At 42.5% G+C, this 230,686-nt stretch carries 206 protein-coding genes, 6 tRNA genes, 3 rRNA genes, 1 other RNA gene, 1 pseudogene and 1 riboswitch (2 of these 218 cut by a window edge); of the genes and pseudogenes, 81 read left to right on the top strand and 136 right to left on the bottom strand.

Annotation, left to right across the window (positions count from 1 at the left end; all coding sequences use genetic code 11):
- Positions 1 to 777 carry the 3' portion of a hypothetical protein gene (locus tag CDG61_RS13245; protein ID WP_087514102.1) on the top strand. It extends 45 nt beyond the left edge of the window, so 777 of the gene's 822 nt are visible here — the last part of the coding sequence; the start codon falls outside the window, past its left edge; the stop codon is at positions 775 to 777.
- Between the two features lie 18 nt (positions 778 to 795).
- Positions 796 to 1,773, top strand: coding sequence for an MBL fold metallo-hydrolase (locus tag CDG61_RS13250; protein WP_087549494.1), 978 nt, complete (start codon positions 796 to 798; stop codon positions 1,771 to 1,773).
- Between the two features lie 62 nt (positions 1,774 to 1,835).
- Here CDG61_RS13250 and CDG61_RS13255 read toward each other — a convergent pair whose 3' ends face one another.
- Together CDG61_RS13255 and CDG61_RS13260 are read right to left on the bottom strand one after the other, a co-directional pair.
- Positions 1,836 to 2,315 (bottom strand): LysR family transcriptional regulator substrate-binding protein, encoded by a 480-nt coding sequence (locus CDG61_RS13255; RefSeq protein ID WP_087549495.1) that lies wholly within the window; start codon positions 2,313 to 2,315, stop codon positions 1,836 to 1,838.
- 27 nt (positions 2,316 to 2,342) lie between these two features.
- Positions 2,343 to 2,777, bottom strand: a complete 435-nt coding sequence (locus tag CDG61_RS13260) for a LysR family transcriptional regulator (protein WP_087549496.1) — start codon at positions 2,775 to 2,777, stop codon at positions 2,343 to 2,345.
- A 178-nt stretch (positions 2,778 to 2,955) separates the two neighbouring features.
- Between CDG61_RS13260 and CDG61_RS13265 the strand changes: the two genes are divergently transcribed.
- Positions 2,956 to 3,795 (top strand): hypothetical protein, encoded by an 840-nt coding sequence (locus CDG61_RS13265; RefSeq protein WP_087549497.1) that lies wholly within the window; start codon positions 2,956 to 2,958, stop codon positions 3,793 to 3,795.
- A gap of 98 nt (positions 3,796 to 3,893) precedes the next feature.
- Here CDG61_RS13265 and CDG61_RS13270 read toward each other — a convergent pair whose 3' ends face one another.
- From CDG61_RS13270 to CDG61_RS13385, 24 genes are all read right to left on the bottom strand, one after another.
- Entirely contained in the window at positions 3,894 to 4,595 is a 702-nt protein-coding gene (locus CDG61_RS13270; protein ID WP_087549498.1) for a fumarylacetoacetate hydrolase family protein, read from the bottom strand.
- A 67-nt stretch (positions 4,596 to 4,662) separates the two neighbouring features.
- Complete coding sequence (locus CDG61_RS13275) at positions 4,663 to 5,049, bottom strand: RidA family protein (protein ID WP_087549499.1); 387 nt, start codon at positions 5,047 to 5,049, stop codon at positions 4,663 to 4,665.
- Positions 5,050 to 5,094: 45 nt separating this feature from the next.
- Positions 5,095 to 6,660 (bottom strand): aldehyde dehydrogenase family protein, encoded by a 1,566-nt coding sequence (locus CDG61_RS13280; protein ID WP_087514096.1) that lies wholly within the window; start codon positions 6,658 to 6,660, stop codon positions 5,095 to 5,097.
- A gap of 20 nt (positions 6,661 to 6,680) precedes the next feature.
- On the bottom strand, positions 6,681 to 7,106 hold the full coding sequence (locus tag CDG61_RS13285) for a cupin domain-containing protein (RefSeq protein ID WP_087549500.1): 426 nt from the start codon (positions 7,104 to 7,106) through the stop codon (positions 6,681 to 6,683).
- 2 nt (positions 7,107 to 7,108) lie between these two features.
- Entirely contained in the window at positions 7,109 to 7,834 is a 726-nt protein-coding gene (locus CDG61_RS13290) for a ribonuclease activity regulator RraA (protein ID WP_087549501.1), read from the bottom strand.
- Between the two features lie 8 nt (positions 7,835 to 7,842).
- Positions 7,843 to 8,775: a VOC family protein gene (locus tag CDG61_RS13295; RefSeq protein WP_087549502.1), complete on the bottom strand. Its 933-nt coding sequence runs from the start codon at positions 8,773 to 8,775 to the stop codon at positions 7,843 to 7,845.
- A gap of 28 nt (positions 8,776 to 8,803) precedes the next feature.
- Positions 8,804 to 9,346, bottom strand: coding sequence for a flavin reductase family protein (locus CDG61_RS13300; protein ID WP_087514092.1), 543 nt, complete (start codon positions 9,344 to 9,346; stop codon positions 8,804 to 8,806).
- Between the two features lie 35 nt (positions 9,347 to 9,381).
- Positions 9,382 to 10,941 carry a 4-hydroxyphenylacetate 3-hydroxylase N-terminal domain-containing protein gene (locus CDG61_RS13305; RefSeq protein ID WP_087514091.1) on the bottom strand — a complete coding sequence of 520 codons (1,560 nt, stop codon included), beginning with the start codon at positions 10,939 to 10,941 and terminating at the stop codon, positions 9,382 to 9,384.
- 212 nt (positions 10,942 to 11,153) lie between these two features.
- Positions 11,154 to 12,626, bottom strand: coding sequence for a purine-cytosine permease family protein (locus tag CDG61_RS13310; RefSeq protein ID WP_227542887.1), 1,473 nt, complete (start codon positions 12,624 to 12,626; stop codon positions 11,154 to 11,156).
- 284 nt (positions 12,627 to 12,910) lie between these two features.
- Positions 12,911 to 13,105, bottom strand: a complete 195-nt coding sequence (locus tag CDG61_RS13315) for a heavy-metal-associated domain-containing protein (protein ID WP_087514090.1) — start codon at positions 13,103 to 13,105, stop codon at positions 12,911 to 12,913.
- 92 nt (positions 13,106 to 13,197) lie between these two features.
- A complete protein-coding gene (cueR, locus tag CDG61_RS13320; RefSeq protein WP_087514089.1) occupies positions 13,198 to 13,614 on the bottom strand; it encodes a Cu(I)-responsive transcriptional regulator in 417 nt (138 codons plus the stop codon).
- Between the two features lie 66 nt (positions 13,615 to 13,680).
- On the bottom strand, positions 13,681 to 16,362 hold the full coding sequence (locus CDG61_RS13325) for a heavy metal translocating P-type ATPase (RefSeq protein ID WP_087549503.1): 2,682 nt from the start codon (positions 16,360 to 16,362) through the stop codon (positions 13,681 to 13,683).
- A gap of 217 nt (positions 16,363 to 16,579) precedes the next feature.
- Positions 16,580 to 17,314, bottom strand: a complete 735-nt coding sequence (locus CDG61_RS13330) for an SDR family NAD(P)-dependent oxidoreductase (protein ID WP_087549504.1) — start codon at positions 17,312 to 17,314, stop codon at positions 16,580 to 16,582.
- Positions 17,298 to 17,738: an acyl-CoA thioesterase gene (locus tag CDG61_RS13335; protein WP_087549505.1), complete on the bottom strand. Its 441-nt coding sequence runs from the start codon at positions 17,736 to 17,738 to the stop codon at positions 17,298 to 17,300. The genes CDG61_RS13330 and CDG61_RS13335 overlap by 17 nt, the downstream gene beginning before the upstream one ends.
- Positions 17,735 to 18,457, bottom strand: a complete 723-nt coding sequence (locus CDG61_RS13340; protein WP_087549506.1) for an SDR family NAD(P)-dependent oxidoreductase — start codon at positions 18,455 to 18,457, stop codon at positions 17,735 to 17,737. The genes CDG61_RS13335 and CDG61_RS13340 overlap by 4 nt, the downstream gene beginning before the upstream one ends.
- A 52-nt stretch (positions 18,458 to 18,509) precedes the next feature.
- Positions 18,510 to 19,739 carry a DcaP family trimeric outer membrane transporter gene (locus CDG61_RS13345; RefSeq protein ID WP_087549507.1) on the bottom strand — a complete coding sequence of 410 codons (1,230 nt, stop codon included), beginning with the start codon at positions 19,737 to 19,739 and terminating at the stop codon, positions 18,510 to 18,512.
- A gap of 89 nt (positions 19,740 to 19,828) precedes the next feature.
- The gene (locus CDG61_RS13350; protein ID WP_087549508.1) at positions 19,829 to 21,193 is read right to left on the bottom strand and encodes an MFS transporter; all 1,365 of its coding nucleotides are present in this window, start codon (positions 21,191 to 21,193) and stop codon (positions 19,829 to 19,831) included.
- 30 nt (positions 21,194 to 21,223) lie between these two features.
- Positions 21,224 to 22,663, bottom strand: a complete 1,440-nt coding sequence (locus CDG61_RS13355; protein ID WP_087549509.1) for an NAD-dependent succinate-semialdehyde dehydrogenase — start codon at positions 22,661 to 22,663, stop codon at positions 21,224 to 21,226.
- Between the two features lie 23 nt (positions 22,664 to 22,686).
- Positions 22,687 to 24,096 carry a sigma-54 interaction domain-containing protein gene (locus CDG61_RS13360; protein WP_087549657.1) on the bottom strand — a complete coding sequence of 470 codons (1,410 nt, stop codon included), beginning with the start codon at positions 24,094 to 24,096 and terminating at the stop codon, positions 22,687 to 22,689.
- A gap of 17 nt (positions 24,097 to 24,113) precedes the next feature.
- A complete protein-coding gene (locus tag CDG61_RS13365; RefSeq protein WP_087549510.1) occupies positions 24,114 to 25,256 on the bottom strand; it encodes an iron-containing alcohol dehydrogenase in 1,143 nt (380 codons plus the stop codon).
- A 10-nt stretch (positions 25,257 to 25,266) separates the two neighbouring features.
- Positions 25,267 to 26,208: an alpha/beta hydrolase gene (locus tag CDG61_RS13370; RefSeq protein WP_171405607.1), complete on the bottom strand. Its 942-nt coding sequence runs from the start codon at positions 26,206 to 26,208 to the stop codon at positions 25,267 to 25,269.
- Positions 26,198 to 27,685, bottom strand: coding sequence for a flavin-containing monooxygenase (locus CDG61_RS13375; protein WP_087549512.1), 1,488 nt, complete (start codon positions 27,683 to 27,685; stop codon positions 26,198 to 26,200). The genes CDG61_RS13370 and CDG61_RS13375 overlap by 11 nt, the downstream gene beginning before the upstream one ends.
- A gap of 448 nt (positions 27,686 to 28,133) precedes the next feature.
- Positions 28,134 to 29,399, bottom strand: coding sequence for an acyl-CoA dehydrogenase family protein (locus tag CDG61_RS13380; RefSeq protein WP_087549513.1), 1,266 nt, complete (start codon positions 29,397 to 29,399; stop codon positions 28,134 to 28,136).
- A gap of 14 nt (positions 29,400 to 29,413) precedes the next feature.
- Positions 29,414 to 30,646: an SfnB family sulfur acquisition oxidoreductase gene (locus CDG61_RS13385; RefSeq protein WP_416240718.1), complete on the bottom strand. Its 1,233-nt coding sequence runs from the start codon at positions 30,644 to 30,646 to the stop codon at positions 29,414 to 29,416.
- Positions 30,647 to 30,902: 256 nt separating this feature from the next.
- Between CDG61_RS13385 and CDG61_RS13390 the strand changes: the two genes are divergently transcribed.
- Positions 30,903 to 32,306, top strand: coding sequence for an LLM class flavin-dependent oxidoreductase (locus CDG61_RS13390; protein WP_087549515.1), 1,404 nt, complete (start codon positions 30,903 to 30,905; stop codon positions 32,304 to 32,306).
- Between the two features lie 322 nt (positions 32,307 to 32,628).
- Here the strand turns inward: CDG61_RS13390 and mobR are convergent, their stop codons facing one another.
- Complete coding sequence (gene mobR / locus CDG61_RS13395; RefSeq protein WP_087549516.1) at positions 32,629 to 34,320, bottom strand: phenol degradation transcriptional regulator MobR; 1,692 nt, start codon at positions 34,318 to 34,320, stop codon at positions 32,629 to 32,631.
- Positions 34,321 to 34,745: 425 nt separating this feature from the next.
- Between mobR and CDG61_RS13400 the strand changes: the two genes are divergently transcribed.
- The 10 genes from CDG61_RS13400 to CDG61_RS13445 all read left to right on the top strand — a co-directional run bounded on the left by CDG61_RS13400 (position 34,746) and on the right by CDG61_RS13445 (position 44,604).
- Complete coding sequence (locus CDG61_RS13400; protein ID WP_087549517.1) at positions 34,746 to 35,030, top strand: phenol hydroxylase subunit; 285 nt, start codon at positions 34,746 to 34,748, stop codon at positions 35,028 to 35,030.
- Positions 35,031 to 35,048: 18 nt separating this feature from the next.
- The gene (locus CDG61_RS13405; protein ID WP_087549518.1) at positions 35,049 to 36,038 is read left to right on the top strand and encodes an aromatic/alkene monooxygenase hydroxylase subunit beta; all 990 of its coding nucleotides are present in this window, start codon (positions 35,049 to 35,051) and stop codon (positions 36,036 to 36,038) included.
- 21 nt (positions 36,039 to 36,059) lie between these two features.
- Positions 36,060 to 36,329: an MmoB/DmpM family protein gene (locus tag CDG61_RS13410; protein WP_087549519.1), complete on the top strand. Its 270-nt coding sequence runs from the start codon at positions 36,060 to 36,062 to the stop codon at positions 36,327 to 36,329.
- 46 nt (positions 36,330 to 36,375) lie between these two features.
- Entirely contained in the window at positions 36,376 to 37,917 is a 1,542-nt protein-coding gene (locus CDG61_RS13415; protein WP_087549520.1) for an aromatic/alkene/methane monooxygenase hydroxylase/oxygenase subunit alpha, read from the top strand.
- 97 nt (positions 37,918 to 38,014) lie between these two features.
- Entirely contained in the window at positions 38,015 to 38,377 is a 363-nt protein-coding gene (locus CDG61_RS13420; protein WP_087549521.1) for a phenol hydroxylase subunit P4, read from the top strand.
- Positions 38,378 to 38,389: 12 nt separating this feature from the next.
- Positions 38,390 to 39,451, top strand: a complete 1,062-nt coding sequence (locus tag CDG61_RS13425) for an NADH:ubiquinone reductase (Na(+)-transporting) subunit F (RefSeq protein WP_087549522.1) — start codon at positions 38,390 to 38,392, stop codon at positions 39,449 to 39,451.
- 192 nt (positions 39,452 to 39,643) lie between these two features.
- Positions 39,644 to 40,522 (top strand): SphA family protein, encoded by an 879-nt coding sequence (locus tag CDG61_RS13430; RefSeq protein ID WP_087549523.1) that lies wholly within the window; start codon positions 39,644 to 39,646, stop codon positions 40,520 to 40,522.
- 229 nt (positions 40,523 to 40,751) lie between these two features.
- Entirely contained in the window at positions 40,752 to 41,696 is a 945-nt protein-coding gene (catA, locus tag CDG61_RS13435) for a catechol 1,2-dioxygenase (protein ID WP_087549524.1), read from the top strand.
- Between the two features lie 89 nt (positions 41,697 to 41,785).
- Positions 41,786 to 43,045: a GTPase gene (locus tag CDG61_RS13440; protein WP_087549525.1), complete on the top strand. Its 1,260-nt coding sequence runs from the start codon at positions 41,786 to 41,788 to the stop codon at positions 43,043 to 43,045.
- A complete protein-coding gene (locus CDG61_RS13445; RefSeq protein WP_171405608.1) occupies positions 43,042 to 44,604 on the top strand; it encodes a dynamin family protein in 1,563 nt (520 codons plus the stop codon). Before CDG61_RS13440 ends, CDG61_RS13445 begins: the two co-directional genes overlap by 4 nt.
- A 67-nt stretch (positions 44,605 to 44,671) precedes the next feature.
- On the opposite strand, the gene catM is transcribed toward CDG61_RS13445, so the two are convergent.
- Entirely contained in the window at positions 44,672 to 45,589 is a 918-nt protein-coding gene (gene catM / locus CDG61_RS13450; RefSeq protein ID WP_061524781.1) for a cis,cis-muconate-binding transcription regulator CatM, read from the bottom strand.
- Between the two features lie 116 nt (positions 45,590 to 45,705).
- On the opposite strand from catM, the gene CDG61_RS13455 reads away from it, so the two are divergent.
- From CDG61_RS13455 to pcaD, 6 genes are all read left to right on the top strand, one after another.
- A complete protein-coding gene (locus CDG61_RS13455) occupies positions 45,706 to 46,815 on the top strand; it encodes a muconate/chloromuconate family cycloisomerase (RefSeq protein WP_087549527.1) in 1,110 nt (369 codons plus the stop codon).
- 14 nt (positions 46,816 to 46,829) lie between these two features.
- Positions 46,830 to 47,120 carry a muconolactone Delta-isomerase gene (catC, locus tag CDG61_RS13460; protein WP_087514285.1) on the top strand — a complete coding sequence of 97 codons (291 nt, stop codon included), beginning with the start codon at positions 46,830 to 46,832 and terminating at the stop codon, positions 47,118 to 47,120.
- A 201-nt stretch (positions 47,121 to 47,321) separates the two neighbouring features.
- On the top strand, positions 47,322 to 48,005 hold the full coding sequence (locus tag CDG61_RS13465) for a 3-oxoacid CoA-transferase subunit A (protein WP_087549528.1): 684 nt from the start codon (positions 47,322 to 47,324) through the stop codon (positions 48,003 to 48,005).
- A gap of 20 nt (positions 48,006 to 48,025) precedes the next feature.
- On the top strand, positions 48,026 to 48,676 hold the full coding sequence (locus CDG61_RS13470; protein WP_087549529.1) for a 3-oxoacid CoA-transferase subunit B: 651 nt from the start codon (positions 48,026 to 48,028) through the stop codon (positions 48,674 to 48,676).
- A gap of 141 nt (positions 48,677 to 48,817) precedes the next feature.
- Positions 48,818 to 50,023 (top strand): 3-oxoadipyl-CoA thiolase, encoded by a 1,206-nt coding sequence (gene pcaF, locus CDG61_RS13475; RefSeq protein ID WP_087549530.1) that lies wholly within the window; start codon positions 48,818 to 48,820, stop codon positions 50,021 to 50,023.
- A 102-nt stretch (positions 50,024 to 50,125) separates the two neighbouring features.
- A complete protein-coding gene (pcaD, locus tag CDG61_RS13480; protein WP_087549531.1) occupies positions 50,126 to 50,905 on the top strand; it encodes a 3-oxoadipate enol-lactonase in 780 nt (259 codons plus the stop codon).
- A gap of 524 nt (positions 50,906 to 51,429) precedes the next feature.
- Here pcaD and CDG61_RS13485 read toward each other — a convergent pair.
- From CDG61_RS13485 to CDG61_RS17680, 3 genes are all read right to left on the bottom strand, one after another.
- The gene (locus CDG61_RS13485) at positions 51,430 to 51,927 is read right to left on the bottom strand and encodes a hypothetical protein (protein ID WP_147387798.1); all 498 of its coding nucleotides are present in this window, start codon (positions 51,925 to 51,927) and stop codon (positions 51,430 to 51,432) included.
- Positions 51,928 to 52,008: 81 nt separating this feature from the next.
- Positions 52,009 to 52,161 carry a polymorphic toxin-type HINT domain-containing protein gene (locus tag CDG61_RS17585; RefSeq protein WP_205671791.1) on the bottom strand — a complete coding sequence of 51 codons (153 nt, stop codon included), beginning with the start codon at positions 52,159 to 52,161 and terminating at the stop codon, positions 52,009 to 52,011.
- A 226-nt stretch (positions 52,162 to 52,387) separates the two neighbouring features.
- On the bottom strand, positions 52,388 to 53,911 hold the full coding sequence (locus tag CDG61_RS17680) for a hypothetical protein (RefSeq protein ID WP_087549534.1): 1,524 nt from the start codon (positions 53,909 to 53,911) through the stop codon (positions 52,388 to 52,390).
- Between the two features lie 231 nt (positions 53,912 to 54,142).
- Between CDG61_RS17680 and CDG61_RS17685 the strand changes: the two are divergent.
- Positions 54,143 to 54,584, top strand: a pseudogene (locus CDG61_RS17685) (tyrosine-type recombinase/integrase); the annotation flags it as partial.
- A 285-nt stretch (positions 54,585 to 54,869) separates the two neighbouring features.
- Here CDG61_RS17685 and CDG61_RS13510 read toward each other — a convergent pair.
- The 9 genes from CDG61_RS13510 to madL all read right to left on the bottom strand — a co-directional run bounded on the left by CDG61_RS13510 (position 54,870) and on the right by madL (position 62,141).
- Entirely contained in the window at positions 54,870 to 55,787 is a 918-nt protein-coding gene (locus CDG61_RS13510; RefSeq protein ID WP_087549536.1) for an ACP S-malonyltransferase, read from the bottom strand.
- Positions 55,765 to 56,643, bottom strand: coding sequence for a triphosphoribosyl-dephospho-CoA synthase MdcB (gene mdcB / locus CDG61_RS13515; protein ID WP_087549537.1), 879 nt, complete (start codon positions 56,641 to 56,643; stop codon positions 55,765 to 55,767). The genes CDG61_RS13510 and mdcB overlap by 23 nt, the downstream gene beginning before the upstream one ends.
- Entirely contained in the window at positions 56,621 to 57,301 is a 681-nt protein-coding gene (gene mdcG / locus CDG61_RS13520; protein WP_087549538.1) for a malonate decarboxylase holo-[acyl-carrier-protein] synthase, read from the bottom strand. The genes mdcB and mdcG overlap by 23 nt, the downstream gene beginning before the upstream one ends.
- A gap of 10 nt (positions 57,302 to 57,311) precedes the next feature.
- Positions 57,312 to 58,028 (bottom strand): biotin-independent malonate decarboxylase subunit gamma, encoded by a 717-nt coding sequence (mdcE, locus tag CDG61_RS13525; RefSeq protein WP_087549539.1) that lies wholly within the window; start codon positions 58,026 to 58,028, stop codon positions 57,312 to 57,314.
- Positions 58,029 to 58,032: 4 nt separating this feature from the next.
- Positions 58,033 to 58,920: a biotin-independent malonate decarboxylase subunit beta gene (locus CDG61_RS13530; protein WP_087549540.1), complete on the bottom strand. Its 888-nt coding sequence runs from the start codon at positions 58,918 to 58,920 to the stop codon at positions 58,033 to 58,035.
- 3 nt (positions 58,921 to 58,923) lie between these two features.
- Positions 58,924 to 59,232: a malonate decarboxylase acyl carrier protein gene (gene mdcC, locus CDG61_RS13535; protein ID WP_016166424.1), complete on the bottom strand. Its 309-nt coding sequence runs from the start codon at positions 59,230 to 59,232 to the stop codon at positions 58,924 to 58,926.
- A 5-nt stretch (positions 59,233 to 59,237) separates the two neighbouring features.
- Positions 59,238 to 60,893 (bottom strand): malonate decarboxylase subunit alpha, encoded by a 1,656-nt coding sequence (gene mdcA, locus CDG61_RS13540; RefSeq protein WP_087549541.1) that lies wholly within the window; start codon positions 60,891 to 60,893, stop codon positions 59,238 to 59,240.
- 21 nt (positions 60,894 to 60,914) lie between these two features.
- Positions 60,915 to 61,676, bottom strand: a complete 762-nt coding sequence (gene madM / locus CDG61_RS13545) for a malonate transporter subunit MadM (protein WP_087514369.1) — start codon at positions 61,674 to 61,676, stop codon at positions 60,915 to 60,917.
- Positions 61,677 to 61,739: 63 nt separating this feature from the next.
- Positions 61,740 to 62,141, bottom strand: a complete 402-nt coding sequence (madL, locus tag CDG61_RS13550) for a malonate transporter subunit MadL (RefSeq protein ID WP_087514370.1) — start codon at positions 62,139 to 62,141, stop codon at positions 61,740 to 61,742.
- A 135-nt stretch (positions 62,142 to 62,276) separates the two neighbouring features.
- On the opposite strand from madL, the gene CDG61_RS13555 reads away from it, so the two are divergent.
- Positions 62,277 to 62,945, top strand: coding sequence for a GntR family transcriptional regulator (locus CDG61_RS13555; protein WP_087514371.1), 669 nt, complete (start codon positions 62,277 to 62,279; stop codon positions 62,943 to 62,945).
- A 261-nt stretch (positions 62,946 to 63,206) separates the two neighbouring features.
- Here the strand turns inward: CDG61_RS13555 and CDG61_RS13560 are convergent, their stop codons facing one another.
- Complete coding sequence (locus CDG61_RS13560) at positions 63,207 to 64,697, bottom strand: PLP-dependent aminotransferase family protein (protein ID WP_087549542.1); 1,491 nt, start codon at positions 64,695 to 64,697, stop codon at positions 63,207 to 63,209.
- Between the two features lie 105 nt (positions 64,698 to 64,802).
- Here CDG61_RS13560 and CDG61_RS13565 point away from each other — a divergent pair, with 105 nt between their 5' ends.
- Together CDG61_RS13565 and CDG61_RS13570 are read left to right on the top strand one after the other, a co-directional pair.
- Positions 64,803 to 66,005: a benzoate/H(+) symporter BenE family transporter gene (locus CDG61_RS13565; RefSeq protein WP_087514373.1), complete on the top strand. Its 1,203-nt coding sequence runs from the start codon at positions 64,803 to 64,805 to the stop codon at positions 66,003 to 66,005.
- 189 nt (positions 66,006 to 66,194) lie between these two features.
- Entirely contained in the window at positions 66,195 to 66,647 is a 453-nt protein-coding gene (locus tag CDG61_RS13570; protein WP_087514374.1) for a GNAT family N-acetyltransferase, read from the top strand.
- A 56-nt stretch (positions 66,648 to 66,703) separates the two neighbouring features.
- On the opposite strand, the gene CDG61_RS13575 is transcribed toward CDG61_RS13570, so the two are convergent.
- The gene (locus CDG61_RS13575) at positions 66,704 to 68,152 is read right to left on the bottom strand and encodes a PLP-dependent aminotransferase family protein (protein ID WP_087514375.1); all 1,449 of its coding nucleotides are present in this window, start codon (positions 68,150 to 68,152) and stop codon (positions 66,704 to 66,706) included.
- Between the two features lie 105 nt (positions 68,153 to 68,257).
- Between CDG61_RS13575 and CDG61_RS13580 the strand changes: the two genes are divergently transcribed.
- Together CDG61_RS13580 and CDG61_RS13585 are read left to right on the top strand one after the other, a co-directional pair.
- Complete coding sequence (locus tag CDG61_RS13580; protein WP_087514376.1) at positions 68,258 to 69,043, top strand: aldolase; 786 nt, start codon at positions 68,258 to 68,260, stop codon at positions 69,041 to 69,043.
- Positions 69,044 to 69,045: 2 nt separating this feature from the next.
- A complete protein-coding gene (locus CDG61_RS13585) occupies positions 69,046 to 69,930 on the top strand; it encodes a dihydrodipicolinate synthase family protein (protein ID WP_087549543.1) in 885 nt (294 codons plus the stop codon).
- Positions 69,931 to 70,508: 578 nt separating this feature from the next.
- Here the strand turns inward: CDG61_RS13585 and CDG61_RS17690 are convergent.
- The gene (locus CDG61_RS17690; protein WP_087549544.1) at positions 70,509 to 72,704 is read right to left on the bottom strand and encodes a hypothetical protein; all 2,196 of its coding nucleotides are present in this window, start codon (positions 72,702 to 72,704) and stop codon (positions 70,509 to 70,511) included.
- A gap of 652 nt (positions 72,705 to 73,356) precedes the next feature.
- Between CDG61_RS17690 and CDG61_RS13600 the strand changes: the two genes are divergently transcribed.
- The 5 genes from CDG61_RS13600 to ribA all read left to right on the top strand — a co-directional run bounded on the left by CDG61_RS13600 (position 73,357) and on the right by ribA (position 79,432).
- Complete coding sequence (locus CDG61_RS13600; protein WP_171405609.1) at positions 73,357 to 74,991, top strand: arylsulfatase; 1,635 nt, start codon at positions 73,357 to 73,359, stop codon at positions 74,989 to 74,991.
- A gap of 7 nt (positions 74,992 to 74,998) precedes the next feature.
- Positions 74,999 to 75,967: a formylglycine-generating enzyme family protein gene (locus CDG61_RS13605; protein ID WP_205671792.1), complete on the top strand. Its 969-nt coding sequence runs from the start codon at positions 74,999 to 75,001 to the stop codon at positions 75,965 to 75,967.
- A 28-nt stretch (positions 75,968 to 75,995) separates the two neighbouring features.
- The gene (locus CDG61_RS13610; RefSeq protein WP_087549548.1) at positions 75,996 to 77,189 is read left to right on the top strand and encodes an OprD family outer membrane porin; all 1,194 of its coding nucleotides are present in this window, start codon (positions 75,996 to 75,998) and stop codon (positions 77,187 to 77,189) included.
- A 403-nt stretch (positions 77,190 to 77,592) separates the two neighbouring features.
- A complete protein-coding gene (locus tag CDG61_RS13615) occupies positions 77,593 to 78,324 on the top strand; it encodes a Fic family protein (protein WP_087549549.1) in 732 nt (243 codons plus the stop codon).
- 505 nt (positions 78,325 to 78,829) lie between these two features.
- Positions 78,830 to 79,432, top strand: coding sequence for a GTP cyclohydrolase II (gene ribA / locus CDG61_RS13620; RefSeq protein ID WP_087549550.1), 603 nt, complete (start codon positions 78,830 to 78,832; stop codon positions 79,430 to 79,432).
- 126 nt (positions 79,433 to 79,558) lie between these two features.
- Here the strand turns inward: ribA and trpA (CDG61_RS13625) are convergent, their stop codons facing one another.
- Both trpA (CDG61_RS13625) and trpB (CDG61_RS13630) read right to left on the bottom strand, forming a co-directional pair.
- On the bottom strand, positions 79,559 to 80,347 hold the full coding sequence (gene trpA / locus CDG61_RS13625) for a tryptophan synthase subunit alpha (protein WP_087549551.1): 789 nt from the start codon (positions 80,345 to 80,347) through the stop codon (positions 79,559 to 79,561).
- Positions 80,344 to 81,555 carry a tryptophan synthase subunit beta gene (gene trpB / locus CDG61_RS13630; protein WP_087549552.1) on the bottom strand — a complete coding sequence of 404 codons (1,212 nt, stop codon included), beginning with the start codon at positions 81,553 to 81,555 and terminating at the stop codon, positions 80,344 to 80,346. Before trpB (CDG61_RS13630) ends, trpA (CDG61_RS13625) begins: the two co-directional genes overlap by 4 nt.
- 102 nt (positions 81,556 to 81,657) lie before the next feature.
- Between trpB (CDG61_RS13630) and CDG61_RS13635 the strand changes: the two genes are divergently transcribed.
- The 4 genes from CDG61_RS13635 to CDG61_RS13650 all read left to right on the top strand — a co-directional run bounded on the left by CDG61_RS13635 (position 81,658) and on the right by CDG61_RS13650 (position 84,410).
- Positions 81,658 to 82,539 carry a LysR family transcriptional regulator gene (locus CDG61_RS13635; RefSeq protein WP_087549553.1) on the top strand — a complete coding sequence of 294 codons (882 nt, stop codon included), beginning with the start codon at positions 81,658 to 81,660 and terminating at the stop codon, positions 82,537 to 82,539.
- A 118-nt stretch (positions 82,540 to 82,657) separates the two neighbouring features.
- Entirely contained in the window at positions 82,658 to 83,230 is a 573-nt protein-coding gene (locus CDG61_RS13640; RefSeq protein WP_171405610.1) for a nuclear transport factor 2 family protein, read from the top strand.
- Positions 83,206 to 83,706, top strand: a complete 501-nt coding sequence (locus CDG61_RS13645) for a chalcone isomerase family protein (RefSeq protein ID WP_005177287.1) — start codon at positions 83,206 to 83,208, stop codon at positions 83,704 to 83,706. The genes CDG61_RS13640 and CDG61_RS13645 overlap by 25 nt, the downstream gene beginning before the upstream one ends.
- Positions 83,707 to 83,717: 11 nt before the next feature.
- Complete coding sequence (locus CDG61_RS13650) at positions 83,718 to 84,410, top strand: response regulator transcription factor (protein WP_087549555.1); 693 nt, start codon at positions 83,718 to 83,720, stop codon at positions 84,408 to 84,410.
- Here CDG61_RS13650 and CDG61_RS13655 read toward each other — a convergent pair.
- The 9 genes from CDG61_RS13655 to nudC all read right to left on the bottom strand — a co-directional run bounded on the left by CDG61_RS13655 (position 84,407) and on the right by nudC (position 93,473).
- On the bottom strand, positions 84,407 to 85,729 hold the full coding sequence (locus CDG61_RS13655; protein ID WP_087549658.1) for a sensor histidine kinase: 1,323 nt from the start codon (positions 85,727 to 85,729) through the stop codon (positions 84,407 to 84,409). The two genes, CDG61_RS13650 and CDG61_RS13655, sit on opposite strands and share 4 nt — an antisense overlap.
- A 39-nt stretch (positions 85,730 to 85,768) precedes the next feature.
- The gene (locus CDG61_RS13660; protein ID WP_087549556.1) at positions 85,769 to 86,818 is read right to left on the bottom strand and encodes an SAM-dependent methyltransferase; all 1,050 of its coding nucleotides are present in this window, start codon (positions 86,816 to 86,818) and stop codon (positions 85,769 to 85,771) included.
- A gap of 8 nt (positions 86,819 to 86,826) precedes the next feature.
- Positions 86,827 to 87,606 carry a DUF1295 domain-containing protein gene (locus CDG61_RS13665; RefSeq protein ID WP_087549557.1) on the bottom strand — a complete coding sequence of 260 codons (780 nt, stop codon included), beginning with the start codon at positions 87,604 to 87,606 and terminating at the stop codon, positions 86,827 to 86,829.
- A gap of 24 nt (positions 87,607 to 87,630) precedes the next feature.
- The gene (locus tag CDG61_RS13670; protein WP_087549558.1) at positions 87,631 to 88,833 is read right to left on the bottom strand and encodes an SAM-dependent methyltransferase; all 1,203 of its coding nucleotides are present in this window, start codon (positions 88,831 to 88,833) and stop codon (positions 87,631 to 87,633) included.
- The gene (locus CDG61_RS13675) at positions 88,830 to 89,618 is read right to left on the bottom strand and encodes a DUF1365 domain-containing protein (RefSeq protein ID WP_087549659.1); all 789 of its coding nucleotides are present in this window, start codon (positions 89,616 to 89,618) and stop codon (positions 88,830 to 88,832) included. Before CDG61_RS13675 ends, CDG61_RS13670 begins: the two co-directional genes overlap by 4 nt.
- 9 nt (positions 89,619 to 89,627) lie before the next feature.
- Positions 89,628 to 90,911, bottom strand: coding sequence for an NAD(P)/FAD-dependent oxidoreductase (locus CDG61_RS13680; protein WP_087549559.1), 1,284 nt, complete (start codon positions 90,909 to 90,911; stop codon positions 89,628 to 89,630).
- A complete protein-coding gene (locus tag CDG61_RS13685; protein ID WP_087549560.1) occupies positions 90,908 to 91,894 on the bottom strand; it encodes an acyl-CoA desaturase in 987 nt (328 codons plus the stop codon). The genes CDG61_RS13680 and CDG61_RS13685 overlap by 4 nt, the downstream gene beginning before the upstream one ends.
- Before the next feature lie 136 nt (positions 91,895 to 92,030).
- Complete coding sequence (locus CDG61_RS13690; protein ID WP_087549561.1) at positions 92,031 to 92,579, bottom strand: lipocalin family protein; 549 nt, start codon at positions 92,577 to 92,579, stop codon at positions 92,031 to 92,033.
- A 120-nt stretch (positions 92,580 to 92,699) separates the two neighbouring features.
- Positions 92,700 to 93,473: an NAD(+) diphosphatase gene (gene nudC / locus CDG61_RS13695; RefSeq protein WP_171405611.1), complete on the bottom strand. Its 774-nt coding sequence runs from the start codon at positions 93,471 to 93,473 to the stop codon at positions 92,700 to 92,702.
- A gap of 381 nt (positions 93,474 to 93,854) precedes the next feature.
- Here nudC and CDG61_RS13700 point away from each other — a divergent pair, with 381 nt between their 5' ends.
- Positions 93,855 to 95,378 carry a cryptochrome/photolyase family protein gene (locus CDG61_RS13700; protein WP_087549563.1) on the top strand — a complete coding sequence of 508 codons (1,524 nt, stop codon included), beginning with the start codon at positions 93,855 to 93,857 and terminating at the stop codon, positions 95,376 to 95,378.
- 3 nt (positions 95,379 to 95,381) lie between these two features.
- The gene (locus tag CDG61_RS13705; RefSeq protein WP_087549564.1) at positions 95,382 to 95,534 is read left to right on the top strand and encodes a DUF2256 domain-containing protein; all 153 of its coding nucleotides are present in this window, start codon (positions 95,382 to 95,384) and stop codon (positions 95,532 to 95,534) included.
- On the opposite strand, the gene CDG61_RS13710 is transcribed toward CDG61_RS13705, so the two are convergent.
- The 3 genes from CDG61_RS13710 to CDG61_RS13720 all read right to left on the bottom strand — a co-directional run bounded on the left by CDG61_RS13710 (position 95,531) and on the right by CDG61_RS13720 (position 96,844).
- Positions 95,531 to 95,785 (bottom strand): TIGR03643 family protein, encoded by a 255-nt coding sequence (locus CDG61_RS13710; RefSeq protein ID WP_087549660.1) that lies wholly within the window; start codon positions 95,783 to 95,785, stop codon positions 95,531 to 95,533. The two genes, CDG61_RS13705 and CDG61_RS13710, sit on opposite strands and share 4 nt — an antisense overlap.
- A 158-nt stretch (positions 95,786 to 95,943) precedes the next feature.
- Positions 95,944 to 96,345: a hydroxyisourate hydrolase gene (uraH, locus tag CDG61_RS13715; RefSeq protein WP_087549565.1), complete on the bottom strand. Its 402-nt coding sequence runs from the start codon at positions 96,343 to 96,345 to the stop codon at positions 95,944 to 95,946.
- Positions 96,346 to 96,355: 10 nt separating this feature from the next.
- Positions 96,356 to 96,844 (bottom strand): GlcG/HbpS family heme-binding protein, encoded by a 489-nt coding sequence (locus CDG61_RS13720; RefSeq protein ID WP_171319333.1) that lies wholly within the window; start codon positions 96,842 to 96,844, stop codon positions 96,356 to 96,358.
- Positions 96,845 to 96,949: 105 nt separating this feature from the next.
- Here CDG61_RS13720 and CDG61_RS13725 point away from each other — a divergent pair, with 105 nt between their 5' ends.
- Together CDG61_RS13725 and CDG61_RS13730 are read left to right on the top strand one after the other, a co-directional pair.
- A complete protein-coding gene (locus tag CDG61_RS13725) occupies positions 96,950 to 97,621 on the top strand; it encodes a heavy metal response regulator transcription factor (RefSeq protein WP_087549567.1) in 672 nt (223 codons plus the stop codon).
- The gene (locus CDG61_RS13730) at positions 97,618 to 99,000 is read left to right on the top strand and encodes a heavy metal sensor histidine kinase (protein WP_087549568.1); all 1,383 of its coding nucleotides are present in this window, start codon (positions 97,618 to 97,620) and stop codon (positions 98,998 to 99,000) included. The genes CDG61_RS13725 and CDG61_RS13730 overlap by 4 nt, the downstream gene beginning before the upstream one ends.
- 28 nt (positions 99,001 to 99,028) lie before the next feature.
- On the opposite strand, the gene CDG61_RS13735 is transcribed toward CDG61_RS13730, so the two are convergent.
- The 13 genes from CDG61_RS13735 to CDG61_RS13795 form a co-directional block, all read right to left on the bottom strand.
- Positions 99,029 to 99,727, bottom strand: coding sequence for an ABC transporter ATP-binding protein (locus tag CDG61_RS13735; RefSeq protein WP_087549569.1), 699 nt, complete (start codon positions 99,725 to 99,727; stop codon positions 99,029 to 99,031).
- Positions 99,720 to 100,943, bottom strand: coding sequence for an ABC transporter permease (locus tag CDG61_RS13740; RefSeq protein WP_087549570.1), 1,224 nt, complete (start codon positions 100,941 to 100,943; stop codon positions 99,720 to 99,722). Before CDG61_RS13740 ends, CDG61_RS13735 begins: the two co-directional genes overlap by 8 nt.
- Entirely contained in the window at positions 100,940 to 102,166 is a 1,227-nt protein-coding gene (locus CDG61_RS13745) for an efflux RND transporter periplasmic adaptor subunit (protein WP_087549661.1), read from the bottom strand. The genes CDG61_RS13740 and CDG61_RS13745 overlap by 4 nt, the downstream gene beginning before the upstream one ends.
- 412 nt (positions 102,167 to 102,578) lie before the next feature.
- Positions 102,579 to 105,707: a type I restriction endonuclease subunit R gene (locus tag CDG61_RS13750; RefSeq protein ID WP_087549571.1), complete on the bottom strand. Its 3,129-nt coding sequence runs from the start codon at positions 105,705 to 105,707 to the stop codon at positions 102,579 to 102,581.
- Between the two features lies 1 nt (position 105,708).
- The gene (locus tag CDG61_RS13755) at positions 105,709 to 106,890 is read right to left on the bottom strand and encodes an AAA family ATPase (protein WP_087549572.1); all 1,182 of its coding nucleotides are present in this window, start codon (positions 106,888 to 106,890) and stop codon (positions 105,709 to 105,711) included.
- Positions 106,891 to 106,906: 16 nt separating this feature from the next.
- On the bottom strand, positions 106,907 to 108,073 hold the full coding sequence (locus tag CDG61_RS13760) for a restriction endonuclease subunit S (RefSeq protein WP_087549573.1): 1,167 nt from the start codon (positions 108,071 to 108,073) through the stop codon (positions 106,907 to 106,909).
- On the bottom strand, positions 108,070 to 109,626 hold the full coding sequence (locus CDG61_RS13765) for a type I restriction-modification system subunit M (RefSeq protein ID WP_087549574.1): 1,557 nt from the start codon (positions 109,624 to 109,626) through the stop codon (positions 108,070 to 108,072). Before CDG61_RS13765 ends, CDG61_RS13760 begins: the two co-directional genes overlap by 4 nt.
- Before the next feature lie 152 nt (positions 109,627 to 109,778).
- Positions 109,779 to 110,786, bottom strand: a complete 1,008-nt coding sequence (locus CDG61_RS13770; protein ID WP_087549575.1) for an HNH endonuclease domain-containing protein — start codon at positions 110,784 to 110,786, stop codon at positions 109,779 to 109,781.
- Entirely contained in the window at positions 110,779 to 111,363 is a 585-nt protein-coding gene (locus CDG61_RS13775) for a class I SAM-dependent methyltransferase (RefSeq protein ID WP_087549576.1), read from the bottom strand. Before CDG61_RS13775 ends, CDG61_RS13770 begins: the two co-directional genes overlap by 8 nt.
- A 73-nt stretch (positions 111,364 to 111,436) precedes the next feature.
- Positions 111,437 to 111,667: a helix-turn-helix transcriptional regulator gene (locus CDG61_RS13780; protein ID WP_087549577.1), complete on the bottom strand. Its 231-nt coding sequence runs from the start codon at positions 111,665 to 111,667 to the stop codon at positions 111,437 to 111,439.
- Between the two features lie 73 nt (positions 111,668 to 111,740).
- Entirely contained in the window at positions 111,741 to 112,694 is a 954-nt protein-coding gene (locus tag CDG61_RS13785; RefSeq protein ID WP_087549662.1) for a hydrolase or metal-binding protein, read from the bottom strand.
- A 119-nt stretch (positions 112,695 to 112,813) separates the two neighbouring features.
- A complete protein-coding gene (locus CDG61_RS13790) occupies positions 112,814 to 113,863 on the bottom strand; it encodes a YqaJ viral recombinase family protein (protein WP_087549578.1) in 1,050 nt (349 codons plus the stop codon).
- A gap of 152 nt (positions 113,864 to 114,015) precedes the next feature.
- A complete protein-coding gene (locus CDG61_RS13795) occupies positions 114,016 to 115,059 on the bottom strand; it encodes a DUF932 domain-containing protein (RefSeq protein ID WP_087549579.1) in 1,044 nt (347 codons plus the stop codon).
- Between the two features lie 698 nt (positions 115,060 to 115,757).
- On the opposite strand from CDG61_RS13795, the gene CDG61_RS13800 reads away from it, so the two are divergent.
- Genes CDG61_RS13800 through CDG61_RS13810 form a run of 4 tightly spaced genes read left to right on the top strand, consistent with a single transcriptional unit; the run spans position 115,758 to position 116,933 of the window.
- Positions 115,758 to 116,015: a hypothetical protein gene (locus CDG61_RS13800; RefSeq protein ID WP_087549580.1), complete on the top strand. Its 258-nt coding sequence runs from the start codon at positions 115,758 to 115,760 to the stop codon at positions 116,013 to 116,015.
- A gap of 3 nt (positions 116,016 to 116,018) precedes the next feature.
- Positions 116,019 to 116,150 (top strand): hypothetical protein, encoded by a 132-nt coding sequence (locus CDG61_RS17750; protein WP_264757125.1) that lies wholly within the window; start codon positions 116,019 to 116,021, stop codon positions 116,148 to 116,150.
- Positions 116,147 to 116,371, top strand: a complete 225-nt coding sequence (locus CDG61_RS13805) for a hypothetical protein (protein ID WP_087514477.1) — start codon at positions 116,147 to 116,149, stop codon at positions 116,369 to 116,371. The genes CDG61_RS17750 and CDG61_RS13805 overlap by 4 nt, the downstream gene beginning before the upstream one ends.
- 34 nt (positions 116,372 to 116,405) lie before the next feature.
- Entirely contained in the window at positions 116,406 to 116,933 is a 528-nt protein-coding gene (locus CDG61_RS13810; RefSeq protein ID WP_087549581.1) for a hypothetical protein, read from the top strand.
- Between the two features lie 497 nt (positions 116,934 to 117,430).
- Here the strand turns inward: CDG61_RS13810 and CDG61_RS13820 are convergent, their stop codons facing one another.
- Positions 117,431 to 118,300 (bottom strand): YagK/YfjJ domain-containing protein, encoded by an 870-nt coding sequence (locus CDG61_RS13820; protein WP_087549583.1) that lies wholly within the window; start codon positions 118,298 to 118,300, stop codon positions 117,431 to 117,433.
- A gap of 574 nt (positions 118,301 to 118,874) precedes the next feature.
- On the opposite strand from CDG61_RS13820, the gene CDG61_RS13825 reads away from it, so the two are divergent.
- On the top strand, positions 118,875 to 119,849 hold the full coding sequence (locus tag CDG61_RS13825; RefSeq protein WP_087549584.1) for a hypothetical protein: 975 nt from the start codon (positions 118,875 to 118,877) through the stop codon (positions 119,847 to 119,849).
- A 174-nt stretch (positions 119,850 to 120,023) separates the two neighbouring features.
- Here the strand turns inward: CDG61_RS13825 and CDG61_RS13830 are convergent, their stop codons facing one another.
- Together CDG61_RS13830 and ssrA are read right to left on the bottom strand one after the other, a co-directional pair.
- Positions 120,024 to 121,172, bottom strand: a complete 1,149-nt coding sequence (locus CDG61_RS13830; protein ID WP_087549585.1) for a tyrosine-type recombinase/integrase — start codon at positions 121,170 to 121,172, stop codon at positions 120,024 to 120,026.
- 182 nt (positions 121,173 to 121,354) lie between these two features.
- Positions 121,355 to 121,713, bottom strand: a transfer-messenger RNA (tmRNA) gene (gene ssrA, locus CDG61_RS13835).
- Positions 121,714 to 121,843: 130 nt separating this feature from the next.
- On the opposite strand from ssrA, the gene glpK reads away from it, so the two are divergent.
- Positions 121,844 to 123,328 carry a glycerol kinase GlpK gene (glpK, locus tag CDG61_RS13840; RefSeq protein ID WP_087549586.1) on the top strand — a complete coding sequence of 495 codons (1,485 nt, stop codon included), beginning with the start codon at positions 121,844 to 121,846 and terminating at the stop codon, positions 123,326 to 123,328.
- Between the two features lie 108 nt (positions 123,329 to 123,436).
- On the opposite strand, the gene CDG61_RS13845 is transcribed toward glpK, so the two are convergent.
- The 3 genes from CDG61_RS13845 to CDG61_RS13855 all read right to left on the bottom strand — a co-directional run bounded on the left by CDG61_RS13845 (position 123,437) and on the right by CDG61_RS13855 (position 126,937).
- Entirely contained in the window at positions 123,437 to 124,963 is a 1,527-nt protein-coding gene (locus CDG61_RS13845) for a DHA2 family efflux MFS transporter permease subunit (RefSeq protein WP_087549587.1), read from the bottom strand.
- A 6-nt stretch (positions 124,964 to 124,969) separates the two neighbouring features.
- The gene (locus CDG61_RS13850; RefSeq protein WP_087549588.1) at positions 124,970 to 126,118 is read right to left on the bottom strand and encodes an HlyD family efflux transporter periplasmic adaptor subunit; all 1,149 of its coding nucleotides are present in this window, start codon (positions 126,116 to 126,118) and stop codon (positions 124,970 to 124,972) included.
- A 318-nt stretch (positions 126,119 to 126,436) separates the two neighbouring features.
- Positions 126,437 to 126,937 (bottom strand): thioesterase family protein, encoded by a 501-nt coding sequence (locus CDG61_RS13855; protein ID WP_087549589.1) that lies wholly within the window; start codon positions 126,935 to 126,937, stop codon positions 126,437 to 126,439.
- A gap of 104 nt (positions 126,938 to 127,041) precedes the next feature.
- On the opposite strand from CDG61_RS13855, the gene hemB reads away from it, so the two are divergent.
- Together hemB and thiO are read left to right on the top strand one after the other, a co-directional pair.
- Positions 127,042 to 128,055 (top strand): porphobilinogen synthase, encoded by a 1,014-nt coding sequence (hemB, locus tag CDG61_RS13860; RefSeq protein ID WP_087549590.1) that lies wholly within the window; start codon positions 127,042 to 127,044, stop codon positions 128,053 to 128,055.
- A gap of 273 nt (positions 128,056 to 128,328) precedes the next feature.
- Positions 128,329 to 129,444, top strand: a complete 1,116-nt coding sequence (gene thiO, locus CDG61_RS13865; RefSeq protein ID WP_087549591.1) for a glycine oxidase ThiO — start codon at positions 128,329 to 128,331, stop codon at positions 129,442 to 129,444.
- Here thiO and CDG61_RS13870 read toward each other — a convergent pair.
- The 7 genes from CDG61_RS13870 to acnD all read right to left on the bottom strand — a co-directional run bounded on the left by CDG61_RS13870 (position 129,430) and on the right by acnD (position 137,085).
- Positions 129,430 to 130,335, bottom strand: coding sequence for a TIGR01777 family oxidoreductase (locus CDG61_RS13870; RefSeq protein WP_087549592.1), 906 nt, complete (start codon positions 130,333 to 130,335; stop codon positions 129,430 to 129,432). The genes thiO and CDG61_RS13870 overlap by 15 nt on opposite strands.
- A 184-nt stretch (positions 130,336 to 130,519) precedes the next feature.
- On the bottom strand, positions 130,520 to 130,966 hold the full coding sequence (locus CDG61_RS13875; protein WP_087549593.1) for an ABZJ_00895 family protein: 447 nt from the start codon (positions 130,964 to 130,966) through the stop codon (positions 130,520 to 130,522).
- Positions 130,967 to 131,420: 454 nt separating this feature from the next.
- A complete protein-coding gene (locus CDG61_RS13880) occupies positions 131,421 to 132,002 on the bottom strand; it encodes a DUF4126 domain-containing protein (RefSeq protein ID WP_087549663.1) in 582 nt (193 codons plus the stop codon).
- 127 nt (positions 132,003 to 132,129) lie between these two features.
- The gene (locus tag CDG61_RS13885; RefSeq protein ID WP_111858212.1) at positions 132,130 to 132,264 is read right to left on the bottom strand and encodes a zinc ribbon-containing protein; all 135 of its coding nucleotides are present in this window, start codon (positions 132,262 to 132,264) and stop codon (positions 132,130 to 132,132) included.
- 229 nt (positions 132,265 to 132,493) lie between these two features.
- Positions 132,494 to 132,724, bottom strand: coding sequence for a hypothetical protein (locus tag CDG61_RS17695; protein WP_228199581.1), 231 nt, complete (start codon positions 132,722 to 132,724; stop codon positions 132,494 to 132,496).
- 208 nt (positions 132,725 to 132,932) lie between these two features.
- A complete protein-coding gene (locus CDG61_RS13895; protein ID WP_087549595.1) occupies positions 132,933 to 134,342 on the bottom strand; it encodes a hypothetical protein in 1,410 nt (469 codons plus the stop codon).
- A gap of 124 nt (positions 134,343 to 134,466) precedes the next feature.
- Entirely contained in the window at positions 134,467 to 137,085 is a 2,619-nt protein-coding gene (gene acnD, locus CDG61_RS13900) for a Fe/S-dependent 2-methylisocitrate dehydratase AcnD (protein WP_087549596.1), read from the bottom strand.
- Between the two features lie 300 nt (positions 137,086 to 137,385).
- Here acnD and CDG61_RS13905 point away from each other — a divergent pair, with 300 nt between their 5' ends.
- The 3 genes from CDG61_RS13905 (at position 137,386) to CDG61_RS13915 (ending at position 140,526) form a co-directional block, all read left to right on the top strand.
- A complete protein-coding gene (locus CDG61_RS13905) occupies positions 137,386 to 137,802 on the top strand; it encodes a hypothetical protein (protein WP_087549597.1) in 417 nt (138 codons plus the stop codon).
- A 69-nt stretch (positions 137,803 to 137,871) separates the two neighbouring features.
- Positions 137,872 to 138,594 carry a YgfZ/GcvT domain-containing protein gene (locus CDG61_RS13910; protein ID WP_087549598.1) on the top strand — a complete coding sequence of 241 codons (723 nt, stop codon included), beginning with the start codon at positions 137,872 to 137,874 and terminating at the stop codon, positions 138,592 to 138,594.
- A gap of 57 nt (positions 138,595 to 138,651) precedes the next feature.
- Positions 138,652 to 140,526: an AAA family ATPase gene (locus tag CDG61_RS13915; RefSeq protein ID WP_087549599.1), complete on the top strand. Its 1,875-nt coding sequence runs from the start codon at positions 138,652 to 138,654 to the stop codon at positions 140,524 to 140,526.
- Between the two features lie 43 nt (positions 140,527 to 140,569).
- Here the strand turns inward: CDG61_RS13915 and CDG61_RS13920 are convergent, their stop codons facing one another.
- Positions 140,570 to 140,815 carry a hypothetical protein gene (locus CDG61_RS13920; RefSeq protein ID WP_087549600.1) on the bottom strand — a complete coding sequence of 82 codons (246 nt, stop codon included), beginning with the start codon at positions 140,813 to 140,815 and terminating at the stop codon, positions 140,570 to 140,572.
- Positions 140,816 to 141,129: 314 nt separating this feature from the next.
- Between CDG61_RS13920 and CDG61_RS13925 the strand changes: the two genes are divergently transcribed.
- Positions 141,130 to 141,939, top strand: coding sequence for a tetratricopeptide repeat protein (locus CDG61_RS13925; RefSeq protein ID WP_087513993.1), 810 nt, complete (start codon positions 141,130 to 141,132; stop codon positions 141,937 to 141,939).
- 57 nt (positions 141,940 to 141,996) lie between these two features.
- On the opposite strand, the gene CDG61_RS13930 is transcribed toward CDG61_RS13925, so the two are convergent.
- The gene (locus CDG61_RS13930) at positions 141,997 to 143,112 is read right to left on the bottom strand and encodes an NADH:flavin oxidoreductase/NADH oxidase (protein ID WP_087549601.1); all 1,116 of its coding nucleotides are present in this window, start codon (positions 143,110 to 143,112) and stop codon (positions 141,997 to 141,999) included.
- A 247-nt stretch (positions 143,113 to 143,359) separates the two neighbouring features.
- Positions 143,360 to 144,658: a carbohydrate porin gene (locus tag CDG61_RS13935; RefSeq protein WP_087549602.1), complete on the bottom strand. Its 1,299-nt coding sequence runs from the start codon at positions 144,656 to 144,658 to the stop codon at positions 143,360 to 143,362.
- A gap of 462 nt (positions 144,659 to 145,120) precedes the next feature.
- Here CDG61_RS13935 and mutM point away from each other — a divergent pair, with 462 nt between their 5' ends.
- Complete coding sequence (mutM, locus tag CDG61_RS13940) at positions 145,121 to 145,975, top strand: bifunctional DNA-formamidopyrimidine glycosylase/DNA-(apurinic or apyrimidinic site) lyase (protein WP_087549603.1); 855 nt, start codon at positions 145,121 to 145,123, stop codon at positions 145,973 to 145,975.
- Positions 145,972 to 146,253, top strand: coding sequence for a peptidylprolyl isomerase (locus CDG61_RS13945; protein ID WP_087549604.1), 282 nt, complete (start codon positions 145,972 to 145,974; stop codon positions 146,251 to 146,253). Before mutM ends, CDG61_RS13945 begins: the two co-directional genes overlap by 4 nt.
- A 116-nt stretch (positions 146,254 to 146,369) precedes the next feature.
- On the opposite strand, the gene CDG61_RS13950 is transcribed toward CDG61_RS13945, so the two are convergent.
- The 4 genes from CDG61_RS13950 to typA all read right to left on the bottom strand — a co-directional run bounded on the left by CDG61_RS13950 (position 146,370) and on the right by typA (position 151,087).
- Entirely contained in the window at positions 146,370 to 146,999 is a 630-nt protein-coding gene (locus CDG61_RS13950) for a hypothetical protein (RefSeq protein ID WP_087549605.1), read from the bottom strand.
- A gap of 101 nt (positions 147,000 to 147,100) precedes the next feature.
- On the bottom strand, positions 147,101 to 147,526 hold the full coding sequence (gene mscL / locus CDG61_RS13955) for a large conductance mechanosensitive channel protein MscL (RefSeq protein ID WP_087549606.1): 426 nt from the start codon (positions 147,524 to 147,526) through the stop codon (positions 147,101 to 147,103).
- Between the two features lie 162 nt (positions 147,527 to 147,688).
- Positions 147,689 to 149,143, bottom strand: a complete 1,455-nt coding sequence (locus CDG61_RS13960) for a DKNYY domain-containing protein (RefSeq protein ID WP_087549607.1) — start codon at positions 149,141 to 149,143, stop codon at positions 147,689 to 147,691.
- 108 nt (positions 149,144 to 149,251) lie between these two features.
- Positions 149,252 to 151,087 (bottom strand): translational GTPase TypA, encoded by a 1,836-nt coding sequence (gene typA / locus CDG61_RS13965; protein WP_087513966.1) that lies wholly within the window; start codon positions 151,085 to 151,087, stop codon positions 149,252 to 149,254.
- 172 nt (positions 151,088 to 151,259) lie between these two features.
- Here typA and CDG61_RS13970 point away from each other — a divergent pair, with 172 nt between their 5' ends.
- The 3 genes from CDG61_RS13970 (at position 151,260) to CDG61_RS13980 (ending at position 155,235) form a co-directional block, all read left to right on the top strand.
- Positions 151,260 to 152,630 carry a uracil-xanthine permease family protein gene (locus tag CDG61_RS13970; RefSeq protein WP_087513965.1) on the top strand — a complete coding sequence of 457 codons (1,371 nt, stop codon included), beginning with the start codon at positions 151,260 to 151,262 and terminating at the stop codon, positions 152,628 to 152,630.
- 106 nt (positions 152,631 to 152,736) lie between these two features.
- Entirely contained in the window at positions 152,737 to 153,762 is a 1,026-nt protein-coding gene (locus CDG61_RS13975) for a class I SAM-dependent methyltransferase (protein ID WP_087549608.1), read from the top strand.
- A 9-nt stretch (positions 153,763 to 153,771) separates the two neighbouring features.
- Positions 153,772 to 155,235, top strand: a complete 1,464-nt coding sequence (locus CDG61_RS13980) for an amino acid permease (protein WP_087549609.1) — start codon at positions 153,772 to 153,774, stop codon at positions 155,233 to 155,235.
- A 434-nt stretch (positions 155,236 to 155,669) separates the two neighbouring features.
- Here the strand turns inward: CDG61_RS13980 and CDG61_RS13985 are convergent, their stop codons facing one another.
- The 7 genes from CDG61_RS13985 to CDG61_RS14015 form a co-directional block, all read right to left on the bottom strand.
- Positions 155,670 to 156,197, bottom strand: coding sequence for a peptidase C39 (locus CDG61_RS13985; protein ID WP_087549664.1), 528 nt, complete (start codon positions 156,195 to 156,197; stop codon positions 155,670 to 155,672).
- A gap of 400 nt (positions 156,198 to 156,597) precedes the next feature.
- The gene (locus tag CDG61_RS13990; RefSeq protein ID WP_087549610.1) at positions 156,598 to 158,478 is read right to left on the bottom strand and encodes a flagellar protein FilF; all 1,881 of its coding nucleotides are present in this window, start codon (positions 158,476 to 158,478) and stop codon (positions 156,598 to 156,600) included.
- Between the two features lie 18 nt (positions 158,479 to 158,496).
- On the bottom strand, positions 158,497 to 159,666 hold the full coding sequence (gene filE / locus CDG61_RS13995) for a putative pilus assembly protein FilE (protein ID WP_118847334.1): 1,170 nt from the start codon (positions 159,664 to 159,666) through the stop codon (positions 158,497 to 158,499).
- Between the two features lie 14 nt (positions 159,667 to 159,680).
- The gene (locus tag CDG61_RS14000; protein ID WP_087513959.1) at positions 159,681 to 161,345 is read right to left on the bottom strand and encodes an OmpP1/FadL family transporter; all 1,665 of its coding nucleotides are present in this window, start codon (positions 161,343 to 161,345) and stop codon (positions 159,681 to 159,683) included.
- Positions 161,346 to 161,357: 12 nt separating this feature from the next.
- The gene (locus CDG61_RS14005; protein WP_087549612.1) at positions 161,358 to 162,476 is read right to left on the bottom strand and encodes a hypothetical protein; all 1,119 of its coding nucleotides are present in this window, start codon (positions 162,474 to 162,476) and stop codon (positions 161,358 to 161,360) included.
- A gap of 48 nt (positions 162,477 to 162,524) precedes the next feature.
- Positions 162,525 to 163,358: a C39 family peptidase gene (locus CDG61_RS14010; protein ID WP_087549613.1), complete on the bottom strand. Its 834-nt coding sequence runs from the start codon at positions 163,356 to 163,358 to the stop codon at positions 162,525 to 162,527.
- Between the two features lie 202 nt (positions 163,359 to 163,560).
- On the bottom strand, positions 163,561 to 164,574 hold the full coding sequence (locus CDG61_RS14015) for a DUF6160 family protein (protein ID WP_087513956.1): 1,014 nt from the start codon (positions 164,572 to 164,574) through the stop codon (positions 163,561 to 163,563).
- Positions 164,575 to 164,836: 262 nt separating this feature from the next.
- Here CDG61_RS14015 and CDG61_RS14020 point away from each other — a divergent pair, with 262 nt between their 5' ends.
- Entirely contained in the window at positions 164,837 to 166,204 is a 1,368-nt protein-coding gene (locus CDG61_RS14020; protein WP_087549614.1) for an anthranilate synthase component I family protein, read from the top strand.
- A 41-nt stretch (positions 166,205 to 166,245) separates the two neighbouring features.
- Here the strand turns inward: CDG61_RS14020 and hisC are convergent, their stop codons facing one another.
- From hisC to CDG61_RS14060, 8 genes are all read right to left on the bottom strand, one after another.
- On the bottom strand, positions 166,246 to 167,343 hold the full coding sequence (hisC, locus tag CDG61_RS14025) for a histidinol-phosphate transaminase (protein ID WP_087549615.1): 1,098 nt from the start codon (positions 167,341 to 167,343) through the stop codon (positions 166,246 to 166,248).
- 193 nt (positions 167,344 to 167,536) lie between these two features.
- Entirely contained in the window at positions 167,537 to 168,841 is a 1,305-nt protein-coding gene (hisD, locus tag CDG61_RS14030; RefSeq protein ID WP_171405612.1) for a histidinol dehydrogenase, read from the bottom strand.
- 128 nt (positions 168,842 to 168,969) lie between these two features.
- Positions 168,970 to 169,632, bottom strand: coding sequence for a DUF4272 domain-containing protein (locus CDG61_RS14035; protein ID WP_087549617.1), 663 nt, complete (start codon positions 169,630 to 169,632; stop codon positions 168,970 to 168,972).
- 239 nt (positions 169,633 to 169,871) lie between these two features.
- Positions 169,872 to 170,567, bottom strand: a complete 696-nt coding sequence (gene hisG / locus CDG61_RS14040; RefSeq protein ID WP_087549618.1) for an ATP phosphoribosyltransferase — start codon at positions 170,565 to 170,567, stop codon at positions 169,872 to 169,874.
- Positions 170,567 to 171,832: a UDP-N-acetylglucosamine 1-carboxyvinyltransferase gene (gene murA / locus CDG61_RS14045; protein ID WP_087549619.1), complete on the bottom strand. Its 1,266-nt coding sequence runs from the start codon at positions 171,830 to 171,832 to the stop codon at positions 170,567 to 170,569. The genes hisG and murA overlap by 1 nt, the downstream gene beginning before the upstream one ends.
- A 6-nt stretch (positions 171,833 to 171,838) precedes the next feature.
- Entirely contained in the window at positions 171,839 to 172,090 is a 252-nt protein-coding gene (gene ibaG / locus CDG61_RS14050; RefSeq protein ID WP_004830087.1) for a BolA family iron metabolism protein IbaG, read from the bottom strand.
- Positions 172,091 to 172,227: 137 nt separating this feature from the next.
- Positions 172,228 to 172,560 (bottom strand): ribosome hibernation-promoting factor, HPF/YfiA family, encoded by a 333-nt coding sequence (gene hpf, locus CDG61_RS14055; RefSeq protein WP_087513950.1) that lies wholly within the window; start codon positions 172,558 to 172,560, stop codon positions 172,228 to 172,230.
- A gap of 173 nt (positions 172,561 to 172,733) precedes the next feature.
- On the bottom strand, positions 172,734 to 174,188 hold the full coding sequence (locus CDG61_RS14060) for an RNA polymerase factor sigma-54 (RefSeq protein WP_087549620.1): 1,455 nt from the start codon (positions 174,186 to 174,188) through the stop codon (positions 172,734 to 172,736).
- A gap of 286 nt (positions 174,189 to 174,474) precedes the next feature.
- On the opposite strand from CDG61_RS14060, the gene CDG61_RS17530 reads away from it, so the two are divergent.
- Positions 174,475 to 174,645 carry a hypothetical protein gene (locus CDG61_RS17530; RefSeq protein ID WP_171405613.1) on the top strand — a complete coding sequence of 57 codons (171 nt, stop codon included), beginning with the start codon at positions 174,475 to 174,477 and terminating at the stop codon, positions 174,643 to 174,645.
- Positions 174,646 to 174,718: 73 nt separating this feature from the next.
- Here the strand turns inward: CDG61_RS17530 and rrf are convergent.
- The 5 genes from rrf to CDG61_RS14085 form a co-directional block, all read right to left on the bottom strand.
- Positions 174,719 to 174,833: ribosomal RNA gene (gene rrf, locus CDG61_RS14065) — 5S ribosomal RNA — on the bottom strand.
- A 176-nt stretch (positions 174,834 to 175,009) separates the two neighbouring features.
- A 23S ribosomal RNA gene (locus CDG61_RS14070) occupies positions 175,010 to 177,903 on the bottom strand.
- Between the two features lie 351 nt (positions 177,904 to 178,254).
- A tRNA-Ala gene (locus tag CDG61_RS14075) sits at positions 178,255 to 178,330 on the bottom strand.
- Between the two features lie 44 nt (positions 178,331 to 178,374).
- A tRNA-Ile gene (locus CDG61_RS14080) sits at positions 178,375 to 178,451 on the bottom strand.
- 59 nt (positions 178,452 to 178,510) lie between these two features.
- A 16S ribosomal RNA gene (locus tag CDG61_RS14085) occupies positions 178,511 to 180,047 on the bottom strand.
- Together the 16S, 23S and 5S rRNA genes with 2 tRNA genes alongside form the textbook arrangement of a ribosomal RNA operon.
- A gap of 609 nt (positions 180,048 to 180,656) precedes the next feature.
- Here CDG61_RS14085 and CDG61_RS14095 point away from each other — a divergent pair.
- From CDG61_RS14095 to CDG61_RS14105, 3 genes are read left to right on the top strand one after another with little or no spacing between them, the layout of a single operon-like run.
- The gene (locus tag CDG61_RS14095) at positions 180,657 to 181,073 is read left to right on the top strand and encodes a YfiR family protein (RefSeq protein ID WP_228199582.1); all 417 of its coding nucleotides are present in this window, start codon (positions 180,657 to 180,659) and stop codon (positions 181,071 to 181,073) included.
- A 3-nt stretch (positions 181,074 to 181,076) separates the two neighbouring features.
- Complete coding sequence (locus CDG61_RS14100) at positions 181,077 to 182,309, top strand: sensor domain-containing diguanylate cyclase (protein ID WP_087550629.1); 1,233 nt, start codon at positions 181,077 to 181,079, stop codon at positions 182,307 to 182,309.
- Positions 182,310 to 182,313: 4 nt separating this feature from the next.
- Positions 182,314 to 182,793: an OmpA family protein gene (locus CDG61_RS14105; RefSeq protein ID WP_087550628.1), complete on the top strand. Its 480-nt coding sequence runs from the start codon at positions 182,314 to 182,316 to the stop codon at positions 182,791 to 182,793.
- 124 nt (positions 182,794 to 182,917) lie between these two features.
- Here the strand turns inward: CDG61_RS14105 and CDG61_RS14110 are convergent.
- The 8 genes from CDG61_RS14110 to secA all read right to left on the bottom strand — a co-directional run bounded on the left by CDG61_RS14110 (position 182,918) and on the right by secA (position 189,286).
- Positions 182,918 to 182,994, bottom strand: a tRNA-Pro gene (locus CDG61_RS14110).
- 4 nt (positions 182,995 to 182,998) lie between these two features.
- Positions 182,999 to 183,074, bottom strand: a tRNA-His gene (locus CDG61_RS14115).
- 45 nt (positions 183,075 to 183,119) lie between these two features.
- Positions 183,120 to 183,196, bottom strand: a tRNA-Arg gene (locus CDG61_RS14120).
- Between the two features lie 46 nt (positions 183,197 to 183,242).
- Positions 183,243 to 183,319, bottom strand: a tRNA-Pro gene (locus tag CDG61_RS14125).
- Between the two features lie 152 nt (positions 183,320 to 183,471).
- Positions 183,472 to 184,539 (bottom strand): quinolinate synthase NadA, encoded by a 1,068-nt coding sequence (nadA, locus tag CDG61_RS14130; protein ID WP_087513197.1) that lies wholly within the window; start codon positions 184,537 to 184,539, stop codon positions 183,472 to 183,474.
- A 140-nt stretch (positions 184,540 to 184,679) separates the two neighbouring features.
- Entirely contained in the window at positions 184,680 to 185,900 is a 1,221-nt protein-coding gene (gene argJ / locus CDG61_RS14135; protein ID WP_087550627.1) for a bifunctional glutamate N-acetyltransferase/amino-acid acetyltransferase ArgJ, read from the bottom strand.
- A 155-nt stretch (positions 185,901 to 186,055) separates the two neighbouring features.
- On the bottom strand, positions 186,056 to 186,412 hold the full coding sequence (locus CDG61_RS14140; protein ID WP_087513195.1) for a hypothetical protein: 357 nt from the start codon (positions 186,410 to 186,412) through the stop codon (positions 186,056 to 186,058).
- Between the two features lie 153 nt (positions 186,413 to 186,565).
- Entirely contained in the window at positions 186,566 to 189,286 is a 2,721-nt protein-coding gene (secA, locus tag CDG61_RS14145) for a preprotein translocase subunit SecA (protein ID WP_087550626.1), read from the bottom strand.
- Positions 189,287 to 189,622: 336 nt separating this feature from the next.
- Here secA and CDG61_RS14150 point away from each other — a divergent pair, with 336 nt between their 5' ends.
- The 3 genes from CDG61_RS14150 (at position 189,623) to CDG61_RS14160 (ending at position 191,785) form a co-directional block, all read left to right on the top strand.
- Positions 189,623 to 190,261 (top strand): peroxiredoxin, encoded by a 639-nt coding sequence (locus CDG61_RS14150; protein ID WP_087513193.1) that lies wholly within the window; start codon positions 189,623 to 189,625, stop codon positions 190,259 to 190,261.
- Between the two features lie 136 nt (positions 190,262 to 190,397).
- Positions 190,398 to 191,213, top strand: coding sequence for an MBL fold metallo-hydrolase (locus CDG61_RS14155; protein ID WP_087550625.1), 816 nt, complete (start codon positions 190,398 to 190,400; stop codon positions 191,211 to 191,213).
- The gene (locus CDG61_RS14160) at positions 191,210 to 191,785 is read left to right on the top strand and encodes a dual specificity protein phosphatase family protein (protein ID WP_087550624.1); all 576 of its coding nucleotides are present in this window, start codon (positions 191,210 to 191,212) and stop codon (positions 191,783 to 191,785) included. Before CDG61_RS14155 ends, CDG61_RS14160 begins: the two co-directional genes overlap by 4 nt.
- Positions 191,786 to 191,806: 21 nt before the next feature.
- Here CDG61_RS14160 and CDG61_RS14165 read toward each other — a convergent pair whose 3' ends face one another.
- The 5 genes from CDG61_RS14165 to CDG61_RS14185 form a co-directional block, all read right to left on the bottom strand.
- A complete protein-coding gene (locus tag CDG61_RS14165; RefSeq protein WP_205671793.1) occupies positions 191,807 to 192,829 on the bottom strand; it encodes an SPOR domain-containing protein in 1,023 nt (340 codons plus the stop codon).
- Positions 192,820 to 194,106 (bottom strand): bifunctional tetrahydrofolate synthase/dihydrofolate synthase, encoded by a 1,287-nt coding sequence (gene folC, locus CDG61_RS14170; RefSeq protein WP_087550622.1) that lies wholly within the window; start codon positions 194,104 to 194,106, stop codon positions 192,820 to 192,822. The genes CDG61_RS14165 and folC overlap by 10 nt, the downstream gene beginning before the upstream one ends.
- Positions 194,103 to 194,999 (bottom strand): acetyl-CoA carboxylase, carboxyltransferase subunit beta, encoded by an 897-nt coding sequence (gene accD / locus CDG61_RS14175; RefSeq protein ID WP_087513188.1) that lies wholly within the window; start codon positions 194,997 to 194,999, stop codon positions 194,103 to 194,105. Before accD ends, folC begins: the two co-directional genes overlap by 4 nt.
- Positions 194,996 to 195,799, bottom strand: coding sequence for a tryptophan synthase subunit alpha (gene trpA, locus CDG61_RS14180; RefSeq protein ID WP_087513187.1), 804 nt, complete (start codon positions 195,797 to 195,799; stop codon positions 194,996 to 194,998). Before trpA (CDG61_RS14180) ends, accD begins: the two co-directional genes overlap by 4 nt.
- Before the next feature lie 370 nt (positions 195,800 to 196,169).
- Positions 196,170 to 197,204 (bottom strand): AraC family transcriptional regulator, encoded by a 1,035-nt coding sequence (locus tag CDG61_RS14185; protein WP_087550621.1) that lies wholly within the window; start codon positions 197,202 to 197,204, stop codon positions 196,170 to 196,172.
- 177 nt (positions 197,205 to 197,381) lie between these two features.
- Here CDG61_RS14185 and CDG61_RS14190 point away from each other — a divergent pair, with 177 nt between their 5' ends.
- The 3 genes from CDG61_RS14190 to CDG61_RS14200 all read left to right on the top strand — a co-directional run bounded on the left by CDG61_RS14190 (position 197,382) and on the right by CDG61_RS14200 (position 201,352).
- Positions 197,382 to 198,257: a metal-dependent hydrolase gene (locus tag CDG61_RS14190; RefSeq protein WP_087550620.1), complete on the top strand. Its 876-nt coding sequence runs from the start codon at positions 197,382 to 197,384 to the stop codon at positions 198,255 to 198,257.
- Between the two features lie 46 nt (positions 198,258 to 198,303).
- On the top strand, positions 198,304 to 199,179 hold the full coding sequence (locus CDG61_RS14195; RefSeq protein ID WP_087513184.1) for a metal-dependent hydrolase: 876 nt from the start codon (positions 198,304 to 198,306) through the stop codon (positions 199,177 to 199,179).
- Between the two features lie 325 nt (positions 199,180 to 199,504).
- Positions 199,505 to 201,352: a DUF3413 domain-containing protein gene (locus CDG61_RS14200; RefSeq protein WP_087550619.1), complete on the top strand. Its 1,848-nt coding sequence runs from the start codon at positions 199,505 to 199,507 to the stop codon at positions 201,350 to 201,352.
- 67 nt (positions 201,353 to 201,419) lie between these two features.
- Here CDG61_RS14200 and CDG61_RS14205 read toward each other — a convergent pair whose 3' ends face one another.
- The 5 genes from CDG61_RS14205 to CDG61_RS14225 all read right to left on the bottom strand — a co-directional run bounded on the left by CDG61_RS14205 (position 201,420) and on the right by CDG61_RS14225 (position 205,923).
- Positions 201,420 to 202,412: a DUF2804 domain-containing protein gene (locus CDG61_RS14205; protein WP_087550618.1), complete on the bottom strand. Its 993-nt coding sequence runs from the start codon at positions 202,410 to 202,412 to the stop codon at positions 201,420 to 201,422.
- 232 nt (positions 202,413 to 202,644) lie between these two features.
- A complete protein-coding gene (locus tag CDG61_RS14210) occupies positions 202,645 to 203,154 on the bottom strand; it encodes a DUF1543 domain-containing protein (protein ID WP_087550617.1) in 510 nt (169 codons plus the stop codon).
- A 350-nt stretch (positions 203,155 to 203,504) separates the two neighbouring features.
- Positions 203,505 to 204,746, bottom strand: coding sequence for a tryptophan synthase subunit beta (gene trpB / locus CDG61_RS14215; protein ID WP_087513180.1), 1,242 nt, complete (start codon positions 204,744 to 204,746; stop codon positions 203,505 to 203,507).
- A complete protein-coding gene (locus CDG61_RS14220) occupies positions 204,730 to 205,380 on the bottom strand; it encodes a phosphoribosylanthranilate isomerase (protein WP_087550616.1) in 651 nt (216 codons plus the stop codon). The genes trpB (CDG61_RS14215) and CDG61_RS14220 overlap by 17 nt, the downstream gene beginning before the upstream one ends.
- A gap of 87 nt (positions 205,381 to 205,467) precedes the next feature.
- Positions 205,468 to 205,923 carry a GNAT family N-acetyltransferase gene (locus CDG61_RS14225; protein WP_087550615.1) on the bottom strand — a complete coding sequence of 152 codons (456 nt, stop codon included), beginning with the start codon at positions 205,921 to 205,923 and terminating at the stop codon, positions 205,468 to 205,470.
- 56 nt (positions 205,924 to 205,979) lie between these two features.
- A riboswitch (cobalamin riboswitch) is annotated at positions 205,980 to 206,205 on the top strand.
- Positions 206,206 to 206,228: 23 nt separating this feature from the next.
- Here CDG61_RS14225 and CDG61_RS14230 point away from each other — a divergent pair.
- The 8 genes from CDG61_RS14230 (at position 206,229) to CDG61_RS14265 (ending at position 214,515) form a co-directional block, all read left to right on the top strand.
- Entirely contained in the window at positions 206,229 to 208,139 is a 1,911-nt protein-coding gene (locus CDG61_RS14230; protein ID WP_087550614.1) for a TonB-dependent receptor plug domain-containing protein, read from the top strand.
- 106 nt (positions 208,140 to 208,245) lie between these two features.
- Positions 208,246 to 208,824: a cob(I)yrinic acid a,c-diamide adenosyltransferase gene (locus tag CDG61_RS14235; RefSeq protein ID WP_087550613.1), complete on the top strand. Its 579-nt coding sequence runs from the start codon at positions 208,246 to 208,248 to the stop codon at positions 208,822 to 208,824.
- Between the two features lie 257 nt (positions 208,825 to 209,081).
- Positions 209,082 to 209,804: a glycerophosphodiester phosphodiesterase gene (locus CDG61_RS14240; protein ID WP_087550612.1), complete on the top strand. Its 723-nt coding sequence runs from the start codon at positions 209,082 to 209,084 to the stop codon at positions 209,802 to 209,804.
- Between the two features lie 300 nt (positions 209,805 to 210,104).
- Positions 210,105 to 211,268, top strand: a complete 1,164-nt coding sequence (locus CDG61_RS14245; protein ID WP_087513175.1) for an acyl-CoA desaturase — start codon at positions 210,105 to 210,107, stop codon at positions 211,266 to 211,268.
- Between the two features lie 182 nt (positions 211,269 to 211,450).
- Positions 211,451 to 211,780, top strand: a complete 330-nt coding sequence (locus tag CDG61_RS14250) for a DHCW motif cupin fold protein (protein WP_087550611.1) — start codon at positions 211,451 to 211,453, stop codon at positions 211,778 to 211,780.
- Between the two features lie 82 nt (positions 211,781 to 211,862).
- On the top strand, positions 211,863 to 213,305 hold the full coding sequence (locus tag CDG61_RS14255) for a protein adenylyltransferase SelO (protein ID WP_087550610.1): 1,443 nt from the start codon (positions 211,863 to 211,865) through the stop codon (positions 213,303 to 213,305).
- A 169-nt stretch (positions 213,306 to 213,474) separates the two neighbouring features.
- The gene (locus CDG61_RS14260; protein ID WP_087550609.1) at positions 213,475 to 214,101 is read left to right on the top strand and encodes a L,D-transpeptidase family protein; all 627 of its coding nucleotides are present in this window, start codon (positions 213,475 to 213,477) and stop codon (positions 214,099 to 214,101) included.
- A gap of 36 nt (positions 214,102 to 214,137) precedes the next feature.
- A complete protein-coding gene (locus tag CDG61_RS14265) occupies positions 214,138 to 214,515 on the top strand; it encodes an MmcQ/YjbR family DNA-binding protein (RefSeq protein WP_087550608.1) in 378 nt (125 codons plus the stop codon).
- 127 nt (positions 214,516 to 214,642) lie between these two features.
- On the opposite strand, the gene CDG61_RS14270 is transcribed toward CDG61_RS14265, so the two are convergent.
- Both CDG61_RS14270 and baeS read right to left on the bottom strand, forming a co-directional pair.
- The gene (locus CDG61_RS14270; protein ID WP_087513168.1) at positions 214,643 to 215,329 is read right to left on the bottom strand and encodes a response regulator; all 687 of its coding nucleotides are present in this window, start codon (positions 215,327 to 215,329) and stop codon (positions 214,643 to 214,645) included.
- A 16-nt stretch (positions 215,330 to 215,345) separates the two neighbouring features.
- Positions 215,346 to 217,007, bottom strand: a complete 1,662-nt coding sequence (baeS, locus tag CDG61_RS14275) for a sensor histidine kinase efflux regulator BaeS (RefSeq protein ID WP_087550607.1) — start codon at positions 217,005 to 217,007, stop codon at positions 215,346 to 215,348.
- 138 nt (positions 217,008 to 217,145) lie between these two features.
- Here baeS and CDG61_RS14280 point away from each other — a divergent pair, with 138 nt between their 5' ends.
- The 4 genes from CDG61_RS14280 to CDG61_RS14295 all read left to right on the top strand — a co-directional run bounded on the left by CDG61_RS14280 (position 217,146) and on the right by CDG61_RS14295 (position 224,817).
- Positions 217,146 to 217,760 carry a hypothetical protein gene (locus tag CDG61_RS14280; protein WP_087550606.1) on the top strand — a complete coding sequence of 205 codons (615 nt, stop codon included), beginning with the start codon at positions 217,146 to 217,148 and terminating at the stop codon, positions 217,758 to 217,760.
- A 348-nt stretch (positions 217,761 to 218,108) separates the two neighbouring features.
- Entirely contained in the window at positions 218,109 to 220,625 is a 2,517-nt protein-coding gene (locus tag CDG61_RS14285) for a hypothetical protein (protein WP_087550605.1), read from the top strand.
- A gap of 384 nt (positions 220,626 to 221,009) precedes the next feature.
- Positions 221,010 to 222,812, top strand: a complete 1,803-nt coding sequence (locus CDG61_RS14290; protein WP_087513164.1) for an acyl-CoA dehydrogenase C-terminal domain-containing protein — start codon at positions 221,010 to 221,012, stop codon at positions 222,810 to 222,812.
- A 223-nt stretch (positions 222,813 to 223,035) separates the two neighbouring features.
- Entirely contained in the window at positions 223,036 to 224,817 is a 1,782-nt protein-coding gene (locus CDG61_RS14295; RefSeq protein WP_087550604.1) for an acyl-CoA dehydrogenase C-terminal domain-containing protein, read from the top strand.
- A 91-nt stretch (positions 224,818 to 224,908) separates the two neighbouring features.
- Here CDG61_RS14295 and CDG61_RS14300 read toward each other — a convergent pair whose 3' ends face one another.
- The 3 genes from CDG61_RS14300 to CDG61_RS14310 form a co-directional block, all read right to left on the bottom strand.
- A complete protein-coding gene (locus CDG61_RS14300) occupies positions 224,909 to 225,346 on the bottom strand; it encodes a hypothetical protein (protein ID WP_087550603.1) in 438 nt (145 codons plus the stop codon).
- Positions 225,347 to 225,411: 65 nt separating this feature from the next.
- On the bottom strand, positions 225,412 to 225,756 hold the full coding sequence (locus tag CDG61_RS14305; protein WP_228199583.1) for a hypothetical protein: 345 nt from the start codon (positions 225,754 to 225,756) through the stop codon (positions 225,412 to 225,414).
- Positions 225,757 to 225,849: 93 nt separating this feature from the next.
- The gene (locus CDG61_RS14310; protein ID WP_087550602.1) at positions 225,850 to 226,479 is read right to left on the bottom strand and encodes an FMN-binding negative transcriptional regulator; all 630 of its coding nucleotides are present in this window, start codon (positions 226,477 to 226,479) and stop codon (positions 225,850 to 225,852) included.
- A 162-nt stretch (positions 226,480 to 226,641) separates the two neighbouring features.
- On the opposite strand from CDG61_RS14310, the gene CDG61_RS14315 reads away from it, so the two are divergent.
- Positions 226,642 to 227,136, top strand: a complete 495-nt coding sequence (locus CDG61_RS14315) for a phosphate-starvation-inducible protein PsiE (RefSeq protein WP_087550650.1) — start codon at positions 226,642 to 226,644, stop codon at positions 227,134 to 227,136.
- Positions 227,137 to 227,166: 30 nt separating this feature from the next.
- Here the strand turns inward: CDG61_RS14315 and CDG61_RS14320 are convergent, their stop codons facing one another.
- On the bottom strand, positions 227,167 to 227,598 hold the full coding sequence (locus CDG61_RS14320; protein WP_087550649.1) for an RcnB family protein: 432 nt from the start codon (positions 227,596 to 227,598) through the stop codon (positions 227,167 to 227,169).
- A 187-nt stretch (positions 227,599 to 227,785) separates the two neighbouring features.
- Here CDG61_RS14320 and CDG61_RS14325 point away from each other — a divergent pair, with 187 nt between their 5' ends.
- A complete protein-coding gene (locus tag CDG61_RS14325) occupies positions 227,786 to 228,238 on the top strand; it encodes a hypothetical protein (RefSeq protein WP_087550601.1) in 453 nt (150 codons plus the stop codon).
- An 88-nt stretch (positions 228,239 to 228,326) separates the two neighbouring features.
- Here CDG61_RS14325 and CDG61_RS14330 read toward each other — a convergent pair whose 3' ends face one another.
- Both CDG61_RS14330 and znuD read right to left on the bottom strand, forming a co-directional pair.
- Positions 228,327 to 229,790, bottom strand: coding sequence for a phospholipase D family protein (locus CDG61_RS14330; protein WP_087550600.1), 1,464 nt, complete (start codon positions 229,788 to 229,790; stop codon positions 228,327 to 228,329).
- A 104-nt stretch (positions 229,791 to 229,894) separates the two neighbouring features.
- On the bottom strand, positions 229,895 to 230,686 hold the 3' end of the coding sequence (gene znuD / locus CDG61_RS14335) for a zinc piracy TonB-dependent receptor ZnuD (RefSeq protein WP_087550599.1). It continues 1,317 nt past the right edge of the window; the window shows 792 of its 2,109 coding nt (coding positions 1,318-2,109); its start codon lies beyond the right edge, outside the window — the gene reads right to left on this strand; its stop codon occupies positions 229,895 to 229,897.

The following is a 230,686-nucleotide window of genomic DNA, read 5'->3' on the forward strand; positions in this document are numbered from 1 at the left end:
CTGTGCATGGAGGCTGATGCAGCACAGCACTGGGCAGATACCAGTGCAGGGGTTCGCTGGAGCAGCTCTTTTCGAGAGCCTTACAATCCAGAAAAGGTGTCAAAAACCATTTTAAATGTCACTCACGTCAGTCAGGATGACTACGGACGAAACTTCCTGTTCATGGACTATTACATTTCAGGGATGGAAGACCCATCAAAAGACAATGCCACTGGTGCTGAAGAGTTTTACGGGCTGTACCGCAGAACACTTTCCTATAACGCACTGGCAAAAGATCCAATCGACAGTTCATGGGTGAAAGATGTTCATCTTTCAGGACGTATGGATGTCGGTTATGAAAATACTCAGCTATCCCCTCGCCCTTTCAAAGTGCGTATGGGTGGACTGGTTGATTTTAAAATTCCGAAAGGAAGTCTTGAATGGGGACTCGAAGGTGTTTATCAGAAATCCTATAACGGCATTACGCATCGGCACTTTGAGTTTGATCCGTCATTTGTGACCTGGATGTCATGGAATTATCCCGTCACCAAAAAATCTCAGTTCAGCGGCATTCTTGAATATCTTGAAGCCATCGGTGAAGACGGTTTTGGAAATGACACCAAGCCTCTGACCATATTCAGGGCAAATTATATTTACGACATCGGTCAGCCGAAAGGTTTTAAAGTCGGTGTGGGCTATGAACAGTTCAACAATAAATACAGTTCCAACAATGCAGCAGATCCCACAAATGGTTCTGACCAGAAAACTTTTGTTCTGCTGGGCAGCTATCATTTTTAAACAACAAGGAGTGGTTATATGAAAATCCGGAATTTACTATTGAGCATGATGCTTGCTACAGGGCTGACAACTGTTCATGCTGACAGCAAAACAGCACAGCTGAAGACAGCGGCTGCAACTCAGAATGCAGGTACCAAAGTGGTCATGCTGGGCACTGGACACCCAGGTTTTGACAGCAAACGTGCAGGTCAGGCAATTCTGATTGTTGTGGACAAACAACTGTATCTGTTTGATTCAGGTCCCGGCTATATGAAAAACTTTAACAGCCTGTCCAATTTACCCTGGATGCCTAAAGATACGCTGTTCAGCAATGACTCACTGTATGGCTCCATCAATAAACTGTTTCTGACTCACCTGGATTCAGATCATACTTTGGGAATGGATGAGTTTTTACTGCGCCCATGGGTTCAGGGACGCTCCACTCAACCTGTCGTTTATGGTCCTAAAGGAACTAAAAGCCTGGTGGATGAAAGCCTGAAATCATTCAAGTCCGATATAGATCACCGTACACTGGGTTCTCAGCCTTCCAACAACACTGGCTACAAAGCGATTGTCCATGAAATTGATCATGAAGGTGTGGTCTATAAAGATGATAAAGTAACGGTCAGCGCATTTAAGGTTCCACATGGCAGCTGGCCTGATGGTATGGCTTATGGTTATCGCATACAGACACCCGATAAGGTTATCGTTTTAAGTGGCGATACCCGTTATGAGGAGCGGAATTTTCAGTTCTATAAAGACGCAGATATTCTGGTGCATGAAGTCCTGAGTGATGCAGGCAATCAGAAACTGTCCCCTGACTGGCAGAAATATATGCTGGAAGCACATACCACGACTAAGCAGTTAGCAAAAATTGCCAATGTCATTAAACCCAAAAAACTGGTGCTGAATCATGCCATTTTCTTTGGGCAGCCTGAACAGGCACTGGTCAAAGAAGTGACGGATGATTATAAAGGCACTGTTATTCTTGCCGAAGATAATATGATTATCGAATAATAAACAAAGGTGTGATTTATATTTCAAATCACACCTTTTTCAATTTAAAACATTCATTTTTATTATTTTAAATTATTAAGATAAACAGTTTCCTCAAGCATGGAAATAATATTTAACTGAGATGGCGTCAGATTTCTTTCCGCATACCATACCAGACCAATATCAATATAAATATTTTTCATGGTCAACGGTAAAATATCCACAAGATTCACTTTTTTAAAATACTCAGCAACCTGACTGGATAAAAACCCAATGGATTCGGTTTCCTGAAGTACTCCAATATTTGTCAGTGTAGATAACGATTCCACATAACGACGGGATAAATTAACCTGATTGAACAGCAGAAATTCTTCAATGACATTTCGGGTTGTTGCAAATTCTGGAGGCAGCACCATTGGGAATTCTGACAGATCTGTCCAGGTCAGTTCCGGTTTATTAACCAATGGGTGTCCTTTTTTAACAACCACCACAATTGGGTCCTTGTACAGATGCCTGGTCCGAAACTCAATACCTAATGGCTTTGCTGTCAGATTGCCGATCATGACATCCAGTTCACCGGTACGAAGCAGTTACAGCAGTACATCTGAGCTTCCTTCACGTGCACTGATACTCGTGGAAATCATCTCGTTTTCCACCCTTGCAACAAAATTAGGAAGAATGGACAGAGACACGGCAGGCAACAGTCCAATCGCAATCCGGGTTGCTCTCCCCTCGCTGATCGCAACCAGTTCATCTCTTGCAGAAGCAATTTCATTCAGAATTTTTTTGGCATATTTGACAAGGCAGACACCAGCTTCTGTGGGTAGCATCCCTCGTGTTGTACGATCAAACAGTCTGACGTTCAGCCCTTCTTCAAAATCAGCCAGTGTTTTGGAAATAGCAGGCTGAGTTACATTCAGATAATTCGCTGCCTTTCCGATATGCCGCATTTCATCCAGAGTAACCAGTAACTGTAAATGTCTTAACTTCAGGTTGGATCGTAAATACTGATCTATTTTTGCCATTTTAATACCTAATATAAATTCCGTTTATTTTAGATTAATAATACTATATACAATTTTACTTAATAATCCAATTAAAACCTATAACCTTTTTATTATAAATCAAACTTTAAATATAAATAGACGGATTATATTGTTCAGGCAAAATTAAAACTCAAAGATAAAGATCAAGGAAGTATCTATGAGCTTAAAAAAGCTGAATCATCATTTTTCCACGAGTATTTTATGGGGTATAACGCTGGGCTGTTTCAGCATGGCAGGTCATGCTGCTTTCTGGCAAAGCAATCAGGCAGGTGTATCATGGAGTAACCAGTACCAGGAACCTGCCAACCCTGATAATGTTTCAAAAACCATTCTGAATTTTACCCATTTAAGTGGTGATGACCTGGGACGTAATGTACTGGTTGCCAATCTTTATCTGTCCAGTGATGAAGATCCGAAAGCAGATGGTGATGGTGGCGCAACTGAGTATTATGTATTTTACCGTCGCTACTTTTCCTATAATTCAATTTTTGATCATAAAATTGAAAATAAACTGATCCGTGATGTCAATCTGACATTCAGGGTTGATAAAGGTCTGAAAAACTCAGCACTGGAACCTAATCCAACCAAAGGCCGTGCTGGTCTGAGCATGGATTTCAATGTTCCGAAAGGCTACTTTGAAGCAGGTGCAGACTGGTATTATGAAAGTGCCAACAATAATTTTACAGGTGGAAGATTTAACTTCGATCCGACCTATGCACTGTGGGCAAACTTTGGTTTTCCTGTTCATGACAAAGGCTTCGTCGATGGTTTTGTAGACTATGTTGGTGCAACAGGACCTGGATATTTTAATGTCGATGCCAAACCATCCACCCTGTTTCAGATCAACTATATGTATGACGTGGGTGCAAAAGAGGGATTAAAAGTTGGTGTCGGTTATGAATATTTCCGTAACAAGTACCTGAATGACAACCAGAAAGACCCTTATGGTCATGCCACTCACAGTGCGCCTTTTGTTGCAGCCCGCTATTCATTCTGATCAGTCCATCAAACCATTACACTGTTAATGGTCTGATTTTTTTATAAATTACAGACAAAAAAATCCAGAACTGAAACCGGTTCTGGATTTTTTTCAGCTTAACGGATCTGCAGTTTTACTTCTGCAATGCCTTCAACCGAACCTTCAAGAATATCTCCAGCGACAACAGGACCTACGCCTTCTGGTGTCCCTGTAAAAATCAGATCGCCAGGCTGTAACTCATAATAAGTCGATAAATCTTCAATAATTTCTGCAATATTCCAGATGAAATGCTGCGTGTTTGATGACTGGGTTGTCTTTCCATTCACCCTTAATTCAATATTGACTGCATTGGCATCTGCCTGAACATCAGCAGCAGGTACAATATCTGACATCACAGCCGACTGATCAAAGTTTTTCCCCAGATCCCAGGGTTTGCCCTGATCACGTGCTGCAAGCTGTACATCACGGCGGGTCATATCCAGACCGCAGGCATAACCATAGATATATTCAGCAGCCTGGCTGGCAGGAATATTCACACCCTGTTTACCCACAGCAATCACCAGTTCAATTTCATGATGATAGTTCTGAGTTTTTAATGGGTAGGGAATTTCGCTGCCAGATGGAATATAAGTCGCTGCATCTTTCAGAAAATAAAAAGGTGACTGCGTCGATTTATCCACGCTGACCCCCATTTCAGCAGCATGAGCCATATAATTGCGTCCCACACAAAAAATACGGTTCACAGGAAATTTTCTGGATTCATTGACAACAGGTACGAGTACGGGCGGTTTAACGGGGAAAAGTGCTTCTGTAGACATACGGATATTCCTTGTTTTCAATTCATAAAAAAGAACAGGGGCAGCCGCTACTGCCCCTGTTAAGGGATTAACCAAGAATTGCAGTTGCCTCGATCTCAAGCAGAATTTCAGGTTTTGCAAGAGACTTCACTTCCACCAGTGTACAGGCAGGGAAATCCCCCTCAAAAAACTCCTGACGCGCCTTCCATACTGCTGAGTTATTGGCAATATTGGTGACGAAGATCGTCATTTTGATAATGTTGTTCATGCTGCCACCAGCAGCTTCCACCAGATCCTTGATCTTTTGGAAAATGACCTGTGACTGTTCGTATTCATCCCCTAAAACTGTTTCACCATCGGGCTGACGGGCAGTCATACCTGAAATAAACACCTGATTGCCCACTTTTAAACAGTTTGACCACATACCTGGTGCAGGCTCTTTAACTGATGGCGAAATAATGCGTTCTTTTAACATACCGTTTTCCTTTTATTTAAACTTCCTGATCATTCATATTTTCAGTTACAGGCTGATGCGTGAATCCCATGCGCTTTCACCACCCCAGTTAATGCACACGCTCTGGCGACGTACATAACCTTTCCATGCATCTGAACCCGCGGTACGACCACCACCTGTTTCTTTTTCACCACCGAAGGCAGCACCGACATCTGCGCCTGTTGTACCCATATTGACCCGGACAATACCGCAGTCACTGCCTGCAGCAGAAAGGAACAGTTCAATATTGCTTAAATTTGAGCTGTGGATACCTGAAGCGAGACCCTGTGCAACACCGTTATGAATAGCGATGGCTTCTTCCAGATCGTCATAAGGCATAATAAATACGATCGGAGCAAAAGTTTCGTGCTGTACACAGTCCCATTCAGGCTGTACATCGGTAATCAGGCACGCTTCCACATACAGACCTGGTCGGTCAATACGCTGACCACCATAAACAACCTTACCGCCAAGTTCCTGCGCACGCTGAACAGTTGCCTGATATTCCTCTACAGCTCCTGCATCAATCAGAGGACCAACCACTGTATCTTTTTCACGCGGATCACCGATACGGATCTGATCAAAAGACTGTTTAAGCAGTTCAATCAGTTCAGCCATGACACTGCGATGAACAATCAGACGACGGGTACTGGTACAACGCTGCCCTGTAGTTCCTACTGCACCAAAAGTGATGGCACGGGCAGCCAGTTTTAAATCCGCAGTTTCATCAACAATACAGCCGTTATTTCCAGAACATTCGAGCATGTATTTACGACCCAGTGTAGAACCCACGACATTGGCTACTTTTTTGCCCACACCTGTCGAGCCTGTAAATGACACCATGCTGACACGCTCATCACGGATCATCAGTTCTGCAACATCATTCTGCGCAGGGAGGAACAGCGTAAATACGCCTTCAAACTGCATTTCCTGCATTGCCTGATTCGCCAGTTTCTGCATCGCAATTGCGGTCAATGGCACTTTTGGACTTGGTTTCCATACCACAGTGTTACCACCGATCGCTGCAAGAAAACCATTTTGCGCCCATACGGCTGCCGGGAAGTTATATGCACTGATGACCCCGACCACACCTAAAGGCAACCACTGGTCATACATACGGTGCTTAACACGCTGAGACTGCTGGGTGAAGCCATACATCATGCGGGACTGACCTGCTGCAAGCGTTGCCATATCGACCACTTCTTTCAGCTCGCCTTTAGCCTCCATCAGAGACTTACCTGTGTCCAGGGCAACAATTCCTGCCAGTGCATCCATATTCTGCTGAACCAGCTGACCAATACGGTTAATCAGCTCACCACGGCGAGGCGCTGGAACCATGCGCCATTTTTTCTGATAGGCCACAGAAGTCTGCATAATTTCTTCGTAGTCTTCTGCGGTGGATGCAGCAATCTGCCCCACTGTTTCATTGTCTGCCGGACATACAGCCTGAATCACTTCACGCCCTTCCACGCCAGACCAGCCCTGTTTTACACCATAAGAACCAGCGTGCAGCTGATCCAGGTCAAATGTTTTTAAAACCTGTTCTGTATCAAACAATGCATCTTCTGCATAATTTTTCTGTGCAATATTCATATCTGTTTCAACCTGTTCTCTTAATCTTCTTTCTTTACAAAATCGCCAATCGTTTCATCTGTGTGATACACAGGTTTTTCGTAATAATGCGGGCCATCATAAATTTCGATCAGACGGCTGAACTGGTGAGCCAGTGTCGGACCATGCGGGTTGTCTTTTGGATTCATATAAAATGAACCGGCTTTGAGCGTCAGTGCCACATCGGTATATTCATATTCACCTTCCAGGCAGAACATAAACTGATTTGATGCATGTGTATGCCTGACCGGAATACATCCACCTTTCTGATATTCAAGCAACGCAATGGTTGCGCCTGTTTCAGCATTCTTCCAGAGAAAATACTGACGGAATCCATATTCTGGAAAATCAATCCACTCGTCTTCATTCAGTTCAGTGGTATTGAGCAATACTTCCAGGCTTTTAAATGTTTCTGCATTGATATCCATAGTTATCCTTCCTGCTGCTGTGCACATTTCCATATGCTGTATTCTTTACGGCTGTCTTCTGTAGCGGGGAACAACCCAAAAATGGAACGCCCCTGCTGAATCTGAAGTGCTGCAAATGCTTCATATTCAAAAGCATCCAGTGCTTCATCTGCCACCTGATCCACCAGTGCCTGTGGAATCACCACCACACCATCACCATCACCCACAATAATGTCGCCTGGATAAACTGCGACACCGCCACAACCCACGGGTTCATTCAACGCAATCGGATGCAGTGCAATCGGTGTTGCCGGTGGTGCGTTGTGCTTCTGAAAACATGGCAGACCAACCGCATGAATGGCAGGAGAATCACGGTATCCACCATCGGTCACCACGCCTGAAACACCACGGTATTTCAGTCTTGCAGCCATCATGTCTCCCATACTGGAGGCTTTTGTATTTCCAAAAGCATCAATCACCAGCACAGCACCTTCGGGACATTCTTCAATAGCACGGCGGTGCATATTGTCGTTGCGGCTGTAATTGGTCATGTTGTCCAGATCTTCCCGGGACGGCATAAACCTTAAGGTATAAGCCGGGCCAACCAGCTGTGGCTGAGATGCATCTATCGGGAAAATACCGTGCATCATGACGTTCTTAAATCCGTGTTTCAGTAAAACGTTGGCAATATTCGCCGTGCCAACCCGCATCAGTTTTTCACGGGTCGGAGCTTTTAACGCGTATGTCATGAGATCTCCTACTGGAAGAATTCCAGTCCTGGTGCCATTCCCCACTGGGTAGTTTCGGTTGCTGTACCATTAAATTTCACAGGCAGTGCATGCTGATCAAGCATGTCACCATCGGTATAATGTTCGACCCTGAAACCGAAAGGGTCTTTCCAGTAGTCAAAGATCTGACTGCCCAGCATATGTCTGCCAACACCACATTCCAGCTGATAGCCCTTTTCAACAAGGTAATCATGCGCTGTCATCACAGCATCCAGATCAATCACTTCAAAGGAACAGTGATGAACTCCAACCCAGTCGGACTGCAAAATCAGAATGGCATGATGATCCACTTTTTCAGCCCCATGGTTGAAACGTAAGAATGTTCCAACAACAGGTCCTTCTTCACCAGGAGGAACAAAATAATCGGAATGCAGCAGATCAAAACGTTCTTCCAGCCATTTCACTGATGCATCATGATTACTGACGTGCAGTACAAAATGTCCCAGTTTGATTGCCTGACATGGCTTCCGTTTCACCCGGATGCATTCATTCAGCCGTGGTTTACTGTCTGCATTATTAAAATGAAATGCCTTGCGCTCAGTGATTTCACTGTGTTTCTCACGCCCCCAGATGGCTTTGATTTCAAAACCATCCGGCATGGTCATCACGACCTGATAACCACCGCCTGGCTCACCGGTTTCCTGCACCGCAGAAGAACCGTCCATTTCAGCAAGCTGTTCCAGATCTTCACGACTTGAAACCTCTATGGATGCTCCAATAAAACGCTGTTTTTCCTCGCGATGTGTGACGTGGATATGATGCTGTTCACCACTGCCACGCATATACAGCACATCGTCATTTTTACTGACACAGGTCAGACCAAAATCGGTCATGAACGTTTCCATTAACCCAAGATCTGGCACTGCATAAGTAACCTGAGCAATTTCAATCGGTTTAGCCATAATTCAAATCCTTTTGCTGCCTGCCCATTCAGCCTGCAAGCTGTCCATACTGACCACAATGAAACACCAGTGGACGTGTATCTTCCTGCTGTTTCAGATTAGTCACCAGTCCTACAAAAAGCGTATGGTCACCACATGGGTACGCAAACTGCAACTTGGTCACCACCTGAACTGAAGCATTCTGAATCACAGGAAAACCATCAATATATTCAAATTCAGGGTTGAAATTTTCATCCCGCTTTCCGGCAAAATGATTACTGATCTGCTTCTGGTTTTCGTTCAGAATACTGATACCGAAACGCTCCCCCAGGCTGATTTTTTCATGGGAGGCTGCTTTATTGTCCACCGAAACCAGCACCAGTGCCGGCTCAAGTGAACCTGACATGAAAGCATTTGCAGTCATTGCATGAGGCTGACCATCATGGCATGAGGAAATCACAACAACGCCTGTCGCAAATTTACCCATCGCATTACGGAATTCTCGAGTAGTAAAATCCACTTCAGTCTGATTTGCTTTCATGATGTTCACCATTTCACCCAGGGTTGTTACCTGTAAATTTGCAACTGTCATTGTTCAATATCCTTATATAGACAAATGGTTCAGAATTATTTTCTGTTCAGAATGCTGACATCATCCGGATTTACCAGATCAGGGACTGTCCATCCATTAATGTCATATTCATCCATTGCTTTCTGAGCAAAGTCCTTACAGTAGTCGAGTAAGCCTGTTCCCTGAGCGGCAAACAGGTTGGTCTGACGGGTTACATCATTACTGCCGATGTAGTTAATTTCATACAGCTCATGACGTGCGCCAAACTCTGTACCAATGGCATCCCATAACATTTTCATGACTTTGACGCGCTCAATCGCATCTTTACCGTTCGAGCCACGCACATAGGTGTCCAGATAGCCACGAATCTGCGGATTCTTGAAATCATCTGCATGAGAGTTCAGATAAATCAGACCGCTTGCAACAATCTGTTCAATAATATTTTTAATCTTTGGCATCGCCAGCTGATTCATCACACGGTAAGCACCTGCATGATGTGGATCTGGACGGATCATGCCATTCCATGGTTTTGCACTCTTTGCCATCGCATCAGACAACGCCCAGAAAGTATTGCGCCATGCAATCACTTCACCCATCTGAGACATCACACCGTGGAATTTTTCTGCACCTGTAATTTCCAGTGCTTTTGCCAGTGTACCCACCAGGAAATCCAGTTTTACTGCAAAGCGTGTACAGCCATGTAAAGATGCACGTTCCAGATAACCTGAACCGATGTTGTATGCATTTGCCTGTTTTAAATCGTTATGAATAAAAACGTCTTCCCATGGAATAAATACGTTATCCATCACCAGAATCGCATCGTTCTCATCCAGACGGCTTGAAAGTGGATAATCAAATGGACTGCCCAGTACAGCTGCACGATATTCGTTGGACATACGGCAAAGCAGTTTCACACCTGGTGCATTGGTTGGCATGATAAAGACCGGAGAGAACGCAGGATCCTGTATCGCCACCTGTCCCACATGACCAATAAAGGTATAATGTGTAAGAGCTGAACCTGTTGCCACGACCTTGGCACCCGAAACATAAATCCCTTTGTCATCTTCTTTGACAACACGGACAAAAACATCTTTACCTGCATCCGCACCCATTCCACGGTCAACAGGTGGATTCATAATGGCATGGTTGATGAACCATGTTTTTTCCTGTGCCTTGCGGTACCAGCGACGGGCATTGTCTTCATAACCTTTATAAAACTCTGCATTTGCGCCAAGTGTTCCCAGGAAGCAGCCTTTATAATCAGGAGAACGTCCCATCCAGCCCCATGAAATACGCTGCCATTCTGCAATCGCATCACGTGAAGCCACCTGCTCTTCAACATTGTTGGCGGCGCGGAAGAAGCGATGAGTAAAACCACCCCACTCTGTTGGTACCGTTAAAATATCCTTTGTTTCCGGTGCATGCAGTGCGTCATACATCCGTGCAATCATACGTGCTGAATTACGGAATGCAGGGTGATCAGCAATGTTTTCTACACGCTCACCATAAATCCATACTTCACGACCATCATTCAGACTTTCCAGATACTCTTTCCCTGTAAATGGAATATAATCCTTATTCACTGCAACGCTTTCAGCATCTACTTTACTGTTCATTTTCCATATCCTTATTTACGTTATTTATAGCGCAATCTTTTACGCTTTCCCTTTGTCTTGAAATGAGATTAACAAGCTTATTTATATGCGTCCAATCATGAATTAAGCCCCTATATATAACTTTTTAGTTATAAATAAAACACCCTTGAAATAAAAAAAGACACGTTGATACTAACGTGTCTTTTATATGAAAAGTAAAGTGTTTGTGCGCTTTATTCAGCAGCATCCAGTGCCCGATCAGCCTGAGCATAGCCTGTCGCAGTTCCTTCTGGCAGCAGTTTTCTCAACACCGGATAAAACACTAAGGAAGTTGCCAGTGTGACAAAGAAGCCCAACTCAAAGGTTTTTGTCGCAATCAGTGCAATACCGATTCCAGAGGTGATCACCAGCGTCAGTACACCCGCCCAGTTACAGTTTTCAACCTTTGCTGTCTGCAGTGAAAACTGTCCTTTTCGTACAAAGTAATAATCGGCCAGCATCACGCCACATAAACTCATGGTCATACATCCCAGATAGGAAAGCCATGCAACAAACTGCCCCAGAATTCCACCTGCAATCATGAACAGTGCAAAGATATTGCCCAGTACCACCATAAAGGCTCTGCCCGGTTTTTTGCCTGTCAGTGCATCCAGCAGATTGACCAGTGCCAGTGACCCTGAATATGCATTGACTGCCTGAGCTTTTGCCTGAGCCGCGTAAATGGTAATAAACCCCACCCAGCCTGCCAGTACCACAAAGAATGCACCAGTGTTGCTCATGGCAAATCCACCTGCTGCTTCGGCTGCCTGCTGAGGAGACATACCTGCATTACGCTGCATCAGATATTCAGCAACTTCTGGCACACCACCAATAATGACCAGTCCACCCAGTACGATCATCAGAAGATTCTGAGTCAGCGGTCCCGCCAGTGCCAGTACTTTTACATCCTGAGTGTTGCGGCAGTATCTTGCAAAATCCGTAGTGACCAGTGAAATCGTCCCAGCAGTTGCTCCCATCAGTACAAGTGCTGTACTCAGTTTGGTCCAGAAACCACCAGGAATGACTCCTGTTGAATTAAAGACCTGCATCGGATCCATTCCACGGACACCATAAATCTGATAAATCATATAGAACGTGACCACCAGTGTAATCACAATCATGAATTTTGATGCTTTCAGTGCAATCTGCAGACCAAAAATTGCCAGCAGAATCCACGCCAGTGTCAGCAATCCATATAATCCAATCCGGACAGGCACCGTGTCCTGCAGATTAAACATCAACAAAGTCCCTTCATAGAGCAAAGCACTTTCCAGTGCCAGAAACCCCAGAATCATGAATGCAAAAATAGCAGCACCCAGTGAAGAACCTTTCACCCCAAATCCAAAAAAACGCGATGTTACTGTGCTGGACATGCCCGTCTGATAGGTCATTTTCCCCAGGAAATAACTGAGGGTAAAACCCACAATTGCTGCAATCAATCCGGCCAGCAGACCGATCCAGAACCCTGAAAGCAATACGGTAAAGCCACCGATTGCAAAAATAACCAATGCTGTGGCAACCCCGACAGGGCTCATTGCCAGTTTAAATCCACTCTGACGTTCTTCCATTGGAACACTGACCAGTGCATGATCTTCCACTGCCTGAGCAATGCCTGAACCTGCCTGATTTATTCCTTGTGAACTGATTTCTTTTGTATTCATCATCATCCCTTTTATGCAGTTATAGAGGCACCAGTCCACTGGTGATTCCTCTTAATAAACAGATGTATTACGCTGTTTTCTTTGACTGCTATTTTTCGGATGAATAGGTAAATATGTCTAATCATGTTTCGGTCAGCATTGATAACCTAAATGATATAAATGTATTTTAAATTCTATAATTTTATATTTATTAATTATTTAAATTAAATTCATCAGCCTGATTCAATTCATACCCAATAAAAAAGTGACGGTAAAACCGTCACTTTGAGATCACGAACCAGAAAAACTGTTTATTTCAGCTGAGCTTTCCAGCCGTCTTCTGCAAGTGCTGCAACAACCGCTGCTGTATCCTGCTGAGTTTCAATGTCCACGAGTTTATTCGGAATATCAATATTGACTGTCGCATTTTCATCCAGCTCTTTTAAGGATGCTGTTACGCCACGTGCACAGCCACCACAGGTCATATTTTCAACATAAAGTTTCATCATTGACTCCTTTTTCAGCGCATTGTGCTGAGTTTCTTTGTTTGATGATTTACTGTAAACCTTGACATGATGGCAAGGTCAAGCTTATTGCATCACTTTTTTGAACTGTTTTCTGAACTGCTTCCCAGTTCAATCTGCTCAAGGATGGAACACTCAGGACGCGTATCACCTGCACAGCAGGACACCGATGCCTGTAGACTGTTGACCATTTCCTGCATGACCTGAATTTTCTGATTCAGCTGTTCGATATGTTTGGTCGCCAGCTGTTTGACTTCTGCACTGGTTCTGCCCGTATTTTTCCATAAAGAAATCAGTTCTTTCATCTGTTCAGATGAAAATCCCAGCTCACGTGCATGACGAATAAAGTTCAGGGTTTTCAGGTCACGCTCGGTATAAATCCGATATCCTGAATCTGTACGTTTTGCTGCATCAATCAGACCTATTTCTTCATAGTAACGGATCATTTTTGAAGAAATACCGGTCTGTTTTGAAATCTGTCCTATATTCATGAATCACCTCAAACAGCTCATTCACCCGTTCACACAGGCGAATGAAGTCTGACTTATGTTCTCAGCTCATGATTCTGCTGCAATCACAGGTCTGAATTTTTTTAACCGTAATGCATTTCCGAGTACAAAAACAGAGGACAATGCCATCGCCCCTGCGGCAAACACCGGTGAAAGTAAAATACCATACAGCGGATATAACAGCCCTGCTGCAACAGGAATCAGTGCAATATTATAAACAAATGCCCAGAACAGATTCTGACGGATGTTATCAATGGTTGCTTTACTCAGTGCAATGGCATTGGGTACACCGATCAGACTGCCTGACATCAGAACAACATCAGCAGCTTCAATGGCAACATCTGTCCCAGTTCCTATCGCAAGACCGACATCTGCTTCTGCCAGTGCAGGAGCATCATTGATCCCGTCACCGACGTAGGCAACACGCCCATATTGCTGTTTTAACTTTTTGACTGCTTCAACTTTACCATCAGGCAGTACTTCTGCAACCACATCATCAATATACAACTGTTTTGCAATCGCTTCAGCGGTATGTCGGTTATCACCTGTAATCATCGCAACGCTGATACCCAGCTCATGTAATGCACGTATAGCTGCAAAAGTTGTTTTCTTAATTGGGTCAGCAACTGCAATAATACATGCCAGTTGCTGATCAATGGCAACATAAAGCGGTGTTTTACCCTCACATCCCATACGTTTTGCATCATCTGCAAACTGATCCAGGTTGAGTCCCAGTTTATGCATGAAACGGTCTGCACCAATATGAATTTCAGCATTATCCACTGTTGCCTGAATACCAAAACCTGTTACTGAGCTGAAGTTACTGACTTCTCTGAGTGTCAGCCCACGATCTTTTGCCGCAGTCACAATTGCCTGTGCAATCGGATGCTCAGATTTATTTTCAATGGATGCCACTTTTGCTAGTACATCCTGCTCATCAAATCCATTCACGACTGAAAAATCGGTCAGGGATGGTTTTCCTTCAGTCAGGGTTCCTGTTTTGTCTACAGCCACCACCTGAGCTTCTTTGAGCAACTGCAGCGCTTCGCCTTTACGGAACAGTACGCCCATTTCCGCACCACGCCCCGTTCCAACCATAATGGAAGTCGGTGTGGCAAGTCCCATCGCACACGGACAGGCAATAATCAGCACTGCAACAGCATTGACCAGTGCAAAAGTCAGCGCAGGTTCTGGACCAAAAATAAGCCAGACCACAAATGTCAGTACAGCCAGCAGCATCACCGCAGGAACAAACCACATGGTGACTTTATCCACCAGTGCCTGAATAGGCAGTTTTGAACCCTGCGCCTGCTCCACCATCTGAATAATCTGTGCCAGTACAGAATCACCACCCACCGCAGTTGCCTGAATACGTAAGCTGCCGGTCTGGTTAATGGTTCCACCAACAACCTGATCATCCAGCTTTTTTTCTACAGGTACAGGCTCACCGGTAATCATGGATTCATCAATAAAACTTTGCCCTGAAATCACCATTCCATCTACAGGAACACGCTCACCAGGACGGATTTCGATGATCATGCCTGCCTGTACATCCTGAACAGCCATTTCTGAAAACTGTCCATTCTGTTCCACACGTGCATGCTTAGGCTGCATACCCACCAGGTGCTGAATCGCCTGTGAAGTGCGCCCTTTAGCTTTGGCTTCAAAATAACGCCCGAGCAAAATCAGTGCGACAATGACCGCAGCTGCTTCAAAGTAAACGTTGACCGTTCCTTTTGGTAGTAGCTCTGCAAAAAATGTTGCAACCACTGAATAACAGTAAGCGGAGAAAGTCCCTACTGCGACCAGGGAGTTCATATCTGGTGCCAGTCTGAACAGCGCAGGAAAACCTTTCTGGTAAAAACGGCGACCAGGGAAAATCAGAATCAGCGTGGTCAGTACAAACTGAATATACCAGCTGTTCTGAACCCCAATCGTTCCTTCAACAAAATGATGGAAAGCCGGAATTAAATGTGAACCCATTTCCAGAATAAAAACAGGCAATGCCAGTGCTGCCGCAATCAGCAGATCACGTTTCAGCTCAACCAGCTCGTTCGCCTTTTTATCCTGTTGCTGAGCATGATCAGGCACAGCAACTTTCGCGTCATAACCAGCTTTGGCTACCGCCTGAATCAGCTGATCAGCAGTAACCGAAGCATCTGCCACAATGACTGCTTTTTCGGTTGCAAGATTAACACTTGCAGACCGGACACCTTCAACTGCTTTCAGTGCTTTTTCCACACGCCCAACGCATGAAGCACAGGTCATACCATCGACCTGTAACTCCACAGGTGTCTGAGCAACGCTGTATCCTACTTTTTCCACAGCCTTGATCAGGTCTCTGGATGTCACCTGTCCCGCAGTTTCAACAACCGCCTTTTCAGTGGCAAGATTGACACGTGCATCTATCACACCTTCGATTTTTTTCAGTGCTTTTTCTACACGTCCGACGCATGAGGCACAGGTCATGCCTTCAATCTGCAGTTCCATAACAGGATTTTTCGGAACACTGTATCCTGCTTTTTCAATGGTTCTCATAATTTCTGAATAGTTTAAGGGTTGGCTGCTGCTGATTGAGGCTTTTTCAGTTGCAAGATTTACACTGACTGAATCAATATTTTCAAGCTTCTGTAATGCTTTTTCGACACGCCCTACACACGAAGCACAGGTCATACCCTCAATCTGTACTGTCCCCTGATAGCGTTGCGGTGATCTGTTCTGATCGTTCATCACAATACCTCTGATTCATTTATATTCTTTGATACTCACAGCATAAAGATTGCCATAATGGTAAGGTCAAGCTTTATTTCTGGTATAACAACAACATTAAAATAAACAGGAGATATTTTGCAGGCTCAGTGGAATCATCTCTCCACAAAGACGGGTTTCATCTGTTGAAAAGACCTGTAAAAAAGAACCTCAGATACCACAAAGCAGAACAGCTGACTTACTGGATGGTGTATCCACCATCAATGACATACTGAGCACCTGTGATAAATGAAGCCTGGTCGGATAACAGAAAACAGATCAGTTCAGCCACTTCCTGAGGAGTACCCAGGCGACCTATGGGATGTTTCTGTATCAGCATCTGTTGATCAATATGCGAAATCAATGGTGTTTCGATATAGCCCGGATGAACTGAATTAACCCGGATATTCTGCTGTGCATAATCCAGTGCCGCAGCTTTACTTAAACCTGTCACGGCATGTTTACTGGTCACATAGGCAGCACGGTTCTGTGTTGCCACAAGCCCCAGCATGGAAGATGTGTTGACCACTGAGCCCCCTCCACTTTTCAGCATCAGCGGAATCTGTGCTTTCAGTCCATAAAACACGCTGTTCAGATTTACCCCAAGCACGCTGTTCCAGGTCTCCAGTGTCAGTTCATGCAACGGTTGTGCAGGAGACGTCACACCTGCATTGTTCAATGCATAATCGAGCCTGCCAAACTGCTGTTCAATCCGAGCAACGACATTTTCAACAAAGTCAGGCTGACTTAAATCACCTGTAAATATAATGACCCTGACCTGCTTCCCTAAGATTTCTGCCAGTGCCTCTAAGGCATCGGCATTCTGATCAACCAGGCAAAGCTGACACTGCTGAGCTGCCAGCTGTTCAGCAACAGCACGACCAATGCCAGAAGCTGCACCTGTGATCATGGCAACTTTATTTTTCATGGTCATGACTCTGCTCCTCCATATACTGACTCAAATGATTTTCCAGATGACTGCGCATGCTCAATGGAATACTCTGCTTTTTAAATGTCTCCTGATCCACCAGCACAATAATGCTGTTTGCCTGAGCGACCAGACATTGCTGCTGCTCACTCCAGACATCGTACTGCATGGAAAAACTGCTCTGTCCGACATGGGTGATATGACAGGTTGTTTTCAGAGTGTCGGGATAGACGACTGGACGCCGGTATTCACATTCATTTTTCAGAATCACACTGTATAAAGAGCTACTGAAAAAATTCAGGCTGTCTAGAAAAGCAATTCGGGCATCCTCGACATAACGGAAATAATGCACATTGTTCAGATGCCCAAAAGCATCCATTTCGCCCCAGGACACAGGTCTTGAAACCTGAACAGGATGAAGTGCTGTCATCGGTACAGTCCCCCATTTACATGAATATTTTCACCCGTAATATACGAAGAAGCCTGACTGCACAGAAACAGAATGACCTGTGCAATTTCCTCTGGTTGCCCCAGTCGCTTCAGTGGTGTTGAACTGACCATGGATGCCCGCTTTTCATCACTCATGCCTTTGAGCATGGCGGTATCAATTAAGCCAGGTGACACCGCATTGACCCGTGTCCGTGGTGCAAGTTCAATGGCAAGGCTCTTGGTCAGCGCCAGCACACCGCCTTTGGCTGTGGCATAAGCCGTATGTGCAATACTGCCCTGATGACCTGCAATGGATGCAATATTGACAATACTGCTCTGCTCAGCCAGTGCATGCAGAAAACTTTTAATCAGATAATAATTGGCACTCAGGTTAATACTGATCTGCCTGTTCCATTCCTCATAACTCAGTTCAGCCAGTTCAATATGCTGATAAAGACCTGCCGCATGAATAATGCAGTCAATCTGTGCATGTGTTTTCAGTACCTGATCACGCATCTGAACCACAGCGGAAGCGGATGAACTGTCCAGCTGATAATACTGCCATGAACTGTTCAGGGACTGTAAAAAAGCTGTATCCTCTGCAACACAGTCCACCAGTACAAAATGGACATCATACTGATCCATCTGCTGAATGGTTGCCCTGGCAATGCCCCCGAGTGCCCCCGTAATCAGGATCACTTTCTGATTTAAACTGTTCATTATTTTTTATCCTGTAAAAAAGCCGAAGGACATTCATCCTTCGGCTATAACCTTAAAATTTATACATGGTGACAAAATTCAGGCGGGATACATCGAACTCACTGCCATCAAAACTTTCACGTTTGCCGTGATGGTATTCCATCCCAATGTCGATATTTTTCAGAGGGGTGTAGAACACGTTTGCCGCAAGATCAGTCAGTTTTTTATTCAGTGTCGGATTATTTCGGGCATAGGCAGTTGAATCATCATAATCAAACAGTGAACCCACAACGTTCATCCGCCATTGCTCTGACAGTTTGTGAGAATAGCCCAGTACATAGGTGTTGAATTTATTCAGATCCAGATCGTTCTTAGCGTTGTTGACACTGAAATCACCACCCGCTGCAAAACCGTTGACCTGATCACCACTTTGCTGAGCATAGGACACAAACTTCTGATCCCCTTCTACATGGTACGCATGTCCCTGAAGCGTACTGACAGGTGTCAGCTGATATTTCAGCCCAAGTCCTGCTCCCCAGGACAGCTTATCAATATCGTCACCATTTACTGTTGCACGTTTTTCATGAACGAAACCCTGTGCCAATGCTGTCAGACTGTCCTGTTTAAACGTATATTTTGCCGTCAGTGCCGGAATTTCCGAAGATCGGGAATCGACATATTCGGCTGCCAGTTTCAGATTATGCTGCGGTGAAAAATCGAAGTTATAACGAACCTGTGGATTACGCGTCCAGCTGTATCCCATAAACAGCGTGTAATCCACACTTTCTGTCAGGGTTTCCAGGTTGGACATCCCTGAAACGGTCTGACCGATCAGCCAGTTATTGAAATCCACATAAGCATGGCGGATACGCAGTTTACCGTTACCTTCCAGTCCGTCCCAGAAGTCCATCTCAATTTTACCTTTGACACTGGTGTCATTGACGTTTTTACTCAGATCCATGCCCAGTCGGGTTGCTGTTAAGGTGAATGCACTGCGATGCCCCGCAGGTGTCTGATTCACCGATGGCAGCTGATTACTGACAAAAGGAGAGCCTGCGGTATCTTTCAGATCCAGACTGCCATCCATACGCACAATCCCGTAAACCTTGATATCAGTATCACTGAAAAGACTGCTTCCACTGCTGACAGAGGTGGTCTGCTGCACCTCATTCTGCTGCTGTGTTTTCAGTTCATTCAGCTGCTGCTCAAGGGTGGAAATACGCTGCTCCACTGACTCTGCAAATACCGCAGTTGACCCCAGTATGGAAATACCACACGCTAAAACTTTTAATTGAAATTTCATTCATTTTCATCCTAAAAATGAGTTGCAGAAGTCCGACCTACCTGATGAAACAGGCAGGCGGTATAAGTGTAAAAATTAAAAAAGATAAATTATGAGAACTTTTTCATATCTTCGTGGTCAACGTCATGCAGTGAACGTCCACGGGTTTCTTTCAGCATCAGAATCGCCACAATGGAAATGACAATCACGAACAGAATGTAGAAAGTGATCGGTAATGTGCTGTCATACTTTTTCCATAACAGCGTTGCGATCATTGGTGCAATTGAACCTGCAAGGATTGAGGAAATCTGATAGCAGAACGATGAACCTGAATAACGCATACGGGTTGGGAAAATCTCAGCCAGTACTGCGCCCTGACCTGCATAACACATTCCCTGGAAAAACAGCCCTGTACACATGGACAGCAGTACAATCAGAAACTCTCCGGTATTCAGTCCATAGAAATAAAATGGAATCCATGCCACCAGACCTGCATATCCAATATACATCGTACGCTTACGACCAATCTGATCAGACAGGTAGCCACAGAAAATCATGGAAAAGAACTGGAATGCATTGGCACACAAAAGCAGAGCTAAAATGGTGCTGTAAGTGAACTGCATCTGAATCGACAGATAAGCAATCGAGAACACCACAATGATGTAATACGCTGAGTTTTCCCCCACACGCATCAACATACCGCACAGAGCCTGACGTGGATAATGAAGCAGTACTTCCTTTAAACCTGCCGATGCTTTCTGCTGTTCTTCCTGACGCTTCATGGACTCATTAAATACATCGGATTCTTCAACATTTTTACGGATGTAATAGCCAATAAATACAATGATTGCTGACAGCCAGAATGCAATACGCCATCCCCATGCCAGGAAATCTTCAGCCACCAGTGCTGCGGACAATCCTAATAGTACCAGACTTGCCAGTACGTTACCCGCGCAGGCAGCTGCCTGAGGGAAACTGGTCCAGAAACCACGCTGATGTTCCGGGCTATGCTCACCAACGAGCAGCATTGCTCCACCCCATTCACCACCGACTGCAAAGCCCTGAATAAAACGTAAAGTCACGAGCATGACCGGTGCCCAGAAACCGACACTGGCATAAGATGGAATACATCCCATCATGAATGTGGCAAAACCGACCATAATCAGACTGATCTGCAACAGCTTTTTGCGCCCGTATTTATCGCCAAAATGCCCAAACACCAGTCCACCCAGCGGGCGGGCAAGAAAGCCGACAGCATAAGTTGCAAATGCAGCAATAATTCCCATCAGGACACTGCCATCTCCCATTGCCGGGAAAAACAGTTTTGAAAAGACCAGTGTACTGGCGATCCCGTAGATAAAAAACTCATACCATTCAGCAATGGTTCCCGCCATTGCAGCACCTACTACTTTTTTAATAGGTGATTTTTCTACCACCGCGTCCTGGACACGCTCCGTTCCATTTACTATTTCCATATAAAAGTCCTTTTATATTCACTTGTTGCTTTAATTAATATTTCCAACGCATACGTATTTCATTTCCAGATAGTCATCCAGACCATATCTGGAACCTTCTCTCCCGATCCCTGATGATTTCACCCCTCCAAATGGTGCAGCAGCATTGGATATCAGTCCTGTATTCACACCAACCATGCCGTATTCCAGTGCTCTGGATACCCGCAGGAACTGGTTCAGATTCTGTGTAAACAGATAGGATGCCAGACCAAATTCTGTGTCATTCGCCATCTCTATCACCTCTGCCTCATGTTCAAATCTGAACACCGGTGCAAAAGGTCCAAAGGTCTCTTCAGTCGCACAGAGCATCTCCTGGGTGACATCTCTGACCACTGTTGGCTGACACCACTGACTGTCATTGCTTTCCTGACCGCAGACCAGTGTTGCTCCCTTGCTCAGCGCATCCTGAATATGTTCCTCAACTTTATGAATCGCTTTACGGTTGATCAGAGGTCCTATATCAGTGCCATCCTCCAGACCATTGCCCAGCTTAAGTGCTTCCACTTTTGCCTTTAAGCGCACAATAAATTCGTCATAAATACCGCTTTGCACATAAATACGGTTCGCGCAGACACAGGTCTGACCTGCATTACGGAACTTGGTATCCATAACGCCCTGAACTGCCTGTTCCAGGTCACACTCATTGAACACAATCACCGGTGCATTGCCCCCGAGTTCCAGAGACAGTTTTTTGATGGTCGGTGCGCACTGAGCCATCAGCTGTGCACCCACTTCGGTTGAACCTGTAAAACTTAATTTTTTAACCACAGAACTTGCCGTCAGAATCTGTCCGATTTTGGTGGACGAGCCTGTGACCACATTTAAAACGCCCGCAGGAATACCTGCCTGTACTGCCAGTTTTGCCAGAGCAAGTGCAGTCAGTGGCGTTTCAGATGCTGGCTTTACGATGATTGAACAGCCAGCGGCCAGTGCAGGCGCAACCTTTCGTGTAATCATGGCGGCCGGAAAATTCCACGGCGTAATGGCTGCACAGACACCTATGGCTTCTTTGAAGACCAGAATTTCACTGCTGGATGCAGCAGGGATAATATCGCCATAAGCACGTTTGGCTTCTTCGCTGAACCATTCGATATAGCTGGCAGCATAGGCAATTTCACCTTTGGCTTCTTTTAAAGGCTTGCCCTGTTCCAGCGTCATAATAGTTGCCAGTTCTTCCTGATGCTGCATCACCAGATGAAACCACTGTTTTAAAACCTGACTGCGTTCAGCCGGTGCAACCTGTTTCCATGCTTTCTGAGCACGGTCTGCATCCTGAATGACACGATGAATGACGACATCATCCAGCACTGGAACCTTAGTCAGTACTGCGTCATCGACCGGATTTTTAACATCCAGCAAGGTCGCCGCTGTCAGCCATTCTCCATTGATCAGACATCTGTTTTCAAAAACAGATATATTTTTAATATTCATATTCTTCTTTCCTGAAATAATATTTACTGTTTAAAACGTGCGATTTTCTTGACCAGTGTTGACTGTTCCACACCTAATGCCTCTGCGGTTGCACGGGTCGAACCATGTTCACTCAGTGCCTGCATGATCAGTTCCATTTCAAAAGCCTGCACCCTTTCCTTTAAGCCCTTCGGCTGCGCGGATGCAGCATCACTGCGCAAATATGCCGGCAGGTTATGCAGGGTGATTTCAGTACTGTGATCACTGACCATCAGGCGTTCCACGACATTGACCAGCTGACGGATATTTCCAGGCCAGCTGTAGTGACTCATGGCTTCAATCGCTTCCAGACTGAACACCGTGTTCATTTGATATTTTTCGTTGAACTGTTTCTGATACTGCTGAACCAGCGGCATAATTTCAGAACGTCTTGAGCGAAGTGGCGGAAGTTCAATATCCACAACATTGATCCGGTAAAACAGATCTTCCCTGAACTCGCCCTGTGCCACCATGTCTTCCAGGTTGCGGTGTGTAGCACAGATAACCCGTATGTCCACATCCTTAAACTCTGTTGCACCCACAGGTAAAAACCGGCTTTCCTCAATCATTTTGAGCAGTTTGACCTGCATATTCAGCGGCAGATCACCAATTTCATCCAGGAACAGCGTTCCCTGATGTGCAATCTCAAGCAGACCTTTTTTACCTTTGGCAGAAGCACCGGTAAAAGCACCTGCGACATATCCAAACAGTTCCATTTCCAGCAGACTGTCCGGTATCCCTGAACAGTTCAGCTCCAGAAAAGCATGCTCTGCCCTTGAACTGATACTGTGGATATAACGTGCCATTTTACTTTTGCCCGTACCCGTTTCTCCACGCAGCAGTACTTTGCTGTCAAAGCGAGCCACATTGGTTGCAAGATCAAATACCCGCTGTGTTTCCCTGGAAATGATCAGATCATTGGCAGAACAGGAAATTTTGTGCTGAGACTGACTGCGGAACAGGTTTTCAAGCTGCTCCTGCGCATGCTTTGCACGCAAAAGTTCGGTAATGTCACGGACACTCGTCACAATACAGATCAGTTGTTTTTTCTCATCAAAAACAGGACTGCCCGTCACCAGTATCTTCTGATTGCCATTGATACTCTGAACCAGGGTAACCACTTCACGGCGTTTAACCACTTCCAGTGAGGCAGAGTTGGACAGATAACCCAGTTTGACCAGATCCCCCATATGACGACCGATCAGGATATTTCTGTGCAGTCCTGTAATCCGTTCATAAGCCGAATTTACAGCAATGGTATTGGCATTTTCATCCGTGATGTAAATACCGTCCTGAATGGCATCAATAATGGAGCGGAATGGCTCTACATCAAATATAGAGCGTCCGTCCTGACCTTTTATGGCGTAAAGATCACTTCTGGATTTCACCGCAGAGACCAGATAATCAATAGACATGGCATCCCCTTTCACGATCAGTAAGCTTCCTGATAAATCGCTTCAATATCCTGTACCGTCAGACGGCGTGGATTATTTTTCAGTAACCGCTCCACCTTGATGGCTTCCATGGCAAGTGCTGGAATATCCGTTTCAGCAATCCCAAAAGCCCGCAGTCCCGATGGGATATTCAGTTTCCGGCAGAAATCATGCAGCCATTCAATGACCCTTGCAGCATTGCTGTTATGGTCAGTACCTGTTTCAAGGTTCATTGCCTGCGCGATGCGGGTAAACCGTTCAGCACAGCCCATCACATTCCATTTCAGAACATAGGGCAGCATCAGTGCATTACTGACACCATGTGCCATTTTGTATTTTCCACCCAGGGGATACGCCAGTGCATGTACTGCGCCCACGCCTGCATTACCAAAAGCCAGCCCTGCCATTAAACTGGCGGTTGCCATTTTTTCACGTGCTTCCAGATGGTCTGGCAAGGCATAAGCCTTCGGCAGATTTTCAGCAATCAGTCGGATGGCATCCAGGGCAAGTGCATCGGTAATATCACTCCGATTGACAGAAATATAGGCTTCCACAGCATGGACAAGTGCATCCACACCACTGGCAGCCGTCACAGATGCCGGACAGCTGACAGACATCAGAGGTGAAACGATGGCAACATCCGGCAGCAGAAAATCACTGACCATGCCCTGTTTCATCTGGTTGGCTGTATCAGACAGGATGGCAATATTGGTCACTTCAGAACCCGTACCTGCTGTGGTCGGAATCACAATCAGATGGATATCACGCTGGCGGATTTTATCTGTACCCAGAAAATCCTGTACCGATCCACTCTGTCCAGCCAGCGCTGCCACACACTTGGCAATATCCAGCGCACTGCCGCCACCAACACCAATCACTGCATCATTACCGTTTTGCTTAAACACATGGATACAGTCCTGAACCTGTTCAATTTCAGGTTCAGCTTTGACCGTGTCATAAACGGAATATTCAACCTGAAGCAAATCAAGAACATGATTGATTGTGCCCGATTTCACCACCCCCTGATCTGTCACGATCAGCGGTTTCTGAATTTTAAAAAGCTCCACGGCCTGAGACAGATACTGCAAAGCAGTCTGCCCTGTCACCAGTTTATTGGCACTTTTGAATGTGGAAAAATTCATTCAACTATCCTTATTCTTTAAATTTTCCGGCAATAAACTGAGCTGCTCTTTCCAGATATTGCTCAGCAACCGGTAACTTCCCTGCAATTGTAAAAATGCCGTGCATCAGCCCACTCAAATGGTGATATTCCACATTCAGCCCGTGCTGCAGTGCCTTTTCCAGATACAGCAATGCCTCATCCCTTAAAGGATCATGTTCAAGGGTTAACAGGAAAATATCGCCATTGGCTTTCAGAAAAGGCTGATTCAGCAATGAAATCTGCGCATATTCTTCCGGCTGGTTGAACAGTGCATCGAAAAACCACAGCATTGTGCTCTGTACCAGAGGGAAGCCCGACTGGTACTGCGCATAACTTTGTGTCTGAGTGCAGACACCTACAACTGGATACAGCAACACCTGAGCTTTCAGTGCAAATCCATACTGCTGACTGAAATTTTGCCCAAGTAAAGCCGCCATATTTGCACCCGCACTGTCTCCGGCAAAGATCATCTGATGGACATTTAGCCCCAGCTGTTCTGCATGCTGAACGATGTAATCGAGTGCAACCTTGCAGTCATTGAGCGGGACTGGAAATTTATGCTCTGGCGCCAGTCGGTAATTGACTGCAATCACTCTGCAAGCTGCATGTACTGCAATTTTTCGGCAAATGGAGTCATGTGTGTTCAGATTACCGATCACCCAGCCACCGCCATGTAAAAACACCACAACAGGACGTGCGTCAGCATCCAGCATTTCGTCATACAGTCTTAAGTGAACAGGCTCGCTCTGCCATTCAGCAGTAATGTCTCTGGACTGAATATGTTCAAGCCCCTGCATGGCGGCCAGACCACAGTTGGTTTCGTACCCGCTTCTTAAAGTACTGATGTCTCCAACCTGCTCAAAAGACTTTCCTCCACTGGCAAGAAAAGCATCAATGACAGGCTGTGCATCAGGATGCAGTTCAGGCTTCATAAGCACACTCACTCTTTGCTGCGGTATTGCTCTGGCTGAAATCATCTGCATTGAAAACGGTATAATGACGGTATGTTTCGACGTTTAAAGGCCAGTTGTTAATGACCTTGCCAGCGGCATTTTTATACCAGCTGGAGCAGTCTGAAGAAAATGCCGAGCCTGCCATACGGGCCTGAATATCTTCGTTATATTCTTCAAAGACCTGCTGTTTTACATCCAGTGAAGCATTATTTTCCAGAATATATTCAACGGAGTCAGCAATGTACTGATGCTGAATCTCAAGCATGGATACAATGGAGTTATGGTTCAGGTTGGTATTTGGACCATACACCAGGAACATATTGCAGAATGAAGGAACAGTTAGACCGATATATGCCGCAGCGCCATCCTGCCATGCCTCAGACAGTGTGGTGTCTGCCGCACCCACAATATCCAGTTCTCCATTAAAGTTCTGACTGGCAAAACCTGTACCAAAAATAATGACATCTGCTTCAATAAACTCACCCATAGCGGTCTGAATGCCCTGCGCTGTTATTTCAGCAATGGCATCGGTCACCAGTGAAACATTTTCACGGGTAAGTGCAGGATAATAATCATCGGTACGTAAAATACGCTTACAGCCAAACTCATAATCCGGTGTCAGTTTCTGGCGAAGTTCTTCATCCTGGACGTGCTTATGCAGATGTTCCAGGGCAACCCGAATCCCTTCTTTCTGAGCATCTGTGCCCTGCTGAGTCCGGTCAAAACCATTTTCACGGAAATTATGCAGATAGTTTCGGCTGTCAAAAAACTTCTCAGGCTGCTGTTCAAATTCGTCCAGCTGAGCTTCAGTAAAGACAACCTGGTTTCTTGGCATAATCCAGTTGGCACTGCGCTGAAACACGGTTAAATGATCCGCTTCCACAGCAACTTCAGGAATATATTGCACAGCACTTGCCGCACTGCCAATACTGACTACTTTCTTCCCTTTTAGATCAACCGCTGTATCCCATTCTGCTGAATGGAAATACTGCCCTTTAAAATTTTCCAGTCCTTTAAACTGAGGAATGACCGCTTTATTTAACTGTCCCCATGCCGGTACAAATACCTTTGCTTTAATCAGCCCTTTGTCTTTGATCTGCAGATTCCAGAGCTGTTCAGCGTTGTTCCAGGCAGCATGAATAATTTCTGAACTGAACTGAATTTTTTCTCTAAGATGAAAATGGTCAGCAAAACGGTTTAGGTAATCCAGCAGTTCCTGCTGTCCTGCATACATACGGCTGACCCGTAAATTTGGAAAATAACTGAAACAGTAGAGATGTGCTTCCGTATCACAGGCAGCACCAGGATAAATGTTGTCACGCCATACGCCGCCCAGTTCAGCCGACTTTTCAAAGATCTGAAAGTTTTCAATTCCTTTGTCTTTCAGGCGGGTTGCCATCCCCAGACCGCCAAAACCCGAACCTAAAATAGCCACATCCAAAATTTTATTATTCATACAAAAAGTCCTTTGCAAAAAATTCCATAAAGACGAAAAAAATCATCACCCTTATGCTTTACAAGAACTATGCCAACAGCAAGAATAAAACCAAGATATTGATATTTAATAAAATAGTTTAAACTTAAAATCACATGGATTTTGAATTTTTTCCTTAAATATCAATTTTGCGATGAATATTTTCATGATTAGTATTTTAATTTAACAAAAGCCTGTTGAATAAAAAGGCAATGCTCTGCTTTTTTTCTACAACTTTAGTCACTGATCGGGAGCAAAATTGCCGTTCATATCTCTGTTTTGAGCAGTATCCTGCTTCGTTTATTTTTTAAATCAGTCATTTTCAGAGATCAATAAAAAAACCAGGTGTCTGCACACCTGGTCTAAACTGTTGTATAGAATTAATTCATCACGGCTCGTCATGGGTCATGATTTCATCCACCTATCCGTTTTATGCAGCTTTCTCCTTTTCTTTTACAGAGGGACTGTTTCCAATCTGCCAGACATAGGGCAAGGCATGACCGTTCACCACAAAATCACCAATCACTTTCTGTTTGTAAATTACAGGATTGTGCGAAGACACCACGCGGGCGTTACGCCAGAACCGATCCAGCTGCTTCGCTGTTGTACTTGCTGATGCACTTAAAGCATTAAACAGTTCTGTGGTCAGAGTCTGCACCAGTTCTGCTAGTACCACCTGCCCCTGAGAAGACTCAAGTTCTGCCTGATCATTGGCTTTGAGTTCCACTGACTCATCATTCTGAAAATGACTGAGAAATGCCTCATCGAGTGTCTCAGCGACATTCAGTGCAACCGATTTTGCTGCATAAGCCTGTGCCGATGCTTTACCGATCACCTGTAAAATCTGAGGGTCATTCCGTACAAGTTCTGCATTTCCATGACTGAAAATCCGGGTACGCTGGCGGACTTCTTCACTGAAAGTCTCCACCGCTGCCTGTGCAATTCCTGCCAGGGTCACCAGATGCACCTCCTGGTAAAATGCGGTCTGATATCTGAAACGCTGATCAAAAGGCAAAATATGGTCACGGCTGATACTGACATTGTCTATTTTTAAAGTACCGCTGCCTGTTGTTTTCTGCCCAAATCCATCCCAGTCATCTGCAACATTGACCCCTTTGTGCTCGGTTGAAATGGCTGCAATCGCATGCTCACCTGTCGTTTCATCCAGTACAAAAAGATCAACCCAGTCTGCAAAAATTGTCCCCGTTGAATAAAACTTCTCACCATTGACCACCAGTTCACCACGGGTATTCTGAGTGATTCGGGTACCAACCTGCCCAATTTCAATTTTCCCTGTTTCTGTCCAGGCATTGCCCACCAGGTCACCTTTGACAAAGCGTTTGAACCAGTGCTCCTGAGACTGATCCCGATGTGCATTCAGACGGTCTTCAACAAAGGCAAAGTGCCCACGCAGTGCCTGAACAACATTTGAATCTGCCGTTGCAAGCTCTATAAGCAACTGAAACAACTGCTGCTGTGACAGACCTGCCCCGCCGTATTGCACAGGGACACGGACTGCCCCCAGTCCCGCCTGTTTCAGCCACTGAATCGCTTCAAACGGCAAACTTCGGTTTTTTTCCCGATCCAGTGCTCCCTCAGCAATTTTCTGAAAAACAGGACGGAATTTCTGAGCGACCTCTTCATAATTTACAGCAGTCACGAGTTGCTCCAGATGCTTATTATTTTGAACTGTCATGATCAATCTCCTGTTCAGCTCCACGGATGACGTGGTGGAGGCACATCATTCAGATAATAGTTCCCCACAATATTCAGTTTCCAGCGCACAGGATCATGCAAAGTGTGGGTTCGGGCATTTCGCCAGTGACGGTCAAGATTCAGCTCAGACAGCGTCGAGCGTGTTCCGGACAGTTCAAACAGTTTATTTGCTGCCAGTAACGCAATTTCAGTCGTCAGGACTTTGGCTTCTGCCGTCAGCAGTGTTGCTTCAGATACACTTTCCTCAGATGGATTGTCCAGTGCACGGTCAATTGCTTCCCCTGCCAGATCGAGTACCGCTTCTGCTGCTCTTAATTTAATTTTTAATTCACCAATACTGGCAATGGTATAAGGATCTTCTGTTGCTTTATTCAGTCCTGAATCAATCCACGGACGGGCAAACTCACGAACATAACCAATGGTTTCCTGAATGGCACCACGGGCAATACCTGCATCCACCGCTGCCTGAATGAACTGGGAAACGGCACCCGCTGCCGTTGGGCGCTGAAATGCTTTAAAAATAGGAACAACATACTGAGAGTCTACCTGAACATGATCCAGTAATACGGTTCCACTCGTGGTGGTTCTCTGTCCAAAACCACTCCAGTCATTGATGATGCTTAAGCCAGGACTGTGCTGAGGTAAAAGTGCAGCATACGGTTTACCTTCGTGATCTACTGCCACAACAGGAATCCAGTGAGCAAGCAAAGCACCGGTTGCAAAAAACTTCTGACCATTAATCACAGCATGCCCATCTTTAAACTCAATCTGAGTCGTCAGATCTGCAACAGTCTTTGAACCTTTTTCAGAAAATGCATTTCCGAAACGCTGACCGCTTAACACTTTTTCAAAAAAGAATGCCTGCTGTTCCTGAGTTGCATCCAGACGGATATGTTCAATAAACGCCCAGTGATTCTGAGCAATCTGCCCCAGCGAGGAGTCTGCACTGGAAATAATTTTGACCACTTCCGCCAGTGTCTTATAACTGACACCCGCACCACCAAAAGCCTTTGGAATGGTAATTCCCCATAATCCTGAAGCTGAATAACTGTGAATTTCCTTTAAAGGCAAACGACGTTCATGATCACGTATGGATGCTTCTTTGGAAAACTCCTCAGCCAGACGATGTGCTGCTTCAATCGCTTCTGCATCTGACTGAATAATATGGGCTGCCTGCTCCTGAAGATAAAAATCTTTAGGGATGCTTTCTGCATCTGCCAGTTGAATTTCAATTTTTGCTGTCATTTATACTTACCGTTTTTCGTTATTTAATTTACGCTACCACCACTCAATAAAAATTATTAATAAAATAATCAGAAAAGCTTTTCACCAGAATAAAAATTATTATCATCAGATTTAAAATAAAATTCTTAAAATCTGCATAAAAGAAAAACCGCATAAAACATTTGATTTAATTATTAAGAAAAATACTGTTTTAATTTTATGCTGGTATTTAAAAGTTAATTCAATTTTATGGTTTATTATGACAAAACAAATTCGGTTCAATGCTTTTGAAATGAACTGTATTGCTCATCAGTCGCCTGGTCTATGGCGGCATCCTGAGGACCGTTCCACAGAATATAAAAACCTCGACTACTGGACTGATCTGGCAAAAATACTGGAACGTGGAAAATTTGACGGTATTTTTATAGCGGATGTACTGGGCATTTATGATGTCTATCATCAGTCCGCTCAACATGCGTTAAATGGTGCAGTACAGGTGCCTGTCAATGATCCTTTGCAGATTGTTCCAGCCATGGCAGCGGTCACAGAACATCTTGGATTCGGGGTCACGACATCCATTTCATTTGAACATCCTTATCCATTTGCCCGCCGTATGAGTACGCTGGATCATTTAACCAAAGGTCGTGCGGGATGGAATATTGTGACCTCTTACCTTGAAAGCGGTTCCAGAAATCTGGGGCTGAAAACACAGGTCAGCCATGACAACCGTTACGATATAGCGGATGAATACCTTGAAGTTCTGTATAAACTCTGGGAAGGCTCATGGGAGCAGGATGCTGTGCTGAATGATAAAGCACGTGGTATCTATACCGATCACAACAAAGTCCATCCGATACAGCATGAAGGAAAATACTTCAGTGTTCCTGGGATTCACATCTGTGAACCATCCCCCCAACGAACGCCGGTTCTCTATCAGGCTGGAGCATCTTCCCGTGGGCAAAGCTTTGCCAGTCAGAATGCTGAATGCGTCTTTATTTCAGCTCCGACCAAAGCAGCTGTAAAAAAACTGGTTCAGAGTTTACGCACTAAGCTGACCGAAGAAGGACGTGATCCGTCTTCCGTACTGATTTATACACTGATTTCCATTGTTACCGATAAAACAGATGAACTGGCACATAAAAAATTTGCAGAGTATCAGCAATATGGAAGTTACCACGGCGGGCTGACACTGGCTTCGGGTTGGTCAGGTGTGGATTTTTCAAAGTTCAATGCAACAGATAAAGTCGAATATATCCAGACGGAAGCGATTCAGTCCATGCTGAATTCTTATGTAAAAGCAGATCCTGATAAAGTCTGGACTATCGAAGAAATCGCTCAGTTTATCAGTGTAGGTGGCAATGGTCCTGTTATTGTGGGTTCCCCTGCAACGGTTGCAGACCGACTTCAGGAATGGTCAGCAGAAACAGGAGTTGATGGTTTCAATCTGGCTTATATACTTGCGCACCAGACTTTTGAAGATGTCGTGGACTATATTGTACCTGAACTGCAGAAACGAGGTGTCTATCAGAAGGAATATCAACCTGGAACCTTACGTGAAAAACTGTTTGGTCAGGGAGATCTGCTGAATAATCAGCACAGGGGAGCCAGTTTCCGCTATGGTGCGGAAAATTTCCAGACAGATATCAATAAAAAAGCGGGTTGAAATATCCTCTTTATACTTTTCAAATTAAAAGAGCACTTTAGGGGTGCTCTTTTTATAGGTATGATTTATTCTAAAAATAATTACTATAAATAAAAAATCATTAAAAAAATTAGACGAACTTTTAAAACATAACACTTTAATGATTAATTAATATTAAAAACATCACTTTCTTAAAAATATATTCTTCCTATTTTAAGGCTGTATTAAATAAATTTACAGAATCCGGTCAACCACATATCTAAGTTATCTGTTAAATTTTAATACTTTGGGGGAAATTCGGCTTTTAAATATTTATATATCAAAGCTGATTGAAATTAAAATTTCAGTTTCTCTGAGCATCCATCATTTTCTTTAACCTATACTCTAAAGTTGCCCGACTGATGCCCATCATTCGGGCAGCTTCAGATACATTTTCGCGACTTTTAAGCATCGCAGTACGAATAATTTTTTGTTCAAGTTGTTCTAAAGAAAAATCTTCAGTAAATAAATCTTCGACATTGGTAAAACTATTTGCTGGCTGAGCCACAACATCCTGTTCTTTAAGCTGTGGAAATAAACTGTCTAATTTGATTTCCTGTTGATGATCTGTCAGTAAAGTCGCCCTTTCCAGTAAGTTTTCCAGCTCCCGAATATTCCCTGGCCACTCATATTTCATCACAAAATTTTTAGCTTTATCACTCAAACCTTTTAAGGTTTTATCATACATATTTTCAAAACGTGCTAAAAAATGACTGATTAATAAAGGAATATCCTCACGGCGCTCACGCAATGGCGGAATCATTACTGGGAAAATATTTAAACGATAATATAAGTCAGCACGGAATTTACCATGCTTCACCGCTTGTTCTAAATCTTCATTGGTTGCAGCAACAATCCGGACATCAACTTTCCTTGTCTGTTGATCACCGACACGTTCAAATTCTCCTTCCTGCAACATTCGCAACAATGCTGCCTGTGCCCGTGGAGACAGCTCTATCACTTCATCAAGAAAAATCGTACCGCGATGCGCACGCTCAAACTTACCAATACGAGTCTGGGATGCACCTGTGAAAGCCCCTTTTTCCACCCCAAATAATTCGGCTTCAATTAAATCTGGTGGAATACAGGCGCAGTTGACTGCAACAAAAGGTTCTGCCTTTCGTTGGCTCCCTTCATGTACACCACGTGCAAAAGCTTCCTTACCAACGCCAGTTTCACCCTGTAAAAGTACAGCAACTTTACTGCCTGCAGCTTTTTTGAGTAAATCACAAACCTTTCGATACGCCACTGATTCCCCAACAGCAGCAAACATGGTGTAGTCACTTTCAGCTTCGGTATAAATATTTTTCTTTAATTCATTTAACTCAGCCTGTAAGGCAATAATTTCATCCGACACAGGATCTGGCGACATAAAGCGGATTAATTCATCTGAATTTTCCCATTCACTTAACGGCTTACCAATAATTCGGCAATGCTCATCTCCTTTAGCAACACAGTGGGTCTCCTGATAAATAATGGTCTGTCCCATCACAAAGCTGCTATACCCACAGGCATAGCCTAAAAGCATCCAACAGGCTGGTTCCTCCGATGCACCAAATTCACTTAAATGCACTTCGGCTTCAAAAGAATTCAGCCAGTTGAAATCTGCATAGAACTCTTTTTGATCATGACTTAAATGCAGTTCATTCACATCCACTTGCACCATACCTCGAATGCCATGCATCTGAGGACCTGCCATAAAGGCTTCTGCTTCATTGAGATTTGGACGCAGTTTTGAAGTGACCTCGGCATCTCGCATCCCCGCCTGGTAACCACAACGGATAAAAAAGTGTTTGGTACGTTCTAAGCCAAGCATATTAAAAAGATCTTTGCGCAAATAACCCAGAATACTGGTATGCATCAGCAACATACGGTTTTCATCAAACCATATCTGTCCATGCTCAGTATCAAAAATAATTTTATCGAGTAAATCCTGAATATCTTTATTCTGTTCCAGGATCTGCTTATAGACCTTCACATCTTTGGCTTTGGGCATACTGTCCGTCCTTGGCTATATGTCTTTGTGAATGCAATATTGATCTTACCTAATTCACAAACCCTGGGTAGACTACCTTATTCTCATATTTACATACCTTTTAAGTATATTAAAATTATACCTTTATAAATCAGTTCATTATAAATATACATTTTTAAGTAAAAATTAAAAAAATTCCATATTTTTAAACAGCACTACTCAAAGTTTATTCATTCATTTTCATCAAAACATGAAAATCTCAGATACATCTATTCATCAAATGATGAAATTAGCCTGATCAAATTAATCTGGATTTCGCTCAAAAATAGTAAGCATTTGAAAAATATATAAATTAAAAAGATGGCACGCTTTTTGGAATATACATCACAAACGCAAGGTTGCGTCACCGACATGATGTCAGTGCCAAAAACAGAAGGACGTTCGTTATGAACCAACAACAACAGCAACTCACCAAATACATTCGTATTACAGGTGATCGTGATGCCCGATTTGTTGAATTCGATTTTGCGATTCACGATCCAACTTTATTTGTCGAACTGGTTCTACCTCAGGAAGCTTTTCAGCATTTTTGTGAAATAAATCAGGTCGTAGAAATGACAGAAGAACAGCAAGCATGGAATGACGCACAGGAAGATAAATGGCGTTATGGCGTAGAACCGACTGTGCTCAACCCCGCTTTAAAACATTCAGATCAAGAAGATCTGGGCTAATTCCATAAGGAGATTATGATGACTTTAGAAATTAAAACTTCCAGTGTCGAGCCTATTCGCCAGACCTATGCCTATATTGAGCGCCGTTTTGGTAGTAAACCTGCAACACGTTACCAGGAAGTCAGCTTTGATATTCAAGCAACGACCAATTTCCATTATCGTCCTTTATGGAAGCCTGATAAGACCTTGAATGATAAAACCCATACTGCCTTACAGATGCAGGACTGGTATGTGTTTAAAGACCCGCGTCAATTCTACTACGGCGCTTATGTACAGCATCGCGCACGTTTACAGGATACCGCTGAAAGCAATTATGCCTTCTTTGAAAAACGGTTCTTGGTTGAAAATATCAGCGAAGACGTGAAGCAAAAAATCATCACCGGCTTACTGCCATTTCGCTATGTCGAGCAAACGGCAAATCTTCACATGATGTCAGGCAGTGCCTATGGTTATGGCACAGTCATTACCCAAGCCTGTATTTTTGCGGCAATGGATCGTCTTGGTATGGCGCAATACATTTCACGTATTGGCTTGGCACTGGATGGCAATACAGGTGAATCTTTACAACAAGCCAAAGAGGCTTGGATGAATGATGCAGCTTGGCAACCGCTTCGTAAATTATGCGAACAAAGTCTGACTGAGCAAGACTGGTTCAAGCTCTATGTACTGCAAAACCTATTGATCGATAGCTGTATTCAAAGCCTTGTCTATGGACAGTTTGATCAATACTTAGTGGAAAATGGTGCACGTGATGTCGCAATGCTGACTGAATTTATGCAGGACTGTTTAGTCGATTTACGTAAATGGTCTGATCCAGTATTCAAACTTGCCATTGCTGAATCTGAGGAAAATAAAGCCCTGATTCAAGGCTGGATTGCTGAACTATTACCACAAGTTCAAGAAGCATTTAGCGCATGGGCAGGTCTTGCTTTAGGCGATAGCAATATTGAACAAGCCGTTGCACTGATCGCAGAGCGTAGCAAAAAAGCGGGTTTAGCTGATATTTAATATTGCATAAGGAATTGCACCATGACTTCAAAAGTTTATTTAGCACTACAAGACAACGATACCTCTCGCTACATCATCGAAGCGATTGAACAAGATAATCCCGATGCGACGATTCAATATTTACCTGCCATGATCCGTGTTGAAAGCACAACTGGCTTGATCATTCGTGCAGAAACGGTGTCTGAAAAACTCGGACAAGATTGGGATATTCAAGAGTTACAACTGAATATGATCACGCTGGGTGGCAATGTCGATGAAGACGATGACACCTTTACCCTGAAATGGAACTAAATAGCCTTAAAACAAAGCATTTCAATGATTGAACAGGATGATCAAAATGAATACTGATGTTAAAAATACAAAAACAGCGACTAAAACCGCAACTAAAAAGCTGAATGCCAAAGACCGCTATCGCATGCTGACCCGTGATCTGGATTGGGACTTTTCCTATGCAGATCGTAAAGATGCCTTTCCTTATGAGGAATTTGAAGGCATTAAAATTACCGATTGGTCAAAATGGGAAGATCCGTTCCGTTTAACTATGGATTCATATTGGAAATATCAGGCTGAGAAAGAGAAAAAACTCTATGCCATTTTCGATGCTTTTGCACAGAACAATGGGCAAATGAATGTTTCCAATGAACGCTATTTAAATGCCATTAAACTGTTTTTAACTGCAGTTACTCCTTTGGAGTATCAAGCATATCAAGGTTATGCCCATGTAGGTCGCCAGTTTAGCGGGATCGGTGCACGTATTGCTTCACAGATGCAATCTATTGATGAATTGCGTCATGTGCAAACCCAGATCCATGCCATGAGCCATTACAACAAATTCTTTGATGGCTTCCAGGACTGGTCACACATGCATGACCGTGTATGGTACTTGTCAGTACCTAAATCATTCTTTGAAGATGCACGTTCAGCAGGTCCATTTGAGTTTTTACTGGCGATCAGCTTTGCCTTTGAATATGTATTGACCAACTTATTGTTTGTTCCTTTCATGTCAGGTGCGGCTTATAACGGCGATATGGCAACCGTGACCTTTGGTTTCTCAGCACAGTCTGATGAAGCACGTCACATGACACTCGGTCTGGAAATTGTCAAATTCCTACTTGAGCAACATGAAGATAACGTACCAATCGTTCAGGAATGGATTGATAAATGGTTCTGGCGTGGTACTCGCCTACTCTCTATCGTCGGCATGATGATGGATTACATGCTTCCGAATAAAGTGATGTCCTGGAAAGAAGCATGGGAAACTTATTTTGAAGAAGCAGGCGGTGCATTATTCAAAGACTTGAGCCGTTACGGTATCCGCATGCCGAAATACTCAGAAGTGATTGAAAAAGAGAAAGAACACGTTTCGCATCAAGCATGGTGGATTTTCTATAACTTCGGTCATGCGGCAGGCTTCCATACGTGGATTCCAACTGATGAAGAAATGGATTGGTTATCTGCGAAATACCCTGACACCTTCGATAAATACTACCGTCCAAAATGGGAACTGGCACGTAAATTAGAAGCTGAAGGCAAACGTTTCTACAGCAACGGCTTACCACAATTGTGTCAGATCTGTCAGATTCCAATGACCTTTACGGAAATGGATGGCGACCCAACCATGTTCAGTTACCGTGACAGCATTTATAAAGGTGAACGTTATCACACCTGTTCAGATGGTTGTCATGACATTTTCGAACGTGAACCTGAGAAATACATCCAGGCATGGTTACCAGTGAACCAGATCCTGCAAGGCAACTGTGGTGGTCCAGACTTAGAAACGATTTTACGTGACTATTACAACTTTAATGTTGGTGCGGACAATTTAGATATTGAAGGTTCACCAGACCAGGAACGCTGGAAAAAATGGAAAGGTGCATAAGCATCATAAGGAATTAAAGATGAAGTTCATTGCTGTGTCAGCCATTCAAAAGTGAATACACAGCATAGCTTCGCTCAAGGAATTTAGGAGTATTCTCATGCCAGTACAAGCAATCCAGGACAATTATCAATTTGAAGCCCTTGATCAACAAAAAAATTATGGCGATAACATGCTGTTATTTATTGGTTGGGATCATCACACCCTTTTTTGTTCAGCACATGCTTTTGTAGTGTCACCACAACAAACTTTACAGGAATTGATTGATCAGCAAATCGCAGGTGGATTCAGCCAGCATCCTGAATTTGCAGAAATTGACTGGTCAACGGTGCAATTTACTTTAAACCGCGAAACACTGAATGCTGATTTCTCCAAAACACTGGCAGAACAAGGCTTTGACCATAAATCTCTTTTACGCTTTGTCACGCCAAATTTAACGGGCTACAAAGGCAGTCATGTTTAAGGGAGTACGCGGATGAGTTATCAAGTTACCATTGAACCAATCGGTACCACAATTGAAGTCGAAGAAGATCAGACCATCCTTGATGCAGCTTTGCGTCAAGGGGTCTGGCTCCCTTTCGCTTGCGGACATGGCACATGCGGTACGTGTAAAGTACAAGTGACCGATGGTTTTTATGATGTCGGTGAAGCCTCTCCTTTTGCGCTGATGGATATTGAGCGTGAGGAAAATAAGGTTCTGGCATGTTGCTGTAAACCTGAATCTGACATGGTCATTGAAGCCGATGTTGATGAAGACGAGGATTTCTTAGGCTATCTGGTTGAAGACTACCAGGCAAAAGTGATTGAAATTAAAGACCTGTCTCCAACCATCAAAGGCATCCGCCTGCAGATTGATCGTGCGATGCAATTTCAGGCAGGTCAATATGTAAATATTCAACTGCCGAATATTGAAGGTACACGTGCATTTTCAATCGCCAACTCACCGAATGAAAAAGGCATTGTCGAACTGCATATCCGTAAAGTCGAAGGTGGTGCAGCCACGACTTATGTACATGAGAATTTACAAGAAGGCGATGAACTGGATATTTCAGGACCTTATGGACAATTCTTTGTCCGAAAATCAGATGATCGTGGCGTGATTTTCATTGCAGGTGGTTCTGGTTTATCAAGCCCACAATCCATGATTCTGGATTTACTTGAAGCTGGTGAAACAAGGAATATCTATTTATTCCAGGGCGCACGTGATGTTTCAGAACTGTATAACCGTGAAATTTTCGAAAATCTTGTCAAAGAGTATGCAAACTTTCACTACATTCCTGCATTGAATGCACCTAAGGCAGAAGATGCCTGGACGGGTTTTACAGGTTTTGTGCATGAAGCGGTTGCCAGTCATTTTGAGAATAAATGCAGTGGACATAAAGCCTATCTGTGTGGTCCTCCACCGATGATTGATGCAGCCATTTCAACACTGATGCAGAGCCGTTTATTTGAAAAAGATATTCATACTGAGCGTTTCTTAAGTGCGGCAGATGGCGCAAACGGACAGTCACGTTCGGCATTGTTTAAACATATCTAATCGCATCTTAGATATTAAAAACTTCACTCAAAACTTGTGTGATCTGTATGCATTACAGATCACATGAACGACACATACCTGCCTTTTCAATCTCAGGATGCTGATTGCACATCAGGCAAAGCGAATTCATGGCTATAAAGACATGATTCATTAACCAGAAACTGGACGACAACAGTAATAAAAGGATTTCACATGAAAAAAATCGTAAGTTTAACGCTTCCTTTCATCATCGGTTTCCTGACCACATCCGCACACGCCACAGAAAATGGCGGTGACTCTTTTGCACTTGGTGCGGAAGGCATGATGGCAGGTGCATTACCACCACCCGGTATCTATTTACTCAACTACTATCAGAATTACCATGCAGGCAGTTTTGATAATGGACCACCGAACTTTCATGCCGATGTAAATGCCCTGATTCCCCGCCTCGTCTGGATGACCAAGCAGAACTATTTAGGTGGACAACTCGGTTTCTATGCTGCTCAACCATTTGTAGATTTACGACTTTCGGCAGCAGGTATGTCAGACAGTAATAGTGGTTTAGGTGATTTAATTATCGGCTCAATGCTGGGTTGGCATCATGGCAGTCATCACTGGATCGGTGCTGTCGAAGGTGTTTTAGACACGGGGAAATATGACTCAGCAACACCGACTCAGCCTTTGGTTGCCAATATCGGTAAAAATTACAATACCGTGCGCCCGATCATTGCCTATACCTATGCCCCTCAAAATGGTTTAGATATTTCGACCAAACTGTCCTATAGCTTCAACACTAAAAATGATGATACCCAGTATAAATCTGGAGAATATTTTGCAGGTGATTATAGCGTGGGCTATAAACTCAATGACCATGTCAAAGTTGCTGTCGAAGGCTACGCCTTTAAGCAAACCGAATCAGATGAAGTGAATGGAAATAAAATTGGCATGCGTGGACAGGTTTTAGCCGTTGGTCCTGCAATTCAATATCAGGATAAAAACTGGTCTATCGAAGCAAAATATCTGAAAGAAACCAATGTTGAAAATCGTCCCGAAGGTCATACCAGTTATTTAAAACTGGTCTGGGCATTTTAATACAGGATTTTTCTACAAGTATTTATTTTTTAACAGCCATCTTAAACAACATACCTTTTTAGTATTTAAAGATACCGGAATTAGACTAGATTAACGGTATTACATTAAATTAAGGTATATAGATCAAATATTCACAAAGCAATATCAGGATTAATGCTGACACAGCGCATCAGATGATTTTAAGAACGATGACGTGTATCAGCATTCTGGCAAGATTAAGGAGATAGCCATGACAGCCAACAATGTTAAAATTTTCGAGACAGAAGAAGTACAAAACTTCATCAATTTGCTCAGTGGACTGGAGCAGGAAGGTGGAAACCCACGCACTAAGCAAATCATTCATCGTGTAGTTTCCGACCTGTTTAAAATTATTGAAGATTTAAACATTACATCTGATGAATACTGGGCTGCGATTGCTTATCTAAATCAGCTCGGTACAAGTCATGAAGCCGGCTTACTTTCTCCTGGTTTAGGTTTTGACCATTTCCTTGATATGCGTATGGATGCAGCCGATGCAGCCTTAGGTATTGAGAACCCAACACCCCGTACAATCGAAGGTCCTCTTTATGTCGCAGGTGCACCTGTTTCACAAGGCTTTGCCCGTATGGATGACGGCAGTGATCCAAATGGTCATACCCTCATTCTGCACGGTACAATTTACAATGCAGATGGTCAGCCTGTTCCAGATGCGCAGGTTGAAATCTGGCATGCCAATACTAAAGGCTTCTATTCACACTTTGACCCAACTGGCGAACAGACACCGTTCAATATGCGCCGTACCATTATGACAGATGCACAAGGTCATTATCGCGTACAGACGATTCTACCTGCAGGTTATGGTTGCCCTCCAGATGGTCCAACACAACAGTTGCTCAATCAGTTAGGTCGTCATGGTAACCGTCCAGCACATATTCACTTCTTCGTAACAGCAGATGGTCATCGTAAACTCACTACGCAGATCAACGTTGCCGGTGACCCGTACACTTATGATGACTTTGCTTATGCAACGCGTGAAGGTCTTGTTGTAGATGCAATTGAACATACAGATGCGGCAGCAAGCCAGGCAAATGGTGTTGAAGGTCCTTTTGCTGAAATGGTATTTGACCTAAAACTGAGCCGTCTGGTTGATGGTATAGACAACCAGGTGGTAGACCGCCCTCGCCTGGAAGTTTGATGTTCTCAAACCTGATCTGTTGAATATTAAAATCAGGCTGGCTGTAACGGTTTAGCCTGATTTTATTTTATGGAAAGATAGAAAATAATATGGATATTCATACTTTCGATGCTGCAACCCACGATATTTTAGCCATTCTCCCTGAATACGATATGCCATTGGCTCGGTTGCGTGCCATATTACAGGCAGGTCAGATTCCAACGGTTACCGTCACTGGCAAATATAATCATGGTAAAAGCCGACTGTTAAATGAACTGATTGGTAACGATATTTTCTCTGTGGCAGATAAAAGAGAAACTGTAAATCTCTCTGAACATTTGCAACATAATATTCGTTGGTTAGATGCACCTGGCTTAGATGCCGATGTTGCAGCTATTGATGATCAGTATGCTCAGGATGCCATGTGGAATAAAGCGGATATTCGCCTGATGATCCATTCTGTGCGTGAAGGTGAATTTGATCCTTTTGAATTACAGTTATTTCAACAGTTCGAACAGGATGCAGAGCAGACACAACGCCAAAGTATTCTGGTGCTGACACAAATTGACCAGATCCCGGATCAAACTGTGTTAACCCACATTATTGACAGTATTCAAAAACAAGCCCCTGCTGCAACAGTTTTTTCCGTGTCTGCGACACGCCATCGCCAGGGTGTGGAAAGCTCGAAACAGCTTTTAGTACAGCGCAGTGGTATCCCTGAGTTACAACAAAAACTCAGCAATATGGTTGATAAAGTTCCAACCGTACGCCAGTTCGAGAAAAGTAAGATTTTTGCAGATCTCAAAAAACAACTGTCACAGCAACAAGAAACCACTGAAGCCAATATTCAGCAGCTTAATGATACGCTACAACAGCAACGCCAGGCTTTTGAACAGGATCTGAATCAGATCCTGGATAAAGTACGTCAGGACTTACAACCCATTTTGCATATTTCTGGACAGGATAACTCATTAGAACCGGATTCATTTGCCAATATGTATAAGTTGACTGCGGGCAAGCGTGATCGAAACCGCATTCAAGTGGCTTACTCCCGTGCATGTATTGAAATCAACAGTCATCTGGTGCGTTATGGTGTGGTGGGTTTACCTGATACACAAAAAAGTAATGTGCGTAGTTTAGACACGGTCATGGTTGCAGTACTGGGTATCTCAGTCAAACTTCGTAAGGACTTAAAGCTCATTTTTGAAGATGAATCAGGACGTGAACGTTTACGCCGTGAATTTGCCCATTATTTTGAATTATCCACCGATCGAATGCATCTGAAACAGCAATTACAGGATTTACAGCAACAGCTTCAGCGCATTACGCAAGCTCAACAGGCATCAAAGATACTGGAGCAAACATCATGATCCATAACTCAATTCAAACTTTCATTCATGCCACCGAAGCCTTTGATCAACCTGAAAAAGATATTGTTACGCATTTAGATAAAATGCATACCTGGCATCAACAACTGGCGCGCAATCTCAATGATCAGCGTTTAAACAGTCATGGGCTAACTTCAGAAAGTTCAATAGCACTGGATATTGCGACACTCAATGCCCAACTTGACCGTTACCTCAACCATTGGGAAACCCAGTCAGATACCTTGCATGCTGCGCAATCCGTCGCAGATCACTTTGACGACAAAATTATTTTGCTGATTTTTGGAAAATTCAATGCCGGTAAAAGCTCTTTATGTAATGTATTGGCAGAATGTTTTCACAGACATCAGCAAAGTGTTGAGTATTTTTATCTTGAAGATGGAAAAATTGTTGAAAGTCAGGATCGTTTTAAAGAAGGTGCAACAGAAACCACTACACGTTTACAAGGTGTCTGTTTAGGTAAGAATTTAATCCTGCTGGATACACCAGGATTGCATTCAGTAACACCTGAAAATGCAGACCTGACCCAACGCTTTCTGGACAGTGCGGATGGCGTACTCTGGTTAAGCAGTTCATCTTCACCCGGTCAGGTCAAAGAGTTAGCCGCTCTGGGGCAAGAGTTACGTCGACATAAACCTTTATTACCTGTGATCACCCGCAGTGATTATTTTGATGAAGATGAAGTTGATGGTGAGATCTGTCAGGTCTTATGTAATAAAAGCCCTGAGCAGCGCGATTTACAGGAAAACGATGTGCATACCCGTGCAACAGATCAACTCATTGAAATGCACGTTGATCCGAGCCTGCTGCAATCCCCGATTTCCACATCCTCACAGATGCTGAAAAATGCTGATTTCAATAATCAGGAAATGCTAAGTGCCGGTTTTAATCGTTTATTTAATGCCTTACTGCATTTGATCCAACCTGCTTTAGCTTATAAACAGCGTAAACCTGCAGAAGCCTTACTACACCATTTGCAGGAACAGATTTTAATGCCGTTACAGATGGAGCTTGTCCCTCAATTAAATCAATTACAGCAGGATCTGAATCATGCACGTAATACATTGATGCAAAGCAAGGAACAGATCATTACCCAAACCTGGCGCGGTATAATTGCAACACTGCCAGGTCTGCTGGAGCAATTTGCTGAACAACGGGCAGTGGATGAGCTTTACAGCACTTTGACACAACAGACGGAGCAGCTTCTGTCACAGCAGATTTCAGATATCCTGGTTGATTATCAACTGCAGAATCTTCCGTTTGAAGCTCTACAATTCGCTGAGCATCTCACCTATGAAGTCATTTATGCTGATGATGCAAAAGAAATCTTAGCCATTGGGCATGATCGTCTGTATGCTGAAATTTCACAAACCTTATGGCAAAAACTCGATGTTTATACCGATAAAATCATTACCCAATCCCAGTCAGTACTGAGCCATATCCAGGACCAGATTGAAACTGTTCAGCAGGATTTAATCAATGATGAACAGGAGCTTCAATATATTGCACAGCATTTAAGAATGAAGGATTTAGAGCAGGCATAATGACTACGGGCTGATTTCTGAAACAGCAGCATGCAATAAGATGGTGAGACCGACACATTGCACCAGATTAATCTTCATTCAGTTGAATCGGCTTACCTTCCTCCTCAAACACTTCTTTAATACATTCTAAAATATAAGGAATATACGCGCTCTGATCCATATTCCGCACCGATAAGGAAATAGGACTGTAGGCTTCCAGATCTAAAACCGGGATATAAATTAAATTTTTCATCCCAATATCACTGGCACTTTCTGGGATCAGGCAAATCCCTTCTCCTGAAGAAACCAGACCAAGAGCCAAATGAATTTCACGGACTTCACTCAGTTTTTTCGGCACCAGCCCCAGTTCAGTAAAAATCGACTGAATCAATGTTGAAAAATTAGGTTTGGGTGTAAGAGGATAGGAAAAAATCGACTCATCAAGTATTTGTGATAAATACACGCCTGTGTTGATAAACTCCGCCAGATGATGATTTTTATGCACAGCCAGTTTGAGGCGTTCTTTGCGCAATAATAAGCGCTTAATGGATGGGTCTGTTAATCTCAAACGTCCAAAACCGATATCAATTTTACCTACTTTCAAGGCTTCAATCTGATCCCGCGTTCCGCATTCAATTAATTCCACGTGAATATCAGGATGACGCTGCCGGAATAAATAAATAATCTGCGGTAATAATGCGTACAGCAGTGAACCCACATAACCGATCCGCACCGTCTTATCCACGGCATTAATACGTCGAGCCATTGAAGTCGCTTGCGCCGTATGGGTCAATATCTGTACTGCATGTTCATAAAAGAACATCCCTGCCTCAGTGGTTTTAACAGGACGGGAACCACGTTCAAACAAGGTAATACCTAACTCTTCTTCTAATTTCTGAATTTGCCGGCTCAAAGGTGGTTGTGCAATACACAATTTCTCAGCAGCTTTGGTAATACTTTGCTCTTCAACAACAGTTACAAAATAACGTAAATGTCGTAACTCCATGACAGCAACTCCTTTATATACCTTTTAAGTATCTAAAAATACCATTATCAGCCTAGTTAAAGATATTACATTAAATTAAGGTATATAAGTAGATTAACACTGAAGAAAGATTTGCAATGTATAAATCCATAGAAACATTGCTTGTTGAGATTCCAACCATCCGTCCGCATAAGATGGCGGTTGCAACAATGCAAACCCAAACCTTAGTACTGGTCAAAGTAAGCACGGAAGACGGCTTTATCGGCTGGGGCGAAGCAACCACAATCGGTGGCTTAGGCTATGGTGAAGAAAGTCCTGAAAGTGTTAAAACCAATATTGAAACTTATTTTGCGCCCTTATTAAAAACTTTAAACAATGTAAACGTCGCACAAACGATGCAAACGATTAACCGTAATATCAATGGTAACCGTTTTGCTAAATGCGCAATTCAGACTGCATTACTGGATATCCAGGCACAGCGTTTAGGCTTACCTTTAAGTGAAGTCTTAGGCGGACGTTTACGTGACAGCATTTCAGTCCTTTGGGTTCTTGCCTCTGGCAATACTGAAAAAGACATTGCCGAAGCGCAAAAAATGATTGAAAGCAAACGTCATAATGTCTTCAAACTGAAAATCGGTTCACGCCCTGTGGAACAGGATGTTGAACATGTCTTAGCCATCAAAAAAGCCTTAGGTGATGACATTTCCATTCGTGTTGATGTCAATCGTGCCTGGTCTGAACTGACTGCAATTAAAGGCATTCAGATGCTGCAGGATGGTGGCATTGATCTGATCGAACAACCTTGTGCCATCAACAATATTGATGCTATGGAACGCTTAACCCGTAAGTTTGATATTGCCATCATGGCTGATGAATCTTTAATGGGACCACAAAGCGCTTATGAACTGGCTAAACGTAATGCTGCTTCTGTTTTTGCAGTCAAAGTCGCACAGTCTGGCGGTTTAATCGAAGGCTGCGAAGTTGGGAAAATTGCCAGTTTAGCAGGGATCGACCTTTATGGTGGCACCATGCTTGAAGGTCCTGTGGGAACAATTGCATCAGCACACGTATTTTCTACATTCAGTAACTTAGCTTATGGCACTGAACTTTTTGGTCCATTGCTGCTGACTGAACAGATTTTAAAAACACCACTTCAATACGAAAACTTTGAGCTAAAAATTCCAACGGGTCATGGCTTAGGGATTGAACTGGATGAAGACAAAATCGACAACCTGCGTCGTCAATAATTAAAGGAGTCACCATGCTTTTCCAGGTCAAAATGGACGTTCATATCCCACTCGATATGCCAAGCGATAAAGCCAGTGAAATTAAAGCCATTGAAAAAGCATATTCTCAGGATCTGCAACGACAAGGGAAATGGCGTCACATCTGGCGCATAACGGGTCAGTATTCCAATATCAGTATTTTTGATGTTGAAAGTAATGAAGAATTACACAATATCCTACAAGGATTACCCCTCTACCCTTATATGGATATTCAGGTGACTGCCTTAAACCGTCACCCGTCTTCTATTCGTGAAGATGATACCTGATCAGAAATCAAGCCACTCTAACATCTTAGGGTGGCTTGAACCCACTTTAGAACGTAACGTCAGTTGAGTAATTCAATAACAATGCTTCAGATTTAAGGCTTAATTTCTAAAGTTATCGCAACACCACAATTTCTACGCATAACTATTCAGAAGCGATATTTATGCATAGAAATTCATGAAAATGCAGATAAGGTTAATCACATGATTGATAAAAGCTCAGCTTCACTGAAAGAAGCACTTTCCCAGATCAAAGATGGTGCGACCATCATGATTGGTGGGTTTGGCACAGCAGGACAACCCGCTGAACTGATTGATGGCTTGATCGAACTGGGTGTGAAAGACCTTGTCATTATCAATAACAATGCAGGCAATGGCGATTACGGTTTAGCTAAACTTCTAAAAACAGGTGCTGTGCGTAAAATCATTTGTTCATTCCCACGTCAGTCAGACTCTTGGGTCTTTGATGAACTGTATCGCGCAGGAAAAATTGAACTCGAACTTGTTCCACAAGGCAACTTAGCTTGTCGTATCCAGGCTGCAGGCATGGGCTTAGGACCAATCTACACCCCAACAGGTTTTGGAACGATGCTTGCTGAAGGCAAACCGACCTTAAATTATGAAGGCAAAGACTTCGTTTTAGAAAATCCAATCAAAGCTGATTTTGCTTTAATCAAAGCACATCAAGGCGACCGTTGGGGCAATTTAGTCTATAACAAATCTGCACGTAACTTCGGTCCAATCATGGCAATGGCAGCGGATGTCACCATTGCACAAGTCTCGGAAATAGTTGAACTCGGTGCGCTTGATCCTGAACATATCGTTACTGCTGGGATTTTCGTACAACACGTTGTTGCTGTCGGTTCTACTGACAATAACGCACAGTAATAAGATACGGAGAAATTAAAATGAGTTATACCAAATTAAGCCGTGATCAAATTGCTGAACGTGTTGCCCAGGACATTCCAGATGGTGCTTATGTGAATCTGGGTATTGGCTTACCGACCAAGATTTCAAATTATCTACCATCAGACAAAGACGTATTTTTACACTCTGAAAATGGTTTATTGGCTTTTGGCCCCCCACCAGAAGCAGGACAGGAAGATCCTGAACTGATCAATGCTGGTAAAGAATTTGTCACCATGCTGACAGGTGGTTGTTTCTTCCATCATGGTGATTCATTTGCCATGATGCGTGGTGGACACTTAGATATTGCTGTTTTGGGTGCTTTTCAGATTGCAGAAAATGGTGACTTAGCAAACTGGCATACAGGCGCACCAGATGCGATTCCTGCGGTGGGTGGTGCGATGGATTTAGCCGTTGGAGCAAAGAAAGTTTTTATCACTACGGATCATGTCACTAAAAAAGGCGAACCAAAAATCGTCGCGGAACTGTCTTATCCTGCGACAGGTTTGAAATGTGTAGACCGTATCTATACTGATCTTTGCGTAATTGATGTGACTGCTGAAGGTATGAAAGTCATAGAAAAAGTGGATGGTCTTTCATTTGACGAATTGCAGTCGATGACGGGTGCAAAGTTGATTGATGCGACTGCTTAAGGCACTTTAGAAATATATAGAATCCCCCTAAATCCCCCTTTAAAAAAGGGGGACTTCCACATCCTAAATTTGAGATTTGGTTCTCCTCCCTTTTTTAAAGGGAGGTCGGGAGGGATTAAGGTTAAAAGGATTATATAAACAATGAAAAACGCATACATCATTGACGCCATCCGCACCCCATTTGGACGTTATGCAGGTGGTTTAGCACCAGTTCGTGCGGATGACTTAGGCGCATTACCAATCAAAGCTCTAATGGAACGTAATCCAACAGTGAACTGGGAACAGGTCGATGACGTAATCTACGGTTGTGCCAACCAGGCAGGTGAAGACAACCGCAATGTTGGACGGATGTCTGCACTTTTGGCAGGTGTTCCCTACCAAGTCCCTGCAACCACAGTAAACCGATTATGTGGTTCATCTTTAGATGCCGTTGCAATGGCAGCCCGTGCAATCAAAGCAGGTGAAGCGGATTTGATCATTGCAGGCGGTGTAGAAAGCATGAGTCGTGCGCCACTGGTGATGGGGAAATCTGACAGTGCATTCGGTCGTAGTCAAAAACTAGAAGACACTACCATGGGTTGGCGTTTTATCAATCCAAAGCTGAAAGAAATGTATGGTGTCGAAACCATGCCACAAACTGCTGAAAACGTGGCTGAACAGTTTAATATAAACCGTGCAGATCAAGACAAATTTGCCTTAGAAAGTCAGCAACGTACCGCAGCTGCACAAGCCAAAGGATTCTTTGCTAAAGAAATTATTGCTGTCACCATTCCACAGCGTAAAGGCGATGCCATTGTAGTTGATACCGATGAACATCCACGTGCATCAACTACAGCAGAAGGCTTAGCTAAACTTAAACCAGTGATCAAAGCCGATGGATCAGTCACCGCGGGCAATGCTTCAGGAATTAATGATGGTGCGGCAGCACTTTTGATTGCTTCAGATGATGCAGTTGCAAAATACGGTTTGAAAGCCCGCGCTAAAATTATTGGGGCAACCACTGTTGGTGTTGAACCACGTATCATGGGTTTTGGTCCTGCACCTGCAATTAAAAAACTACTTGCACAAACAGGCTTAACTTTAAGTCAAATGGATGTGATTGAACTAAATGAAGCTTTTGCAGCTCAAGCTTTAGCAGTCACTCGCGATCTTGGTTTAGAAGATGGTGCAACACACGTGAATCCAAACGGTGGAGCGATTGCCATTGGTCATCCGCTTGGTGCATCAGGTGCACGTTTAGTCACCACAGCACTGAACCAACTTGAAGCGATTGGTGGTAAATATGCCCTATGTTCAATGTGTATCGGTGTCGGTCAAGGCATCGCTTTGATTATTGAAAGAGTTTAATCCTTAGTGAAGTCCCCCTTCTTGCACTTCGACTTAAAGCAGTGCTTAAGTCTTGCTCAGGGGGATTTAGGGGGATTTTTATAAATAAGGAATAAACGAATCATGCCAAAATTTACATCCAACGATGCCGAAATCAATTACCAAACTTTTGGTGATGCGAGTAGCCCTGCGATTGTATTTTCAAATTCGCTAGGCACAAAATACAGTATGTGGCAAATGCAAATTGAGCATTTTCAAAAAGATCATTTTGTAATTTGTTATGACACACGTGGTCATGGACAGTCTTCTGCTCCACAAGGTCCATATACCATCGATCAATTAGGGCAAGATGTGGTGAATCTTTTAGATCACCTCAACATTCAAAAAGCAGACTTTTGCGGAATTTCAATGGGTGGCGTAACTGGACAATGGTTAGCGATTCATCATTCTGCACGATTTAACCATATGATCGTCTGTAACACGGCTGCAAAAATTGGTCAGGAACAAGCATGGTTAGACCGTGCCAAACTTGTTCGTGAACAAGGCTTAAAACCAATTGCAGAAACAGCAGCATTACGCTGGTTTACAGAAAGCTTTATCCAAAGCCAAGCCCAAATTGTACAATCTTTAAGTAACGACTTAGCAGCTGGCAGCGCAGAAGGTTATGCAAGTTGTTGTGAGGCATTGGCTAAGGCTGATTTACGTGAAGAATTAAAGAATATCAGCGTGCCTGTTTTGGTGATTGCAGGTCAGCAAGACCCTGTAACCACAATTGCAGATGGTCAGTTTATGGTGGATCGTATTCCAGATAGCCAGCTGGCTGAAATTAATGCCTCACATATTTCAAATATCGAGCAGCCTGAAGCATTTAATGACATTCTGAAAACATTTTTAAATCACTGAATTGTAGTATTTTGCCCTGGATAGATAGGTTAAAGATGGTCAGTACCTGACCATCTTTAATTGTCTATTTCATGAAAATTAAGCCAAAAATATAAACAAGCATCAATATAATAATTATCCCAAAATCCTTATTAATTCAATAAAGCACGCTGATAAAATCCATAAAATTATTGATACAGCTGATAATATTCAGGGTAATGACCTTACCCAACATAAATAAATTATCCGGATCTACTGAAACTGGTAGCCAGCAGATTTGTTACTGTATTAAAAGACGTGAGCTCATTAACAGATGACTTTCGCCCAGGTAAATTAAATTTTTAAATAAATTCAGTCTTTGTTTGTCCCGATATCAGCCTTAAGCACTGTCCTTGATTTATTCCAATCCTTCTGATCTTTAGTTTATTAAGAACATACATAGCCTTTTGCATAACATTATTATAACCACCTATCGATGGTTTTATCCTATTAATTAATAGCATCTGCTAAAAATGATTCTAAGAATGTATCATTTATATATTCATTCATTTTACTTGAGAAAAAATATTTTGTATTGTAAAACCATTTAAAATTTTAGGTGTTCCTAACAAGCCCATTCCAGATTTAACATCAAGATACAATAAAGTGGCATTTCCATTTTCATCAATCAATAATTTTGCCCCCTCATATGTTCTACCATTCAAGCCCCTTGGATTAGGATTTTCATAAATAGCATAATATTCATTATGTGTAAGTAAACCATCCTGATCATGTGCTGTTGTACCCCATCTATCTTGCTCTAATTGACCTATCTTACCAGCTCTATTTTCATCAATAACAATTACCAAACCACCTTTATTAAGTTCTGGAAAAAGCTCTGCAATTTTTTGTCTAAATTTATTTTCAGACAAATCTATAGGTAATGCTCGTTTGGATAAACTAGTTGAGGGTAATTTATCTATAAAATCTTCCAATAACGCTATATCTTCTGCACTATATTTATATGATCCATCATAATCAGATACAGGTTTTCTCCATTCCACTGGCAAACTTTCTACTTTTACGTCAAACTCTTTTGATTTCTCATAAGGACTACTATTTAATTGTTTATTTGCCCACTCAGATTATTGTTTAAATTTATTAGCTACTTTAGCAACTTCACCAAAACAACCATTAGAATTATGTACCCACACTCCAACTTTACCCACAAAATAGGTATGGTAATCTTCAACTTCGATATTATATACATTAGCAGTGTAATAATATTCTTGCGTCAATGATTCATCAGAACCTGGTTTATCTTGATAATATTGTTGCTCTAAATATTCATAATATCGTTCAGCAGGGATAAAATGTATATCCTCTGACCAGTGCGCATCACAGGTTGTGTTTCTTGCTGCAATATGAACAGGTTTTCCACTATTAAAATCAATAACCTCTATCCCATCATAATAGCCATATCTGGTTATAGCAACATTAGGTATACAATCACTTTCGAGTGGCTTATTCCCCCCCCCAGAGATTTCCTATATAGCCATCAAATGTAATAACACTATGATCCTCTCGCTCACTATATTCCAAGTCATAATCAACATCATTCAAAATATCAAGTGCAGGTTTCCAGCCAAATTCTTTGGTCCAAAATGGGTGTGAACTATTGCAATAAAAATATAGTTCATGAGCAGAGCTTAGATGATAAGTACTATTTTTGAATATAGCAGGGTCTGGTTTTTGAGTAGCTTGCATTCGGTCAAGCGTGTAAACCTCTTCATTATCGCCATGAAATGTAACTCTCATGCGATAAATTTTTTCTTTTTCAGGTGAAGCAAAGGTTCTTATGACTCGTTTATATTGCGTTGATGTATTTTCATCACCATCTTCAGGACGTGATAACACCATATCACCCACTTTAATCTGCTCAATTGGAACTAGACCCTTATCCGTATGAACCAATGTACCTGCAACAAAACAGGCATTATGTTTAGTTTCAAGTTTCAACTCGTCTATATTAAGTGCATCATCAATCATTTTTCTATTAAGTGCATCACCACTATATCCCTGTTTTGCTAACTCACTTTCTTTATAACGATAATCCCATAAAGGTCTATTTTGCTCTAGCTTTAACAATACTCGAGGATCGGCTATGGATTGACGAGCAGCATTTACAAAAGCATTCCGAATATGTACCGCAGCTATTGTAAGATTCTCTGTACTTATAGCGGGATCTATTCGTCTAATCTTATCTATAATCGCTTTCATTTCGGCTACTTGATTAACTAGCCACTCCGTTGCTTCTTGCGAAACCATTGTTTGTGCTTTAGGAATTTCTATTTCTTTCCCTGAAATTGCAGATTTAAACTTACCACCATCACCCAGAATTAAACTCCGCCCTGTAGTATCCGCTTTGGTAAATAAATACTTCGCTTCAATATCTGCTCGTGGAGTTGGCATAACAATTTTATACTCAAGGCGATTGGTCTCAGTTGGTGTTTTCCACATGGTCTTAGCACCCAAAAGTACTCGACCAGCCAAATGCAAGCCTGCACCCACTATCATATCCATACCAACAGAAGTCAAAAGTGCATACTCATCATTATTCCCACCTTTCCCCCCTGTCACTTTATAAATATAAGCTTGTGTAGCAGCATCTATAGCTGCATATGTAATTGATTCTGTTAACATAGCCTTTGCACCTGCTCCAAATCGTGCTTCTGCAGCTAAACCAATTCTGGCTCCAATCGCCCTTGCTCCAAGTGATCCAAAGGCATCTAATGATGCTGATTGACGCAAGTCACTATCACTTATTTCACCCTTTTCATTTTTCTTAAGTAATTCAGCATAACGCCCCACAAATCCCATTGTGGCTAAGTCCCAGCCATTATAAAGGCCTGATTTTAAGTAATATAACCCTGCATCTAATGCACTAAAATCACCTGCCTTAATTTTCTTTTCAACCTCAGCTTGTGAAATTCCCAATGCACCCGTATAAACATTATCTTCTTTACCCAAATCATTATATGGACTCATGATAAATTTCAGATATTCTTCATTACCTGTTGAATTTAAATGTGCTCATTTTCCCCCCATTTTTTTCAAAAGTTTTTTAAAGTTTGTTTTAAAACAATGGTTTTTGTTGATGCCATTGTAATTATTGTATATTTATCAATCAATTCATTTTTAAGCATAATTATATTTATACCCAATGGGCAGTCAATAATTGGCTTTACTCTCAACACATATACTGTTCTTTTCAACGACTTTACCAGTACGTTTAAAGTGAACAAAAGCCGCGTTCGTGGATTAGAGAAGAAAGTGACAAAAACGCATACCTCTCGAGAAGTTTACTTAAATGAAAGGTCTACTTTGGCTTTAAAATACCTCATCCAATTCAAGAAAGACCAAGGCTATAATTCTGACTATTTAATGCTCTGCCCTAAACTAAGGAGCTTTTTTTAACGAAAAGCCACCCAGAGAACGTCTCGTAGCAGCTATGAAAGCTTGCCAGATTCGTCATCGCCCTGCATATAATGCACGGCATACCTATGCGACGATGCTACTTATGGATGGTGTTAATCCAATGTTTGTAGCAGACCAACCAGGGCATAGCTTACAAATGTTGATAAAGCGCTATACCAAATGGCTTCATGCAGATAAGAACAAACAAGAAATTGAAAAATTAAGTGTGGCACGCACAGCATAAATTCACCAATATCGACAGTTCCTGGAATAAAAATGTGGCAATAAAAAAGCCACTTATGTAAGTGGCTTTTTTATAACAAGAATTTTGGTGGAGGTGGCGTCAATTGAACTCAAACCTCAACTCGTTCATTTCAAAGCTATATTATTGAGTAAAAAAATTCATTGACCCAATTTTGACCCAAATTAGATTTAGTGCATTGAATCGCTAAACTTGTTCAATATCCTGTCTTAAGATTAGAACTTGCGCATGCATTTTAACATATCTAATAAAAATAAATTTTCAAAATCATCCTATTTGTAAGCTTTCTAACCATGCCTGTAATCCAGACCAACTTTTAAAATCATCCACCGCCCGTACGATACAATTTGGATTACGTTCCAAGAGCATTTTACTTAAAGCGCTGCCCGGTCCAATTTCTAAGACGATATCAGGCTGATTTTCTTGTATTGCACTTAAACAGGCATCCCAATTAACCGTATGATTCATTTGGTGAATCAGTGCATTAACTGCGTCTGTGGTCTTAAAAAACTTATGCCCACCCGAACCGCTAATCATGGCCGTGCATAAACGAGCAAAGTCTTGCTGCTGTAAAACTTGCCGATACGGCTGAACCGCAGCATCCATGCATGCAGTATGCGATGCAATGGTGACATTCAAACGTTTAATAAAACGTGTTCCTCGCAATTCGAGTTGCTGAGTCAGCTGCTGTAAATTGGCATCAGCCCCACCCACGACAAAACTACTATCACTCAATTTGATGGAAAGTGCTGTTGCCGTTTCCGTCAGCAACGCTTCAAGCGTATTGAGATTGATGCCCTGAATAGCCATTAAGCCACTTACGTGCTGAGTGGCTGAAGACATTAACGAAGCACGCTGCTGGGCTAAATATAGTCCTTGCTCCAAACCTATCTGCGTTGCACAAATAAGTGCACTTAGCTCTCCGAGTGAATAACCTGAGAAACTCATAAGGTCCTCAATCTCAGGTTTTAACTTTTGCCAACGACACCATTGCAAAGCAAAAATAAAAGGCTGCGCAAATTCATTTGCGTACAGATCTGCTTCGGTTAAATCAGAACAAAATAGTCGCGGCAAATGCTGCTTTAAACTATCTGATACATGAAGCTCATCCGCCAAAGTGAGTAGCTCTTGAACATGCCCCAAGCTTTGGAGTCCTTGCCCACTAAATATGATTGCGAAATTCATGTTCCACCTTCAGCATGAATAAAGTCACCCCCAATAAATCTGCACTGCCTCCCGGACTTAAGCGATGCTGAATGAAATAATCTTCCACTCCAGCCACATCTTGCATCCAATTGTGTTGTAACACACCGCCACGGGCCAAAAACTGCCTGGCTAGATCCTGCACAATATATAAGGCTGATAAACCACCACGCCAAACAATATTGGTATCCTGTACATAGGCCATCAGACTGAATAAAGTCTGAATTGCAGCCTGCTGTGCATTGACCGTTTTGCTATAAATCTCAATATACGTTGGCAAGGCAATATCCATCACCGTTTTAAAACCTGAAGCCACTTCTTCAATCGCTCCTGTGATGCCATATTGACTACGCATGCGTTGCCCGTGACTATTGGGATTACGCTCTAAATGATGTAACAGTTCATGCTGCCAGGTACTTTGAATTTTTTGACTGATCGAACCTGCATTCAAGGGACTATCCGCTGCTAAACATTGCCCTACTGCAGCGCTGGCAAAGCCTAAATTAAAAATCGCCCCTTTATGGGTATTGATCTGCTGAGTTGCAGTCATCATCTTCTGTTCAGCGAAAATGCCACATTGTCTAATCTCTTCAAAATCAGCATCACGATAACCATTCAAACATTGCGCCTGAAAATAGCCCTGTAAAGCATCTACACTACACTGGAACAAGCTAAAGTCCATGTCGCGATGGCTGCCCTGCGAACCCGGACAAACCAAACCAGGCTTATGTTCTAAACTGGCTTCATCCAATAACGCCATACATGCCAAACGGTCTAATGTTTCAGCAGTAGTGATAATGCCTGGGCATAAAACTTCATACGGTTGTAGCATTTGCATATTCAAGCTTCCCTTCGAATAATTGTTCTAATCTCAGCATCTCCACACGCTGAATTCCTTTTACGATCACTTGCTGGTTCATTTCAGGAAAAACCGTAATTAACTCATTAAATGACACATGCCAGTCTGGATGGATTTGAATCTCTCCATCCAAGCGAATAGAACTCTGGGCTTGGACTTGTTGAATGAGCTGTAAAATTTCTGGTACATCAAATTGGTGCTGCGGATACAGCAACAGATCTAAGTCTGATGTTGGCCTGACATAAGCCTCCTGCGTAAGAGACTGATACGCATAGGAACCATAGACATACACTTTGCAGCCCAATTGTTCCAAACTGTCTGCAAAATCTCTCAGCACTTTAGGTTGCAGGAGCTGCGCGTCAGTTTCGAACAACGTCTGCAGAGAAAGCGGACGAGTGATCTGCTCAATCGCGTGTCTATCGACTAAACACGCCACCCGATATTTATAGCCTTCAACCAAGCAATTGATCGCCAGCTTCACTTGTCCCTCATCCATATCGTCCTGCCGACAAACGGTCATTGGAATATGTTGGCTCAACAGCTGATACACCTTTTGTTTCACTGCTTCTGGTAAAGAAACATCTAAAAAATGTAGGTGTGCTGAATCACAAAGATAAGCTAAGTCATGGCGATCCATATCTGCTTCCTTAACTGCGAACAACTTTCTCAATAATGGTATTACACAACACACGCCCTTGACGCTGCTGCCCTGCCACACGGCGTTGATCTGTCAGATAAGTTTCAAGATGTTGTTGTTGATTTAACAGTGCTTGGCTGACCCAGTCTGTCTCCAAATCTGGCCAAATGGCATTGATTGCGCCCATTTTGTAAAAGTTTTCTGCCCCTGGAGCAAAAATAGCTGAGCTTTGTGACAACTCTTTTAACTTTTCGACTGGAATTTTAGTGACCCGTGCCATCGCATTTAAATCCATGACTTTCACTTGCGAATCACTGAGCGCATAAACTTCGTTTGCCATGAGACCATAGGACAAAAACCCACCACTAACGGCTTGACCAAAAATAATCGCGAGGTTGGCATGTCCACTTCTACGCAGCAGGTCAACACAAGATGCCAAATGCGCGAAGGTACGGTTTAAGCACAGTAACTCATCCGCACGGGAAAGATCCTGGCCTTGCGTATCCACAATAAACACCACAGGCGTTTGTTGGTTCTGCTGTACCAGCTCTAAGATTTCACCTGCCAGTTCCATGGCAATCTGTTGATTAATGGGCGCTGCATTGACTGTACCGAGAATGCGCACGGGACCTGCATCCGTCTGTGCATTACCCTTAATCACATAACCTTCGATCTGATAATTCAGTTGATGCGGAAATAACTGTTGTAAAAGTAATTCTGTATTCATGAGCTCATCCTTGCTTTAACAACACAACTTCATGGGCAGACAACATCGGAATTTTTTCTGGCTGTGAAATTCCCATGTCATGCCAAATCTGTAAACCATCATTTTTACCAAACCAGCGTTGGAACTGCTGCTCAAGCTGTTGCTGCTGTTGCAATAATTGTTCTAAGTCTAAAGGAGCAGCTTTAGCGTCCAGCTGCGTTAAAATCGCATCACGAATATCTGCAATATCATCCTCGACCAAAGCCTGTACATGATTGAGTAAATAACGATGTTTACCGCCTGTAACGCGCCAAACCAGAGCACGGTCTTTCGAGTCAAACTCTTCTACGCCTTTAACTGTTTCAATCACTTCTGGCCCAGACAGTGCCAAACGTCCTTCTTCCGTCATAATGATTGCACTGCTCAAACACGCACTGATGCCCATACCACCAAAAGCGCCACAAGTGCCGCCAATCACCGTAATAATAGGAATGCCTGCATTTCGTACCTGTAACATGGCACGCATAATTTCGGAAATAGCAATGAGACCTGCATTGGCTTCATGCAGACGCACGCCTCCTGAGTCGACAAAAAACAGTACTGCCTGTGCCTGATCCTGAATGGCTTTATGCAAGAGACCGACAATTTTTGCCCCGTGGATTTCCCCCACAGCACCACCCATAAACTGACCTTCCTGCGCAACGATATGCACTGGTGTTCCATTTAAACGCGCTGTACCAATAATCACGCCATCATCAAAACTACCCGGAATATCCAAAGCGGATAGATGCGGGCTAACCTCAATCTCAGTCGGCTTTAAGATTTCATTAAAACTCTGAGCATCGACGACTGCTTGAATACGCGCACGTGCTGTTTTTTCATAAAAACTGTTTTTGAGCATCACTTGATCCATGTCCTATACTCCCTTAAACATAGATATTGCTTGGCTTAAGCGCAGGTTTACCACTGCCGGTGTTGCCCCCATATCATTTAACTGAAATTTAAGCCCTGCCACCGCATGACGTTGGGCAAATTCATTCAGTACAGACTGCCAAACATGTTGAAAACCGACCGCTGATGTAGTGACTTCAATCTGACAAATATCTGCCTGATCATGCTGTGAAACCAAGACTTCTAAATTTCCAGAACCGACCACACCACAAATGACCGCCGCCTGTTCAGCGCTCAGTGGCGCTGATTGCAATTCAAATTTTAACTTTTCCATGTCGATCACCAGTTTCTAAAGCGACTTGGGGGACTATATAAACCACCCGACCATTTAACTAAATCTTTCACCGATTTTGCTGCCAACAAATCACGACTGACCTGTGTTGGATCAATTCCTAAATCTTCTGGACGTTGAATAATACCGCGCTTGCGTAACTCATCCACTTTGGCCTCATCACGTTGCATCCCCACAGGGGTATAACCTGCCACACCACGGATGGCTTGTTCACGTTCTTCAGATGTGCGACATAACAGTAAGTTAGCAATACCTTCTTCCGTCACGATATGGGTTACGTCTTCGCCATAAATCATGATAGGCGGGAGTTCGCTCTCCATTTTGTCCTGCAACTGCCACGCATCCAACTCTTCAACAAAGACGGGATGCATATGTTCACGGTATGTTTCGACCAATTGCACCACCAGCTTACGGCCTTTAATGAGTTTGCCATCGACTGCTTCACGACCTGCTTTGGTATAGGCATAACTGGCATGACGGCGTCCATGCGGGTCAGAGCCCATATTCGGCGCACCACCAAAACCAGAAATACGGTCTACTGTTGCAGTTGAACTATTACCCTGTAAGTCAATTTGCAAGGTTGAACCAATAAAGAGATCACAGGCATATAAACCCGCAGTTTGGCTAAAGGCACGATTGGAACGCATGCTGCCGTCACTGCCTGTAAAGAACACATCTGGACGTTCTTTAATATAGTCTTCCATCCCCACTTCAGAACCGAAGCTATGGATCGAATCGACAAATCCACTTTCAATCGCAGGAATTAAAGTCGGATGCGGATTCAAAGCCCAATTGGTACAAATCTGTCCCTTTAGTCCTAAGGATGCCCCATACGTAGGCAGCAATAATTCAATTGCCGCAGTATCAAAGCCAATACCATGGTTTAAACGTTGAATTTGATAAGGCGCATAGATCCCTTTAATAACCATCATCGCCATTAAAATCTGTACTTCGGTAATTTGTGCAGGATCTCGGGTAAACAATGGTTCTATATAGTTGTACTTGGGACTTTCAATATAAAAATCGACCCAATCCGCAGGTACATCGACACGTGGTAACTTATCGACAATTTCATTAACCTGCGCAATCACAATCCCGCTTTTAAATGCGGTGGCTTCAATAATCGCGGGCGTATCTTCGGTATTCGCACCTGTATAAAGGTTACCCTCACGATCAGCCGCATGTGCCGTAATCAGACAGACATTTGGCGTCAGATCAATAAAGTAACGCCCATACAACTCCAGGTAAGTATGGATCGAACCAATACTGATTTTTTGCTGCTGAACTAATTGTGCCAGACGTAAACTTTGTGGTCCTGCAAAGGAAAAATCAACCTTAGAGGCAATGCCTTTTTCAAAGACATCAATATGACTGGGTAAAGCCAATACCGACTGTACAATATGTAAGTCATGAACCACCTCAGGATTACACTGACTTAAGCTCTTTGACAGAAAATCGGCCTGCTTTTGGTTATTACCTTCCAGACAAACGCGATCACCATTGGAAATCACGGTTTCCAGGAGTTCAATCACCCGAGCATGCTCAACCTGTTTTGCAAAGCCTTTTTCTTTGGCAAGAGTCAGTTTTTCTTGTCTACGGGTGCGCTGCTTATCCCATAAGCGCTTCTTAACCATTTGGTTCATGGAGTCACCTTTATGCTGTGCTTAGCCGAAGATGGCATTGATTGTGAGAAAAAATACAGATGGTCCAAGTAAACAACCAAGACCGGTATAGAAGGTTGCGACCAATGCACCATAGGGCACTAAACGCACATCCGTTCCAGCTAAACCTGCTGCTGTGCCACTGGTTGTCCCCGCCATTCCACCAAAAACCATGGCAGAGCGTGGACTTTTGAGATACATAAATTTTGCAAAGATTGGCGTACCCACCATGAAGAACACTGACTTAATTAAGCCAATTGCAATCGATAATGCAATTACTTCTGAGCTTGCACCTATGGCTGAACCAGTAACAGGTCCAACGATATAAGTCATCGCACCTGCTCCAATCGTGGTCATCGAAACGGGATCTTTATACCCCATCAACCAGGACACCGTTGCACCAATCACAAATGGAATCACACAGCCAAGTCCGAGCGCGATCAAACCCACCTTTCCTGCTTTTTTCACTTCCTTGACATCGACTTCAAACGCCGTTGATGCAATGGCTAAGTCACGAATCATGGCGCCACCAAGTAAAGCAAAGCCTGAAAAAATGGCGATATCTGAAATGCCCTTTTCTCCTTGAGTATAAATCCCAGCAAAATAAGCTAAAACTAAGCCCATAGTGATGGCGATGGCTGAGCTTTGTAACTTCCCTTTGGTGAGGTATTTCGACAAAAGATGCGATACATACATCATCAGACCAGTCACTGCGAGCGCCGCGACGAGGGCATTTTTGGTAAAAACCGTAATTATTTCTTCCATTGCGTTTCTTCCTTGTAACCTTATAACTGATTGTTATTTCGTGTTAGGACAACACCCTTGTCCTTAAGCGGCTTTTTCAGTCGGCTCTACAGCCCATTCATAGCTTTCGTAGTCACCACTGGATTTATTCAACCAACGAATCACCAGGACGGTGCCAATCAAAGACGCAATTGAAACAATCAGACCCAACATCCCGCCAGACATAGCAGCAACTACGTTCTGACCTGCCGACATGGCAACAACAATCGGGATATACATACCTGACCAGTACAACACACCAAATTGAGTCACTTGAGGTAAATGCCCGCGTTTAGCTAACAGCTCCTTCGATAGAATTAATAAAATCATGGCTATAGCCACGCCACCTACATTGGCTTGGACACCAAGGGCTATCCCGAGGACATTGCCCAGATAAACACCAAGTAAATGGCAGACCGCCAATATAGCTGTTCCGTAAATAATCATTGCTGAATCCTCCCTGGATCATGCAGTGCTTCTAATAATCTGACTTATAATTTGCTATAGTTATAGCTTATCTGTATCCAGTGTACAATGATTTGTACTCAAATAAACATAAATTGTATACAATTTTGGTGATGTATGACTTCAATAGCAGAACTTCCTCTTTCTATTCAAATCAGTAAAAAGCTGGAGGATGATATTATTTATGGCTTTTTCCTGCCCGGGACCAAGCTGGATGAACAAGAGCTTTGCGAACGCTATGGTGCTTCACGCACTCCAATTCGTGAGGCACTAAAGTTATTGGCCGCTGAAGGTTTAGTTGAAATTCGCCCACGTCGTGGTGCAATTATTCCAACCATTAACTCATTTACCCTTTGTGAAATGTTCGAGGTTATGGCTGAATTAGAAGCCATGTGTGGGCGATTGGCAGCACGGCGCATTCAACCAGAAGAAAAACAGGAATTACAGCGCTTACATCATTTATGTCAGGACTATTTAAATCAGAATGACTCAGAAAATTATTATGAAGCTAACCGTTTATTTCACTTTGCCATTTATCAAGCCAGTCATAATTCCTTTTTAATTGAACAGGCATGTGCTCTGCACAAGCGCCTACATCCTTATCGACGCTTACAGTTACGTGTAAATCACCGCATGAATCATTCTTTTTCAGAACATAGCGAGATTCTGGATGCCATCTTTTCAGGTAATGAACAAGAGGCTGAGGCCTTGCTTAAAGCACATGTGGTGATTCAGGGTGAAAAATTTACAGACTTTATGGCAACTTTAGATCATTTAAAAATTTAAAGACCTACATATCTGCTCTTTGCAGAAGATTGAAGCATTTGAGACAGCTTTAAAGTGGGACTGTCTTACGTTTAGGATACTGAGAGCAGTCCACATTTTGAGTACATCCAACCAGGTAAATCTGAACTTTTGGGTATTTCTACAACAAAGTCCATTTCACCTAAATTATTAGATTTTGCAGTTTCAGCTATAAGCCGGTCCAGTAAAGTTTTAGCCAGATCATTAAATGTGGATTTTAAAATAAGGTCTGGATTTTTCCCTTTAAGAAGGGTTGGAACCAGACAGAGATTGCGCAAGTTTTTTAATATTTGCTTGAATTTCATCAGGAGTATGTGCTGCATAACCAAACAGTACGGCTGGCCTTTGTGATGCGGTTTGACAATATCTTGATAAAGGCTGTACAGCTAAACCCACTTTTTCACATTCAATAAGAAATTCTTTTTCAGCCCAACCGTTCTTAAGCCAACATACCAAATGAATTCCTGAATCGGTAGGCTGTACACTTAGTACATCTAAAAGATAAGTTTCAATTGCTGCAATTAAAGCCTGTTGACGTTCGTAGCAGGATTTACGTACTTTACGCACATGACGTGCATAATGACCATCTTTAATAAATGCAGCCAGCGCTACCTGTTCCAGATAGGAACTGCGGGTGTCGGTATAATATTTTGCCAGACTAAAAACCTCAATTAAGGCTTCAGGAACGACCATAAACCCAAGTCGAAATTCAGGAAACATCATCTTAGAAAATGTGCCTGCATAAATCACACGATGCTGTCCATCTAAACCCTGTAATGCTTGTATTGGATGTGTTCCATAACGAAATTCACTATTGTAATCGTCTTCAAATATCCATTTTTGATGTTGGGAAGCCCAATCCAATAAAGTAAATCGGCGAGCAAGACTCAGAGTGTCACCAAGTGGAAATTGATGCGAGGGAGCTGTATAAATGAGTTTGCTTTCAGCATGGTTATGAATGATTTCGTCAACTCTCATACCCTCCTCATCACTAGTAACAGGATTTACTATGGCTCCAAAACTACGGAATATATTTAAGGCTGCGTCATAACCAGGCTCATCTAAACACACCTGGTCATCTGGCTGTAACAGTGCATATGCAGCCAAATGAATCGCCTGTTGTGTTCCATTCACAATCAGAATTTGTTCTTCCTTACAGTTTAATCCTCTTGTTGATTTAACATAATGACAAATTGCCTGACGTAAAGGCAAATAGCCTCGCGGATCATGAAACTGGCCTAATTGATAATAAGATTGCCGCCATGCACGCCCTAATAATTTACCCCAACGTTCATGTGGAAATATATCTACACAGCCTACACCGATATGAAATATTTTCTTTTCCTGACTTGATAATGTCTGCTTATTCGAATGAAGCAACAAATTGGTGAAATGCGGATTAATGTTGATGCTTTGCACAGGCTGAGATTTTATCTGGGTTATATCATTTTGAATTTGAATTAATTGGTCTGGTATGACAGCTGCAACATAAGTTCCTGAACTTGGCTTAGTGACTAAATAACCTTCATCGAGCAAGCGTTCTAATCCCGCCAATACAGAATTACGGGAAATGGACATCATCTCTGCCAAATTACGACTTGAGGGCAGCTTTGTCCCTCCAGATAGACGGCCTTCTAAAATGGCGTCTCGTAAAACACAATATAAACCATCTTTTATGGGTTGCCCTTTAGGCAAAATTAAATGTGGAAAATAAGCAGAAGATAACGTTGTCATAGTTAACTGGTACTTCTAAAAACACCCAAACTGTATCTTATGACAATACCATGATTAAAAATACACTCAACGCTTTCATGGTTAAAGTTTTCAGAGGTTGGGGTTATGTCGGTTCGACTCACAGTTTTTCACCGTTATTCCAAGGATTTACTCCCTCCTATATTGGCTGGATTAATTTCGGTAATTGTCAATTATGGGAGTACATTCATTTTAATCTTCCAGGCAGCACACATAGCAGGACTTAGCCCTGAGCTTACAGCTTCATGGGTATGGTCTATTTCTATTGGTGTTGGTATTACTGGAATATTATTAAGTTGGTACACCCGAGAACCCATCATTACAGCATGGTCTACTCCTGCGGCAGCATTTCTCGTGACTGCTCTTGCGACCATTCCTTATGCTGAAGCGATTGGTGCATATTTACTTTCTGCCTTAGCCTTCATAATTTTAGGAGTTACCGGTTATTTTGAAAAACTGATTCGCCTAATTCCAGTAAGCATTGCATCAGGTTTGTTGGCAGGGATTTTATTACAATTTGGTATTACAGCATTTACCAACACGATAATCGACCCACTTCTGACCCTATCATTATTTCTGATTTATCTGGTTGTTAAACATTTTTCTGCACGATACGCCATCGTCAGTGTTTTAGTTTTTGGTTTTATTTTTTTAGTCTTTCAGACTCGAATTGATTTTTCAGGATTTGAATTAAAATTAGCCTCGCCGATTCTTACTGCTCCTGATTTTTCCATCAATTCTACATTAAGTATTGCCGTACCTTTATTTTTAATCACGTTAACAGGGCAATATATGCCTGGTTTACTGGTCTTAAAAAATGATGGATTTACAACCAATGCCAAACCCATTCTTATTGTCACAGGTTTGGGCTCTTTCATCATGGCACCCTTTGGCGCTCACGCATTTAATCTTGCAGCAATTACCGCTGCAATCTGTACAGGTAAGGAATCTCATGAAGATCCTTCCAAACGCTGGATAGCAGGAATTGCCGCAGGGATATTTTATATTTTGGTTGGGATTTTTGGCGTCACACTTGCTGCAATATTTACAGCGTTTCCAATAACTTTTATTAGTACACTGGCAGGTCTTGCCTTGTTAGGCACCATTACTGGAAGTCTAACCACTGCTATGAGCGATGGGGAAAACCGTGAAGCAGCTTTAATCACCTTTCTTGCCAGTGCTGCCAATATTACAATATTTGGTATTGGCGGAGCATTTTGGGGATTGGTTTTAGGCTTAATCGCTTATTTTGTCTTGAATGGAAAATTTAAACGATTTATTTCCGGATAATTTTATAAAAAGCGGTGAATGATTAGAATTCTTCAATATTCTATTAAAAGTATTTTTTCACTGCGACTTGTATAAAAACCTTAAACCGGTACTGTTAAAAATACAAAAACTGTATCTTAAAACAGTACCATATCAAGATTATGCTTTACCCATCTATTTTTAAACACCAAAAATGATGGGATCATCACTATGCAAAAGCAAAATATTCAAGTAACACCAGCACAGTATCAGGACTACCAACAATGGTTGCCGTATTGGCTTGCCTATCAGGAGTTTTACAAAGTTAATTTATCGAAGGAAGTCACAGAAACCTCATGGCACCGCTTTTTTGATGACGCTGAACCTGTGTACTGTGCTGTTGCCAAAGAAGGCGACAAAGTTTTAGGCTTTGTCCATTATGTGATTCACCGCTCAACCTGGGCAGTAGCAAACTATTGTTATTTAGAGGACTTATATGTATCGCCTGAAGCACGTGGACAACACATCGGGAAACATTTAATAGAATATGTCCAAAAGCAAGCGCGTACTCAGAAATGTGATCGTTTATATTGGCATACCCAAGAGACAAATCTAACTGCCCAGAAACTGTATGACTGGATCGCTGAAAAACCAGGAGTTATTGAGTATCGTATGCCGTTATAATCAGGTCATATATCAAAGCCAAAGTCCACAAGATTCCGGCTTTGATATTTTTCAACTTAAAATTCATTCATGAAAATTTGATGTAATGTTTGAATAGTCTTGGTTATTTCAGTTTCATTCAGTGCAGCAAAGCCAAAACGTATGTGAAAATATTCTAAGTCGGTATTTTCTGCATGAGAACCAAAGCAATATTCAGAATCAATCTGTAAGTGCCTTAAAGCTTCAGTATAGTGAGCTTGATAAGCCAGATTAAACCGTACCCATAATGCCATTCCCCCTGCAGGTGCAGTAATCTCAACATTGTCCTGAAAAAATTGCTGAAAAGTCATCACGGCAAAATCTCGACGGTTTTGATAAATTTTACGCATCTTCCGTGTATGCCGTTTGATTTCACCTTGTTGCATCAACTCTGCAATCGCTAGTTCTGTAATAGCATTACCCTGCTTATCAATAAGTAAAATATCCTGTTTCATTGCCTGGATAATTTCCAAATCAGCAACCACATAGCCGACCCTTAAACTTGGTGCAAATACTTTGGACAATGAACCAATATGAATCACTTTTTCAGCCGCAGGTAAACTGATCAGAGGAGGGACTGGACGGCTGTCATAATGAAATTCGTGATCATAATCATCTTCAATAATATAAAAATCAAAAGTTTTAGATAGTTCCAAAAGCTTTAGTCGCCGATCCATCGACATGGTAACTGTAGTTGGATATTGATGATGTGGCGTAGTGTATACTGCTGCAACTGAATAATTTTTTAGTATTTTTTCTAAGTGTTCGGTATCTAAACCATGTTGATCCAATCCAACCCGCACAATTTGAAAATGGTTAGATAAGTAAGTTTCCACTGCTGGTGGATAAGACCACTGCTCCACGACAATGACCTGACCTTGTACTTGCGGCTTAGCAAGCACTCGAGCTGCAAGGAATATTCCCATCTGGCTTCCGCGAACCACACAAATATGCTGAATTGTGGTCTGAATAAATCGCTCCATTGACAGCATATTTAATAAGGCTTGGCGTAATTCTAGTGCCCCTTGCGGGTCACCATACCCCATAATCTGCTGCCTCGTCACCTTAATCAAGGCATGACGATAAGCACGCGAAAATAACTCATATGGAATCAACCGAGTATCGGGAATTCCATCATTTTTAATCGCCACTTCCTGGGGAGCAGATAATTCAGTGGAAGGTTCGACTGAAGTCATCAGGGTTAATGTTGAGTCAAGTTTGAGATCGGGCAAGTGTTCAGAAATAAACGTCCCTTGTCTTGGCTTTGAGACTAACCAACCCTGAGCTTCTAAATCTTCATAAACGGATTGTACTGTTTTCCGATTGATCCCCAACTCATCCGCCAAGGTCCGCGAACCTTGCAAACGCGTTCCCTGCTTTAATCGCCCAGACAAAATTTCCTGAATAATCTGGTTGGTCAGTTTAAGAAAAATGGTTTTTTCTTTACGTTCAGCAAGATGTAGTCGCATTTCCCACGATTGTTGCATGACTATCTGGACCATATAAGATTTAAAATCTGGATATTTTCAACCATCCACAGGTCTCTTATTCTGCCTATGTCCAAATGACAAATCAACCAAATAGGAGGTCTCATGGAAACTGCATTACTTGATAAGCAGCAATTGATGCTCAGCGCTCAACAAAGCATGCAACAACATTTTCAAGATGAAGACTATACTGATCAACAAAAACTGGCCTTAACCTGCCGTATCTTATTTGATCATGGTCATGATGCTGGGCTTGCGGGGCAAATCACAAGCCGTACACATAAGGGTAATACATTTATCACTCAACGTTTTGGTTTAGGCTTTGATGAAATTACTGCTGCTAACTTATTAGAAGTAGATCAAGACCTGAAACCTTTGAATGGTGAAGGCATGGCAAACCCAGCCAATCGTTTCCATACCTGGATTTATAAAGAACACCCAGAAGTAAATTGTATTATTCACACCCATCCAACTCATGTCGCTGCGTTGTCTATGCTTCGCGTGCCACTCACTATCTCACATATGGATACCTGTGCTTTGTATGAAGATTGCTCTTTCGTTGGCAACTGGCCTGGTGTTCCTGTTGGTAATGAAGAAGGAATCTTAATTTCTGCGGCGCTGGGTGAAAATCGTGCTGTTCTGTTATCTCATCATGGACAATTAGTTACGGGTAGAACCATCGAGGAAGCTTGTAATTTAGCCATTTTGATTGAACGTGCGGCACGCTTACAACTTTTGGCAATGGCTGCAGGTCAAATACAGCAGATTCCACATGAACTCGCTAAAGAAGCGCATGATTGGGTGTCTACAGATAAACGTAACAAAATCAATTTCGCTTATTACGCCCGTAAAGCTTTAAAAAATCACTCTGATTGCATTAAAGGAGAATAACCATGAAATTAGAAGGCATTATTGCTTACCCAATTACTCCTTTTAAAGCAGAGACTCAGGAAGTCGATTTTGATGCGTTGACGATTACGCTAAATGCTCTGCTTGAACATCAATGTGATGCCATTGCACCACTTGGCAGTGCTGGAGAAAGTGCTTATTTATCCTGGCAGGAATGGCAACAAGTCGCTCAAAAAAGTATTGAAGTGGTAAATCATCGTGTACCTGTCATTCTGGGAATTTCTGAACTCACAACTTCGATGGCAATTCAAAAAGCTCAAAAGGCTGAAGAGTTAGGTGCAGATGTAATTATGGTCATTCCTGTCTCTTACTGGAAACTGACGGATCAGGAAGTTTATGAGTATTACCAGCAAATTGCAGCAGCGACTAAACTCCCTATTATGGTTTATAACAACCCGGCAACAAGTGGTTTGGATATGTCACCTGAGCTAATTGTCAAAATGTTTGAAGGAATTGAAAACATTTGCATGGTCAAAGACAGTACAGGAGATATTCAACGTATGCATAAATTCCATGAACTCACACAGGGGAAATTACCATTTTATAATGGCTGTAACCCTTTGGCACTTGAGGCATTTTGTGCTGGTGCAAGTGGCTGGTGTACCGTTGCCCCAAACCTGTTGGGTAAACTTCCAAACTTACTCTACCAAGCAATAAAAGATGGTGATTTAGCTCAGGCACAAAATCTTTTTTATAAGCAACTTCCTTTATTGCGTTTCATCGTGCAAGGTGGTTTACCGAAAACAGTGAAAGCTGGCCTGAATGAACTTGGGTTCAATGTCGGTGCCCCTAGAAAACCTTTACAAAATGCCAGCCTAGCAGAGACTAATCAACTAATGGGTTTTATCAGGCAAGCAACTCAAATTTAACTTCATAGGTTTCTTAACACTGTATTTGACTCTTTAAAGTTAAGTTTTGGTGGACTTTTTTCGCCTTATCTAAGAACTGAAGATCGGATCATAGAATGCGAATTTATATTATTTTTATCTTCATCTAAATGAAAAAATGGATATTAGAGTAATATCCATTTTTTCATTATAATTAACTTTGTTGAATAAAGATTTGAGAAATAGAACTCCCCCTAAGCATTTCAATTTTAAGATACAACCTGGGTATGAGAACAATCTAATTCGGTAAGTTTATTCAAGGCAGCTATGCCTGCATGAATCTCATTCAACTGTCTGCAGTATTCGTACATAAGTCCCATCGGTATAGACGGAGTCAATTCGCTCATTAGATGGGTGAATTGCACCTGATTTAATTGAATGTCAACAGACCTTAATTAATAATGATAAAAGGCAGCGATTTAAATACTAATACGGATGAATACATCTCAGAAATCACATAACGTTTGAATCATCGGCCAAGAAAATGACTCGGCTTTCAAAGTCCGAGTCAGGTATGCTAGTAACCAGATAGTGTTGCCCTTCAAATGTTAATCCAAGATTTATTTTAATGGATGTTCTTTAAAATATGTTTCAAGGCGATTGACTTGGTTTGCAGGACGATGCTGACGCATGGATTCATTTATTCCATTATAAAGCTGATCTTTTGATGCTTTATGAAATGCATTCAGTTCCGGGTCCATGTAAGGTAACTGTCCTTTTCGCTGAAAATACTGATGTAGCCATAAGTTTGCAGCCTGAATACCATAACTACCATTCGCCCATGCACTGTCATGACTACCCCAGTGATGTCCAAATTCATGCCCAATAACACCAATATCTGCATTAAAATAATGTGAATAGAAATACCAGGTATCAATACCCAATATATCGCCACCACCAAGTCCACCACCAATAGTAGTAATACCTAAGCGAATGTCCCCACGGTTCATTATTTCATCAAAATATCTACGATATTCCTGGGCTGTAAAATATCCGCCAACACTAGAAACCTGCCCAGCATTACCAAAGAAGTCATGTCCCATTGTCTGTTTATGATTGAACCACACATGTTCAAACTCGGGACTACTGAGTATGTAAGCAAAATTAGTGATCATAATGATCCATTCACGAGCATAAATGGGATTGATTTTTTCCCACTGACCGTCAGCTTGCGAATATTTTCCGAAGTAAATACCCCATTCAGGCTTAATGGTCGAAAGTTTCTGCACCAAAGTATCACTCTTTGAGCTCACTCGGATATCCAGCAAATCAACTGGTAACTGCTTAAATTTATTGATACCACTAAGTTTAATACTACCTGATCCATCAAGCAGTTTATAATACTGATTCTCATTAAGCTTCAAATTCAGACGCGTATAACTCAAAGCCTTCAGTTCATCAATATGTACTAAATTGAACCATCGATCAGTATTCTTTAATCGAGCTTCGATGTTTAAGTCTTTAACGGGTGCGACACTATAGTTTTTAATCAGTAAACCATCATTATCCATATAGCCGGAAATGATTCTGTTTATTTTAAAGTAACGTTGCTTTGGATCTGTCAGCGTTTCCCAATTTTCCCCATCCTGCAGGATAAGCTGTTGAGATACTGCTTGTTCCTGCTTCAACTCAGTCATTGATATACTGTTATTTACTGATTGATATTGCTCAACTTTCTGCAACGGAATGATATTTACCCGACTATTGAAAATACTGAAAATTCTATTGCTGTTGATGGTAAAATCAGCCGGTTTCAACATATTCTGAACATCAGCCTGACCATCAAATTTAAATTCTCTGAAACTCTCTACTACATCTGAAACAAGATTTGTCGTAGCCTTAAACTGGTTAAGATCAAACTGATCAACTTTACCATTTGCTCGTGAAGCATAAACATGACCATCATCCGCATAACTGAATACGTTTGCGATATTATCAGCCTGCTTTTTCGCAGCAACTTCAGTACCGGTTGCACCTTCTCTTATATCTGACACGTCATAAGCTAATGTCTGACCATTATCAAAGCTTGCATAAAGTAAATCATCTATTGTTTCCAAACGGACATTACAATAAATGCTCCCGCAATTGGGTAAGGACAGACGAGCAAATTTTCTTGCTTTTAAGTGATTCGAAGAAACAACATCGCTTTGCTTCCATACATTGATACGGTTATGTGTATCAGCAACAAATACAAACTGATCATTTGCAGCAACAGCAACAGGATGTACCAATGCCAGATTTTCCTGATCACCGCTCCAACTTCCCGTACCCATTGACATGATAAACTGAGGTTCGCTCGATGAGATATCAAATACATCTACTCGGTTCGAAGACAATGAGGCTGTGTATAAACGGTTTTCATGAATATTTAGGTCATACATCCTGTTCCATGCTGTATTTATACCGGTAATACTGTTGCCCTGTAAGGGTTGCATCGGCTGTTTATTTTTAAGGTCATATCTTAAAACAGAAGCAGGGTTCTGATCATTTGCAACATAGATAACATCATCATGAACGGAAATAGCACGCGGATTCCATCCACCCAAATTAAAGTCATTCATATTCAATGAATTAGCCACATCTGTCAGACGTGTTTCATTAATTTTTTTTAATGTTTCTTCAGGCTTACTCACTTCTGGGGGAGTATCAGGTTGTGCAGGTACTGTTGAAGCCTGTCCATTGTCACCCCCTCCTCCCCCACATGCAGTTAGTGCTAAAAAACTGATGATAGAAAAATATAGCAATGATTTACGCATGTCAGTTCCAAAATCCATTTTCAATTGTAAAGCATACATTAATAAACAAATAAAAACATTAATAAAAACAATATGTTAAATTCTATCAATTCCCATTTTTCATTAGAAAATCTACACACCCATCACTTTTCAACGTAAAGTGAGAAATAAGTTGGTATAAAATATTAAGCATAGCTCATTGCTGAAATAAACATTATATTCAAACTGATTTTGGGCATAATCATAAGCAAGATCATTATTCCCCCCACCTAATACCTTAAAAATTAAAAGCCATTTATCTCTTTTTACATGCTTATTAACTTCCATTGGAGCTATATACATTATATTATCGGGAAAACCCCATCAAAGTTAATTTTTATTTAATATCAACAAATTACACTTTAAATTTAATATTTAAAATCACCTTTTAATGAGTCAACTCCCCCTCCCATGGATTCATTTATATTACAACTCCACCTCCATAAATCAGTTTCCCCTATAATTAATAATAAATATCAGATCATAATTAAAATATATAATTCCATGTAAAAAAATCACAAAAAAAACAATAAGCATATGACTTATAAGAAAATAACTATTTGTCTAATATAGATTAATTTTAATACATTTAGACTATTTCGATAGTTGTAAATCATAATCAAGGATGAGAAAAATGAAATTCAACAAATTAGCCCTATTCACATCATTATTAATTTCTACGCAGCTATTTGCGCAAAAACCCAATGTTGTGATCATTTTAGCCGATGATATGGGATATTCCGATTTAAGTTCTTATGGTAGTGAAATAAAGACACCTAATATTGATAGTTTAGCTCATCAAGGTACTCGCTTTACCAATTATCATACACCAGGTACATGTTCCCCAACACGGTCAGAGTTGATGTCTGGTACAGATCATCATCAGGCTGGACTCGGTGCAATGGCAGAAACGATGCGGGCAGATGCAGCAAGATTTGATTTAACGCCTCGCCCACAGTTCTTAGGTAAACCTGGTTATGAAGGTTATTTAAATACTCGTTCTATTCCATTGCCTCAAGTATTAAAAGACAATGGTTATAAAACCCTTATGGCTGGTAAATGGCATCTTGGCTTTACCCCAGAGACCAATCCAGCAAATAAAGGCTTTGATTTATCTTATGCATTATTAAACGGTGCAGATTCACATTTTAAAACACTGCCTGATGGTATAGAACGTAAAACTATTTACACTGAAAATGGTCAGAAGGTCGAAATACCGGATGATTTTTATTCAACAGATTTCTTTACTCAAAAAGTGATTGACTATATTGGTGATAATAAAAATCCAAGTCAGCCTTTCTTTGCCTATGTTGCTCTAACTTCACCACACTGGCCTCTTCAGGTACCAAAAAATTATTTGAATATTTATAAAGGACATTATGATCAGGGTTATGATGTCATTAAGCATAAGCGTTTAGAAAACATGTTAAAGCTAAAGCTGATTAATTCAAAAAAAACAGCCAAAGTCGTTAGCAAAGAACTTGCGCCAATGAATTTAGACCTGTGGAATAATCTCACGCCTGAACAGAAAAAAATCGAAGCGCGTAAAATGGAAATTTATGCGGCACAGATTAAAAATATGGATGACAATGTCGGAAAACTCATTAAACATCTGAAAAAAATTAAGCAATACGACAATACACTGTTTATCTTTATGTCAGATAATGGTGCAGAAGGTTTCTATCGTCCACTTCCAGGTTATGACAACAGCTATAACAACTTAGGTAAAACGAAGTCTTATGAACTTATCGGTCCACGCTGGACTGAAGTGAGCAGTGCTCCATTTTCACTATGGAAAGGAACTGCGGCTGAGGGCGGCGTCAGCGCACCAGCTATTGTCAAACTTCCAAATAACAACACAGCTAAAATTAGTAATAGCTTTGTCAATGTCAAAGACATTTTCCCTACTATTCTTGAAATTACACAATCTTCATTAAAACCAGATTATCAAGATGCCAGCAAATTCAATCAGCTTTCAGGTAAATCATGGATCAGTTATCTGTCTGGTAAAACCGATTCTGTATATGGCGAAAACTTTATCTATGCAGATGAATTGCATGGTGATGCCTATGTGCGCAACAAGAAATGGAAGCTCACCCGTACAATCACGAAAAATCTGAATGGTCCAGACTGGAAACTCTATGATATGGAAAATGATCGTACAGAAACAAGGGACTTAAGCACACAACACCCTGAAATTGTAAAACAGCTCCAGCAAGAATATGTAAAATATACTCAACGTGTAGGTGTCCAAAATTTCGCGGAGTAATACTTTCATGTCAAATTTGATAAAAGGAAGTTGTATAGTATTACTTGTTATCTTTGCAGGATGCAGCTCTTCGAAATCAGGGAAATCTGTAAATAATGTCGCTTTAGGAAGTGTCAATCTATGTAAGCAATATTCAGGCTTACCTGTACTTTGGGGAGAATCTAAAACATCTGGCATGGTTGAAATTCCAGCAGGTGAAATTCTGTTTGGCTCAAACACAGGGTATACAGATGAACGCCCTTTCTATCAAAACAAACTCAAAGTAAATGCTTTCTGGGCTGATCGAACAGAAGTCACTGTTGCTCAGTTTAAAAGTTTTGTAGATGCAACTGGCTATATTACTGATGCTGAAAAACAAGGCGGTGCAGCTGTTTTCATCATGCCTGAAACAGATAATGTTACCATGATGTCTTGGTGGAAATTTTCAAAAAATGTTTCCTGGAAAAACATTGATGAAAAGTTCCCTGCGCTGAATGAGCCAGTTCGTTATGTAACTTATAATGATGCGCTTGCATATGCAACATGGCTTGGCCGAGATCTCCCCAGTGAATTAGAAAATGAATACTTATCTAAAGGATTCAGTGATCAGGAGGATATCGGTCCAAAATCGCATGGAAAAATTACTGCCAACTACTGGCAAGGTGAATTTCCTTATTCCAACTCTAATCAAGATGGATTTAAAGATATAGCACCTGTCGGCTGTTTTGAAGCCAATCCTTTTGGCATACATGACATAATTGGAAATGTTTGGGAGTGGACAAATTCCGTTTACAAAGGCCCTCATTCCGATATGCATATGGGCGATCCTCAAATGACCCGCCATCACTCAGAACAGATCATGACAATGACCATAAAAGGCGGCTCCTATTTATGTGCAGATAATTATTGTGCACGTTACCGAGCAGCTGCCCGTCATCCGCAAGAATTTGATCTTGCCACTTCCCATGTTGGATTTAGAACAATACTACGGAAATAAACTTTAAATTTACAAGGATTGATTTTTAATGAAAAAATTTATTTTTTCAGGGTTACTTTTGTGTCTAGGAAATGCACATGCAGTAGAAAACCTGAGGATAAGCAACACCGTCACTTTAAAAAATTTGTACGCGGATCGTGATTATAGCCAGAGTGATGCAGACATAGGGAGCTGGACACAAGGGGTGATTTATCGAGGAAAATTCAGCTATAAACTGAATGAAGACTGGAATATCGCATTAAACCCCTCTTTTCAATATGCTTACCGACTGAGTAACGATAAAGGACTTGCAGATACAATTTTACCTTTCGATACTCTCGCCCAAGAACAAAAACAGCATCAGCACAAACAAGGTATTAATTTTGAGGCTTCATTTCAAAATCATACTCTAAGTTATGGCGAACAATGGATTAACAATCCAATGCTAGTAATAGACCCATCTCGCCAATTACTTCCTTCATTTCATGGTGTGGTATATACAGGAAAATTTAAAGATACTACTGTTTCAGCAGGCTTAATTGATAAATATTCACGGCGTAGTGCTGAACATTTCAAAAAAATTAGTGTAAAAAATATTGAATCGGATGGCTTAACTTATTTAGATATTCAGCATGCGATATCGCCTAATCTAAAATTACACGCGTTTAATGGCTATCTAGAAGACCTTTATAATCAAAGTATGCTTGGCTTAGATTATAAATGGCAACTTTTTGACACAAAAATGCAAACCAATATCCGTTACTTTAATAACACAGATATTGGAGATTCCAAGTTAGGTTCAATAGATAATAATAACTTTGGAATTATCAGCTATGCAGAACTACTACCAAAATTAAAATTAGGTATCGGCTATCAAAAGATATTTGGTGATAATGATTACCCTTTAATTGATGGCCCTATTCCTGTACTTAACTTCATCAATTGGACTCAAGGCTCTTTCATTAAGAAAAATGAAGACTCATATCATTTGAACTTCAGTTATGATTTTGATGCATTTATACCTGGGTTAAAATTTGATACTAAATATATATATGGTGAAAATTTTAAAACACAAGGAAAGGATGATAATGAGACAGAGTTTAATTTTCGTTTTGGTTACACCATTAATCGTGGCTTATTACAAGGTTTAAGTCTATCTTGGCTAAATATTGATTATAAATCTAAATATGGTCGAAAATATAATGAGGATCGAGTCCATACCACCTACACTTTTAAATTCTAAATTTTTAATAAAAACAGCTATATACTAGCTGTTTTTAACAATTAAACAACATCCTGTGGTGAACTTTTTCGTTATTGGAATGATTACCATATAAGCCAAATTGATGAATTAATTATTGTACAGCTATTTTACGGAGATGGCGTCAATTGAACTCAAATCCTAAGCTATTGATTTAGTGAATTATAAAGTCAATAGCATTTTACCTATACCCATTTTTTACCCAAATTAGATTTAGTGCATTGAATCACAAAAATAATCTTGTTCAAATCCAACTAAAGGATTTGAAATGGTGTACTCATTATACCATCTTTATAGCTCAACCAAAATATTATAATATAACATTACATTTTTGATATTTATTTTTTGATGTATTATTCAGAAAGACACATTCAGGGTTAATGTTATGTTTGAAATTATTGATGATTTAAAGAAAAAATTAGATCAATATCGCCCTTTATCTCCTGCAATTGTAAAAAATTTACAAGAAGATCTTATTGTCCGCTGGACCTATCATTCAAATGCCATAGAAGGTAATACTCTTACACTATTGGAAACCAAAGTAGTTCTTGAAGGTATTACTGTAGGTGGAAAAGCGTTAAGAGAACATTTCGAAGCGATAAACCATAGAAATGCGATTTACTACGTCGAAGACATTATTCGTAAGAAAGAACCATTTTCAGAATGGCAAATTCGCAATATTCATCAACTTATTTTAAAAAATATTGATGATGAGAATGCTGGGCGTTATCGTCAGCAAAATGTATTGATTTCTGGTGCTACTACTACCCCTCCTGACTATACTTTATTAAATGACAAGATGGCTCAGCTAATCGATTGGTATAACCTTGAAGCATATAAACTTCACCCGATTGAACGTGCAGCCAAAGTACATGCGGATTTTGTGGGTATCCATCCATTCATTGATGGCAATGGTCGCACATCACGTCTTTTGATGAATCTGGAACTGCTTAAAGCAGGCTATCCACCCTGTGTGATTACTGTAGAAAATCGTTTAGCTTACTATGAAGCATTGGATCAATGGATGGCTTTTGGAAAGACTGAAGCATTTATTCGGTTAGTTTCAGAGGCGGTACAAGACGGATTTAAACCGTATCAAGTTGTTTTAGGAATATAGAACTATACTAACTTACATTTTTCTTCATTTATCTTTGCTTAAGACATTTTTGTTTATTCGGCCGGGATAGTGTGCGCACAGCAAAAAAATTAAACCTTTGTTTATTAAAACATTTACAACCAACCTACTTCATTGTACCGCGAAAAGTTAGCAGGCTAAAAAATATTAATGGCAATGTATCTACATTACAGCTGTTAATGAACCTCAAGCTGCTGAATTCTGAATATCCACCTTGTATCATCAGTGTTGATAATCGATTGGCTTACTATAAAAGCTTTAGATTATGGATGGCTTGTGGAAAACGAAGCTTTTGCATATTTTTATAAAAAATTCTAACCTCAATAAAATTATTCTTAATAACATTTCACATAAAATTCACTATTAAATACCTATACTTGAATTGGAAGTAAAACGCTGAAATTTAGAACCACAAAAATTTAGCAAGTGCTTTTAAGGTAAATTTAGTAATTTTACCAATTATAAATTTATATAGGTGTATTCTTCAATGGCTATAGAATTTGTTTCCAAATCAAAGTTACCTACTGCATTTGGCGATTTTGAAATTATAGCATTTCAAGACCAAAGTACTGGTGAAGAACATATTGCTCTTGCCAAAGGCATGGGTACTATTTCTAATCAACCTGTACTCGTTAGAATTCATTCAGAGTGCTTAACAGGTGACGCTTTTGGATCACTCAAATGTGATTGTGGCCCTCAATTACATTCAACCATGAAAATGATTAATGATGCAGGTCAAGGTGTGATCTTATACTTGCGCCAAGAAGGTCGCGGCATAGGACTAACCAATAAAATTCGAGCTTACGCCCTTCAAGACCAAGGACATGATACTCTTGACGCCAATTTATTATTAAATTTACCAGCAGATGCTCGTAAATATGATATGTGTACCATTATATTAGATTATTTAAAAATAAAGAATGTAAAACTCATTACAAATAATCCCCTTAAAATTAAATCTTTAACTGATTTAGGAATTAATGTTGTTGAACGTATTCCTTTAAAAGTTGGTTTAAATATCTTTAACAAAGCTTATCTTGAAACAAAGCAAAAACGCATGTCACATCTATATGATAATAGTGATTTTTAAAAAGCGATCACTTTTCGAAAAAAAATCCACGTATAAAGTTCCATCTCCCTCACGGGAGAAGGCCAAGATAAAATATTGTTTTATATTCAATTATGGTTTTAAAGAATACCTATCAAAGAAGCTGGCTTATTCTTTATTTTCTCTCAGGATTTGCGAAAAAACTGTGACTTTTTCTAAAGTCGCATTCATTCCCTTATTAAAAAAAGTATCGACGAGCGCTGAGCCAATGATAATAAGATCTACTTTATTGGCTAGTGCTTTAACATGGCTTTCATTTTTGATCCCAAAACCAATTGCAACAGGAATATTAAAAATCGGCTTAATTTCAGTTATCTTTTTCTCAAGATTAGATAGATTGAAGTCTCCTCCTGTTAATCCATTTTCTGCAACATGATATAAAAACCCTGTCGCGCGCGCTGAAATTTGCTCTAACCTTTCAACTGGGGTCGTCGGCGCGGTCATTGCAATTAAATGCATATTTTTTTCATTTAACTGCACTTCAAAGTTTTCTCGATATCCATATGGAGCATCTAAAATCAATATTCCATCTATAAGATTTTCTGTTTCGGCGATAAGTGTCTCAAAACCATATTGCATAATCGGATTTAAATAAGTCATGAAAATTATTGGTGTCTGGTCATCATGCAGCCTGATTACTTTTACCAACTCAATGGTCTGTTTTACCGTTAGACCTGCATCTAAAGCCCGAAGATGCGCTGCCTGAATGATCTCTCCATCTGCCACTGGATCAGAAAATGGAATACCCACTTCAATAATGTCAGCCCCTGCTTGACCCAATTGGCTTAACAGACGACAACTTTCTGTAAAATTAGGATCTCCAGCAGTAAAGTAACAGACCAAACCGCTTCGATTTTCCAGTTTCAATTGCTCTAATTTTTGATCTAGACGGTTCATGCTGTAGCTCCTGCAAGATATTTTTTGACCGTGTTTAAGTCTTTGTCTCCTCTGCCACTTAAATTGACAATAATGATCTGTTCTGGCTGCATTTCTTGAGCAAGTTGAATCGCATATGCAATTGCATGAGAACTCTCAAGCGCAGGAATAATACCCTCCTGTTGACTTAAAAGCTGAAAGGCATTTACAGCCTCTTGATCGGTGATCACCGTGTATGTCACACGTCCTGTTTCAAACAGAATGCCATGCTCTGGACCAACACCAGGATAATCCAATCCAGCTGATACAGAGTGCCCTTCTAAAATCTGCCCATCTAAGTCTTGTAATAAATAGGTTAAATTGCCATGCAGCACACCGACCTGACCTTTGCAAATAGAGGCGGCATGTTCATCGCTATTTATTCCTTTTCCACCTGCCTCAACGCCAAACATTTTGACATTCAGGTCTTCTAGAAAAGGATACATCAACCCTAATGCATTTGATCCCCCACCAACGCAAGCAACTAGAGCATCAGGCAGTCTATTTTCTTTCAGGAGTATTTGGTTTCTGGCTTCTAAACCAATAATTTTCTGAAATTCTCTGACCATGGTGGGATATGGATGAGGGCCTGCACCCGTACCCAATAGGTAATAGGTTGTATCCACATGACGAATCCAGTCACGTAATGCTTCGTTCATGGCATCTTTTAAAGTCCCACGACCTTTTTGAACACTTCTGACTTCAGCACCGAGTAATTTCATGCGTTCAACATTCATTTGTTGCCGCTGAATGTCTGTTTCTCCCATAAAAATGGTACATTTCATCTTAAACAGCGCGCAAACCGTTGCTGTTGCAACACCATGTTGCCCAGCACCCGTTTCTGCAATGATTCTGGTTTTACCCATAAATTTGGCTAATAAGATTTGCCCTACACAATTATTGATCTTATGCGCACCCGTATGGTTCAAATCTTCTCGCTTGAAATATATTCGAGCGCCGCCTGCATAAGCTGTTAGGTTTTTTGCATAAAAAAGAGGACTAGGACGACCAACAAAGTCCGTTAAAATCTGCTGATATTCAGCCCAAAATTCAGGTTTGTGCCGAACAGTATTAAAGGCTTGCTCTAATTCTTGAAGTGCTGGCATTACGCTCTCTGGCATGTAACATCCGCCAAATTGACCAAAAAATCCCAAGTCATCAGGACCATTACCTGTATAAGGGGTTGTCATCTCATATCTCTTTTACTATCAAAACTTGTTTGATCTTAAAATATTTTCATTTTTCTGATAATTGATATATTTTGAGCTCATGATGTTAGAAAATTTTACAACATGAAACGCAGAACATTACCTCCCCTTAATGCTTTAAAAGCTTTCGAAGCTGTCGCCAGAAATAAAAGTTTCAGCTTAGCTGCCGAAGAATTATGTGTAACCCATAGCGCGATTAGCCATCAAATAAAGCAGTTAGAAGAATGGTTGGATAAAAAATTGTTTATTCGACATTCCTCGAGCATCTCTCTGACGGCGGATGCCGAAGAATTATCGCTCGTTTGTATGGAGCTTTTTAATCGTTTAGAACAATGCGTCTTTGAGTTAACCAATAAGACATCAGAAGTAGAAGTTGTCATAGGCGCTTCTCATAGTTTTATGGCAAATTGGCTGATTCCTCGATTAGAAAAGCTCGAAGTCATTTATCCCAATATCCATATCAAATTAATGACATGTAATGACTTAAAATTGTTAGAAAAAGAGAAAGTTGACATATTTATCAATAGCGTCAGTGAGCATCATCTACTTCCCAACTTTTTGAATAAATATCTGTTATTTCCCGATAACATGGGTCCTATTTGTAATCGTGAAATAAATCTTCTTCATTCCGTAAATGATCTTTTAAACTATCCATTACTTCATACCCACTCAAATAAAAGTGCATGGCATACATGGTTTGATCAGTTTCAAATAAGCTTTTCCCCAAAATCCAATGACCGTTATTTTGATAGTCTGAATTTAATGATAGAGGGTGCAGTGTCTGGGTTAGGAATTGCCATAGCACCTCAAATTCTAGTAGAAAAAGAAATGTTAAATGGAAAGATCATTGCCCCTTTTGGTTTTATCTATTGTGACTATAATTTTTATGCAATGGTCAGAAAAAATAACGAAAATCGTGATGTTATGAATATCATTGATTGGTTAATGGCCGAAGAAAAAAGTTAAACATTTAATCTTTGATTTGAAAAATTCTATTCAATTGCTCATCTATAACGTCTATTTCACATTCTGTTCACGCTGTGCTGCCTAAGGTATAAAGATACACTTCATACGGACACTGATAATGAGACTTGTAAAAACACTTATTGCTACAGCCTTATCCTTGCCGCTTCTGTTGTTAGCCGGATGTAAAAGTATTCCCAGTTATTCAGCCGATTACGCCCAATCCAGAAACGGTATTCAGGGGATAGCGCTGGATCAGGCTAAAGCTCAGGATATCGGCCTCCGCTTTACCTCAGCTTTTAATACCTTGGGCACACCAGAATTTGTGGAAAGAGCCGGATCGCTGTATGCCGACCAGCTGTTTATTAACGATACCCTATCGCAATTTTCATCCCGGCAAAATCTGCTGGAGCACTTTCAAGGCATGAACAAACGGGTCAGCAAGGTCAGTGTCAAGCTATTAAACGCTTCTTATCATCAGGACTCTGCCTATGTGCACTGGCATATGGCCTATGATTTTAAAATGTTTGGCACGACCCGCAGTATGGACTCTTACGGTATCAGTGAAATCAAGATCAACGAAGACAACAAGATTATTTTCCAGCAGGATTTCTGGGACCCTGCGAATGGCCTGTACCGTTCCCTGCCTTATGTTGGAGGAGTCTACTCATGGCTACTGCCTTTCAAAAAATAGCGATTAGTACAGCGTTAGTGATGGGATGTAGCTTCTGTCCATGGGCACAGGCACAAAGCCTGAATCAATGCGGCAATGGTCCGCTGATGGTGGGTCAAAAACAGGTCGGTATGGCCAGTTATTTTGCACAAAACTGTAGCCAGTCCTGGGAAAAACAAAATATACAGATGGACTTTTCCTATACCCAGAATATTCCGGAATGGGCATTTAAACGTGCGGCCACACATTTACTGAAACGTAATGTTAAAGACGCAAAAATACATGCTCTATTCAACCCAATCACTGATTTGTATCGTCCGGTCAGATCAGGCGACCTGTACCGTTTAAAATACAATCATGCTACACAGACCCTGAGCTTATCTTTGAACCAGCAAAGTTTAGGGCAGCTAAAACATCCTCTGGCACAACAATATTTTAATATATGGCTGGGTCCCCAGCCATTTAGTGCTAAATTAAAACAGCAATTATTAAATTAGTATCTGCCGCTATGTCGAAACATTTTATCCTGATGGTTGAAGACCATTATGAACTGGCCTCTACACTATGCGAGTTTCTGGAAGAACATGGTTTTGTGGTCGATCATGCCCGCAATCTGAGTGCTGCTAGACAATTATTGAAACAGCAACGCTACCATATCTTGCTACTAGACATTAATTTGCCTGATGGTTCTGGTTATGAATTGTGCGAGTGGTTACGCAATGAAGAGGGGTTGGACTTACCTGTCTTGATGCTTACCGCTCGGGATACCTTGGATGATAAACTCAAAGGCTTCAATTCCGGCACGGATGATTATCTAGTCAAGCCCTTTGACTTTAACGAGCTGGTGGTTCGGGCCAAGGCCCTGATCAAGCGTTCCCTAGGTGAAGTATCTAGCAGTCGTCTGCAAATTCATGACCTAATTTTGGCCCCAGCAACACAGCAGCTAACTCGAGCTGGGCAGAACATTGAATTGCCTCCGATTCAGTTTAAACTTTTAAAGCTACTGATGCGTCACTCTCCTAAAGTACTGACCAAACAGGAAATTATGATGGAGCTTTGGGGTGACGAAGAGCCAGAAAGTGATGCTCTGCGCAGTCATATCTATAATTTACGCAAAATGGTCGATAAACCCTTTGAACAAAAGCTAATTCACACCATATCTGGGATTGGTTTAAAGATTGCTTTCGAAGATGAAGTCTAATTTAGGTACACAACGACAATTAGTCCAGTGGTGATTGCTAAGTCAACATTCTGATGAGTGTCAAGATAATATTGCCTGTCAAACAGCTCCACACGCCAACCTAGCTGTTTGCATAGCTTTTGCACCAATTGCAATCCAATACCATGCCCTTTGATTTCCAGTTGTAGCTGCTGACCAGACAGTTCCTGAACTTTAGAATTGTTAGGTAAAGGCATGCCGACTCCATTGTCAGCAATCAGTACTTTATTTTTTTCCATAATCACATCAATTTCTGTGCCCTGTGAATAGTTCAGCGCATTGCGCAGAATATTGCCAAACACCATTTTGGTCATGGATGGATAAAGTTTACGCGGTTGTTCATCGAGGTCTTTTTGCAGGTCTATCTGCATGCCTTTGTTATGACTGACACTCTCCAGATCCTGCACAAGATTGTCCAGACATTCTGAAAGCATGGTCGGTTCAGCAGTTAAAGTGTTGGTGGTATTGCGGGCAATGGCCAGCAAGGTATCGACCAGCAGCTGCATGTCTTCAATGGTGTTATGCAGGCGGGTAAAGGACTTGTTGTCGCCATAGCGTGCCTGACACAGCTGCACATTGCCTTTTAAAATGGTCAGTGGCGTGCGCAGCTCATGGCTGACATCTCCGGTAAATTCACGCTCACGCTGAATAAATTCGCTTAATACCTGATGATATTTTTCCAGCGCCTGCTTGAGGTATTCAGCTTCCAGATTAGAGTCGGTGCGGATGTCCTGAAAAGGCGAAGCCTGATTTTTCTGATGTTCCCAGTCGATATATTCCAGCGCATTGGCCAGACGGGTAATCGGGGAAAAATAGCGCCGGGCCCGACGGTTCCACCACCACAGCACACTATATAGCACAAACAGGCTGACCATCAGCGGTGCCAGACCAAACAGCCACACCAGCTTGTTGACGTTGCTTTCGCCAAAGACCAACAGGACATGCTGTCCGTCTTTTTCACCATACACAGTCATGCGCTCCTTGCCATCGACAAAATGCCGATTCACTCCTTGCTCAAGCTGCATAGTCTTAAATTGGGGTGGTGGCACAGTGTTCCAGCGGTAACCATACAGATTTTTGGTGTCGGGCAATTCTGCGGCAGGATTACGTTCTAATCGTTGCCAGTAGTGAGACATTTCCTGTTCTAGCGCCGTTCTGAGCAAAGAACCTTTAATTACCCAGGCACTGAAGCCAATCCCAATCACCACAGACAAGGCAATGAATCCGATTTGCAGCCAGTAATAGCGGTTAAACACCTCACCCAGAGGATGATCGTGTTTGTCCCTGAACAGCTTTAACATTGGTGCATTCCCCGCTACCCCATCCGATTCGCCATTCAATTATACGGTTTTCTTTTTAAACAGAAAGTGACCGATCACCCACTCGCGTCCATGCTCATAACCGAACAGCTCGGCACAGGCCATAAAGAAAATCCGCCAGCGTTGCCACCAGATTGCGGCATCCGCGCCATAAGTTTGTTCAAATAAGGGCTTTAGCTCGGCCTGTTTAGCATCCATATTTTCTAGCCAAGCATTTGCGGTACGTTCATACTGCGTGCCCGCCCATTGCCAGTGCTGTTCTAGCTGTAAATGCTGCTGAAAATGTAGGAAAGTTGAGGCTGCTGGCATCAAACCACCACTAAAGAAATATTGCGACATCCAGTCAAACTCATTTTTGACTTCAAAAGGATAATGCAAGAAACGATGACAGAAAATATGACACCACAATAAGCCATTTGGTTTGAGCCAAATACTGATATTTTCAAATAGTTTTTGATAGTTACGCACGTGCTCAAACATCTCCACTGACACCACACGATCAAAAGAGGCAGGTTCAAGTTGCAACACATTGACATCACAAGTGATCACCGTCAGGTTATCCAGTTTTTTTAAACGGGCTTGTTCCTGAATATACTCGCGCTGCGTTGAAGAATTTGACACGACTGTAATACGGGCCCTTGGATAACGCTCGGCCATATATAGACTTAAAGAACCCCAACCGCAGCCAATTTCCAAAATATCCTGCCCGTCTTTCAGTTGTGCTCGCTGGCAATAGCATGCAAGAGCAGCTTCTTCGGCTTGGTCTAGCGTTGTATCGGCATGTTCAAAGAGACTCGCGCTATATTTCAAACGCTTACCGAGTACTGCCTGAAAAAATGCGGTCGGCAGTTCATAATGCTGTTCATTGGCTTTGTCTGTCTCAATGGCAATTTCGCTGTTTTTCAGCATGGTCAGCACATCCATATAGCGCTGCGCTGCCAATGCGGGGTTAAACCGACCTTCTTGTGCCAAACGTTTTTTGCTTAAAGTACGAATGCCTGCACGAATCACTGGGTCTGGCACCTTGCCATTTTCGATCAGTTCTAAGGTTTTTTTAATCATAAAGTCCATGTATTTACCTACTCTTTGGGTGGCCACGGAATAAACATTGAAGTTCGTCGTTGATAGTCTTTATAGTTGTCGCCACGGTGGGCGAGCGCCTGTTTTTCACTAAAGGGAATACCTGTAAAGTAGTACAAGAATAGCCACATCAGCAGTGGATATATCCATAATTCATAGCATCCTGCTGCCAAACCGAGCACTGGATAGGCAAACCAATGCAGCCATTCAAAAAAATAATTCGGATGGCGCGAATATTTCCACAAGCCCTGATCCATGGTTTTACCTTGATTCTGTGGATCTAGCTTAAAACGGTAAAGTTGCTGATCGGCAGTGCTTTCACCTATCAAAGCCAAGAGCATGATCATACCCGCCCCAATCACAGTGACCAAAGTCCAGTCATTCCATTGCTCGGTCGAGATACTTAACAACTTCAGCATTGGGTAGGAAAACAGTAGCGCCAAACCTGCCTGAAATATAAAAAACACCAGAAAACCAAGATGCTGATAATCCCCCATCGCTCGGCGCATGTTGGCATAACGCGTGTCTTCTTGGGTTTCATTGGCATAGCGCCGTAACAGATGCCAAGTCAGCCGTGAAAACCAGATCCCACTCGCCAGTCCCAGAAATAACCGAACCAACAGTGGTGCACTGTGAATCGCCCAAGCGGCAATAATCATGTTTAGGGCAATACTGAAACTCCAAGCGACATCGACTAGCCCTGCTCTGCGGTTATAGGTCACCAACACCCAGCTACAGAGCATGATGAAGACATTGAGCAAAAATAAATCTAGCAGCATGTCGCCCTCCTGTTTTATTTCTGCTTAGTAAGCACTGGCTTCAAACAGCAAATGAACATCGCTGATCACACCTTCGCGGAAGCCACCTTCGCAATAACACAGATAAAAATCCCACATGCGGATAAAGCGCTCATCAAAACCAAGTTGCAACACCTGATCACGTTGCTCCAGAAAACGCTGGCGCCAACACTTCAAGGTTTGTGCATAGCTTTGACCAATATCTTCCAGATGTTTGAGACGAAGTTTTTGCTCAGAAGCCGTTTGCGTCATCACACTGATACATGGAATAAAACTACCGGGGAAAATATAACGCTTAATATAATCCACCGTATTTAAAGCTTTAACATAGCGTGCATCTTCAATGGTAATCGCCTGTATCAAGGCTAGACCATTCGGCTTAAGGAGCTCGCGGCATTTTTGGAAATAAGTTGGTAAATATTGCTCACCCACTGCTTCAATCATTTCAATCGACACAAGCTTGTCGTATTTGCCTTCTAGTAAACGGTAGTCCTGAAGCTGTACAGACACCCGATGAGACAGCCCTGCTTCAGCAACTCGGGCTACAGCCTCATCATATTGTGCCTGGGAAATGGTAATGGTGGTCACCTTACAGCCATAATGCTGAGCCGCATAAATGGCAAAGCCTCCCCAGCCGCTGCCAATTTCAACCAAATGGTCCATCGGTTGCAATTGAAGTTTTTGGCAGATCAGTTCTTTTTTATAATCTGAAGCTTGTTCCAAGCTCATACAAGGGTCTTTAAACACCGCACTGGAATACATCATGCTGGAATCTAAGAACAATTTAAAAAAATCATTGCTCAAGTCATAATGCTCAGCAATATTCTGACGACTGCCATCAATCGAATTCTTGCGGGATTTATACCAAGCCTTGAGTACCAGCTGGCTAGCTTTTGCCACCACATTTTGATTCATCCGATCAAGCACATCACGATTACGCGCTAGAATACGAATTACATTGACCAGATCTTCACTGCTCCAGTAACCACGAATAAATCCTTCTGCTGCCCCCAGTACACCATTACGGAACAACAGTTCCATTAGACGGGTATCGTGCACCTGAATCACGGCCTGCAGATCACTGTTTTCGCCAACTGTTCCGCTCCAGATGCCTTTAAAAATCAGCTGACCATGCCGCAATTTCAGCAAATGCCGTAATACCACCGGCAGTTCGGTGTGCTCTCCCATTAACAGTGTTTTCATAGTCATGTCTTTCCTTTTTCTTTTTTAGGATGGCGGTAAAACGGAATTTTCTTTTTCCATAAACGAAAGGCATGCAGATAAATTCCGCTGACCATCCTGAAGGGTTCAAGAACTTTCAGTACAGCATAGCGATGCTGCTGTGAAGGAACTGTGATGGCCTGCAGGGAAAATTTCAGGGTGGCATCGAATTGCAGCACGGCCTGCTCAAACAGCTGCATATGAATCACATTTTGTTGTTCTGAAAAGCTAAAACGCCAACGATAATCTAGCTCCATCGGCATGAACGGCGACACATGAAAGTCCTTTTTAAAATCAAACTGGTGACTTTGGTACGGCGCATGTTGGTCTGCATTGTTTCGGCAGTCGTGAATGTAGACCTGTCTTTCATTCCACGGTGTATTGGTAATTTCACTCAGTACAAATATCAGTTGGTCGGTGGCATCTAAGACTAGATAAAACACTACAGAATTAAAGCGAAAGCCGAGTGTTCGTGGCAAAGCCATTACTCGGATAGATGCGGCATGCGGTAATAGATAGTTTTCCCGCTTGATGAGCAAACGTGAGACCTTCTGCCGAATCGAACCATATTCCATGGTCAGAAAATCCCGCTCATCTAGGGTCAAGAAATTCCAGCGGCTGGAAGACCAGAGCCAGGATTTACCGGTAAAGGTCGCGAGCTGATCCGGATCAAACCATAGATAGGTTAGCTGGGTCTCAAAAGCATGGGCTTTGGGCAAATAACGTCGGTGCCGGATTTCGGCAGAGGCAATCGCCAGTGGATACATCTGCATCATGTGCTCCTAGGCGGCCTGTTCGGCCTGTTTCAATAGCTGATCGACTACCCATGATGCGCTACGCGCCCCATCCTCATGAAAGCCCCAGCCCCAGTAAGCACCACAGTATGAAGTGCGGTTTTGGCCGTTGACCTCGACCCAGCGTTGCTGTGCTTCAATCGCCGGGGCATCAAACACTGGATGACGGTAATGTCGTTCTATCCAGACTTTTTTCGGATTCAGGGCAAAATTAGGATTCAGGGTGGCAAAGACCTGGGTTTTGCAGTTCAGGTTCTGCAACTGGTTCATCCAGTAGCTAAAGCCATAATGTGTGCCACTGTGTTGGAATGGCGTCTGTTCAGTGACCTGAGTCGGCGTGACGTGTACATGCCAGCTGGCCCACTGGCGACGGGATTTGGGCATGATAGAGGTATCGGAATGTACCACCATGCGGTTATCCTGATAGCGGAACTTGCCTAGCACGTCCAGCTCCTGCGCGGTCGGGTCTTTCAGCAGTTTCAGGCTGTCATCGGCGTGGCTGGCGAAAATCACCCAGTCAAAACGCTCACTGCCCTGTTGGGTTTCAATCAGCACATCATTGGCACTGCGAGACACCTGATGCACAGCAATTTTACGAAGCGTGATATTGCACTGGGCCTGAATGGCACGGACGTAGCGAGCTGATCCACCCTTGACCGTCAGCCATAAAGGACGGTCTTTGAGCTGCAACATGCGATGATGCTGGAAAAAGCTCACCACAAACTTATACGGAATCTGTCCAGCCTGTTCCACCGGGCAGGACCACAGCGCCCCGCACATCGGATAGAGATGTTCCTGACGGAAGGCTTCGGAATAGCCATGCCGATCCAGATACTCATCTATACTGAGCTGTGCATCGACATGCTCGACATCCAGATCTTTATTGGCGGCATAGAAGCGGAACAGATCCGACAACATCGCGCGAAAATCTGCATTACAAAAGTTTTGAGGTCGGAACAATAACGAGAATTTTTTTGAAGGATTGTACTGTAAGCCCGTGACCTGATTATTCACCGAAAAGCCCATGTCACTGCTTTGCGATTGAATCCCAAGTTCTTTTAGCATGGCGCAGAATAGCGGATAGTTATGCTCATTAAAAACAATAAAGCCACTGTCCACCGCAACCTGTTCACCATCGATATTCAGCTGATGGGTATCGGTATGACCACCAAAGTAGTTATTCTTTTCAAAGACTGTGACTTCATGCGCTTTGCTGAGTTTCCAGGCAGCGTACAGACCAGAAATACCTGAACCAATAATTGCAATTTTCATGGTGATTCCTTTGAATGAATAGTCGGAGTGCCGGTCTTGGCAGCTTTTTTCTGTTTTCGGGCCCGGGCAATTTTACTGACATCATAGACACGTGCCGGAATCGGCTTGATTCCCCAGACCAGCCCGAACAAAGACATGAGTTTCAGCAGGTAATAGGTCACATCAATCTGCCACCAGTAAAAACCCTGCCGTGTACTGCCGGCATAATAATGGTGATTGTTGTGCCAGCCTTCGCCCAAGGTAATGATCGACAGAAATAAATTGTTACGGCTGTGATCGTCCGTATCAAAGTCACGGCTGCCGTAATGATGCGCCAGTGAGTTAATACACAAAGTGGCATGGAGCAGTAACACGGTGGAGACCACAAAGCCCCAGACCAGCAATTGCAGGCCGGAGGTAGAGAGTTGCGGCCAGGTCATAGCCAGCCACTCCCCTAGCGCATAAATCCCGCCCGCGGTCAGCAGCACCACAATTAAACTGAAACGGTCCAGCCAGATCAGTTCCGGATATTTCAGCCAATCTCTAATGACTTCTTTTCGCGTGGCAAAGTTATATTCATTTAAAAACCAGCCAACGTGGCTGTACCAAAAACCATGCGTGGAGGAATGCGGGTCTTGCAAGGTATCGGTATAGCGATGGTGATAACGGTGATGCGCCGCCCACCAGAGCGGGCCACGCTGCGCACTCATGGTACCCATCAGCACAAACAGAAACTGTACCGGACGCGAAGTCTGAAAAGTTTTATGTGACAGATAACGATGAAAAAAAGCGGTGATGGAAAACATACGGATCAGGTAGAACGCCAGCATAAAGCCCAGCGCAAACCATGACACCCCCACCCAGAACACGGCGAGACAGGCCAGATGCAACAGAATAAAGGGCAAAATCCGGAGCCACTGAACCTGGCTGTTTTCAGCGGTCAGCGTTTCAGGCGATGTGTGTATGGACCAGCTGTCTATCCATCGCATCAGGCTTTTCAACATGGACTCATCCTACTTTTAAGCGGTTGTCTTTATTCTATTTGATGAGTCTAATCAGTCAGATATGAATTTTATGTGAAGTGAAATAAAAAAAGCCGAACTGTAGAGAGACTAAGCAGTTCGGCAAAAGGGTAACAGATTAATGCGGCAATTTGATCAGTTTTGTGATGTCATAACCATAATGTTTTGCTGTCTCCAGATAGGACTGATAGGTGGCTTCATCCAGTTGCGGTTCGCGCGATAAAATCCACAGGTATTTGGTACTCGGTCCACCGACCAGCGCCACTTTATATTCCGGATCCACGCGTAATACCCAGTAATGCCCTTTGGTAAACGGAATCCATCTTAAACCTGGGGGCAAAAAGCTGACCTTTAGTTTGCTGTTGCCCTGATTTTGCGGATAGGCCACCCCTTCAGAGCTGATCATTTCACCATTTTCAATCCGGCAGCTATTTAATACGCCCATAGTCTGATCGGCATTGACAGTGTATTGTGCCGAGATATTCGATACGCATTTACGCTGAAAATACATCGGTAAATGCGCAATTTCATACCATTTACCAGCATACTTCTGGATATCAACCTGATCGACTGCCTGAGGTGGAACCGTTTCAGCTTGCGTAGTAAAGCTTAAGCTGATTATCGCCAGCGTTGTCGCTGCCAAAACAGACTTGAATAGCATCTTCATTTTTTAGCCTTGTTTGATTTTAGGCTTAAGATAACTCAACAGCATGTGAACAAAGCGTGAAGACGAAATGATGTGATTCAGGAGGCGTGCTGCTAAAAAAGTCCTAGACTGGTTTCCGGGTTAAAGCCATTCTTTGCTGTCATCTGCCACAGGGGTACCATGCATCACATGCTGAATCATGGCATAGGCAATACTGCCCTTGAACGGAATTTCGGGTAACTGATCAAATTTGAAAAACTGCGCATCGCTCAGTTCATTTTCCTGAATTTGAATGTCCCCTGTATGATATTCCGCCTTGAAGGCCATCATCAGATTGCTGGGAAACGGCCACGGCTGGCTGGCCAGATATTGAATGTTTTTGATCTGCAGCCCAACTTCTTCTAGGGTTTCACGGCGGACTGCCTCTTCCAGGGTTTCTCCGACTTCAACAAAGCCGGCAATCAGACTGTACATTTGGGTTTTATTGCGGGCATTTTTTGCCAGCAGAATTTCATCTTCGCCCCGGGTAATGATGGTAATCACACAGGGATTCACCCGTGGATACTGGTTATAGCCACAGGATGGACAGACCATGGCATACTGGCTGGCGTGTTGCTGGGTGGCATGGCCGCATTTACTGCAAAAGCGGTGATTACGGCGCCACTCTAGCAACTGCACAGCACGACTGGCTTGTTCAAACTGTGGCTTGCTCCAGACCTGCACCAATTGCCGGATCGGGACTAGTTGATAGCCTTCAGGTACTAATTCATTTTCTTTTAGATCCCGTGCAATGACCTGGCCATTTTCCGACAGATCCAAGTCGTGCTGCAGTCTTGCTACCAGCGGCAACTGAAAATGCTCATCCACCATTAATTGCTGCTGTCTAAAAATATACGCTTTTGAATGCATGCTCATGACATCCACTGGTTAAAAAAATCCCATACATGGGGGTGTATGGGACAAAACTAAGGAAACTTACATAGAGTAACTTCTCTTTAAAGAATAGGCGCACGCTGCCTGAATTACAACCATAATAATTTGTATCTTTTTGATTAAAATCACATAATTTTCACAACAATTATGTATTCAGGAATAATGCGAAGCGAGTTTCATCAACTGGCTGTAGCATTATAGAGATGAACACTCTGTTATTGTAGCAATCATGATTCCTGTGCAATGTCACCAGATCATCTGGTCGGGTTGAATTAACTGAACATGCGGACTGATTGTATTTTCACAAAAAATTGAACTGGCTGGCTATAGACTAGGCTACCTTTGATCGGGTCTGGAAGGGCTATGCATTTCGGTTTAATTTTAGGTGATCAGCTTCATCATCAGCTCGCTACGCTTAAAGCGCTGGACCGTACCCGGGATGTGATCCTGATGGCCGAAGTAGTTGAGGAAGCGACTTATGTCGCCCATCATCCGCAGAAAATTGCCCTGATTTTTAGCGCGATGCGGCATTTTGCCAAAGAGCTCAAAGCGGAAGGATGGCGTGTACGTTACCATGCTTTTCAGTCCGGCAGTCCAATTCGTAGCCTGCTGGATTTCGTACAGGCACAGCAACTGCTGTTCCCCGTCACAGAACTGGTGATGACCCGATGCGGGGAATATCGCCTGCAGCAGCAGATTGAACAGCACTGGAGCCAGCAGCTGCAACTGCAAGTAAAGTGTCTGGATGACGATCGTTTTTTCTGTAGCCCGGAGCAGTTCCGGCACTGGGCCAGCCGCTACCAGACGTTACGCATGGAATATTTTTACCGGGAAATGCGTAAACAGACCGGTTATTTGATGCAGAGACAGCAGCCGCTTGGACAACAGTGGAACTATGACAGCGCCAATCGCAAGGCATGGTCAGGCACTCCACCATTGCCTCCAACACTTCATTTTGAACACGATCAGATTGATCTGGATGTACTGGAACTGGTTGAGCGCGAGTTTCCGCTTCACTCTGGCAGCCTTGACAACTTCCGCTGGGCCACCACACGTAGCAATGCTCTGCTTGCACTGGAGCATTTCATTACCCGCAGTTTGCCGCATTTTGGAGATTATCAGGATGCAATGGTTCAGGGTGCAGACATGCTGTTTCACAGCCTGCTCTCGCCTTATCTAAATTGTGGTCTGTTACTGCCCAAAGAAGTCTGTGATGCGGCAGAAGCTGCCTACCATGACGGTCATGCACCACTGAATGCAGTGGAAGGTTTTATCAGGCAGATCCTCGGCTGGCGCGAATATGTTCGCGGAATTTACTGGCTGTACATGCCGGAGTATGCCAGCCGCAATGCGCTACAGTACTCAACACCGTTGCCACAATTTTACTGGACTGGCCGCACTCAGATGAACTGCATGGCTGAGTGTTTTCGTAATACTTTTCAGCATGCGTATGCACATCATATCCAGCGTTTGATGGTGACTGGAAATTTTGCCTTATTAACTGGTGTAGACCCGCAGCAGATCAGCGAGTGGTATCTGGCAGTCTATGCCGACGCCTATGAATGGGTAGAACTACCGAACACACTGGGCATGGTAATGCATGCCGATGGCGGCTTGATGGCCAGCAAACCCTATGCGGCTTCGGGCAATTACATCCATAAGATGTCTGATTACTGCAAACACTGTAGCTACAATGTCAAAACCCGTACCGAGCCAGACAGCTGTCCGTTCAACAGCCTGTACTGGTATTTCATGATCCGGCATGAAGCGATATTCCGTACCCATCCACGTATGGGCATGATCTATCGGCAGCTGGACAAACTGAAAGATCGGCAGCAGATCATCAGCCATGCCCAGCAGCTTCTTAGCCGGATCAATGAGTTATAAACGATGAAAAAACAGCATCTCCCTGAAAAAATATGTATTCACTGCTTGCGCCCTTTTACTTGGCGCAAAAAATGGCACCGTTGCTGGGAGGAAGTGCGATACTGTTCTGAACGATGTAAACGTGAGTCCAGACGTTTATCAAAATCAAACACTTAGAAACGCCTGTATTGGCGTGAACAATAGGCCCGTATCACATCAGGTGAACGCAGCTGCAGATGTTTGGTTTTTCGGCCAGTCACGCGTGCACGCCACATTTTAAAGCTACTGTGTTTCATATTTTGCCGCATCAAGCGAATCACCGCCGCTTCATTTAAACCATACTCACATAAAATAGCTTCAAAAGGAGTTCGATCTTCCCAAGCCATTTCTATAATTCTGGATAAGTCCTCTTCAGAAAATTGATTCATACCATTCTCGTTTTTAATCATCACGAAGCGTCAATAAGCTTTATCGACTTTAATCTGACTAAAAGAATAACAATACAATCATGAATTTTTTGTGATTTTTCTCTAGTTTACGGACTCAGCACGAATAAAAGGGCTAGTTAAACTAGCCCTGTTAAGTCTTAGTTACCTCTATAAGTCGAATATCCATAAGGACTTAAAAGTAGAGGAATATGATAATGGCTGACACTTCCATCTACCTTAAAAATTACAGGAACTTCAGGAAAGAAAGTATCTTGCTTATTTTTTTTAAACCAGTCTTCAGTTTTAAAAGTAACTTTATAAATACCGGCTTCAAGCTTCTGATTTTCAGGAAACAATCCAGTAATACGGCCATTAGGACCAGTATATTGCTGATTTAACTTCACCCATTTATTCCCAGTACTTTTTTCGAGTACCACTTCGACTTGAGCTGAGGGTAGACCATTTTCTAGATTCAACACATGCACACTTAAAGGGTTAGTTTGTGCAAAAGTCATTGAGGTCAACAATAGTGTTGAAAGTGGCAATAATTTTTTAGACATGATGAATTCCTTAAGGGTTGAAAATAGACTTAACAGCTGTTTCAGCGCAGTAATGGTCATTTTTTGCGCCCCCTGCTCCGGCAACACCAATGGCGCCGACCACTTGACTCTCATAACGCACAGGTACGCCGCCACCTAACAAAAGTAAATTTGATAGGGTGGTTAAATTTTTTGAATCCTTTTTTTCATGGGCATTTTGACTTAACAACATGGTCGCTGTTTTAGTGGATAAAGCGGTATAGGCTTTCTTTTCGGCTGCGCCCAAATTATGCGGTCCGACAGTTTCATGCCTATTTGATATCAAGGTATTTCCTCCCCGATCCACCACTACCACGGCAATGTTATGCTGTATTTTTTGACATGCGATCACAGCAGCATCAATAAGAGTTTGTGCTGCCTGAGAATCAAGTGAATAAACTTGATTCAATTGAACGGATTGTGCAAAAGTACTGCTACTCACCAGCATTACTGTTGCAATAAGCCCTTTGAGTTTGTTCATCATGATTGCCCTGAATTAAGTTTTAAAAATCTTATACAATCTGAATGATTTAGATCATGACAATCACATTACAAAGTTGTCATCTTCAAAATGAGCCTGAACAAAATGTGTATTCTAATTATCGAAGATGAAGTTAAAATCGCCTCATATCTGGTTAAAGGGTTAAATGAATCTGGCTATGAGGCGGAATGTGTCCATTCAGGGCTAGAAGGCTTGGAAAAGTTAAAAATGCATGCTTATAGTCTAGTCATATTAGATGTGATGTTGCCCGATATTGATGGCTGGGCAGTCTTAAAAGTATTGCGTCAATTTTCCCATATACCCGTGATTTTTCTTACTGCCAAAGATCAAATTATTGATAGGGTCAAAGGTCTGGAACTGGGTGCCGATGACTATCTGGCCAAACCTTTTTCGTATATTGAATTACTCGCACGTATTAAAAGTCTGCTGAGACGGCAACAGTATGTTCAGGAAAATGAGTTATGGATAGGCAATTTAAAAATGGACTTAATCCATCATAAAGTTTGGCGACATGAGCAGTTAATTGAACTCAGTAAAAAGGAGTTTAATTTATTGCACTTTATGCTACGGCACCCAAATGAAATTATTACGCGTAGGCAAATTGCTTCCGAAGTTTGGCATATCAATTTTGATACTGATACGAATTTTATTGATGTCGCAGTACGACGCTTACGCAGTAAAATTGACGAGGGGCATGAGATAAAATTAATTCATACTGTCCGAGGCTTGGGCTATAAAATTTCAGTGGAAGCATAATGTTCAAGCCCATTCGCTCTTTAGAACTCCGATTAACACTCTTGGTTACAGGGTGTGCTGCAATGGTCTTGTGCGCTGTAGCATTTATGACCTATCTGGGTATCAACCAGATTTTAATTGCTCAGCAAGATCGGGCTTTGGTTGAACGAATTGAGCGACTGGAAATTTTGCTACAAGACAGTAGCAATATTGAACAGATTATCGCTCGTCCGAAGCTGTATCAAAATATGTTGGGAAATCAGGATAATTTGTTTTTATTGATTCAAGGCAATCAGATTCTCATCAACATCAATCCTCTTGGCATTCCGCTGCCTGAATTTACCCATCAGCCCCAAATTCAATTCCAAGATTTATCGGTTCATACTTACCCCACCCGTATTGCTTGGAAAACCATTCAAATCAATCAGCAGCCCTATGTGTTAATTGCAGGCAAACAGTGGTCTGAACGTTTAGCCATCATCTCGCCTTTTCAAAAACGTCTTTTTATTTATGTATTTACGGGCATCTTGGCCATTTTCATACTCTGTGCCATTGCTAGCCATCTGGGATTGAACGCATTAAGGACTCTGCGAGAACAAACCCATGCGATAAATATTCAGCAACTTGAGCAGCGACTCAATCTGATTCATCCCCCTCAAGAGATTGAAAAACTAGCATCCGATATCAACGCCATGCTTGACCGTATTGAAATGGGATATAGCCAACTGAATCGCTTCTCTGAAGACATTGCGCATGAATTTAGGACCCCATTGAATAATTTAATCGGGCAAACCGAAATTTTACTCATGAATGAACGTAGTCCCGCACAGTATCAGGAACTCTTGATTTCCAACTTGGAGGACTATCAACGTTTAAAACGAATGATTGACAGCATGTTATTTCTTGCCCGCGCAGATGCGCATAAAGTTCGCTTAAACAAACAGAAAATTCAGCTCCAATCCTTTATAGAACATATGTGCAGTATTTTTGAATATCAAGCCGAAGAACAACACTGCAATTTTGTTTTAAGGCTTGAAGCGACTGAGTTATCGGCAGATCCAGAACTGTTACAACAAGCGCTGTATAATCTGATATCAAATGCGCTCATTCACGGCGGCAATCACCGAACTATTTATGTGCTTAGCCACCGAAAGAACATTAATAATATGCAGATGATTATATTATCTGTGATCACCAGTGGTTTGGAAGTTGCTCCTGAGCATTTGCCTCATCTCTTTGAGCGTTTTTATCAGTGCAGTTCCAGCAGACAAAGCCCTCATCAAACGGGGGGTTTAGGCCTATCGATTGTGGCATCTATTTTGACGCTTCATCAGGGAATGTATCGGGCAGTCAATAGCGCAGAAGGTATATGTTTTGAACTGCTATTCCCAAAAGAGTGACCCACGTTCGCACTCATTTGATCTCGTGTCAGGAATCACTCTGAATTCTCCCATCCACCAGATTAATGGTTCGATCACAGGTTGCCGATAATCTAGGATCATGAGTCACCAAAAGGACTGCACAGTCATGTTCACGATGTACTTTACGAAATAATTCAAACATTTCCGCAGCAGTTTGAGTATCAAGATTACCTGTCGGTTCATCTGCCAACAATAGTGCAGGCTGAGTAATCAGTGCACGTGCAATCGCCACGCGCTGCTGCTGCCCTCCAGAAAGCTCATTCGGTTTACGGTCAGCGAACTTATCTAACCCTACGGCGGCCAATAATTCATGGGCATATTGCAGCGCAGATTGATCTGGCTTGCCTTGCTTCAGCATTAATGGCATAAGCACATTATTTAAGGCAGTAAAGGCCTGTATAAGATGATGGAATTGAAACACAAAACCTATACTGTTGCCACGTAATGCTGTCCGAGCCCTATCATCCATACGGCTTGTTGCCTGACCCAACAAGTACAACTCACCACAGCTAGGCTGATCTAATAAGCCAAGAATATTCAGTAAAGTACTTTTGCCTGAACCAGAAGGACCAATTAATGCAGCAAAGTCATTCCGTTGAATACACAGGTCAATTCCATGTAATACCTCCACTTCATTAGATTGCCCAACATTATAGGACTTTCGCAATGCTTCTAAACGTAGTACTTCCTCAGATGAATCAGACATGACGAATTGCCTCCACAGGATCGAGTGCAGCCGCCCGACGGGAAGGTATTGCAGCAGCCAAAACTCCCGTCAAAGTCGCCAAGAATAATGCTGACAAGATAAGCTTGATTGAAATCGAAATATAAAACAAGCCGGGACCAAACTGATTAAACCCCCAGATTAGACCATAACTGACAACACTACCAAGCATCGAACCAAGCAGACCAAAAATTGCTCCCTGAAATAAGAAAACTCTTAAAATTTGCGCTTGTGTCGCCCCCGTCGCACGCAAAATACCGATTTCCCGAGTCCGTTGCACCACACTCACCGACATCACACTGGCAATACCAAAAGCGACTGAAATCCCCACAAAAACAATAATCATGTTGGTCGAAAGGCTCTGAGCAGTAATCGCATTCATTAATTGAGCATTGGTTTCAATCCAGCTTTCTGCTTTTAATCTAGTCAGGCGTCCAACTTGTGAGGCAACTTGATCCGCCTGAAAAATGTCTTGGATCGTCAGATCAATCACGGTCACACCACCCGGCAAATTAAGTAAAGATTGCGCCTGTTTCAAATCCAGATAGACATAGCGCGCATCCAATTCACGCACACCAAGTTCAAATATTCCAGAGATGTTCACCACTGCATTTTTCTGTTGCCCAGTATCTAACCTTAATTTGCTCCCGACTTGCACACCTAAATCTTTAGCCAATTGACGCCCAATTAATACATTATCCGCACTGACCCGTAATTCGCCACTCACCATATATTGCTTTAACGGAATAATCTGTTGATAACGTTCAAGATTGATACCAACCAATGCAACCGATTGAATCGCATCTCCGCGCTGTACAAATGCAGGACCAGAGACCACAGGAGAAACCGCAGTCAACACCGGCAACTGATCTAAATTCTCAGTAATCTGCTGCCAATTATTAATAGAACGTAAGCGTTGCGCACGCTTATCTTCTTGTAACAACTGAAGTGTTCCTGCTACTGGTGGCACAATGTGATTCACCTCATCTGGTGAGAGCAAACGAATATGCGCCTGTGTCCCTAAAGTCCTTTCTACAATATTCGATTGTAAACCCTGAATTAAGGCACTAATGAACACAATGACCGCTACCCCCACCGCGACGCCAATGGTAATCATCATCGACTGTGTGCGACCCTCTCGCAAAAAACTGATTGCGATGGTCCACTCTGTCCAAAGTCGCCCAAAAAAGTTTTTCAATCGAATTTCACCGGTAATTCATTTTTGCTATTTATCTGATCCGCTTGACTCTGCAAGACACGTTTAGTTTGCTCTATTCGGACACGAGTTCCATCTTTAAGCACTGATTCTGCATCGGTAAGGACGTGATCACCTTCTTTCAATCCAGCTACAACTTCCGACGTGACCAAACCACGTAAACCCAATGTGATAGGATGATGTTGAATTTTTCTATCTTTTACTAAAATAACCATAGCCTTGTTGCCACTTATACTGCTTAAAGCATCATTTGGAATGACCAAGGTTCGCTCGCGCTTGTTGGTTTCAACATTTACCGATACCGTCATGTCTTGACGCAAAAAATGTGGGACTGGATCAACTGTTAATCGGACATCTACTGTGCCACGTTGAGCATCAATACTTGGGGCAATAAAATTAATATGAGTAGGAAAAGGTTGATCTGGATAAGCATCTGCAATCACTGATGCTTTTTGTTGTAAAGCCAGCAGTGGTAAATTTCGTTCATCAAATGGCACTCGAATTTCAGTCGCACCATCCAATGCAATAGTGAAGAGAGTCTGACTTGGTTGTACCAAATCTCCCGGCTCAACATTCCGGGTTAAAATAATACCTGAAACTTCTGCACGAATTTTGGTCTTGGCGAGTTGAGCTTGTAGTGCAGCGAGTCGTTCACGTAGTTTTGTCTCTTCAACTTTATCTGGGGCTAGTGAGGCAACTTTTAATCGAGCTGATTCCAAATTATTACGAGCGAGTTTCTCTGCCTCTATCGATTTCTCCTTTTCCTCTGCTGATAATATTCCTAATTCGGCATTCCGTCTGCGAAACGCCTCTCTTTGAGCCTGTTCTAATTGTACTTTGGCATTTGCTAAATCGACTTCTGCTTGCGGACGTCTAGTAGTTTCGAGTTCTTTTAATTCAGCTTCTGCCTGCCGGACTTGCGCCGAAATTTCATCAGATTTCAGTACTAAAAGAATATCTCCTCGAGAGACCCTATCTCCCTCTTGAACTAAGCGCTCAAGAACAAGCCCTGTAATTTCACTACCTATCTGAGTCTGAGATACTTTTTCTACCCTTCCTGAAGCAACAACTGTTTGAATTAATGGACTAGATACGACCTCATAACTAGGTAACAATGGTCCTTGCCACCAGCGATATATAGCAAAACTGACGACCAAAACCAGTGGTATGATCATGATCCAAGGCTTATAGCGGGTAACAAGCAATTCCGTTCTCCAAGCCAAAATAAAGAGATATTTTTGAATCGAATTATTAATTAAATATATATGAAAATTGTGTAATAACACACCAAATAAAAAGAGCAGATCATTTTTTTAACTTAATTTTCCTTATTATTACAATTTTTTAATAATATTGATTAAAAATAATAAATTTTAAATTAATATTTCCTATATTTATATAGATTTTAAACACATTTAAAACTTAAACACTTTAGCTACCAATAACATAATACATTACTCTATTTAGTAAAGTAGCTGTTGTGATGGTGGCAGTTTAACCCAACATGTAATGGTCTAATATTTCTATATTAAATACTTCTAGCTTTACCCAATTTAACCCACTAATGCTAACTACCTGTGATGGCAACACAGCTAGTTAGCCAACAGATCTTACTTTTTAATTTAAATTACCGCCAACACCCTTAAACTTCTCAACTAAAATTGAAATTTTCTGGAAAACATTTTGTTTCTTAGTCAAATACTGTGGGTTCAATGGGCTCATTTTAGGCAAAATTGCATTAAGTTCAGTGCCGTTTTCACTTGCAAATTCCCTCTTCAATGAAGCCATGATATATCGTTTAGTGGCGTCCTCATTCAAGTTTTCATCCTGAATCAGTTCCTGAACCTCACGCTGCTGTTCTATTTGAGCGAAAGTGTAAAAAGAATCCATCACACTAGCTTTATCCTCAATCTTGTCTAAATCAGTATGATTAATAAAATCAACGATCAAACTTTCTTTAGATCGACTCTCCAAGCTTGAACGAATCACACGTCGCATATCATCAACCAACGCAACCTTATCCTTGATTTTTTTATTACTTTCAAAAATAAGCTCTAAAATATAGTCTAAATTGATTTCTTGTGACTTTAATAGATCAACTTCAAAAACTACATCGTTCCAATCAATCTTAGATTCTTCTTTTTGCTCCGCGAACCGCTCCCTACGTAACCAATCACGTATATCATTATAACTGGATCGATAATCTTGGATTTTCCGTTCAGCTGGCATATCAATTGCAGTGAGCTGTGCTAACTCTTCATCATTTAAATAATGCTTATTTTTAAATTCTTCAACTGCACTAGCATCATTCAAATCAACAGATTGTAATTCTTTTAGACTCGCATATTCATCATAGTTTTGCAGTACGTTTTCTACTCGCAAGTATTCACCAAATAATTTAGCAAATGCTTTTTTATCTGACTCTTTAAAAATTTCATCGGAGTTAGGGAAGCGTTGCTCCAACTCTTTAACTACTTCTATAAACCCTCTTCTTGCTTCTCCAGTTAATACATCGGTGAAGCCTTCCATATATTCTTCATAGCTTTTCTCTAAAACAATATTCTGCGTATTTGGATCACCAAATAATCGTATAGCATCAATCGTTGGCTGTTCTAAATCACGGAAAGTTACGATATTGCCAAATGTTTTAGTCGCATCAAAAATACGGTTAGTTCGTGAATATGCTTGTATAAGGCCATGATATCGTAAATTTTTATCAACAAATAAAGTATTTAATGTCGGTGCATCAAATCCTGTTAAGAACATACCAACCACAATCAGTAAATCAATTTCTTTAGCTTTGACTTGTTTTGCTAAATCACGGTAATAATTTTGAAAGCTCTTAGTTTCAACACTAAAGTTCGTTTTAAATACTGAGTTATAATCTGCAATTGCTGAACTTAGAAATTCTTTAGCACTACTATTCATAGCTGACACATCAAAACTTTCATCTTGAATATCACCCACGGCATCCTGTTCTTCATTTGCTGAAAATGAAAAAATAGTCGCTATCTTTAAAGGCTTATCATTATTTTTTTGTAAGTCTTTTATGCACTCATAATAGAGCTTAGCAGCATCTACACTACTCACGGCAAACATGGCATTAAAGCCTTTGCTACCTACTTGTAACCGATGCGTTTTCTGACCAAAGTGAGTTAGGATGTACTGGCTAATTTCACGTATACGATCAGGATGCAATAAAGCTTGTTTATTTTCATAAGCACTTAGTTTTTTGACATCTTGTTCTTTTTCTATATTTTTAAATTGTGGACGTACATCATTATAATCCACTTTAAATTTGAGGACTTTTTCATCACGAATTGCATCGGTAATGACATAGGCATGCAAAGCACCCCTATTTTTATCCTTGTCATATGTACCAAATACGCTAGCAGTGGTTTCATTCCCTAATGTATTTTCAGGAAAAATCGGAGTGCCTGTAAAACCAAATTGGTAAAATTTTTTGAATTTTTTCTTTAAATTTTTCTGTGCTTCACCAAACTGACTTCGATGACATTCATCAAATATAAACATGACTTGCTTATTGTATATCGGCAAATCATTTTCAGTTTTCATCAAGATATTTAGCTTTTGGATGGTTGTTACGATAATTTTATTATCATCTTTATCCAAGTTTCGCTTTAATCCAGCCGTATTTTCAGAACCGTTTACACTATCAGGAGAAAAACGTTGGTATTCCTTCATAGTTTGATAATCAAGGTCTTTGCGATCGACCACAAAAAAAACCTTATCAATAAAATCAAGTTCTGTTGCTAAACGAGCTGCTTTAAAACTCGTTAAGGTTTTACCTGAACCAGTGGTATGCCAAATAAACCCACCACTGGAAATTTGACTCCAACTCTTTGCTTCAAATGAGCTTTTAACTTTCCACAAAATACGTTCTGTTGCCGCAATTTGATAAGGACGCATGACCAGCAAAGTATCGCTTACATCAAATACGGAGTAATTCAACAACACATTGAGTAAGGTATTTTTTTGGAAAAACGTTGCAGTAAAGTCTTTTAGGTCTTTAATGAGACTGTTATCTGACTTCGCCCAGTTCATCGTAAAATCAAAACTGTTCTTATTACGTGCTGTAGTATTGGCAAAATAGCGAGTATCTGTCCCATTGGAAATAACGAATAGCTGTAAGTATTTATACAGTGAATTTTCACTATTGAAACTCTCTTTGCTGTAACGATGAACTTGATTAAATGCTTCACGGATCGCCATGCCTCGCTTTTTCAATTCAACTTGTACCAATGGCAAACCATTAACCAAAATGGTGACATCATAACGGTTGGCATGATTACCTTTTTGTTCAAACTGTTTAATAACTTGAACTTTATTACGAGCAATGTTTTTTTTATCAAGTAAATAGATGTTTTGAATACGACCATCATCAAAAACAAAATCATGAATATAGTCATCATGAATTTTTCTAGTTTTATCTACGATACTATCGCTTGCTTTATCCAAATATGTTTCAACAAATCGTGTCCATTCACTCTCTAAAAATTGTACATTATTGAGTAACTGTAGTTGCTCGCGCACATTATTCAACATAGCCTGAGCATGGGTTATATTGGTTAAAAATTCATAGCCCTGATTAGTCAAATCTTGAATGAGTTCACGCTCTAAGTCAGCTTCTGTTTGATAACTATCTATTGATTGAGATTCTTTAATGTATTTATCAAGAACAATGAAATTATTCGATTCAACAATTGTTTTAGTTTGATCAGTCATTTTATTGTTCCCGTTGCCAATATCCGTAATTACTTACTAAGTGATTGAGAAGTAATTCCACTGTTTTCTTTTCTGGATCACTCGGCTCAGATACTGCCATATCAGATAATGTCGAGTGACTTGTAAATTGTATAATTCGATTAAAGTAAGCTTCTTTATCACCAGGTAATAGTTCTGACCATTTTGGATAACCTAAGAAACTCGCAGTTTTTTCATATAGGTTGCGTAATAAAGTAAAATGGTATTTTTGAACCGCCCCTTCACCAATTGCCTTCTCAATGGTCTCTTTTAAATACAAGTGGTAAGAAAAACTTTTATTAGAATCCCCATGCTTTTCAGCCAAAGTATAGCTACCATCTTCAAATTTTTCTAACAGATAACAACTTTTATTTTTCAATTCATTATAAAGAACATTATAAAATAGCGGGCTATGTGTAGTAATTACAAACTTCAAGTTAGATTGACTAGATTTAATTAAATTTGACAAATTAACTGCCAGTTCAATCAAATGATTTTCATCCAATGAACTTACTGGATCATCAATAAATACATATTCTAATTGATCAAACTGATTCGTTTCTCGATCCGTTTGATCGGCAACATTGAGTATCGTAATTACTTGATCTAATAGCGTATAAAATACACTCCAAATAAAATTACTTTCTTCACCTTTGGATATTTTAAGCGTTTCCGAGTTTTCATTATCACCACGCTCAAAAGTAAAAGTCACTTCTGTTAAATCAGTACTAAAGCTTGGTGTTAATTTATCATTAGTATAATGTTGAAAATATTTAACAATATTTCCATCTTGCCCGAGATCTTTCAGGAGGGTAAGCAACCAGTCTGTATAAGTATTGGGTTGAATTTTGAGTTTAGGCTCAGAATCCCCTTCTAAATCGTTATCCCAATAAAAAAGATCTTCGGTAAATGCGTTGTAATAAAGAATTTTTTCTCGTGTAGGCGATGTACCTCCACCCTCACTATCCACAATTAGTTTCTTAAACTCACGAGATAAACGTGTTTTCCCTGTACCATTAAAAGCATAGATGAGCTGTACCTTTGGAACAGGTTTTACTTCTTCCACTTCCTTCGGTGGAATGCTCTTTTTTTCCTCCCTAACCACTTTTTTTAAGGTTATTGGCGTACTTAACTGCTTTGCTATATCGGTTAGTGTCTTACTCATACTACACCGCTACCGTTTAAGGCTTTGGAAAACTAAATAACAAATCACGATAGTATTCATACTGCTGTTGGCGTAATTCAATTTCGCGTGGTAAGCCATCAGTAATAGAGCTTGTTAATGCATCAAATTTATCAAGAACTTTAACGATGTGGGCTTGTTTATCTAAGTGTGGGATTGGTACTTTAATTTCATTAAGAATTGCTTGTGTGAGGCTTGGTCTTCCAGAACCAGTATCTAGTTGCATCAAATCAATTGTTTTCATAAAGTAATAAAAAAATTTAGGAATAATTTGCTTAGTATCAATTTCTGTATAATAGATTGTATCAACATTCCAAAATGGTAATTCAACATAAAAAATATTGGTAATTGACCCTTTCCGTGGAATCAATACAGTCGGTTTATCGTATGCAAAAGTATCTACATACTGCATAACACCACCAGAGCCATACACAGGTATATCTCCAGCCCCTAGTGATTTCCAATCTTTACCATGCTTTATACTCACCACTTCACCCAACTTTCGCCACTCAACCTCACTCTCTTCAAAATTAAATAATTGATCACGATAGTAATTATATTGTTTCTTTCTTGTGTTAAGCTCGGCGGTCAGCTCGGCGGTCAGCTCGGCGGTCATAGCGCTAAAAGCATCCAAAATATGAACAATTTCAGCTTGAATTTTAAAGGATTTTTTTGAATTTTCAGGGCATGGGATAGGAATCAATAATGTTTTAATAATATCAGCATTTAAATTACTTACTGAACCACTATTAATTTTACTTAACCAATAATTTTGGACACTGTTAGATGACAGATAATAGTACAAAAAATCTGAATTCACCTTCCCCTCAAAATTACTAATAGAAGCCCAACCATCGTGTATAGCACCATCTATATCTAGTATATATGGACGACCAAAACTCATCGAGTTAGAAATAATAAAGTCACCCTTTTTCAATACTCTAGATTTTTTAGCTCCTTCAATAGTAATTTTTTGAGATGTATTTTTTACATATTTAGAACCTGATGACGTATCTCCAATTTTGATCCATGGGATACCATCTATATCATCAGTTATATATTGAGCAATGGGTCTAGGTGAAGCCCCACGTTGAACCTTTGCAACTTCCCCCAGCGTCTTCCATTCCACCACAGCACCATCTAGCAACTTTTCTAAAAAACTCATGCCTCACCCTCAATCTCTGACACAATTGCATCAATATCTTTACGAAGCTGATCAATTTTAGCTACAGTGATTTTCAGTTCAGCATTCAGTTGCGCTATATCGATTACATCTCGAGTATCTTTGGCTTCAACATAGCTACTTACAGACAAGTTGTAGTCATTCTCTTTGATCTTCTCAAAAGGAACAGACATAGCAAAATGATCTACATTATTTTTACGATCAAACACCTGCATGATTTTTTTGATGTGATCATCTGTTAAAACATTGGTATTCGTTTCTTTTTTAAAATAATCCTCACCACTTGCGTCAATAAACTGAATGGACATATCAGTCTTATGTTTTGATAACACTAGAATATTCACAGCGATGGTCGTACCGTAAAACAGGTTCGGTGCAAGTGAAATCACTGTTTCAACATAGTTATTATCGACCAAATATTGACGAATTTTCTGCTCAGCACCACCACGATAAAAAATACCAGGGAAGCAAACAATTGCTGCACGACCTTTGGCTGATAAATAACTTAAAGCATGCAACACAAATGCAAAGTCTGCTTTAGACTTTGGCGCAAGTACACCAGCAGGTGCAAAACGATCATCATTAATAAGTGTTGGATCATCTGAGCCAATCCATTTCACTGAATACGGAGGATTCGATACAATCGCATCAAATGGCTTGTCATCAATAAAATGCGGATGATGTAGCGTATCACCGAGTTGAATATTAAATTTATCGTAGTTAATATTGTGTAAGAACATATTCATACGCGCTAAGTTATATGTCGTATGATTTATCTCTTGTCCAAAAAAACCATCTTCAATAATATGTGCATCAAAGTGCTTCTTGGCCTGAAGAAGCAAAGAACCAGAACCACATGCAGGGTCATAAATTTTGTTGACATGCGTTTGATTATGCATTGCCAACTGTGCAATTAGTTTTGACACATGTTGAGGTGTAAAGAACTCACCACCTGATTTACCCGCATTCGCAGCATAATTAGAGATCAAAAATTCATAGGCATCACCAAATAAATCAATTTGGCTATTTTGAAAATTATCACCAAAATCTAACTCTGCTACACCTTTCAGGACAGCAACTAACCTTTTATTTTTCTCAAGAACAGAATTACCCAGACGGTTACTGGTAGTATCGAAATCAGCAAATAAGCCTTTGATATCTTTTTCTGAAGGATAGCCATTTGCAGAACTTTCAATTGCTGAAAAGATTTTAGCTAAGTCGGTATTCAAACTTTCATTATCATTAGCATTCTTAACTATATTGCTAAAAAGTTGACTAGGTAAAATGAAATAACCTTTCGTTTTTATCGCGTCATCTTTAATCTCAGGAGTAATGACACTATCAGGCATTGCATCATATTTAATCTCTTCATCACCACCTGAAATATAATGAGCAAAGTTTTCACTGATGAAGCGATAAAATAATGCGCCTAAAACATATTGCTTAAAGTCCCAACCATCCACTGCGCCACGGACATCGTTAGCGATTTGCCAAATCTGGCGGTGAAGTACTGCACGCTGCTGGGTACTAGTCATTAATACTTCCTTTAAAATCAAAATCTTAAAACACAATATCTATTAAATAATGCATTGTATTTAATTAGTTGAACATTATAGCGAAATAAGTCTGTTAATAGTAATTCAAGAATGATTAGTCGAAGCCAGATTGTTTTGTTAAATTAGCCTTTTCAACCATTCCACATTAAATAATTATTTTCTTTTCTCTGCGCATACGCCCACTCCGCCACTTTATGCGATCGCTCCTTATCCGTCAGAAAACCAAGTACTGATATCCGATCTACAATGATCATATCCTGTTTTTCATTACGTTCTTGCCACTTATGCAAAAACTCATCTGATGCGAGTAAATTGCTTTTCTTAGAGTTACAACTTGAGTCCGCCAACACAAAATTATGCCCTGTATCAGATGGATACATTGACCATGGAATGAAATGATCTACGGCATAACTACCTTTTTTCATTACCTTATTACAGTAGAAACATTTACATTCTTGTAATTCTACCAAGACATTTGCCACTGCATTCAACTGGTTCCTATTCGGCTCAAACATAAATTGTTCAAGGTTGGGTAACTGATTCAAAACAGGCGCATTGGTACTGTTCTTACGGATATAGTCAATCCAGCGTTTCTGACAAAGCTCTTCAATAATTTCACTGAACTGTCGTAAGCAGTACATGGCTTGAGGTAAAAGAATGAGTTGCTTTCTAGATTGATCAAATAGGTATAAAAACTCAAAATTTTGACCATTCATATTTTGCAGGTAACGGACTGGCATGTCTTTAACAGTGCGAGCCACATCTTTGACCAGCTTAGACCAAATAGTGACATCTCGTCTTAATAATCCAAGCGATGAGTAAATCTGTCTTAGTTCAATGACTTTATTAACGATTGCTGCTTGCTTACCATTATTCTGATTTAAGATCCGTTGGCCTGTGTCATTGAAGTTATATGGCGCAGCCTGCTTCCAATAGAGCTCAATGAACTTTTCCGCAATATCGCTGTACTCAAGTACCAATTGCTCGCCACTATCTTCACCCTTTTCAATCGCCAATCGACTCAGACTAATGAGCAAAGCAAACTTATAGGTGCTGCTAAAGCTACCTGACTGCAAAATCAGTTGGATATTTTTCAGGAATTTAAGTTGCTCTTGGGCTGTTGGAATACAATTAATCATTTTTCTTCCACAAAATATTGAGCCACTGCTCTTCTCGGTCAGGTCTGTTATCCACTGTAATCCACTGTTGAACCAGACTGACTTGATCAAACTGCGCTAAAAGTTCTTGTGCTTGCAGTTCATTTAAATCTGTAAACTCTCGACCATCTTTTTCTCGATCTGAATCTCCATATTTAAACGACATGTAAATCACACCATTGGGCTTTAATGCTTGAAGCATTTTTTCAAGGGCTTCAGCTAATCTACTACGTTCACAATGAAGTAGAGATGCGCATGCCCAAACCCCATCGTAAACAGCGACTTCATCAACCTCATAGAAACTTTGAAGCTTCACTTGAAGGCCCGTCAACTCAGTTGCCTTTTTAACAAGCTGTTCTGAGTAATCAATTGCATCAACCCGATACCCATTTTTCTTAAAAGCCAAAATATCACGCCCTGCCCCACAACCGACATCCAGGATATGGGCATTTATAGGCAACAAATTTAGAAAAGGCTGATAGAGGCTTTCCATATCCACATAAAGAGTCAAGTTAGTAAATTCTTCTGCATGGTAGTTGTAATAATCTATTGTTTTCATTCAGAACACTTAGGCTAAAAGACACACATAGTCTATAAGAAAACAAAAAAATAAGGGAGCCGTAGCTCCCACCTTATTCACGGCTCGCTAACTTATTTTCAATCCACTGATGAATTTCATAAGCTGACCAGCCAATACGGTTTTGTGTGATTTTTACTTTCTTCGGAAAAGTTGGATCATAGTAAGGCGAGTATTCATCCATCATTTCATAAATTGTTGATCTACCTACACCTACAAATTTGATCACTTCTTTAATATTGATAATCTGATTCATCTGAAAAGTCTGACCTGTGAACGCATTCATGATGTATACTCCTGATCACTGATGCGAGCGGGTATTCGCTCACATGATCGGTCTCCTGTGTAAAGTTTCACTTTCAGGAGTTCACTGTCCTTACGCTCTGCTGCAACCCCTGCTGAATATCCTCAATAAAACCCACTCCCTGATTAAACTTCGGCCTAGGTTCAGCACTGGATTTAGTCTCAGTCTGAGCATGTTCAGGCAAACGCTGCACTGCTTCTGAGTTACTATCCGGATAAAACTCCTCCACCACATCCATCCCCTCCTCACTGCCCACCTCAAACCGTGCATTACTGAATCCCTGCCGTGCCACCTGATCGAGTGAATGCTGATTAAAATCTGCCTGCTGACTTTTCTGATCAATATCCTTCGCCATCTGAATGGCCTGCTGCAGGTCTGTCCCATCTCTGAGCGTCAGATCCACGTAATACACAGGCGTTCGATAGCTCTGTGTGGTGGACTTGCCCCGAAGTGTCAGTTGCAGTGGAAGGCATGACAACAAACCATTCGATGCAGCATGGTAATAACTCAGCCGTGCTGCCAACGTCCGAATACTGTTAAAACCAGTGGTTCTAAAGATAAACGTACCCAGTTCATCAGATTCATCCAGATTGACATAAAGGCGTCCATAAGGCTTACAGAGTCCACTCTGTCCCAGTGGACATAAGTCAGGAGACGGACATGGATGCTGCTCTACGCCCTGACTGGTCAGCCGCTGGCAGCTTTCTCCATTGCCGACACATATGGGACGTCCTGTCTGACGGTCAAATAAGGTATATTCCGCTCTCAGGTTGAGATCAGGATCATTAAAGATCATCCGTACAGGAATACTTCTTAGCTTTTGGTTCTGTGCTTTGGCACGCAGCTGCTCATCTAAAGGATGTTTCACCCATCCATCCTTATTCTGAATCTGACTAGTGACGGTGAACTGATCATCCTTTTCAGGGATACGTTTGCCGCTCTTTTCAACCATCCTGCCTATACTGATCCGTCCCAGTACAGGTGGTGTAATTGCTAAACCTTTGATCATGATCATTACCTCTTCTGTTTAAATATTCTGATTTGCCTGATCAGAATGAAATCTGCATAAAAAAATCCCATGCGGCCTGGCATGGGATGTCTGGGTCACTGCTGAATGTTCTGCTTAGGCTAATCGGTATAGATACTGAAACGCCTTGAACCCTGTTTAGCCTGTGGAAACTGATTCAGATATTCAGGATGCAGTTTCAGTAAAGCCTTACTGTTTAAACTGACCGAGTCCTTCGCCTTTTTCCACGTCACTGAACCTGTTTTAAAGGTTGCCCGTTCTGCATCCTGCATTCTCGCCTGCAGCTGATGTTTCAGCAGATCAAACTGCTCCTGGTACTTTTCTATGTGATTGCGTGCCTGAATCAGCTGTTCAAACTGTTGACTGGCCTGGTCATCCCTAGATAAGTCAGTTGTACTCAGCGGTACATGCTCAGGATACAGCTGCTGCAATGCCCTGGCAGCCGACGCACTGGCATCGGCTTCAGGTGGTGTATCCTTTTCCACACACTCCCAGAAGTAACGCTCTGCCTGGATGATGTGCTGAATCACTGATTCTGAGCGGGTCACTTTAAAGATACGGGTTTCATGTCCGCAGATCAGCACACAGATATGCGCCGCCTTCCTGCCGGTAACGGCTAACTGATGCTGTACCTGACACAGCACATACAGCGGTACACCATCGCGCCATAGTCTGGCACCGTGTTCTCCGGCTGTTTTACATTCAAGTATCTGTACATCGGCATCCCCTGTGACGGCATAATCCAGGTTGGCCAGCATGAAATGCCTGTCAGGATCGGGATGCTGCAGAACAGCATTGACCCTGCGGACTTTATAGCCGGTATGCATGCTGTAGTATTCAGCCACTAAAGGCTCCAGGCGTTTTCCCCAGTACAGTGGTGCATGCCCTTCGCTTTCATCTTCAATGGATTGTTGAATCCGTCCTGTTTTAATCATCCACAGTTCAAGCATCGACATATAGGGGTTCAGTCCGCACGCTGCGGCACAGTCACTGCTGCCGATGCCTTGCCGGCGCACTTCCAGCCATTCGGCCTGACTGAGTTTTCGGGTATCCACAAAGCGTTTTGCGGTAAACAGTTTAGGACGGCCGGCATAGCTGTTGACTGCGGGATTCGGTGTTACATTCAGAGAGCTGTTCAGAGCTGTATTCATCATTATTTCCTGTTTTATAAATTTCGGGCATAAAAAAGCCGTGCCCGAAGACACAGCTTTGAATGCCGTCAATCAGATATTCCTGAGATGGAGACTGGAGAACCTGTACACAGACCCAGGGCGCTGCTCACAGTACAGGTCAGCGATCAGGCTTAAGCAATCATGCTTAAAGCCTGTTCCAGTCCACGCTGCTTAAGTCCAGCACCTGCGCCGAACCATGCTGAGTCAAGCCGGTGATCCTGACTCATTGCCCGACGCTCATGATCAGCAAACTCAGTAATACTGCACAGCAGACCATAGGCTGTACCTTTTGCTGAGCTGAGTTCTGCCCCGCGCCCCTGACCATTGAACATTTCCATGGTTTTTGTCATGGCTCTTGCATTCGGTTCAGGTTTTTCCTTCTTAACCGATTGCGCTGCCTGAGCTGCCACACCCCGGTAGAACTGAATGATACTGTCCTCCTGATCGGTCACATTCATGCCGGTGCTGTTGAACACCGCATCAAAATAGGCTGCTGCCTCAGTCTGAGTAACCTTACGCTGTGTCAGCTGTTTCATTTCATACATATGTTCATCCCATGTACGCACTGAAATCCCCAGTTGCTGTTTAATTTTCTCTGCATCAAACCGGGTACTATGCGGAACCTTGACTACACCTGCACTGCTGTTCTGCCCTTTGAGGGCAATCGCCAGGGTGTTGTTGCAGACCACCCTGATACTGGTGAACTGTGCTGTGGTCGCCAGGGTACCGTCACATCCTGTTGCTAGTAAAATATAACCATTGCTGACATCCTTCGCCTTCAGTGCTGTACTCTGCCCTGTCCTTGCCAGTGCCCAGAATTTCCTGCCACCTTTCAGCACACCTGCAGTTTCCAGTTCAAAGCCGGACTGTTCGGTCAGATCACGGTAAAACTCCAGTATCTCCCGGGGCTGGACTTCCTGATAACGCTGACTGACCACAGACAACGGAGCATGAGTATCTGAACGGTATAACACCCGCTGCTCCTCATAGGGCATGATGATGCTCTGTCCCCGTTCATTCTGTGCCATATAACTGACATTTGAGGATTCAATCTGCCAGTCCATGCCGGCCTGCTGTGCCCAGACGTCAATGGGCTGGTTCTGACTGAGCTGACTGCCAAGACCATGCCATGGGGTCTGTCCCACATAAGCCATATTTTCAATTTGATGTGCCATGATAATTTCCTTAAAAAAATTGCTGTTTTTAAAATGATCCAGTCCAGATTCCGGGCATAAAAAAGACCTGCTGAAAAAGCAGGCCAAAGGGGTAAATCATGTAGTGTTCAATCTGCGTGAAGATTCATGTAGATGTTATATATCTGAAATATATTGAAATCGGGAACGGTCGGTAAGCGTACAGCTTTTCAGCTGAACCTGCCGGCTGTGATTGACCTTGTACAGCTCTGCGATTATGATTTGGATGCTGGCCTACATTGCCAGCCGGTTTTAGCAGACCGAAGTGTATAGCGCATCAGATTTACTCTCTCTGAGGGTAACTTTTATGTGAAACCTTCTCGTCCCCCTTTGCGGTAGAACGGGAGGGGGACGCGTCCGCGCGTGCTGGTTCTATATGCCCAGTCTGCTAACCCTCTTTCGTTCTGCCACCATAATCATTTAGCAGTGATGTGGTAGAACTTCTATTGCATATAGGAGTCATCATCATGACCAAGCATTATCCCGTACTGCTGTTTTCTCTTCAGCCTGCCTGGGCTGCAGCACTGCCCTGACTTAAATTTACAGATTTTATTTCTGCCTGAACTGACCTGAAGACGGTCATGTCCTGTGGACGGCTTACGCCTGTCTTTTATGCCGATTCAGACGGATAAAAAATTCCTGTTCCAGAATAACCAGAACAATAAATTTTAAGGGGGCGAATGAAAACTTCATTCTTCATGACATCCATCGCATTGACTGCGCTTCTGCTTACAGGCTGTGCCGGTAAGTCCGAACGTCAGTTCATCAGTGGATGCAGATCCGGCGGTGGTGACACTGCCACGTGCAGCTGTATCTACAGCAAGCTTGAAAAGAAATTCGGTGCTGATGCACTGGAGCGTGAAATCCGCACCATCCAGCAGACCGAAGCCTTTCACCGGGAAATGATCAACAGTACTTATCAGTGTCTGAAGGAGTAAGGCATGAGGATTATTGCCGGTATTATCTGCATCACCGCAGTCATCCTTTTCCTGGGATTGCCCTTCATCGGAATGATGATTCTGTTCGGGCTTTTCTGCTTACTTGCTCAATTCGCATTTGGGGGAAATAAATGAATCCATCCATTAAATCATGGCTGATCAGCGGCTATTTTATCATCGGTCTTCTTTATACGCTCTATCAGAGCTTCTGGGGACAGTACAGCTACAAGTCCTTTGCCTATCATCTCGGCCAGGGTGTGATCTGGCCTGCAGTGATGTTTCCGTCCGTGGGAAAATTTATCGGGGGCATGATCATCCTGATCATCATCGGCATTATTGCCCTGCGTTCAAAATAATCTGAAAAAACACATAACATATTAAGGAACTAAAATGAAAAAACTGATCACCGCATTATTACTGTCCGCCTCTGCCACTTCTGTTTTTGCAGCAGATCAGATGACGGTCAGTGGTAAAAAAATAACCATGAGTGATACACGTGCAACACTGATTCAGAAGTTTGGCAAACCTGAATCCGGTACAGCACAGTTCAGCAACTGGACGCTGGGGAATCTGAGCATTTATGCCAGCCACCCTTCAAAGGGACTGAGTCAGTTCAGTGTGACACAGACCGGCAGAAAATCCGGCAGCCCTGTCATCACAACAGGAGGTAAAACCCTTCAGCTGGGCAAGGATACCATCCGTACCGCCACAGACAAACTGAAACATGGCTGTTTCAGTTTTGACGAGGGGCGTCAGGGATCAACCTATTCCATGGCGCTTCAGCCTGCCGGTCAGAAGTACTACATCATTCTTGAAACAACAGGAGATGCTTATGATGTCAGAACCATGGCCGGCATGCCGATTACAGGCTTTACATTTACAAAGGAAAATCCTGAGTCCAGTGAAGGCTGTCGCTGATTCCCCTCTGTCATAAGAATGTATTCTCCTGACAGCATTCATTACAGGCTGACCCTTATCAGTCAGCCTGTTTCTTTCACTGCTGTTCAGTCCTGCCGGCAGAAGAAGCTCCGCTGACAGACCTTACAGCAGTATCCGGTGGAGATCCCGGCACCGGTATCATTTTGGTGTGTTTCCATCAGATGCGCACAGGCTGCCCTGAACAGCACCTCTGCCAGTCCTGCAATCCAGGGTGACAGACGTAACCCTCCTGAAAGCGTTTTAAAGAGTATTCTCCCGGCTCCGAGCTGAGAGATCAGACTGACCGGACTCTGCTCAGGTCTGTGTCCATGTGAATGAGAAACAAAAACCGGATAAACCTGGTCAGAATAACAATATGGGCAATGTATAAACATGGCAGTACAACTCCTGTGAAAAATAATGGGCTATATGTATAAGCCCCTGATCATTCAGATCATGATCTTCACGTGGATGATGTATGCCTGTCTTATTTTCTGTTATCCAAAGGTATGCATCCGCTTTCTGGTTTTCACTCGCAGATGCTGTGATTCCTTTTCCGGGCGCACCAGGTATTTCACCGTATTCAGCATATTATCCACTTCATCCGAGCTATTACGGTGAATCATCCCTATGCCCAGACGGTTACGGTCTGTGAACTGTTTAAGGTAGGCTGCTGTATGGCAGTTGAAATGACAGCCCTGTTCCTCTGTAATATCTTTCCAGAGCTTTCCGACACGGTCTGCCACTGAATAAGCATTACGGCGTTCACTTCCCCTGTAAACCAGCAGCAAATGACAGTGATAACCTTTGTCCACTCCCTGCTCCAGTGCCCAGGCGTATTCAATCAGACCTTTAAACACTTTATCCTGATCACGTAACCGGGTACGGAGTACATCCATATCATCACTGAACTGCTGAATACCGATCTGATTCTGGTACTTAAGCGGATAAGCTAAATCAACCCGTACCACTAGAATACGTGAATACTGACTGCTGATCCTTTGCATACGATTAACCAGTACCTTTGTATTTCTGGACTCACTAACACGGTGATCACGTAATTGTCGTTTATGTCTACGATAATGCCACTTGAAATCACGCTGAATATCTTCAAAAGAGATTTTTATTAAGCGCTCATATAAGCATTCAGGATCATCCTGATATCCTTCTAAATCCAATAACAGCTCAATCACGGTCTCTATTGCAGGTACATAAGAATAATCAGGATTATAAATTTGATCGAACTGAATAAGCAGCCCTGTTAACTGATTATAAAAATTACGAGGCTTATGTTTCGTGATAGAGATATTCTCAACAAAATTTTCAATTTCGATCAGGATCTTTGATTCATTTACAGCTGTTGTCATGAGATTTCCTTATGATGGTTTAGATCATAAGAAAAAGATCCCTGTAATTATTTACCTGTACACTCAGTTATAAATTATAAGTAAAGTTTTTATTTAATAATATTAATAACCTCATCCACCTTACTTTAAAAACCATTACTAATGGCTAATTAAAATTCAAAAAATATCACCTAAATTTAAGCACTTTTTATCTGTTGGATATTCTATTACCGGACAAATCATTATACAAAAAAAATATTACTACCAACACTTTAAAAACTAGAATCCATGTCTTTTATTTTTTATAATTTCTAGTACACAATGGACAGATAAATAGACAAAACTGATTGCAACAGATCACAATATTTTCGTTAGAAAAATAACAAAATTAGAATATTCCACATCTCAACACCTCATCAATTGAGCCAATTCATTCTCAACTTTATTAAAATCATCATCAAAACATATTTCATACTGATAGATACCCACTAGGAGCAATATTTAACAACGATCAAAAACCACTTATATATATCTAAAAACTTGTATATAATCACTACATAAATACTACGGAAATCTCTACAAAAAAGGTTGCCAAATGCCAAATTTTGAAACCAATCCATTCCATCTTAAAGATTCAATCAATATGGAAGATCCCAACGACAGAATCACCAATAAAATGTCAGATGCTGTATTACAAGAATTAATTGAAAAGGCTTTAAAAGGTCGCAAAGAAGAAGATATTATTTGGATTCTTTTAGAGTTTTTAAACTTCAAAGAAAGTTCAAAAAATGGTTTTAAAAGAAGTTATGACAAACAGAATGAGTTGAAATATTTTTCAAGTTTTAATGAAATCAGACAAGACCTTATTAGCCTTTTAAAAAAATTAAAATCTAATGAACAGATTTATGATTTTTTCAATAAAATAGAGAACAGTAAAGAAAGTCTATCAGAGACTCTAATTGATATAAAAAATGATAAAAGAATCTGTGCTTTTTTATTTAATTATATAAAGAGTAAAAACAGGGATATATTTTACTTTCATTATGAGAAAAATGCGTATATGTCTTTAGTCAATTGGTACTTCACAGTCAGCTTAAACACATACAGAAAAGATGCTCTTATTGAAAAGGCTCTTACATTTTTTAATACGAAAGTTAAAATCACAGGGAAAATTCATGTTACAAAATTAGAGGATAAAGATTTTAGTGATTGGGTTTATGTGTACTTAGAAAAAAAATACAATTATTTTAATGAAACGAAATATACTCAAACAAACCATAAAAATGATCAGTTATTCATTACAGCATACTTGGATTACTGTTTATACTATAGCAACACTGAATATGAAAATTTAATGAATAAGGTAAATAAAGCATGGAGCCAAAAAAAATTCAGAGATGGAAATAAAGTAAAAAACCACTACCATCTTCCGCTTACAAAAAAGGCTAAAGAAGAGCTCAGAAAATTATCAGATTTTAAAAATCAGTCTGAGGCTACTATCCTGGAAGAACTCATCCATCAAATGTTTCTGAAAGAAATGTGTGATGAAAATGGTAATTCAAAGTACTGAATCCTTATTCATTAAAGCATATTCAGCTTTGATAAAATTTATCAACAAATGCCTGGTTATGGACTTAAGCCTTCAAATTACATCTTAACTGTTTTTAAATCTGACCAGGGTAATTCTTATCCTGATCAGATTCTTCCATTTTTTGAATTATACGTCTTCAAATTTAATTTTTTTTCAACCACGAGGAATACGTAACCACTCACTTACCTGCTCCCCATACCACTCCATGATTTTTACCCGCTCATCCCAATACTGCGCTCTGTTATAAGCGGATCGAATTCTATTTTGAGGAACATGAGCAAGTTGACGTTCAATCGCATCGGGATTAAATAAATTTGATTCATTTACAACTGTACTGAATAGCGATCTAAAACCGTGTGTTGTCATTCGACCTGCATAGCCTGAACGCTTAATGACTGCCAAAATGGATTCACTACGCATCGGTTCTTTACTACTTAGACGATGTGGGAAAAGAAATTCTTGATTATGGGTAAGTCTTAAAGCTTGCAGTTCCTCAATCATCATGTCCGTCAATGGCACACGATGTGGCAATCGGTTCTTCATGCGGCCTTCAGGAATATCCCACTTACGCCCTTCCAAATCAAACTCATCCCAACGTGCTTGTAGTAACTCACTGACTCGAACGCCTGTAAGCATAATCAGGATAATGGCATGGTGTGTTTGAGCATCACTTGGATAAGCTCTAACTTTTCTTAGAAATTCAGGCATATCTGAAGCAGGTAATGATGCTAAATTTTTCACACGCTTATTTTTTAGCGCATAGACCAAATCACCTGCAGGATTATCGTAGCGATAGCCGTGTGCAATAGCGTACTTCATGACCATACCACAGCGAGATAAGGTACGTTTGGCTACTTCAAGTGAGCCTCTTGCCTCAATCTTTTTTATGATCTGTAAAATTTCAGGTGCTTGAATCTGATTAATACGCTTATTTTCTAATGAAAGATACAATTCATCTAGAGATGCTCTGACATTGCTAATGTGCTTCGGGGACCACGTTTCTTTCTGATTCTCAAACCAATCTTCAGCTACTTCTTTAAAGAAAGGCTTTATGTCCTCATGAAGTACTGATTTTGAATGTTTATACTTAAGTTCATAAGCCATTTCTCTAGCTTTTTTCAAACTAAGTTCTGGGTATGGTCCTAGTGACTCAGATTGACGCTGCCCATGAACGGTATAGCGGACATTCCAATACTTCTGACCTTTAGTCGTAATAATCAGCGATAAACCATGTGAATCTGATAGACGATATTGCTTATCTTTCGGTTGAGCTTTTCTACATTCTGCATCTGTGAGTGACATATTTTTAACCAGAATTTGTTGTGTTAATTTCTGGGTAAATTTTGCCAATTTTTACCCACACAAAGCAAAAATAGGGTCAAATCGCTTAGGATAGCATCGGACAATACAGCCAATAAAAAAGCCATTAAACATTGAGTTTAAAGGCTTTTTTATACTCCGACGGATTACTTCGGAAAGAATTTTGGTGGAGGTGGCGGGAGTTGAACCCGCGTCCGCCAGCACTACGCTCGAGAATACTACATGCTTAGATATCGTCTATTGTTTTAACTCTTTGTGACCCGACGAACAGGGTACAAATCGCGATCCTCTTAATTTAGTACAAAACCCCGAGGCCTGGTTTTATACGGACTTGTGTGCGTGCGCTTCAGTCGGGCTCTCTAACCACAAGTATTCGGAGAGACGGACAAGCTGCCCTTAGGCAGCTAGAGCGTATGATTCGTCGTTTGCGACTAAAAAATGCAAATTTGATTTACGAGAGAAAATGCGCTCTCGACATGCATCTATGAGTTTCATCACCAGCGTCGAAGCCAGAAACACCCCCAAATTACCACGCAATTATAGCATAACTGTTGCAAACTATGTGGATAATTCACTACATTTACAGAACTTCATGCGCTTAATGACATCATTGCGTTACCATCTGTTTTTTTCAAGGGTTAATTATAAAAAATATGAGCTATTTACTCGCACTTGATCAAGGAACGACCTCCAGTCGGGCAATTATCTTCGATGAACACGGAAAAGTTCATGCAACAGCTCAAAGAGAGATCCAGATTAAAACTCCACATTCAGGCTGGGTGGAACAGGATGCTCAGGAAATCTGGTCCACCCAGATTGCGGTTGTTCAGCAAGCCCTGGCTTCCGCTCATATTCTTGCTAGAGACATCAAAGCACTCGGACTGACCAATCAAAGAGAAACCACTGTTGTCTGGGACAGACGTACAGGGCATCCGCTTGCACCGGCTATTGTCTGGCAGGACCGTCGGGCGGTAGAATGGTGCAACAGTCTGATTGAACAGCATCATTTTGAACAGATTCATCAGATTACAGGTCTGCGTATTGACCCTTATTTCAGTGCAGGAAAACTGGTCTGGTTACTGGATCACACAGAGGGTTTAAGAGAACTGTCCGAACAGGGGCATGTCGCATTCGGTACCATAGACAGCTGGCTGATCTGGAATCTGACCCAGGGGGCTGAGCATGTCATTGAAGCAAGTAATGCTTCACGCACGATGCTCATGAATCTGAAAACTCAGCAATGGGATGAGTCTCTGCTTGACCTGTTCAACATCCCTGCTTCAGTCTTACCAAAAATTCAGCCCTCTGATACGCATATTGCCAATACAGCACCAGGTTTACTTGGTGCTGAGATTCCTATTGCAGGGGTTATGGGCGATCAGCAGTCTGCCCTGTTTGGTCAGTCCTGTTTCGAGCCGGGAACGGCAAAAAACACTTATGGAACAGGTTGCTTTATGCTGTTCAATACAGGCTCTGACCTGCAATACAGTCATAACCAGCTGTTAAGCACACTGGCATGGAACTGTCAGCAACAATCCAGTTTTGCCCTTGAAGGCAGTGTTTTTATGGCAGGTGCAATTGTCCAGTGGCTCAGAGATGGTCTGGGGATTATTAAAAACAGCGCTGAAGTCGAAAAACTGGCGTGTCAGGTCAATGATACAGACGGTGTGGTTTTAGTTCCTGCCTTTACAGGACTGGGTGCGCCTCACTGGGACAGTGATGCCCGCGCCCTGCTCTGCGGTATGTCACGTGGGACAAACAAATCACACATTGCCCGTGCAGCACTTGAATCCATTGCTTTTCAGGTATCTGATGTACTGACTGCCATGCAGTCAGACATTAACCAACCGTTGAAACAGCTTCGGGTCGATGGTGGTGCCAGTCAGAATGACATGCTGATGCAGTTTCAGGCTGACATTCTGAATGTTCCTGTTCTTCGTCCTGAACTGCTCGAATCAACCGCCTGGGGAGCTGCAGCCATGGCAGGACTGAAAATGGGTATATTCAGCAATCTTCAGGAAATTTCAGAATCCTGGCAACTGGATCGGGCTTTTGAACCCAATATGAGTGAAGATCAGCGACAGATGCATTTACAGCAATGGAACAGTGCTCTCAATCGGGCAAAATCCAGCTACTAAACAGGTATCAGGCATATCAAAATAAAAAGCAGGAAGCACCGTTGAGTACTTCCTGCTTTTTTAACCGGCAAATAAATACCGGATTGTTAAACCGTTCATTTCATTCAATCAGTGTGCATGTCCCGCCCCAACACTGCCTTTGGGTTTTGGACATAGCCAGATAATCAGTCCTGCAAATATAAACACCATCGCAAAAATCAGGAAAACATGATTAACCGATAGGGTCAGTGCCTCTTTATCCACCAGATTTGAGATGGTTCCCAAAGCCATTTCCGGACTGAAACCGCTGTTTACCAGATTCCGCTGTGTTTCTTCCACATGCATGGTCGAAACAATTTCACTGCGCGCCAGTTTGGTATGGTCATCCCATATGGTCACCGCAATGGATGCGCCAATTGCCCCTGCCATCGTCCGCATAAAGTTCATCAGACCAGCAGCTGAAGCCACCTCATCGGGACGTACCACACCCAGTGCAATATTGGACAATGGAATAAAGAAAAATGGAACAGCAAACCCCTGAATAATCTGCGGCCAGGCCAGTGCCATAAAGTCGGCATCACTGGTCCAGAATGAGCGCATCAGCGTGACGCATCCCAGTATCATCAGACCAAAACTGGAGAGCGCTCTAGGGTCATATTTAGTTGCCATTTTTGCCACTATAGGTGACATTAACAGACTGCCAAAGCCCATGGTTGCTGTCAGGTAACCTGCCCACGAAGCGGTATATCCTAAATTGATCTGTAACCACTGCGGAATCAGTACAATACTGCCAAAGAACGCTGCAAAGGCAAAAGCCAGGGAAATGGTCGCAATGGTAAAACCACGGTATCTGAAAATCTGAATATTGACGATAGGATGCTTTTCATAATATTCCCAGATGAAAAAGGCAATAAATCCAACCACCAGAACAACAGCCAGCACGCAGATCACAGCACTGTTGAACCAGTCCCGTTCATGCCCTAAATCCAGCATCAGCTGTAATGCACCAATCCAGACAATCAGAAGTGTTAAACCAACTGTATCAATAGGCAGTCTGGCAATCGGTGTTTCTGCCGGTTTCATCAGGCGCATCACACCCACGGCGCAGATCACACCTACAGGAATATTAATAAAGAAAATCCAGTGCCACGACCAGTTATCACTGATGGTACCCCCTAAAATGGGTCCTAGAATCGGTCCAACAACGGTGGTCATTGCCCACATGCCCATTGCCTGAGAGTGCTTTTCAGGTGGGAAAATCCGCATAAGCAGCGTTTGGCTGAGCGGCATGATTGGACCACCAAACAGCCCCTGACCAATACGGCAGATCACCAGCATGGCGAGGCTGTTGGACAGACCACACAAAATGGAAAATGTAGTAAAACCAATCAGGCAGACACTGAAGACCCGAACCGCACCAAAACGCCCAGCCAGCCAGCCGGTCAATGGTACACAGATCGCTTCGGCAACCGCATACGATGTAATGACCCAGGTTCCCTGAGAACTGGAAACCGCAAGGCTACCAGTTATATGAGGTACAGAAACATTGGCAATGGTCATATCCAGGACGACCATAAAGTTGGCAAGGGCTAAAAAGAAAGCCGCCAGCAGTAAACGCCCGCCTTTCAGTTCGCCATGAAAACTTGCTGTATTCATAAGCGATTACTTCGCAGATGAGGTATCAACCTCGGCAGTCATGGATAAACCGACACGTAACGGGTGCTCTGCCAGTTCCTTAGGATCAAGTTTGATTCTTACAGGCAAACGCTGAACCACTTTAATCCAGTTCCCTGTTGCATTCTGAGCTGGAATCAAAGCAAATGCTGAACCTGTCCCCCCTGAAAAACCAATCACAGTCCCGTGATATTTCACTTTTTTGCCGTATAAATCTGAGGTCAGTGTAGCCTTCTGTCCAACTTTGACATTCTGCAACTGACTTTCTTTAAAGTTTGCATCGACATAAAGTGCTGAGACAGGAACAATTTTCATTAAAGATGTTCCAGGTGCAATCCGCTGTCCCACCTGAATACTGCGACGTGCAACCACACCATCCAGCGGTGCTTTGATTTCTGTACGCTGTAAGTCCAGTAATGCCTGTTCAACTTTTGCCTGAGCCACCTGCACATCCGGTGTTGAATCCTGCGAAGTTCCTTTGATCAGTGCTTCATTTGCATCCAGGTTACTTTGTGCAGCTTTTCGTTTTGATTCTGCCTGCGCCAGTGCTGCCTTTGCCACATCCACACTTGCTTTGGCATTGTTTAAAGCGCTTTGTGCTTTGCTGAATTCCTCTTTGGAAATTGCGCCAGTTGCACTCAGCTGCTGACGACGTGCAAACTCCTGCTGAGTCTGCGTATAGGCAACTTCTGCCTGTGCAACCTGAGCTTTGGCACTGTTGATGTCATCTGCACTGACCAGAATCTGGGATGACAGTGAACTGCTGTTCGCAGAACTCTGAGAGTACTGACGTCTGGCTTTTGCCAGTTCTGCCTGCGCCTGCGCCAGTGCAATTTTTGCATCACTGTTGTCAATGACCGCCAGTATGTCGCCTTTTTTAACCTGCTGGGTATCACTGACTTTGACTTCAGCCACCTGCCCACTGACCATGGATGTAATTTCCGCAGTCTCCGCTCCCACGTAGGCATTGTCCGTTTCAACGGTGTTTCCGAAGATCAGCGTCCAGATGGCATAGAGAATTGCGGCTGCAATCACAATGAGGGCAAAAATTTTCAGCAATTTTTTACGTTTCTGCTTTGCCTCCAGATCCATTGGAGTTTCCTCAGAGGAGGTATTCGTGGTTTGCGCTTCAGTCATCGCATATTCCTGGTTTTCTGGACCTGCTCAAAACATCAGTAAACAGCGCAGCAACTGAACATAAACTTAATATGCTTTCTGCTTTGGTTTGATGACAATGACCCAGGTCTGCTTCTTAAAATTTTGATAAGTGATTTTACAGGTAAAAATCATATTATGAGAATAAAAATATTACTACGCAGTACATCTGTACTTTTCCACACAATACTCTTGATTATAAAAAATATTCAGACAAAAAAACCGCCATTGAAATGCATATTTCGATGGCGGTTATTGACAGAAACAGTACATTCTGTACTGTTCAGTACACTTTAAAACTCAGTAGGCATAGGAAGCAATGGCTGTTGCAATCGGCTTATCTTCATCATTGACCATAGTCATACGCATGGTACAACCCTTACGCCCCATACGCAGTGTTTCTGCACGGGCAATAAAATATTTCCCACGACCCGGTGCAAGATAGTCCACCCGCATATCCACCGTGGCAAGTCGGCTGACTTTCTTCATTGTATCTGCCAGTTCGTCCGGATTTGAACGCTTATACAGTTCACCCATAGCGGTAATGCCACCAATACTGTCCAGCACTGTGGCAGCCACACCACCATGCAGAATCTGAAATGCGACATTGCCAATCATTTCTGCTTTCATTTCCACATATGTTTCAATCTGTCCATCCACTACCCGCATGGTCATACTGTTGTGACCAAAAAATGGCGAACTGTTGAATGCTTTACATAACTGCTTGAATACGACTTCAAGATCCACCTTCGAGCCTAAATGGATATTTCCCGTCCAACTCTTTTCTGATTCATTCGTCATGTGCCCGAATTCCCTTGCTGAAATAAAAATTGCATTTTCACTTAACCCTTTGCCTGTTCCAGGGCTACAATAAGTCAAGTTTAATACTGATCAATGAGATTGTTATGACCTATACGTTCAATCGTCCAGCTTTTCCAGCCACCCGCATGCGCCGTATCCGTAAAAATGACAAATTACGTGCCATGGTTCGTGAAACCCAGCTGACGGCAGACCATCTCATTTATCCTGTATTTGTACTGCCTGGTCAAAACCAGACCCAGGATGTTCCAAGTATGCCAAATGTTCAGCGTCTGTCTGCTGACTTATTGTTGAAAAAAGCTGAAACCCTGCTTGAACTTGGTGTATCAAAACTTGCGCTGTTCCCTGTAACGCCACAGGAAGACAAGAGTTTAACAGCAGAAGCGGCATGGCATGAAGACGGACTGGTTCAGAATACCCTGCGCCTGCTGAAAAAAGAACTGCCAGAAATGGTGCTGATCACCGATGGTGCACTTGATCCTTATACCACACACGGTCAGGACGGTATTATTGATGATACCGGCTATGTACTGAATGATGAAACGGTACAGTGTCTGATCAAACAGGCTTTAAGCCATGCTGAAGCCGGAGCAGATGTTGTTGCACCGAGTGACATGATGGATGGGCGTATCGGTGCGATCCGTCAGGCACTGGAAAGCAATGGACATATTTACACCAGCATCATGGCGTATTCTGCAAAATATGCATCCAGCTTCTACGGTCCATTCCGTGATGCTGTGGGCTCATCTTCCAACTTAAAAGGTGGCAACAAATACAATTACCAGATGGATGTCGGTAACCGCGCTGAAGCCCTGCATGAAATTGCCCTGGATATTCAGGAAGGCGCTGACATGGTGATTGTCAAACCGGGGATGCCTTACCTGGATGTTGTTCGTGAAGTCAAAGACACTTTTGGCGTACCCACATTTGTTTATCAGGTCAGTGGTGAATATGCCATGCTTGCCGCAGCCATTCAGAACGGCTGGTTATCTGACAGCGTCATCATGGAATCACTGATGTGCTTCCGTCGTGCTGGTGCTGATGGCATCTGGACTTACTTTGCTGAAGAAGCTGCACGTAAATTAAAAGAGATGAAGTAAAGATTTACCCCTTGTCCATTCAGTATAAGAGTCTCAACACTGCTGACTCTATATTTGTCACTTCAGCACCATGTCAGGTTCAGTGACGAGGAGCAACGGCTCCAGAGTCCGATAAGGGATTTTACTGTTCAGTACCTCTCCCCAGCCCTCTCCTGAAAGGAGAGGGAGTTTTCATAATGACACTGTTCTTCGGACTGTTCATATATGAGCTCCGGTCAGCTAAAAATGGCTGACTGAATTACATTATAAAATCCTGTACGGGCACATCACACCATGCACATCGCCATTATCGGAGCAGGAGTCAGTGGCTTACTCACTGCACTTGAACTTGTAGAACAAGGCTGTCAGGTCAGTATCTTTGACCAGCAGCAACCAGGTAAAGCTGCCTCATGGGCAGGCGGAGGCATTCTTTCCCCCATGTATCCGTGGCGCTATCCCCGCCCTGTCAACGAGATTGCCCAGCACGGCAAAACACTCTATACCCAGTGGAATGAAAAACTGCTCCCCGTAACAGGTACAGACTTTCAGATTCATGAAACAGGTATGCTGATTTTTGATGAAGATGACTTTGAAACCGGTCTGAATTATAAAGACCTCTATCAGGAACCCATGCAGCAGTGTGAATACCTGCAACGTGAACAGCTGAAACAGGTCAATCCACATATTTCCGAACAGTTTCAGCATGCCATTTATTTTCCGCAGCTTGCCAATGTACGAAATCCCCGCTTACTTCAATCACTGCTTGCCTACCTGAAACAGCATCCAGCGGCAGAAATTTATGAAAACTGCTGGATCGAACAGTTTTCCATTCAGCATGGAAAAATCCAGTCCATTCAGTCGCAAAGTGGACAGACATTCACAGCTGATGAATACATCATCGCTACAGGCGCATGGTCTGCTCACTGGTCAGAACAGTTACAGCTCAGTATTCCTGTCGCGCCCGTACAGGGTCAGATGCTGCTGTTTAAAACACCCGAGAACTGGTTACCCACCATGTGTATGAATCAGGTCATGTATCTGATTCCACGTATGGATGGGCATATTGTCTGTGGTTCAAGCATGGATAATATCGGTTTTGATAAACGGCCATCCGTACAGACCCAGCAGAATATTTTTAAAGCCTGTACAGAAATGGTGCCCGAACTTGCAAACTTCCCTGTTGTAAAACAGTGGGCAGGTCTGCGCCCCGGTTCTCCGACGGGTGTTCCCTATATCGGAAAACTGCCTGAACTGCACAATGCATGGGCAAATTTCGGACATCACCGTAACGGCTTATGCATGGGTCCAGGTTCAGCCCGACTGCTTAGACAGCTCATCCTTAAACAGCCGACACTGGTCAACCCAGATGCCTACAATCCTGAGCGTTTAAAAAGCTCAGTCCATGGATAAAATCTGTTTCAGGGCAGATTTTAAAACAGGATACTGAAACTTAAAGCCTGCCTGCTCCAGAGCTACAGGCTTTACATACTGACCATTCAGCACCAGCTGAGCCTGTTCACCCATGAGCAGACGCATGCACCATGCAGGCATACTGAACCAGGGTTTGCGTTTCAGTAACAGTGATGCCGTACTGACAAATGCTTTCTGAGAACTGCGCTCAGGTGCGACAACATTATAAATCTGTGTTGTAGAATCATCTTTAAACAGAAAGTGAATCGCCTGAATCACATCCTGCATGTGTACCCAGCACATCGGTTGTTTTCCTGAACCGATTTTACCTGCAAGGTTCAGTTTAATGGGAAGCAGCATCTGAGGGAGAATTCCGCCACCTTTACCAAAGACCACACCCAGACGGATAATTTTGGTCTTTTGCGCTGTATCTCTCAATGCTGCCTGCTCCCAGCGCTGACACAGTTCAGACATAAAAATGTTCTGTGGTGCTGACTGTTCATCACAGACTGCTGTCCATTGTTCTGCAGCATCTATACCGTAATACCCAACAGCAGAACCTGAAATAATCCGTTTTGGCTGAATATTCTGTTTTTTCAGATACTGATAAATTTCTTCTGTGGTCTGCACCCTGCTCTGAATCAGAGTCTGCTTTCTGGCATCTGTCCAGCGTCCCTGACCAATACTTTCACCGGCCAGATTTACCACATAATCAATCTTAGGATTACGGATTTCACTCAACTGCTGAACCCATTGCAGGCTGGGATGATTTGCTACCTGTTTTTTTCGGGAAAGCGCAATCACCTGATAATCCTGCTCCAGCAGAAACTTCACCAGTTGCTGACCGATAAACCCAGATGCACCTGTCACCAGTACCGTATCCTTGATCATAAGCCCCTCTTTATTCTGTCTGTTATTTTTACTGTTCTTTAAAAGCCTGTCTGTTCCTGACCAGCATACAAAAAAACAGGCAGGTTTCTTATGAAAACTTATGAATATTTACAACAAAACATCAGGATATTCCAGGAAATAAATAATATCTGACAGCGGCTACAGCCTGAACAGCAGCCCAGGCTCAGGAAAACATTTTTTCAGCCATGCGCTCTGCCTGTTTGCCATAAAACCACCATGTCAGCAGATACAGCGGTATAGCCAGTAACAGAAACATGATAAACACGACAACCATAAACTGCGACTGGCTCAGATACATCATAAAATCCTGCCAGACATCAGGACTGTTCCGTGAAAATATCACCAGCCCCAGAAGCAGAAAGACAATATTATAACCCCAGAAAATCAAGCAGAAACCGAGGGTGATTTTTTTACGTTCTGCCTGTGTAGGCGCGCGTTTCTGCTGTTTTAAAAATTTATACAGCACCAGTATCATGGCAACCAGATAAGGAACTGCTGTTAAAATACCACCTACACCCTGAGGTAATATCGCTGCCAGTACTCCACAGATACAGGTGAAAATGATACAGAACAGAAAAAACCATAAAAAATATCGAGTTAGGGAGACCATAGAGCCGAACCATTCAGTACTGAAAAAGAATTATAAAAAAAATTGAATTTTTTTTCATTTTTATGTCAACCAATCCACATCCCCCTGCGTTATATAAGGTACAAGGTCTGAATAATCCGATAATTTGTACTGGCATCCACAATATTTTCGGTGACCTTTCTAAAGCAATAAGTTTAGCTCGCTCTGAACAATTTGAACAGCAGCCATACTGTTCAGGGCAAATGCTTTTTTGACCGACGATTTCATCATCACTCGAATCGTCGGTCTTTTATTTTCATCGTCTGAAATATTTTCAACTCATCATCTGTTCACAACAGCGCATCATAAAAAGACAGCTGTATCTACTGCTCTATCCGTACTGCTGAAATAATCACTGACCTGTTATCCAGTCATAGGGATCATTTCATATTGCCAGAACAACCTGAAATCCACTGTTTTTTAATCTCAAAACCTTTCAGACATCTGAACTCTGAATACTGCTTTCCTGACGTTTTTTACGTACCCAGCGGATCACAATCACCATCAGAATAATACCAACTACAACTACCAGTACGGGAACAACAAAAGACAGTAATGAAACGATCAGCGCACTGATCCATTCTCCTGTCGAAACCACAGGGTTTGCAATTCCTCCAGTCGTGGCAGTTGAAACACCACGGACAGCCACTGTACTTAACTGTACAGCACCTGCTGTTCCACCACCCACAATAATCGCTGCTGCCCAGCTGGCAAACTGAGACATTTCACCCGTGCTTGCAGCCATGGTGGTCAGAGTGCCTGCCATCATTGCCGCGGGAGTTGCAACGGTATCAAGTGCATTGTCCACCCAGGGAATATAGTACGCGCCAATTTCACAGACTGTTGCCACAGCCAGTCCTATACAGACCGACGGCATTGCCAGCCATTCAAAGCCTTTCATGGGTTCAAACCAGCCTATCAGGGAAGCGACACTCATGACCAGTAAAGGGACAAAGACACGAAATCCGCAGGCGGCACTTAAGCCTATACCAATACAGAGTCCTAATATTGTTTCAATCATCTGTGCCCACCCTTTCTCTTTATTATTTTTAACTGTATATACGTTAGCAAAAAGCCCTATTGAGTAATAGGGCTTTTATTTTAAAACAGGGAGTATCCGTTTTAATTATTGTGCTTATGCAATCTTATTTGTTGAAATGATTGCCAAGACATTTGGTACACGGTGGTAGTCGATCTGTACCAATTTCTAAGTAGGTGCGTTGACCGCATTGAACACAAAAATAGAAGCCTGTTCCAGGTTTAGAGCCAGCAGTAACCATTTTTGTTCTCCATAGGTTTTTAGAAATGGTGAAATCAGTATACCGCTATCGAGATGAATGTCTATTGGCTATTTTTAAAAATGATGGTGTCATTTTTGCAAGAAATAGATTGGCGAAATTATTGTCAGATTTATTTATCTTTGAGATAAAAATCTTCACATATTGGTTTTTTCTCTGCTTAATTTTTCCAGAATGTGAATCATTTTTTATTTATTCTATTTGTTTCAATTTATTTCTGTACAGAAACTGGCATGCCGTCTTCGCCAAACAGCACTCCTCGTTCTTTGAGTTTGTCACAGGCTGCGTGATGGACAACGCCCCGTTTGCTGACTTTGGTTTCGAGTAGTCTGCGTAATGTGGCTTCGCTGACGTTGGCATGGTGGACGACTTCCATACGTACGCCCCAAAATTTGTCATTTGCAAAGCGGTCGAGTATTTCTGCATCTGCATCGGGGTTCATGGCTGCTGTGGCTCGAATCGCTTGGTTTGGGTCTGTTAGGAAAGGTTCGAGTTCGGCTGTATTGGCTGCACCACTTGCCGCAATATAGCGGCGTTCTTCTTCGGCTTTTTGTTCGGGGGATTTTTTGGGCATTGGTTGATTAATAAGTATTTAATTTAGTTCCAACACTATAAAGGAAGGAACTAAATAAACTAGTATATAAATATGCCTAGTAACTATTAACTAGTTGTTGATATTGGGTATCTGTTATTAGAACAGGTAATTGTAGTTCAGTAACTTTATCTAATCTAGTTAAAGCCTGTATAGTAATTTGATTAGCTGTTTTTCCTGCAAGTTGCTTAACTAATATTTTAAAATTTTTTGGACACGATGTTAAACTTAACCTATTAGAAAAATCTTTATTCAGTACTAGCTTTACAAACTCTTTTAATTCAGGCTCTCCAAATTTATTAATCATCTGATCATAATATGTTTCAGCCATATTAGATATTCCATATCCATTACCTATTTTTGCCATAACAACTGTTTTAACATAAGCATGGCGTACAGAATCTGGGATTACACCCGTATCAGAAACATAAGCAGATAGCGTTTTAGCATGAGGTGGTTCATTATAAAAATTACTAAGACCATGATGAGCACTATATAAATTTTGTATCTTTTCAGAAATTTCTAAAGCCAGAGTATCAGAAGGCAAATAAGATAAACCACTTACTATACTTAAAAAGTTCTTGGCTAAATCCTTTCTAGCTACTTCCCCATTTGCTGCAAAATTACTATATTTAAGTCCGCATTCATATTTAGCATCATCTGGAGCAAGACTCCAACATTTCTGCGCTACTAATTGAATATTTGTTCTGATATTTATAGCTGTTTTCTCTGTTGTATACATTCCAAACAATGTTCGTAACAATGAAGAAACCAAATCAATAGGTAAATACTCAAAACCTACTTTTATTGGTTCTGCGTCTGTAGGTGATAAAATATTATTTCTAATACTGGTTAGAACTCTCTTAACCTCTACCGCAGCTGGTTCTGGCTCTTTTGCAATAACCTCATTAATACAAGTTTCTAACCATGCAACCAACTGAAAACCTGTTAATTGATTTTGATTTGGGTGAGCAGCACTAGCCCAATTTCTCATATCTCGAATATAATCTAAATGTTTATAGCCTATATCTGATAAAATCCCAGTTACATGACAGCCTCGAATAAGTTCCCATTCTTCTATCTTAACTAAATCAGATTCATCTTTTAATTTCGCTCTTCTATTTGAATCTGTTACTACACTGTCATAAAAATATTCCAAATCAAATCTTATAACTTTAGATCTCAGATTAACAACAGTTTCATCCCAAATAAAGTTTAACGCAGCATCAAACAATCCAGCACCACAGGCTGCTATAAATTTTGATAAATAAAGTGAATTATTTCTTTTTGTAGTTTCAATATGATTAATTACATCAGGGAAATTATTAATGATTCTCGATCTTTCAGGTATAGAAACCAATACATTTTCTGTTGGAAGCCCCAACTCTGATAAATAACCATTCAATGCACTACTTAATCCATCTACAACACTAATCACATTAGTGGTAGTTGTTACCTGATTGGTCATCTTAACTCCAATAAAACTACTTAATATATTCTAAAGATATAGTAATCCAATAATTAAAGCTATTCCTCTATCAATAGAGAAATAGCTTTAATTAGAATTGTTAATTTAATGACTTAAATATGAATCAAGCCACATTCCCTTCCAAGAAATCCTGTGCAAAACGTTGTAATACACCACCCGCTTCATACACATGCACTTCTTCTTCGGTGTCTAAACGACACGTTACAGGCACTTTCACGATCTCATTTTGACCATCAGCAGTCGAACGCTCGATCACCAAAGTTAAAGTCGAACGCGGTGCAATATTACCAATCACGCTATACAACTCAGTACCGTCAAGCTTCAATGTTTTACGATCCGTACCTACTTTAAACTCAAGCGGTAATACACCCATACCCACAAGGTTAGTACGGTGAATACGCTCAAAACCTTCCGCAACGATCACTTCAACACCTGCGAGACGAACACCTTTCGCAGCCCAGTCACGGCTAGAACCCTGACCATAGTCTTTACCTGCAATAATGATCAGCGGTTGCTTACGATTCATATAAGTTTCGATCGCTTCCCACATACGCATCACTTCGCCCTCAGGCTCAACACGTGCTTTAGAACCCTGCTTGATCGTACCGTCAGAACGAACCACCATTTCATTAAACAGTTTAGGGTTAGCAAATGTTGCACGTTGCGCAGTTAAATGGTCACCACGGTGCGTTGCGTAAGAATTGAAGTCTTCCTCAGGTACGCCCATTTTATGCAGATATTCACCTGCTGCCGAATCCATCAGGATGGCATTCGATGGTGACAAGTGATCTGTCGTGATATTGTCAGGAAGAATTGCAAGTGGACGCATATTCGCCAAAGTACGTGGCGCAGCCAAAGCACCTTCCCAATACGGCGGACGGCGGATATAGGTACTTTGTGGACGCCAATCGTATAACGGACTCGCAGCTTGTACACGCTCACCCAAATCAAACATTGGGATATACACTTTCTTAAACTGCTCAGGTTTAACAGCAACTTTTACCAGTGCATCAATTTCTTCATCCGATGGCCAGATGTCTTTTAAGTAAATCGGATTACCGTCTTTGTCATTGCCCAATGAATCTGTTTCGATGTCAAAACGAATTGTCCCTGCAATCGCATACGCCACAACCAATGGAGGAGATGCTAAGAATGCTTGTTTTGCATAAGGATGGATACGACCATCGAAGTTACGGTTCCCTGAAAGTACCGCAGTTGCATACAAGTCACGGTCAATAATTTCCTGTTGAATCACAGGATCAAGCGCACCTGACATACCGTTACAGGTCGTACATGCATACGCCACGATACCGAAACCAAGCTTTTCAAGATCACCCAACACGCCTGCTTCTTCAAGATACAAAGCAGCTGCTTTAGAGCCTGGTGCAAATGATGATTTCACCCAAGGTTTACGCACTAAACCAAGTTCATTGGCTTTACGAGCCAACAAGCCTGCAGCAACGGTATTACGTGGGTTAGACGTATTGGTACAAGAAGTAATCGCTGCAATGATCACCGCACCATCTGGCATTAAACCTTCAGCTTCCTGCGCACGCGCTGCGTCTAAATTACCTGCAATGCCTTTGGCTTTTAAGTCAGCGGTTGATACACGAGCATGCGGGTTCGATGGCCCTGCAATATTACGGGTTACCGTTGAAAGATCGAAACGTAAAACACGTGGATATTCAGCTTGCGTCATATCCGATGCCCAAAGACCGATTTCTTTGGCATAAGTTTCTACGAGTTTGACCTGATCTGCTTCACGACCTGTCAGTGTTAAATAATCAATGGTGTTCTGGTCGATATAGAACATTGCCGCAGTTGCGCCATATTCAGGGGTCATGTTGGAAATCGTGGCACGATCACCCACTGACATACTGTCTGCACCTTCACCGAAGAATTCTAAATATGCACCCACCACACGTTCTTTACGCAAGAATTCTGTCAATGCCAATACGATGTCAGTCGCAGTAATGCCTGCTTGACGCTGACCCACAAACTCCACACCAATAATGTCTGGAAGACGCATCCACGATGCACGACCCAACATCACGTTTTCAGCTTCGAGTCCTCCGACACCAATCGAGATCACACCAAGCGCATCAGTATGTGGTGTATGAGAATCTGTACCTACACAAGTATCTGGATATGCGATACCACCACGGTTTTGCACCACTGGAGACATTTTCTCCAGATTGATCTGGTGCATGATGCCGTTACCCGCAGGAATCACATCGACATTTTCAAATGCAGTTTTTGTCCATTCGATGAAGTGGAAACGGTCTTCGTTACGACGGTCTTCAATCGCACGGTTTTTCTCAAAAGCATCAGGGTCAAAACCACCAAATTCCACAGCAAGTGAATGGTCAACGATCAACTGAGTCGGTACAACAGGGTTTACTTTTGATGGGTCGCCACCTTGATCAGCAATCGCATCACGCAGACCTGCAAGGTCAACCAATGCTGTTTGTCCGAGAATGTCATGGCACACCACACGCGCAGGATACCAAGGGAAATCGTGGTCTTGTTTACGGTTAATCAATTCTTTTAAAGATTGTTCGAGAATGGCCGGGTCACATCGACGGACTAACTGTTCAGCCAATACTTTTGAAGTGTATGGAAGTTTCGCGTATGCGCCTGGCTGGATGTCTTCAACGGCTTGACGCACATCGAAGTATTCGAGCTGGGTACCTTGCAGTGGTTTGCGGTAGTTGTTATTCATTGAATTGTGCCTCTTGCATCATTTTGTACTGCGTGTCTGATGTTCGAATAGTACACTGCCGAAAACCCATTTCCCAAATCGTTTATATTTCATAAGCTTAGATATAAAAACAGGGGTTTTGGAAATATTTAGTAACAACTTGAGTTGAATATTTGCTCTAAATCGGTTTTTTATTAAAAAATAGTGGAAAATTAATCTTATTCTTTAGTCGTAATTGAATGGAAGTCTCACATTTCAAAATATATTATTTTAAACATCAAATATTTAAAAATTTAATCTTATAAAACAACTGGGGCATTCATGATTTTACCTTCCAACCAGATCAACTCACAAACCATCGCCAATGCTTTAAAGAATGCGTTTATTGACGTTATTGATGTTGAGGACAGGGGCTTCAGTGTCAAAATTGAAGATATTTATTTTGATGTAAGAGTTGATGCTGAAAACGAAAGAATTAATTTACAGCTGATTCATAATATTGCTGAGTTCAGCAATGAAAATATGTTTAAACTCGTCATCGCAAGTAATGAGACCAACAAAGAAAAAACATTTATTAAATCAAGCATTATTGAATATGAAGACCGCATTTTCCTACAGATTGAATACACCATCAGATACGATAAAGGCTTAAATATGCCGCAGTTTGTGAGTGATTTACGATTCTTTGACCGTGTTGCTCTGGCTTCTATCCGTGACCATTTCCGTGGTGTGGTTTAATTAATTGAATTGACTTGTCTATTGTTGCTGACCTGACTTAAACTTCTATAAATTAAGTCGGGTTTTATTATGACCATTTCAGCATTCTCCTCATTTACTTTAGCCGGTGCAGATGCCCAGAAGTTCCTTCAGGGACAAGTCACTTTAAACACAGAAGCACTGGCTGAAAATACCACTCGCTATACTGCCATCTGTGATCTGAAAGGGCGTATCCACTTCGGTTTATGGCTCACAAAGATCAATCCTGAACTTTTTGAAATCGTCACTACGGCTGACCAGGCAGATGAGTTTTCAAAACACATCAAAAAATACGGTGCGTTCTCTAAAATGAAACTTGAACCTGTGGGTTCAGTTTTTCCGACACTGACGGCAGATACAACTGTTTTTTCATCTGAAGCAACTGATATTACTGCATGGGAAGTCTCTGCAATCCAGCATGGTCAGGCATTCATTGTGCAACAGACTGAAGGACTTTTTCAGCCACAGGAACTCCGTTTGCACCAGCGTGAAGGCGTTCACTATGACAAAGGTTGTTACCTGGGTCAGGAAGTGATTGCGCGTTTATGGTTTAAAGCGAAACCTAAGGCATGGCTGCATGTGATTCAGGGTTCAGGCGATGTTCCTGCTCTGGGTGAGCAGTTAAGTAAAGGCGTTCAGGTGGTGAACAGTACTGCTTATGAAGGTGGTTTTATTGCATTGGTTGTCGCCCGTCCTGATGCTTTACCAGAACTGGACGTCACTGTGTCAGAGCTGCCTGAATATTTAAATGGTGATGTGGCGAGACCGCAGTAAATTTATATTTTTTAGAATGTTATGATAAATTAGCCTCTAAGTTTAGGGGCTTTTTTAATGACTGAAAAATTATACTATTGGGCAGAAAATTTAGAAGGTTATAGTTCTGATAATGAACAAAATTACGACCAAGTTATGGAAATTAAACGGTTGAATTTTTTTATAGGTAAAAATAATGCGGGAAAAAGCCGATTTTTAAGAAAGCTATTTACAACTACAATTCCGTTTGAGATTTTGAATTACCCCACAAATATGGATCAAATATCGAAAATTAAATTTTTTTTGGATACACTTGATGATTATGATTCAAGATTTCAGTTATCCAATCATAGTGGTTACAATAAAAATCATATACTTCCTTATATAAACAATATTCTAAGTGCCCCATTATTTCCACGCTCTGAGTATAAAAATATTTTTGATAAAAATTATGAAGCACTTTCAAAATTCACTTACAACCATGACTCTTACACACCTGAATTACATGAACAAATAAAGAAGAAAATCGAATATTTCGACAAAGAAATTGGTTTTACTCTTACTAAATACTATGTCCCAATACTACGAGGTATGCGTCCCGTAACTGAAATAGAATTTCAACATCCTTATATTGCAAGAACCCAAAAAGATTATTTTAGTAACATTAATAAATTTAATTCTAAAAATATTATTACAGGTGAATCACTATACCATGAGCTGAAAATTCATTTATTAGGAGAACCTGAGCAACGTGAAGTCATCAAAAATTATGAAGAAAAACTCAGCCAATATTTCTTCGATAATGAAACTATTACCCTTATTCCCAAACATGAACAAGATGTAGTCAATATTAAAATTGGAAATGATAAACAATTTCCAATTTCAGAACTTGGTGATGGTCTGCAACAAGTGATCATTTTAACTTATGAAGCTTTTATCAAAAAAGATCAAACTCATGCATTTTTTATAGAAGAGCCTGAGCTTCACATGCATGCTGGTATGGTTCGTCAGCTCATGAATTTCTATCTCAATGAAACCAATCACTATTATTTCTTTACCACTCACTCTAACCATCTTTTAGATATGGCAGATGAATCAGATCAAGTCATTATTCAAAAATTTGTCAAAGAACCAAATAAAGATGATTCTAATAAGTTTGATTTTAAGATTTATCGTTGCGACCGAGATCGTGACTTGCTAGCTTCTCTCGGTGTAAAACCATCTTCTGTTTATTTAGCCAATTGCACCATTTGGGTCGAAGGCATTACCGACCGCTTATATATCACTAAATATATGGAAAAATATTTAGCTGAATTGGAAAATTCAGATGCTAAACTTTATAAAAAATACTGTCGTTTTATGCCGAATTACCATTACACGTTTGTAGAGTATGCTGGAAGTAACTTAACACATTGGTCATTTAGTGATGATTATGCAGATCATTTAGATGACAAAGGATTAAGTGCAAAAGCTGTAGCAAGTGAAATGCTACTTATTGCAGACGGAGATATAAAAGAAAAAGCTGATCGAGTTAAAAAACTCACAACAGAATTAAAAAGTTCAAATTTCTTTAAATTTGAATGTAAAGAAATTGAAAACACACTCCCAAAAAATTCAATTATTCGTGTGGCAAAACAACGTTTTAACCGTATGAAAAATAATACTAAACAAGGATTTAGTATAGAAAATTTAGATACAATCAGCAGAGATAACCATTTTGAGCATAATGATTTTGGTATAGGAAAACTCTTAGATAATCAAATCAGAAATCCTAGAACCAATTCCGAAAAGTTAGCCTTTGCTGATAGTGAAGGTGTTGGAACAATTAAGAATAAATTAGATTTTTGCCGTGAAATCATCAAAGATTTTGATGAAAATCCTGATTGGCAACTCACTCCAAAAGCGAAAGAAGTTTGCGAATGTATTTTTCAGCATATTGAAAAATGTAATTAAAATTTCCCAAGCCTCCTTTTTTCAAAGGAGGTTGCTTTATTCATCAAAACCCATGAAACAGTTTATTCATGTCTTTACAGACATAGTCTTTAAAATGAAATGCACGGGCATGCCTGGCATCAAACTTTGAAGTTAAATCACCTTTCTGGAAAATATAGACACGATCATCTTTACTGACCAGAAATTCTGCCCCCAGTTTCATCAGTAAAGCATCAATTTTGTCTTCATCTGCAATACTGTCGTCCTGAAAGACTTTGTCATAATTCCGTCGGATGCCTTTTATAAACACTGTTTTCTCACTGCTAAAAATAAGATGAAATTTAAAATACAGCCTGAATATTCAGATCAGTCTGAAATTTTAACCTTTTTATTACAGATTTTCAGACTTTTCCAATCAAATACACAGACCTGCTATAGCTATAAAAGACAAAGAAAACCATCCCATCCACAATTTCTCCCAGTTTTCAGTGATTTTCATCAAAGATGCTACAAATTTCACAAATGCAATATTTACTTTTCAAAAGGCATAACTTATATACTGAAGTACAGTAATCAAAAGGACTTATGTTGCTGAAACAACATGGTTAACATTGTTATATGAAAATGAAAAAAATTATCTTCGCAAGTCTGATCGCTCTTTCATCCCACATGGCTTTTGCAGCGGAGGCAGCTCCTGCTGCTATCGACCCTGCTTTTGCAAAAATTGAAGAGATGGTCAAAGCTAAAAATATGACCGGTGCTTACCAGGAACTGGATAAGCTTGCAAAAACGGGCAATGCTCAGGCTATTTACAATCTGGGTTATCTGACTCAGACGGGTCAGGGGACTGCCAAAGATGAGAAAAAAGCAGTCAAACTGTATGAACAGGCTGCAAGCAAAGGCTATCCAGTTGCAAACTATGTACTGGGTAAAAACTATGCCACAGGTACACTGGGCTTAAAAACAGACATTACAAAAGCAAAGCAGTACTTAAGTAAAGCATCTGCTCAGGGTTTTGATGATGCAACCCTGGATCTGGCAGTATTACTGTTTTCTGAAAACAAGCCTGCTTCCGATAAGGAAGGCTTACAGAAACTGGAACCTTTAATTAAAAAAGGAAACTATCAGGCCATTCATGCAAAAGCTCTGTATAACATCAGCCTAGGCTTCAAAAATAAAACTGAAGCACCAATCAAGGAAGGTCTGCAAAGTATTCAGGAACTGGCTCAGAAAGGCTATATTCCTGCACTGCTCGCAGTTGGCAATATGCTGACCAATGGCAATATCATCCCTCAGAATTTACCTGAAGCGAAAAAGATTTTTGCTGCCCTGGCAAAGGACAATGTCCCTCAGGCAAAAGAATCCCTGGCAATCGTGGATAAAATGATTGCTGAACAGGCTAAAGCTCCTGCCAAAACAGCGAAAAAAAGCTGATTTATGACAGATCAAAAAAAGCCCCTGTATTCAGGGGCTTTTTCAGCTCAGCTGTTTTCATTCAAACGGATGAAACAGATCTCTGAAGCCATGTGGCTGACAGCGCAGATACTGTGGCGCAATCTGAATCGTCTCACCCAGTTCCGCTGCTGCATGCCACGGCCATCGAGGGTCATACAGCATGGCACGTGCCAGTCCAACAGCATCTGCCTGTTCATATTCCAGAATTCCCTCTGCCTGCATGGACTCTGTCACCAGACCTACTGCAATCACAGGGATACTGACATTTTCTTTGACCTGAGCCGCAAATGGAACCTGATAACTGGCATGTACATCAATTTTCTGCTGAGGATGTAAACCTCCACTGGAAACATGAATATACACCGCTCCTGCCTGTTCCAGCTGTTTCGATAATGCCACGGTTTCTTCCAGTGTCCATCCACCTTCAACCCAGTCCTGTGCTGAAAGTCTGATCCCTACAGGGAAATTTTCAGGCACAGCTTTTTTGATGGACTCAAATGTTTCCATAACCATACGGATACGGTTTTCAAAACTTCCACCATATTCATCTGTACGGGTATTTGCCAGCGGTGACATAAACTGATGCATCAGATAACCATGTGCAGCATGCAATTCAATCAGATCAAATCCAGCTTCAACCGCCCTCTTAGCTGCCTGAGCAAAATCCTGCTGGATGGTTTTCAGCTCTGCAACCGTGAGTGCATGCGGTTTTTCATCGGACTCCTGAAATGCAAGTTCCGCAGGTGCAACGGTCTGCCAGCCATGTGCATCTGCTGAAGCAATCTGTGCCTTTCCATGTCTGACATTCCACGGCTTTTCTGTTGAAGCTTTACGACCTGCATGTGCAAGCTGAATGGCAAAAGGCACTGGTGATACTGTTTTTATTTTTTTCAGCAATACTGAGATGCGTTCTCCCTGCTCATCATTCCATAGCCCTAAATCTGCATAACTGATCCGTCCTTCAGGCTGAACAGCGGTCGCCTCCACGATACATAAGCCTGCGCCTGACAGCGCATAGGTTCCCCATTGCTGCTCATGCCAGTAACTGATCTGCCCCTGCTCTGTTGCAGAATACTGACACATCGGGGCAATGATAATTCTGTTGCTCAGTTTCAGCGTTCCCAGCTGCAAAGGTTGAAATAGTCGTGCCATTATTTTCTTTCCTGAAAGATCAGTTTATTTTCGCAGTATGGATATATAGCAGAATTTGACACTATTCACTTTAAAACTTTTTGCCAGTTTTTGTAGAATTTTCGCTTTTGTCTCAGTGAATGTATTTAAGATCACATTCCTGAATTTTTATAATCACACTCATTCATTTGAGTTTATTGAACCTGAAACATAAAAAGACAGGCGTTATCTGCCTGTCTTTTCAAACAATCCTATAAAAGCATATCGCTTAGAAAATCACTTTGCTGCCCAGTCCAACCACCAGTGCATTATCCACGGCTGTCGTAGCCCCTGGGTAAACCACATACTGAACCAGTGGGCGCAACATGAACCATCTGACTGGATAATATGAATAATTCAGCTCCACATTATATTCAGCATCTTTATTTAACAGGGTTTTATCCGTACCTGCACGACTGCCGTTGATGTAATCACGGTAGCGGTCATTGATATGAATACGGTTAACCGCCAGTCCCAGTATGTCATCCGGATGTCCATCAAACAGACCAATATACTTCAGTCCCAACTGCTGAGAATCCTCAACAGCCGTCGTGGTACGGTCATGCGCAGTAAAGTTACCAAAACTGTGTAAACCACGGCGACCTGCACCTGTAGAAGTCAACTGCTGCTCAAAGCTGATCCATCCACCAAAAGTGCGGTCTTCGCCTATGGTCGCTTTGGCATAGCCGATATTGTACTGATTTGCAGCATCATCCGCTGTGTTATACAGAGCACCAAAACGATAACTGCCTGGCAGATCATTCAGCCCCTGTTTCGGTGACCATACAACTTCTGACAGGACATTTACACCATCAGCATTTTTGGTATCCAGGTTCCATCCGTGACGTTCCAGGGCATTTTCAGGGTTATATTCAAATACACCTGCCTGTGCAAACAGTTCAGGACTGATCTGATATTTCACACGTCCACCCCATTGTGAAACAGGTGTGTTGTACCAGAGCTTACCCTGCCATTTTCCCATCTGTGCGGCACAGAATGCATTGCCCTGAAAGTCACATGCCATGGTATTGAACTCAGTTCCCAGTCCCATACGCCCCAGTCGGACGCTGATACCCTGATCTTTAAAGTTCTTTTCGACATACAGCTCACTCAGACGACTGCCTGAATTACCCCGTCCCCAGTTCGCCTGAGAGTTTGCCCACTGTGGTGCAGCAGGATCCTGTATAGCGTCAATGGAGGTGCTTTGCCCCTGACGTGCAGTCACCAGTGCCCGAAAAGTCACGCCTTCCCAGCCTGCCAGTTTTTCCAGATCAAGCGTTGTACCCAGTCCAAACTGAGTACCAAATGTCGGAGCCTGATGTGCATCATAACCACCATCTGCCAGATAGGAACCATCTGTCGCAATGGTTCCATCAAACTTCACGCCTTTTTCAGCAAGTTCAGTCCGTGTACCGTTCCAGTCGCCAGTTAAGGTGTTTCCATCCTTAGAAAAAGCCTGTTCAGCATGTGAATAGGACATCAGAGTGGCAATGGAAACTGCCATGATGGAAAGAGCTGTTTTTTTCATGAGGAAGCCTGATCGGGAGAAGTATTTCAAATAGATTTACAGCGTTGTGTATCGGACAGAGACTGAAATGAACCAGCCAGAACGGTCTAAACACAAATTAAGAGGCATCGACCTAGTTTAGAGCATACACCGCACTGACAGATAAAAACTCATACGTACCCGCAGTGACCAGATCAGCTATAAACTTTATCTTTACCCTTAATTTATGAGAAATTTACATCGTTTTTAAATCAGGACTATCAGCTTATTTTTATCAGTTTCAAAACTTATTTTTATCAGTCAATATAAATATTAAAAAACAGCAGATTACATTTTCACCCACATTTTCCAATCATAAATCAGGCTTATATATGTTTACTATTCACACAATATATAACACAACCCCAATCCCATTCAGCATGCTTTATTGACTCACCTGGAACAGCTACAATAACCAGCAAGATTTCCGAATATATGTGATCCATGCCTGAATTACCTGAAGTTGAAACCACCAAAGCCAGTCTTCTGCCGTTGATTGATCAGAAAGTCATTTCTGTTCACGTTCACCAGTCCAGCCTGCGTTGGGAAATTCCTGCTGACATTCAGAAACTTCAGGGACAGAAACTGCTGAAACTGACACGGCGTTCCAAGTATATTCTTGCTGAATTTGAACAGGACACTATGCTCTGGCATCTGGGAATGTCAGGCAGTTTCAGGTTATGTGACACAGGGACAGAACTGCGTAAGCATGATCACCTGATCATTCAGTTTGAAGATACTGAACTGCGCTACCATGACCCACGCCGTTTTGGCTGCATTTTATGGTTGGATGAATACAGCCAGACCAGACTGATTGATACCCTGGGACCAGAACCACTCAGTGATGCATTCCATGCAGAATATTTAGCGTCTAAATTTAAAAATAAAAATGTCGGCACAAAAGTTGCCATTATGGACAATCATATTGTGGTCGGTGTCGGCAACATCTATGCGACTGAAAGCCTGTTTAACCTGGGAATCCATCCTGCGCAGCCTGCATCCAGTTTAAGCCATGATCAGATTGAAAAACTGGTGATCGAGATTAAACGTATTTTAAAACAGGCAATCGATCTGGGTGGTTCAACTTTAAGAGACTACAGTAATGCTATGGGTGAAAATGGTTATTTTCAGCAGACCCTGCTCGCTTATGGTCGCGCAGGTGAAATGTGCGTGAACTGTGAAACCACTCTGGAAAATTTAAAACTTGGGCAAAGAGCCAGTGTGTTCTGCCCGCAATGTCAGCCACTGAAAAAAGTGAAAACTGCCGTTAAGAAAGCCACCAAAGGAAGCAAAGCATGAAGTCTGCTATCGTTCGACACATTCTGGTTAAAGATAAAGACCTATGCGAACAGCTGAAAAAGAAAATAAAAGCAGGCGCTGATTTTGCCAAAATTGCGAAACAGCACTCGACCTGCCCATCGGGTAAAAAAGGTGGCGAACTGGGTGATATTAAAAAAGGTCAACTCGTCACACCGATTGATAAGGCTGTTTTCACCCTGCCTGAACGCGAGCTGCATGGTCCAATCAAAAGTCAGTTTGGCTGGCACCTGCTGGAAATCAAGTTTCGGATGGATTAAACCGTATTTTCAGCATGACATAAGACTGGATACAATCATGAACCTTATGTCACGTCTGTCACTCACCCACTGCAGTGTGTTCAAATAATTCAGATCTCTATGAACCCGTTATTTGATTACTTTTTAAATAACTGAATAACTTCAGCGTACTGATTGATATACCCTCTGAACATTTCTGCACGGGCGGTCAGGTAAAACAGCTGCGTTCCATTCTGTACAAGTTTATCGGGTGCCTTACCGTTACAGAATCCGCCACCTGAAACAAGGGCTGAAGAAATTTTCCTAAAGTATCTGTCGGCCTGTGCCGAATCACTGAATGTAAAAACGTACATCAAAAAATCAGGATAATAATCTTTCCGGCTCCCAATCCCGATATGGCTTTCTGCATAAAAACTGCTGACACCCTGCCCTGCTATCGTCAGAATTTTATTCTTCCTGCAGTCGTTTACAGTCCATGATTCAGCTGCCCTGGATGCTGACAGACTGAAACCATTCTTTTTCAGCTTCTGTTGCAATGCGTTAATCAGTGCCTGACTGTCCGAACCTGAATTCAACTCAACAGTTTCAGTCACCGTTTCTGCATTGGGCATGTTTTCAATATAGCCTGATTCCCGATCTTTGCCCTGTACTTTTGATGCATCGGGAAACCGAATTTCTTTATATTGTTCTGTTTCAGTGCTGTCATTTTTCTGATCTGTACATCCAGACAGACTCAAAATGATAAAAAAGAATAACCACTTTCTCATACGGTATCGCCTGCATTTATAAACTGAATACAAACGGCTGATCTCAAACACGCCATAAAAAACGGCACTGTAAAGTGCCGTCAGTTATTCAGAAGCATGAATTAATCACGTTTCTTCAGCTCATCACGGATTTCACGTAACAATTCGATATCTTCAGGAGTAGCTGCTGCAGCTTCTTCAACCGGTTTACGGATTTTATTTAAGAATTTAACCAACAGGAAGACCACCCATGCCAGGATCAGGAAGTTAAGGAAAATGGTAATAAAGTTACCATAGGTCAATACGTTCACACCCGCTTTAGTCAGTTCATCCAAAGAAGTCAGATTGTTTGGATTATCACCTAATACGAAAAACTTTTGCGTAAAGTCTACGCCACCGCCTGTGATTACCGTAATTAACGGCATAATGATATCTTTAACTAAAGAGTCGATAATTTTACCAAAAGCACCACCGATGATCACACCGATTGCCATGTCCATCATGTTGCCTTTTACAGCAAATTCTCTGAATTCTGAAAGAATACTCATATTTTACTCCACGCTATTTATGCGTCATTTTTATGTGATGAAGTATACATTAATGTTCTATATACATTTCTGCATAATCTACCTGGTTTTCTGAAAATTCCAATATTTTTTACACTTTACACAAAAAACATACTTTTATTCTCACATGAATACGCATAACTATTATTCATTTTTTGACCAAAGCTCACTGACACAGAAATTTTCATCATATTTTGCTTTCGCTAACCGTTCCACCTGAGGAGATAATAAGATTCCACGCCCTGCATACTGACGGATATCATCACTGGATCGCGACGGATTTAAAATAAATCTGAGCGCATACGCATCTTTGATCAGATAAACCGCCTGATCAAAGCCCTGCCCCTGACCAAATTCATCAAAATAATAATATTGTGCACCATTTTTCCATATTGTTGCAGCACGCCACCTACTATTACCATATTTCACCTCAGCAATTTTCTGCCAACGATTTACAGGTGCGTTCTTCAACCGATAAAGCACAGTTGAACGATAGCAGAGTTTCGTTCCCCGCCCACTGCGGATGTATTTATCGTACAGTCCTAGATAATAGGTATCCTGTCCATTATGAAAAACATCAGGAGCCAGTTGTGTCAGCTTTTGACTGAATGGATTATCACCTGTACGCTGTAATTTCTGTTCTTGTCGATGATAAAAATAAATGCCCTGCTGACTGAGAAATAATGGATCATGCGCATGTTCATCATCTTTATTGAGCAGATGATAAGGTGAATATTTTTGTGAAAATGGCGATGTCTGATAATAAAAATTCTGTGTTTTAGGATCATGTAAAAATTCAGACTCAATCCCACCACCAAAATCAAACACCATTAACTGAGGATGATCCTGAACAGGAACACGCTGGTTCTTATAATAAACATGTGTTCCATCTGCGGTGTAGTGACTACTCTCCCGTAATCGATCTGAACTCCCTGAATAAGATGGCAAATACCGCATAGTATGACCATTTGCCTGTTCAACCAGTTTCCCCCTGAAATAGGTGTACTCTCCATTACTGACCGTTCCCTGAACCGTTAATTGATACGGAGACTGACTCGTTTCCAGCTGATAATGTGGATACCAGTAGCTTTGCGGTTTTGAACCGATTCCAGTGTGATGAAGCAGAATCTGCCAGACCTCCTGCACAACATTCAACTCAGTATTACGCTCCGTGATCTGCGAACAATAATAACTGACCTGACCATCGCTGATATAACCATCACCAATCGAGCGAACTGTCTGCGGATTTAAATTTTTCAGAATCATATTGCCACAATAGACATGCTTTTGATCCACAGCTATCTGTCTGGTCGCGATGTCATCCGAAAGCATGCGAATCGTCTTTAAATCAGCCTCAGGAATGACATAATGACCATTACTCGGTACAGCAACATAGAGCTGCTGATTATGAATTCTAAACTCTGTCGGACCTGAGCCCACTTTCTGACCCTGCTGATCAAGTTCAAAACTACTCAGTTCCTGAGTGGGTTCAGCGATTAAAAGAGTAAATGCAAATAAAAGGGTGATCAGTAAAATACAGAATATCACTATGAGCTGTTTCAGTTTTTGCTGTTTTTCTGTGGGTAAATGACTGTTCAAACGCCATACCTATATCGTCATATTTATTATAAAAACCACTATAGCAAAATATTCAGCCATAAAAAAACCGCCAATGAATGACGGTTTTCTTCAACTTAACGGTAAGGCTTAGCCGTTACGGTTACGTTTACGTTCGTTTTCAGTCAACCAGCGTTTACGGATACGGATTGACTTAGGTGTTACTTCAACTAATTCGTCATCTTCAATGAATTCAAGCGCTTGTTCAAGCGTGTATTCGATTGCTGGAACAAGAGTCAACGCATCATCAGTACCAGAAGCACGTACGTTTGTTAACTGTTTTGCTTTAGTTGGGTTAACAGTCATGTCGTCTGAACGAGAGTTAATACCCACGATCATACCTTCATAAACTTCCAACTGTGGTTTAGCAAACAGACGACCACGATCCTGAAGTGTGAACAGTGCATAACCCAGGCAAGTACCCTGAACCATAGAAATCAGCACACCATTCTGACGCTTCGCAACAGTACCCTGTTTCATAGGACCATAATGCGAGAAGCTTGACGTCATGATACCAGTACCTGAAGTCATGGTCAGGAATTCAGAACGGAAACCAATCAGACCACGTGAAGGAACAGTTGCTTCAATACGGATACGACCTTTGCCGTCAACTTCCATATTGGTCATTTCGCCTTTACGGTGACCCATCTGTTCCATTACAGAACCCTGGTGCTGTTCTTCAACGTCAAATGTTACGTTTTCGTAAGGTTCCTGTTTTTCACCATCAACTTCTTTCAGGATTACCTGTGGACGGGAAACACCCATCTCGAAGCCTTCACGACGCATGTTTTCGATCAGAACCGAAAGGTGAAGTTCACCACGACCAGAAACTTTGAAACGGTCTGGACTGTCAGTATCTTCAACGCGAAGTGCTACGTTGTGGATCAATTCGCGGTCAAGACGTTCACGGATATTACGTGAAGTTACGAATTTACCTTCTTTACCGGCAAACGGTGAGTTGTTTACCTGGAAAGTCATAGATACTGTAGGTTCATCTACAGAAAGTGGTGGTAAAGCTTCAACATTTTTCTGATCACAGATGGTGTCAGAAATATGAAGTTCATCAATACCTGTTACACAAACGATATCGCCTGCTTGAGCAGATTCAACGTCGATACGCTCTAAACCGTGGTAACCCATGATTTTTAAGATACGACCGTTACGTGTTTTACCGTCTTTGTCGATCACTGTTACAGGTGTGTTCAGTTTCACTGAACCACGCTGAATACGACCAACACCGATAACACCTACGAAGCTGTTATAGTCAAGTGAAGACACTTGCATCTGGAATGGACCATCAACATCAACTGCTGGTGGTTCAACGATGTCAACGATTGTCTGGAACAATGGAGTCATGTCTTCAGCAAGTTCTTCTGGAGATGGACCAGCCACACCACGAAGACCTGAAGCATATACCACTGGGAAGTCCAGCTGTTCGTCTGTACCACCAAGGTTATCAAACAGATCAAATACCTGGTCGATTACCCAGTCCGGACGCGCACTTGGCTTGTCGACTTTGTTAATGATCACGATTGGTTTCAAACCACGTGCGAACGCTTTTTGCGTTACGAAACGGGTCTGTGGCATTGGACCTTCCTGTGAATCCACAAGAAGCAGTACACAGTCAACCATTGACATTACACGTTCAACTTCACCACCGAAGTCGGCGTGTCCCGGGGTATCCACGATGTTGATACGGTATTCAGTATCAGTACGTTTATCTAACCATTTGATTGCAGTGTTTTTTGCAAGAATGGTAATACCACGTTCACTTTCAATAGCGCCTGAATCCATGACACGCTCGATTTCACCCGCGCGATCACCTAATGCACCTGATTGTTGTAAAAGTTTGTCGACAAGAGTCGTTTTACCATGATCGACGTGCGCAATGATGGCAATGTTCCGGAGTGTTTTAATATCTGACATGTAAATTCGATACGCCTAAAGTTTGAGGGCAAATTATACAGAAAAATATTAACTTTTAGTAGTGACAGTTTATTGACACTGACGTTTTTTTTGGATAATCGGTATTCTTTTGGTTTTGTAATGTCATGTAACTCGATTAGAATAGCGCCACCTTGCTAAACTTTGCTGACTTATGTCTGATCTGAATACATCTCCCGAGCAAAAAGATCGTCTTGATCTTGTCTATGGTCTGAACGACCGTCCAAAACCGTTTATCGCTTTTCTGGCTGCCCTCCAGCATTTACTGGCGATTATTGTCCCAATTGTCACACCTGGACTTTTAATCTGTCTGGCACTGGGGGTTTCCAAAGAAGACACCAATATGATTCTGTCCATGTCCCTGGTCATTTCAGGGGTGGCAACTTTTCTGCAATGTAAAAAAGTGGGACCTTTTGGTGCAGGTTTGCTGATCGTTCAGGGAACCAGTTTTAACTTTATTGGTCCAATGATCGGCATCGGTTCTGCCATGGTTGCCGCAGGTACACCGGTAGAAGCGGTCATGGCATCTATTTTTGGTGTGGTGATTGCAGGCTCATTTATTGAAATGGGTGTATCACGTATTTTGCCATGGGTGAAAAAGCTGATCACGCCATTGGTCACCGGTATTGTTGTTCTTCTGATTGGTCTGACGCTGATTAAAGAAGGTCTGATCAGTATGGGTGGTGGTTATCAGGCGATGGGCGATAAAACTTTTGCCAATGCTGACAACCTGATCATGTCCTGTAGCGTATTGGCAATCATTATTATCCTGAACCGTGTCCGCATTACCTGGGTGAAAAGCTCAGCTATTCTGATTGCCCTGGTGATTGGCTATATTCTTGCGGGCTTCATGGGCTATTTAAACTTTGATGGCTTAAATGATGCTCCTTTAATTCAGATTCCAACACCTATGCATTTCGGCATTGGCTTTTCATGGAGTCTGTTTATTCCAATGGCATTTATTTACCTGGTGACTTCTCTTGAAGCCATTGGTGATGTGACTGCAACCTCTAAAATTTCCAATGAGCCTGTCGATGGTCCTGTATGGATGCAGCGTATTAAAGGCGGTGTTCTGGTCAATGGTGCGAACTCATTCCTGGCAGGTATCTTCAACACATTCCCAAGTTCTGTTTTTGCACAGAATAACGGTGTGATTCAGCTGACCGGTGTTGCAAGCCGTTATGTCGGGATCTGGATTGCCGTGATGCTGATCATTCTGGGACTGTTCCCTGCTGTTGCAGGTGTTATTCAGGCTGTACCACAAGCAGTACTGGGTGGTGCTGTAATGGTGATGTTTGGTGCAGTTGCTGCATCAGGGATCAACATTCTGTCAGGTATTCAGCTTGACCGTCGTGCACTGCTGATTATTGCTATTTCCCTGGCACTGGGTCTTGGCGTTGCACAGGTTCCTCAGATTCTGGAACATCTGCCAGAACTGGTGCGTAATATTTTCAGCTCAGGCGTTGCGACAGGTGGTATTGCCGCACTGATTCTGAACATTCTATTACCTGCAACTAAAAATTAATTCAGCTATTCTTTATAATGCCCAGCATCGTCTGGGCATTTGGGTTTATTGACAGCCTTTAAAACTGTTGATGCCTGTGTTCAAAATTTTATGATGGATGGGATCTATGGAGCCAAAAAGTGAAGTCGTCATTCGACAACACGATTATTTAAGCGGGAAAGTATTGTTCGCCAATGCCCCGACTGATGATTTGCTGTCGAACCTGGCGCAGGACATTGAACCTGTATTGTGGACATGGAATTACAATGAATTTCTGTATTTCCAGCAGCGCAATGCCAATGTTCATTTTGGCATTGAACTTCCTGAATCTGAGTTTGATCAGGCTGTGGTCTTTGTACCCAAATCAAAAGAACTGCTGAATTATATTCTGCACAACCTTGCCAGCCGCCTGTCTGAAGGTGCGTCCATCTTCCTGGTCGGAGAGAAAAAAGGTGGTGTGGAGCGTGCAGCTAAACAGTTACAGCCCTATGGTGAAGCAACCAAACTGGACAGTGCCCGTCACTGTCAGATGTGGCAAATGACCCTGAAAAAACAGGTGCAGGCTAAACCCGTTGTCGACTGGGTACAGCAATACGCTGTGGCGACGCCACAGGGTGACCTGACCATCTGTGCCCTGCCGGGTGTCTTCAGTCAGAACCGCCTGGATGTAGGAACTGCCGTTTTACTGCCGTACCTGACTCAGGTAACTTCGGGTAAAATTGCCGATTTTGGTTGTGGTGCTGGTGTGATCAGCGCATTTTTATCAAAATTAAATCCCAAAAACCGGATTTTTGCACTCGATGTCGATGCTTTTGCACTGGCTTCCACGCAACTGACTTTTGAAAAAAATCATCTTCCATTAGAACAACTTGAAGTAAAAGCAGTCCGTGGGATCGAAGATGCCCCTCTGTTTTTACACGCAATCGTCAGCAATCCCCCATTCCACCAGGGCATTCAAACCGATTACAATGCCAGTGAAAATCTGTGTAAGACGTCACGGCGTCATTTAAAATCCGGTGGTGAATTGTGGATTGTGGCAAACCGCTTCCTGAATTATCCATTGCTGATTGAGCAGAATTATGGTCAATGTACGACCAAAGCAGATCAACAAGGCTTTAAAGTGCTGTTCGCCAACACCCAGAAAAAATCTTAAGGAATAACGATGAGCGAAACAGATCATCCACAGCTCCAGCGTAAGCTTGGTGCCCGACATTTAAATATGATCGCCATTGGTGGTTCCATTGGTACAGGTCTGTTCCTGGCTTCTGGTCAGACGATTGCAACGGCAGGTCCTGGCGGTGCATTACTTGCCTACATGCTGATTGGTATCATGATTTACTTTCTCATGACAAGCCTCGGTGAACTTGCAACCCACAACCCGACTTCAGGTGCATTTTTTACTTATGGTAATAAATACGTCGAAGAAGGCTTTGGTTTTGCACTGGGTTGGAACTACTGGTACAACTGGGCAATTACAGTCGCTTTTGAACTGGTTGCCGTTCAGTTCATCATGAAATTCTGGTTTCCAGATATTCCGGGCTTCTGGTGGAGTGCGGTATTCCTGGCGATTATTTTCTGTATCAATGCCCTGACGGTGAAAGGTTTTGGTGAAAGTGAATTCTTATTTTCATTGGTCAAAGTCATTGCGATTATCTTCTTTATCGCAATCGGTCTGTTCATGATCGGTAAAATCATGCTCGATCCTGCTGACTCCATTACCAAAAACTGGACCATTGGTGAAGCACCTTTTGTGGGTGGTTTAAATGCACTGATCGGGGTTGCCATGATTGCCGGATTCTCTTTCCAGGGAACAGAGATGGTTGGGGTCGCTGCGGGTGAATCCAAAGATCCAAAGAAAACCATTCCTTTGGCAATCAAACAGATTTTCTGGCGTATTCTGCTGTTTTATATTCTGTGTATTTTCATTATTGGTACACTGGTGGCATATACCGACCCAAACCTCGCACTTGCTGCTGAAGGTGACGGTAACATTATGCTGTCACCGTTTACCCTGCTCTATGAAAAAGCAGGTCTGGCTTTTGCCGCAGGTTTAATGAATGCCGTTATTCTGACTGCGATTTTATCTGCCGGTAACTCGGGTATGTATTCTTCCACCCGTATGCTGTTTGATATGGCACGTCATGGCCGTGCGCCTAAATGGTTTGCAACACTGGATATGCGTGGCGTTCCAATGAATGCACTCTATGCAACAACAGCAATCGCTGCACTGTGTTTCCTGACCACATTTATCGGTGAACAGCAGGTCTTTACATGGCTGCTGAATATGTCGGGAATGTGTGGATTCATTGTCTGGTTAGGGATTGCCATTTCACATTACCGTTTCCGTAAAGGTTATCTGGCACAGGGTCATAAACTTGAAGACCTCGCCTATAAAGCAAAATTCTTCCCGTTTGCGCCATGGTTTGCTTTCATCCTGTGTACCATTGTGGTACTGGGTCAGAACTATCAGGCAGTGCTCGCAGGTGAATGGATGAGTGTTGTATCGACCTACATCAGCTTACCGTTGTTCCTTGCCATCTGGTTAGGCTATAAGTGGAAACACAAAACTAAACTGATTCCTTACGACAAAATGGACGTAAAACCGATTGAAGTTGAAAAAGAGTAAGATCTAAATTCCACATTAAAATCAGCAGCCTTCGGGCTGCTTTTTATATGAAATGGATTTATTTACTATCTGAAACAACACAAACTGGCAATGCACCTGATCCTGAAAGTCATCATTGCGAGCTGTTCTTCAAATGAAAAAAATCGTCCGTTTCATCACTATATACAAAAAGAACAGCGTTTTAATTTGCTTACCCAAATACAGTCAGAATGCAAAAAAGTAAGGTCCAATATAGTTCAGTAGCTGAATGATCTGATCCTGACACAGCATAATGGACTGAGAGACGTCAGTACCTTAAGCGAATACCTTGAGGCAATAATAAAAATGGACAAAGACATACCGTTAACAGCAGATCAGGCTGATTATTCCAGAAGTACAGGATATTTTCAGATTTTTTACTTTAGGAAATCATTACTTTTAAAGCATTTTCATGATCAACTGAATCGTGTTTCTGTTGGTGCATAAGCCACGATCACCTGTGCACAGATGCCATCAGCATGTCTTTGTTGCTCAAAAACATCTGCGGGCATGGCATCAAAACTGTCAAAAAAACAGATTTCCTCTGCATCCATGCTGTATACAAGTGAGTGATTTCCGACACCTTCCAGCGTATCGTAATACACAATGACAAAAGCCCTCTGTTCATAGGCTTGCTGTATCTGTGCATAACTCAGTGTATCCCGTACAGGCATGTTCAGCAGTTCAGCTTCCTTAAAAGCAAGCCGCTCTTTTTCATGCTGATGCAGATCTTCTGAGGTATAAAAACCTACTTCAAAACCAAGCTGCTTTAAAGCAAGTGCAAGCTGAACCGTAAAAGTACCATCTTCCGCATCATATCTGCACAGCCTGATCAGTTGAGATATGTCGACCCGAATATCACAGTGTTCCAGTACCATCCATACTGCATAAACACCGCCATTCGCTTCAAGCTGTATCAACTCTTCTGGAATACTGCTTTCCATTTCCAGCACCATCTTCAATTCATCCTGCAAACATACTCACCTGAAACAGATCCAGATCAAGCCATCTGACATATCTGCTGTTCAAGGTTTCAACCCTGTGAGCATTATAAACATCCTCTGATATAGCCTCCATTCATACAGCACTTTTGATGAAGAAAATTCAGCTGAATCAAATTTCATAGAATAAAAAAACTGATCTGGAACCACAGCTTTCCAGTATTACCCATAACAGATTCCGACAATATTTATTTCCCGCCAGGCACCATGACCTCTTTCCAGTAACAGATCAACAGTGATCACACAGTAAATACCCTGACGTCTTCCTCATGACCAAGCACGGCATGTACTGAAAACACATGCATAAAAAAGACCTCATCTGAGGTCTTTTTTAGTTTGGATATTATGGTTTTACCTGACCTGACTGATAACAGCTGGAAACCTCAATCGCAGCAATCGTACCACCTGTATTTTTTGCCAGCTCTTTATCGGCATCCGATGGGTTATTGTCAGTCTGTCCAGTATAAATCAGCATCATGGAATTATAAATATTAGTCCATGCCACTGTTCCACCACTGAAATCAGTCATTGAAATAAAGCGTCCTGCACCGCTTAACAACTGCTCCAGGTTAACACGTGCTCCACCAATCACCAGTGCATCTGCTGAACTGGAAGTACTGGTCTGAATTTGAGTATTCATTCCAATCACTGCACCATCTATCTCTTTAAAGACTGGGTTTGCCAGAATCAGACGCGTTGTTACAGCTTTGTTGTCAGTATCCGTTGCACCCAGTACACCTATTCGATACTGACTGCTTTGCTCTGTCACAGGTGAACATGCTGGCGTCCAGTCTGTATCAGAAGTAAAATCTGTACGCACATTACCAAACTGATCCAGTACAACAGGCAATTTCACATTAGCTTTACTGGTGTCCGAAAATTTAAACTCAATAGTTGCATAAACAGGGAATACATATTTTTCACCTGAAGCGACGTTTTTAACAGATTTAAAGACCCGGTTGTCCAGATGACCTACAGGGAAATACTTATACGCATCGAATGAACCACGGTACTGATCCGTGCCGAGTGTCTGCTTCCACAAGCCATATTCTTCAGGCTTACCTTTGTCATATTTAGTCAGCAGTTTGTAGAAACCTTCTGTACCTGCAATCATATAGTCATTATAGACTTTACCCTGAGTGATCATAAAATCCTCAGAAGGTATATCACTTACAGCAAACCGGAACGGTCCTGTAATACTCCTGGTCAGTGGATTCACCCAGCTGGTCTGCTCAGCTGCAACCATACGAGCCGGACGGGTTTTTTTGATCAATTCAGAAGAAACACCCAGAATCTGACTGGCAGTACTTGAAGCAACTTTACCTTTCCACTGCACGCCATAACCAAAAGTATAACCCTGACGATCCGTCAGGATCAGATACTGACCGATCATATGACTTAAATCAGCATCGGTAGATTTACAGTCACTCTTATTACAGCCATATAAGCCTTGCGGAAGAATTGAATCCTCTTTGGCAAGCACAGGATAACCTGCCTGATAAGTTGCAGAATTGCTCATATTCACCAGCATTTTTAATGCTTCAAGTGCTTCTGCATCTGTAATGGAACCGGCATCAGTCCACGGCTTGATTTTATTGATATAAGCCCCTGACTGATAATCCGCCACTGTAATTGAACTGAGTATTTCTTCCAGCTTGTCCATTTTTGGTGGTAACAGATAGATAGGCTGAACATCACCTGCCACACGCTGATTAGCTTCCATACCCACTGCCTGGAAAATTTTGACCAGTGCCATAGCAACCTGAATGGTTGGATCAGATGCATCCAGTGACTGTGCCGCTTTACCCGTCAAGCCTTTTGCCATATCGAGTATGCTTAAACGTGGCAGGCTGGCACTGACTGTACTTACCACACCAATATCAGATAGTGCCACCGTACCAAAATCTACAGTTTTGACCCCTTTATCGCCGCGCAGGAAGAAATGAATCTGATCACCCTCAGTACATTTTCCAGTTGCAGCATTACTCTTAGCTTCAATTAAAGTAATAAAAACGTTATCACGATCACTGCTACAGGTAAAATTCAGACCATCAACAGGATAGTCCAGAGCAAATTCAACACAGTTCTGACCTGAAACACAGCTACCATTCTGATAAACCACAGATTTCGGTTCTGGTATAACATTCGCACTTTCGCCACCACAGCCACTCAGGGCAGCAAAACCTGCTGTGAGTGCAAAGGGTAATAAATATTGTTTTTTCATTTCTGATTCCCTTTTTCCTTAGCGGATTGCCACTAATTTGAGCTGACCATGATTGGCCAGTGCCTGATTTTCCATATCAAGTGCTGATGCCAATGGAGTTAATAAAATATATCGGGTCTGCTCTGGCAGCTGAACAACCCCCTGTACAACCTCATGGCTGAACATATTACTTGCCGTATTCTGGCTCTTGAAACCACCTGCACCTTCAAGCACACATGCTTTTTCATCCAGAAAAACAACAAATGGCCAGTAAAACTCAGGCTTTTGCTGACTAGCTGCATAAGAGTTAATCTGAATATTCTTTAAAGCCCCCTCAAGATGAATCACTTCATAATCAAAATGATCTTTCAAAGGTGCTCTGGGCCAAACATTCACATCCGAATCGAGCTTCAGTGATTTTGCCTTTTTGACTTTTTTATCCGTGAAACACTGCTGCCCCAGGCTGTCTACCGCTTCCTGCTGTGGAACACGATAATATGTTGTAGCCAGCACAACGGGCGTATTGTCTTTAACATTGCGGTTGAACATACTGTTCAGCAGTGATCGGCTCACCCCTTTTTCACGCTCAACAATCTGCAGTCTTGCACCACCACCATTTTTTGTATCAATCACACCTTCAGGCATGGCATAAAATCTTTTTTTACCTTCAAGATTAAACTCACGATCTTCCAGCAGTTCATTGGTGACATATTTTTCACCATCCAGCTCAGCAAAACCATCCTGAACCTGAGCAGGTGGAATGACTTTTACTGGATTTTCCACGCGCTCATTTTTCACGACAGACTGAGATGGTGCTGCTTTTTGAACAGCTGTCTGCGTTTCAACAGGCTTTGAAACAGAGCTTACTGCAGGCTTAACAGAGTTTTTTTGAGCTGCTGCCTGAACCCGAGCAGCCTGAGGTTTTTCCTGAGCAACAGTTTCAGGCAGAACTTTGTTTACTGTCACTCCGGTATTGCTGTTCACAGCTTCAGGCGCTGGTTCTGTCTTTACAGGCTGTTCCTGAACAATCACTTTCGGCTGTTCTGTTTTTTGAATCACAGGTTTCTGAGGTTGTTCAGCTGACTTTCTCTGAACAACCATCGGGCGACCATCGGGCCCAATAATCGTATAAAATTCTGCGGCATTTGCAGCAGAAAATATACCTGCACTTAACAGTACAACTGATCCTGAAAATAAAATCCTGTTCATTTTCCTGTTCTGACTCACCATTTCGTTCTGTAGCTGATCCCAAGAACAGTTGCCTTAGTATCCGTTTTAACATTCAACCCCGCATAAGGGTTTAATAATAAATTGTTAACACCTGTCTGGTTTGCAAGACTACTGCTATTTGCTGGAATTTTGTCATTGCTTCGTAAAAAGCCAACAGAAAGATCAATATCAGTATCTGCATCAAAGCGGTAGCCCAGCCCCAGACCAAATAACTGCGCATTATTGATTGGTACCATCGTGTTACGCTTATCATCTGGGATCGCGCTGGCACGGGGTTCATACCCTGCACGAAGCTTCAACCGGTCTGTTGCTGAATACTCAACACCAATACCCCAGCTCCACGGTGACTCAAATCCAAGAGGCAATGCCAGCGAAGTATCTCCGACATAAGCTGATAAAAGTTTTGCAATTTTCAGTGCAGAAATCTGTCGGTCAAATTCAAACTTGAACTTATCCCATGCTTTAAAGTCAGTCCAGCCTACATCAAAATTCACCTGAAGATCAGGCATGACCTTATATTTAATCCCCGCCTGGAAATGTGCCGGATATTCAAAATCCATGGAAACCAGACCCGCTTCTGTCGCAGGTACATTGCCAGGAAAACCTAAAATAGCAGCCAGAATCTGCCCCGTTGGAGAAGACATCAGCCCTTTGATCAGTTCTCTCGGCGCGTTGGCATTATCAATATTGTATTTACCTTTCAGACGCATTTTAGCTGAACTTTGATAAACCATACCAAAGCTGAACTCTTCTGTCGGTTCCCACAATACCCCTAAGTTATAGCTCGGACTCAGGGACTGCTCCATGGAAACATCCATGCGACCAAAACGGCCAAATGGGTTCATCCCTTCCTGAGTGTTACACATCCCAAGTAAAAGAATGTCCGTAATAATGTCCTGATTTTCTTTAAATGGTGTACAGATGACTTCATCAATCATCCGGAGCATACCAATCAGCTCATTCGGAAATCTTAAATCCGTTTTTAAGGCAATTGCCTGATAGGACATACCAAAAGATGCACCGATAGACAGCTCATCATTGACCTGATAACCAAACGAAGGTGACAGATAAGTGATACGTTCCAGCGCAACCTGCTGTCCCATATAGTTACCAGGGTTTCCGTCTTCAGCACCAAAACCCGCAACCAGCGGGGCATACATCGCTGTTGCAAATGTTGCTTTGGAACCTGGTGGCTTATAGGCGATCGCTGCCGTTGGCGCAGCCATCGGAATACCTTCCCCCAGATCAACAATCTTTTTCAGCACAGGAACATAAAGGCTGACGTACTCTACGTCACCATTGACTGTTCCCTTGTAATCAGTACAAAAATCCGTTGCAACTTCAGGCCCATCATTACAGACCATTGGGTCATCTGAATAGCCAAAAACGTTATAGCCCGGTGGAACTGAAAACTGACGTTTGATGTCAAAATTTGCAAGAATCCCCTGAACATCTGTCTGCAACCCGTCTATTTTAGCCAGTGCAGCAGGGTTAAAGTGAATGGCACTGATCCCTGGAGGATCTGCTGTTACTGCATTCCCCATACTCAACGAGCGAATATCAACAGACAGGTTTTGTCCCAGCTGTGCAAAAGCCGTACCTGAACAACCTGTTAATAAAATTGCCGCTGCTAAAGGACGAAGCTGAATTATTTTCATACTACAGCCCTCTTAGCGTAATTTTTTACCAAAACCTACGATATCAAGCGGGAATGATAATCCCAATGATACGTCTGGTGCATCCTCGGTTAGACCTATCCCAACTGTACCATTTACAATGGTTTCTGGATTTACCCGAACACCAAGCGAAATCGCAAGCGTTGAACTGGTCTGATCTGCTGGCGTATAAGTTTCGCCAGTTGTATATGTAAACTTGGACTCAGTATTAAAGCTCTGCTGATACGACATGGTCATGGATACATCGTAGTTAAACGAATATGCGAAACCAAAGGCAAAACCACCGCTGATACCTGGTTCAAACTCTTCAACCGTTCTTGTACCACGGCGCTGATTCAAGCCTGATTCTTTAAAGCCATAGTTAGCAGAAACAGAAGCAAACAGAACAACCGGGTCAATATATTTACGCGTACTCGCACCTGCACCAACCGAATAATAACCTTTACCGGTCGACAGATCTGTCGCACTGTTGATTTCGTATGGACTGTCACCTGTTTTTGTAGAAACATTACCAAACAGAATCAGGGGTAAACGACCTGCTTTGAGTGGGAACGGTTCCCAGCGGGCACCAAAAGAAATATCACCCAGACCTGCCGTCGTGGCATCTTTGAGCTTATCTGCCTTTGCTACAAGAGGCAGCGATGCTGTAAAAGTCAGGTTATCAAGCACACCATACTGCGCTGTAAATGTATTGGTTAAAGTATGATTCGCATCTTCTTCCACCCTTAACTGATTGACCGCATTGTTTTCAATGGATAAATCCAGTCGGGTATCCCGATAATAGGTATAGTCAACATCATAGAACCCTGAGATTTCTCCTTTTTTAATCAGAGAATACTGGCGCTCATTTGATGTAAAAACTTCCTGAAGGTTGGTTTCTTTAGTTGCATCCCCTTCCTTTTGCTGGAGAGCACTGGATGCCTGCTGCTGAACGGTTTCAGGCTTGGCAACCTGCTCAGCAGACTCAGTGGCCTTTTCTGCTTCCTTCTCAGCATCCTGCTGATCTACAGCCTCATAACCTCCAAGTGCAGGTTCTTCAGCCGCATAAACAATACCTGTGATCATCTGAATACTGACGACAAGTAAGGTTTTTTTCATCCATTTAATGTCCATGACACATCCCTTCCAGTTTTTATTTTTTTAGTTCCAACTCACAAGAAATTACTTACTTTTATAGTAAAGTCTCAAGAATTTAAAAGTATCCTGCCCATAACTTTCAGAATTTTTATTCAAATCCCGCTCAAGACGAATAGTTGAAGCTTTGTCCGCAATACGATCCATATAGGCCTGCGGATACTGAATGTCAACAAAGGCATATCTGTTTACAGTTGAATCATCAACATGCCGCATATCTGAATCCTGCAATGCCAACATGCCCTTTCTGTTCTGTGGTGCAACATTCACCAGAAACAGGGTGTTATTCTCCCAGATCTGCTTAAAGCGTTCCTCATCAAAACTGATATTCCCCAAAGCTGGATCTGCAACATAAACACGGCCATTTTTATAAGCCTTAAACACAACAAAGTGTTTAAATCCTGCATAAGAAATTGGAACAATGGCAGGTTGCCCCTGCTTCACAAGATCAGCTAACTCACCTTTATATCCACCACTTTCCATTCCAAGTGCAGAAACAAAGCGTTTCATATCCAGCAATGAAAAACTGCGCCGCTCAATAATCCGGTCATATTCGCCATAGTTTAAAAGACCATTCATGGTCTGCTGCTCAGAAAGCTGGGTTCCGACATATCCATTCAGCAATGTTGTTAAAGCTGCCGAACCACAACTGTAATCATATGCCTGACGGACAATTCCCCTGAACTGATCTTCAAGCGCCGGCTTGATCAGGACTTGCTCACGATGCATACGTGTAAACGATGGATTTCTTGAATCCAGGGTTTCTGTATAGTAAACAGCCTCTGGTGGCTTTTCTTTTATATCAAAGGCTTGCGTGGCAAAGTAATACATCAATGCCGAGCCTAAAGCGATCTCCAACATATTCTTAACTTTTTCTGGTTATCGGCAATGATGTGCCTGAGTTCATTATTCTTTATAGAGCATTTGCTCTATACTTCCTTGTACATTGGAAGATACCTTTTTTTTTAGAAAAAAACATCCTTTTCTTTTTAATTTTGACATTTTTCACATTTTTTTTGTAAAAAAAAGCGCGTGGATTCACGCGCTTTTTCTTTCATTCAGATTAACGACCTGAAATCGTAATCACAGAACCGTTAGCATATGTTCCAGCTGTTGGGCTATAGAAAGTCTTAAGCCCCTGGATTTCCACATCACCAATTGAACCTACTGTCGCTGTACCGCGAGCACCTAATGCAGCTGTTGGTTTAGCACCTAAAGCAATCGCCTGAACATAAGTATCAATACCAGCATCACCCTGTCTAGCAAGGATCTTCAGACCATTCGTAGTAACAGAAACATCTGCATCTACAGCAAGATTCGTAGAAGCACCATCAGCAACCTGGATTTTACCTAACCAGATTTCACCCTTACCTGCAGCATCAGCAATACCCAGGTCAGAGATCGTCAGACCACCAGTCATCGTTGTGTTCAGTTTGATCATTGCACCTTGAGGTGTAGCACCCAACTGTACGTTAGCAGTCATTACACCTGTTTTAATGCTCAGACCAGAAAGAATTTTGTTGTAATTGGCATCCACACCACCACGCTGAATACCAACTGTCGGAGTTGCATTACCAGAAGCAGTAACACCTACTTCACCAATCGAGATATTCAGACCAGAAACATCTGCGGCAATATTCAGGAAGGCACCATTAGTACCAGTACCTGCATCTGAATCAATGCGGATATCAGCAAGGTTATGTGACTTAAGTAAAGTTGCACCAGCTTTGGTTGTATCAGGCTGATCTGTATTTGCAGTGATTACAATACCTGCAGTTTCATTTACATGACCTGCTGTACCGTTTCCTTTGATGGAAATCGCACCAGCAACTTCAGTACCACCAAAGCCCGCTTTACCAGTAGCAATCTCAGTCGTACCATTACCTTTTTTGCTGTAACCATCATTATCGTGAATAAAGATTTTACCGATCTCAATTTTAGAAATACCGATACCGATATTAATACCGTCTTGACCAGTAGTTGCGCTCAATGCAGCATCATCCATTGCTTGCATTGCCATCGCATTTGCGCTGATTGCCATTGAAGAAACTAAAGCCAGTTTAGTAAGTTTTTTCATCTTCTTACTCTCCCAAGAGTATTATTTTTTTGATTGTCTACCGCTCTGCACCGGTTAGTTGGCAATTTTATTTTTAGCAACTAAACAATACTTCTTCCTTGAGCGGACTGATTGCACTGTCTAAGTTATCTCTGTGTTATCTTTTGTTCAACTGTTGTTTATCGTAAATCGCATCTTGCCGACAAACGGTATATACGCATATTTACTGCCAGAATGCTGTAAAATAGCTGTCTACACCATTATCTTCTGATAAAACAGCATTATGAATGATGTGAATACAATGCAAAAACTGCTTTGTGATAATTCCACGACCACTTTTTATATTTTAAAAAAAATGTGCTTTACGTCACATATTTTTTATTTTTCTGAAAATGGCATTCCTGTCATTGCATTTATGGCTGATGAATACTTTGTCATGCGGAATAATCAGCTTCAGCATTTCACTCATTCTGATGAACAAGGATATCTCCTTTCAGACTGTTCGATAGAGACAGCACAACTGCCAGATGTACTTTCCGCCTGTTCGCTTACAGATTTAACCATTACCGCTGGCTTTATCAGTTACGATGCGTCAAAAAATTTAACTTCAGGTTCTCAAAAAAACAGTCAACCATCGGTGTTTATAGGTGTTTTCAACACTTACTTAAAGCAGACTGAAAATGGATGGCTGTTCATCAGTCATGCCCCTGATGCTGAAAAAAAATATGCTGAACTGGCAGACTTACTCCATTCTTCATCTGATTTATCTGAAAATCATTTTCAGATGAAAAATCCATGTATTCCGAGGTGGAACAAGGCAGATTATGTCTCTGCCTTTGATAAAGTTCAGGAATATATTAAAGCCGGAGATTGTTATCAGATTAATCTGACTCAGGAATTTACCGCTAAAACCGAAGGACTCCTGCTCAATACAGCCGAACAGCTCTGGCAACTGACTGATGCTCCCTACGAAGGGTATATCAGATTTGATGATTTTGAGCTGCTGAGCTGTTCACCAGAACTGTTTATTGAATTTCAACAGGGCCGAAAGCTGATTACAAAACCAATTAAAGGAACGACTCCCCGTTATGATGATCCTGAGGCAGATGAACAGTCAAAATTACGGCTGATCAATTCCATTAAAGATCAGGCTGAAAATGTCATGATTGTGGATTTACTTCGTAATGACCTGAGTGTTTATGCAGAAACAGGATCAGTTAAAACACCAAAACTGTTTAATATTGAAAGTTTTAATCAGGTTCACCATATGGTCAGTGAAGTGACCGCCATACTGAAACCGACAGTCAGCCCATGGCAGGTGTTAATGACGGCTTTGCCGGGTGGTTCAATTACCGGTGCCCCTAAAATTCGGGCAATGGAAATTATTGAGGAACTTGAAGGTGCGCCACGAGGCGCGTATTGTGGTTCAATGGGTTATTTTAATGCTGATGGGACAGGCAGCTGGAATATTCTGATCCGATCAGTTCAGCAATCACAGAATGAGCTTTCTGTATGGGCAGGTGGAGGCATCACCATTGCATCAGAAGCAGATGCTGAATATCAGGAATGTTTTGATAAAGTTTCAGCAATACTGGATTTACTCAATACATGGCATCAACCTGAAAACCCTCAAGAAAAAAGCGAATCCTAAGATTCGCTTTTCATTTAAAAACTCATTTTTAAAGTTTTCAATCAAACCAGAATATTATTTCTCAAAGTATCAACAAGGCGTTGATTTTGCTCGTCTGTGCCAATCGTAATACGCAAGAACTGATTAATACGAGGTTTATTGAAATAACGCACAATAATCCCCTGCTCACGTAATGCTGTCGCCAACTCACCTGCATCCCGATCTGGCAATGTCGCAAAAATAAAGTTCGCACTTGAAGGTAAAACCTTAAAGCCAAGTTCTGTCAATTGAGCAACCAGTTTTTCACGATTGGCAATGACTTTTTGACATTGCGCTTCGAAATAGTCTTGATCTTCAAATGACGCCACCGCTGCTGCAATGGCAAATCGGTCAATTGGGTATGAGTTAAAACTGTTTTTCACTGCTTCAAGTGCCGCAATCAAATGTGGCTGTGCAATGGCAAATCCGACACGTAAACCTGCCAAGGAGCGTGATTTAGAAGTTGTTTGACATACAACCAGATTGTCATATTTCTCAACCAGTGACACTGCTGATTCAGCACCAAAATCTACATAGGCTTCATCAACCAACACCACTGAATCAGGATTGGCCTGCAACACTTCCTCAATGGCTGACAAACCCAATGCAATACTGGTTGGTGCATTTGGATTGGTGATGATAATCCCACCATTGGATTGTTTGTAATCATCCACCACGATTTCAAAATCATCATTCAATGGAATAATTTTTGATTGTGCTGAAATTCCAAAAAACTGACTATAAACAGGATAAAAACTGTAGGTAATATCTGGATATAGAATCGGTTTATCCTGCACAAAAAATGCTTTGAAAATGTGTGCTAAGACTTCATCCGAGCCATTTCCGACAAAAACCCGCTCCACGGGAACATGTTGTTGTGTAGCAATGGCTTGTTTTAACTCAGTTGCATCAGGGTCAGGATAGAGACGCAATGCATCGGCTGAGTTTTCCAATACTTTTTGCACCGCAGCCACCACTTTTGGAGAGGGTGGATACGGGTTTTCATTAGTATTCAGTTTTAATAAATTCTGGATTTTAGGCTGTTCACCTGGCACATAAGGTTCTAACTCACGTACCAATGGACTCCAGAAACGCATTTGTTCAGGGCTAATATTTGGCATTTTCTTTTCTCATTTTTATTCACCAAAGTCCCCTCTCCTTTCAAGAGAGGGTTAGGGAGAGGTCAATTGATGCCAACCCTATTTTAACTTTAGTAAAAGAATTAGTTTCCCTTCATCCCAGCCTTCTCCCTAAGCCATATATGGCACAAGAAAAGGAGTTATTCTTTGTGAATTGAGATTTCAGGTAAATTCATTATGACTGATAACGATATCTCGCAGATCTCGCATGTGCATCCAGGTTTTCTTCTTGCGCTAAAATATCAGCGGTTTTCGCAAGGGGTTTGACACCCTGCTCAGAACACATGATCAGACTTGAACGCTTCTGGAAGTCATACACACCGAGTGGTGATGAGAATCGTGCCGTACCCGATGTCGGTAAGACATGGTTTGGACCTGCACAGTAATCACCAATCGCTTCTGGTGTATAACGTCCCATGAAGATTGCACCTGCATGGCGGATATCTTCTGACATTTCCTGCGCTTCATCTAAACACAACATGAGATGTTCAGGTGCAACCTGGTTAATAAGCTCTGCACCTTCGGCACGATCTTTGACTAAGACCAATGCACCACGGTTGGCAATTGAAGTACGTGCAATTTCAGCTTTTGGTAATGCTTCTAAATGCTCTTCAATGGCTTGTGCAACATCATTCAACAACTGCTCATCAGGCGTAATAAATACAGCTTGTGCAATCGTGTCATGTTCAGCTTGTGACAATAAATCCATCGCCAGCCATTTGGCATTATTCTGACCTTCAGCATAGACCAGGATTTCAGATGGTCCAGCGATCATGTCGATACCGACCTGACCAAATACCGCACGTTTTGCCGCAGCCACGAAACGGTTTCCTGGCCCTGTAATTTTATCGACCTGTGGAATCGTTTCAGTGCCATATGCCAATGCAGCAACGGCCTGTGCTCCACCAATGGTGAATACACGATGTACACCTGCAAGATAAGCAGCAGCTAATACCAATGGATTTAAATCACCATTCGGCGCTGGAACAACCATGATAATTTCCTGCACGCCTGCAACATGCGCAGGTACAGCATTCATCAGCACTGAAGATGGATAAGATGCCAAGCCACCTGGTACATAAATTCCAACACGGTCTAATGGTGTTACTTTTTGACCGAGTGTATTGCCCAAAGCATCAACATAAGTCCAGCCATCCTGCTTTTGTGCCTGGTGGAACTCACGCACACGATTGGCTGCCATCTCTAAAGCTTCACGCACTTCGGGGGTTAAGCCTTCAAATGCTGCTTTCAATTGCTCTTGTGACAGTTCCAGATCTGAAAATTGATGCGCTGGATGTCGATCGAACTGTTGAGTGAGTTTAAGTACATGTGCATCACCATGCTGGCGTACATCTGCAATAATCTGGTCTACTGTTTTTAAAAGCTCAGGATCACTCACTGTTTCAAAAGCAAGCAGATCTGCAAAGACCTGTTTAAAATTCTGCTCTTGAGTCGATAAACGTCGCATCAATTTATCCACAAAAATAATAAAGGGAAACTTTAGTTTACCTTGTTTTGAGTGACTTGTGGGCAAGATCACATGGTCAATTTTATTAAGTTTAATAGGAAAGTCGGATCAAAAAAGCACACCTGTCACTTAATATCAACTTAAGTACTCACATCAGGATGATCCCAGTCACTATCTGACTGAATCAGCCAGTTCAATGCACCATGTCTTTCCACAACAACTGCCGAATTTAATTGTGCAGGTGCCTGTTCCTGATTCAGTCGTGCACTGACACATGCCCAATCATAGCGATAGATTAAATCAGCCTGATCTAAAATTTCTTCAATATCACGTAACTTCACTTTCGCCATAAACTCTTCAAATGTTTTAGCTGATACAACGGCTTGAATTGCAAAATCACAATCCACAATATTTTCAGGATAATTCAGCTCCTCAACAATTCCTAAAGCCCACAATAAAACCCAGTAAGCCTCATATTTCCACACCATGTTGATGACATCCTGCTGAGATACGTCCTCATGTAAAATTGCCGTCTCCTGCTCTGTTAAAGCATCCATGACCTGCATTTTTGTCAGAATATTTAAGATCAAACCTTTAATTTCATCATCATATTTCCCATTATCAATATCACAAGCGACCTGTATGATCCATAAACAGGCAATCGCCCGTTGAGCAATACTTTCAGCACTTCGGACCTGTATTTCTTCGACAGACTCAATTACAGGTAACCAATCAATATATGGAATATTTCTTTGCTTCAAAATTTCTATGGATTGTTCTTTTCGTTGTTGTGGTGTTTTCATTTTCAGCCATGATGCAGGTTGTTATTCATGACTTATTTTTAACATTCTCATCAAAAACTGACTTTATCAATTCTGTGAATAAATCGTGAATGATATTTCCCAGAGAAAAAACCGCCCTTACGGACGGTCATTTAATTTAAGTTTTTAAATCCTCCCCAACCCTCCTTTTCCAAAGTAGGGATGAGTAGCTGGACTACGCAAGAGGGGAGGTTTTAGAAACCTATCTAATAATTTAAAAATTACTTTTTCGCTTCGCGCTCTTCCACGGCTTTTTCAAGCTGTGCAAGAATTGGATTGAGCAAAGTCTGCTTACGTTTAAAGCTGGCTTTATTGACAATCAAACGCGAAGACACTTTACAGATTTCTTCCAACGGCTCTAAACCATTAGCACGCAAAGTATTTCCTGTATCCACTACATCGACAATGTAATCGCCCAGACCGACCAATGGTGCAAGCTCCATTGAACCGTAAAGTTTAATCACATCGACTTGCTCGCCTAAGCTTGCATAGTATTGACGGGTTAAATTGACATATTTAGTGGCAATTTTTAAACGACCTTTAGGACGTTCTATACCGACCTTGCCTGCTGTCATTAACTTACAGTTGGCAATTTTTAAGTCTAATGGTTCATAGACATTTTGTGCACCATGTTCCATCAATACATCTTTACCAGCAACACCAATATCCGCCGCACCATTTTCAACATAAGTCGGTACATCAGAAGCACGCAAAATCAGGATACGCACCTGTTTATGTGTGGTTGGGAAAATTAACTTACGGGATTTATCAGGATCTTCCAATAAGTTAATTCCAGCAGTTTCAAGCAAAGGCAATGTTTCTTTTAAAATACGACCTTTACTCAATGCCAAAGTTAAACCATGATCAAAATTGCCCATTACGTCAAAGTTTGGATCATCGTTTCTCATATCGCTCATTAACTTGTCTCGCTCACTCGCTTAATCTGGACACCCAGACCCTGCAATTTTGCTTCAATATCTTCATAACCACGATCGATGTGATAAATACGATCAATGGTGGTTTCACCTTCAGCAACCAAAGCTGCCAGAACCAAAGAAAATGAAGCACGCAGGTCAGTTGCCATCACTGGGGCTGCGGATAATTTTTCCACACCGGTGACTACAGCATCATTACCTTCAACCTGAATATTTGCACCCATACGCGCTAATTCAGGCACATGCATAAAACGATTTTCAAAAATCGTTTCTGAAATTGTTGCAAAACCACGACCAATAGCATTCACCGCCATCAACTGTGCTTGCATATCTGTTGGAAATTCTGGATGTGGCAATGTCTGGAAGCTGACCGCTTTCGGACGTTTCCCCATCATATCGAGTTCGATCCAGTCATCACCACGGGTCACTTCTGCGCCCATTTCTTCAAACTTATCCAGTACCGCTTCAAGCAGGTTTGGATCAGTATGCGTGGTTTTAACTTTACCGCCTGTAATGGCAGCAGCAGCTAAATATGAACCTGTTTCAATACGGTCAGCAACCACTGAGTATTCACAGCCATGCAGACTTTCAACACCTGTTACCACTAAGGTATCTGTGTCTAAACCTTCAATTTTCGCACCCATTTTAATGAGCATTTGTGCAAGATCAGTGATTTCAGGTTCACGGGCTGCATTACGGATTGTGGTTACACCATCAGCAAGTACCGCAGCAGTCAGAATATTTTCTGTACCGCCTACAGTCACCATATCAAAGATAACTTCGCCGCCTTTTAAGCGACCATCGACACTGGCAATCACATAGCCATTTTCGACCTCAATGTGTGCGCCCAAAGCTTCCAATGCTTTTAAATGCTGATCTACAGGGCGTGAACCAATGGCACAGCCACCTGGCAATGATACTTTTGCACTGCCATAACGCGCCAATAATGGACCAAGCACCAAAATAGATGCACGCATGGTTTTCACCAGTTCATACGGTGCAAACTGGTTGTCCAGTGTCGACGTATCTGCTGTAACAGTTTCGCCTTCATAAGTCATGGTAATGCCTAAACCACTGATCAATTTAACCAATGTTCTGACATCTTTCAGATTTGGGACATTTTTTAGAGTAATTGGTGAATCTGCAAGAATCATTGCTGCCAGTAAAGGTAAAGCTGCATTTTTCGCACCTGAGATACGAACTTCACCTTCGATTTTTGCACCGCCTTGAATGACAAATTTATCCATTGACGCTTAAGCTCCAAACATGCTGGCTTTGCGCCATTCTTCTTTAGTCATTGCACGAATAGTCACAGCATGTACTTCACCGCTCGCAATATACGAATTCAGCGGCGCATAAACTGCCTGTTGACGGGGAACAGGGCGTTTACCCTCAAACTGATCATCGACAATACGGAGGTCAAATTTCCCTGCCTGTCCACTGACAGCAACTTCTGCATCAGGAAAAGCCGCTTTTAAAATTTCAGTGAGCTGTTCACTATTCATTGCTTAGACCTCTTCGTAGGGCTGACAGTGTAAAAACCTGTCATTCTACTATAAATAGAAAAAATAATTCATTAGTCACGTACATTATACGTATAAAAAAAAGAGGTCTAAAAAACCTCTTTTTACAAATTTTTCAACTATACCGCCAGTGGCTGATATACCAGCTGCATTTTACGATGCTTATGCAGTTGCCGTTTTAATTTTTCTGTCAGACGCTTAATTGAAGTATACATATCGTCTGCCGAAGCCTGAGCAAAAAGTTCCGCTCCAGGCAACCGGATAATCGCTTCTGCAATATGATTCGCACTACCTTTTTTAGATCGCTTATCCAGCTGATGATCTTTGGTCAGCTTCACCTGCATGCTGTTAACCTGATCAAGGTGCTTTGTCATATCTGCAAATTTATATCTGATATTTTCTTCAATTGCAGGGGTGATAGTTAAATGATGACCACGAATTGTTATTTGCATAGTTCAATCCCTCACCTTCTTTTAGGATATGAAAAGAAAGCAGCTGAAAGATTCATCTCAGATTTACCAAACCGCTACATCACTGAAATTCAACCATTTCTGCTGTTCCTTAAAATAAATAGAGATTCATTATTTTGTCATAATGAACCCCTAGAATAGCCACACAATAAAAATCAGATCAAGACTTTTCTATCAGAAGATGAAGGAATATGTAACGATTCGCGATACTTTGTGACCGTCCGTCTTGCAACATCAATCCCCTCCTCCTTTAACATTCCGGCAATAGTATTATCTGACAATGGCTTACGGATATTTTCCTCAGCAATCAGTTTTTTAATTTTTGCACGGATTGCTGTTGAGGAGGCTTCTCCACCCGAAGTTGTCCCTACATGACTCGAAAAGAAATATTTCAGTTCAAACAGTCCGCGTGGAGTCAGCATATATTTATTGGTTGTGACCCTCGAAACTGTTGATTCATGAAGTTCCACTTCTTCAGCAATATCTCTTAATACCAGCGGCTTCATTCCCTCAGGTCCAGTTTCAAGAAACCCTTTCTGATGCTCGACAATACAGGTTGCTACTTTTAACAGCGTCTTATGTCGCTCATCTATGCTTTTTATAAAATTTTTAGCTTCAAGCATCTGATTTCTTAAATACTGATTATCATCACTTTGATCTGCCCGTCGGATCATTCCAGCATAGAAAGCATTCACTCTCAGCTTTGGAACAACGTCAGGATTCAACTGTACAAACCAGTGCTCATTTTTTTTCATAACCACTACATCAGGAATCTGATAATCAGACTCACGGTCTTCAAATTCAATTCCAGGATGTGCTTTCAATGTTTTGAGCAGTTCAACTGCACTTTTCAACTGATCCGCATTTAAACCAGTCTGTTTCATCAACTTCTGAATATCATTTGAAACCAGCAGTTCATAATGTTTCATCAAAAGTACAGCTTCGTACCTATATGGAAGTTGCGCAGGCAATCCTTCCAGCTGAACCAGCAGACATTCTGCAAGATTACGGGAGCCTACCCCTACAGGTTCCAGTCGCTGTATATGTTTGAGTACCACCTGAACTTCATCATCTTCTATTTCTTCTTCATAGCCCATAGTATTCAACAGGTGCTGAACCGATGAGGTTATTTCGGAAATATCACAATCAAGAAAACCTTTGTTATCCAGTGAATCCACAATACAACGGGCAATCAATTGCTCGACCAGTGAAAAATGCAGCAAATTAATCTGCTCAAGCATATGCGCCTGTAAACTCTGATGCCCCTGACGGTTATCTTCACGCTCCTCATATTCAGCAGCCCCTAAACTTGTTGGCTGGTGGGTATACACATCATCCCAGTCTGTATCTACGGGTAAATCATCAGGTAAATGATCTGCATTTAATTCATTTGTCAGATCTTTCTGTTCTGCTTCGCTTTCTTTTAATGAGGATAAACTTTCAATAGTGGATAAATCTTCAACTTTCTCCAGTAATGGATTACTGTCCAGCTGAATCTGAATTTCCTGTTCCAACTCAAGACTGGAAAGTTGAAGCAAACGAATGGCCTGTTGTAACTGCGGTGTCAGTGACAAAGAGTTTGCAACTTTTAACCCAACCGATAACTTCATCTTCAACCGCTCTCCATTTTATACAGCGCTTAAGGTAAAGGTGATAAGCAAAAAATATGCCGTTTTAATTTTTTATAACATAATTTTATTAAAAAACATACAGAAGAATTTCAAAATCAGCAAGGCAGCAGATAATTTCAAATTCATTTTCACTGAATACATCTCAGAAATATCGTTCTTCATCATGGAAACAGAGAGCAACCAGCTCTGAGTACTCGAAGGCAGCATCCATACCTTAAAAAACTGTGGTTTTCCCCCGCTGTTCTTTGAAGTATGGGGAGACTACATGAAGGAACTGATTCCTAAACGGACTGCACTGATGAATTTTGTACAGCAGGGCTTAGGCTATAAAACCGTAATGTACGGGGAACTCTGTATAGCTCAGCACCCGGACAATCAGATCTTTGAAATCAGCTACAGTAAAGCAGCAGGTTTAAGCATGACACGTCTAAAATAGCCTTTACTTTTCTTTTCATTCCGGCAATAAAAAACACCCTCAATCAAATGATTGAGGGTGTTTAGGAATAATGAGCTGGCGATGACTTACTCTCACATGGGTAACCCCACACTACCATCAGCGCAAAGAGGTTTCACTTCTGAGTTCGGGAAGGGATCAGGTGGTTCACTCTTGCTATTGTCGCCAGCACAACTGTTTATGGATACTTGCTTTGGTCTTATTTAGATGCCAATGCTTTTTCCAAATGAGTTATTAACAGCTCTATCTGAGTTGGAACATTGTCATACTGTTGCGATTCTGAATCAAGTCATTCTGATGAATATCGAATCAACTGAGCTTCATACAACAACTGTTTGGGTGTTGTATAGTCAAGCCTCACGAGCAATTAGTACTGGTCAGCTTCACACGTCACCGTGCTTCCACATCCAGCCTATCAACGTCGTAGTCTTCAACGGCTCTTTAGAGGACATAAAGTCCTAGGGAAATCTTATCTTGAGGTAGGCTTCCCGCTTAGATGCTTTCAGCGGTTATCCCTTCCGAACATAGCTACCCGGCGATGCGACTGGCGTCACAACCGGTACACCAGAGGTTCGTCCACTCTGGTCCTCTCGTACTAGGAGCAGATCCTCTCAAATTTCCAGCGCCCACGGTAGATAGGGACCGAACTGTCTCACGACGTTCTAAACCCAGCTCGCGTACCTCTTTAAATGGCGAACAGCCATACCCTTGGGACCTGCTTCAGCCCCAGGATGAGATGAGCCGACATCGAGGTGCCAAACACCGCCGTCGATATGAACTCTTGGGCGGTATCAGCCTGTTATCCCCAGAGTACCTTTTATCCGTTGAGCGATGGCCCTTCCATACAGAACCACCGGATCACTAAGACCTACTTTCGTACCTGCTCGACTTGTGGGTCTCGCAGTTAAGCGCGCTTTTGCCTTTATACTCTACGCGTGATTTCCGACCACGCTGAGCGCACCTTCGTACTCCTCCGTTACTCTTTAGGAGGAGACCGCCCCAGTCAAACTACCCACCAGACATGGTCCTCGTCCCGGATAACGGGACAGAGTTAGAACCTCAATATTACCAGGGTGGTATTTCAAGGATGGCTCCATAGCAACTGGCGTCACTACTTCAAAGCCTCCCACCTATCCTACACAGGTAAGATCAAAGTTCAATGTCAAGCTGCAGTAAAGGTTCACGGGGTCTTTCCGTCTAGCCGCGGGTACACCGCATCTTCACGGCGAATTCGATTTCACTGAGCCTCTGCTGGAGACAGCGCCCCCATCATTATGCCATTCGTGCAGGTCGGAACTTACCCGACAAGGAATTTCGCTACCTTAGGACCGTTATAGTTACGGCCGCCGTTTACTGGGGCTTCGATCAAGAGCTTCGCTTACGCTAACCCCATCAATTAACCTTCCAGCACCGGGCAGGCATCACACCCTATACGTCCACTTTCGTGTTTGCAGAGTGCTATGTTTTTAATAAACAGTTGCAGGGGCCTGGTTTCTGTGGCTGCTGGCCGCTCAGGGAGTAAATCCCATCACCGCCGGCAGCGTACCTTCTCCCGAAGTTACGGTACCATTTTGCCTAGTTCCTTCAGCAGAGTTCTCTCAAGCGCTTTGGTCTACTCGACCTGACCACCTGTGTCGGTTTCGGGTACGATTCCTGTGTAACTGAAGCTTAGAGACTTTTCCTGGAAGTATGGTATCAGCCACTTCACTGTACAAGTACAGCTTGCTATCAGATCTCAGCATAGAGTACCCCGGATTTGCCTAAGATACATGCCTACATCCTTCCACCTGGACAACCAACGCCAGGCTGACTTAACCTTCTCCGTCCTCTCATCGCATTACACACAAGTACTGGAATATTAACCAGTTTCCCATCGACTACGCCTCTCGGCCTCGCCTTAGGGGTCGACTCACCCAGCCCCGATTAACGTTGGACTGGAACCCTTGGTCTTTCAGCGAACGGGTTTTTCACCCGTTTTGTCGTTACTCACGTCAGCATTCGCACTTCTGATACCTCCAGCAGACTTCTCAATCCACCTTCATCGGCTTACAGAACGCTCCCCTACCACTTGCAATAAATTGCAAATCCGCAGCTTCGGCATATAGTTTTAGCCCCGTTACATCTTCCGCGCAGGCCGACTCGACTAGTGAGCTATTACGCTTTCTTTAAAGGGTGGCTGCTTCTAAGCCAACCTCCTAGCTGTCTATGCCTTCCCACATCGTTTCCCACTTAACTATAATTTTGGGGCCTTAGCTGGCGGTCTGGATTGTTTTCCTCTTGACTACGGACGTTAGCACCCGCAGTCTGTCTCCCGGATAGTACTCATTGGTATTCGGAGTTTGCATCGGTTTGGTAAGTCGGGATGACCCCCTAGCCGAAACAGTGCTCTACCCCCAATGGTATTCGTCCGAGGCGCTACCTAAATAGCTTTCGGGGAGAACCAGCTATCACCGAGTTTGATTAGCCTTTCACCCCTATCCACAAGTCATCCCCTGGCTTTTCAACGACAGTGGGTTCGGTCCTCCAGTTAGTGTTACCCAACCTTCAACCTGCTCATGGATAGATCACCCGGTTTCGGGTCTACACCCAGCAACTGAACGCCCTATTAAGACTCGGTTTCCCTACGGCTCCCCTATACGGTTAACCTTGCTACTGAATGTAAGTCGCTGACCCATTATACAAAAGGTACGCAGTCACCGAACAAGTCGGCTCCCACTGCTTGTATGCATGCGGTTTCAGGATCTGTTTCACTCCCCTCACAGGGGTTCTTTTCGCCTTTCCCTCACGGTACTGGTTCACTATCGGTCAGTCAGGAGTATTTAGCCTTGGAGGATGGTCCCCCCATATTCAGACAAGGTTTCACGTGCCTCGCCCTACTCGACATCATCATATAAGCCCTTTCGCGTACAGGACTATCACCTACTATGGTTGCACTTCCCAGAGCATTCCACTAAAGCTTATATGACTTAATGGGCTGTTCCCCGTTCGCTCGCCGCTACTGAGGGAATCTCAATTGATTTCTTTTCCTAAGGGTACTGAGATGTTTCACTTCCCCTCGTTCGCCTCGCAACACTATGTATTCATGTTACGATACCTGCCTTATAGCAGGTGGGTTTCCCCATTCAGAAATCTCCGGATCAAAGGATATTTGCCGCCTCCCCGGAGCTTATCGCAGGCTATTACGTCTTTCATCGCCTCTGACTGCCAAGGCATCCACCACATGCACTTAATTACTTGACTATACAACCCCAAACAGTCGTTCATCCCTACAAGTAGGATGAGCAACAGATCGCGACGATTTCTCATCACTCTCATACAGTTGGCGTCTGTGAAATTAATCACTGTACAGCTTCAATTAGATTCATATACCAAAACGCTTGATTCAGTTTAATCGCTAGTTTCTCATTTCTTGTAGTTGCCTACTTGAAACGAGTATGAACAATTTATTTCAACTCAAATATATGCTGTTAATGATTAACTACCGCCTCGTCAGCAGGTAGCAAACTGTGATAAATCACAGAACTTAATAAACTGAAATCAGATGATGTCATATTCACTAAATTCTATAATTCAGAACTTCACTTAATGTGATGGTGGAGACTAGGAGAGTCGAACTCCTGACCTCCTGCGTGCAAAGCAGGCGCTCTACCAACTAAGCTAAGTCCCCAGTTAAGATCCCGATATATCTGTTTCTGTGCTGATTCGTCAGAATGGTGGGTCTGACAAGACTTGAACTTGTGACCCCACGCTTATCAAGCGTGTGCTCTAACCAACTGAGCTACAGACCCTCAGATACATCAATGAAGAACAACTTGTTGTGGATTCTTACCAATCGTCAATCTTTCGTTAAGGAGGTGATCCAGCCGCAGGTTCCCCTACGGCTACCTTGTTACGACTTCACCCCAGTCGTCGGCCACACCGTGGTAAGCGTCCTCCTTACGGTTAGACTACCTACTTCTGGTGCAACAAACTCCCATGGTGTGACGGGCGGTGTGTACAAGGCCCGGGAACGTATTCACCGCGGCATTCTGATCCGCGATTACTAGCGATTCCGACTTCATGGAGTCGAGTTGCAGACTCCAATCCGGACTACGATCGGCTTTTTGAGATTAGCATCCTATCGCTAGGTAGCAACCCTTTGTACCGACCATTGTAGCACGTGTGTAGCCCTGGTCGTAAGGGCCATGATGACTTGACGTCGTCCCCGCCTTCCTCCAGTTTGTCACTGGCAGTATCCTTAAAGTTCCCACCCGAAGTGCTGGCAAATAAGGAAAAGGGTTGCGCTCGTTGCGGGACTTAACCCAACATCTCACGACACGAGCTGACGACAGCCATGCAGCACCTGTATGTAAGTTCCCGAAGGCACCAATCCATCTCTGGAAAGTTCTTACTATGTCAAGACCAGGTAAGGTTCTTCGCGTTGCATCGAATTAAACCACATGCTCCACCGCTTGTGCGGGCCCCCGTCAATTCATTTGAGTTTTAGTCTTGCGACCGTACTCCCCAGGCGGTCTACTTATCGCGTTAGCTGCGCCACTAAAGCCTCAAAGGCCCCAACGGCTAGTAGACATCGTTTACGGCATGGACTACCAGGGTATCTAATCCTGTTTGCTCCCCATGCTTTCGTACCTCAGCGTCAGTATTAGGCCAGATGGCTGCCTTCGCCATCGGTATTCCTCCAGATCTCTACGCATTTCACCGCTACACCTGGAATTCTACCATCCTCTCCCATACTCTAGCTTCCCAGTATCGAATGCAATTCCTAAGTTAAGCTCAGGGATTTCACATCCGACTTAAAAAGCCGCCTACGTACGCTTTACGCCCAGTAAATCCGATTAACGCTCGCACCCTCTGTATTACCGCGGCTGCTGGCACAGAGTTAGCCGGTGCTTATTCTGCGAGTAACGTCCACTATCCCTGGGTATTAACCAGAGTAGCCTCCTCCTCGCTTAAAGTGCTTTACAACCAAAAGGCCTTCTTCACACACGCGGCATGGCTGGATCAGGGTTCCCCCCATTGTCCAATATTCCCCACTGCTGCCTCCCGTAGGAGTCTGGGCCGTGTCTCAGTCCCAGTGTGGCGGATCATCCTCTCAGACCCGCTACAGATCGTCGCCTTGGTAGGCCTTTACCCCACCAACTAGCTAATCCGACTTAGGCTCATCTATTAGCGCAAGGTCTAATGATCCCCTGCTTTCCCCCGTAGGGCGTATGCGGTATTAGCATTCCTTTCGGAATGTTGTCCCCCACTAATAGGCAGATTCCTAAGCATTACTCACCCGTCCGCCGCTAAGATCAGTAGCAAGCTACATCTCTCCGCTCGACTTGCATGTGTTAAGCCTGCCGCCAGCGTTCAATCTGAGCCATGATCAAACTCTTCAGTTTAATACTTGCTAGCACCTTAAAGGGTGCCAATCTTGGCTCATCAATTTTCTGACAAATTCTCTCAAATAAACTTCGAGTAATTTAAACCATCAATCAATGAAAATAATTTCGATCGATCAATCAGTAAAAATCCACACAAGTTGTTCTTCATATTCTCTTAATGATCTTCTCGATGCTTCGTCAGCATCAAGCTAGGTCGGCTATATTACTCTGAATCTCTTCAAAGTCAACATGTAATGTAAATTATTTTAAACTTTCTTTCTAAAACCCAGCTTAACCATTCTATGCTAAGCCACTGTTTTATCAGAAGTTTTAATCTTCATCACCGCCGATGGATGTGCATTCTACAGCATTTCAGAGCAGACACAACCCCCTCAGACATCTTTTTTTTGTTTTTTATCCTGTTTGGTGGGTTTTTAGACATTTTCCTCATTTATGTCTGTTTTACAGCCATATTCTTAACTTTGTTATTTCATTTTTTCTGGTTAAACTGCACATAGTCTCTTTTTTGTAATTTAATTTGAAATGAATCACGTATTTAAAAAAGTCTGTGCGACTTTTTGGCTGGTGCCTATATGTGTTACAACGTATGCAACACCCGCTCCCAGCGTGCCCAGCATTACTTTCTCCATTTTAAGTTATGCAAAATGGACTACAGCCGTGCCTGAAATCTGTGTCATTAATAATAATAATATGGCATCTCAGTTTAAAAACTATCTATCGTCCAATGATGAATACAATTATTCAGTCAAATCCATAGATAAACAAAAAATCCGATCGGAGCATTGTGAAGTTCTTATTTTTTCTACATTCACCCCTGAAGAAGAACAGAGAGTGCTGAACAGCAGCGTAGAGTTTCCCGCTCTGTCTATCAGTTCAAGCAATACTGAATGCGAAATTGGAAGTGCTTTCTGCCTGTATCGGAAAAACACCGGACTATCATTTAAAGTAAATATGGACAGCCTGACCCAGTCCAAAGTCAGAATTGATCCACGGGTTTTACTTCTTGCTCGGGTAACGGAGTAAATCATGATTACACGTCTATATAATACAAAATCGCTGCATCTGATTTTTAAACGTTCACAACTGGCTGTTTTTGCACTGACCTTCACCGTCTGTACTGCAATTTTTATTTCTGTATCAGCCTTCGCATTAAAAGCTTATGCAGACAGCAGCCTGAATGTTCTTTCAGAAGCAATCAATGAACGTATTCAGCCCGCTGTTGTTTTCAGTGATACCGTTACCCTTAATCAGATTTTAGCGGAATATAATCATAAATATCCGATACGTTCCATGCAGGTCATTGATGAGCACAATGTCGAACTGGCCCGCTCAGTTCAGAATGAGACTTCAGATTATTCACTACAGCATTTTCTTGACCGTATTTTTTTCAATTATCCTGTTATTTTAAATATTCAGCATCAGCATCAGTATTATGGTCAGCTGATTATTTATGGCAATTCATCCACCATAGTCGATTTTTTTAATAAAATTATTTTTGGTCTGATTATCGGTTTCCTGATCATTCTTGCAGGACTGCTTTGGTCTGTACATTCTTTCTATCGCTATCTGATGAAATCCATTCATCCTATCGTTGCGACAGCCAACACCATCAGTGAAGAAAAAAACTATGGTTTGCGCTTTGCGCAGTCTGAGATTCAGGAATTACAGGATATCAATACGGTTTTTAATGAGTTACTTGAAAAAATTCAGTTAAATGACCAGCACCTGAGAACCGAAAATGACAAACTGAATCATCAGGCTCACCACGATGCACTGACACAACTTCCGAACCGCTATTATTTCTATCAGCAGTTACTGCATATATTTGATTCAAGTTTACGTGAACATTCAGCATTGCTGTTCATAGACAGTAATGATTTTAAAACCATTAATGATCAGTATGGTCATCAGGCAGGTGACTCTGTCCTGCAGGAAATTGCTGTAAGACTACAGAGCCAGCTGCACCCTGACGATTTTATTGCCCGCTTAGGCGGTGATGAATTTGCCATTCTGATTCACCATGTTCATCACACCGATGAACTGAACACAATCTGCCAGCAACTGTCCGAATGTGCGGATCTTCCGCTGTATTTCGGTGACGTTCAGATTTCTTTCAGTTTCAGTATTGGTGTTGCTCAAACCCGTTTTGCCAGCTCCCCTGAAGATCTGATTACTGAAGCAGACAATGCTATGTATAAAGCCAAAAAACTGCCTGAACACTGGTTCATTGCAGGTAACGATATTAACAATCAGGTTTAAGCTCATGTTAAGAATAATTTTTAAATCTCTCGGTTTACTTACTTTCACCCTGATTTTAACGGCCTGTATGGGACAGGGAAATCTGAATTACAAACAGTCACGCATGCTCAAAAATGAAGGATTTATTCTGGAAAATAATGAATGGACACTTGCGCTGCCTGAACGCCTGTTATTTGAGTTTGATCAGTCATCCATACCGGCAAATCAGAAACCACGTTTAGTTCGCCTGTCTACTCAACTGAAGAAATACAACCTGGATAAACTTACATTTACCGGTCACAGTGACAATATCGGTCAATCTGAATACAACCTGGCACTGTCAGAAAAACGCGCACAGAGTGTCGCCCAGGTTTTTCTGGACAATGGTTTTCAGTCACAGAATATTAAAATCAGAGCAAAAGGTGCATCACAACCCTTAGTGAAGAATGATTCTGATGAGCATCGGGCTATCAACAGACGGGTAAATATCACCATCATTCCTTAATTTTTATTTTTCTACAGCAGAATCAATAAAAGCCTCTGACTGGAGGCTTTTATTTTCAATACACTTTTTCAGACATAAAAAAACCGCAGTTAAGCGGATTATTTACTTTAAGCTGGACTTAAAATGGTCGGAGCAGTAGGATTCGAACCTACGACCCCCTGGTCCCAAACCAGGTGCACTACCAGGCTGTGCTATGCTCCGAAATTGGGGTGAATGATGGGATTCGAACCCACGACAACCGGAATCACAATCCGGGGCTCTACCAACTGAGCTACATCCACCGTCACACTTAAGTTTTTCAGGTTTTATTGACAAGCTACCATAAATGGCGCGCCTGACAGGATTCGAACCTGTGACCATCCGCTTAGAAGGCGGATGCTCTATCCAACTGAGCTACAGGCGCATAACGTATGATAAAACTTATCATCAGTACCTTTGCCTTGAAGAATTGGTCGGAGCAGTAGGATTCGAACCTACGACCCCCTGGTCCCAAACCAGGTGCACTACCAGGCTGTGCTATGCTCCGATTCATCTCAGCTTTTCGTATCGCACATCGTGCGGTACGGTGTGCATTCTAGGCGTGACGTCGATTGACGTCAACACCTATATTTAAAAAAATCAAAAAAAACGCTTCAAATGTATATTAATCAAGCATTTCAGATATTTTTTATACAAAAATCAACGTTTCAGGCTCGCACTGAAATCCAGCATACGGTCTAAAGGTAATTTTGCGCGTTGTGCAAGTGCTGCATCGACAAAGATTTCCTGATCAGCGTGCTGAAGTACATGCAGTATGCCATCCAGTTCGTTCATTGCCATCCATGGACAATGTGCGCATGAGCGACAGGTTGCCCCCTCACCTGCTGTTGGAGCTTCCACCAGAATTTTTCCAGGTACAGCCTGCTGCATCTTGTAAAAAATACCTCTGTCAGTTGCCACAATGAGACGCTCATGAGGCAAGGTTTGCGCAGCCTTGATCAGCTGGGAGGTACTTCCTACAGCATCCGCAATATCCACCACCGACTCCGGCGATTCTGGATGAACCAGTACTGCTGCATCAGGGTACAGCGCTTTCATCTGTGCAATACCTCTGGCACGGAATTCTTCATGCACAATACATGAACCATCCCATAACAGCATTTCCGCACCGGTTTTCTTCTGAATATAACGCCCCAGATGCTGATCTGGCGCCCAGATAATCTTTTCGCCCAGGCTGTCCAGATGCTCTACAATTTCCACCGCACAGCTGGAAGTCACGACCCAGTCAGCACGTGCTTTGACTGCTGCAGACGTATTTGCATAAACCACAACGGTATAATCCGGATGTGCATCACAGAATGCAGTGAACTCATCAACAGGGCAACCGAGGTCCAGCGAACAGGTTGCTTCCAGGGTTGGCATCAGTACTCTTTTTTCTGGTGATAAAATTTTTGAAGTTTCCCCCATAAATTTCACCCCTGCCACGACCAGTGTCTGTGCTGAATGATCGCGCCCGAAACGTGCCATTTCCAGAGAATCTGAAACACAGCCACCCGTTGCTTCTGCAAGTTCCTGAACTTCAGGATCGCAATAATAATGTGCAACCAGTACAGCATTCTGCTTTTCAAGCTCTGCTTTAATCTGGGCAAATTTCAGCTGTTTTTCCTCAGGACTCAATGTATTGTCCTTTGGCTCCCCTAAACGGTCCAAATGTGCTGTGACAATTGATTTTGCTTCATTGGCAATTAAATTGGTCGCATCATTCATACGAGGTCTTCTCTTTCCTTAATCGCTGGCATTGTGCTGGCGTTATACGCAATTGTGAATTCATTGTACATAAATCCACCACCAAAAATTCATTTATTATAAAAAAGCCTCACGAATGAGGCTCTGTTTTTATCACTGTATTATGAACGGTAATCTGCATTGATCTTGACGTAATCATAGGACAGATCACAGGTATAGACCGTATCTTTTGCCTGCCCTCGTCCCAGATCAACCCGAATAGTAATTTCAGATTCAGCCATCACCCTTGCACCTGCTTCCTCGGTATAGTCCTCAGCAGCACCGCCATCACGGCAGATCTGCACATCTCCAAGCCACACCTGAATTTTTTCCACATCCAGGTCTTTCACACCGGCATAACCGATAGCAGCAAGAATGCGCCCCCAATTTGGATCTGAAGCAAAGAGCGCCGTTTTTACCAATGGTGAATGGGCAATGCTATAGGCAATATCGCAACATTCCTGAGTATCATTTCCACCCTCAACTGCAACTGTAATGAATTTTGTTGCACCTTCACCATCACGGACGATCAGCTGCGCAAGGCGTTTCATGACACGGGTCAGGACATCCAGCACGACACTGTAACGGGCATCATCCACTGAACTGATTTCTGTACCGCCTGCCTGAGCTGTCGCAGCAAAAATACAGGAGTCATTGGTCGATGTATCTCCATCAATCGTAATGCGGTTAAAAGACTGATTCACCGTTGTTTTTAACAGCTGCTGTACCAGTTCACGGCTGATCGGTGCATCAGTTGCCACAAAGCTGAGCATGGTCGCCATATTCGGGCGGATCATGCCTGCACCTTTGGAAATACCGGTCATGGTATAAGTCACACCATCCAGTTCAAACTGCTCTGATGCCCCTTTAGGTGTTGTATCAGTCGTCATAATGCCAGCAGCAGCATCAACCCATGCGCTGTCTTTCAGAGTGTCCAGTGCCGGCTGCAAGCCTGACAGCAGACGTTCCATTGGCAACTGCTCACCAATAACCCCTGTAGAGAATGGCAGGACTTCAGAGGCTTCAACCTGAGCAAGCTCCGCCAGCTTATAACAGGTGGCTCTAGCATTTTCCATACCTGGCTTACCTGTACCCGCATTGGCATTACCTGTATTGATCACCAGATAACGTGGATTGCCCATTTCAAGGTGTTTTTTAGAGACATGCACAGGGGCAGCACAGAAGGCATTCTGCGTGAACACACCTGCAACATTTGTCCCTTCTGCAAATTCAAAAATAACCAGGTCACGTCGGTTCGGGTAGCGCACATATGCTTCAGCAGAACCAATTTTTACACCTTGCACCACATGCATGTGTGGCATAGACACGTCACCAACTGCCATTTTGAACTTCCAGTAAGTTTAATAAATTGAAAAATACAGCTTAGTTGAAAAGAAATAAAAAATCGAGCACACAACTCATGCAATTCCGTGAAACATAAGCTTTGGACATAAAAAAACCAGTCATTCTGACCGGTTTTTTTATTAAGACTTAAAAATCAGTTTTTCGCAAGCTGAGACGCTTCAGTCAACAGTGCCTGTTTTGCTTTCTGCTGGCTTGCTGCAGAAAGAGCAGGATTTGATGCAACAATACGGTCAGCATTTGCAGCATTTGCAGCTTTAATCGCTGCTGTATTTAAAACAACAGGACGCTGCTGTGGGTTGGCAAATGTATAGCGGATACCCGTACGTGGGCTCTGTACCGTAATATTGCCGTCATTCTGAACAGCTGGTGCAGTCGTTGCGCCAATAGCCTGTTGTACTTTTTCAGGCGTTGTTGTCAGTGGTGTGTCTGCAAAAGTTAAAGCTGGGATTGCCAGAACTGCAAGCATCAATGGTTGTAATACTTTTTTCATTGTCTATTCCGCTTTTCGGGTTTCCATGAGCAACTAAATAACATTTAATTGCCTGAACTGCAAATGGATTTCACATCCTGAAAAGATTTATCCAGTATTTATATACGGATATTTCAGGAAAAAAAAGCAGAACCTCTGTTCTGCTTTTTTTGGTTAGATCTTACCGTGGCACTGTTTATACTTCAGACCCGATCCACATGGACAAGGTGAGTTCCGGCTTTCAGGCGCGACGACCGCACCACCTGCCGCAACAGGACTGAATACAGCATCCACTTCAGCTGAGTCATTCAGTAAGCCATCGGCTTCTGCATGTGACAGATTCAACTGCATGGATTCAGCCTGAGCCTGTTTCTGAGCTTCCATTTCTGCAAGCTCCTCAGCTGTAGGAACATGTACACGTGATAAATCAGTCACAACATCTGATTTGATAATCGCAAGCATGTTGACGAACAGATTGAAGGCTTCTTTTTTGTATTCCTGCTCTGGGTTTTTCTGAGCATAACCACGTAAATGAATCCCCTGACGCAGATAGTCCATCGCTGCCAGGTGATCTTTCCAGTGGCGGTCCAGTGAGTTCAGCATGAAGTGACGTTCCAGCATGGCTGCGGATTCATCCCCCATCTGTTCACGACGGTTACGGTAACGTGCAACAACTTCGTCAGAAATACGTTCCACCAGTGCTTCTTCATCAAGACGGCGGTCTTCTTCCAGCCAGACTGAAACAGGCAGATCAATACCTAAATCTTCACGCAGTGCACGCTCAAGACCATCAATATCCCATTGATCATGAATGGATTCAGGTGGGATATAGTTTTCAATCACCCCTTTAATCACTTCATGATGCATTTCTTCAATGTAATCCTGCAAAGTGCTTTCAGCCAGGACTTCATCACGCTGAGAATAGATGATCTTACGCTGTTCGTTATTTACATCATCATATTTCAGCAGGTTTTTACGGATATCAAAGTTACGTGCTTCAACTTTACGCTGAGCATTTTCGATAGAGCGCGACACCATTTTGTGCTCAATCGCTTCATCTTCCTGTAAGCCCATTGCACGCATCATGCCCACAACACGATCACCTGCGAAAATACGCATCAGATCATCTTCAAGTGACAGATAGAAACGTGATACACCAGGGTCACCCTGACGACCGGCACGACCGCGTAACTGGTTATCAATACGGCGTGATTCGTGACGTTCAGAACCAATGATATGCAAACCGCCTGAGTTCAGTACCATGTCATGGTTCTGTTCCCATTCTACCTTGAGCTGAGCTTCGTCTTCAGCAGTCGGATTTTCAATTTTTGCCAGTTTTGCTTTCCAGTTACCACCCAGCAGAATATCTGTACCACGACCTGCCATGTTGGTAGCAATGGTGACAGCACGTGGTGAACCTGCCTGAGCAATAATGTCTGCTTCACGCTCATGCTGTTTGGCATTCAGTACTTCATGCGCAATACCCGCTTCTTTAAGCTTGTCTGAAAGGATTTCAGAGGCTTCAATCGTGGCTGTACCAATCAGGATCGGTGCAACACCCGCTTCGTGGACACGCTGAATTTCCTGAATGATGGCATTATATTTACCATTACGGTTCAGGTAGATCAGGTCATTCATGTCCTGGCGGATCATTGGACGGTGAGTTGGAATAATTACAACATCCAGTCCATAAATTTCTTTCATTTCAGCAGCTTCAGTATCTGCTGTACCGGTCATACCGGAAAGTTTTTTATACAGACGGAAATAGTTCTGGAATGTTGTGGTTGCCAGTGTCTGGTTTTCTGGCTGAATTTCCAGACCTTCTTTGGCTTCAACTGCCTGATGCAGACCTTCTGACCAGCGACGGCCAGGCATGGTACGACCTGTATTTTCATCGACAATAATCACTTCACCATCATGAATGATGTAGTGAACGTTACGCTGATACAGGAAATGCGCACGGATGGCAGCAGAGACATGATGCACCAGATTCAGATTGGCTGCTGAATACAGGCTTTCACCTTCAGCAAGCAGACCCATTCTGATCAGTTCTTCTTCCACTGTCACATAACCGACTTCGGTCATTTCAACCTGACGCTGCTTTTCATCAATCCAGAAGTGACCGCCATCCGGGACTTTTTCTTCTTTCTGAGGGTGCAGTTTTGGTGGAATGGTATTGATTGCAGCATAAAGCTGTGATGAATCATCACTTTGACCAGAAATGATCAGTGGTGTACGGGCTTCATCAATTAAAATAGAGTCAACTTCATCAATAATGGCATAAGTCAGACCACGCTGTTTTTTCTCAGCCATGGAAAAGACCATGTTGTCACGCAGATAATCAAAGCCGAATTCGTTGTTGGTGCCGTAGGTGATATCAGCTTTGTAGGCTTCTGCTTTTTCTGCCGGATTCTGCATCGAATAAATAATGCCGATGCTCAGTCCAAGGAATTCAAACAGTGGTCTGTTCAGTTCAGCATCACGCTGTGCAAGGTAGTCATTGACCGTAATGACATGCACGCCCTGCCCACTTAAAGTATTGAGGTAACAGGCAAGGGTTCCCATCAGGGTTTTACCTTCACCGGTACGCATTTCTGCAACCTTACCTTCATGGAGGGTCACACCACCAATCAGCTGTACATCATAGTGCCGCATCCCCATGACACGCTTTGCCGCTTCACGACATACAGCAAAAGCTTCAGGCAATAATTTATCAAGGCTCTCGCCTTTGTTATAGCGTTGTTTGAATTCTTCAGTTTTCGCGGATAAGTCTGCATCACTTAAAGCAGATATCGTCGGCTCGAGCGCATTGATCCGGTCTACGATTTTACGCATGCGTTTGAGTTCGCGCTCATTTTTGGTACCGAAGATTCCTCCGATCAGACTTGCCAACATGAATAGACTCTCTAAATCTTGCTTATCAAATGAATAAAATTTTTCTCAGTCGTTATTATGGTGCCAGAAATTGGAAGTACAAGGGTTTTGCACAAAACCACTCAAAAAAATCTGATCGCTGGTGCCAGTACATGGGACTTAAGGTGAAGTAATTTAGCAAATTTTAAAACAGCTATATAGAGAAACATTCATTCTTTTCCGCATGTTTTTTATGCTCCAAGCCCGGTTCTTATTCCTTTTATTCATAAACAAATACAAAAACCCTATTTTTATTTGCAAAAGAATTCAGCAATAGTGGTCATATAGAACATCGTTTTTAAATAATGAGGCAAAAATATGAGTTTACGTCTGGGCGATACGGCTCCTGATTTTGAACAGGAATCCAGTGAAGGTTTAATTAAATTTTATGACTTTTTAGGGGACAGCTGGGGCGTACTGTTTTCACATCCCGCAGATTACACACCCGTCTGTACAACTGAACTTGGCTATACCGCCAAACTGAAAGATGAGTTTGCCAAACGCGGAGTTAAAGCAATTGCTCTTTCTGTGGATGATGTCGAATCCCATAAAGGCTGGATCAGTGACATCAATGAAACGCAGAACACGACCGTCAACTTTCCTATCCTGGCTGACAAAGACCGTAAGGTTTCCACTCTGTATGATTTTATTCATCCCAATGCCAGTGAAACTGTCACTGTCCGCTCACTGGTGATTATTGATCCGAATAAAAAAGTTCGTCTGATTATTACTTACCCTGCTTCCACAGGACGTAATTTTCACGAAATACTTCGCGTGATTGATTCTTTGCAGTTGACTGACAACTATAAAGTGGCGACTCCTGCCAACTGGCAACAGGGTGAAGATGTGGTTATTGTGCCATCCATTAAAGATGAGTCTGAACTCAAAGAACGCTTCCCAAAAGGCTATACGGCGGTTAAACCTTATCTTCGCCTGACCCCTCAACCCGATAAATAAGTCATACATCCACAATAAATCAACCTGTCTCCGGACAGGTTTTTTCATTTCTGTCTATACAGCTTTCATTTTCATACTTTGTATTCTGCTCTTATCTCAGCTATAAAGAGAACAGATTTCATGCAGAATAATCACGATGATCTATAAAATACATCATTTACACTGTGGCACCATGTGCCCTGTTTGCGGTCCGTTATTTGGACAGAATGGCTTTAAAGCCCACCTGGTCTGCCATTGCCTGCTGGTTGAAACAGACAGAGGACTGGTGCTGATTGATACAGGACTTGGTGTACAGGACTATCTGCATACACGGGCAAGACTGGGACGGATTATTGAAAAAACCGGTGGGATTCAGCACAACCTGGATTTAACTGCCATTGCTCAGATTCAGCGGCTTGGATTCAGTCCCAGAGATGTAAAACATATCATGGTGTCTCATCTGGATTTTGATCATGCTGGTGGAATTTCTGACTTTCCTGAAGCCACAGTTCATATTCTTTCTACAGAATTCAACGCTGCACAACGTGCAGCGACACTTAAAGACAAAGCCCGTTATAAATCGGCACAGTTTAAAAATCATCGCTACTGGAACTTTATTGAACCAGCTCAGGGTGACAGCTGGTTCAATTTAAACCGTGTACAGGGGTTTAACCTGTTTCATGATGAAATCCTGATGATCCCACTGCATGGACATACTGAAGGACACTGTGGCATTGCCATTAAACAGAACAATGGATGGATGTTCTTTTGTGGTGATGCCTATTATTCACATCGTCAGCTGAACCCTGGCATTAAACTGAAAGCCTTGAACAGAACTGAAATGCTTTTCGCCGTAGACAATAAACTCCGTCTGGAAAACCTGTATAAAATTCAGCAGCTCGCTCAGTCTGAAAAAAATATTGAACTGATCTGCGCACATGATCCTGTAGAACTGGAGCGTTACAGTTCATGAAAATCCACCTGACTCTGACCATCAGCACTCTGATTCTGACAGGCTGTATCACCACACCTGCTCTGGACGCTGAACACCGCCCTGCTGAATGGGGAAAAACCCTTCATCAGGCCCATAACTTCCATCAGATCAGCGACACTGTTTATCGAAGTGAACAGCCTGACTCTGCGCTGTCTACGCTGATGAAGTCGCAGGGAATTGATGTTGTGATCAACCTTCGCTCGAGGAATAAAGATCTTGAGGTATTATCAGGGCAAGGTTTTGAACTGAAACATATTCCAATCCATACCTGGGCAATTTCAAAAGAAGATATACTGGAGGTCATGCAGACCATTCGACAGGCAAAAGCCAGAAATCAGCAGGTACTGCTGCACTGTTATCACGGTTCTGACCGTACTGGCGCCAGTGTTGCCATGTACCGGATTATTTTTGAAGGCTGGTCCACCGAAGAAGCAGTCAGGGAAATGAAACAGGGGGGCTATGGTTTTCACCCTGTGTGGCAGAACATTGACCGTTTATTCCGCCCTGAAAATATAAAATGGATTCAACAGCAACTGTCGAATCCATCCTGATTCACACTGAGCGGAAAGCGATTAACGCTTATCGAGCGGAACCCAGTCAATCACCCAGGCTGATTTCATATTCAGACTTGGGTCAGTTGTAATTTTCTTACGGGCAGCATCTGCAGCTTCACGGTTTTTGGAAGGTCCGACCATAATCCGAACCCCTTTGGAGGTTGGGCTCTTGGTGACTTTATACCCTTTCGCACGAAGCTTGGATGCAAGCGCATCAGCATTTGCTTCATTTGCAGCCAGAGCCACCTGAACCATCCACTGTTTATCGCCATTTTCAAGCAGATCACGGGCTTTTTCAGCTTCAGCTTTTTTCTTTGCTTCCTCTTTACGATCAGCTTCAGCCTTTTTAGCAGCCTCAGCTTTACGTTCAGCTTCAGCTTTTTTCTTGGCTTCTTCCTTGCGTTCAGCTTCGGCTTTCTTCGCTGCTTCAGCCTTACGTTCTTCTTCTGCTTTTTTCTGAGCTTCAGCTTTACGTTCTGCTTCCGCTTTTTTCTGGGCATCAGCTTTACGCTGCGCTTCTGCATCTTTTTTGTCAGCTTCAGACTTTTGCTGTGCCTTCAGCTGATCCTGCTTTTTTTGAGCAGCCAGCTTTTCTTCAGCCAGTCGTTTCTGCTTTGCTTTTTCATCTTCAATCAGCTCAGGCGGAATATTGTCTGAACTCTGCTGTGCTCCGGTACGGTGAGCATTCAATGCAGCGTATTCTTCAGCAGCCTTACGGGCAGCCTCAGCTTCTGCTTTCTGCTGTGCAGCCAGGAACTCAGCCGCACGGGCTTCCTGCTCAGCAACCGCTTTTTCACGGGCACGGCGCTGCTCATCCAGCAGACGTTTTTCTGTTTCCACATCCACAGTCAGTGGCTGTAACTGAACCATCTCACCTTCAGCATTTTTATTTTTTTGCTGAGCCAGTTCTGCTGACTCTGGTGTTTTGATTTTATTCTGATGTATTTCTTCTTTGCCTTTAAGAAGCAATGCTGCCAATAAAACTCCACCACCTAATAAAACAGCACCACCCATCCAGCGCTGTTTGTTATTCATTGACATTCTTCCAGATACTCCCAAACTGCTTCCAGGGTATGAAATGAACCACATACCAGAATCAGCTGATTATTTTTTAATTCGTTCAAAGCTGATTCAAAAGCTGACTGCACACTATTGAAATGCTGCACGTTCTGTCCCTGCAAAGCCGTATCCAGCTGTGCAATATCTGCTGCGCGCGGCACAGTTAACGATGCAATTTTCCACATTAAAACAGTATCTTTCAATAACTGCACGACAGAATTGATATCTTTGTCTGACAGCATTGAGAAAACACTGATTACTTCTGTGTACTGTTTATTGTATTTCAGGAAATTTCGCAATTGCTTTAACAAAAAATCAACGCCATGCGGGTTATGTCCCGCATCAAAAATGACTGTTTTGCCGTGAATCTGGCGGATTTCAAAGCGTCCCTGTAATTTAGCCTGCACAATCCCCTGCTCAACAGCCTGCTGGGAAATCTCAAGCCCACTCACCAGCGTTGCTGCTACTGCTGTAGAAATGTTTTCAACAGCCAGTGAACCCAAAGGCAGTTTCAGGGTTGTGCCCGAAGATGCAAATAACCAGGACTGACCATCTTCAGCATACTGATAAAAATAATCACTGTTCAGAACGTGCAGTTTTGCCTGACACTCCTGAGCCTTTTGTGCAATGGCTTCCGGCAGCTGTTGTGCGCCTCCGAAAATCACCGGTATATCGGGTCTGATAATCCCTGCTTTTTCATAAGCAATTTTTTCTATGGTGTCGCCAAGCCAGTCGGTATGATCCAGTCCAATGTTTGTGATAACCGCAACATCGGGATCTACGACATTGACCACATCGAGTCGTCCACCTAAACCCACTTCCAGCACCCAGACCGGACACTGCTCCTGTCTGAAAATAACAAAAGCAGCCAGTGTCGTCGCTTCAAAAAATGAAAGTGTCAGACCGCAGTCTCTGCGTGCCTGATCCACTTCAACAAAAGCATTCACCAAGGTCTGGTCATCCACCTCAGTTCCAGCAAGCTTGACCCGCTCATTGAACCTGTAAATATGCGGAGACTGATACAATCCAACTTTGTAGCCCTGAGCATTCAGGATTGCAGCAAGTGTGGTTGAGGTTGAACCTTTACCGTTTGTACCTGCAACAGTCAGCACAGTGGCATCCGGTCGGGTCACGCCCAGCTTTTCAGCAACGGGAATCACCCTTTCCAGCCCTAAATCAATGCCTGTAACGTGAACATGGCTCCAGTAATCGAGCCATGTATTTAACGGGTCTGTTGCAAGTGGAGCACTTTTGTTCAAGATAAATTCATCAATTTCGCCACAATACGATATACAGTATCACGTAATGCATGACGATGAACAATCTGGTCGATTACACCATGATCAAGCAGGTATTCTGCACGCTGGAATGGTTCTTCCAGTTTTTCACGTACTGTCTGCTCAATTACACGTTTACCTGCAAAACCAATCATGGCTTTCGGTTCAGCAATATGCACATCACCCAGCATCGCCAGGGAAGCTGTCACACCACCGTATACAGGATGAGTCAGAACCACGATATATGGCAGACCTGCATCCTTCATTTTCTGAATAGCAGCGGAAGTACGGGCCATCTGCATCAGCGACAGCATACCTTCCTGCATACGCGCACCACCAGAAGCTGCAAAGCAGATCATTGGCTGTTTCTGTTCAATAGCACGTTCAGCTGCCTGAACAAAGCGGTCACCGACAACAGTACCCATTGAACCACCCATGAAATCAAATTCAAATGCAGTTGCAATCATTGGGATCCCTTTTAGCGTTCCCTGCATCACCACAAGGGCTTCGGTTTCACCCGTTTTCTTTTGCGCTTCAGACATACGGTCTGGATAAGTTTTGCTATCTACAAATTTAAGCGGGTCACCTGCTTTAAACTCCAGCCCCATTTCGCCCTGAACCTGGTCAAAAAACCAGTTCAGACGGTCACGGGCTTTCATACGCAGATGTTCATCACATTGAGGACAAACATACGCATTAAATGACATCGCTGTACGGGTCACCAAAGCATGACATTCAGGGCATTCAATTGTTGGCTCAGTAAATGTTGCCTTTAAAGCCTGCTGCTCGTCCGGTACATGGATACCTGGCACACTGCGTTCAGTCCATGGCGTCGATGGGCTAAGAACTTTCCCTGATTTCACTTCTTGATTCATACTAACTCATCGAGCGCTGCTCGAAGCTCCTTGACTTTATTAACCGTTTCAACAACAGCTTGTTCTGGTGCATGGGCTGCAAACTGCTTAACAAAGGCACTGCCAACGATCACTGCATCTGCCACACCACCCATCGCTTTTGCAGAGGCAGCATCACTGATACCAAAGCCAACACCGACAGGAATATCTGTGAAAGATTTAATTTTCTGAATCCGGGCAGCAGCTTCTGAAACATCCAGTGTTGCAGCACCCGTCACTCCCTTCAGAGAAACGTAGTAAATAAAGCCACTTGCCTGATTCACAACATGCTTGATCCGCTCATCAGTGGAAGTTGGTGCAAGCAGGAAAATCTGATCCATTCCATATTTTTTCAGAACCGCATCAAACTCTTTTGCTTCTTCTGGAGGTAAATCCACCAGCAGGACACCATCTACACCACACTCATTTGCGTATGCAGTGAATTTTTCATAACCAATCACTTCAACAGGATTCAGATAACCCATCAGTACCACAGGAGTTTCTGTATCCTTTTTACGGAATTCACGAACCATATTCAGTGCATCCAGCGTACTGGTTCCACCTGCCAGAGCGCGCTCTGCTGCAAGTGCAATCACAGGGCCATCTGCCATAGGATCGGAAAACGGTAAACCCAGCTCAACGACATCCACGCCAGCATCCACCATCTGATGCAGCAGAGCAACGGTTACTTCTGGATGTGGGTCACCCGCCATCACATAGGAAACTAAAGCCTTACGCTGTTGAGATTTAAGCTGTCCAAATCGAGTGGCTAAACGTGACATAGAGATGTGCTTTCCTTGAATGATTAATACTGAGAAGTTAATGTTATAGAAACACAGGAGGAAGCATTGTAACGCTATTTTTTACCCATTGAACAGAGTTCAGAAGCGCCACCCTGTATTTCATGTGCAGACCCATTATTTTCAGAACAATCCAAAGACTCCATTTACCGATATTCAGCATTTTTTCTCAATGATCAAAGATACCTAATTTCATCAGAGCTACAGATCTGTATTTCAGAAAAAACCACTGCAAATAAATAAATTATAATTTTAAAACAGCACCTTATACCTTAACCCACAAATACATGCATTATTGCAAAAGCTGATTTGATTCAGGCTGAAAGTCTATGGCTCATACCATCAGCAGATATCAGCTTTGTCTGAACTGCTGTTTCCGTTGCAGCAAAGTCTGCCCTGCATAGGCTTTATATGCCCGTGCCAGAGCAGACTGATCTGAATAGCCCAGCCGCATGGCAATATCTGTCAGACTGGCATCATCACCGAGCAACTGCTCACATCGTTTCATACGTTCAGTTTCAACAATTTTCTTAAAAGTCGTATCAAAATCATTCAGCTGCCGCTGTAAAGTCCGGGTGGAAATATGCAGCTCCTTTGCAATATCTTCAATACGGGGAGCCTGTTCTTTGAGTCTTAAATATTCAACAACAATCAGCTGCAGCTTCTGCACCAGGGTTTCATAGCGGGGTTTGGATGCCAGTGCTTCTTCTGCCTGTCTGACCAGAAGTTGCATCAGAGAGGGATCTGCCTGCTGAATCTTCAGATTCAGCCCTTCCAGCCCCAGTACAAAACGATATTCAGGCTGATTAAACAGGACTTCACATGCATAAAACTTCTGATAGTGATAAATGGCTTTCTGAGGTGCATGGGCAAAATGAACACTCTGCAGTGGAAACTGATCCGCAGGAACTATTTTGCGGGCGAGATGCATCATCAGAGCATTGGTAAATTCATTGATTAAAATATAACGCTCATGGTGAAAGGGCCAGATCAGGTGTACATCTGTGCCCTGCTGAACCATTTTCATCGGAAGAATTTCATCACCATCAATCACCAGTCGACTGAAACGTAAAATATTCTGTAAGGCTTCTGCCACAGTGGTACTTCGTGAAGCCATATATCCCAGCACACCAAAATGTTCTGGACGGACATATTCTGCAATTTCAAAAACCAGCTGAGGGCAGTCCAGAGCCTGTCGGGTCTTTTCCATGAGCTGATGAAAAAACAGATAGGATGACTGTGTGTCTATAGGCAGAGATAAAATTTCAAGCAACCGTGCTTTTTCGTCAGGATGCAGAAAATCGAGTGTCGCAATTTCCATGCCCCGTTCAGACATAAACATCTGCCAGAGATGAAAATAACCATTCGGAATCTGTAATTCCTGCATTCTGCTACTCGTCCTGTCTTCTTTTCATTCTATAAACTGATGCTGTAGAGCACATCATTCTGACATTATAAATTTTCATTCTGTCGTAAAATGTATAAAAAATGGCAACAACTGTCAAAACAAAATTATGCAACACCGACATACTGAAATCATGAAAGGCTATGCAAGTAAAATAAAATGAATGCTTTAGTCAAATACCAGGTTGACCCTGTTGTTCGGACAAAACTGGATTTTAAACTGGATGAAGTACCACGCTTCTGGTTTGGTGGTGATCCGTTCCGCACCCGTATGTTTGATGCTTTAAGTCTGACTTTCCCAGATGGCGAACGCTATTTTATAGAATCTGTCCGTCTGTTCCGTGACAAAATCAAAGATCCTGACCTGCAGCAGCGTGTGGCTGATTTTATCCGTCAGGAAGCACAGCATGGTCTGGCACATGACAAAATGAATCAGGTCATGAAAGACCAGGGGATGCCTGTAGATCAGTTCATCCAGTTCCTGCACAAAATCTTTAAATTTGAACTGACAAAACGCTCACCTCAGTACAACATTGCCATGACTGCCGCGGCTGAACATCTGACTGCCCTGATGGCAGAAACCTTTTACAGTAAAAAAGAAACACTGGCCGAAGCTCACCCTTATGTCCGTGCCTTGCTGGCATGGCATTCCATCGAAGAAATGGAACACCGTGATGTTGCCTTTGATGTCATGAAGCAGGTCGGTGAAGTTCCCGAAAACACCCGTAAGTTTGCTCTGGCATTTACCACCGTCATGATGTTCAACTTCACCATGTACCGTGCCAGTGTCATGCTGAAAGCGGATGGTTTCAGCCGTATGGAACGCTTAAAAATGGTTGCAAAAGGCTTGCCCTGGTTTGTTGGCAGGCAAGGGATTTTTTCAAAAATGCGTGCCCAGTATATGGACTGGTTCAAAGCCGATTTTCATCCGGGTCAGCATCCGGTCATTCACCAGTATCAGGTCTGGGTTGATACACTGGCAGCCACAGGTGATCCTATTGCAGCGGGTGAAGCCTTCTGGCAGGCTGGTCATTAACCCCTGAAGCGATAAATAAAAATAATCAGATTGTGAGTATATAAACATGAATGCTTATGTTCAGCACCAGGTTGATCCGGTCGTCCGCAGCAACCTTGATTTTAAACTCAGTGAAGTCCCCCGTTTCTGGTTTGGTGGCGACCCTTTCCGTACCCGTCTGTTTGACGCCCTGAGTCTGACATTCCCAGTTGGTGAGCGTTATTTTATCCAGAGTGTCCGTTTGTTTCGCGATCAGATTACCGATGCAGATCTGAAACAGCGGGTTGCTGATTTTATTAAACAGGAAGCACAGCACGGCATTGCTCATGACAGAATGAACGATGAAATGAAGCGTCAGGGCATGCCTGTGGATGCGTTTGTAGACTTTCTGGGTGAACGTTTTGAATACCTGCTCAGCAAGCGCTCACCGCAATATAACCTTGCCATTACTGCAGCATCTGAACATCTGACAGCACTGATGGCTGAAACCTTTTACAGTAAAAAAGAAACTTTGCAGGATGTGCATCCCTATGTCCGCGCACTGTTTGCCTGGCATGCCATTGAAGAAATGGAGCATCGTGATGTTGCCTTTGATGTCATGAAACAGGTCGGCAATGTTCCAGAGATGACCCGTAAAGCAGCCCTTGCCATTACCACCTGCCTGATGTTCGGCTACACTTTTTACCGTGCCGATGTCATGCTCAAATACGATGGTTTTTCACGTCTGCAACGACTGAATATGGCACGCAAAGGTTTACCGTGGTTCTTTGGACGAAACGGGAAACTCAGTGCAATGAGCAGTCAGTTTGCCGACTGGTTTAAAAAAGATTTTCACCCAAACCAGCATCCTGTCATTCGTCAGTACCAGGTCTGGGTCGATACACTTGCAGAAACGGATGACCCAATTGCAGCAGGTGAAGCATTCTGGAACGCAGGGCTTTAGGAGCCTGTACACTCCAGCAAAGAATTTAAATACAGCATCGACCATGATGCTGTATTTTTATACATCTGTTTTAGCCCTATCAGAACCCATGCACTCATTTATTAATGCCCGCTCAAACCTGCAACACTTTCTTTCATCGGAATTTATGACAGATCAAGAATAAAACCAGTGCACCATTTCCAGCTGCATTTCAGAATTGTTCAGGAATTAAGCAATATTTTTTTTAAAACGATTGATATATCATAGCCATCATTTTGCAGACAGCGACGAACATTCCCAACCTGTTGGTCTCACTGTATTTCAATCATTCCGATGAAGCGCTTTTATGTCTTTCAAATCTTCTTTTAAGTCCAGGCTGCATGTACTTGGCTACATGATCATGATCAATGCTGTCATTGCCATGCTCATTGCCTGCCGCTATTTCGTATTTTTGCCTGAGTTTCCAACCGATACTGCCGGCTTAACATTTCTGATCACAGGTACATTCTCCCACATGGTGATGTTAAGTGCCCTCGGTGGTCTGCTCCTGATACCTGTACTGCTGTTACCTCAGCTGCCACGCCGCCTGATTATGGCTGTGGTCGCAACCCTGGGGCTGATGGCGCTGTTTATTGATACTGTGGTTTATGCACAATACCGCTTTCATATCAATGCAGTGATGCTGGACCTGGTGATGTCGAGCCAGATTGTCAGTTTCCCGCTGTCTTCATGGCTTATGGTCATAGGTGGCTTTCTTGCTGTCTGCGCTGCACAGTACTTTCTGATCTGCTGGCTTGAAAAAGGGATTCCTCTGGCAAAATGGAAAATCGGTAAAAAGTTTGCCTGGTTAAGCGTTCTGACCCTGTTGCTGTCCAATGCAATTCATATCTGGGCAGCAGCACATGTTTATCAGCCTGTGACTGTAACCAAGCGTTATTTACCTGTGTTTTACCCAATGACATCCAATAAAACCATGAAAAAATACGGATGGATTGATGAAGCTGCAATAGAAAGACAAAAAGCGATGTCACTTGAGCGTAAAAGTGATGTGCATTATCCACTGAATCCAATTCAGGCGAATGCTCCGGAAAAACCGGTCAACATTATGCTGATTGTGGTCGACTCATGGCGTGCAGACACTTTTAATGCCGATAACAGCCCGAATATGTGGAAATATGCACAGTCTGGAAAAGTATTTTCTCAGCATTACTCTACAGGAAATGCGACCCGTACAGGAATCTTCGGTCTTTTTTATGCCATTCCTGGAACGTACTGGCATGGTATTCTTGTGAACCGTCAGAGCCCTGTGCTGATTGACCGTTTACAGGCCATGAATTATCAGCTCGGTATTTTTGCTGCAGCAAAACTGACGAATCCTGAATTTGACCAGACGGTCTTTTCCAAAGTTCCCAACCTTCGAATCGGCTCCAAAGGTGATACACCTTCGAGTATTGATGGAGAGCTTACCCGTGACTGGTTACAGTGGTATGACAAACGGGATAAAAGCAAACCTGCTTTTTCATTCCTGTTCTACGATGCCCCACATGGCTACGACTTTCCGGCTGATTATCCTCACCGCTATGAACCAATGCTCAAAGAAGTCAATTACCTGAAACTGAGCAATAAGACTGACCGCTCACTAATGATGAACCGTTATAAAACCAGTGTTCATTATGTCGACAGCCTGGTCAAGCAGGTACTGGATAAACTGGAAGCAACGGGCGATGCAGATAATACAGTCGTGATCATTACCGGTGATCATGGTCAGGAAGTGAATGACAATATGGAAAACTTCTGGGGACATAACGGCAACTATACTGATCCACAGATTAAAGTGCCATTTGCCATGATTGGTCCAAAAGTTTCTGCTGAAGCCACCTTATGGCCGGGCAATATGCTGACCAGTCACCAGGACGTTGTACCGACCCTGATGAAAAACTACCTGGGCGTGCAGAATGATGTGAAAGACTACTCTGTTGGCGAGGATTTACTCGGTAAACCTGTACACAGAGACTGGATTCTTGCATCCAATTACAGCAGCTATGGAGTAATCACCAAAGATAATATTCTGGAAGTTGGTGCTGTGGGTCAGTATGATTTACTGGATAAACACAATAAACCGATCAAAGGACAGCAGCCTAATTTTGAATACTTACAGGGTGCACTGGAACAGATCAGCCGTTTCAGTAAATAAGTTTAAACCCAAAAAAAGCAGGCTTGATTGCCTGCTTTTTTATTGCTGAAATATCATGGATACAGCATTACCATTTGGCATAATGCTGTTCCAGCAGTCCATATTCATTTAACAGAACAATTTCACGATCATCTGTCTGTACTGTTCCTGAAATCACCGACTGCCACTGACTGAACTGGCTGCCCACCAGTCTGAGATTCAGATTTTCATAGCGTCGCCAGCCTGTTTTCACACTCAGATTCAGTTTTCCGTCTCTGGAACGCACACTCCAGCAATCTTCACTTTCCTGCTGAAACAGCACATCATCCACAGCAAAAAGAACACCATTGACCCACAGGCAGTTTTCATTGCCATAACTTTCATTAACCCCTGAAGCCAGATTTAAACCTATCCGGTTATTTTCTGCATCCCAGAAATTACAGGACAGCCAGAACCAGGCCGTTTCCGGACGCAGAAAACCACAGGTATCATCCAGTGCTGCAAATGTCCGGTCACTGAACTGAATCAACTCTCCCTGTTTATTTACAAATGAACCCTCACAAGTCAGTGTGGTCAGCTTCTGGGTATAGGTCCATCCATTAATTCCTGTTGGACTGCACATACTGAGCGGATCAGTTCCTGCACAGAACATACGGGCACTCAGCTTAATTTCACCATGTTTCGTGACCCGAATATAACGCACACCATTGGCATGCTGCATTTCGACCTGAAACGGTGAATGGGTAAAAAAACTCTGATTAAATAAAGGCTGCTCATCCAGCAGGGTATTTCGTGCCAGGATATTGATTGCATTCCATTCCTGAACTTCTTTGGTCTGATGGTTATAAATATAGAAAAATCCATGCCCAGCCCAGGCAATGTCTACAATTGCGACACCGATACTGTAATGTTCATGTTGAATACTGCAGAATTTAAATTTTTTATATTTCAGCCTTTTACGCCAGCCTGCCAGCTTTTCACCATAAGGCGTTTTATAAATATATTTGTGATAATCAATTGTTTTTGGAAGCTCGCTGAACCGACCGTAATGAGGTTGCCCATTTGGTTGAATTAAATCCATTTACCCGTTTCCATCCCTGAGCAATTTATAATCCCTGTAACTCATTATGCCTATAAATAGACACTTGGAAAGTATAAAAACATGCATTTCATCCAAAAAAGCATAAAAAATGAGACTATTCCCCTTTCTTTTAATACCTATAATTTTTATTTATAAATTAATTTATTTTTCAATAATATCAACAGAATAAAAAATCACATCTTCTGTTCGCATATCTGCCACAGAATTGCTTTTAAATTCTCAGATAGGTGTTTTCCCATATTTTTTTCTGAAACCCACCTTCAACCAGTTGCACATAACGTCCATGCACATGATCAACAGCAATGCAGTCATCCACATCCAGTACTCTGTCTGTGTGCTGTTTCTGCCATTGTTCAGAAAAATACTGTTTTCCTTTTATTTTTGCTTCAGTTGAATCCTGAGCGACCACCAGCACATAGCGATGCAGCTCTCCAAATTCATTAGCATCATAGCCCCCAAGATTAATCAGAAACAGTTTTGCATCAGTTTGCTTGGGCTGTGCATCAGTAAAATGTATTTGATAGTTTTTATTTTCAAACTCAAGACCGTTTAACTTTGCCCATGCATCAATATGCAGACCGTTTTGTTCCCCAAACCATGCATTTTTCAGTTGTGGTGTGATCTCATCCAGAGAATCACCAACCGCAAGCACCACATCATGTACTTCTGTATTGGCACGGGCATGACGACCACCGAGCATGACAATAAATAAACTCGACATTTTTTAACTCATTATAAAAAAGTCCCCTTTTGTAAAAAAGTAATGCTGATCAGTTAAGCAAAATTATTGGGGAAATTCCTAAAATCTCCCCTGACCCTGAGCCATATATGGCGCAAGGAAAAAGAGGGGAACTTCTTGTAACTAAAAATGATTTTTAGTAATCTTGCATAGCTGAGCTACTCATCCCTCCTTTGAAAAGAGTGAGAAACATGTTCCACAAGGGGGAGGATTCAAAAATTCTTAACTGACTGGCATTACTTTAAAAAAGAGGATTTAAGTTCATAAAAAGAAAAGCCTTTCAACTTCCGTAACCAAACCCTCTCCCCAAGGAGAGGGCTCAGTCAAGGCTCTTACATCTCAACCATTTCTACGCCATCAATACGGGCAACCGTCATCAAATCTTTATCACCACGACCCGAAACAGTCGCAATAATAATCTGATCTTTATCCATGGTTGGTGCAAGTTTAGTCACGTATGCCATCGCATGTGAACTTTCAAGCGCAGGAATAATCCCTTCAATATGGGTCAGATCACGGAAACCCTGTAGTGCTTCAGTATCATTGATTGGCACATAGTTCACACGGTGCATATCTTTTAAGAAACTGTGTTCAGGACCTACACCCGGATAATCCAGACCTGCTGAAATACTGTGAGTTTCAATGATCTGCCCCTGGTCATCGGACATCAGGTAAGTACGGTTACCATGCAATACACCGACATGACCTGCATTGAGTGGTGCAGAATGTTTACCTGTTTCAATCCCCAGACCAGCGGCTTCCACACCGTACATTTTCACATCCTGGTCATTTAAGAACGGATAGAACAAGCCCATTGCATTTGAACCACCACCTACACATGCAACCAGTGCATCAGGAAGACGACCTGCCTGTTCCTGAATCTGTTTACGTGCTTCACGACCAATGATGGACTGGAAGTCACGTACCAGTTGCGGATAAGGATGAGGTCCTGCAACTGTACCGATCACATAGTAAGTTGAGTCAACATTGGTCACCCAGTCACGCATCGCTTCGTTCATGGCATCTTTCAGTGTTTTTGAACCGCTTTCCACTGGTACAACGGTAGCACCCAGTAAACGCATGCGATACACATTCATCGCCTGACGTTTCACGTCTTCTGCGCCCATGAATACCACACATTCAAGACCTAAACGTGCTGCAATCGTTGCGGTTGCAACACCGTGCTGACCTGCCCCTGTTTCTGCAATAATACGTTTTTTACCTGAAAGCTTTGCAAGTAAAGCCTGTCCGATGGTGTTGTTGACCTTGTGAGAACCTGTATGGTTTAAGTCTTCACGTTTTAAGTAAATCTGCGCACCACCCAGCTCTTTTGACCATCGTTCAGCATAATAAAGCGGACTCGGACGTCCGACATAGTAAGCGAGATCGCGGTCGAATTCTGCCAGGAACTGGGCATCATCTTTCATTCGGAAATAAAGCTTTTCCAAATCTTCCAAAGCTGCCATTAAAGTTTCTGACACAAAACGTCCGCCATGGATACCGAAATGCCCGTTTTGATCTGGGAACTGGGTATAGTCAATCACACTGTTCTGTTGATTACTTTGCTGATCCACGTTGGACTCCTTGCATAAATTTTTCAATGAGTTGCTGGTCTTTAATACCTTTAGCGGATTCTACGCCACCGCTGACATCAACCGCATAGGGCTGAGTCATTTTTATTGCATCTTCAATATTTTCAGGTTTTAAACCACCTGCCAGTATTAAAGGAATATCCAGTTTCGGGAACTGCGACCAGTCAAAGCTGTGCCCTGTTCCACCTTTCAGTTCAGGATGCCATGCATCCAGAAGCATAGCACTTGCACCTGCCTGCTGGTATTGCTGAATTGTCGAAATAATCTCTGAACTTGTTGCATCAGGCTTCACCTGAATCGCTTTATACCAGCGGCGTTTATTATACTGTGCTATCTGCTGGCATTGTTCCGCAGTTTCATCGCCATGAAACTGAATGACATCCAGAGGAACCTGTTCCAGCACCTGAGCAATATCTTCCTGAGTGGCATTTACAAACAAACCCACAATACTGACATAAGGGGGAATCAGCCTGGCCAGTTGCTGTGCCAGCTCTGCATGGACATAGCGTGGGCTCGGTTCAAAAAATACCAGACCAATGGCATCCACACCTGCGTTGACAGCAGCCTGGATATCCTGTGGTCGGGTAATTCCGCAAATTTTGGCACGGGTTCGCATGTTCTGGACTCAAATGTATTCTTTGTTTTCAACACTGATTTTCAATATTGAAGGCGAATCATTGTAATGCAATTTAATCAAAAGTGCTTAAACCTGTTTATGTAAATAAATAAAATCCAGTTCATCATGAATTTTTTCAGTTTTAAACTTCTGATAACCAAGCTTTTCATAGAGCTTTATATTCTGAATGCTTTTTTGACCTGTAAATAACTCATAACGCTGGCATTTAGATTCCTGTTCTATTTTCATCAACAACTGACTCCCTATTCCCCGTTTCTGAAAATCAGGATGAACGATTAAGCGACCAATATGCAGTGTGCCTTGATCTGCATATCCCCTTACTGAACCAACAATTTCATCATTCAACTTTGCGACAAGAATCTTATGATTTTCAAACTCAAGCTCCAATTGATGCAATGTTTGCAGTAAAGGTGGAATATTCCAGTCCTGATATAATTCAGCTTCACGCTGATAAGCAATTTTTTGTAATTCTAAAATCTGTTGAGCTTCATCAAACTCAGCATCCTGAATTGTGATCGCCATTTTTACTCCTGAAGTCAGTTCAATTCATTTTTTATACGTTGTTTAAACGATCATCAGACTCTATACTCCGCACAAATGCAACGAGTCATAGCTTTGGCTTAGGGAAACTGGTGAAATTCCAGCACTGCCCCCGCAACGGTAACAATGAAATTCTGTTCAGTTTAAATTGAAAAATTTACACCACTGCAATCTTTTTGTGGGAAGGTGGAACAGTGAATCCAGCTTTTACAGACTGTATTCTATATTGAAGTCCGGATACCTGCTTGTTGTGCCCTTCAACTCAATCATTCACGGGGAGTGAATGTATGGAGCATATCATGTCTGCTTTTTCTAAACCTAAGGCTTTTAAACCTACTGCACTTGTAGGTGCTGTCGCTGTTGCAATGGGGTTCTCTTCTTCAGTTTTTGCTGAAACCACCGCGACTGAACAGAAAATAGCTGTTTCACCACTTGAGACGATTGTTGTTACTGCAACTCGTTCTGAAGAAAAGATTGAAAATGTGCCTGCACTTATTTCAGTTATAGACAAAAAAACCATCGAACAGAATCCTGCTGTAAATCTGTCAGATTTAATTCAACGTGATCCTTCTGTTTTTGTAAAGCAAAGTGGTGGTCTGGGTCAGATCACTGAAATTTCTATCCGTGGTACCAGACCTAACCATACCCTGGTATTAAAAGACGGTGCCCGTTTAAACAGTCAGAACCATATTGCTGCCTTATACCCATCCTTTATTGATACTACAGATATTGGACAGATTGAAATTCTGAAAGGTCCTGCATCAGTTCAGTATGGTACAGATGCAATCGGTGGCGTTATTCAGATGAAAACAGCGACACCTGTAAAAAATGGCGGTTTCATTACAGGTATATATGGCGAAAACAACACATATAAAGCAATTGCTGGCGCAGATTTAGTTCAGGATAATTTTTATGCACAAATTCGTGGTCAACGCCTGGAAAGCGATGGGACACGTATTCTTGATAATCAAAGTAAAGATCAAAAAGCCAGTTATGATCAGAAAGGTTATAGTGCAAAAGTTGGTTATGACAACAAAAAAGACTTCAAAGCTGATTTAGCAATCAGCCAGAATGAAGGCTTAAGTCAATACTATAACTATATGACCGATAAAAATGATGCTGAACGTATTTTTGAAAACCGTCTGATCAACTCAAATATTCAGTACGGCATCACTGAAGACTTAACTCTATCAGCACGTTATTCAAATTTTATTGATAAACAGCAGGTAAAAGACAACAATCCGAATCACTTTGATACTGAAAATAATGAAGGTGATCTTAATTTAAAATGGAATGTTAATACTGAAAACAGTCTTTTAATTGGTGCAACGTACCTTGAGTCAGATTTCAAAAGTAACGATATAAAAAATAAAAAACAAAGCATTGATTCTGTTGGGTATTATGTTCAGCACCAATATCAGACGGAAAAACTGAATACCCAGCTGGGTGTCCGAACTGAAGATAATGAAATGTTTGGTACACATACGGTTGGTCAGGGTGCTGTTCGTTATCAACTATTACCTGATACAAGTATTTATGCCAATATCGGTACAGCTTTTAAGGCACCTTCTCTGACAGAACTGTATTACTTCACTGAAGGAACATATGGAAACACTTACGGTAATCCAGATCTAAAACCTGAAGAAAGTATTTCTTATGAAATTGGTTTAAATCAGAACATTGGACAACACTTAACAGCATTTTTATCTGCATACCAGACTGAAGTAAAAAATCTGATCAGTTATAAGTATGGTTCGCCGAATTCAACTTATATCAATATTGATAAAGCTGAAATCAAAGGTGGAGAACTTGGTTTTAAATGGGAAAAAGATGATTTGTTTTTAACCACAGAATATGCTTATGCCGATTCTGTAAACAAAAAAACTGATCTCAAAATTGCTTATAGACCAAAACAGACTTTGACATTCACCACAGGACTTGAAAATGCGACTTATGGGATCAGTGCTTCCCTGATCGCACGTTCAGATATTTATGCTGATGGTGCCAACAAGGTCAAAGCACCTGGTTATGCCACAGTTGATCTGAATATGTACTGGAATATCAATCCTAATGTGAAAGTATTCAGCAATATTATCAACATGGGGGATGTCAATTACAGAACAGCTGATAATTTTGGTAATGGCTGGTACGTTGATGGCGGTCGTGAAGCTTCAGTAGGTATTACTTTTAAATACTAAAATGTTCAATATTTAAATACACGAAACTTTAAGGATAATGTCATAACTATGGCATTATCCTTTTTAATTTCTCAAGATCATTTTCTCATTTCAAAGGGACAACAACATGGGACACCGTTTAAGTAAAATCTATACCCGTACTGGTGATGCTGGTACAACCGGACTCGGCGATGGCTCCCGCGTTGCAAAAGATGATCTGCGTATAGCGGCCTTAGGTGATGTGGATGAGCTCAATTCTGCTGTCGGTATTCTGCGTGCTCAGATCACTGCAAGCAATATTGCAGACAAAGCTTCATGGGATAAATCCCTGAGCCTGATCCAGCACTGGTTATTTGATCTGGGTGGTGAAGTCTGTATTCCAGGCTATCACCTGCTTCAGCCCATCTGTATTGATTTTTTGGAAAAAGAAATTGATCAAATGAACGAAGCACTGCCAATGCTGAAAGAATTTATTCTACCTGCCGGCACATTATCCTGCAGTTATGCTCACCAGGCCCGTTCAGTCTGTCGTCGTGCAGAACGCAGTTTAATGACCGTACACACCCGTGATCAGAATATTCAGCCTTTAGCATTGCAGTTACTGAACCGCCTTTCTGACTGGCTGTTTGTCGCTTCCCGTACCTTACAGCGCGCAGAAGGTGGCAGCGAAGTCCTTTGGCAAAAAAATATCAATGAAACGATTTAACAAATGAACATTCAACAATAGTGCTATCGCTTTAGGCGACATGGATGTCGCCGTTGAACAAGGGCATCACGGATGTGCCCTTTGCTCAACAGAGGATTTTTGTTTCTTTTGATCCTTCAAAAGAAAATAATGCCTACGCAAATAAATCTGAATTCTGCACAATAAAGTATGGCAGTGCCATTTTTTTGCAAAACTTTATCGAATCACAACGTCCATAAAATTATAGAACAGGCAACGTTCAAAATTAAGGAAATACAATGATCATCATCGGACATCGTGGCGCACGTGGTGAAGCCCCAGAAAACACATTAGGTGGTTTCCAGCATATCCATGACTTAGGTATCCGTGCAGTCGAATTTGATGTCCGTCAGCTCAAAGATGGTGAACTGATCATCATGCACGATGACAATTTTCTCAGAACCACGGGCATAGATCAGAAACTGTATGATCTGAAAAGTACGGAACTGGAACCCTATAACCAGGCAAATATCTGGATGGACTGGGAAAAACAGATTACTCCCACTTTAAGCCAGAGTCTGAACATCATGCAGGACTTCGAGCATATTGAAGTTGAAGTCAAAGCGGTCGAAACAGACGAACAGGCTGAAAAGCTAATCATCGAATTGCAGAAACAGCTGAAAGGCTTTGAACAGACAGCCATCATCACCAGTTTCGATTTAAAAATCCATCAGGCTCTGCTTCAACAGAACAGTCACTTTAAACACGGCTTACTCATTGAAGATGACATTAAGGAAAAAGCCATAGAACAGGCACTGGCATTAAACTGTTGCCAGATTGGGTGGATGAATCAGCTTGCAACGGATGCCTTAATCAAGGCAACACAGAAGGCGGATCTGGCGATCAGCATCTGGACAGTCAATGACACTGAGCGGGCAAAATATTTACGTGACCAGGGCGTTCAGGGACTCATCACCGATTTTCCAGAACTGATGCAGAAAGCCCTGAACCAGACCCAGTAAACATGGAGAAATGAGACAGGTGTCAACAAGCTTAACCAGCTGAAATATAAGCCAATAAACAACCCTTTTAACCTCATGAAAAGACTCGACCATTGTCGGGCTTGTGGTCGTTTATTTTTTTCGATTAAATCCACAAAATTCATGTTTTATTCTGTTACTGTTTTATACAATACACATGTACACTAATATGGTGAACACCTGTTCGCCCATGCTACTATCTGAAACTGTATAGCCTGAAAAAATAAAGAAGCTATACGTTCAATTTTACCTGTTTAAAGGTTCTTAGGAGTGCTGTTGGAGATGAATGCTCCCTTGCCAAAAGCCCCAATTAACTGGATCGGTGTATTTGCACTGGTCTTTCTTCCTGTTGTTGCAGTGATTGCAATTCCTTTGTATGCCTGGCATCACGATTTCAGTGCCGCAGCATGGGTCAGCTTATTTGTTTTACTCGGTTTAAGCAGTTTAGGTATTACTGCGGGCTATCATCGCCTGTGGGCACACCGTGCCTATGAAGCGACATTACCGCTACAGATTATTCTGATGATTATGGGAACTTTTGCAGTACAGAACAGCATCCTGTTCTGGGCTTCAGGTCACCGTACCCATCACCGTCATGTGGATGATGTGGATCAGGATCCGTATTCAATCAACAATGGCTTCTGGTATGCCCATATTGGATGGATGCTGCGTAACTACCCTGCATCTGAGCCTAATTATAAAAACGCACCAGATCTGCTCGATAACAAACTGGTCATGTTCCAGGACAAATACTACATCCCTCTTGTGATTGCCGTTCATGCGGGTATTTTATTACCGATTGGCTGGGCTGTAGGCGACATGTGGGGTGTATTGCTGCTGGGTGGTTTATTACGCCTGATTTTCAGCCATCACGTGACTTTCTTTATTAACTCGCTGTGCCATATGTGGGGCAAACGTCCATATACAGATGAAAATACAGCACGTGATAACTTTGTCCTTGCAATTGCAACCTGGGGCGAGGGTTATCATAACTATCACCACATTTTCCAGTACGACTACCGTAACGGCGTGAAATGGTGGCAGTATGACCCAACCAAATGGCTCATCTGGAGCTGTTCTAAGGTTGGTCTGGCAAAAAATCTGCGTCGTATTCCAAGCTTCAATATTAAAAAAGCTGAACTGGCAATGCGTTTCAAATACGCACAGCAGGACTTAGCCGTTTATGGTCATGACGTAAATGCAGATATTGCAGCAATGAAACAGAAAGTTGCTCAGGAATATGAAGCATTTACCAACACATTGAACGACTGGGCTGCGCTGAAGGAAGAAGAACTTCAGGCCAAGAAAGCTTCTGTTGCTGAAAAACTGCATCAGATGGATGCGAAGTTAAAAGTAGATTTCCAGCTGGTTGAACAGAAACTTGCATTCCACCGCGAACGCCTGGAAACACTCATGCGTGGCATTAAAAAGAATGTTGTGTCTTAATCAGAACTGAATAAATTGAAAAGCTCCTGAATGGAGCTTTTCTTTTACCACTCAAAATCTTCTCCCCTTTTGAAAGATGAATATCCGCCCAATAGATTCCAGGTCTGTAAAGGAAAAGTTCTCCATTGAAAGCATCCTTTCCTCTTACAGAATAAAATTTACATCAATCAGAGAATAAAAAAATGAATCTGAACAACATCCCATTTGGTACTACCAACTGGACAGAAATTCCCACAACCCGCTATGAAGGTGAGCAAGGCTATGCACTCTGGCGCACTCAACAGTTTGATCATATCCGTGTCAGAATGGTGGACTACTCAGCGGGCTACCTTGCCGATCATTTTTGCTCTAAAGGACATATCCTGTTATGTCTGGAAGGTGAATTACATACCGAACTGGAAGATGGCAGAACATTTACTCTCACAGCAGGAATGAGCTATCAGGTTGCAGATCATGCCGAAGCACATCGCTCATCCACGACCACAGGGGCAAAATTATTTATCGTTGATTAAGCCGACTGAAACAGTAGGTATTCATCCCCATAGCCAGTAAAACTTTGCTATAGTTTCAACACAGCCATTCTGATGTTCTGCTATGAAATTCAATCCTCGCTACCCTTCACTGAACCCAAAACTCTATCACGAACAGATGCCTGCCCCCCTCAAAGGTGCAAAAGCAGGACACTTCAATGAAGCTCTGGCCGATGAATTACAGTGGAGCGAACAGGACAAAGCTGAATGGGTCGAAATCTGTAGCGGACAGAAAACCTTTGCTGAGTTTCATCCGCTTGCCATGGTTTATGCAGGACACCAGTTCGGTCAATGGGCAGGACAGCTGGGTGATGGTCGTGGCTTACTGGTTGCTCAGATTCTGAATAAAAACAACCAGACTATTGATCTGCATTTAAAAGGCGCAGGCTCTACACCCTACTCGCGTATGGGCGATGGTCGTGCCGTTCTGCGCTCTGTGATCCGTGAGTATCTTGCAGGTCATGCGCTCAATGCACTGAGTGTACCATCCAGTAACTCAGTCGGTTTCACAACATCTGAGCAAGGTGTACAACGTGAGAAGCTTGAACCCGGTGCAATGATGCTCCGTACTTCAGACTGCCATATCCGCCTGGGTCATTTTGAATGGATCAATCAGTATCAGCCTGAATTACTCAAAGAATTTACTCAGAAATGTATTGAATGGCACTATCCAGAATGCCTTGAAGCTGAAAATCCAGTTTTAGCCTTTGCCACCAGAGTTATTCAGAACACAGCTGTGATGATTGCCAGATGGCAACTGGTTGGCTTTGCACATGGCGTGATGAATACAGACAACTTAAATATCACAGGTTCAACTTTAGACTTTGGACCATACGGTTTTATGGAGCGTTTCCGCCCTAACTGGATCAACAACCATAGCGATTACAACGGTCGTTATACCTATCAGAACCAACCAAGTATTGCACACTGGAATTTATGGAACTGGTTAAACAACTTAATTCCATTGTCTGCACCTGAAAATAAAGAACAGTTCAAACAGGAACTTGCTGACTGTCTGGAACATTTCGAACCGACTTTCCTTGAAAATTATACACATGGTCTTTGCCAGAAAATGGGCTTACCGGCATTTCATAAAGACAGTTTTGACTGTGGTATGGCATTTCTAAGAATCATGCAATCAGAACAGCTGGATTATACGAACAGTTTTATCCGCTTACAGAACAAACAGTATGAAGCCATTAAAGATGATTGTTTAGACCGTCGTCAGTTTGAGAGCTTCTTAGCTCAATACGAAAGCATTCGTGCAAATCAAGATATTGATACATTGGATACTGAAATGCTGAATGCCAACCCCCTTTATATTTTGCGTAATCACATGGCTCAAAAAGCAATTGAGCAGGCTGAACGGAATGATTTTTCAGAAGTTGAACGACTGTTTATATTACTCAGTCAGCCGTTTACCAAGCAGTCTGATGTGGAACGGGCTGAAGATCTGGCACCACTGGCTAGCGATGTACCCGAAGTGATGGTGAGCTGTTCTTCTTAAAACAGCTCCACTCAGTTTTTATCCATAATTACCCACAATTTCTGTGGATAACTATGTGTCTATGCACAGGATAAGTTCACAGTCACAAATCAGCTACAGCTTTTCGTATTATTCTGCATAAAATTTAGTCATTACATTGTTTTAGAAGAAATTCGAATACATATCACACATGAATAAAAAAACTGTTCTATGCCTTTTAGTCCTGTGTGTGCTGATCACAGGACTAAGCTATGCCTGGTCAAAATACGAAAAATATATTCCCACCGATTCGGTTTTAAATTTTTCCAGCAGACCGTCAGACAAACTGCATGTTCAGCATTTTACTGCTGCTGAAATTCAGCAGATCCGTACATCCACCCCCATTACCCAGGTGAAAGTCTATAAAAGTGACCGGTTAGTCCGACTGATACACCGCGATCAGGTCATACAGACCTACCCCATGCGACTGGGCTTTAACCCCGCTGGGCATAAAGTTCAGGAAGGTGATGGAAAAACGCCTGAGGGACGTTACCTGCTGGACTGGCGGAATCCGAACAGTGCTTTCTACAAATCCCTGCACGTATCCTATCCCAATGCGCAGGATAAAAAGACCGCACAGGGGCTTGGCGTTTCACCAGGTGGGGATATCATGATTCATGGCTCAGCAACAACGGCTCAGGTGAAGAAACTGCCAGGTCTGATGAATTACATGCCAAAAAATGACTGGACCTGGGGCTGTATTGCTGTCAGTAATATAGATATGGACGAAATCTGGCAACTGGTGGATGATGGAACTCCCATCGAGATTTATCAATAATTTCGATCTGTACAGATTTAAATACTGAGATCATTTATGCAGGGAAAAGAAATTCAGCAATATGCGCTCCAGATTGCTACCGGTACTGCACTGGCAGAACTGTGCTATCCCTTTGGAGATGATATTCCTGTGGTTAAAATCATGGGAAAGGTCTTTCTGCTGACATCCAGTAAAGATGGAAAGATTTTTGTTAATTTAAAAGTCACGCCTGAACATGGTGATATGTTACGTGATATCTATTCTTCCATTCATACCGGTTATCACATGAATAAACGGCACTGGATTTCGATATATTCAGGTGATCAGATCAGGAAAGAACTGATCGAAGATCTGGTACTGAACTCTTATGCACTGGTCGTACAGACCTTAACCAAAGCTCAGAAACAGACCCTGGCTATTCATTCAAGTCTTTAAAATTTACAGAAACTCTTTTCGACTGTCGTTTTAATCAGCATCTGATTTGAAGTTATACCCAGTTACCCACAAAAACTGTGGATAAACTTGTGTTTATCCACATGACTGTCACTTTTATGCAGAAAATTTAATCTTCTGGATATTCAAAGCGATAGCCTACTCCATAAACAGCCTGAATCCATTCATGACGGTTTCCAGTTTCTGCTGCATCTGAAATTTTACGACGTAAGTTTTTGATATGACTGTCAATAACGCGATCAGCGACATCAAAACTGTCCGGGTTGATATGGTCTAAAAGTTGCGCACGTGAATAGACCTGCCCTACATGATCAAGGAACAGTTCCAGCAGGCGGAATTCAGTTGGTGTTAAATTCAGCGACTTTTGTTGATACCAGATACGCTGTTGTGCTTTATCCATGCGGAACAGCGTATTTTCTTCAGGTTCAGCCTTACGCTCAAGACGGCGCAGTACAGCCTGTACCCGTGCCACGAGTTCTTTCGGACTGAATGGTTTACAGACGTAGTCATCTGCCCCCATGTTCAGCCCCAGCACACGGTCAATTTCTTCAGTACGGGCTGTCACCATAATAATCGGCAGATCGGACTGCTCACGCACTTTACGGCAGATGGTCAGACCATCCATACGGGGTACCATTAGATCCAGTACCATCAGACTCGGTTTACGCTGTAAAAAGCTGTCATAGGCTTCCTGTCCGTCATGAAACATACTGACTTCCAGTCCAGCAGCTTCCAGATAATCCCGCACCAGTTCTGCAAGTTCCACTTCATCTTCAACCAGCATGATATGTTTCATTGTTTCATTACTTCCTTTATTTATTCATCTGTTTCGGGAATGTCAGTCTGCAACGTAAACCACCCAATGGTGAATGTTCAAAATGCAGTGTACCACCCAGAGCCTGTGCAATTTTAACTGAAAGTGCCAGTCCTAATCCTGTACCACCTGTACTGCGCGTCCGTGAATCATCCACTCTGTAGAAACGTTCACCCAGTTTTGCAAGCTGTTCATCACTCAGTCCAAGCGGGCTGTCATCAACAATCACGCTCCAGCTGTGTTCATTCTGTTCTGTATGGATACGGACTTCACCACCCTTTTCGGTATAACGGATGCTGTTACCCAGCAAGTTCACCATAATCTGCTTAAAGCGATCTATATCCAGTTGTAATCTGACCGATTCACCCTGAGCAGAGACCTGAAGTTCAGCCTGTTCAAATTTAGGCTTAAAACTTTCAAGCTCATGCAGCACCACAGCCCAGGGATCAATCTCTGCCATATAACAGGTCAGTTGTTGTGCTTCCGCCTGTGCCAGATCTGCAAGATCCTGAGTCAGTTTTTTCAGACTGGTGACCTGTGCCAGCATGGCATCGAAATGCTTCGGTGTCGGTTTACGGATACCGTCCTGCATAGCCTCAATCTGTGCCTGCAATACCGCCAGCGGTGTTTTCAGCTCATGTGAAGTGTCTGCAACCCATACACGGCGTGAGGTTTCATGCTGATCCAGAATTGTTGCAAGCTGATTGATTTCGGTGGATAAATCCCCCAGTTCATCATTACGCTTCACAGTAACCTGATGTTGAAAGTTTCCTTTGGTCAGTTCACGTGTTGCATTCAGCAATCTCTGAATCGGTTTCTTAAAATAGGTCGCAAGTAATAATGCTGCAACCAGACTGGCAAAAAAAGTCAGTCCATACACCAGCAACAGATAACGTTTCTGATTACTGAAAAAGTTGATACTGAGCGCATCATCCTTATCCAGTACTGGTTTCAACCCCAGATAACCGACTGTTTTACCATTCACCACAATCGGTCGATACGACACCTGATCATCTGAAGGTTCCCCCAGTACAAACTGATGTCTGGCATCAAAAAGAGACAGACGGGAACTCAGTCCTAAACGGTCAGGCATGGAAATAAACTGTTTTTTACCTGTTGTTTTTGGTGGTGGTTCGCTGATTTCTCCATTTTTCTTTGGTGGTCTGAATGCTGCCTGATTTGAACTTAATGGGAACTTCAAGCCCTCAAAAGGCTGAAACTCTGAAGGAAGATTCCGTTCAATCCATCGAAGTTCTTCCACATCAGGAATATGCCCATTCATATTTTTCAGACCGATATTCGGTGCCAGATTCAGCGAAGCGGTCTGTTCTTTGAAATAACGCTGCTGCAGAGCAATATCGTATTGTCTGCGTAGCCACCACCGGGACAGTTTGTCGTAATCATCCGGCGCAGCGTTTCCTTCAACCTGTAAAATCTGTGCCTGAATTGCATTTCCCCAGTCACTGTACGCACCATAGACACCTGCCAGATTTTCAATCAGGTGATCAAGTTTCTGCATTTCAACATCTGCAACATAGCGGGCAAAGTTTTTCTGCATAGTCCAGTGCAAAACGCCCAGGCTGACTGTTGTAATAACCAGTGTGGTTAACAGTACGGTCAGAAACAAACGCAGGGCGATAGGAATACGGTGTTTTTTCAAGCAACGGTCTCTATTTTTTATTCATAATAAGTATTGTATAGAACACTGATTTAAAAAGCCCTCCATTGTTTCTTCATCATTATTATTTAATCTTTAATCAATGAATTTTACATCTATTTTTTTGTGGAGCTGATGATAATGAACAAAATGACAAAAATCGCACTAGTTACAGCAGGTCTGTTCAGTGCAGGTGCTTTAACTGCCTGTCAGTCCACTGCACCATCTAAAGGGGCTGATGCTCCACAGCGTATGCACGGCGAACGTCAGATGCATAAAATGACTCCTGAACAACGTGAGCAGATACAACAGAAACGTGCAGAACGTCAGGAAGTCATGCAGCAGATCAGACAGGCCTGCGATGGTAAAACCGCTGGACAGTCTGTTCAGATTAAAGCGGGCGATAAATCAATTGATGGAACCTGTCAGACTGTTTTCAAAGCCGATCATAAAAAACGTGATGCCGAGAGACCTCAGGCTGGTGAACGCCATCACATGAAAATGCATGACCGTTCAGCACACGGAATGAACCGTGGTGAAGTACTGACAGATGCTAAACGTGCAGAGCTGACTAAAGCTTATGACCAGCGACTGGCAGAACGTCAGGCACGTCAGCAGACAATTCTGAAAGCCTGCGAAGGACAAAGTAACGGTAAAGCAGTGCAGATTAAAGTCGGTACTCAGACAGTGGATGGCAAATGTGAAGTCCGCTTCCAGCCGGCACCAGCTGCTGTAGCTCAGGCGAAAGCTGCTTAATCCCGCAATCCATATTCATTAAAAGGCGCTGAATGCGCCTTTTTTTATGACTCAATTACTGCCTGCACCGCAGTTGCTCAATGGTCAGGTCATATAGCTCTGTATAAATCACTTAAAAACAATAATCTTTCAGCACATGTACCAGTATCCCAATTTTGGGATATCTGTGGCTTTGCTCAGCGGATTAGAATGATCTGCATATCTTTTTAATGATTTTCACGGATGAACTTCACAATAAATCCGAGCAGCCTTTCAGCATTAAACAGCTGAAGTTTCATTTAATTACAAAGATATATCTACTGTACTTCAAAAAATTGACTTTATAACTATAAACGGGGTCTTCGGTCCATGAAATATAAATTAAGCCTACTGACTGCCGTGATATGCAGTCTGCATCTGAGTGCCTGTGGTGGCGGTGGAAAGTCTGGTTCAACGGTGCAGGATGATCAGATTGCTGCCCAGCTCGACGTTATGGGGAAGCGTGTTCCCATTACTGTACAGCTGATTGATGCAGCAACCGGTCAGCCTGTGCGTTCCACTGTAACGCTCAGTGCAGACGATAGCATTTCCGGTCAGAACGTCTATGAGGATGCCAGTATTGGTTCTGCCATCAGACACGGTACTGCAACTGTCTATTTAAAAGAAAGCGCAACAAAATCTGCAAGTGCAACCACTCCGGTCACCTTCCGACTGACGGCCAGTTCAGATGATTATTTCAGTTCAGGCATCACCATCAGCTACACAGGAGCAGCACCTGCTGTTCAGAAAATTTATCTGATCAGTAAAACGGCTCCACCTCAGGGAGCAGCTGTTCAACAGCAGAATAATCTGACCGCTGCTGCTGGGGTACTGTCAGGTGCGATACAACTGACTGCAACAACTGCTGACCCTGCCTCTCAGGGGGCAAGCGGCAGTTTCAGTCTGCCTGCCGGAAGCCAGCTCAAAGATGCACAGGGCAAAGTCCTCGAAGGGAAACTCCGTGTCAGTGTCGGTTATTTCAGTCCGGTCATGCCTGATATTGAAAAATTCTTTCCAGGAGGTCTTAATCAGGCAGCCGTACTGATGAACAATGGTTCAGGTCAGACTGAAATAGCCGGTAAATTTGTCACTGCAGGCTTACTGGCGGTGGATATTGTGGATGAAAAAGGACGTAAAGCACATTTGCTGAGTAAGCAAGGCAGTATGACCATTCAGACTCCTTTTGGTGTCATTAACCCTGAAACAGGTGCTCCTGTTCGTGCAGGTGAAACGATTCCGGTATGGAGTCATAATGAACAGACCGGTCTCTGGCAGCAGGAAACCATCGGTCAGTTTGTCCAGAATGCAAACGGTTCTTACAGCGTCAGCTATCAGGTGGAACATCTTTCCATATGGAACCTGGACTGGATCATTCCTGAAGCGCAACCAGCCATCTGCTACAACACCCGTGTCCGCTTTGAAAATAATTTTTATCAGACTGAGCCACTGACCCTGGAAACTCGTGTGGATGGGCAGGTTGCTCAACGTGCCATGGTGACTGGACCTGACAGTTTTATTTATTCCACAGGCACATTTATCAGTAGCAATGTTGAATATCAGGTCAAAGATGCTTCAGGAAAAACTGTAGGTCAGGCTTCACGTGCAGCAGGAAAATGTGCTGACACTGTAAATATAAAAATGACTCAGGAGTTTCTGGATCAGAATCCTCCTGCTGAATACTGTCCAAATGATGTTCAGATACATTTCCCTCAGCCATTCCATTATGACGATGGGCATCTTTATGTGTATGAATCCAGCAACCGCTTTCAGGCTGCACTGATAGAAAATGAGTCCCGGGTACTGAATCAGATACCTAAAAACAGAGCGGTCACGCTGAATGTTTATGCAGGTGGTCTGGCACCACAGAACAAAGTTGCATCTGTGCAGAAACCTGCAGGTTCATGTTCGGACGTCACCGTACAGCTGGATGAACAGTTTATTACTGCTTATCCTCCACTGGAATACTGCCCGGACAGTTTTCAGATCAAACCATCCACACCGTTTTTTGCAGGTGATTACTGGATCACCAGCACGATCACTGCATTCAAAGCGACGCAAAGCAATCTTTCAGTTTTCAATTATTACCAATGGGACAAAACAGCTGAAAAAATTGTCACGTCACCACTGACTGTCACAGGCATACCTAAAAACAGAAAACTGGATCTGAACTTTATTGGCAGAGTCAAATCAAAACCACTGAACTCATGTGCAGATGTCACCCTTGATACATCGGGTCTGGCTGGTTCAGGGCGTACCGTCACCATTCTACCGAAACTGAAAATCAACCAGTTCCTCAGTTATAAGGATATGAATACACTGGTCAGCAATATGGGGCTCAGCTCAACAGCAAAAACTGAACTGCTGCAATACACACATCCAGATGGTGTTTCATCTCCTGTTTTCCACCTGAATGCAGAAAGTTACCAGTACATTCTGAACAAATGGCTGAACAATCAGAAAAATAATCTGTTGCGCCAGCTGCAGCTGCTGACACTGACTCCGGCCAATGCCAGCCTGTTGATCACGCATTCCTATATGGCAGATTCAAATGACGGTGAAAATTATCCGATTTACGGTGACATCGGCACTGTAGTTTCAGACAATGGTCAGGTCAAGGTTGAATTGCCAGACAGAGCACTGGAAACAACGCTGTTCCTGGGTGGTTTCTACGGCAATAAATGGCATGAGGTCAGCCGAACCATCAACATTCCAGCTGGCAGTAAACAGGTTACTGTGGAATTTGAAGATACTGAAACGCTTCAGGATGCCATCGCTTATCTTGAACGCTACTGTAAAGATGGAAAACCGATCAATCCGCAGGCAAAACACTGTGGTCTGTTTCTCTGAGCAGAACCCATCATCATAAAAGCACATAACATAAGGCTCTGAAATAAGAGCCTTATTTTTTTCAGGGTTATTCCCTCTCTTTCGGACAACCGAACCTGAACAGCATTTATTCTGCTTTGCAGAGTATGAAGCATTCACATCTTCTTACGTTTTTTTGACCATTTGTGTCATGGAAAACACTACAAAACTGTTTACACTCAATACACTTAGCTGTTTCAGGATAAAAATCTTTGACTTAACAGTCACCAGTAAATACACCTGAAATGCTTGTACCTGATCAGAAGATGTTGCACGATTGAACCATTCTCATACGTGTCAGTGAAGACACGTGAAATATTTATTTAAGATTATAAATCTGGTTTAACCAGTATTGAGGAAACCGATATGCCACAATACAAAGCGCCCTTACGTGATATGCAATTCGTTTTGCATGAATTATTAAATGCTGAAGAGCACTATTCAAAACTTCCTGCTTTCCAGGACACAGTAAGCCGTGAATTGGTGGATCAATACCTTGAAGCTGGTGCAGACTTCTGTGAAAACGAACTGTCTCCACTGAACCAGACCGGTGACCGTGAAGGTTGTACCTGGAATGATGGCGTAGTTACGACTCCAACAGGCTTTAAAGCTGCATATGATAAATATGTAGAGCTTGGTTTCCCTTCTCTTTCTGTTCCTGAAGAACATGGCGGTCAAGGCTTGCCTGGTTCTTTAGCAACTGCTGTCTCTGAAATGGTTGGTTCTGCAAACTGGGCATGGGGTATGTACCCTGGTCTGTCTCATGGTGCGGTACGTACCATTGAACATCACGGTTCTGCTGAACAGAAAGCAACATATTTACCAAACCTGGTTTCAGGCGTATGGACAGGCACCATGTGTCTGACAGAATCCCATGCAGGTTCTGACTTAGGTATTATCCGTTCTAAAGCTGAACCACAGGCTGACGGCAGCTATGCAATCTCTGGTGAGAAAATCTTTATCTCTGCTGGTGAACACGACATGGCTGAGAACATTGTTCACATTGTTCTTGCACGTTTACCAGGCGCGCCTAAAGGTACTAAAGGTATCTCACTGTTCATCGTACCTAAATTCAATGTCAATGCTGACGGTACTGTAGGTGACCGTAATGGCGTACGTTGTGGTTCAATCGAACACAAAATGGGTATTCATGGTAACGCAACATGTGTCATCAACTTTGATAACGCTAAAGGCTTCCTGATTGGACCTGAAAACAAAGGCTTACACTGCATGTTCACATTCATGAACACTGCACGTATCGGTACTGCTGTACAGGGTCTGACTGCTTCTGAATCTTCATTCCAGGGTGCTTTAGCTTATGCCAAAGACCGTCTGGCAATGCGTTCACTTTCTGGTCCTAAAGCACCTGAAAAAGAAGCTGATCCAATTATCGTTCACCCTGCTGTCCGTAACATGCTGATGACTCAGAAATCATTTGCTGAAGGCGGTCGTGCACTGGTTTACTTCCTGTCTCAGTATGCTGATATTGTTGAACAGGGTGCAACTGAAGAAGAACGTAAATTTGCAGACAACATCCTGTCCCTGCTGACTCCGATTGCTAAAGCATTCTTAACTGAAACAGGTTCTGAATCTGCGAAACACGGCGTACAGGTATTCGGTGGTCACGGCTTTATCTCTGAACACGGTATGGAACAGATTGTTCGTGATACCCGTATTTCATGTCTGTACGAAGGTACAACTGAAATTCAGGCACTTGACCTGTTAGGTCGTAAAGTACTGGGTACTCAGGGCGCTATGCTGAAAGACTTCACTAAAATCATCCATAAATTTGTAGAAGCAAACAAAGACAATGCAGGCTTAAAAGAGCTTGTAGAGCCACTGGCTGCTTTAAACAAAGAATGGGGCGACCTGACCATGCAGATCGGTATGCGTGCAATGCAGAACCCTGATGAAGTCGGTGCTGCTGCTGTAGACTACATGTACTTCTCAGGTTATGTAACACTTGCATTCCTGTGGGCACGTATGGCACTTGTTGCTCAGGAAGCACTGGCAGCAGGTACAACAGATGTCGACTTCTACAATGCAAAAGTAACGACTGCACGTTTCTACTTCAAGAAAATCCTGCCACGTGTACGTTCACACGTTGATGTGATCTCTGGTGGTTTAGAGCCTATGATGGCCCTTGATGCAGAACATTTTGCTTTCTAAGTAAACTGCTCCGGTCTGTGCAAACAGATCCGGACTGCATAAAAAGCTGAACTCATGAGTTCAGCTTTCTGAAAAGGACAGTCATAGTATTGACTGTCCTTTTTCTTTATAAAGACACACAATATACCGATACATATTCAGTCTGAGTCGTCTGATTTATGACATATAAATACAGTAGACTGACGGATATCAACAGATTTAAAAAACAGACAGGTGGACAATCATGCCAATTTATAATGCACCTCTTGCAGATATGAAATTCATTCTGAATGACGTTTTCAATGCTGAACAGTTCTGGCAGAGCAATGAAAATCTTGCACATCTGGATGCAGCAACAGCTGAAGCTATCCTTGAAGAAATGGCAAAATTTGCACAGAACGTGACCCTGCCTCTGAACCGTACAGGTGATGAAGAAGGCGCTCACTATGAAAATGGTGCAGTCACCACGCCTGCTGGCTTTAAAGAAGCATTTAAACAGTATGCCGAAGGCGGCTGGATTGGTCTGGGTGCGGATGAAGAATGGGGCGGTCAGGGCATGCCAAAAATGCTGACTGTACTGTCTGATGAAATGCTGTTCGCCACCAACCCATCTTTCATGCTCTACCCACTTCTTTCTGTCGGTGCAGGTATGGCGTTAAACAGCTATGCATCTCAGGAACAGAAAGAGACCTATTTACCTAAAATGTACACAGGTGAATGGTCAGGTACCATGTGTCTGACTGAACCACACGCTGGTACTGACTTAGGTATTATTAAAACCAAAGCAGAACCAAATGCTGACGGTACCTACAACATCACTGGTACAAAAATCTTCATTACAGGTGGTGATCACGATCTGTCAGAAAACATCATTCACCTGGTACTGGCGAAAACTCCGAACGCTCCAGCAGGTTCACGTGGTATTTCCCTGTTCATCGTGCCTAAATTCATTGTCAATGCAGATGGTTCACTGGGCGAGCGCAATACTGCGGGTCCTGGTTCCATTGAACACAAAATGGGGATCAAGGCTTCTGCGACCTGTGTCATGAACTTCGATGCAGCAAAAGGTTACCTGGTCGGTAAAGAGAACGAAGGTCTGGCAGCAATGTTCGTGATGATGAACTACGAACGTCTGTCCATGGGTATTCAGGGTCTGGGGGCTTCTGAATATGCCTACCAGAATGCAGCACAGTATGCGACTGACCGCTTACAGGGTCGTTCTGCTACAGGTGCAAAATCACCTGAAAAACCAGCGGACAGCATTTTAGTACACGGCGATGTACGTCGTATGCTGTTAAATGCCCGTGCAAACAATGAAGCATCCCGTGCATTTGCTGTTTATGTTGGTCAGCAGCTGGACATCACCAAATTCTCTACAGACCCTGAAGCTGTTGCAGCTGCCAACAACCGTGTTGCCCTGCTGACACCAATTGCAAAAGCATATTTAACTGATACAGCATTTGATGCAGCGATTGATGCTCAGATGGTGTTCGGTGGTCATGGCTTTATCCGTGAATGGGGTATGGAACAGTGTGTCCGTGACCTGCGTATTGCACAGATTTATGAAGGTACCAACGGTGTTCAGTCTCAGGATCTGATCGGTCGTAAAACCATTAAATGTAACGGTGAATTCATCGCTGAATATATTCAGGAAATCCGTGACTTTGCCAACGCACTTGATGCTGACCTGAACTTTATTAAAGATGCAACGCTTGATGCTGCAACTGAAGTTGAAGATGTAACCCGTTACATCCTGGCTCAGGCAGCTGAAAACAATGAGTTCCCGAACTCTGCTGCTGTCGATTATCTGCATGCAGTCGGTCTGCTGAGTTTCTCATACATGTTTGCCCGTATTGCTCAGGCAGCAAAATCAAAAGATGGCGAGTTCTACCAGAACAAACTGGCGCTGGCACTGTACTTTGTACAGCGTATTCTGCCAGCACTGGCACTGCGTATTACCAAAGTGAAAGCTGGTTCTGAAGTGATCATGAACTTCTCTGAAGATTATTTCACCAATCAGTCTTAATCTTTAGCCAGCCATGCGGTTAAAAATGCCCTGAATGGATTCCATTGAGGGCATTTTACTTTCAGACTCATCTGTTTATTCGGATGAAATTTCAAACTTCCTGTTCATTATTTTCAGTGCCCCTGTTCCTTAATACAGTCAGAAACAGCCAGTAAAAAAAGCCCGAAATAAGTGCCGTGATTATTGTAAAACCATGATTAAACACTTCTTTCCAATACCCCGATACCTGCCCTGTATGACTCCATATCACAAGAATAAAAAAAACGGTGGAAATAACCAGTGAACTGATACAGATGCTAAAAAAGTTAAGTGCTGAATAATGATTCAGCCCGATAGAAATCAGAAAAGTGAAGGGTACTGTTAAAACACAATAAGCCAGATAAACAAGTGCATGCCCTGCAAAAATCACAAAAACTGAATCCAGACGATATTCACTGTTCACGATCATAATGGACAATGCACTCAGTAAAATCAGCGGTAATGGAGCAAGCAGCAAAGCGTTGGCTATTGTTTTCCGGCTATATTTCATCACCACGTTTTACCTCGACTGAGGAATGCTGAACGCCCAGCAGTGCAGGCATTTTTATTTATGGCTTACTGAAGTTCAGGGTCTGGAAATGGTAATTTATCCTGAGACTCACTCGGCATAGCAACCCATTTACCCTTTTTCTGATAAAAATCAGATTGTGTTTCATTGATCGCTGCTCCCAGTCTGATTGTCAGAGTACAGGCGATCTGACCTGGATGAGTCGGTTTAACGGCAGAAATACATGTTCCCAGTTTAAGCTCCGAAATCATTGCACCGATTTCTTTGCCCAACAGATCCACTGTTGCCTGTTTTGCCTCAGACACTGTGGGTATCCTGATGGATTCTGCATACAGCAATGGAGAACACAGTACAAAGCTGGCACTCAGGATCATTGGTCTTATTTTCATCATTTTATCCTTTTCAGCAGTCATCAGGTTTGAAAAAACTTTTTTCCATTTTGAACTTACCACTGACAGTGGGCTAAAAATGTATTATTTCAGCAATTAAACTTCAGGATAATATTTACGGATCGACTCCGACATTTCGGGATTCCTGTCTTCCAAAGCAGTCGCCACTCTTTCAGCATCTGCTGCACTACGATTCTGACTGACTTTGAATTTCCCGATGATGGAATCCATTTCAATTTCTACTGCCACAATTTTCTCTAACTGTTCCTGAATAAAGTCTTCGGGTGCATCCCCCATTTTCCAGGGAAGCTCCTGAGTAGCTTCATGTGTTCGAGTCAAACGAGCCAGTACCCCCCGTAAGTATCTGTCATCCTCGACTTTACGGATCGTGCCTTTAACATGCACTACCCGATAGTTCCATGTCGGAACGACCCGATGATGCTCCTGCTTGCCCTCGTACCAGCTGGGTGAAATATAGGCATGATCGGCATGAAAAATCACATAGACAGGCTGTGGATTTTCAAGCAACGTAAATAATGGATTGGCTTTGGCAATATGCCCACGCAAAACGCCATACTCACCTACAGAACGATCCAGCTCAAAAGGAAGATGACTGGCTTCAATCTCTCCCTCATGTATCACCATAACACTCGCCAGTGGATGATGTTCAATCAGCTCAAAAAGCTCGGTCAGATTTTCCTGTCTGAAATGGGTCGGCATATACATTTTTATTGTCATCAGATTATGGGGGCAGAAATAACATAACATCAAAAATGATGATTTTTAAATCCAGCAATATTCATTTCTCTTTCATGTGCATGAAATTTGCATGGTTTTTAATGTAATTAAACTTTTAATGCATTGAGAACATCAAAAATGGAGGATGGAATGAACAAAGATCCGCGTATTGAGAAAATAGAAAACCTCCTCGACAAACTGGGCAATATTGCAGTTGAAGCCTTTCATTATACTGCCCTGTTTATTATTGGCTGTATGATTGCCTGGTCAGCCATACACACCATTATTGAAATTCTGACCATCAAACAATACGCAAGTATTGATGACATTCTATTGTTATTTATTTATCTGGAACTGGGTGCAATGGTGGGCATCTACTTTAAAACCAACCACATGCCCGTGCGTTTTCTGATTTATATTGCCATCACTGCCCTGACCCGACTGCTTATTTCAGATATTCAGCATGACCATAAAGCTGATATGGATCAGGTGATTATCACAGGTTCGATTCTGATTCTGGCGGTGGCTGTTTTAATTGTGCGTTATGCTTCATGGACGTATCCATCTGTTATACGTGACAAACACACTGAAAAACCACTGCCACATGGAAAAACACCGCGTCCTGAAGATGATGAACTCGCCTGATAAAAAATCCCCCTGAAATGGGGGATCGTTTTAATTCGTCGGCACCAGTATATATCTGCCGTTTTCAAAACCCCAGTACATGCCCCGGGGTGGCGCAGGTAAGCCACGGTTCTGCCAGTCCACAACCACAGAATGAGTGGAGCTGTGAATTGAACTGCCCACAGGATCACCATTTACAAAGCTGTAGCTTTGCTGATCATGATAAACCGTAGTTGGTCCCTGATAAGTGATGGTTAAACCCGGTCTGACCGATGGCTGCCCCCAGTAAGGTGGATGTTGAGGATAATGCTGAGGCGGTCTATGAGGGTACACGGGTCTGTTTGGCGGATAATGCTGTCCATGATACTGACGGGTCGTATCCACACTGCCATAACTTGCCCAGCGGTTTGTTTCTGCCATTGCTGACATGGACGCTCCCAACAGCATCATGCTACTGACCGCAGATAAAACTGACACTTTCATTTGAAAAGCCTCCATCACAGTAGGTATATCAGAAGTGTACCTGTGTGTTCTGAATAAAAAATGGATAAAAAACATTCTATTGAAAATATTTGTAAAGGATAAACAGATGTCCTGCAATTTCCCTCAGACCATCGGTATCAAAAATCGGTTATGCTAAAATCAATTCTTTTTTACTGGATCATACAACGTGTCTGATTTAAGTTTTGACCGCTTGCACCAATTTTTCTGCAAAGTTCCGAGCGTACAGAAAAACCGGATTGATGCCTATGGTTCTGATGGTAAACACGCATGGTGGTTCAAGTTTCAGATTGATACCGAACATCCGCTGGCATGGCAGACTGTACAGGAACTAGGGCATGTCCTGAATTATATTTCTAAAAATGAACGCCTGCCGACTCAGTTTCTGCCTGTATCACCACCACCGTATATGAATGGTGATGCAAAACAGTTTCTGTCCTGGGTGATTCAGTGCAACCACCCCGATTTTCCACCGGATATTATCTGTGACTGGCTCGAAGCCCGTTTACCACAGCCTGTGGATGATGACAGCAGCTGGAAAATTAAAACCGATATTAAAGAACTGGATCAGATGTCAGATAAAGACCTGGATACTTTGGTTCCGCCTAATCCAGAACCATAATCAGCCTCATCCCAACCTTCTCCCTGAGCTGTTACAGCGCAAGTGAAGAAGCCCCCTCTCCTTTCTGGAGAGGGTCAGGGAGTGGTCATTAAAAAGTCGACAGCCCACTCCACTCCATAAAACGATATACACAGTACTTCAACCTGGATTCATCCGCATATTTTGCATAATCCACACTCATCTGACGACCATTCAAATTGGACCAGGCCGTATTAAAATACTGATCTGCATCCACAAAAACCTGCTGTTGGGTATTTCCAAGCACGCGTAAATCAGTTTCCAGATTATAATTTTTCAGATTACGTGCCGTAAAGTTTGCTGAACCTAAAATCATTTCCGCAGATTGCGCATTACGTTTTACAATCATTTTGCTGTGGCACTGTTCACCCTGGGTATTACACCAGCGGACATCAATCCCTGCATCATGCAATTCAGACGCCACCTGTCTGTTTGGAATACCATTCTTCTGACGACCAAATGCATCTTTATTCGGATCTAGTAAAACCCGCATCTGCACGCCCCGCGCTCTGGCAGCAATCAGCGATTTCACTATATTACGTTCTGACAGGTAGAACATCGCCAGATCAATATGGTCATTTTTGTCTGCAGATTCAATCAGCTTCAGTGTCGCATCCAGAATTGCCTTTTCGGTCAGTACCTGCACCTGAGGCAAAGTTTCAGCACCATCAAACTCTCCCGCAATCACCACAGGCATGTCACCGCCAGACAGATGTGCAACCGTCTGTTCAGTTTTCAGAACATCCAATGCCGTCTGACCGTTTACCACCAGTGCAACATTGGAGTGGCGTGAACTGCCATCATGGGGGTTCATGGAGGTCACCAGTGTTTCCCATCCGTTCGGAGTATCCACAACCAGTGTTTTTCGATGATTGGCTTTGAAGTTGAACAGATTCAGATAACTGCGTAATGTGACTTTTTCTGTGCCAAGAGGATTTGGTAACCAGCCTTTTTCTGCATTATTGCCAATATCCTGACAACAGATATACCAGAAACCTGACCATACTGGATTTGAAGCTCTTAAGGGAACCAGGTTGGTTTCCATGACATCCACACCTGCCTGACGTAACTGACGGTAATGCTCAGGCGCAACACCGCCATATACCGAGTTGACAGGATCTGTAATGACTTTAATTTCAATGCCTGGCGTGGTCAGTCTTTTACTGATCAGTGCATCTGTAAGTTGCTGAGTCAGTTTTTTCTGTTCCAAACCTGATGCACCGACTTCCTTGTTGAACAGGAACATATCCAGCACAATCGTGGTTTGGGCATCATCAATCATTTTCAGCATTTTACTGAAAATCTGGTGATTCATCTGCTGCTTACCCTGGCTGTCGATCCAGGTCTGATCTGCAATAAACTGAACATCTGCATGTCTGAGTTTACCCGTGACATTCAGTCCTTCAGGTAATGGTTTGTAGACATGATAAACCGCAGAAGAAAAATAGCCGAGAGCAAGCAACCCAACAATCACACCGACATAACGTCTGCGTGACCAGTTCAGCTGCTTATGAATCCGTTGAAAAATACGCATAAGAAAAAACCCAGTCCAATGTACTCAGACTAGGTTTTATCACCTGATTTTTCAAGAGGAATTCTGTGACAGACAGGTTTCAGCCCCTGTCACAGTCATCATTCTCAGAACCCCAGTTCAACACCTACGGTAAAATTACGACCGACCTGTGGAATACTGGATAAAAAAGATGCATGAGAATAAACCTGATCATCCAGCAGATTGTTTGCACGGAAGTACATGCGGTAATCATTGCCCTGTGAGAACTTTCCTGCATAGGAAACACCCATATTCAGCATGTTATATCCATCTGTTTCAGATTCCCATGCAGCAGTTTTGTCCTGCTTGAATGCATGGTAAAACTCTGCCTGACCTGACCAACCATCGGTGAATTTAACATCTGCCCGTGTTCCGATACGTCCACCAGGGACACGGGGAGCATTGATACCATCAATTTTCCCGCGGACATAATCTCCGGACAGCCCCAGCGTAAACACAGGATTAAAGGCATAGCTCACTTCTGCCTCAATACCATAAAACTTCGCCTTATCCTGGGTATAATCGACAAGCCTGAAATTTTCATAGGCATAGGTTGTTGCTGCATAGATATAGTTGTTGAACCAGTTATGATACAGATGTGTATGCCACTTCAGTTGATCGCCTTCATAATGCAGACCTATTTCCAGATTATCTGATTTTTCAGCATCCAGGTTTTCATTTCCCCGTTCATAAGTATTGGTTGCCAGGTGCTTACCCTCTGCATAAAGCTCCTGAGCCAGTGGTAAACGCTCCTGATGCGATGCATTCAGTGACAGTTTATAAGATGGAATAAACGCCCAGTTCACTGCTCCAGAATATGACAGTGCATAGTCATCATAGTTTTTCAGGTCAGAGTCGATCTGAATTTTCTGCTGATC

The organism is Acinetobacter sp. WCHAc010052 (assembly GCF_002165295.2).
Taxonomy (GTDB): domain Bacteria; phylum Pseudomonadota; class Gammaproteobacteria; order Pseudomonadales; family Moraxellaceae; genus Acinetobacter; species Acinetobacter chinensis.

What these genes read in the sequence shown, in the direction of transcription:
- CDG61_RS13800 (WP_087549580.1), top strand. Translation starts at nt 115,758, where the DNA reads ATGAAAACTTCATTCTTCATGACATCCATCGCATTGACTGCGCTTCTG.
- CDG61_RS13665 (WP_087549557.1), bottom strand. Translation starts at nt 87,606, where the DNA reads ATGCTGCTAGATTTATTTTTGCTCAATGTCTTCATCATGCTCTGTAGC.
- CDG61_RS14295 (WP_087550604.1), top strand. Translation starts at nt 223,036, where the DNA reads ATGCCAATTTATAATGCACCTCTTGCAGATATGAAATTCATTCTGAAT.
- CDG61_RS14300 (WP_087550603.1), bottom strand. Translation starts at nt 225,346, where the DNA reads ATGAAATATAGCCGGAAAACAATAGCCAACGCTTTGCTGCTTGCTCCA.
- CDG61_RS13420 (WP_087549521.1), top strand. Translation starts at nt 38,015, where the DNA reads ATGCCAGTACAAGCAATCCAGGACAATTATCAATTTGAAGCCCTTGAT.
- CDG61_RS13680 (WP_087549559.1), bottom strand. Translation starts at nt 90,911, where the DNA reads ATGAAAATTGCAATTATTGGTTCAGGTATTTCTGGTCTGTACGCTGCC.
- CDG61_RS14160 (WP_087550624.1), top strand. Translation starts at nt 191,210, where the DNA reads ATGAAAATCCACCTGACTCTGACCATCAGCACTCTGATTCTGACAGGC.
- CDG61_RS13470 (WP_087549529.1), top strand. Translation starts at nt 48,026, where the DNA reads ATGAGTTATACCAAATTAAGCCGTGATCAAATTGCTGAACGTGTTGCC.
- CDG61_RS13610 (WP_087549548.1), top strand. Translation starts at nt 75,996, where the DNA reads ATGAAAAAATTTATTTTTTCAGGGTTACTTTTGTGTCTAGGAAATGCA.
- CDG61_RS14265 (WP_087550608.1), top strand. Translation starts at nt 214,138, where the DNA reads ATGCAGGGAAAAGAAATTCAGCAATATGCGCTCCAGATTGCTACCGGT.
- CDG61_RS13895 (WP_087549595.1), bottom strand. Translation starts at nt 134,342, where the DNA reads ATGACCAATCAGGTAACAACTACCACTAATGTGATTAGTGTTGTAGAT.
- CDG61_RS13375 (WP_087549512.1), bottom strand. Translation starts at nt 27,685, where the DNA reads ATGAATAATAAAATTTTGGATGTGGCTATTTTAGGTTCGGGTTTTGGC.
- trpA (WP_087549551.1), bottom strand. Translation starts at nt 80,347, where the DNA reads ATGAACCGTCTAGATCAAAAATTAGAGCAATTGAAACTGGAAAATCGA.
- CDG61_RS13325 (WP_087549503.1), bottom strand. Translation starts at nt 16,362, where the DNA reads ATGAACGATCAGAACAGATCACCGCAACGCTATCAGGGGACAGTACAG.
- CDG61_RS13510 (WP_087549536.1), bottom strand. Translation starts at nt 55,787, where the DNA reads ATGAATTTCGCAATCATATTTAGTGGGCAAGGACTCCAAAGCTTGGGG.
- pcaD (WP_087549531.1), top strand. Translation starts at nt 50,126, where the DNA reads ATGCCAAAATTTACATCCAACGATGCCGAAATCAATTACCAAACTTTT.
- CDG61_RS13945 (WP_087549604.1), top strand. Translation starts at nt 145,972, where the DNA reads ATGAAGTCTGCTATCGTTCGACACATTCTGGTTAAAGATAAAGACCTA.
- CDG61_RS14320 (WP_087550649.1), bottom strand. Translation starts at nt 227,598, where the DNA reads ATGAAAGTGTCAGTTTTATCTGCGGTCAGTAGCATGATGCTGTTGGGA.
- CDG61_RS13935 (WP_087549602.1), bottom strand. Translation starts at nt 144,658, where the DNA reads ATGAAAAAAACAGCTCTTTCCATCATGGCAGTTTCCATTGCCACTCTG.
- CDG61_RS14270 (WP_087513168.1), bottom strand. Translation starts at nt 215,329, where the DNA reads ATGAAACATATCATGCTGGTTGAAGATGAAGTGGAACTTGCAGAACTG.
- CDG61_RS13780 (WP_087549577.1), bottom strand. Translation starts at nt 111,667, where the DNA reads ATGAATGCGTTCACAGGTCAGACTTTTCAGATGAATCAGATTATCAAT.
- CDG61_RS13350 (WP_087549508.1), bottom strand. Translation starts at nt 21,193, where the DNA reads ATGGAAATAGTAAATGGAACGGAGCGTGTCCAGGACGCGGTGGTAGAA.
- CDG61_RS13635 (WP_087549553.1), top strand. Translation starts at nt 81,658, where the DNA reads ATGAAACGCAGAACATTACCTCCCCTTAATGCTTTAAAAGCTTTCGAA.
- CDG61_RS13700 (WP_087549563.1), top strand. Translation starts at nt 93,855, where the DNA reads ATGCATTTCGGTTTAATTTTAGGTGATCAGCTTCATCATCAGCTCGCT.
- CDG61_RS13555 (WP_087514371.1), top strand. Translation starts at nt 62,277, where the DNA reads ATGACTTCAATAGCAGAACTTCCTCTTTCTATTCAAATCAGTAAAAAG.
- CDG61_RS13260 (WP_087549496.1), bottom strand. Translation starts at nt 2,777, where the DNA reads ATGGCAAAAATAGATCAGTATTTACGATCCAACCTGAAGTTAAGACAT.
- CDG61_RS13405 (WP_087549518.1), top strand. Translation starts at nt 35,049, where the DNA reads ATGACTTTAGAAATTAAAACTTCCAGTGTCGAGCCTATTCGCCAGACC.
- CDG61_RS13570 (WP_087514374.1), top strand. Translation starts at nt 66,195, where the DNA reads ATGCAAAAGCAAAATATTCAAGTAACACCAGCACAGTATCAGGACTAC.
- mdcB (WP_087549537.1), bottom strand. Translation starts at nt 56,643, where the DNA reads ATGCAAATGCTACAACCGTATGAAGTTTTATGCCCAGGCATTATCACT.
- CDG61_RS14020 (WP_087549614.1), top strand. Translation starts at nt 164,837, where the DNA reads ATGAATGATGTGAATACAATGCAAAAACTGCTTTGTGATAATTCCACG.
- CDG61_RS13400 (WP_087549517.1), top strand. Translation starts at nt 34,746, where the DNA reads ATGAACCAACAACAACAGCAACTCACCAAATACATTCGTATTACAGGT.
- CDG61_RS13705 (WP_087549564.1), top strand. Translation starts at nt 95,382, where the DNA reads ATGAAAAAACAGCATCTCCCTGAAAAAATATGTATTCACTGCTTGCGC.
- CDG61_RS14280 (WP_087550606.1), top strand. Translation starts at nt 217,146, where the DNA reads ATGAACAAAATGACAAAAATCGCACTAGTTACAGCAGGTCTGTTCAGT.
- CDG61_RS13970 (WP_087513965.1), top strand. Translation starts at nt 151,260, where the DNA reads ATGTCTGATCTGAATACATCTCCCGAGCAAAAAGATCGTCTTGATCTT.
- CDG61_RS13930 (WP_087549601.1), bottom strand. Translation starts at nt 143,112, where the DNA reads ATGGCACGACTATTTCAACCTTTGCAGCTGGGAACGCTGAAACTGAGC.
- CDG61_RS13340 (WP_087549506.1), bottom strand. Translation starts at nt 18,457, where the DNA reads ATGAACAGTTTAAATCAGAAAGTGATCCTGATTACGGGGGCACTCGGG.
- CDG61_RS13950 (WP_087549605.1), bottom strand. Translation starts at nt 146,999, where the DNA reads ATGAGAAAGTGGTTATTCTTTTTTATCATTTTGAGTCTGTCTGGATGT.
- CDG61_RS13885 (WP_111858212.1), bottom strand. Translation starts at nt 132,264, where the DNA reads ATGGTTACTGCTGGCTCTAAACCTGGAACAGGCTTCTATTTTTGTGTT.
- CDG61_RS13250 (WP_087549494.1), top strand. Translation starts at nt 796, where the DNA reads ATGAAAATCCGGAATTTACTATTGAGCATGATGCTTGCTACAGGGCTG.
- CDG61_RS13530 (WP_087549540.1), bottom strand. Translation starts at nt 58,920, where the DNA reads ATGGATCAAGTGATGCTCAAAAACAGTTTTTATGAAAAAACAGCACGT.
- secA (WP_087550626.1), bottom strand. Translation starts at nt 189,286, where the DNA reads ATGTTGGCAAGTCTGATCGGAGGAATCTTCGGTACCAAAAATGAGCGC.
- CDG61_RS13725 (WP_087549567.1), top strand. Translation starts at nt 96,950, where the DNA reads ATGTGTATTCTAATTATCGAAGATGAAGTTAAAATCGCCTCATATCTG.
- CDG61_RS13875 (WP_087549593.1), bottom strand. Translation starts at nt 130,966, where the DNA reads ATGGTCTCCCTAACTCGATATTTTTTATGGTTTTTTCTGTTCTGTATC.
- CDG61_RS17530 (WP_171405613.1), top strand. Translation starts at nt 174,475, where the DNA reads ATGAAGGAACTGATTCCTAAACGGACTGCACTGATGAATTTTGTACAG.
- CDG61_RS13685 (WP_087549560.1), bottom strand. Translation starts at nt 91,894, where the DNA reads ATGTTGAAAAGCCTGATGCGATGGATAGACAGCTGGTCCATACACACA.
- CDG61_RS14015 (WP_087513956.1), bottom strand. Translation starts at nt 164,574, where the DNA reads ATGAAAAAACTTACTAAACTGGCTTTAGTTTCTTCAATGGCAATCAGC.
- mdcG (WP_087549538.1), bottom strand. Translation starts at nt 57,301, where the DNA reads ATGGATCGCCATGACTTAGCTTATCTTTGTGATTCAGCACACCTACAT.
- CDG61_RS13910 (WP_087549598.1), top strand. Translation starts at nt 137,872, where the DNA reads ATGACCATTTCAGCATTCTCCTCATTTACTTTAGCCGGTGCAGATGCC.
- CDG61_RS13750 (WP_087549571.1), bottom strand. Translation starts at nt 105,707, where the DNA reads ATGACTGATCAAACTAAAACAATTGTTGAATCGAATAATTTCATTGTT.
- CDG61_RS13785 (WP_087549662.1), bottom strand. Translation starts at nt 112,694, where the DNA reads ATGATCAAAGGTTTAGCAATTACACCACCTGTACTGGGACGGATCAGT.
- CDG61_RS14190 (WP_087550620.1), top strand. Translation starts at nt 197,382, where the DNA reads ATGAATGCTTTAGTCAAATACCAGGTTGACCCTGTTGTTCGGACAAAA.
- CDG61_RS13585 (WP_087549543.1), top strand. Translation starts at nt 69,046, where the DNA reads ATGAAATTAGAAGGCATTATTGCTTACCCAATTACTCCTTTTAAAGCA.
- CDG61_RS14240 (WP_087550612.1), top strand. Translation starts at nt 209,082, where the DNA reads ATGATCATCATCGGACATCGTGGCGCACGTGGTGAAGCCCCAGAAAAC.
- CDG61_RS13615 (WP_087549549.1), top strand. Translation starts at nt 77,593, where the DNA reads ATGTTTGAAATTATTGATGATTTAAAGAAAAAATTAGATCAATATCGC.
- CDG61_RS14260 (WP_087550609.1), top strand. Translation starts at nt 213,475, where the DNA reads ATGAATAAAAAAACTGTTCTATGCCTTTTAGTCCTGTGTGTGCTGATC.
- CDG61_RS14060 (WP_087549620.1), bottom strand. Translation starts at nt 174,188, where the DNA reads ATGAAGTTATCGGTTGGGTTAAAAGTTGCAAACTCTTTGTCACTGACA.
- CDG61_RS13775 (WP_087549576.1), bottom strand. Translation starts at nt 111,363, where the DNA reads ATGAAAACAATAGATTATTACAACTACCATGCAGAAGAATTTACTAAC.
- CDG61_RS13600 (WP_171405609.1), top strand. Translation starts at nt 73,357, where the DNA reads ATGAAATTCAACAAATTAGCCCTATTCACATCATTATTAATTTCTACG.
- CDG61_RS13820 (WP_087549583.1), bottom strand. Translation starts at nt 118,300, where the DNA reads ATGACAACAGCTGTAAATGAATCAAAGATCCTGATCGAAATTGAAAAT.
- CDG61_RS14010 (WP_087549613.1), bottom strand. Translation starts at nt 163,358, where the DNA reads ATGTTGGAGATCGCTTTAGGCTCGGCATTGATGTATTACTTTGCCACG.
- CDG61_RS14255 (WP_087550610.1), top strand. Translation starts at nt 211,863, where the DNA reads ATGAAATTCAATCCTCGCTACCCTTCACTGAACCCAAAACTCTATCAC.
- CDG61_RS13690 (WP_087549561.1), bottom strand. Translation starts at nt 92,579, where the DNA reads ATGAAGATGCTATTCAAGTCTGTTTTGGCAGCGACAACGCTGGCGATA.
- mobR (WP_087549516.1), bottom strand. Translation starts at nt 34,320, where the DNA reads ATGCCCAAAGCCAAAGATGTGAAGGTCTATAAGCAGATCCTGGAACAG.
- CDG61_RS13795 (WP_087549579.1), bottom strand. Translation starts at nt 115,059, where the DNA reads ATGGCACATCAAATTGAAAATATGGCTTATGTGGGACAGACCCCATGG.
- CDG61_RS13565 (WP_087514373.1), top strand. Translation starts at nt 64,803, where the DNA reads ATGTCGGTTCGACTCACAGTTTTTCACCGTTATTCCAAGGATTTACTC.
- catC (WP_087514285.1), top strand. Translation starts at nt 46,830, where the DNA reads ATGCTTTTCCAGGTCAAAATGGACGTTCATATCCCACTCGATATGCCA.
- trpA (WP_087513187.1), bottom strand. Translation starts at nt 195,799, where the DNA reads ATGTCACGTTTAGCCACTCGATTTGGACAGCTTAAATCTCAACAGCGT.
- CDG61_RS13990 (WP_087549610.1), bottom strand. Translation starts at nt 158,478, where the DNA reads ATGAAAAAACAATATTTATTACCCTTTGCACTCACAGCAGGTTTTGCT.
- CDG61_RS13735 (WP_087549569.1), bottom strand. Translation starts at nt 99,727, where the DNA reads ATGTCTGATTCATCTGAGGAAGTACTACGTTTAGAAGCATTGCGAAAG.
- hisG (WP_087549618.1), bottom strand. Translation starts at nt 170,567, where the DNA reads ATGAGCGATATGAGAAACGATGATCCAAACTTTGACGTAATGGGCAAT.
- CDG61_RS13295 (WP_087549502.1), bottom strand. Translation starts at nt 8,775, where the DNA reads ATGGCTAAACCGATTGAAATTGCTCAGGTTACTTATGCAGTGCCAGAT.
- CDG61_RS13905 (WP_087549597.1), top strand. Translation starts at nt 137,386, where the DNA reads ATGATTTTACCTTCCAACCAGATCAACTCACAAACCATCGCCAATGCT.
- CDG61_RS14140 (WP_087513195.1), bottom strand. Translation starts at nt 186,412, where the DNA reads ATGAAAAAAGTATTACAACCATTGATGCTTGCAGTTCTGGCAATCCCA.
- CDG61_RS13440 (WP_087549525.1), top strand. Translation starts at nt 41,786, where the DNA reads ATGGATATTCATACTTTCGATGCTGCAACCCACGATATTTTAGCCATT.
- CDG61_RS14165 (WP_205671793.1), bottom strand. Translation starts at nt 192,829, where the DNA reads ATGTCAATGAATAACAAACAGCGCTGGATGGGTGGTGCTGTTTTATTA.
- CDG61_RS14285 (WP_087550605.1), top strand. Translation starts at nt 218,109, where the DNA reads ATGAAATATAAATTAAGCCTACTGACTGCCGTGATATGCAGTCTGCAT.
- CDG61_RS13370 (WP_171405607.1), bottom strand. Translation starts at nt 26,208, where the DNA reads ATGAAGCCTGAACTGCATCCTGATGCACAGCCTGTCATTGATGCTTTT.
- CDG61_RS13345 (WP_087549507.1), bottom strand. Translation starts at nt 19,739, where the DNA reads ATGAAATTTCAATTAAAAGTTTTAGCGTGTGGTATTTCCATACTGGGG.
- CDG61_RS13315 (WP_087514090.1), bottom strand. Translation starts at nt 13,105, where the DNA reads ATGAAACTTTATGTTGAAAATATGACCTGTGGTGGCTGTGCACGTGGC.
- cueR (WP_087514089.1), bottom strand. Translation starts at nt 13,614, where the DNA reads ATGAATATAGGACAGATTTCAAAACAGACCGGTATTTCTTCAAAAATG.
- madM (WP_087514369.1), bottom strand. Translation starts at nt 61,676, where the DNA reads ATGGAAGAAATAATTACGGTTTTTACCAAAAATGCCCTCGTCGCGGCG.
- argJ (WP_087550627.1), bottom strand. Translation starts at nt 185,900, where the DNA reads ATGGCAGTTGGTGACGTGTCTATGCCACACATGCATGTGGTGCAAGGT.
- uraH (WP_087549565.1), bottom strand. Translation starts at nt 96,345, where the DNA reads ATGTCTAAAAAATTATTGCCACTTTCAACACTATTGTTGACCTCAATG.
- CDG61_RS13710 (WP_087549660.1), bottom strand. Translation starts at nt 95,785, where the DNA reads ATGAATCAATTTTCTGAAGAGGACTTATCCAGAATTATAGAAATGGCT.
- CDG61_RS14245 (WP_087513175.1), top strand. Translation starts at nt 210,105, where the DNA reads ATGAATGCTCCCTTGCCAAAAGCCCCAATTAACTGGATCGGTGTATTT.
- CDG61_RS13575 (WP_087514375.1), bottom strand. Translation starts at nt 68,152, where the DNA reads ATGCAACAATCGTGGGAAATGCGACTACATCTTGCTGAACGTAAAGAA.
- CDG61_RS14000 (WP_087513959.1), bottom strand. Translation starts at nt 161,345, where the DNA reads ATGAAAATAATTCAGCTTCGTCCTTTAGCAGCGGCAATTTTATTAACA.
- murA (WP_087549619.1), bottom strand. Translation starts at nt 171,832, where the DNA reads ATGGATAAATTTGTCATTCAAGGCGGTGCAAAAATCGAAGGTGAAGTT.
- CDG61_RS13675 (WP_087549659.1), bottom strand. Translation starts at nt 89,618, where the DNA reads ATGCAGATGTATCCACTGGCGATTGCCTCTGCCGAAATCCGGCACCGA.
- CDG61_RS13985 (WP_087549664.1), bottom strand. Translation starts at nt 156,197, where the DNA reads ATGGAAAGCAGTATTCCAGAAGAGTTGATACAGCTTGAAGCGAATGGC.
- CDG61_RS13770 (WP_087549575.1), bottom strand. Translation starts at nt 110,786, where the DNA reads ATGATTAATTGTATTCCAACAGCCCAAGAGCAACTTAAATTCCTGAAA.
- CDG61_RS13870 (WP_087549592.1), bottom strand. Translation starts at nt 130,335, where the DNA reads ATGATCAAGGATACGGTACTGGTGACAGGTGCATCTGGGTTTATCGGT.
- CDG61_RS14210 (WP_087550617.1), bottom strand. Translation starts at nt 203,154, where the DNA reads ATGTCGAGTTTATTTATTGTCATGCTCGGTGGTCGTCATGCCCGTGCC.
- ribA (WP_087549550.1), top strand. Translation starts at nt 78,830, where the DNA reads ATGGCTATAGAATTTGTTTCCAAATCAAAGTTACCTACTGCATTTGGC.
- CDG61_RS14235 (WP_087550613.1), top strand. Translation starts at nt 208,246, where the DNA reads ATGGGACACCGTTTAAGTAAAATCTATACCCGTACTGGTGATGCTGGT.
- CDG61_RS14005 (WP_087549612.1), bottom strand. Translation starts at nt 162,476, where the DNA reads ATGGACATTAAATGGATGAAAAAAACCTTACTTGTCGTCAGTATTCAG.
- CDG61_RS13640 (WP_171405610.1), top strand. Translation starts at nt 82,658, where the DNA reads ATGAGACTTGTAAAAACACTTATTGCTACAGCCTTATCCTTGCCGCTT.
- CDG61_RS14225 (WP_087550615.1), bottom strand. Translation starts at nt 205,923, where the DNA reads ATGGCGATCACAATTCAGGATGCTGAGTTTGATGAAGCTCAACAGATT.
- catA (WP_087549524.1), top strand. Translation starts at nt 40,752, where the DNA reads ATGACAGCCAACAATGTTAAAATTTTCGAGACAGAAGAAGTACAAAAC.
- CDG61_RS13430 (WP_087549523.1), top strand. Translation starts at nt 39,644, where the DNA reads ATGAAAAAAATCGTAAGTTTAACGCTTCCTTTCATCATCGGTTTCCTG.
- trpB (WP_087549552.1), bottom strand. Translation starts at nt 81,555, where the DNA reads ATGACAACCCCTTATACAGGTAATGGTCCTGATGACTTGGGATTTTTT.
- CDG61_RS13915 (WP_087549599.1), top strand. Translation starts at nt 138,652, where the DNA reads ATGACTGAAAAATTATACTATTGGGCAGAAAATTTAGAAGGTTATAGT.
- CDG61_RS14250 (WP_087550611.1), top strand. Translation starts at nt 211,451, where the DNA reads ATGAATCTGAACAACATCCCATTTGGTACTACCAACTGGACAGAAATT.
- CDG61_RS13810 (WP_087549581.1), top strand. Translation starts at nt 116,406, where the DNA reads ATGAAAAAACTGATCACCGCATTATTACTGTCCGCCTCTGCCACTTCT.
- thiO (WP_087549591.1), top strand. Translation starts at nt 128,329, where the DNA reads ATGCACATCGCCATTATCGGAGCAGGAGTCAGTGGCTTACTCACTGCA.
- mdcE (WP_087549539.1), bottom strand. Translation starts at nt 58,028, where the DNA reads ATGAATACAGAATTACTTTTACAACAGTTATTTCCGCATCAACTGAAT.
- CDG61_RS14035 (WP_087549617.1), bottom strand. Translation starts at nt 169,632, where the DNA reads ATGAAAACACCACAACAACGAAAAGAACAATCCATAGAAATTTTGAAG.
- CDG61_RS13290 (WP_087549501.1), bottom strand. Translation starts at nt 7,834, where the DNA reads ATGACATACGCGTTAAAAGCTCCGACCCGTGAAAAACTGATGCGGGTT.
- CDG61_RS13980 (WP_087549609.1), top strand. Translation starts at nt 153,772, where the DNA reads ATGAGCGAAACAGATCATCCACAGCTCCAGCGTAAGCTTGGTGCCCGA.
- CDG61_RS13415 (WP_087549520.1), top strand. Translation starts at nt 36,376, where the DNA reads ATGAATACTGATGTTAAAAATACAAAAACAGCGACTAAAACCGCAACT.
- hemB (WP_087549590.1), top strand. Translation starts at nt 127,042, where the DNA reads ATGACCTATACGTTCAATCGTCCAGCTTTTCCAGCCACCCGCATGCGC.
- CDG61_RS13845 (WP_087549587.1), bottom strand. Translation starts at nt 124,963, where the DNA reads ATGAATACAGCAAGTTTTCATGGCGAACTGAAAGGCGGGCGTTTACTG.
- CDG61_RS13285 (WP_087549500.1), bottom strand. Translation starts at nt 7,106, where the DNA reads ATGGATATCAATGCAGAAACATTTAAAAGCCTGGAAGTATTGCTCAAT.
- CDG61_RS13275 (WP_087549499.1), bottom strand. Translation starts at nt 5,049, where the DNA reads ATGTTAAAAGAACGCATTATTTCGCCATCAGTTAAAGAGCCTGCACCA.
- CDG61_RS14200 (WP_087550619.1), top strand. Translation starts at nt 199,505, where the DNA reads ATGTCTTTCAAATCTTCTTTTAAGTCCAGGCTGCATGTACTTGGCTAC.
- hpf (WP_087513950.1), bottom strand. Translation starts at nt 172,560, where the DNA reads ATGCAAATAACAATTCGTGGTCATCATTTAACTATCACCCCTGCAATT.
- CDG61_RS13355 (WP_087549509.1), bottom strand. Translation starts at nt 22,663, where the DNA reads ATGAATATTAAAAATATATCTGTTTTTGAAAACAGATGTCTGATCAAT.
- CDG61_RS14100 (WP_087550629.1), top strand. Translation starts at nt 181,077, where the DNA reads ATGATTACACGTCTATATAATACAAAATCGCTGCATCTGATTTTTAAA.
- ibaG (WP_004830087.1), bottom strand. Translation starts at nt 172,090, where the DNA reads ATGAATAGTGAACAGCTCACTGAAATTTTAAAAGCGGCTTTTCCTGAT.
- CDG61_RS13850 (WP_087549588.1), bottom strand. Translation starts at nt 126,118, where the DNA reads ATGACTGAAGCGCAAACCACGAATACCTCCTCTGAGGAAACTCCAATG.
- CDG61_RS14230 (WP_087550614.1), top strand. Translation starts at nt 206,229, where the DNA reads ATGGAGCATATCATGTCTGCTTTTTCTAAACCTAAGGCTTTTAAACCT.
- CDG61_RS14150 (WP_087513193.1), top strand. Translation starts at nt 189,623, where the DNA reads ATGAGTTTACGTCTGGGCGATACGGCTCCTGATTTTGAACAGGAATCC.
- CDG61_RS13720 (WP_171319333.1), bottom strand. Translation starts at nt 96,844, where the DNA reads ATGAACAAACTCAAAGGGCTTATTGCAACAGTAATGCTGGTGAGTAGC.
- CDG61_RS13300 (WP_087514092.1), bottom strand. Translation starts at nt 9,346, where the DNA reads ATGACAGTTGCAAATTTACAGGTAACAACCCTGGGTGAAATGGTGAAC.
- CDG61_RS13580 (WP_087514376.1), top strand. Translation starts at nt 68,258, where the DNA reads ATGGAAACTGCATTACTTGATAAGCAGCAATTGATGCTCAGCGCTCAA.
- CDG61_RS17695 (WP_228199581.1), bottom strand. Translation starts at nt 132,724, where the DNA reads ATGAACCCCGATGCAGATGCAGAAATACTCGACCGCTTTGCAAATGAC.
- CDG61_RS13330 (WP_087549504.1), bottom strand. Translation starts at nt 17,314, where the DNA reads ATGACCATGAAAAATAAAGTTGCCATGATCACAGGTGCAGCTTCTGGC.
- CDG61_RS13265 (WP_087549497.1), top strand. Translation starts at nt 2,956, where the DNA reads ATGAGCTTAAAAAAGCTGAATCATCATTTTTCCACGAGTATTTTATGG.
- CDG61_RS13790 (WP_087549578.1), bottom strand. Translation starts at nt 113,863, where the DNA reads ATGAATACAGCTCTGAACAGCTCTCTGAATGTAACACCGAATCCCGCA.
- CDG61_RS14315 (WP_087550650.1), top strand. Translation starts at nt 226,642, where the DNA reads ATGAACAAAGATCCGCGTATTGAGAAAATAGAAAACCTCCTCGACAAA.
- mscL (WP_087549606.1), bottom strand. Translation starts at nt 147,526, where the DNA reads ATGAGTATTCTTTCAGAATTCAGAGAATTTGCTGTAAAAGGCAACATG.
- CDG61_RS14290 (WP_087513164.1), top strand. Translation starts at nt 221,010, where the DNA reads ATGCCACAATACAAAGCGCCCTTACGTGATATGCAATTCGTTTTGCAT.
- CDG61_RS14185 (WP_087550621.1), bottom strand. Translation starts at nt 197,204, where the DNA reads ATGCAGGAATTACAGATTCCGAATGGTTATTTTCATCTCTGGCAGATG.
- accD (WP_087513188.1), bottom strand. Translation starts at nt 194,999, where the DNA reads ATGAATCAAGAAGTGAAATCAGGGAAAGTTCTTAGCCCATCGACGCCA.
- CDG61_RS13670 (WP_087549558.1), bottom strand. Translation starts at nt 88,833, where the DNA reads ATGACTATGAAAACACTGTTAATGGGAGAGCACACCGAACTGCCGGTG.
- mutM (WP_087549603.1), top strand. Translation starts at nt 145,121, where the DNA reads ATGCCTGAATTACCTGAAGTTGAAACCACCAAAGCCAGTCTTCTGCCG.
- CDG61_RS14305 (WP_228199583.1), bottom strand. Translation starts at nt 225,756, where the DNA reads ATGATGAAAATAAGACCAATGATCCTGAGTGCCAGCTTTGTACTGTGT.
- CDG61_RS14330 (WP_087550600.1), bottom strand. Translation starts at nt 229,790, where the DNA reads ATGCGTATTTTTCAACGGATTCATAAGCAGCTGAACTGGTCACGCAGA.
- CDG61_RS13425 (WP_087549522.1), top strand. Translation starts at nt 38,390, where the DNA reads ATGAGTTATCAAGTTACCATTGAACCAATCGGTACCACAATTGAAGTC.
- CDG61_RS13825 (WP_087549584.1), top strand. Translation starts at nt 118,875, where the DNA reads ATGCCAAATTTTGAAACCAATCCATTCCATCTTAAAGATTCAATCAAT.
- nadA (WP_087513197.1), bottom strand. Translation starts at nt 184,539, where the DNA reads ATGAATGATGCGACCAATTTAATTGCCAATGAAGCAAAATCAATTGTC.
- CDG61_RS17690 (WP_087549544.1), bottom strand. Translation starts at nt 72,704, where the DNA reads ATGCGTAAATCATTGCTATATTTTTCTATCATCAGTTTTTTAGCACTA.
- nudC (WP_171405611.1), bottom strand. Translation starts at nt 93,473, where the DNA reads ATGAGCATGCATTCAAAAGCGTATATTTTTAGACAGCAGCAATTAATG.
- CDG61_RS13455 (WP_087549527.1), top strand. Translation starts at nt 45,706, where the DNA reads ATGTATAAATCCATAGAAACATTGCTTGTTGAGATTCCAACCATCCGT.
- CDG61_RS13410 (WP_087549519.1), top strand. Translation starts at nt 36,060, where the DNA reads ATGACTTCAAAAGTTTATTTAGCACTACAAGACAACGATACCTCTCGC.
- CDG61_RS14310 (WP_087550602.1), bottom strand. Translation starts at nt 226,479, where the DNA reads ATGTATATGCCGACCCATTTCAGACAGGAAAATCTGACCGAGCTTTTT.
- CDG61_RS13660 (WP_087549556.1), bottom strand. Translation starts at nt 86,818, where the DNA reads ATGGACTTTATGATTAAAAAAACCTTAGAACTGATCGAAAATGGCAAG.
- CDG61_RS13360 (WP_087549657.1), bottom strand. Translation starts at nt 24,096, where the DNA reads ATGTCTATTGATTATCTGGTCTCTGCGGTGAAATCCAGAAGTGATCTT.
- CDG61_RS14205 (WP_087550618.1), bottom strand. Translation starts at nt 202,412, where the DNA reads ATGGATTTAATTCAACCAAATGGGCAACCTCATTACGGTCGGTTCAGC.
- CDG61_RS13655 (WP_087549658.1), bottom strand. Translation starts at nt 85,729, where the DNA reads ATGTTAAAGCTGTTCAGGGACAAACACGATCATCCTCTGGGTGAGGTG.
- CDG61_RS13465 (WP_087549528.1), top strand. Translation starts at nt 47,322, where the DNA reads ATGATTGATAAAAGCTCAGCTTCACTGAAAGAAGCACTTTCCCAGATC.
- CDG61_RS13280 (WP_087514096.1), bottom strand. Translation starts at nt 6,660, where the DNA reads ATGAATATTGCACAGAAAAATTATGCAGAAGATGCATTGTTTGATACA.
- CDG61_RS17680 (WP_087549534.1), bottom strand. Translation starts at nt 53,911, where the DNA reads ATGAGTCCATATAATGATTTGGGTAAAGAAGATAATGTTTATACGGGT.
- pcaF (WP_087549530.1), top strand. Translation starts at nt 48,818, where the DNA reads ATGAAAAACGCATACATCATTGACGCCATCCGCACCCCATTTGGACGT.
- CDG61_RS14220 (WP_087550616.1), bottom strand. Translation starts at nt 205,380, where the DNA reads ATGCGAACCCGTGCCAAAATTTGCGGAATTACCCGACCACAGGATATC.
- typA (WP_087513966.1), bottom strand. Translation starts at nt 151,087, where the DNA reads ATGTCAGATATTAAAACACTCCGGAACATTGCCATCATTGCGCACGTC.
- CDG61_RS14155 (WP_087550625.1), top strand. Translation starts at nt 190,398, where the DNA reads ATGATCTATAAAATACATCATTTACACTGTGGCACCATGTGCCCTGTT.
- CDG61_RS13305 (WP_087514091.1), bottom strand. Translation starts at nt 10,941, where the DNA reads ATGAACAGTAAAGTAGATGCTGAAAGCGTTGCAGTGAATAAGGATTAT.
- CDG61_RS13830 (WP_087549585.1), bottom strand. Translation starts at nt 121,172, where the DNA reads ATGTCACTCACAGATGCAGAATGTAGAAAAGCTCAACCGAAAGATAAG.
- CDG61_RS13760 (WP_087549573.1), bottom strand. Translation starts at nt 108,073, where the DNA reads ATGAGTTTTTTAGAAAAGTTGCTAGATGGTGCTGTGGTGGAATGGAAG.
- CDG61_RS13645 (WP_005177287.1), top strand. Translation starts at nt 83,206, where the DNA reads ATGGCTACTGCCTTTCAAAAAATAGCGATTAGTACAGCGTTAGTGATG.
- CDG61_RS13270 (WP_087549498.1), bottom strand. Translation starts at nt 4,595, where the DNA reads ATGTCTACAGAAGCACTTTTCCCCGTTAAACCGCCCGTACTCGTACCT.
- glpK (WP_087549586.1), top strand. Translation starts at nt 121,844, where the DNA reads ATGAGCTATTTACTCGCACTTGATCAAGGAACGACCTCCAGTCGGGCA.
- CDG61_RS13765 (WP_087549574.1), bottom strand. Translation starts at nt 109,626, where the DNA reads ATGACTAGTACCCAGCAGCGTGCAGTACTTCACCGCCAGATTTGGCAA.
- mdcC (WP_016166424.1), bottom strand. Translation starts at nt 59,232, where the DNA reads ATGGAAAAGTTAAAATTTGAATTGCAATCAGCGCCACTGAGCGCTGAA.
- CDG61_RS14195 (WP_087513184.1), top strand. Translation starts at nt 198,304, where the DNA reads ATGAATGCTTATGTTCAGCACCAGGTTGATCCGGTCGTCCGCAGCAAC.
- acnD (WP_087549596.1), bottom strand. Translation starts at nt 137,085, where the DNA reads ATGAATAACAACTACCGCAAACCACTGCAAGGTACCCAGCTCGAATAC.
- CDG61_RS13975 (WP_087549608.1), top strand. Translation starts at nt 152,737, where the DNA reads ATGGAGCCAAAAAGTGAAGTCGTCATTCGACAACACGATTATTTAAGC.
- CDG61_RS13365 (WP_087549510.1), bottom strand. Translation starts at nt 25,256, where the DNA reads ATGAATTTTTCCACATTCAAAAGTGCCAATAAACTGGTGACAGGGCAG.
- CDG61_RS13650 (WP_087549555.1), top strand. Translation starts at nt 83,718, where the DNA reads ATGTCGAAACATTTTATCCTGATGGTTGAAGACCATTATGAACTGGCC.
- CDG61_RS13855 (WP_087549589.1), bottom strand. Translation starts at nt 126,937, where the DNA reads ATGACGAATGAATCAGAAAAGAGTTGGACGGGAAATATCCATTTAGGC.
- madL (WP_087514370.1), bottom strand. Translation starts at nt 62,141, where the DNA reads ATGATTATTTACGGAACAGCTATATTGGCGGTCTGCCATTTACTTGGT.
- hisC (WP_087549615.1), bottom strand. Translation starts at nt 167,343, where the DNA reads ATGCCAAATATTAGCCCTGAACAAATGCGTTTCTGGAGTCCATTGGTA.
- CDG61_RS14105 (WP_087550628.1), top strand. Translation starts at nt 182,314, where the DNA reads ATGTTAAGAATAATTTTTAAATCTCTCGGTTTACTTACTTTCACCCTG.
- mdcA (WP_087549541.1), bottom strand. Translation starts at nt 60,893, where the DNA reads ATGAACCAAATGGTTAAGAAGCGCTTATGGGATAAGCAGCGCACCCGT.
- CDG61_RS13805 (WP_087514477.1), top strand. Translation starts at nt 116,147, where the DNA reads ATGAATCCATCCATTAAATCATGGCTGATCAGCGGCTATTTTATCATC.
- CDG61_RS13925 (WP_087513993.1), top strand. Translation starts at nt 141,130, where the DNA reads ATGAAAAAAATTATCTTCGCAAGTCTGATCGCTCTTTCATCCCACATG.
- CDG61_RS13755 (WP_087549572.1), bottom strand. Translation starts at nt 106,890, where the DNA reads ATGAGTAAGACACTAACCGATATAGCAAAGCAGTTAAGTACGCCAATA.
- CDG61_RS13255 (WP_087549495.1), bottom strand. Translation starts at nt 2,315, where the DNA reads ATGATCGGCAATCTGACAGCAAAGCCATTAGGTATTGAGTTTCGGACC.
- catM (WP_061524781.1), bottom strand. Translation starts at nt 45,589, where the DNA reads ATGGAGTTACGACATTTACGTTATTTTGTAACTGTTGTTGAAGAGCAA.
- filE (WP_118847334.1), bottom strand. Translation starts at nt 159,666, where the DNA reads ATGAACAGGATTTTATTTTCAGGATCAGTTGTACTGTTAAGTGCAGGT.
- CDG61_RS13390 (WP_087549515.1), top strand. Translation starts at nt 30,903, where the DNA reads ATGACAAAACAAATTCGGTTCAATGCTTTTGAAATGAACTGTATTGCT.
- CDG61_RS13560 (WP_087549542.1), bottom strand. Translation starts at nt 64,697, where the DNA reads ATGACAACGTTATCTTCTGCTTATTTTCCACATTTAATTTTGCCTAAA.
- CDG61_RS13310 (WP_227542887.1), bottom strand. Translation starts at nt 12,626, where the DNA reads ATGATGATGAATACAAAAGAAATCAGTTCACAAGGAATAAATCAGGCA.
- CDG61_RS13335 (WP_087549505.1), bottom strand. Translation starts at nt 17,738, where the DNA reads ATGACAGCACTTCATCCTGTTCAGGTTTCAAGACCTGTGTCCTGGGGC.
- CDG61_RS13445 (WP_171405608.1), top strand. Translation starts at nt 43,042, where the DNA reads ATGATCCATAACTCAATTCAAACTTTCATTCATGCCACCGAAGCCTTT.
- CDG61_RS13605 (WP_205671792.1), top strand. Translation starts at nt 74,999, where the DNA reads ATGTCAAATTTGATAAAAGGAAGTTGTATAGTATTACTTGTTATCTTT.
- CDG61_RS13380 (WP_087549513.1), bottom strand. Translation starts at nt 29,399, where the DNA reads ATGACAGTTCAAAATAATAAGCATCTGGAGCAACTCGTGACTGCTGTA.
- CDG61_RS17750 (WP_264757125.1), top strand. Translation starts at nt 116,019, where the DNA reads ATGAGGATTATTGCCGGTATTATCTGCATCACCGCAGTCATCCTTTTC.